General features: G+C 36.8%; 182 protein-coding genes, 11 tRNA genes, 1 other RNA gene, 1 riboswitch and 4 other annotated features (1 of these 199 only partly in view). Of the genes, 140 read left to right on the top strand and 54 right to left on the bottom strand.

Annotated elements, in window-relative coordinates; genetic code table 11:
- The first annotated feature begins 2 nt into the window (after positions 1–2).
- From AC6UD1_RS01910 to AC6UD1_RS01875, 8 genes are all read left to right on the top strand, one after another.
- Positions 3–75, top strand: a tRNA-Val gene (locus tag AC6UD1_RS01910).
- 8 nt (positions 76–83) lie between these two features.
- Positions 84–158 (top strand) — tRNA-Asp (locus AC6UD1_RS01905).
- A 68-nt stretch (positions 159–226) separates the two neighbouring features.
- Positions 227–299, top strand: a tRNA-Phe gene (locus AC6UD1_RS01900).
- Between the two features lie 6 nt (positions 300–305).
- Positions 306–388: transfer RNA gene (locus AC6UD1_RS01895), tRNA-Tyr, on the top strand.
- Positions 389–398: 10 nt separating this feature from the next.
- Positions 399–469 (top strand) — tRNA-Trp (locus AC6UD1_RS01890).
- A gap of 14 nt (positions 470–483) precedes the next feature.
- Positions 484–556, top strand: a tRNA-His gene (locus tag AC6UD1_RS01885).
- 56 nt (positions 557–612) lie between these two features.
- Positions 613–683: transfer RNA gene (locus AC6UD1_RS01880), tRNA-Cys, on the top strand.
- Positions 684–713: 30 nt separating this feature from the next.
- Positions 714–798, top strand: a tRNA-Leu gene (locus AC6UD1_RS01875).
- A 190-nt stretch (positions 799–988) separates the two neighbouring features.
- Here AC6UD1_RS01875 and AC6UD1_RS01870 read toward each other — a convergent pair.
- Positions 989–1,522 carry an Ltp family lipoprotein gene (locus AC6UD1_RS01870; RefSeq protein WP_500695751.1) on the bottom strand — a complete coding sequence of 178 codons (534 nt, stop codon included), beginning with the start codon at positions 1,520–1,522 and terminating at the stop codon, positions 989–991.
- Positions 1,523–2,267: 745 nt separating this feature from the next.
- Here AC6UD1_RS01870 and AC6UD1_RS01865 point away from each other — a divergent pair.
- From AC6UD1_RS01865 to AC6UD1_RS01835, 7 genes are all read left to right on the top strand, one after another.
- Positions 2,268–3,632, top strand: coding sequence for a purine-cytosine permease family protein (locus tag AC6UD1_RS01865; RefSeq protein ID WP_500707161.1), 1,365 nt, complete (start codon positions 2,268–2,270; stop codon positions 3,630–3,632).
- A gap of 1 nt (position 3,633) precedes the next feature.
- On the top strand, positions 3,634–4,869 hold the full coding sequence (gene codA / locus AC6UD1_RS01860; RefSeq protein WP_500707160.1) for a cytosine deaminase: 1,236 nt from the start codon (positions 3,634–3,636) through the stop codon (positions 4,867–4,869).
- Between the two features lie 77 nt (positions 4,870–4,946).
- Complete coding sequence (locus AC6UD1_RS01855) at positions 4,947–6,002, top strand: zinc-dependent alcohol dehydrogenase family protein (protein ID WP_500699551.1); 1,056 nt, start codon at positions 4,947–4,949, stop codon at positions 6,000–6,002.
- A 229-nt stretch (positions 6,003–6,231) separates the two neighbouring features.
- Positions 6,232–7,533, top strand: a complete 1,302-nt coding sequence (locus tag AC6UD1_RS01850) for a uracil-xanthine permease family protein (protein ID WP_500707159.1) — start codon at positions 6,232–6,234, stop codon at positions 7,531–7,533.
- A 314-nt stretch (positions 7,534–7,847) separates the two neighbouring features.
- Positions 7,848–8,627, top strand: coding sequence for a transporter substrate-binding domain-containing protein (locus tag AC6UD1_RS01845; protein ID WP_500693618.1), 780 nt, complete (start codon positions 7,848–7,850; stop codon positions 8,625–8,627).
- Positions 8,628–8,651: 24 nt separating this feature from the next.
- Complete coding sequence (locus tag AC6UD1_RS01840) at positions 8,652–9,368, top strand: amino acid ABC transporter permease (protein WP_500693619.1); 717 nt, start codon at positions 8,652–8,654, stop codon at positions 9,366–9,368.
- Positions 9,368–10,105, top strand: coding sequence for an amino acid ABC transporter ATP-binding protein (locus AC6UD1_RS01835; protein WP_500701006.1), 738 nt, complete (start codon positions 9,368–9,370; stop codon positions 10,103–10,105). The genes AC6UD1_RS01840 and AC6UD1_RS01835 overlap by 1 nt, the downstream gene beginning before the upstream one ends.
- Before the next feature lie 37 nt (positions 10,106–10,142).
- Here AC6UD1_RS01835 and AC6UD1_RS01830 read toward each other — a convergent pair whose 3' ends face one another.
- Complete coding sequence (locus AC6UD1_RS01830) at positions 10,143–10,838, bottom strand: hypothetical protein (protein WP_500701007.1); 696 nt, start codon at positions 10,836–10,838, stop codon at positions 10,143–10,145.
- Positions 10,839–10,943: 105 nt separating this feature from the next.
- Positions 10,944–11,025, top strand: a riboswitch (SMK box riboswitch).
- Between AC6UD1_RS01830 and metK the strand changes: the two genes are divergently transcribed.
- Entirely contained in the window at positions 11,023–12,210 is a 1,188-nt protein-coding gene (metK, locus tag AC6UD1_RS01825) for a methionine adenosyltransferase (protein WP_500693622.1), read from the top strand. Its footprint overlaps the riboswitch before it by 3 nt.
- Before the next feature lie 61 nt (positions 12,211–12,271).
- Positions 12,272–13,741, top strand: a complete 1,470-nt coding sequence (locus tag AC6UD1_RS01820; RefSeq protein WP_500707158.1) for an MDR family MFS transporter — start codon at positions 12,272–12,274, stop codon at positions 13,739–13,741.
- A 2-nt stretch (positions 13,742–13,743) separates the two neighbouring features.
- Here the strand turns inward: AC6UD1_RS01820 and mnmM are convergent, their stop codons facing one another.
- A complete protein-coding gene (mnmM, locus tag AC6UD1_RS01815; RefSeq protein WP_500699547.1) occupies positions 13,744–14,313 on the bottom strand; it encodes a tRNA 5-(aminomethyl)-2-thiouridylate-methyltransferase MnmM in 570 nt (189 codons plus the stop codon).
- Positions 14,314–14,400: 87 nt separating this feature from the next.
- Positions 14,401–14,594, top strand: a binding site (T-box leader).
- 62 nt (positions 14,595–14,656) lie between these two features.
- On the opposite strand from mnmM, the gene leuS reads away from it, so the two are divergent.
- Both leuS and AC6UD1_RS01805 read left to right on the top strand, forming a co-directional pair.
- Positions 14,657–17,074, top strand: a complete 2,418-nt coding sequence (gene leuS, locus AC6UD1_RS01810; RefSeq protein ID WP_500707157.1) for a leucine--tRNA ligase — start codon at positions 14,657–14,659, stop codon at positions 17,072–17,074.
- Between the two features lie 73 nt (positions 17,075–17,147).
- Positions 17,148–18,830 (top strand): putative polysaccharide biosynthesis protein, encoded by a 1,683-nt coding sequence (locus AC6UD1_RS01805; protein WP_500693626.1) that lies wholly within the window; start codon positions 17,148–17,150, stop codon positions 18,828–18,830.
- 42 nt (positions 18,831–18,872) lie between these two features.
- Here AC6UD1_RS01805 and AC6UD1_RS01800 read toward each other — a convergent pair whose 3' ends face one another.
- Positions 18,873–19,697 (bottom strand): NAD(P)H-hydrate dehydratase, encoded by an 825-nt coding sequence (locus AC6UD1_RS01800; RefSeq protein WP_500701010.1) that lies wholly within the window; start codon positions 19,695–19,697, stop codon positions 18,873–18,875.
- Between the two features lie 110 nt (positions 19,698–19,807).
- Here AC6UD1_RS01800 and pepV point away from each other — a divergent pair, with 110 nt between their 5' ends.
- The gene (gene pepV, locus AC6UD1_RS01795) at positions 19,808–21,211 is read left to right on the top strand and encodes a dipeptidase PepV (RefSeq protein WP_500696766.1); all 1,404 of its coding nucleotides are present in this window, start codon (positions 19,808–19,810) and stop codon (positions 21,209–21,211) included.
- Between the two features lie 37 nt (positions 21,212–21,248).
- On the opposite strand, the gene AC6UD1_RS01790 is transcribed toward pepV, so the two are convergent.
- Positions 21,249–21,881 carry a deoxynucleoside kinase gene (locus AC6UD1_RS01790; RefSeq protein ID WP_500707156.1) on the bottom strand — a complete coding sequence of 211 codons (633 nt, stop codon included), beginning with the start codon at positions 21,879–21,881 and terminating at the stop codon, positions 21,249–21,251.
- 169 nt (positions 21,882–22,050) lie between these two features.
- Between AC6UD1_RS01790 and AC6UD1_RS01785 the strand changes: the two genes are divergently transcribed.
- The 3 genes from AC6UD1_RS01785 to AC6UD1_RS01775 are packed head-to-tail and all read left to right on the top strand — an operon-like array spanning position 22,051 to position 23,870.
- Entirely contained in the window at positions 22,051–22,725 is a 675-nt protein-coding gene (locus tag AC6UD1_RS01785) for a CPBP family glutamic-type intramembrane protease (protein ID WP_500707155.1), read from the top strand.
- Between the two features lie 14 nt (positions 22,726–22,739).
- On the top strand, positions 22,740–23,366 hold the full coding sequence (locus AC6UD1_RS01780) for a hypothetical protein (RefSeq protein WP_500693631.1): 627 nt from the start codon (positions 22,740–22,742) through the stop codon (positions 23,364–23,366).
- A gap of 3 nt (positions 23,367–23,369) precedes the next feature.
- Entirely contained in the window at positions 23,370–23,870 is a 501-nt protein-coding gene (locus AC6UD1_RS01775; RefSeq protein ID WP_500693632.1) for a phosphatidylglycerophosphatase A family protein, read from the top strand.
- A gap of 32 nt (positions 23,871–23,902) precedes the next feature.
- Here the strand turns inward: AC6UD1_RS01775 and AC6UD1_RS01770 are convergent, their stop codons facing one another.
- On the bottom strand, positions 23,903–24,130 hold the full coding sequence (locus AC6UD1_RS01770) for an SH3 domain-containing protein (RefSeq protein WP_500693633.1): 228 nt from the start codon (positions 24,128–24,130) through the stop codon (positions 23,903–23,905).
- Positions 24,131–24,718: 588 nt separating this feature from the next.
- Here AC6UD1_RS01770 and AC6UD1_RS01765 point away from each other — a divergent pair.
- The 3 genes from AC6UD1_RS01765 to AC6UD1_RS01755 all read left to right on the top strand — a co-directional run bounded on the left by AC6UD1_RS01765 (position 24,719) and on the right by AC6UD1_RS01755 (position 27,474).
- A complete protein-coding gene (locus tag AC6UD1_RS01765; RefSeq protein ID WP_500693634.1) occupies positions 24,719–24,955 on the top strand; it encodes a hypothetical protein in 237 nt (78 codons plus the stop codon).
- 297 nt (positions 24,956–25,252) lie between these two features.
- Complete coding sequence (locus AC6UD1_RS01760; protein WP_500707154.1) at positions 25,253–26,524, top strand: BspA family leucine-rich repeat surface protein; 1,272 nt, start codon at positions 25,253–25,255, stop codon at positions 26,522–26,524.
- Positions 26,525–26,628: 104 nt separating this feature from the next.
- Positions 26,629–27,474: a glycosyltransferase family 8 protein gene (locus AC6UD1_RS01755; RefSeq protein ID WP_500707153.1), complete on the top strand. Its 846-nt coding sequence runs from the start codon at positions 26,629–26,631 to the stop codon at positions 27,472–27,474.
- Positions 27,475–27,585: 111 nt separating this feature from the next.
- On the opposite strand, the gene AC6UD1_RS01750 is transcribed toward AC6UD1_RS01755, so the two are convergent.
- Positions 27,586–27,669 (bottom strand) — tRNA-Leu (locus tag AC6UD1_RS01750).
- Between the two features lie 131 nt (positions 27,670–27,800).
- On the opposite strand from AC6UD1_RS01750, the gene AC6UD1_RS01745 reads away from it, so the two are divergent.
- The 4 genes from AC6UD1_RS01745 (at position 27,801) to AC6UD1_RS01730 (ending at position 31,993) form a co-directional block, all read left to right on the top strand.
- Entirely contained in the window at positions 27,801–28,259 is a 459-nt protein-coding gene (locus tag AC6UD1_RS01745; protein ID WP_500707152.1) for a MarR family winged helix-turn-helix transcriptional regulator, read from the top strand.
- Positions 28,260–28,469: 210 nt separating this feature from the next.
- The gene (locus AC6UD1_RS01740) at positions 28,470–30,017 is read left to right on the top strand and encodes a UDP-N-acetylmuramoyl-L-alanyl-D-glutamate--2,6-diaminopimelate ligase (protein WP_500707151.1); all 1,548 of its coding nucleotides are present in this window, start codon (positions 28,470–28,472) and stop codon (positions 30,015–30,017) included.
- The gene (locus AC6UD1_RS01735; protein WP_500707169.1) at positions 30,007–31,263 is read left to right on the top strand and encodes a carboxylate--amine ligase; all 1,257 of its coding nucleotides are present in this window, start codon (positions 30,007–30,009) and stop codon (positions 31,261–31,263) included. Before AC6UD1_RS01740 ends, AC6UD1_RS01735 begins: the two co-directional genes overlap by 11 nt.
- A gap of 4 nt (positions 31,264–31,267) precedes the next feature.
- Positions 31,268–31,993, top strand: coding sequence for an aspartate/glutamate racemase family protein (locus AC6UD1_RS01730; protein WP_500693639.1), 726 nt, complete (start codon positions 31,268–31,270; stop codon positions 31,991–31,993).
- 22 nt (positions 31,994–32,015) lie between these two features.
- Here the strand turns inward: AC6UD1_RS01730 and AC6UD1_RS01725 are convergent, their stop codons facing one another.
- Positions 32,016–32,351: a DUF1516 family protein gene (locus AC6UD1_RS01725; protein WP_500693640.1), complete on the bottom strand. Its 336-nt coding sequence runs from the start codon at positions 32,349–32,351 to the stop codon at positions 32,016–32,018.
- 91 nt (positions 32,352–32,442) lie between these two features.
- Here AC6UD1_RS01725 and AC6UD1_RS01720 point away from each other — a divergent pair.
- The 7 genes from AC6UD1_RS01720 (at position 32,443) to AC6UD1_RS01690 (ending at position 41,838) form a co-directional block, all read left to right on the top strand.
- Positions 32,443–32,513, top strand: a tRNA-Gly gene (locus AC6UD1_RS01720).
- A 220-nt stretch (positions 32,514–32,733) separates the two neighbouring features.
- Complete coding sequence (gene argS, locus AC6UD1_RS01715) at positions 32,734–34,425, top strand: arginine--tRNA ligase (RefSeq protein ID WP_500693641.1); 1,692 nt, start codon at positions 32,734–32,736, stop codon at positions 34,423–34,425.
- Between the two features lie 100 nt (positions 34,426–34,525).
- Complete coding sequence (locus AC6UD1_RS01710) at positions 34,526–36,640, top strand: transglycosylase domain-containing protein (RefSeq protein ID WP_500707150.1); 2,115 nt, start codon at positions 34,526–34,528, stop codon at positions 36,638–36,640.
- 53 nt (positions 36,641–36,693) lie between these two features.
- A complete protein-coding gene (locus tag AC6UD1_RS01705) occupies positions 36,694–37,041 on the top strand; it encodes a YlbF family regulator (RefSeq protein ID WP_500693643.1) in 348 nt (115 codons plus the stop codon).
- 59 nt (positions 37,042–37,100) lie between these two features.
- Positions 37,101–38,312: a metallophosphoesterase family protein gene (locus AC6UD1_RS01700; protein WP_500706612.1), complete on the top strand. Its 1,212-nt coding sequence runs from the start codon at positions 37,101–37,103 to the stop codon at positions 38,310–38,312.
- Positions 38,302–40,863, top strand: coding sequence for an AAA family ATPase (locus AC6UD1_RS01695; protein ID WP_500707149.1), 2,562 nt, complete (start codon positions 38,302–38,304; stop codon positions 40,861–40,863). The genes AC6UD1_RS01700 and AC6UD1_RS01695 overlap by 11 nt, the downstream gene beginning before the upstream one ends.
- Positions 40,864–40,878: 15 nt before the next feature.
- Positions 40,879–41,838: a 3'-5' exoribonuclease YhaM family protein gene (locus AC6UD1_RS01690; protein WP_500707148.1), complete on the top strand. Its 960-nt coding sequence runs from the start codon at positions 40,879–40,881 to the stop codon at positions 41,836–41,838.
- 36 nt (positions 41,839–41,874) lie between these two features.
- On the opposite strand, the gene AC6UD1_RS01685 is transcribed toward AC6UD1_RS01690, so the two are convergent.
- The 3 genes from AC6UD1_RS01685 to AC6UD1_RS01675 form a co-directional block, all read right to left on the bottom strand.
- Positions 41,875–42,756, bottom strand: coding sequence for a peptidylprolyl isomerase (locus tag AC6UD1_RS01685; protein ID WP_500695727.1), 882 nt, complete (start codon positions 42,754–42,756; stop codon positions 41,875–41,877).
- A gap of 120 nt (positions 42,757–42,876) precedes the next feature.
- The gene (locus AC6UD1_RS01680; protein ID WP_500693648.1) at positions 42,877–43,167 is read right to left on the bottom strand and encodes a hypothetical protein; all 291 of its coding nucleotides are present in this window, start codon (positions 43,165–43,167) and stop codon (positions 42,877–42,879) included.
- A gap of 3 nt (positions 43,168–43,170) precedes the next feature.
- Positions 43,171–43,611: an HIT family protein gene (locus AC6UD1_RS01675; RefSeq protein WP_500706606.1), complete on the bottom strand. Its 441-nt coding sequence runs from the start codon at positions 43,609–43,611 to the stop codon at positions 43,171–43,173.
- Between the two features lie 115 nt (positions 43,612–43,726).
- Between AC6UD1_RS01675 and AC6UD1_RS01670 the strand changes: the two genes are divergently transcribed.
- From AC6UD1_RS01670 to trmB, 3 genes are read left to right on the top strand one after another with little or no spacing between them, the layout of a single operon-like run.
- Positions 43,727–44,464 carry an ABC transporter ATP-binding protein gene (locus tag AC6UD1_RS01670; protein WP_500706604.1) on the top strand — a complete coding sequence of 246 codons (738 nt, stop codon included), beginning with the start codon at positions 43,727–43,729 and terminating at the stop codon, positions 44,462–44,464.
- Positions 44,457–45,671, top strand: a complete 1,215-nt coding sequence (locus tag AC6UD1_RS01665) for an ABC transporter permease (protein ID WP_500707147.1) — start codon at positions 44,457–44,459, stop codon at positions 45,669–45,671. Before AC6UD1_RS01670 ends, AC6UD1_RS01665 begins: the two co-directional genes overlap by 8 nt.
- 9 nt (positions 45,672–45,680) lie before the next feature.
- A complete protein-coding gene (gene trmB / locus AC6UD1_RS01660; RefSeq protein ID WP_500699530.1) occupies positions 45,681–46,322 on the top strand; it encodes a tRNA (guanosine(46)-N7)-methyltransferase TrmB in 642 nt (213 codons plus the stop codon).
- On the opposite strand, the gene AC6UD1_RS01655 is transcribed toward trmB, so the two are convergent.
- A complete protein-coding gene (locus AC6UD1_RS01655; protein WP_500693653.1) occupies positions 46,319–46,651 on the bottom strand; it encodes a hypothetical protein in 333 nt (110 codons plus the stop codon). The two genes, trmB and AC6UD1_RS01655, sit on opposite strands and share 4 nt — an antisense overlap.
- An 82-nt stretch (positions 46,652–46,733) precedes the next feature.
- On the opposite strand from AC6UD1_RS01655, the gene AC6UD1_RS01650 reads away from it, so the two are divergent.
- The 25 genes from AC6UD1_RS01650 (at position 46,734) to rpmF (ending at position 69,083) form a co-directional block, all read left to right on the top strand.
- On the top strand, positions 46,734–47,057 hold the full coding sequence (locus AC6UD1_RS01650; RefSeq protein WP_500695722.1) for a thioredoxin family protein: 324 nt from the start codon (positions 46,734–46,736) through the stop codon (positions 47,055–47,057).
- 19 nt (positions 47,058–47,076) lie between these two features.
- Entirely contained in the window at positions 47,077–47,715 is a 639-nt protein-coding gene (gene ytpR, locus AC6UD1_RS01645) for a YtpR family tRNA-binding protein (RefSeq protein WP_500707146.1), read from the top strand.
- 44 nt (positions 47,716–47,759) lie between these two features.
- Positions 47,760–50,078, top strand: a complete 2,319-nt coding sequence (locus tag AC6UD1_RS01640) for a DNA translocase FtsK (protein ID WP_500707145.1) — start codon at positions 47,760–47,762, stop codon at positions 50,076–50,078.
- Positions 50,079–50,155: 77 nt separating this feature from the next.
- Positions 50,156–51,487 (top strand): UDP-N-acetylmuramate--L-alanine ligase, encoded by a 1,332-nt coding sequence (gene murC / locus AC6UD1_RS01635; protein WP_500707168.1) that lies wholly within the window; start codon positions 50,156–50,158, stop codon positions 51,485–51,487.
- A gap of 12 nt (positions 51,488–51,499) precedes the next feature.
- Positions 51,500–52,201, top strand: coding sequence for a Bax inhibitor-1/YccA family protein (locus tag AC6UD1_RS01630; protein ID WP_500693657.1), 702 nt, complete (start codon positions 51,500–51,502; stop codon positions 52,199–52,201).
- Between the two features lie 93 nt (positions 52,202–52,294).
- Entirely contained in the window at positions 52,295–54,958 is a 2,664-nt protein-coding gene (polA, locus tag AC6UD1_RS01625; RefSeq protein WP_500707144.1) for a DNA polymerase I, read from the top strand.
- 12 nt (positions 54,959–54,970) lie between these two features.
- Entirely contained in the window at positions 54,971–55,813 is an 843-nt protein-coding gene (mutM, locus tag AC6UD1_RS01620; protein ID WP_500707142.1) for a DNA-formamidopyrimidine glycosylase, read from the top strand.
- Positions 55,806–56,399, top strand: coding sequence for a dephospho-CoA kinase (gene coaE / locus AC6UD1_RS01615; protein WP_500707141.1), 594 nt, complete (start codon positions 55,806–55,808; stop codon positions 56,397–56,399). The genes mutM and coaE overlap by 8 nt, the downstream gene beginning before the upstream one ends.
- 17 nt (positions 56,400–56,416) lie before the next feature.
- Positions 56,417–56,908 carry a transcriptional regulator NrdR gene (gene nrdR / locus AC6UD1_RS01610; RefSeq protein WP_500693661.1) on the top strand — a complete coding sequence of 164 codons (492 nt, stop codon included), beginning with the start codon at positions 56,417–56,419 and terminating at the stop codon, positions 56,906–56,908.
- Positions 56,905–58,248 carry a DnaD domain protein gene (locus tag AC6UD1_RS01605; RefSeq protein ID WP_500707140.1) on the top strand — a complete coding sequence of 448 codons (1,344 nt, stop codon included), beginning with the start codon at positions 56,905–56,907 and terminating at the stop codon, positions 58,246–58,248. The genes nrdR and AC6UD1_RS01605 overlap by 4 nt, the downstream gene beginning before the upstream one ends.
- A gap of 2 nt (positions 58,249–58,250) precedes the next feature.
- Entirely contained in the window at positions 58,251–59,177 is a 927-nt protein-coding gene (gene dnaI, locus AC6UD1_RS01600) for a primosomal protein DnaI (RefSeq protein ID WP_500696746.1), read from the top strand.
- A gap of 261 nt (positions 59,178–59,438) precedes the next feature.
- Positions 59,439–61,412 (top strand): threonine--tRNA ligase, encoded by a 1,974-nt coding sequence (gene thrS, locus AC6UD1_RS01595; protein WP_500707167.1) that lies wholly within the window; start codon positions 59,439–59,441, stop codon positions 61,410–61,412.
- A gap of 17 nt (positions 61,413–61,429) precedes the next feature.
- Positions 61,430–61,554 (top strand) — a sequence feature (ribosomal protein L20 leader region).
- Positions 61,555–61,592: 38 nt separating this feature from the next.
- Entirely contained in the window at positions 61,593–62,099 is a 507-nt protein-coding gene (infC, locus tag AC6UD1_RS01590; protein WP_500693664.1) for a translation initiation factor IF-3, read from the top strand.
- Positions 62,100–62,140: 41 nt separating this feature from the next.
- On the top strand, positions 62,141–62,335 hold the full coding sequence (rpmI, locus tag AC6UD1_RS01585) for a 50S ribosomal protein L35 (protein ID WP_010021583.1): 195 nt from the start codon (positions 62,141–62,143) through the stop codon (positions 62,333–62,335).
- A 34-nt stretch (positions 62,336–62,369) separates the two neighbouring features.
- Complete coding sequence (rplT, locus tag AC6UD1_RS01580) at positions 62,370–62,726, top strand: 50S ribosomal protein L20 (protein WP_010021582.1); 357 nt, start codon at positions 62,370–62,372, stop codon at positions 62,724–62,726.
- 103 nt (positions 62,727–62,829) lie between these two features.
- Positions 62,830–63,375 carry a YqeG family HAD IIIA-type phosphatase gene (locus AC6UD1_RS01575; protein ID WP_500693958.1) on the top strand — a complete coding sequence of 182 codons (546 nt, stop codon included), beginning with the start codon at positions 62,830–62,832 and terminating at the stop codon, positions 63,373–63,375.
- Complete coding sequence (gene yqeH, locus AC6UD1_RS01570; protein WP_500707139.1) at positions 63,375–64,493, top strand: ribosome biogenesis GTPase YqeH; 1,119 nt, start codon at positions 63,375–63,377, stop codon at positions 64,491–64,493. Before AC6UD1_RS01575 ends, yqeH begins: the two co-directional genes overlap by 1 nt.
- A gap of 12 nt (positions 64,494–64,505) precedes the next feature.
- Positions 64,506–64,817: a ribosome assembly RNA-binding protein YhbY gene (gene yhbY, locus AC6UD1_RS01565; protein ID WP_500695713.1), complete on the top strand. Its 312-nt coding sequence runs from the start codon at positions 64,506–64,508 to the stop codon at positions 64,815–64,817.
- 11 nt (positions 64,818–64,828) lie between these two features.
- Positions 64,829–65,398 (top strand): nicotinate-nucleotide adenylyltransferase, encoded by a 570-nt coding sequence (locus AC6UD1_RS01560; protein ID WP_500693667.1) that lies wholly within the window; start codon positions 64,829–64,831, stop codon positions 65,396–65,398.
- Positions 65,391–65,993: a bis(5'-nucleosyl)-tetraphosphatase (symmetrical) YqeK gene (gene yqeK, locus AC6UD1_RS01555; protein WP_500699520.1), complete on the top strand. Its 603-nt coding sequence runs from the start codon at positions 65,391–65,393 to the stop codon at positions 65,991–65,993. The genes AC6UD1_RS01560 and yqeK overlap by 8 nt, the downstream gene beginning before the upstream one ends.
- Before the next feature lie 8 nt (positions 65,994–66,001).
- The gene (gene rsfS, locus AC6UD1_RS01550; RefSeq protein ID WP_500693669.1) at positions 66,002–66,361 is read left to right on the top strand and encodes a ribosome silencing factor; all 360 of its coding nucleotides are present in this window, start codon (positions 66,002–66,004) and stop codon (positions 66,359–66,361) included.
- 1 nt (position 66,362) lies between these two features.
- Positions 66,363–67,100: a class I SAM-dependent DNA methyltransferase gene (locus AC6UD1_RS01545; protein ID WP_500707138.1), complete on the top strand. Its 738-nt coding sequence runs from the start codon at positions 66,363–66,365 to the stop codon at positions 67,098–67,100.
- Positions 67,101–67,105: 5 nt separating this feature from the next.
- Positions 67,106–68,224 (top strand): nucleotidyltransferase, encoded by a 1,119-nt coding sequence (locus AC6UD1_RS01540; protein ID WP_500707137.1) that lies wholly within the window; start codon positions 67,106–67,108, stop codon positions 68,222–68,224.
- Positions 68,225–68,306: 82 nt separating this feature from the next.
- Positions 68,307–68,861: a YceD family protein gene (locus AC6UD1_RS01535; protein WP_500696743.1), complete on the top strand. Its 555-nt coding sequence runs from the start codon at positions 68,307–68,309 to the stop codon at positions 68,859–68,861.
- Between the two features lie 42 nt (positions 68,862–68,903).
- Positions 68,904–69,083 (top strand): 50S ribosomal protein L32, encoded by a 180-nt coding sequence (gene rpmF, locus AC6UD1_RS01530; RefSeq protein ID WP_010021570.1) that lies wholly within the window; start codon positions 68,904–68,906, stop codon positions 69,081–69,083.
- Between the two features lie 87 nt (positions 69,084–69,170).
- Here the strand turns inward: rpmF and yidC are convergent, their stop codons facing one another.
- Both yidC and AC6UD1_RS01520 read right to left on the bottom strand, forming a co-directional pair.
- Positions 69,171–70,142, bottom strand: a complete 972-nt coding sequence (gene yidC / locus AC6UD1_RS01525) for a membrane protein insertase YidC (RefSeq protein WP_500707136.1) — start codon at positions 70,140–70,142, stop codon at positions 69,171–69,173.
- 70 nt (positions 70,143–70,212) lie between these two features.
- On the bottom strand, positions 70,213–70,497 hold the full coding sequence (locus AC6UD1_RS01520) for an acylphosphatase (protein WP_500706580.1): 285 nt from the start codon (positions 70,495–70,497) through the stop codon (positions 70,213–70,215).
- 86 nt (positions 70,498–70,583) lie between these two features.
- Between AC6UD1_RS01520 and AC6UD1_RS01515 the strand changes: the two genes are divergently transcribed.
- The 8 genes from AC6UD1_RS01515 (at position 70,584) to greA (ending at position 78,371) form a co-directional block, all read left to right on the top strand.
- Complete coding sequence (locus AC6UD1_RS01515) at positions 70,584–71,351, top strand: TrmH family RNA methyltransferase (protein ID WP_500707134.1); 768 nt, start codon at positions 70,584–70,586, stop codon at positions 71,349–71,351.
- A gap of 87 nt (positions 71,352–71,438) precedes the next feature.
- Positions 71,439–71,921 (top strand): HDIG domain-containing metalloprotein, encoded by a 483-nt coding sequence (locus tag AC6UD1_RS01510; RefSeq protein WP_500693675.1) that lies wholly within the window; start codon positions 71,439–71,441, stop codon positions 71,919–71,921.
- A gap of 17 nt (positions 71,922–71,938) precedes the next feature.
- Positions 71,939–72,277: a winged helix-turn-helix transcriptional regulator gene (locus AC6UD1_RS01505; RefSeq protein WP_500693676.1), complete on the top strand. Its 339-nt coding sequence runs from the start codon at positions 71,939–71,941 to the stop codon at positions 72,275–72,277.
- Between the two features lie 29 nt (positions 72,278–72,306).
- Positions 72,307–72,502: a binding site (T-box leader), on the top strand.
- Positions 72,503–72,539: 37 nt separating this feature from the next.
- The gene (gene pheS, locus AC6UD1_RS01500) at positions 72,540–73,577 is read left to right on the top strand and encodes a phenylalanine--tRNA ligase subunit alpha (protein ID WP_500695707.1); all 1,038 of its coding nucleotides are present in this window, start codon (positions 72,540–72,542) and stop codon (positions 73,575–73,577) included.
- Between the two features lie 14 nt (positions 73,578–73,591).
- Positions 73,592–76,003: a phenylalanine--tRNA ligase subunit beta gene (gene pheT / locus AC6UD1_RS01495; protein ID WP_500707133.1), complete on the top strand. Its 2,412-nt coding sequence runs from the start codon at positions 73,592–73,594 to the stop codon at positions 76,001–76,003.
- A 13-nt stretch (positions 76,004–76,016) separates the two neighbouring features.
- Positions 76,017–77,144 carry an endolytic transglycosylase MltG gene (gene mltG / locus AC6UD1_RS01490; protein WP_500707132.1) on the top strand — a complete coding sequence of 376 codons (1,128 nt, stop codon included), beginning with the start codon at positions 76,017–76,019 and terminating at the stop codon, positions 77,142–77,144.
- A gap of 12 nt (positions 77,145–77,156) precedes the next feature.
- Positions 77,157–77,831 carry a uridine kinase gene (udk, locus tag AC6UD1_RS01485; protein ID WP_500696780.1) on the top strand — a complete coding sequence of 225 codons (675 nt, stop codon included), beginning with the start codon at positions 77,157–77,159 and terminating at the stop codon, positions 77,829–77,831.
- Between the two features lie 63 nt (positions 77,832–77,894).
- Positions 77,895–78,371 (top strand): transcription elongation factor GreA, encoded by a 477-nt coding sequence (greA, locus tag AC6UD1_RS01480; RefSeq protein WP_500693680.1) that lies wholly within the window; start codon positions 77,895–77,897, stop codon positions 78,369–78,371.
- 45 nt (positions 78,372–78,416) lie between these two features.
- Here the strand turns inward: greA and AC6UD1_RS01475 are convergent, their stop codons facing one another.
- Positions 78,417–81,056: a YfhO family protein gene (locus tag AC6UD1_RS01475; RefSeq protein ID WP_500707131.1), complete on the bottom strand. Its 2,640-nt coding sequence runs from the start codon at positions 81,054–81,056 to the stop codon at positions 78,417–78,419.
- A 147-nt stretch (positions 81,057–81,203) separates the two neighbouring features.
- Here AC6UD1_RS01475 and AC6UD1_RS01470 point away from each other — a divergent pair, with 147 nt between their 5' ends.
- The 7 genes from AC6UD1_RS01470 (at position 81,204) to AC6UD1_RS01440 (ending at position 86,466) form a co-directional block, all read left to right on the top strand.
- Positions 81,204–83,267 carry a peptidoglycan D,D-transpeptidase FtsI family protein gene (locus AC6UD1_RS01470; RefSeq protein ID WP_500696738.1) on the top strand — a complete coding sequence of 688 codons (2,064 nt, stop codon included), beginning with the start codon at positions 81,204–81,206 and terminating at the stop codon, positions 83,265–83,267.
- Between the two features lie 122 nt (positions 83,268–83,389).
- Positions 83,390–83,539, top strand: coding sequence for a 50S ribosomal protein L33 (gene rpmG, locus AC6UD1_RS01465; protein WP_500693683.1), 150 nt, complete (start codon positions 83,390–83,392; stop codon positions 83,537–83,539).
- 55 nt (positions 83,540–83,594) lie between these two features.
- The gene (locus AC6UD1_RS01460; protein ID WP_500707130.1) at positions 83,595–84,128 is read left to right on the top strand and encodes a 5-formyltetrahydrofolate cyclo-ligase; all 534 of its coding nucleotides are present in this window, start codon (positions 83,595–83,597) and stop codon (positions 84,126–84,128) included.
- 10 nt (positions 84,129–84,138) lie between these two features.
- A complete protein-coding gene (locus tag AC6UD1_RS01455) occupies positions 84,139–84,813 on the top strand; it encodes a rhomboid family intramembrane serine protease (protein WP_500693685.1) in 675 nt (224 codons plus the stop codon).
- 36 nt (positions 84,814–84,849) lie between these two features.
- On the top strand, positions 84,850–85,077 hold the full coding sequence (locus tag AC6UD1_RS01450) for a YqgQ family protein (protein WP_010021549.1): 228 nt from the start codon (positions 84,850–84,852) through the stop codon (positions 85,075–85,077).
- A 1-nt stretch (position 85,078) separates the two neighbouring features.
- Complete coding sequence (locus AC6UD1_RS01445; protein WP_500693686.1) at positions 85,079–86,041, top strand: ROK family glucokinase; 963 nt, start codon at positions 85,079–85,081, stop codon at positions 86,039–86,041.
- Between the two features lie 20 nt (positions 86,042–86,061).
- The gene (locus AC6UD1_RS01440; RefSeq protein ID WP_500696736.1) at positions 86,062–86,466 is read left to right on the top strand and encodes a rhodanese-like domain-containing protein; all 405 of its coding nucleotides are present in this window, start codon (positions 86,062–86,064) and stop codon (positions 86,464–86,466) included.
- 43 nt (positions 86,467–86,509) lie between these two features.
- Here AC6UD1_RS01440 and AC6UD1_RS01435 read toward each other — a convergent pair whose 3' ends face one another.
- Positions 86,510–86,686 carry a DUF3042 family protein gene (locus AC6UD1_RS01435; RefSeq protein WP_500693688.1) on the bottom strand — a complete coding sequence of 59 codons (177 nt, stop codon included), beginning with the start codon at positions 86,684–86,686 and terminating at the stop codon, positions 86,510–86,512.
- 92 nt (positions 86,687–86,778) lie between these two features.
- Between AC6UD1_RS01435 and miaA the strand changes: the two genes are divergently transcribed.
- The 24 genes from miaA (at position 86,779) to AC6UD1_RS01315 (ending at position 106,162) form a co-directional block, all read left to right on the top strand.
- Positions 86,779–87,699, top strand: coding sequence for a tRNA (adenosine(37)-N6)-dimethylallyltransferase MiaA (gene miaA / locus AC6UD1_RS01430; protein ID WP_500707129.1), 921 nt, complete (start codon positions 86,779–86,781; stop codon positions 87,697–87,699).
- Entirely contained in the window at positions 87,686–88,210 is a 525-nt protein-coding gene (locus AC6UD1_RS01425; RefSeq protein ID WP_500707128.1) for a hypothetical protein, read from the top strand. Before miaA ends, AC6UD1_RS01425 begins: the two co-directional genes overlap by 14 nt.
- Positions 88,211–88,284: 74 nt before the next feature.
- Positions 88,285–88,358: transfer RNA gene (locus tag AC6UD1_RS01420), tRNA-Arg, on the top strand.
- A 100-nt stretch (positions 88,359–88,458) separates the two neighbouring features.
- Positions 88,459–88,531, top strand: a sequence feature (ribosomal protein L21 leader region).
- A 16-nt stretch (positions 88,532–88,547) separates the two neighbouring features.
- The gene (rplU, locus tag AC6UD1_RS01415; RefSeq protein WP_500693691.1) at positions 88,548–88,856 is read left to right on the top strand and encodes a 50S ribosomal protein L21; all 309 of its coding nucleotides are present in this window, start codon (positions 88,548–88,550) and stop codon (positions 88,854–88,856) included.
- A gap of 5 nt (positions 88,857–88,861) precedes the next feature.
- A complete protein-coding gene (locus AC6UD1_RS01410; protein WP_500693692.1) occupies positions 88,862–89,182 on the top strand; it encodes a ribosomal-processing cysteine protease Prp in 321 nt (106 codons plus the stop codon).
- A gap of 26 nt (positions 89,183–89,208) precedes the next feature.
- Positions 89,209–89,505: a 50S ribosomal protein L27 gene (gene rpmA / locus AC6UD1_RS01405; RefSeq protein WP_010021538.1), complete on the top strand. Its 297-nt coding sequence runs from the start codon at positions 89,209–89,211 to the stop codon at positions 89,503–89,505.
- Positions 89,506–89,619: 114 nt separating this feature from the next.
- Positions 89,620–90,180, top strand: a complete 561-nt coding sequence (efp, locus tag AC6UD1_RS01400) for an elongation factor P (RefSeq protein WP_039143941.1) — start codon at positions 89,620–89,622, stop codon at positions 90,178–90,180.
- A gap of 43 nt (positions 90,181–90,223) precedes the next feature.
- Positions 90,224–90,652, top strand: coding sequence for an Asp23/Gls24 family envelope stress response protein (locus AC6UD1_RS01395; RefSeq protein WP_500693693.1), 429 nt, complete (start codon positions 90,224–90,226; stop codon positions 90,650–90,652).
- Positions 90,649–91,047: a transcription antitermination factor NusB gene (gene nusB, locus AC6UD1_RS01390; protein WP_500699511.1), complete on the top strand. Its 399-nt coding sequence runs from the start codon at positions 90,649–90,651 to the stop codon at positions 91,045–91,047. Before AC6UD1_RS01395 ends, nusB begins: the two co-directional genes overlap by 4 nt.
- A gap of 94 nt (positions 91,048–91,141) precedes the next feature.
- Positions 91,142–92,005 (top strand): bifunctional 5,10-methylenetetrahydrofolate dehydrogenase/5,10-methenyltetrahydrofolate cyclohydrolase, encoded by an 864-nt coding sequence (locus AC6UD1_RS01385; protein WP_500707127.1) that lies wholly within the window; start codon positions 91,142–91,144, stop codon positions 92,003–92,005.
- The gene (gene xseA, locus AC6UD1_RS01380) at positions 91,995–93,344 is read left to right on the top strand and encodes an exodeoxyribonuclease VII large subunit (RefSeq protein ID WP_500706561.1); all 1,350 of its coding nucleotides are present in this window, start codon (positions 91,995–91,997) and stop codon (positions 93,342–93,344) included. Before AC6UD1_RS01385 ends, xseA begins: the two co-directional genes overlap by 11 nt.
- On the top strand, positions 93,344–93,595 hold the full coding sequence (locus AC6UD1_RS01375) for an exodeoxyribonuclease VII small subunit (RefSeq protein WP_500693697.1): 252 nt from the start codon (positions 93,344–93,346) through the stop codon (positions 93,593–93,595). Before xseA ends, AC6UD1_RS01375 begins: the two co-directional genes overlap by 1 nt.
- Positions 93,582–94,454: a polyprenyl synthetase family protein gene (locus AC6UD1_RS01370; protein WP_500696732.1), complete on the top strand. Its 873-nt coding sequence runs from the start codon at positions 93,582–93,584 to the stop codon at positions 94,452–94,454. The genes AC6UD1_RS01375 and AC6UD1_RS01370 overlap by 14 nt, the downstream gene beginning before the upstream one ends.
- Positions 94,455–94,461: 7 nt before the next feature.
- The gene (locus AC6UD1_RS01365) at positions 94,462–95,280 is read left to right on the top strand and encodes a TlyA family RNA methyltransferase (RefSeq protein WP_500707126.1); all 819 of its coding nucleotides are present in this window, start codon (positions 94,462–94,464) and stop codon (positions 95,278–95,280) included.
- A gap of 12 nt (positions 95,281–95,292) precedes the next feature.
- Entirely contained in the window at positions 95,293–96,999 is a 1,707-nt protein-coding gene (gene recN, locus AC6UD1_RS01360) for a DNA repair protein RecN (RefSeq protein WP_500707125.1), read from the top strand.
- An 82-nt stretch (positions 97,000–97,081) separates the two neighbouring features.
- Complete coding sequence (gene gmk / locus AC6UD1_RS01355; protein ID WP_500693701.1) at positions 97,082–97,699, top strand: guanylate kinase; 618 nt, start codon at positions 97,082–97,084, stop codon at positions 97,697–97,699.
- Positions 97,699–97,902, top strand: coding sequence for a DNA-directed RNA polymerase subunit omega (rpoZ, locus tag AC6UD1_RS01350; RefSeq protein ID WP_500693702.1), 204 nt, complete (start codon positions 97,699–97,701; stop codon positions 97,900–97,902). The genes gmk and rpoZ overlap by 1 nt, the downstream gene beginning before the upstream one ends.
- A gap of 104 nt (positions 97,903–98,006) precedes the next feature.
- Positions 98,007–99,212 (top strand): bifunctional phosphopantothenoylcysteine decarboxylase/phosphopantothenate--cysteine ligase CoaBC, encoded by a 1,206-nt coding sequence (gene coaBC / locus AC6UD1_RS01345; RefSeq protein WP_500693703.1) that lies wholly within the window; start codon positions 98,007–98,009, stop codon positions 99,210–99,212.
- Between the two features lie 20 nt (positions 99,213–99,232).
- Complete coding sequence (gene priA / locus AC6UD1_RS01340; protein WP_500707124.1) at positions 99,233–101,656, top strand: primosomal protein N'; 2,424 nt, start codon at positions 99,233–99,235, stop codon at positions 101,654–101,656.
- Positions 101,657–101,666: 10 nt separating this feature from the next.
- Complete coding sequence (gene fmt / locus AC6UD1_RS01335; protein WP_500707123.1) at positions 101,667–102,611, top strand: methionyl-tRNA formyltransferase; 945 nt, start codon at positions 101,667–101,669, stop codon at positions 102,609–102,611.
- The gene (gene rsmB, locus AC6UD1_RS01330) at positions 102,598–103,938 is read left to right on the top strand and encodes a 16S rRNA (cytosine(967)-C(5))-methyltransferase RsmB (RefSeq protein WP_500707122.1); all 1,341 of its coding nucleotides are present in this window, start codon (positions 102,598–102,600) and stop codon (positions 103,936–103,938) included. Before fmt ends, rsmB begins: the two co-directional genes overlap by 14 nt.
- Before the next feature lie 9 nt (positions 103,939–103,947).
- On the top strand, positions 103,948–104,853 hold the full coding sequence (rsgA, locus tag AC6UD1_RS01325) for a ribosome small subunit-dependent GTPase A (RefSeq protein WP_500707121.1): 906 nt from the start codon (positions 103,948–103,950) through the stop codon (positions 104,851–104,853).
- Between the two features lie 2 nt (positions 104,854–104,855).
- A complete protein-coding gene (gene rpe, locus AC6UD1_RS01320) occupies positions 104,856–105,515 on the top strand; it encodes a ribulose-phosphate 3-epimerase (RefSeq protein ID WP_500707120.1) in 660 nt (219 codons plus the stop codon).
- A gap of 2 nt (positions 105,516–105,517) precedes the next feature.
- Complete coding sequence (locus AC6UD1_RS01315) at positions 105,518–106,162, top strand: thiamine diphosphokinase (protein WP_500707119.1); 645 nt, start codon at positions 105,518–105,520, stop codon at positions 106,160–106,162.
- A gap of 57 nt (positions 106,163–106,219) precedes the next feature.
- Here AC6UD1_RS01315 and rpmB read toward each other — a convergent pair whose 3' ends face one another.
- Positions 106,220–106,405, bottom strand: coding sequence for a 50S ribosomal protein L28 (rpmB, locus tag AC6UD1_RS01310; RefSeq protein WP_500693710.1), 186 nt, complete (start codon positions 106,403–106,405; stop codon positions 106,220–106,222).
- Between the two features lie 193 nt (positions 106,406–106,598).
- On the opposite strand from rpmB, the gene AC6UD1_RS01305 reads away from it, so the two are divergent.
- From AC6UD1_RS01305 to rplS, 15 genes are all read left to right on the top strand, one after another.
- A complete protein-coding gene (locus AC6UD1_RS01305) occupies positions 106,599–106,961 on the top strand; it encodes an Asp23/Gls24 family envelope stress response protein (protein ID WP_010021513.1) in 363 nt (120 codons plus the stop codon).
- Between the two features lie 30 nt (positions 106,962–106,991).
- Entirely contained in the window at positions 106,992–108,692 is a 1,701-nt protein-coding gene (locus AC6UD1_RS01300; protein WP_500707117.1) for a DAK2 domain-containing protein, read from the top strand.
- Between the two features lie 76 nt (positions 108,693–108,768).
- A complete protein-coding gene (gene recG, locus AC6UD1_RS01295) occupies positions 108,769–110,799 on the top strand; it encodes an ATP-dependent DNA helicase RecG (protein WP_500707116.1) in 2,031 nt (676 codons plus the stop codon).
- Between the two features lie 15 nt (positions 110,800–110,814).
- Positions 110,815–111,846 carry a phosphate acyltransferase PlsX gene (gene plsX, locus AC6UD1_RS01290; RefSeq protein ID WP_500707115.1) on the top strand — a complete coding sequence of 344 codons (1,032 nt, stop codon included), beginning with the start codon at positions 110,815–110,817 and terminating at the stop codon, positions 111,844–111,846.
- A gap of 12 nt (positions 111,847–111,858) precedes the next feature.
- The gene (locus tag AC6UD1_RS01285; protein ID WP_500693715.1) at positions 111,859–112,131 is read left to right on the top strand and encodes an acyl carrier protein; all 273 of its coding nucleotides are present in this window, start codon (positions 111,859–111,861) and stop codon (positions 112,129–112,131) included.
- A gap of 80 nt (positions 112,132–112,211) precedes the next feature.
- Positions 112,212–112,943 (top strand): ribonuclease III, encoded by a 732-nt coding sequence (gene rnc / locus AC6UD1_RS01280; protein ID WP_500693716.1) that lies wholly within the window; start codon positions 112,212–112,214, stop codon positions 112,941–112,943.
- Between the two features lie 13 nt (positions 112,944–112,956).
- A complete protein-coding gene (smc, locus tag AC6UD1_RS01275; RefSeq protein ID WP_500707114.1) occupies positions 112,957–116,490 on the top strand; it encodes a chromosome segregation protein SMC in 3,534 nt (1,177 codons plus the stop codon).
- A 2-nt stretch (positions 116,491–116,492) separates the two neighbouring features.
- The gene (ftsY, locus tag AC6UD1_RS01270) at positions 116,493–117,803 is read left to right on the top strand and encodes a signal recognition particle-docking protein FtsY (RefSeq protein WP_500707113.1); all 1,311 of its coding nucleotides are present in this window, start codon (positions 116,493–116,495) and stop codon (positions 117,801–117,803) included.
- Positions 117,804–117,815: 12 nt separating this feature from the next.
- On the top strand, positions 117,816–118,157 hold the full coding sequence (locus AC6UD1_RS01265; RefSeq protein ID WP_500699492.1) for a putative DNA-binding protein: 342 nt from the start codon (positions 117,816–117,818) through the stop codon (positions 118,155–118,157).
- 10 nt (positions 118,158–118,167) lie between these two features.
- Positions 118,168–119,613, top strand: a complete 1,446-nt coding sequence (gene ffh, locus AC6UD1_RS01260) for a signal recognition particle protein (RefSeq protein ID WP_500701058.1) — start codon at positions 118,168–118,170, stop codon at positions 119,611–119,613.
- Positions 119,614–119,702: 89 nt separating this feature from the next.
- Positions 119,703–119,981 carry a 30S ribosomal protein S16 gene (gene rpsP / locus AC6UD1_RS01255; protein WP_500707112.1) on the top strand — a complete coding sequence of 93 codons (279 nt, stop codon included), beginning with the start codon at positions 119,703–119,705 and terminating at the stop codon, positions 119,979–119,981.
- Between the two features lie 10 nt (positions 119,982–119,991).
- Positions 119,992–120,240 (top strand): KH domain-containing protein, encoded by a 249-nt coding sequence (locus AC6UD1_RS01250; protein ID WP_500696715.1) that lies wholly within the window; start codon positions 119,992–119,994, stop codon positions 120,238–120,240.
- Positions 120,241–120,295: 55 nt separating this feature from the next.
- A complete protein-coding gene (rimM, locus tag AC6UD1_RS01245) occupies positions 120,296–120,811 on the top strand; it encodes a ribosome maturation factor RimM (protein ID WP_500693723.1) in 516 nt (171 codons plus the stop codon).
- 2 nt (positions 120,812–120,813) lie between these two features.
- Positions 120,814–121,566 carry a tRNA (guanosine(37)-N1)-methyltransferase TrmD gene (trmD, locus tag AC6UD1_RS01240; RefSeq protein ID WP_500693724.1) on the top strand — a complete coding sequence of 251 codons (753 nt, stop codon included), beginning with the start codon at positions 120,814–120,816 and terminating at the stop codon, positions 121,564–121,566.
- A 109-nt stretch (positions 121,567–121,675) separates the two neighbouring features.
- Entirely contained in the window at positions 121,676–122,035 is a 360-nt protein-coding gene (gene rplS / locus AC6UD1_RS01235; RefSeq protein ID WP_500695672.1) for a 50S ribosomal protein L19, read from the top strand.
- Between the two features lie 40 nt (positions 122,036–122,075).
- On the opposite strand, the gene yjeM is transcribed toward rplS, so the two are convergent.
- Together yjeM and AC6UD1_RS01225 are read right to left on the bottom strand one after the other, a co-directional pair.
- Positions 122,076–123,599, bottom strand: coding sequence for a glutamate/gamma-aminobutyrate family transporter YjeM (yjeM, locus tag AC6UD1_RS01230; protein WP_500707111.1), 1,524 nt, complete (start codon positions 123,597–123,599; stop codon positions 122,076–122,078).
- A 58-nt stretch (positions 123,600–123,657) separates the two neighbouring features.
- Positions 123,658–125,088, bottom strand: coding sequence for a C69 family dipeptidase (locus AC6UD1_RS01225; protein ID WP_500707110.1), 1,431 nt, complete (start codon positions 125,086–125,088; stop codon positions 123,658–123,660).
- A 137-nt stretch (positions 125,089–125,225) separates the two neighbouring features.
- On the opposite strand from AC6UD1_RS01225, the gene glpK reads away from it, so the two are divergent.
- Together glpK and AC6UD1_RS01215 are read left to right on the top strand one after the other, a co-directional pair.
- A complete protein-coding gene (gene glpK / locus AC6UD1_RS01220; protein WP_500707109.1) occupies positions 125,226–126,722 on the top strand; it encodes a glycerol kinase GlpK in 1,497 nt (498 codons plus the stop codon).
- Between the two features lie 15 nt (positions 126,723–126,737).
- Positions 126,738–128,081, top strand: a complete 1,344-nt coding sequence (locus tag AC6UD1_RS01215) for an RsmF rRNA methyltransferase first C-terminal domain-containing protein (RefSeq protein WP_500706526.1) — start codon at positions 126,738–126,740, stop codon at positions 128,079–128,081.
- 39 nt (positions 128,082–128,120) lie between these two features.
- Here AC6UD1_RS01215 and fni read toward each other — a convergent pair whose 3' ends face one another.
- The 4 genes from fni to mvk are packed head-to-tail and all read right to left on the bottom strand — an operon-like array spanning position 128,121 to position 132,179.
- On the bottom strand, positions 128,121–129,146 hold the full coding sequence (gene fni, locus AC6UD1_RS01210) for a type 2 isopentenyl-diphosphate Delta-isomerase (protein ID WP_500695667.1): 1,026 nt from the start codon (positions 129,144–129,146) through the stop codon (positions 128,121–128,123).
- Positions 129,147–129,155: 9 nt separating this feature from the next.
- Positions 129,156–130,223, bottom strand: coding sequence for a phosphomevalonate kinase (locus tag AC6UD1_RS01205; RefSeq protein WP_500707108.1), 1,068 nt, complete (start codon positions 130,221–130,223; stop codon positions 129,156–129,158).
- A 16-nt stretch (positions 130,224–130,239) separates the two neighbouring features.
- A complete protein-coding gene (gene mvaD / locus AC6UD1_RS01200; protein ID WP_500693732.1) occupies positions 130,240–131,235 on the bottom strand; it encodes a diphosphomevalonate decarboxylase in 996 nt (331 codons plus the stop codon).
- Positions 131,236–131,246: 11 nt separating this feature from the next.
- Entirely contained in the window at positions 131,247–132,179 is a 933-nt protein-coding gene (gene mvk, locus AC6UD1_RS01195) for a mevalonate kinase (RefSeq protein WP_500707107.1), read from the bottom strand.
- 163 nt (positions 132,180–132,342) lie between these two features.
- Here mvk and AC6UD1_RS01190 point away from each other — a divergent pair, with 163 nt between their 5' ends.
- The 3 genes from AC6UD1_RS01190 (at position 132,343) to AC6UD1_RS01180 (ending at position 136,458) form a co-directional block, all read left to right on the top strand.
- Positions 132,343–135,156: a helicase C-terminal domain-containing protein gene (locus tag AC6UD1_RS01190; protein ID WP_500707106.1), complete on the top strand. Its 2,814-nt coding sequence runs from the start codon at positions 132,343–132,345 to the stop codon at positions 135,154–135,156.
- A gap of 67 nt (positions 135,157–135,223) precedes the next feature.
- Positions 135,224–135,727 (top strand): cell wall elongation regulator TseB-like domain-containing protein, encoded by a 504-nt coding sequence (locus tag AC6UD1_RS01185; protein ID WP_500693735.1) that lies wholly within the window; start codon positions 135,224–135,226, stop codon positions 135,725–135,727.
- A gap of 26 nt (positions 135,728–135,753) precedes the next feature.
- Positions 135,754–136,458, top strand: coding sequence for a DnaD domain-containing protein (locus tag AC6UD1_RS01180; protein WP_500707105.1), 705 nt, complete (start codon positions 135,754–135,756; stop codon positions 136,456–136,458).
- 167 nt (positions 136,459–136,625) lie between these two features.
- Here AC6UD1_RS01180 and AC6UD1_RS01175 read toward each other — a convergent pair whose 3' ends face one another.
- Both AC6UD1_RS01175 and recU read right to left on the bottom strand, forming a co-directional pair.
- Positions 136,626–138,932 carry a PBP1A family penicillin-binding protein gene (locus AC6UD1_RS01175; RefSeq protein ID WP_500707104.1) on the bottom strand — a complete coding sequence of 769 codons (2,307 nt, stop codon included), beginning with the start codon at positions 138,930–138,932 and terminating at the stop codon, positions 136,626–136,628.
- Positions 138,933–138,944: 12 nt separating this feature from the next.
- Positions 138,945–139,571 carry a Holliday junction resolvase RecU gene (gene recU / locus AC6UD1_RS01170; protein ID WP_500693738.1) on the bottom strand — a complete coding sequence of 209 codons (627 nt, stop codon included), beginning with the start codon at positions 139,569–139,571 and terminating at the stop codon, positions 138,945–138,947.
- 107 nt (positions 139,572–139,678) lie between these two features.
- On the opposite strand from recU, the gene AC6UD1_RS01165 reads away from it, so the two are divergent.
- The 5 genes from AC6UD1_RS01165 to AC6UD1_RS01145 all read left to right on the top strand — a co-directional run bounded on the left by AC6UD1_RS01165 (position 139,679) and on the right by AC6UD1_RS01145 (position 143,456).
- Positions 139,679–140,242 carry an SLOG family protein gene (locus AC6UD1_RS01165; protein ID WP_500693739.1) on the top strand — a complete coding sequence of 188 codons (564 nt, stop codon included), beginning with the start codon at positions 139,679–139,681 and terminating at the stop codon, positions 140,240–140,242.
- A gap of 54 nt (positions 140,243–140,296) precedes the next feature.
- Positions 140,297–140,737 (top strand): cell division regulator GpsB, encoded by a 441-nt coding sequence (gene gpsB / locus AC6UD1_RS01160; protein ID WP_500706507.1) that lies wholly within the window; start codon positions 140,297–140,299, stop codon positions 140,735–140,737.
- 12 nt (positions 140,738–140,749) lie between these two features.
- Positions 140,750–141,126: RNase P RNA component class B (gene rnpB / locus AC6UD1_RS01155), an RNA gene on the top strand.
- A gap of 68 nt (positions 141,127–141,194) precedes the next feature.
- Positions 141,195–142,343, top strand: a complete 1,149-nt coding sequence (locus tag AC6UD1_RS01150; protein WP_500707103.1) for a THUMP domain-containing class I SAM-dependent RNA methyltransferase — start codon at positions 141,195–141,197, stop codon at positions 142,341–142,343.
- The gene (locus AC6UD1_RS01145) at positions 142,344–143,456 is read left to right on the top strand and encodes an NAD(P)/FAD-dependent oxidoreductase (RefSeq protein ID WP_500707102.1); all 1,113 of its coding nucleotides are present in this window, start codon (positions 142,344–142,346) and stop codon (positions 143,454–143,456) included.
- Here the strand turns inward: AC6UD1_RS01145 and AC6UD1_RS01140 are convergent.
- Entirely contained in the window at positions 143,453–143,857 is a 405-nt protein-coding gene (locus AC6UD1_RS01140) for a reverse transcriptase-like protein (RefSeq protein ID WP_500695657.1), read from the bottom strand. The genes AC6UD1_RS01145 and AC6UD1_RS01140 overlap by 4 nt on opposite strands.
- Before the next feature lie 40 nt (positions 143,858–143,897).
- On the opposite strand from AC6UD1_RS01140, the gene AC6UD1_RS01135 reads away from it, so the two are divergent.
- Genes AC6UD1_RS01135 through AC6UD1_RS01105 form a run of 7 tightly spaced genes read left to right on the top strand, consistent with a single transcriptional unit; the run spans position 143,898 to position 151,507 of the window.
- Positions 143,898–144,293, top strand: a complete 396-nt coding sequence (locus AC6UD1_RS01135; RefSeq protein ID WP_500695656.1) for an EbsA family protein — start codon at positions 143,898–143,900, stop codon at positions 144,291–144,293.
- An 11-nt stretch (positions 144,294–144,304) separates the two neighbouring features.
- Entirely contained in the window at positions 144,305–145,963 is a 1,659-nt protein-coding gene (locus tag AC6UD1_RS01130; protein WP_500707101.1) for a formate--tetrahydrofolate ligase, read from the top strand.
- Positions 145,938–146,441: a signal peptidase II gene (gene lspA, locus AC6UD1_RS01125; protein WP_500707100.1), complete on the top strand. Its 504-nt coding sequence runs from the start codon at positions 145,938–145,940 to the stop codon at positions 146,439–146,441. The genes AC6UD1_RS01130 and lspA overlap by 26 nt, the downstream gene beginning before the upstream one ends.
- On the top strand, positions 146,431–147,348 hold the full coding sequence (locus AC6UD1_RS01120) for an RluA family pseudouridine synthase (protein ID WP_500707099.1): 918 nt from the start codon (positions 146,431–146,433) through the stop codon (positions 147,346–147,348). The genes lspA and AC6UD1_RS01120 overlap by 11 nt, the downstream gene beginning before the upstream one ends.
- 12 nt (positions 147,349–147,360) lie before the next feature.
- Positions 147,361–147,897 carry a bifunctional pyr operon transcriptional regulator/uracil phosphoribosyltransferase PyrR gene (gene pyrR / locus AC6UD1_RS01115; RefSeq protein ID WP_500693748.1) on the top strand — a complete coding sequence of 179 codons (537 nt, stop codon included), beginning with the start codon at positions 147,361–147,363 and terminating at the stop codon, positions 147,895–147,897.
- A 12-nt stretch (positions 147,898–147,909) separates the two neighbouring features.
- On the top strand, positions 147,910–148,983 hold the full coding sequence (locus tag AC6UD1_RS01110) for a carbamoyl phosphate synthase small subunit (protein WP_500693749.1): 1,074 nt from the start codon (positions 147,910–147,912) through the stop codon (positions 148,981–148,983).
- A 4-nt stretch (positions 148,984–148,987) separates the two neighbouring features.
- Positions 148,988–151,507: a carbamoyl phosphate synthase preATP-grasp domain-containing protein gene (locus AC6UD1_RS01105; RefSeq protein WP_500695651.1), complete on the top strand. Its 2,520-nt coding sequence runs from the start codon at positions 148,988–148,990 to the stop codon at positions 151,505–151,507.
- Between the two features lie 12 nt (positions 151,508–151,519).
- Here AC6UD1_RS01105 and AC6UD1_RS01100 read toward each other — a convergent pair whose 3' ends face one another.
- A complete protein-coding gene (locus AC6UD1_RS01100) occupies positions 151,520–153,256 on the bottom strand; it encodes an Rqc2 family fibronectin-binding protein (RefSeq protein ID WP_500707098.1) in 1,737 nt (578 codons plus the stop codon).
- A 125-nt stretch (positions 153,257–153,381) separates the two neighbouring features.
- On the opposite strand from AC6UD1_RS01100, the gene AC6UD1_RS01095 reads away from it, so the two are divergent.
- A complete protein-coding gene (locus tag AC6UD1_RS01095; RefSeq protein ID WP_500695649.1) occupies positions 153,382–153,801 on the top strand; it encodes a MarR family winged helix-turn-helix transcriptional regulator in 420 nt (139 codons plus the stop codon).
- Positions 153,802–153,815: 14 nt separating this feature from the next.
- Positions 153,816–154,679 (top strand): DegV family protein, encoded by an 864-nt coding sequence (locus tag AC6UD1_RS01090; protein ID WP_500695648.1) that lies wholly within the window; start codon positions 153,816–153,818, stop codon positions 154,677–154,679.
- Between the two features lie 308 nt (positions 154,680–154,987).
- Here the strand turns inward: AC6UD1_RS01090 and AC6UD1_RS01085 are convergent, their stop codons facing one another.
- The 9 genes from AC6UD1_RS01085 to parE form a co-directional block, all read right to left on the bottom strand.
- Positions 154,988–155,302: a hypothetical protein gene (locus tag AC6UD1_RS01085; RefSeq protein ID WP_500696687.1), complete on the bottom strand. Its 315-nt coding sequence runs from the start codon at positions 155,300–155,302 to the stop codon at positions 154,988–154,990.
- Between the two features lie 288 nt (positions 155,303–155,590).
- A complete protein-coding gene (gene solA, locus AC6UD1_RS01080; RefSeq protein ID WP_500706493.1) occupies positions 155,591–156,724 on the bottom strand; it encodes an N-methyl-L-tryptophan oxidase in 1,134 nt (377 codons plus the stop codon).
- Positions 156,725–157,127: 403 nt separating this feature from the next.
- Entirely contained in the window at positions 157,128–158,081 is a 954-nt protein-coding gene (locus AC6UD1_RS01075; RefSeq protein ID WP_500696685.1) for a Dyp-type peroxidase, read from the bottom strand.
- A 140-nt stretch (positions 158,082–158,221) separates the two neighbouring features.
- Positions 158,222–158,749, bottom strand: coding sequence for a peptide-methionine (S)-S-oxide reductase MsrA (gene msrA, locus AC6UD1_RS01070; protein WP_500696684.1), 528 nt, complete (start codon positions 158,747–158,749; stop codon positions 158,222–158,224).
- Between the two features lie 30 nt (positions 158,750–158,779).
- Positions 158,780–159,217, bottom strand: coding sequence for a peptide-methionine (R)-S-oxide reductase MsrB (gene msrB / locus AC6UD1_RS01065; RefSeq protein WP_500693758.1), 438 nt, complete (start codon positions 159,215–159,217; stop codon positions 158,780–158,782).
- Between the two features lie 108 nt (positions 159,218–159,325).
- A complete protein-coding gene (locus AC6UD1_RS01060; protein WP_500695643.1) occupies positions 159,326–160,264 on the bottom strand; it encodes a manganese-dependent inorganic pyrophosphatase in 939 nt (312 codons plus the stop codon).
- On the bottom strand, positions 160,257–161,288 hold the full coding sequence (locus AC6UD1_RS01055) for a LysR family transcriptional regulator (RefSeq protein ID WP_500695642.1): 1,032 nt from the start codon (positions 161,286–161,288) through the stop codon (positions 160,257–160,259). The genes AC6UD1_RS01060 and AC6UD1_RS01055 overlap by 8 nt, the downstream gene beginning before the upstream one ends.
- A 65-nt stretch (positions 161,289–161,353) precedes the next feature.
- On the bottom strand, positions 161,354–163,816 hold the full coding sequence (gene parC, locus AC6UD1_RS01050; RefSeq protein WP_500699470.1) for a DNA topoisomerase IV subunit A: 2,463 nt from the start codon (positions 163,814–163,816) through the stop codon (positions 161,354–161,356).
- Positions 163,817–163,831: 15 nt separating this feature from the next.
- Positions 163,832–165,793 carry a DNA topoisomerase IV subunit B gene (parE, locus tag AC6UD1_RS01045; RefSeq protein WP_500693762.1) on the bottom strand — a complete coding sequence of 654 codons (1,962 nt, stop codon included), beginning with the start codon at positions 165,791–165,793 and terminating at the stop codon, positions 163,832–163,834.
- Between the two features lie 172 nt (positions 165,794–165,965).
- Here parE and plsY point away from each other — a divergent pair, with 172 nt between their 5' ends.
- Positions 165,966–166,613, top strand: a complete 648-nt coding sequence (gene plsY, locus AC6UD1_RS01040; protein ID WP_500693763.1) for a glycerol-3-phosphate 1-O-acyltransferase PlsY — start codon at positions 165,966–165,968, stop codon at positions 166,611–166,613.
- 40 nt (positions 166,614–166,653) lie between these two features.
- Here plsY and AC6UD1_RS01035 read toward each other — a convergent pair whose 3' ends face one another.
- From AC6UD1_RS01035 to AC6UD1_RS00975, 13 genes are all read right to left on the bottom strand, one after another.
- Positions 166,654–167,538: an aldose 1-epimerase family protein gene (locus AC6UD1_RS01035; protein WP_500707097.1), complete on the bottom strand. Its 885-nt coding sequence runs from the start codon at positions 167,536–167,538 to the stop codon at positions 166,654–166,656.
- A gap of 46 nt (positions 167,539–167,584) precedes the next feature.
- Positions 167,585–169,039: an ATP-dependent protease ATPase subunit HslU gene (hslU, locus tag AC6UD1_RS01030; protein ID WP_500695639.1), complete on the bottom strand. Its 1,455-nt coding sequence runs from the start codon at positions 169,037–169,039 to the stop codon at positions 167,585–167,587.
- A 16-nt stretch (positions 169,040–169,055) separates the two neighbouring features.
- The gene (gene hslV, locus AC6UD1_RS01025; protein WP_500695638.1) at positions 169,056–169,598 is read right to left on the bottom strand and encodes an HslVU peptidase proteolytic subunit; all 543 of its coding nucleotides are present in this window, start codon (positions 169,596–169,598) and stop codon (positions 169,056–169,058) included.
- A gap of 20 nt (positions 169,599–169,618) precedes the next feature.
- Complete coding sequence (gene xerC / locus AC6UD1_RS01020; protein ID WP_500695637.1) at positions 169,619–170,545, bottom strand: tyrosine recombinase XerC; 927 nt, start codon at positions 170,543–170,545, stop codon at positions 169,619–169,621.
- Positions 170,546–170,621: 76 nt separating this feature from the next.
- A complete protein-coding gene (gene topA, locus AC6UD1_RS01015; RefSeq protein ID WP_500695636.1) occupies positions 170,622–172,751 on the bottom strand; it encodes a type I DNA topoisomerase in 2,130 nt (709 codons plus the stop codon).
- Between the two features lie 89 nt (positions 172,752–172,840).
- Positions 172,841–173,713, bottom strand: a complete 873-nt coding sequence (gene dprA / locus AC6UD1_RS01010; protein WP_500707096.1) for a DNA-processing protein DprA — start codon at positions 173,711–173,713, stop codon at positions 172,841–172,843.
- Positions 173,714–173,751: 38 nt separating this feature from the next.
- The gene (gene rnhB, locus AC6UD1_RS01005) at positions 173,752–174,528 is read right to left on the bottom strand and encodes a ribonuclease HII (protein WP_500707095.1); all 777 of its coding nucleotides are present in this window, start codon (positions 174,526–174,528) and stop codon (positions 173,752–173,754) included.
- Entirely contained in the window at positions 174,506–175,381 is an 876-nt protein-coding gene (ylqF, locus tag AC6UD1_RS01000; RefSeq protein WP_500707094.1) for a ribosome biogenesis GTPase YlqF, read from the bottom strand. The genes rnhB and ylqF overlap by 23 nt, the downstream gene beginning before the upstream one ends.
- Positions 175,382–175,398: 17 nt before the next feature.
- Positions 175,399–175,620: a YozE family protein gene (locus AC6UD1_RS00995; RefSeq protein WP_500693772.1), complete on the bottom strand. Its 222-nt coding sequence runs from the start codon at positions 175,618–175,620 to the stop codon at positions 175,399–175,401.
- Positions 175,621–175,631: 11 nt separating this feature from the next.
- Positions 175,632–176,126, bottom strand: a complete 495-nt coding sequence (locus AC6UD1_RS00990; RefSeq protein WP_500693773.1) for a dihydrofolate reductase — start codon at positions 176,124–176,126, stop codon at positions 175,632–175,634.
- 9 nt (positions 176,127–176,135) lie between these two features.
- Complete coding sequence (locus AC6UD1_RS00985) at positions 176,136–177,086, bottom strand: thymidylate synthase (RefSeq protein ID WP_500696674.1); 951 nt, start codon at positions 177,084–177,086, stop codon at positions 176,136–176,138.
- A gap of 30 nt (positions 177,087–177,116) precedes the next feature.
- Positions 177,117–179,036 carry an ABC-F family ATP-binding cassette domain-containing protein gene (locus AC6UD1_RS00980; protein ID WP_500707093.1) on the bottom strand — a complete coding sequence of 640 codons (1,920 nt, stop codon included), beginning with the start codon at positions 179,034–179,036 and terminating at the stop codon, positions 177,117–177,119.
- 20 nt (positions 179,037–179,056) lie between these two features.
- The gene (locus AC6UD1_RS00975) at positions 179,057–180,265 is read right to left on the bottom strand and encodes a CCA tRNA nucleotidyltransferase (RefSeq protein WP_500696672.1); all 1,209 of its coding nucleotides are present in this window, start codon (positions 180,263–180,265) and stop codon (positions 179,057–179,059) included.
- A gap of 114 nt (positions 180,266–180,379) precedes the next feature.
- On the opposite strand from AC6UD1_RS00975, the gene AC6UD1_RS00970 reads away from it, so the two are divergent.
- On the top strand, positions 180,380–181,198 hold the full coding sequence (locus AC6UD1_RS00970; RefSeq protein ID WP_500693777.1) for a site-specific integrase: 819 nt from the start codon (positions 180,380–180,382) through the stop codon (positions 181,196–181,198).
- A gap of 38 nt (positions 181,199–181,236) precedes the next feature.
- Here AC6UD1_RS00970 and AC6UD1_RS00965 read toward each other — a convergent pair whose 3' ends face one another.
- The 5 genes from AC6UD1_RS00965 to cmk form a co-directional block, all read right to left on the bottom strand.
- The gene (locus AC6UD1_RS00965) at positions 181,237–182,502 is read right to left on the bottom strand and encodes a tetratricopeptide repeat protein (protein ID WP_500696671.1); all 1,266 of its coding nucleotides are present in this window, start codon (positions 182,500–182,502) and stop codon (positions 181,237–181,239) included.
- Positions 182,503–182,570: 68 nt separating this feature from the next.
- The gene (gene hbs, locus AC6UD1_RS00960; protein WP_010021419.1) at positions 182,571–182,846 is read right to left on the bottom strand and encodes a non-specific DNA-binding protein Hbs; all 276 of its coding nucleotides are present in this window, start codon (positions 182,844–182,846) and stop codon (positions 182,571–182,573) included.
- 209 nt (positions 182,847–183,055) lie between these two features.
- Entirely contained in the window at positions 183,056–184,363 is a 1,308-nt protein-coding gene (gene der / locus AC6UD1_RS00955; RefSeq protein WP_500696670.1) for a ribosome biogenesis GTPase Der, read from the bottom strand.
- Positions 184,364–184,429: 66 nt separating this feature from the next.
- Complete coding sequence (gene rpsA / locus AC6UD1_RS00950) at positions 184,430–185,650, bottom strand: 30S ribosomal protein S1 (protein ID WP_500696669.1); 1,221 nt, start codon at positions 185,648–185,650, stop codon at positions 184,430–184,432.
- Between the two features lie 64 nt (positions 185,651–185,714).
- Positions 185,715–185,791, bottom strand: partial view of a (d)CMP kinase gene (gene cmk / locus AC6UD1_RS00945; RefSeq protein ID WP_500696668.1) — the end only. 625 nt of this gene lie beyond the right edge of the window; the window shows 77 of its 702 coding nt (coding positions 626–702); its start codon lies off the right edge, out of view; its stop codon occupies positions 185,715–185,717.

The raw sequence follows: 185,791 nt of genomic DNA, 5'->3' as shown, positions 1-185,791 counted from the left end.
TTGGAGGATTAGCTCAGCTGGGAGAGCATCTGCCTTACAAGCAGGAGGTCACAGGTTCGATCCCTGTATCCTCCATAACATATGGTCCGTTGGTCTAGTTGGTTCAGGACGCCTGCCTGTCACGCAGGAGATCACGAGTTCGAGTCTCGTACGGACCGTTTGTTGTGGGTAACCCTTGCAACATTAATTAAATAGTTTTATTATTATAAATGTCATAAAAGACAATGGCTCGGTAGCTCAGTTGGTAGAGCAACGGATTGAAGCTCCGTGTGTCGGCAGTTCGATTCTGTCCCGCGCCATTATATGGAAGGATAGCGAAGTCTGGCTAAACGCGGCGGACCGTAAATCCGCTCCTTCGGGTTCGGTGGTTCAAATCCACTTCCTTCCATTTTATTTATAGGGATATCGTACAACGGTAGTATACCGGTCTCCAAAACCGTTGATGTGGGTTCAATTCCTACTATCCCTGTTTATGATGTTATGGCGGTAGTGGTGAAGTGGTTAACACATCGGTTTGTGGTACCGACACGCGTGGGTTCGATTCCCACCTACCGCCCTTTTGATTGCTTGGTTCCAGTAGGGAAGGGCAGTTGTTAAGGTTAGTGCCTTTATGGCGGTATAGCCAAGTGGTAAGGCAGAGGTCTGCAAAACCTTCATCACCGGTTCAAATCCGGTTACCGCCTTTGTTTTACTGCTTTAGCAATCATTAGCATGCCGGAGTGGCGGAACTGGCAGACGCGCTGGACTCAAAATCCAGTGATCATTGCGATCGTGTGGGTTCGAACCCCACCTCCGGTATAACATAGTTATATAGCTTATCTTAGCAAATCAAGAACGTTGTCATAACAACGTTCTTTTTTTTATACTCTGATCTTACTGTGTATAGTTTATTTAATTTTTAAGTGGATCATACCCTTTAAATACGTGTTAGAAATAAAATGACCAAAATAAAAAGCCATCGTAAAATGACTTTTTATCTTATTATGTTTTATTGGTTAATTTGACCTAAGTTGTTTTTATTAATGGCATACTTAGCTTGTTCAGGGGTGTATCCCTCAGCTTCAGAGGTTAGCTGATCGTAAACTTGTTGAGCTGATAAATGTTGTTCTTTCGAATAGTTTTTTGCTGATTTAACCGCGTTTTCTTGATAATCTTTATCACTGAATTTATTAACGGCCGATTGAGCCGCTTCTGGTTTAAATTTATTTCCAGATTGTGATGTTAATTGAGTGTATAAACGCTTCTTAGACATTGGAACAGATTCCATATAGCTTTTAGCGGTATTGTATGCATTATTGCTCTCAGTGTTTGCGCTATCAGTTGTTGAAATTGCCGACGCCGTTTTAGACGAACTTTCTAGTTTTACTTTTTGGGATGTTTGACTGTCCGATGTTGCAGAACTACTTTTCTTTTTATCACTGTTACTTCCAACAACGAAGATTACTACAAGTATGATGATTGCAATTATGATCCAAACCCAGAATCGTTTATACCATTTCTTTTTTTGTTTTTCCTTTGCCATAACAAACTCCTTATATTAGCTTTTAACGTCAATCGGTTTTGGACGTATTTTATAATCATACTGATTATTTATTATTTAATAACACCCGAAACACTACCTATTTAGTATATCAAAGTAGCATAAATAAAAAAATCATCAACTTAATCTTTAGTTGCTGACACATAATTATTGATGATAAAGTAGTTTTGTCAAAATAGTTGACGTTCCTTATTCCATCGTACACGCGGCAAAGATTGAGGGAGAGGTCAGGTAATTAAGCTTTCTTCTTGCTAAGTAACACTGATCTGACATATACTAATAGCGCAGGGATGAGTCCGGGTACATTAAGGTTCTGTTGATCCTTCATTGTTGTTAATTTATTAACTGCCCGGACTTAGACCTGTTTTTTGATGGCTAAGCTAATTATGATAATTGATGCATTAAGATGAAATAGGGATCACCATTTGGTGATCCCTATTTTCGTTTATTTCGAAGTTTTATTTTTAATTTTCTCAATTTTAATTTTTGTTTCTTAAGCTTTAACTTTTGTTTTTTTAATCGTAACTTTTCACGCTTAAGTCTTGCTTCACGTCTCCCAAGCATATTGATCAACCCCTTAATTGAACTAGTACTTATGATACACTCTTCTTTTTTATAATCCAATCATCATTTTCATAGCTAAATTTAGCTTTTAAATCACTTTAAGAATTACTATAATTGGTTCAATGTGAATTTTGGTTATCATTTTAATTCAAGGGAGGAAAAAATGGAAAACGAAAATAAGTACGAAGTTCATCCCATTCCAAAGAACGAACGCAACATGAGCTATTGGGATATGTTTGCTAACTGGTTTGGAGCAAACGCTAATAATGGAACTTGGTTTATTGGGGGTATTATTGCCGCTTGTGGTTTATGGGGCGGTTTTAGTGCTTTGGTGATTGCCTCAATTATTTCATATCTGTTTCTAAGTTTAATTGGATATGAGGGGTATAAAACGGGTTTATCGACGACAACTTTGAGTCGGGCGACATTTGGAATCAGGGGAAGCATGATCCCATCGGTTGTCAATTTAGTGATGTTTATGGGTTGGACCGCGGTTAATACTTTTATTGCGGCAACTTCATTATCCTATATTTTTAATTCATTCTTTGGATGGCCAATCTTTGGGAAGCCTGGTGGAACGTTCGGTTTAGTTGTCGGAATTCTGGTTATGAGTATTTTACATATTCTTAGTGTTATATCAGGACAACGATCCATTAGAATTATTGAAAGAGTTGGAATTATTCTAGTTATTGTCTTTGTAATATGGGAAGTCTTGGTAGTGTTTAGAGATGTTTCGTTTACCCAACTTGCTCATTATATGGTTCCCAAAAAGGATCGAATGCCGTTTGGAGCAGCAATTGATAGTCTGGCTGCGTTTAACTTGGCATGGGTTACCAGTGGAGCTGATTTTACTAGATTTACTAATAAAAAGCGTGTTTCAACAAGTGCACCATTTTTTGGAGCTTTACTAGGGGCAGTCAGTTTTGCATCCATCGGATTATGTACTACCATCAGTATTGCCATTACGTCTGGAGTCTATGATCCCAATAATTCTGATCCAAGTACAGTGGCCAATAAATTGGGTCTAGGAATGATTGCAATGATTGTGATTGTCTTAACCAGTATGACTGCTAATGCTGTTAATTTACAGGCGGCTGGATCAGCATTAACGAATATGTATCATAAATTGACATTAAAACAGTCGTTGTTGATTGTCACCGTGGTGGCGATGATTTTAACCTTTACCCCACTTTTAAGTGGAAGCTTTCTTTCTGCTTTTACGGCCTTCCTTGATTATATTGGGATGTTTTTAGGTCCAATCATCTCCATCATGCTAGTAGATTATTTTCTTCTTAATGATCGTGACTACCGTTTGGAATCATTTGGAGATCCGAAAGGAGAGTTTTGGTATAGCCATGGGGTGAATTGGTTTGCGTTTGCACTTTGGATTTTAGGAATTTTGTTATACTTAATGTTGAAAAATGTTGCAATTGTTAAAAATACCATCGGAGCAACTTTTATTGTAATGGCAATTATTGCTGTTCTCTACTACGTTATCGGTCGGGCGTTAGAAAGACGGGACAAATAAAATGATTATTAAACAGGGATATATTGAGAATTCAACAAAAAAACAAGACATTTTAGTTAAAGATGGAAAGATTAAAGAGATTGGTGATCACATTGATGATCCTAAAGAAGAGGTGATTGATGCGAATGGTAAATTAATTATTCCACCATTTATTGATTCACATGTCCATTTAGATTCGACTCTGACAGCCGGTGAACCCGGGTTTAATGAAAGTGGAACTCTATTTGAGGGTATTTCAATTTGGTCTGAGCGAAAACAAAGCTTATCTGAAAAAGACGTTAAGGAGCGCGCCATTAAAACGCTCAAGAATCAGGCTGAACATGGAATTCAGTTCGTTAGAAGTCACGTTGATACTACTGATCCCAATCTTACCGCTCTTAAAGCACTTCTTGAGGTAAGGGAGCGGGTATCTAGTTTTATTGATCTCCAATTAGTTGCTTTTCCACAGGATGGGATTCTATCATTTCCACATGGCAAAGATTTACTAACAGAAGCTGTCAAAATGGGAGTTGACGCCGTGGGTGGAATTCCCCACTACGAATTTAATCAATATTATGGGCGTGATTCACTAACGTTTTTGATGAACTTAGCTGAAAAATATGACAAACTTGTTGACGTTCACTGCGATGAAATTGATGATCCCAATTCCAGAAATTTGGAAGTTCTAGCTACTTTGGCGTATGAATCAGGACTAAGTGATCGGGTTACTGCAAGTCATACAACGGCTCTTGGATCGTATAACGATGCATATGCCGATAAGTTGATGAGAATTCTTAAGATGTCAAAGATTAACATGGTAGCCAATCCACTAGTTAATATGCATTTGGGTGGTCGATTTGATACTTACCCTAAACGACGTGGTCTAACGAGAGTCAAGGAACTTTTAAAGCATGGAATCAACGTCTCGTTTGGAGAGGACGATGTAAAAGATCCGTGGTATCCAATGGGGAACGGTAACATGCTGGATGCGCTTTACGTTGGTATTTTAGCGAGTCAATTGATGGGGTATCATCAGATTATGGATTCATATAAATTTGTTACTACCAACGCTGCTAAAACTTTACATGTTAGTGATCATTATGGAATTGAGAAGGGGAAACCCGCTAGTTTCTTAATCTTTGATACAGATAATTTTTATAATGAAATTAACGAAAGAAGAACGCTTTTATACTCGATTAGAAACGGGAAAATTTTGGTTAAAAAACAACCAGAAGAAGTTCAAACTCATTTTGATTAGGTTTTAGTCAGTGTATTTCACTTTCATTTTCCTTGTGATATGATGAACGTAAAGATTACATTGAGGAGGCAATTATAATGGTAGAAGAAGCTAATACCGAGATCCCTAAAACTATGAATGCTTGGGAAATTGTTAAACCTGGACCGATTAACGGAAGGAAATCTCCCTTAAAATATGTTAGAAAAGACGTTCCAGCACCTGGTGATGGTGAAGTCTTGGTTAAGGTATTAACGTGTGGAGTTTGTCACACGGATTTACACGTTACCGAGGGTGATTTACCAGTCCATAAAAAAGATCTAACTCCTGGACATGAAATTATTGGTAAAGTAGTTAAAAATGGTCCCCATACTCGTCGATTTAAAATTGGTGATCGAATCGGAATCCCATGGTTACGGAAAACATGTGGTGTATGTAAGTATTGTCGTTCTGGTAGAGAAAATCTATGTCCATATTCTAAATATACGGGATGGGATCATGATGGTGGCTATGAGGAGTATACAACCGTTCCAGAGGGATTTGCTTATCGAATTCCAGAACGGTTTAATTCGCTTCAAGCAGCCCCACTGCTTTGTGCTGGAATCATTGGGTATCGGGCTTTTGAACGTGCTAACATTCCAGCTGGTGGTACCCTTGGAATTTATGGCTTTGGTGGGTCTGCTCACATCACCGCGCAATTGGCGATTGATCAGGGAATTGACGTTCACGTCTTTACACGAGGTGAAGATGCCAAAAAATTTGCCTTGTCACTTGGGGCAAAATCAGTCAATAACACATATGATATGTCGCCCGTTCCTCTAGATTCATCGATTATTTTTGCACCAGTCGGTGAGGCTGTTCCTAATGCGTTGAAAAGTTTAGCTCCCGGAGGTACTTTAGCATTAGCTGGAATTCATATGACTGATATCCCTCAGATGAGTTACGAAGAGCATATTTTTCACGAAAAGAACTTAACGAGTGTTGAAAGTAATACGAGAAGTGATGGCGAAGAGTTTTTGACTTTAGCTGATCGTTTACACATTGAACCTGACGTTACTGAATTTCCACTTTCAAAGGCGGATGATGCCTTGAAAAGGGTTGCTAAAGGTGATTTGAAAGGTGCTTGTGTTTTAAACGTAGGGTTAGAGAGTAATTAGCTTATAAGTAAAGTACAAGTGATGCCAAAACGATAAACCTTTTCGTTTGGAGATTTTATTGACAAACAATCATAAAAAATATATCATTTCAATTAAATAAATCTTTAAGCGTGTCCAGTGAGGCAGCAAGATTTCGAATTTTAAAGTGATACTGTAAAACTTTATTTAATCGAAGACTGTTGTCCCTTGGACAGCAGTTTTTTTTATTAGAGAAGGGGAGTCAGTATAAATGTCTCAGAAAAAGGACTATGTATTAGGAATTCATGACCGTCCATCACCACTAAAATGGGTCGGACTTTCCTTGCAACACATGTTTTCAATGTTTGGCAGCACAGTAATTGTTCCATTGTTAGTCGGTTTAAGCCCAAGTATTGCACTTTTTGCTTCAGGAATTGGGACGTTACTGCATATTTTAATTACTAAGGGGAAAATTCCCGCTTACATGGGATCTAGTTTTGCCTTTGTCACTCCAATGATGGCACTTATGAAAACGACTGGAATTTCAGGAGTTTCTCAAGGAGTGGTTGCGGTCGGCTTAGTTTATGTGGTTGTGGCTACGATCATTTCATTTATTGGATCCGATTGGATTGATAAGATCCTACCACCAGTGGTAGTAGGGCCGATCGTAATGGTGATTGGACTATCACTTGCAGGGAGTGCTGCCCAAAATGCAATGATGGATCATGGAAAGTATAGCTTGGTTTTCTTCGGAATTGCGATGACCACTTTGTTTTTAGCAATTTTCTTCAACGTTAAATTAAAGGGATTCTTGGGATTAATTCCGATTTTATTGGCAATTGTCTGTGGGTATTTAATTTCAATGGCGTGTGGATTAGTTGATATTCACGCAATTGCCACTGCTCCATGGGTTAAAATGCCTCCGTTTCATATCATTGGTACCGAGCGAGGCTTCAAGTTTGACTGGAATGCCATCTTGATTATGGCTCCAATCGCTTTTGTTACGATGACCGAACACATGGGTCATTTGATGGTACTCGGCGAAATGACTCACAAGAATTTCTTTAAGAATCCAGGTTTAAATCGAACGCTTGCTGGGGATGGAGCCGCTTCGCTTGCAGCCGGAATTCTTGGTGGACCACCGGTAACTAGTTATGGTGAGAATATTGGAGTCATGGCAATTACCAAAGTTTACAGTGTTTGGGTCATAATCGGAGCAGCGATTTTTGCCATGATCTTTGCGTTCGTGAATAAGTTAAATGTTTTAATCATGCAAATGCCGCTCCCAGTTATTGGTGGAATTAGTTTTCTCCTATTTGGGACAATTGCTGCTAATGGTGTCAAAGTGATGATTGACAATAAATTGGACATGGATAAGAAACGCAATTTAATGATTGCGTCGGTTATCTTGGTAATTGGAATTGGTAATGCATACATTCAAATTGGAAGTTTCCAGTTTACTGGAGTGGCTTTAGCAACTGTGATTGGAATCGTTTTGAACCTTCTCCTACCAAAAGACGAACATGATGATCCAGATCTTGAAGATCAATCTATTGACCCAGTAAAGAAATAGTAATATTATGATTTTATGTTAAAGAACACGAAGGGAGAAACTAATTATGTGTAAACCATGTTGTTGTAAAAAAGATTTGACAAAATCTGACAACACTTTTGGTATGCACTCAAAGGTTTCTCTATAAATGATATTAATTTATTATAATTATGAGAGGACTGGTGGATCCAGTCCTCTTTTTTGTGTTCTTTTGTGATTATTTAGGAGGTAGCATCATGAAAAAGTTACTTGTCTGTTTAAATTTTTAGAGTAAAATAAACATAGCGAGTTAGTTAATTTTGCACAATATATTTTAATGAATGGGGATTTTAATTATGAAGAAAAGATGGCCTTTACTTTTACTAACAGGAGTGGCCGCGTTGGCTCTTACCGTTACCGCATGTGGGAAACAATCTGAGACTAAAAAGCCTGGGACTTTGACGGTTGGTATGGAAGGAACTTATGCTCCGTATTCTTACAAGGATAAGAACGGTAAGTTAACCGGCTTTGAAGTTGATTTGGCTAATGATGTTGCTAAAAAGATGGGGATGAAGGTTCAATACAAGTTAACTGGATGGGATTCATTAATTCAGGGACTCAATTCTAATTCTTACGATGTTATTTTTAACAATATGGCAATTAATCCAGCTAGAAAAAAGCAGTATCGGTTTGCCACTCCATACATTTATTCAAAGGCAATCATGATTACTAAGAAAGATTCACCAATTAAAAATGCTCAAGACTTTAAGGGTAAAAAGGTCGCTGAAGGTACTGGGACTGATAACTGGAATAACGCCGAAAAGCTGCATGCTAAACCAGTTACTTCACCAGACTTTAATACTTCAATGCAAATGATTGATCAAGGTCGTGTTGTTGGTGCCTTAAATGCTCAACCAGCATGGCAAAGTTGGTATGCAAGTCATAAGAATACTGACCTTCAAGCTAAACTAGTTCCAACTAATGTTATTCCACAAAGTCAAATTGCTCCAATGATGAACAAGAAGTCTGCTAAGTTAAATAAACAGATGGACAAAGCAATTAATGAACTTCGAAAAGATGGTACCTTGAAACGATTATCAATGAAGTACTTCGGAGAGAATATTACCGATAAATAATATTAGTTAGGAGCTTAAAGAATTATGTGGGACATTATCATTTCATCATTACCGAGTCTCTTAGAGGCAATGATTAAATACACCATTCCACTAACAATTATTTCATTCTTTTTTGGTTTAATTCTTGCGATTGTTACCGCACTGATAAAGTTTTTAAAACCACATGGGAATGCATTTGTTAGAGTTATGTGGGGCATTTTTAGAGCCATTGCAGACGTATACGTGTGGGCTTTTCGTTCCACTCCATTGTTGGTTCAGTTGTTCATTATTTATTTTGGTTTACCGAATCTGCAAAATTTCATTCCCGGTTTTAATTTTGAAATTCCGGCCTTTACGGCAGCAATAATTGGGTTTTCGTTAAATACTGGTGCTTATGCCTCGGAAACCATTCGGTCAGCTCTGATGTCTGTTCCCCAAGATCAATGGGATGCTGCATATACTCTGGGTTTTAGCACCACTCAAACCCTGTGGTACATTGTTTTACCACAAGCAGCACGAATCGTACTTCCTCCACTATCTAATGAATTTATTGGATTAGTTAAGGATACCTCTCTTGCAAGTACGATTACCATCACAGAGATGTTTCAGGTTAGTCAACAAATTGCGGCGCACAACTATCAGCCACTACTTATGTACACAGAAGTAGCCGCTCTTTACGCTATTTTGTGCAGTATTTTAACGATCCTTCAACACTATCTCGAAAAGCGTTCTTCAAGATACTTAAAGGGGGATGAAGGCTAATGATTAAGATTGAAGACATTGTAAAAAAGTACGATGGGAAAACCGTTCTAGATAAAATTAGTACGGAATTTCCCGAGGGAAAAACAACCGTAATTGTTGGTCCTTCTGGTTCTGGAAAGTCAACCTTACTACGTTCACTGGATTTGTTGGTTCATCCCGATTCAGGTGTTATCAGTTTTCCTAATTTTTCCTTAAACTACGCGAATAAGATTACTAGTAAACAGAGTAAGAAATTACGAGCACAGACTAGCATGGTCTTTCAAAATTGGAATCTTTTTCCTAATTTACGGGTGATTGATAACATTACGGCTGCACCAATCCACGTTCATAAGATTGCGAAAAAAGATGCGGTAGCCCACGCAGAAAAACTATTGAAACGGGTTGGGCTTGAAAAATATGCTAATTTCTATCCCGATGAATTATCTGGTGGGATGCAGCAACGAATCTCGATCTGTCGGGCATTAGCGGTCAAACCTAAGTACATTTTATTAGATGAACCTACCAGTGCGCTTGATCCAGAGTTAGAGACGCAAGTTTTAGAAATGCTGGAAGAGCTAGCTGATCAGGGACAATCAATGATTATGATTACTCACAACATTGAGTTTGCTAAATTATCTGCTGATAAAATGTTATTCATCGAAAATGGGGAGAAGATTTTTGATGGATCAAAGGACGAATTTTTTAATAACCCATCTCCAAGAATCAAAGAATTTTTAGATGCAATTTCTTTACAGTAAATAAAAATGAGGACTTCATATTTTGAAGTCCTCATTTTTATATGAAAGCTGCTAATCCAATAATTATAAATGAAAGTAAACAATTTTCTGGGGTTTCTTTTTCGCTGAAAATTTGAATTCCGTATGAGATTAATACTAAAGCAATTAAAATCGCACATTTTAATAAGGAAAAATTTGCTAGCAGAAGCGCTGCAAAGATTAAAATGAAGATAAAGTTTAATTTAGTTTCAAGTCGGTGATTAAAGAACGGAACAAAGAACAAACAGTATAAGCAAAATAGAATTCCAACGTTTACGAGGACACTTGATTCTAGGTATTGGTTATCGAGATAACAAAAAGAAATGACCGGAGCAATTGAATTTAAAAAGGAAAAGCAAACCAGTCCATAGTAATTTTCGAGTTTAAATTTGGGCATCATTACAATGATGTTGGTGATTCCAAGGATGACAAACAGGATGATTAATAAGATGGGAAACAAGGAGACAATCGCTAATAACACTGGGATGACGTTGAGAAATAAATTGATCCTCGGATCATAACGAATGATGAAAAGTAGAAGGGAAGCCGACCAAAGAAACTCTGATAGGATTAGCACCACCAGTCTGGTATTCCATTGTACTGATAGTAAGTCTACTTGCGAAGCAAAGAGCCATATTAGTGTATTCAAGATGATGAATACCGTAAGAATTAGGGCATGTAAGGTCGTTTGATTTTTTTCAATAAAAGTTTTCATAATATTGTCCTTTTTGTATTAATAAATCCATGTTAATCAATTATGTAAATTTGTTCAATGGAGGTTTTGTGTGCTTTTTAATTACTTGCGAATATGTTATTATTATAAAGTTATGAGCAGATTCCCGATAGGATTCACGAAGAGTGAAGTTGCCTTGTAACCACAAACAATAGGGGGAATAAGAATGTCAGAAAAGCGTTTATTTACTTCTGAATCAGTTTCAGAAGGTCATCCGGATAAAGTTGCCGATCAAATTAGTGATGCAATCCTGGATGCAATTTTAAAAAAAGATCCAGATGCACGAGTTGCCTGTGAAACCTCAGTTACTACAGGGCTTGTATTGGTGTTTGGTGAAATCTCAACTAGTGCCTATGTTAACATTCAAAAAGTTGTTAGAGATACAATTCGTGAAATTGGTTATAATGATCCTAAATACGGATTTGATGCAGACAGTGTTGCTGTGTTAGTTTCACTTGATGAACAGTCACCAGATATTGCGCAGGGAGTTGATGAGTCGGTTGAGACTCGTGGTGGAGACGTCGATCCTCTTGATAAGATTGGTGCTGGGGACCAGGGAATTATGTTTGGTTATGCAGACAGTGAGACCCCTGAGTTAATGCCACTCCCAATCTCATTGAGTCATCATTTAATGCAGAAACTCTCTAAGCTTCGTAAAAATGATTCTATTCCTTATCTTAGACCGGATGCCAAAGCGGAAGTAACGGTTGAATACGATCAAAATGATGATCCTAAGCGTGTTGATACCGTGGTTTTAAGTACTCAGCATGATCCTGATGTTACTCAAGAACAGATTCGAAAAGATGTTATCGAGAAGGTTATCAAAACGACGATCCCGTCTAAGTATCTTGATGAGAACACTAAGTATTTAATCAATCCAACCGGAAAATTTGTGGTTGGTGGACCCGTTGGCGATGCCGGATTGACTGGAAGAAAAATCATTGTTGATACATATGGTGGGGCAGCTCATCATGGTGGCGGTGCTTTTTCTGGGAAAGATGCAACTAAGGTTGATCGTTCCGCAAGTTATGCAGCGCGGTATATCGCTAAAAACATTGTTGCGGCTGGACTTGCAAAAAAGATTGAAATTCAGTTGGCATATGCCATTGGGGTTGCTGAACCAGTTTCAATTTCAGTTAATACGTTTGGAACTTCAAAAGTTTCAGACGATCAGTTAGTCGCTGCCATTAGAAAAGTATTCGACTTGCGGCCAGCTGGAATTATTAAGATGCTTGATTTAAAGCGACCAATTTACAAACAAACGGCTGCTTATGGTCACTTTGGGAGAACGGATGTTGATCTTCCATGGGAGCATACCGATAAGGTAAAAGAGCTACAAAATTATTTTAAATAGGATTTAAATGACGACCTTCAATGGTCGTTTTTTATTGTATCAAATAGAAAGATGATGAAATATGAAGGGTAAAACAAACGTTAAAGTTGTGACAATTGCATTATTTGTTGCCACATTTATGAGCGCAGTTGAGGGAACCATTGTTTCGACGGCAATGCCCACGATTGTCGGTGATCTTCATGGGGTGTCGTTGATGAACTGGGTTTTCTCAATTTTTCTTTTGACAAATTCAATTGCCACCCCAATTTATGGGAAGTTAGCCGATCAATTAGGTCGTAAATCGGTTTTTATATTTGGTCTGGTGGTCTTTGTTATTGGCTCCATGTTGTCAGGAATGTCCAATAGTATGGGAACATTGATTTTATGGCGAGCAGTTCAAGGAGTCGGTGCAGGAGTAATTATGCCAGTATCCTTTACCATTATTGCTGACATGTATTCTTTTGAAAAACGAGCTCAAGTGGTTGGTTTAAATGGATCAGCGTGGGGAATCGCCTCGGTGGTTGCACCGTTACTAGGTGGATTTTTGGTTGACAATCTTTCTTGGCACTGGGTTTTCTTCATTAATGTTCCGATTGGGATACTGACGATTATTTTGATTGCATTATTTTTGCACGAACCAAAACGCAAGATTGAAAGTAAGATGGATTTACCTGGTGTCGTCTTGATTGCGGTTCTTTTGTTTTCGGTTATGTACATGTTTCAAGTCTTAAGTGAAGCTCCGATCAATTGGATAATGGTGACTGGATGTTTGGTGGTAGCAGTTATTAGTGGAATTTTATTTTATCGACAGGAGAAAAAAGCGACTGATCCACTAATTCCAATCCAGATGTTTAAAAGTCGAACATTTGTCACCCAGAATTTAATTGCAGCTCTGATTAGTGGTTTTATTTTTGGATATGAGGTTTATTTGCCGGATTGGACCCAGGGTATTTTAGGATTAAAGGCCACCATGGCTGGTTTTGCGATCACACCAAGTTCCGTTCTATGGCTGGTTGGTTCTTTTATTTCGGGAAAAATGATTCTGAAGTACCGGCCACAACAAATTATGAACTTTAGTTTGGCATTTGTTTTGCTAGGAGCAATTTGTATGGTCCTACTTCCGATTACTACGCCATTTTGGATTTTCTTTGTTCTTTCAGCCGTTTTAGGAACTGGCTTTGGAATTACCATTACTACTTCCACCGTTACGGTTCAAAACGAGGTTTCACCAGAACACGTTGGGGTGGCTTCTTCGTTTAATACCCTGAGTCGGACCCTTGGTCAAACAATTATGATTTCCATCTTTGGAATTGTGATGAACACTTCGATGGCAAAAGGGGTTAGTGAACATCCAGGGACTAACTTAAAAATGATGAATACACTGATTAATCCCCAGACGGCGGTTAATTTATCCAAGCAGGTTTTGCCCGTGCTGCATGAGATTCTTTACAGTGCCATTCATCATATCTTTATTTTGGCTTTATTATTAGTAATTTTATCGTATGTGGTGAACTGGTTCGACCATAAGAATATGCAAAAGAAAACGAACTAACATTACTTAGTTCGTTTTTGAATTGCTACTAGGATTGGCGGATCATTGATTTGATTGATAAATTGGTATTTTAAAACGTGGTAACTGTGTTGATCGAGGCTACTAGCAAATTTTAAAACCTGCTCCTTTTCTTCTTTGCCGCCAGCGTGACCATAGTACAGTACTAAAATGATGATTCCGTTAGGAGTTAAACATTTAAGAATATCACTGACGGCTTTAATGGTGGTTTTGGGTTTTGTTATGATTTTTTTGTCACCAGTGGGAAGGTATCCTAAGTTGAAAATTGCGGCCGCAATTGGACTGTTCTGAACGTATTTCTTAACGTTTTCATGTCCATCAAGAATAACTTGACATTGTTTTTGCTCACCGTATTTCGTTAAGCGTTGTTTGGTGGCTAAAACGGCATTCGGTTGAATATCAAAGCTAAAAACATGGCCGTTTTTACCAACAAGTTGAGCTAAATAAAGGGTATCGTGGCCTAGTCCGGCCGTTCCATCGATTACGGTTTCACCTGGTTTAACAATTTGTTTTAGTAGAGTGTGGCTAAAATTTAATGCTGATTGTAGTTTCATTTGAAACACCTCACTAATTATTATATCAGTTGTTTGTGATTAACTTGTTTTTTTGAATAAAATTTGGTAGAGTTTATTTAATCATATAATATATCATTTAGGTGAAGTATTAGATTGTTTTATTTTTCAGAAACCAAGTGGGTGATGCAAACTTGGAAATAGAATGATTGAACTTATCATCGAAGTTTTAACCGAATTAAAAGTTAAACGTTTTTCCGCGTTATGGAATCAAGGGTCTCTTATGAGAAATTTAGGTGGTACCGCGGAACCTCGTCCTATAGAATTGTTTTTCTATAGGCTTTTTTTATGGTGATTTTTAACGAACTAATAAGGAGTGAATTTGATGGCTTACGATCATTCAAAAATTGAAAAGAAATGGCAGAAGTATTGGGATGATCACCAAACTTTTAAAACCAGTGATAAACAAGAGAAAGATAAATATTACGTGCTAGACATGTTTCCTTATCCATCAGGTCAGGGGCTTCATGTCGGTCATCCAGAAGGCTACACTGCCACTGATATCATGGCGCGCTTTAAACGGATGCAGGGTAAGAATGTCCTTCATCCGATTGGATGGGATGCCTTTGGGCTACCGGCAGAACAATATGCGTTAAAGACCGGTCACAACCCACGTGATTTTACGAAGAAAAACATTGACAATTTTAGACGTCAGATTAAATCGCTTGGATTTTCCTATGATTGGGATCGTGAAGTCAATACTTCGGATCCTAATTACTATAAATGGACTCAATGGATTTTTGAACAGTTGTACAAAATGGGATTAGCCTATGAAGATGAGATTGAGGTTAATTGGGCCCCTGATTTCATGGGTGGAACCGTTGTTTCAAACGAAGAGGTTGTTAATGGAAAAACTGAACGTGGTGGTTATGACGTTTACAGAAAACCTATGAAACAGTGGGTTTTGAAAATCACCGCCTATGCTGACCGTTTGTTAGATGATCTTGACGATTTAGACTGGCCTGAAAGCATTAAACAAATGCAACGAAATTGGATTGGCCGTTCCGTTGGGGCTAGTATCTCATTTGATGTAAATGAAGAAGATGAAAAGATCGAAGTCTTTACTACTCGTCCTGATACTATTTATGGGGTGTCTTACCTGGTGCTTTCACCAGAAAGTCCGATTGTAGATAAAATTATGACACCAGAACAAAAGGCCGATGTAGAAAACTACCGGGCTAAAATTGCCTCTAAATCAGACCTTGAAAGAACTGATTTAAACAAAGATAAATCAGGAGTATTTACCGGAGCTTACGCAATTAATCCTGTGAATCAAAAGAGAATTCCAATTTGGATTGGTGATTATGTTCTGCCAAGTTATGGAACCGGAGCAGTCATGGCCGTTCCCGCTCATGATCAACGAGATTTTGATTTTGCTAAGAAGTTTGATCTGCCTATCATTCCAGTGATTGAGGGTGGTGATGTTGATGATGCACCTTACACGGGCGATGGGGTTCACATTAATTCCGGTTTTCTTGATGGATTGAATAAAAAACAAGCTATCGATAAAATTATCGAATGGTTAAAGGATCATCATGCTGGTAATAAAAAGGTTAATTATCGATTACGTGATTGGATTTTTAGTCGCCAACGTTACTGGGGTGAGCCCATTCCAGTAATTCACTGGGATGATGGCACAACTTCCTTAGTTCCAGAAGACCAGTTACCATTACGGCTTCCTAAAGCGGCTGACATTCAACCGTCTGGAACCGGTGAGAGTCCATTAGCTAATCTTACTGACTGGGTGAACGTGACAGATAAGAACGGTCGTCATGGTAAACGTGAGACTAATACGATGCCACAGTGGGCCGGCAGTTCATGGTACTACTTGAGATACGTTGATCCTCATAATGATAAAATGATTGCTGATCCGGAAAAATTGAAGTACTGGCTTCCAATTGATTTGTACGTCGGTGGTGCTGAACACGCTGTTCTTCATTTGTTGTATGCGCGATTTTGGCATAAGGTGCTCTATGATTTAGGAGTAGTGCCGACAAAAGAACCGTTCCAAAAATTAGTTAATCAAGGTATGATTCTTGGTACTAATCATGAAAAAATGTCAAAGTCCAAGGGAAATGTAGTTAATCCCGATGATATTGTTAAACAGTACGGTGCTGATACGCTGCGCTTGTACGAGATGTTTATGGGACCACTATCTGAATCTAAACCGTGGAATACAGATGGAATTGTTGGTGCTAATCGTTGGATTAAACGAGTTTGGCGCTTGTACATGAATTATGATGACACGGTAAGTGATGTGATCGTTGATGACAATGACGGAAAGCTTGATAAGGTTTATAACCAAACCGTTAAAAAGGTGACTGATGACTTTGAAAATATGCGTTTTAACGTTGCCATTTCTCAAATGATGGTATTTATTAATGAAGCCTATAAAGCTGAAAAGTTACCTAAGAAGTATGCGGAAGGCTTCATTAAACTTCTTTCACCAATTACGCCACATGTTGCCGAAGAATTATGGCAAAAGTTAGGTCATGATCATTCCATTGAACTTGCCAAATGGCCAGAAGCTGACGAAAGTAAATTAAAGGAAGACCAAGTTGAGCTGGTGGTTCAGGTTAATGGAAAAGTGAGAGGTCACATTAAAGTTGGCGTGGATGCTGGGAAGGACGAGTCTGAAAAAGTTGCTTTAAATGATGAAAATGTTAAATCATTCCTTGATGGAAAGACTGTTAGAAAGGTAATCGTCGTTCCAAAGAAAATTGTTAATATTGTTGCAAATTAAGCTTGAATAAATTTGAAATTATTTTTCGAAATGGTTAAAATTTATATTTGTAACGTGAAAGTAGGGGAAATTTGTGAACAACGATTTCGAACAAGATGAATTAGAAAAAGAAGAAATTGAAGATAGTGAAAGATCACAAGGTAAGATGGTTAAAGGATCAGCCTGGATGACCATTGGAAGCATCCTCTCACGAATTCTTGGTGCCATTTACATCATTCCTTGGCGATTGATTTTTGGAGCGTCATTGTTTCCGCTTGCCAACACGTTGTATACCATGGGTTACAACATTTATAGTGAGTTTTTGACAATTGCCATTGCGGGGATTCCGTCGGCGGTTGCAAAAGAAGTGGCCCATTATAATGCGTTAAATGAGTATGGGGTAAGTGCGCGACTTTATAAGAAGGGAATTACCCTTTCGGTTATTACCGGAGTCGTTTGTGCACTTTTAATCTATTTTTTTGCTCCAATCTTAGCTGGTAGTGGGGGTAAAAATGCGGTTCCGGTGATTCGTTCGTTAGCATGGGCCGTCCTAATTATTCCTGCGATGAGTTTAACTCGTGGATATTTTCAAGGCTTCCAACAGATGGCTCCGTCAGCAATGTCACAATTTGTTGAGCAACTCGCGCGTGTCATTTACATGTTGGCTTCAGCCTTCTTCATTATGATCGTGATCCACGGAAGTTGGGTAACCGCCGTTACCCAGTCAACTTTTGCCGCCTTCATCGGTGCTATTTTTGGTTTTTTAGCACTAGGATGGTATTACTGGCGACGACGTGATCATTTTCAGGGGCTTATTGCTTCAAGTGATAACGCTATTAACGTTAAGACTAACGATCTTTATAAAGAAATTATTAGTCAAGCGGTTCCGTTTATTATTCTTGGTTCTGGCATTACCATTTTTCAATTAATTGACCAATATTCCTTTTTTAGTATTATGCGTTGGGCAACTAATTATACTAATACTAATTTACAGTATATTTATGCTATTTTTGCGGCTAATGCGAATAAATTGATTATGATTGTGGTTTCGTTAGCTTCCGCCTTGGCAATTACCGTAGTTCCGTTGCTTTCTGAAGCCCGAACCAAAGGTGATATTCATTCAATTAGTAAGCAACTTAGTAATGCGTTAATTTTATTTGAATTCGTCATGCTTCCTGCAGCTTTAGGGATGGCAGCTATTGCTGGTCCGATCAACCGAACCTTTTATGGAACCGCCAATATGGATTTAGGAGCGGACATTTTAACGTTTTCTGCTATCATTTCAATTAGTCTAGGCTTGTTTACGGTGGTTACCGCATTAATGCAAGGAATCTCTGAAAATAGACGAGCAGTTAAATACTTTGTGGTTGGAATTGTAATTAAGTTAGTTGCGCAAGTTCCCTTAGTTTACTTCTTTGGAGCTTTTGGAGCCTTAATGGCAACCGCAGTTGGATTTACAGTTGCTAACTATCTGATTGTGCATTCCTTAAGACATGAGTTTGGATTGGAAATGAGTAGTATTAAATCTAATTCTGTTAAAATTTTAGCGTTTGCTTTGATCACATACTTTGTGGCCTTAATTGTAGTTTATGGAGCTAACTTCTTGTTTGGGATGGTAGTTAATTATAATAGTTCACTAATCAGTTTGTTTGTTTCGATTTTGGCTACGTTAGCTGGTGGATTTGTGTACCTATTCTTGGTACTTAAAAGTCGGGTAGCTGATAAGGTCTTAGGAAATAAGATGCAAAGTGTAAGGAAGTTTTTACACATTCGATAAAAAAGAAGATCCAGTCAGGATCTTCTTTTTTATCAGTTAAATTCATGCTTCGTGTTCATGCATGAAGCATGGAAGCCGTTGTGAGATTTGATGAGGGAGAACTACATATTGAGTGGCTGCTAGTTCATCGGCAATTGCACTGTGGGAATAAACGGCTGCTAAAACAGCATCAACCTCGTCGTCAAATTGGGCAACGAATCCACCGATAATTCCAGCAAGAGTATCACCCATCCCTCCAGTTGCTTGAGCAGGCGTCCCAGTCGTGTTTTGATATACTTCATCTGGGGTATAAACCTGAGTACGATCAGATTTAAGAACAACAATCCCACCAATTTTGTCGCGGGCTTCTCGGTTACGTGTCTCAGTTTGATCGGCCATTTTAATTCCGGATAAACGTTGCCACTCCATTTGATGCGGGGTAAAAATTAATTTGGCTTGTGGTAATTTTAACCCACGTTCAGCGATCATCGTGATGGACGAACCATCAATTAGGAGGATTTGATCGGGGGTGACATTATCAAATACGGTTTCCATAATTTCACAACTATGATCATCGGTCCCAAGCCCAGAGCCAATGGTAATAACTTTCATAGCTTTAATGAGTTGAACCATTTGATCAGTGTCGTTATAGTCTGCAAACATTGCTTCGGGTAGCCAAGAGTGGAGCGCACTTTGATTCGTTGGATCCGTGATAGTAGTTGTGAGTCCAACGCCAGAGTAAACTGCTCCAAGCGAACTCATTATGATTGCACCACCAAAGTTTTCGTTTCCACCAACTAAAGCGATTTTACCGTAAGTTCCTTTAAAACTATTTTTGGGTCGAATGCGGATGGTTTTAGTTAGAATTGATTTATCAATTTTCTTCATTTTGTTCACCTCGGTTGCATTATATCATGCGTTGGTTGAATGTTGTCCAAATGAGTTGTTACTTTCTTGATTATGTTAGAATAAGGAATAACTAAGTAGGAGGGTATAACATGGCAATTGACTGGAAAGATAAAGCACAAAATTACAAAGATGATTACTTAAATGACTTAAAAAAATTGATTTCAATTGATAGTTCGAGGGACTTGGAGCACGCAACGGACGAATACCCATTGGGCCCAGGTCCAGCTCATGCATTACAACAGTTTCTCTCTTTTGGTGATCGTGATGGGTTTACCACCAAAAACATTGATAACGTAGTGGGATACATTGAGTATGGTTCAGGCGATGAAACCATGGCAATTTTGTCACATGCTGATGAGATGCCCGGTGGCGCAGGTTGGGATTCCAATCCATTCGAACTAAAGCTTGAGGGTGACAATGCAATTGGTCGAGGAGTTTCTGATGACAAAGGACCAGGACTTGCCGCCTATTATGGATTAAGAATGCTTAAAGATGCAGGGATTCAGCCGAAGGTCAAAATTCGCTTGATAATTGGAACGGACGAAGAGTGTGACTGGACTGGAATGAAACGCTATTTTGAGGTTGAACCAGACCCTTCATTTGGATTTTCGCCAGACGCCGAATTTCCCTTGATCAATGGGGAAAAGGGTAATGTGACGCTTGAAACGCATTTTGCTTCCAATAAAAGTGATGGTGAGAACACCCTGATGCATTTTAATGCCGGATTGCGTGAAAATATGGTACCACGTGATGCAGAAGCTGACGTTGTTGCTGCGGATGTCTCCAAAATGGCCGATGAATTTGAAAAATATTTAGATAGGGTTCCCGTAACTGGAAGCTATGAAATCGAAGGGAACAATATTAAAATCAGTGTAGTCGGGAAAGCAGCCCATGGAATGGAACCTAAGAACGGTATCAATGCTGGAACCTATTTAGCTGACTTTTTGGTTGATTATAGTTTTGATACTAGTGGTGCTAATATCCTGAACTTCATCGACGAAAAACTGCATGATGATTCTCGTGCTCATAAATTGGGGCTTAATTTTACTGATGATGTGATGGGAGAACTAACCATGAACGTCGGTCTAATGAATTTTGATCATGAAAATGGTGGGATGGTCAACACTAACTTTAGGTATCCCAAGGGGATTACGACTGATAAAATTTTAGCTAAAGTTCAAGATGCCGCTGATCGGTTTAACGGGTCAACCAAACAAATTTCGCAAATGGTGCCCCACTTTGTTGATGCAGACGATCCCATTGTAAAAACCTTAATGGGTGTTTATCGCGATCAAACTGATCAGGATGACGCTCAACCAGAAGTTGTTGGTGGTGGTACGTATGCGCGAATGATGAAACGTGGGGTTGCCTTTGGAGCACTTTTCCCAGGAACAGAGGACACGATGCACCAAGCTAACGAATACACACCTGTTAATGATTTGATTTTGGCAATGTCGATTTACGGTCAGTCAATTTATGAATTGTCTAAGTAGAGATAAAAAAACTTTGAACATCGTGTTCAAAGTTTTTTTATCGGATCGTTTTTAATTTTTTATCAATTTTTGCCAATACCTTAGAAACGTTTTGGGGATCTTCTAAATCGTACTTTTGAAGATTAATTTGCATCTTAGGACTGACGTTGTATTCGTCATACCATTTTTGGTAAGCTTTCCACATTTTGTAATAATATTCTTCCAGTCCTGGATCGTTGTCCCATTGTTCATAATCACGACCACGCTTTTTGATTCGGTATAAGATGGTGTCGAAATCGCTGTAGGCATAGACTAAAAGGTCGGGACTTGTTTTTGGAAGCTCTTTAAGTTCATCCATCATATTGTCAAGTAGTTTTAAATAAACTTCTAATTCAACGTCAGAAATATTTCCCTCAGCATTATTTTCTTTGGTGAAAAGAGCGTCTTCGTAAATAGATCGATCCAACACGTTGTTGTCTTGTTTTAACGCCCTTTTAATCATCGAAAAGCGTTTATTTAAAAAGTATATTTGGAGTAAAAAACCATACTGTTTTGGATCTTTATAATAAAGTGGCAAAACAGGATTGTCTCCCACTGGCTCGTAGAAGGGCTCTGTTCCATAATGTGCGGCAATTTTTCCCGTTAAGGTTGTCTTACCGACACCAATCATTCCAGCTGTAATAATCACCATGCTTAGCTCCTCTTTTAGTTTAATAACGTCTTTTAGTATATCATTTCGAATCAGTTAGGTTAACGATGGATTTGAACACTAATTTTCCTTCTTTGTTTCAGACCTTATTATTATGGTATTCTATGTTAGTGGAAAAATTTGGAGATGAATTGGATTAATGAAGTGGGAAATGAGTTTAATTAAATTTTTGAAAAGAACCGTTGTATTTATTGGACTAATTTTTTTGATTTTTGCGGTTCAAGTACCAGTTCAAATGATTGGAATTCACGATTATCATGGATTCAAGGCTTTTCTTTTTGGATCCTCTTACATTGTTATTTTTCTTGTCGTAATTAGTTTAGCGCTATGGGCTTATCGAAGTGTGTACAGGCAACGAAGTCATCGGCTTACTGGTCACGATTTAAAGATTATTTTATTGTCAATCTTTAGCTTTTTTGTTATTGAGATTGTGCTTCAAGTTTTAAATAAATTGATTTTTAACCAACTGGGAACAAAGAATAATAATGCCATTTTAAGTCTTTTTCAAAGTAACATGACGGTGTTGGTCTTGATGAGCTTTTCGGCGATTTTTTTATCCCCAGTGTTAGAGGAATTGGTGTTTAGAGGATTTTTTATTAATGCCTTTTTTAATCAAAATGCGTTTTGGCTGCCAATTGTTTTTAGTGGGTTACTTTTTTCTTGTGGTCATATGAGTTCTAACGTGATTAGTTTTATGATTTATGCTATTTTGGGAATGATTTTAGCGTATGTATACAAGAAAACGGGGAAAATTGAAGTTTCGATTGGGGTCCACTTTTTAAATAACCTAATTGCAACCGGATTTATGCTAATGGCAGTCTTATAGTGGTGGAGTGAAAAATGGACGTAGTTGAATTTAATTATTTTAATCAATTAAAGAATCAATTAATGGCGGCTGATGAAGAGTTGGAGCAGCTTAAAAAGCAGTATTTACACTGGATCATGAATCTTGATCAACTCAAAAATGATTATGACGTGAACACAATTGATGAATTAGCTAGTGTTTTAAACGATGGGGATGACGATCAAAAGTCAGCGGATTTAAAAAATGCCCTACTCAATAATGATAAGGATTATTTGTTGAATGGGATGAAAGAGTTGAATAATACTGACTTTCAGAAGTGTAACGTAATTAATCAACGAATTCATAATTTAACTCAAAAATTACGTGAAGTTGAAATATTTTATAAGAATGTCGTTATTCCGATAGTTAACGAGATGAAGAAGAGTAAAATAATAGATGTTATTGGCGTTTCAAGTTCTAGAAATAGTAGTGACGTGGTTTTGAACTTTAGATTTTTATCGAGTTTTGCCGAATTTCAAAGAGATTTTCATAAAGAGATGTATGTTGATGCAATTATAAAGGGTCATCTTAAGGATAAAAGTGTAATGACAATGATGATTACTCAAGATAATTATCCAAACGAATATGATATGACCCTGATGAAAGATATGGAGGAAGATTAACTAATGGTAGATCGAGGAGACTATAAATATCCTGACACTCAGGCGTATAATTTTGTGCTTAAGCGACTGAATGAACATGGAGTAACGATTAAAGATATTGCACAGATTGCAATTGATTTACAGAAAAAATATTCAAATGTTCCTGATTTAGACTATGTTTGTGGGATTGTTAATGATATTTTGCATAAAAGGGAAGTATTGAATAACGCAATGGTAGGGCTTGAACTGGATCGTTTAGCACAAGATGGCGAGTTAGAAGAGCCACTTGAAAGCATTGTCTCCCATGATTTGGGGGTGTTTGGCGTTGATGAAACGTTGGCACTTGGAATTGCTTCAATCTATGGGACGATTGGGGTTACTAATTATGGTGAAATTGACACTAATAAAAATGGAATTGTAAAAGAACTCGATACAAACGGTCAAATTGTCAATACTTTTATTGATGATATTGTTGGAGCTATTGCTGGCGCTACTGCCGCTAAAATTGCACATGATAATGCTTAAAAAAAGGTCCTCACTTTTATGAGGACCTTTTTTTAGTTTGACTTCTTTACTGCTTTGATGCATTTTGAATTAAACCTGAATTCATCATGAATACTGGTTGATTCACCAACGTCATGTCTCACGACTTTTAACCAATCGTCTTGGTTATCACCTAAGCCAGTTGGGTTAACAAATGTAACTTCGACTAAATCGCCAACTTCATAAGGAAGATTTTTATCGTATTCAACTAAATTATAAGTTTCATAAGCTTTTGTTTTCATATTATTTCCTCCATTGGTTAATTATATCAAATTATGTTTTAATCGCTAAAATTATGCAGTAAATTTTTGTCAATAAAGCGACTGATTGGTTATATTATATAATAATAATTATTATATTATGAGACAAAAGTGAATTAATAATTAGGGTAAATACTGATGTCAAGGTATTATAATTATGTTTTGTGAAATTTAAGACTCTATTGTCGTTGTTTTTAATAAAGTTTATAATCTAAATTGTGAAGTAAGCAGTAAGAGATTCATAATGAAATATTGAATGTTGAGATTAAAAATAACTAGATAATTTTGTGAATGCTAATGTAGGAAATAGTGTTCACGTGGTGTTAGAAAGTGTGAGAAGCTTTTAACACCGTAATTAATACTGTCATAAATGATAAGTTGGTGGAAGATAAGTGTTATTGAGTACGTGAAAAATCATTTAATGATAGCCTATGTCTTGTTATAAGATTTGAAATTAAAACAACTATGCGAATTTATTCGTATTTCAATATGATGAATACTCTGAAATACCATTTAGGTCATGCTACTTCGTAGTATGACCTTTTTTGATGGGAAAGGAGGTGAGTCATAATGAAGGAGTTTAAACTAGTAGTTCCAAGTACAGATCGAAGCGTTCGGCTTAGTGGTAGAACTATTTACTATTACAGTATTGGAAATAAAAACAATTACTCCGTTGTTTTTCCATATGATGCCGAATATTTGAACTTACCGAACGGGAAAATGGTTTTTCGCTCGATTACAGACGATTATTTTGGCAAGGCCACAGATGGTAGTTCTTATCACGCTACTATTCGTCTAAACGACTAGTTATTGTAGAGCCAGAAGCTAATACTTCTGGTTCTTACATAGACTCCAATGATTTTTATTGGCATGGTGATAGTTTAATCAATGTTTTTATGGATAGATTATAACTATATAAATCCAATGATATAGATTTATAGAAACTAAAAGAGGGAATAATAACGCACATTATTATTCTCTTTTTACATAATTAATGTAATTATTATGGTATTTTTTTCACATGATAAAGCATAAATGTTGACATGACGGCATTTATGGCCTACTTTAGAAGTGTAAGGAAATATAAGAGAGTGAGATGATCTAATGAAAAAGGTAATTAAGGGAGCATTAATCGCAGGTGTGACCGTTGGTTTATTCTTTGGATTGCAGATGAATAGTTCAGCAAATCACACTGAAACTACATATGCAGCAGCAACGGATACTAAGGAAATGACCTCACAAGCTAGACCTAGGATTTCTAAATTAAGATATGATAGTGGTACGTGGGGACAGGTCAACTGGAACTATAATGAGATCAATCGGACTTTAACGTTGAGCGGTAAAGATAAAACCTTGGGAACCTATGCATATTCACAACTTGGAGATTTACGTCAGGCTTTAAATGATGCGCAAGTTATTAATATCCAAGATAAGATGTATGCCCCATCAAATTCTGATTATCTTTTTTCTCAATCGGCAGATGATGACCCACTCCACCAGGGCAATCAAGGTTTAAAAAACCTGCAAACTATTAATGGTCTCGATAAATTGGATACATCAAAAGTATCTGGTATGGATTATATGTTTAATGGTGATACAGCACTAAAAAGTATTGATGTCACTCACTTTGACACCTCAAATGTTAATCGTATGAGACTGATGTTTGGTGCCGATATTCTTCTTAAAGACATTGACGTCAGTCATTTTGACACTTCTAAAGTTATTGATATGAGTTCAATGTTTGTTTATGACTATGCTGTTAAAAACATTGCCGGTTTAACGAGTTTTAAAATTAATCCTAATAATCGTAGTTTGAGTAATATGTTTCAGGATGACCATCAGTTACAAAGCCTAGATTTAACTAGCTTCGATACTCAGGCAGCTTCTAAGGGTAAATATAATGGATTGTCCGCTTTCATGAAGGGTGATAATAATCTTCACCAAATTAAGTTAGGTGATAAGACAATCTTAAAGGCTCCTGATGCACCTGGTGCGGGTCCAATTATTCCAGAACCGGTAGTAGGTACCCAGTTTGTATTTGACGGAAAAGATTACACTGTTAAATCACCCAATTGGATGAACATTGATAATAACAATCAATTGCAGAATAATTTAAGTCTTGCAGATGGACAATCACATCCCGGTAATTGGATTTGGGCAACCAATTACAATGTCCCTTCGATTTCCATAACTGAACAAGTTAATTTTGTAAATAAAAAGAGGCAGTACGTGAATGCAACTTCAGTTACTGGTATCCCAGGTGAAAAGCAAACTTTAATTGCTCCAACTGGATATCGATTTGAGAATAATAACGCTACCATTACCATTGGAAGTAAAAATGCGACGGTAAACGTTGTTGTTGTTCGAAATAGATAGGTCGTAAAGTGGTCCACTTTTATAAATATCGCTACGAAAATTAGTGATACTTATTTTTACAAGTGGCCAAATAGTTTCAAATATTTTTGAAGGGGATAATGTGTATGATTACAATTGCATCTACTACTGATAACAATATGGCGATACCGCTGGCAGTCAACTATTCGTCAATATTGAACCATAATAAGAATTCAAGTTTCACGTTTTACGTTGTTAATGATCATTTAAGTTCCAACAGTGCTGATTTGTTAAAGGCCTTGGAAAAAGTCTACGACAACTGTAAGGCAATTAACTTTTTGCAACCCAACACCGCTGCATATAAGGATGCTAATGTAAAATCTCCGGATAGTGCAATTAAGGAAAACACTTACTATCGAATTGAGATTCCTGAAGAAGTTCATGAACCTAAGATCCTTTATTTGGATGCTGACATGGTATGTGTGGGTGATATTTCGAATCTTTTTAATACCGATCTTGATGGCAATATTGTTGGTGCCGTTGAGGACTCTGGCTACGTTGATCGGTTAAAAAAGATGCACGTTAGTGATGCACCGGGTCAATATTTTAACGCTGGTCTATTGCTGATTGATACGAAAGCTTGGAATGATAATGATACTTCTGAAAAGGTTAGAAAGTTAGCAATTGATAAACCTGATATGCTGAAGTATCAAGACCAAGATGCTCTAAACGCCATTTTTAATGGACACTGGAAAAAACTTGACCCTAAGTATAATTTGCAAAGTCATCTAGTTAAGGGTGAGAGTGGATTAAATCCTATCCCAGAGCGTCGAGCAGCTGAGGCAAATGCACTTAAGCACCCTGTGATTATTCATTACACTAATTTTGATAAGCCATGGATCGTTAAAAATAACCATCTTCATCCATTACGCAATTATTATTACCAAGCTAAGAACCAATTAATTTACGATCTAGGCGATTATATTAGATAAAAAGTAGTGAGAGAGTGGACAATTGTCCACTCTTTTTGTTTACATAATTTAATTACTATTAATGAAAAAAGACGATATCAATAAGCTTGATAACGTCTTGTTAGTAACGAATGCCCGAGATGAGATTCGAACTCATACTCAGTAAACTGAACAGCGACCTGAACGCTGCGCGTCTGCCAATTCCGCCACTCGGGCAATTACTACCTTTCAATCATACAATAAAAATGTCGTAAAATAAACACTCAATTTTGTGGTATCCTTGTATTTATTATTTAATTGTGTAAAATATAAGATAGTACAAGAGTTTTTAGAAAGAAGAGATTATAATGGTTGAACCACGTAAGATTGAAAGCCAATTGTGCTTTGGAATCTATAATACAAGTAAAAAGTTTAGTCGGTACTACCAAATCGTTTTATCTCCATTTAATTTAACTTATCCACAATACATTACCATGTTGGTGTTATGGGAACATGCCCCAATGACCGTTCGTGAGCTTGGATCCTACTTAGACTTAGATAGTGGGACTTTAACCCCGTTGTTGAAACGGCTTGAAAAGCAGGGATGGGTGACAAGAACACGTAGTCATAAAGATGAACGAGTTGTCATCGTTGACACTACAGAATACGCTAAGGAACGTCGTGATAAAGTATATGAACACGTTAATCAATGTTTTTCTGTTTTGGATATGAGCCAGGATGATATTGAAAAATGTTTGAAGATGGTGAATGCAGTTGGTGACCGATTGGATAATGTTAATGAGCAAAAATTAAAAGATGTTAAGTAGTAAAAAGACATTCTGTGTGAACTGGAATTAATTTAGTTTACGCAGAATGTTTTTTATTATATTAATTTATGTTTTCATTATTGGTTTTGAGTTAGTCATTATCTCTTTCTTTTGGTAGAATTGTCTAGGAGTAAATTAAAAACAAAATTAAAGTCCGAATGATTTATTTGGATTTCCATTACAAAAATTAGCGGAATGGAGCTGAATTTTTTGTCACTAAGCATTCAAGAAATTAAAAATATTCTTCGTGAACATGACTTATTAAAATCAGTTAATCAGACTAATGATAATGATTTTAACTATGTTAGTTATGATTCACGAGACATAAAACCGAAAACCTTATTTTTTGGGAAGGGAAACTTTAAGCCTGAATTTGTTACGTTAGCAAAAAAGGCTGGAGCAACTGGAATCGTGTGTGAAGATCATTTATCTGAAAGTAACGGAATGAATGAGTTTTTGGTTACTAACATTCAAAAAGCAATGTCCTTGATCTCTGCTGCATTTTTCAATTATCCACAAGACGATTTGTTCATCATTGCCTTTACGGGTACTAAGGGGAAAACGACCTCTTCATATTTCACTCGGGATGCAATTAGGAGGGCGAGTGGGAATAAAACCGCCTTATTTTCAACTATCAATACCGTGGTTGGTAATGAACTAAATCAAACATTTAAGTCACATCTAACCACTCCAGAATCACTAGATATTTTTAAGAATATGAGATCCGCTGTCGATAATGGGATGAAATATCTCATTATGGAAGTTTCGTCTCAGGCATACTTAAAAAATCGGGTTTTTGGATTAAAGTATAACGTAGGTAATTTTTTAAATATTTCTCCCGATCACATTGGGGAAAACGAGCATCCGACTTTTGCAAACTATTTGCACTGTAAAGAACAACTCTTGGTTAATTCAAATAAGTGCATTTTGAATGCCGATTCAGACCACCTGATTGATATTTATTATGCTGCCAAAACCACAACTGATCCCCAAAATATTTATTTGTTTGGTAAAAAGGGGACGACTCCACAACTTGAAGTCGACCTTGATTTCACGTACGAGCCAGTTTCAGATAGCTTGACTGATAACGATATTCAATTAAGTTCTATCTCTGATAAAGCTAAAAAGTTAGGCTTAGACGGAAATTATCGCATTGGTATTCCAGGTGATTACAATGAATCCAATGCAACCGCTTCGATCATATCGGCTGGACTTGCTGGCTTTAAACGTGGTGATATGTTAGATGGTTTGGCAGGAGCAAAAATTCCTGGAAGAATGGAAATCTTTAAGTCTAAAAACCATGGGAACGTTCATGTGGATTATGCCCATAATTATGCTAGTATGAATGCATTACTAGGATTTTTAAAACGACAAGACCCTAGTGGAAAAGTTATTGTAGTGGTTGGAAGCCCAGGCAATAAGGGAATTGACCGTCGAGAGGGATTTGGCAAGGCGTTGACTCAAAATGCCGATGTAGCGTTTTTAACTACTGACGACCCCGCTTATGAAGATCCCATGAAGATTGCAAAGGAAATTGATAGTCATATCGATCATGATAAGGTTGACGTTCATTTCGAAATGGATCGTGAAAAAGCCATTAAAAAGGCCATTAATTTTGGTAAACGTGGAGATATTATTGTAGTAGCGGGTAAAGGACGCGATCCTTATCAAAAGATTAATGGTGTTGATACACCTTATCCAACCGATTCGGTTATCGTGGAAGATTACTTGGAGGGTTTAAATGGTAATGACAAATGAGAAAGTTCCAGATTTCACTCCGATCTTACTTGGAAGTGACTTTAATGTGTACGGGATGGCGCGTTCTTTCTACGAGTTGTATGGTAAGCGTGTCAAGGCTTATGCCCAGGAACGATTAGCCCCCACAAGATTTACCAAAATTGTGGATCTGACGTTTATTCCCGGCTTTAGTGAGGATCCAGTATGGTTTGAAGAGATGAAAAAGTTAAAAAAGAAGTATGCCAACCACAAAGAACCGGTCATTTTAATTGGATGTGGGGATGGTTATGCTGAGTTAATTTCTAAACATAAGAAAGATTTAGAAGATGTCTTTGTCTGTCCATACGTTGATTATTCGTTAATAAAACAACTTAATAGTAAAGAAAATTTTTATAAAATGTGTGATAAGTATGGAATGCCATATCCTGGCACCAAAATTATTTCCAAAAGCAATTTTGAAGATAACGACTTCGATCAACCATTTGATTATCCAATTGCACTTAAACCCACCAATAGTGTGGAATGGTTGGATATCCGTTTTAAGGGAAGAAAGAAAGCTTTTACTATTAAAAGCAATGCCGAGTATCGTGACATTGTTTCAAAAATTTATAATAATGGTTATACTTCCGACTTGATCGTCCAAGATTTCATCCCAGGTGATGACAGCAACATGCGGGTCTTAAATGCTTATGCTGACAAGAATCATCACGTGAAGATGATGTGTTTAGGCCATCCACTTTTAGAAGATCCGGCACCGTCTGCAATTGGTAACTACGTCACGATTATTCCTGACTTTGATCAACGAATTTATGATCAGATTCAACAGTTTTTAGAGTCGATTGAATTTACTGGGTATGCTAATTTTGATATGAAGTATGATGTTAGAGACGACACGTACAAGTTGTTTGAAATTAATTTGAGACAGGGGCGCAGCAGTTTCTTTGTCACTTTAAATGGATATAACCTTGCCCAATGGGTGGTTCGTGATTACGTTCAAGATGACCTAGCGGACCAAAAGACAGTGTATGCCAATCAAGATCCAAAGAAATACTATTTATGGTTAGGAGTTCCCAATCGTGTTTTTCGTAAGTATGCTAGAGATAATAAAGATAAAAAGAAGGCGGAAGAGCTGATCAAAAAAGGTCAGTGGGGAACGACTTTTTGGTATAAAAAGGATGAAAACTTTATGCGTTGGCTACTTATGAAATGGATGGACCATAATTACGCAAAAAACTTCAAAAAATATTTTCATATGAATAAGGAATAAGATAATGAAAAAGTTTTTCACAATTATTGGTGGGATGGGGACCCAAGCGACTGAGAGTTATGTTCATTTACTAAATCAACGGACCCCAGCTCACTGTGATCAAGATTATTTAAATTATATATTAGTTAATCATGCGACGGTTCCGGACCGGACGGATTATATTACTGACCCAAAAAATAATCCGAGCCCACTAGTTCCACTTGAAGAAGATATTAAACAACAGAGCAAACTGGGACCAGAATTTTTTGCGTTACCATGTAATACTGCCCATTATTTTTATGATCAGTTACAGAGTATGACGGATGTTCCAATTTTGCATATGCCTAGGCTAGCGGTAGCTGCAATTGCTAAGAAGTTTCCACACGCTAAAAGAGTGGGGCTAATTGCCACTAAGGGAACTCTAAAGGACAAGGTATATGATAAAGAAATTACTAAAGCTGGATATAAAGTTGTGCACCCGACCGCTGAAATTGCGGACGAGACGATGGATTTAATTTATAAAGGTGTTAAGGAGCACGATTATGTCGATCCAAAATTATACCATCATATTTTAAATCAAATGGTTAATGAATTGGATAGCGATGTAGTGATTTTAGGTTGTACTGAGATTTCGGTAGCAGAAGAACGAGCTGGTAATCATGATTACCCTGTGATTGATGCGCAAGCGGAGCTAGTTGATGAATCAATTCGATTAGCTGAAAAAATGCAAAAAAATAAATCATCCAAGTGATTGGATGATTTTTTAGTAGTAATTATTGAATGAAAAACAAAAGCCCAATTGAGATTAAAATCGAAATCAGTGTCAATAAAATTACGTAGGGTTTTAAATTACCTTGGATTTTTCTCTGGTAACAAATATCAATGAAAGAAATCGCGACGATTGTCATTATAAAACTTAAAGAGACCAAATAACGATGCTCGTTAAAGTGATTCAAGGTAAAAACCACTTCACTAATCAACAAAAGAATGTAAAACGCGCGCGTATAGACGACACCCTTAATAATCTTTTTGTCTTGTTTACGCGTGATTCCGATTGTTAGTGAGATTAATAAAAGAATCCATAGTAAAGTAATTATGTAGATTAACATGATGTTTAGCCTCCAATCAAATTTTATCATACGGCTCTGTAGAAGTCTTGATGACAAGGGGTATAATTCATGATATAATTATACACGTATTGCGGGTGTAGTTTAGTGGTAAAATTTAAGCTTCCCAAGCTTACGTCGCGGGTTCGATTCCCGTCACCCGCTTTGGGAAGCTACCAACGATGAGAGTGTAGTACTAATTATAATTTCAAAGCAAATCTAAGTTGATGTGAGTTAGATAAATTGTGATTGGGAAGGCGTCCTTTCTAGGTATACAAATTTAATAATGAGTGGGTATTTCCAAATAGAGTGGTACCGCGGGTAATCTCGTCTCTTGCATTGATTTAATTAATGTAAGAGGCTTTTTATTTATGAGGAGGATATTATGGATTACAGACAACAAGTTGCAGACGTAGTTGCTGATGCAACTAACAACCAAATTTCAACGAGTGATATTTACGGAAAAATTGAGAAACCGAAAACTTCAGATAACGGGGACTTAGCATTTCCAACTTTTATTCTAGCTAAGGAGTTACATAAAGCTCCTCAACAGATCGCAAAGGATATCGTCAATAATGTTGATGGAAGTCAGTTTGATAAAGTCGTTGCCGTTGGTCCTTACGTTAACTTCTTCTTGGATAAAGGAAAAGTTAGTAAGCAAGTCATGTCAGAGGTTTTGACGGATAAAGAGCACTATGGTGATAATTACGATGGCAAGGATCAGACCGTGACCATTGATATGTCTTCTCCAAATATTGCTAAGCCCATGTCAATGGGACACCTTCGTTCCACTGTGATTGGAAATTCCATTTCCGAAATTTTAAGAAAAAATGGATATAAAACAATTAAAGATAATCATTTAGGTGATTGGGGAACTCAATTTGGTAAGTTAATTACGGCTTACTTAAAGTGGGGAAATGAAGAGGACGTAAAACGTCATCCAATTCATTACTTAGTTCAGTATTACGTCAAATTTCATAAGGAAGATCAGAAAAATCCTGAACTAGACGAAGAAGCACGCGAATGGTTTAAAAAACTCGAAGATGGTGATCCCGAAGCTACCAAACTATGGAAGTGGTTTAGAGATGTCTCGTTAGAGGCTTTTAATAATACCTATAAAAAACTGGGCGTTAAATTTGATACCTATAATGGTGAGTCATTTTACAATGACAAAATGGATGAAGTGGTTGACATCCTAAAAAAAGATGGCTTACTTCAAGAATCACAAGGAGCTCAGGTGGTCGATTTAAGTAACGCTAACCTAAATCCAGCGCTGATCTTAAAGAGTGATGGGGCTTCTCTTTACATTACCCGAGATATTGCAACAGCGTTATATCGTGAACGGACGTATCATCCAGTCATGAATCTCTACGTGGTGGGATCCGAACAAACCAATTATTTCCATCAACTAAAAGCTGTCTTAAAAAAGATGGGCATAAAGAATGCGGACGGTGTTCATCATATCCCGTTTGGCTTAATTACGGTTAATGGAAAAAAGCTTTCAACTAGACGTGGGAATATTATCTTATTAAACAAGGTTTTAGATGATTCAATTACCATGGCAAAACAACAAATTGCTGAGAAGAATCCTGATTTACCAAATAAAGATGAAGTGGCTACACAAGTTGGGGTTGGTGCCATTATCTTTGGTGATCTTAAGAGTGAGCGAATCAATAGCATTGATTTCGTACTTAAAGACCAATTAAAATTTGAAGGTGAGACTGGCCCATACGTTCAGTATGCCCATGCTCGTGCTGAGAGTATTTTGCGGAAGTCGGGTAAAAAAGAATTTGATGAATCAGCAAATGAATTGACTGATGCAGGTGCTTTTGAAGTCATTAAGTTACTTCAGGCTTTTCCAGAAGTTGTAAAACAAGCTCGAAATGAATTCGAGCCTTCTGATATTGCTAAGTATTCGCTAAGACTAGCTAAGTCATTCAATAAATATTATGCTCATTCTAAGATTTTAGCGGACGATGATGAGCAAGACGCCCGTCTCGACCTTGTTAAAAGTGTTGCGATTGTATTAAAAGAGTCGTTAAGATTGTTGGGAATTAAAGCACCCGATCAAATGTAGAATAAAGTGGATGTCAATTGACATCCACTTTATCTTTTAAAATCCATTAATGTCCATGTGTTACAATAGCATTTAATGATAAAAGGAGATTTGGACTTTTATGGATAACAACAGCAAAAGTAAGTCAATATTTAAAAAAATTTGGGGTTACTTCAGAAAATTCTGGCGTAGATTTCAAATTACGAGATGGATTATTGTAGTTGTTTTATTCGTTATCTTGGTTTTAAGTAGTTATTTGACGATTGTGGCAAAGACTTCGCACGTTCGTGATCTTCAGTCTAATTTATCAAAATCGACTGTGATTTATGATTCACATCACCAAGAAGCTGGCAAATTGTACGCACAAAAGGGTACTTACGTTCAGATGAATAAGATTTCAAAAAATATTCCTAATGCGATTCTTTCGACGGAAGATCGTAATTTCTATAAGGAACATGGTTATTCGGTTAGTGGTTACGGGAGAGCCATTTTACTTGCAATTAAGAATAGGGTACTGGGTCGTGACTACATTAGTGGTGGAGGAAGTACAATTTCGCAGCAGTTAGCCAAGAACACTTTTCTTTCCCAGCAACAAACTTTAACCAGAAAACTTAAAGAATTATTCATTTCAATTGAGATTGAGAACGTTTATTCAAAGAACCAAATTTTGACGATGTATATGAACAACGCTTACTTTGGTAATGGCGTGTATGGGGTCGAAGATGCATCGAAGCGATACTTTGGGCAGTCTGCTGAAGATTTACCGGTCCAGGATGCCGCTGTGTTAGCAGGGATGCTATCGAATCCTAGTAATAATCCTATTGATCATCCGGAGGCGGCACGTCAGAGGAGAAATGTGGTTCTTGATTTAATGGCAAAGAACCATAAGATCACTAATTCGGAGGCAAAAAAATACCAGGCCATGCCGTTGAACACTAAAAATTCCTATCGTTCTACTAATGGGTATAAATATCCCTATTATTTTGACGCTGTTATTAATGAGGCTATCTCAAAATATGGATTAACTGAATCTGACATCATGAATCATGGGTATAAAATTTATACGAATCTAAATCAGCAACAGCAGCAAAGCTTTCAGACTGATTTTAAAAATCCTAATTTGTTTCCTAATGATGCTTCGGATGGGACCAAGGTCCAAGCTGCATCAGTTGCTTTGAATCCAAAAAATGGTGGGGTTCAAGCGGTTGTTGGTGGACGTGGTAAGACGGTTTTCCGTGGTTATAATCGTGCGACCGATATTAAACGTCAGCCTGGTTCGACGATGAAACCACTTGCGGTCTATACGCCAGCTCTTGAAAACGGGTATTATTATGATTCTGAACTTGAAAACCAGAAGAAATCGTATGGATCAAACCACTATACTCCGCATAATTACAATGATGTTTATACAGGAAAAGTTCCGATGTACCAAGCTCTGGCACAGAGTATGAACGCGCCCGCAGTTTGGTTATTAAATAAGATCGGAGTAAACAAGGGATACGATTCGGTTAAAAAATTCAACTTACCGGTCACGGATAAGGATAAAAATCTAGCATTGGCCCTTGGGGGCTTGTCCAACGGAGTTTCCCCACAACAAATGGCTGGTGCCTATACTGCTTTTGCTAATAAAGGGAAAATTTCACAGCCGTTCTATATTACTAAGATCGTTGATTCGACAGGGAAGACGGTCGTTGATAATGAACATCCAAGTTCAAAACAAATCATGTCTCCTTCAACGGCACGACAGATGACAAGTATGATGCTTGGTGTCTTTGATAATGGAACTGGTGTTGATGCTAAACCGAGCGGGTATCAAGTTGCCGGAAAAACTGGAAGTACTGAGGCTGATAATACTCCAGATTCCGATGCTACCAAAGATAAATGGATCATCGGATACACTCCTAACGTTGTGGTAGCAACTTGGGAAGGCTTTGATAGTACCAACTCTACGCATCATTTAGAGAATTTGACTGGGACCGACGTTGGTCCGTTGTACAAGACACAAATGCAACAAATTCTTCCGTACACCAAGGGAACCCAATTTGGTGTCCAAGACGCACAAACGGTGGCACGTGATGGTGATGAAGATAATGATACGCAGAATTCTAAACTATTTAAGGGTATTACTAATGATACTGGTAAAGTCGTTAAGGGAATCGTTAAAGAAGGTGCCAGTGGAATTAAAAGGGGTGCCTCAGAAGTTATTAGCGGTGCGAAAGCTTTACTAGGCCGATAGCTTCACGTATGTTAAAATATACACTGTAACAATATTTAAGGAGGGAAATAATTATGGCAGAAAATGATGTAATGAAAGACGCACAAACTTTACAGGATGCACTAGTAAAGACTGATGAATTTAAAGAACTCCAAGCCACATACGATGAGTTAAAGAAGGACAAAGATGCTTTTAAGACATTTAAGGACTTTCAAACTAATCAAAATGAATTAAGACAAAAGCAAATGGCTGGTCAACAAATTTCGCAAGATGATATGAAAAAAGCTCAAGATCTTGCCAATAAAATGAACAGTCTTGATATCATCAAAAAATTGATGGGTAAAGAAAAAGCAATGGGCAAAGTCATTGATGATGCTAATATGCTAATTACTAAGCCTTTACGTGATATGTATGAAGCTTAATTGATCGTTAATCGGAGCGCCCATTGGTGCTCCGATTTTTTTGTATGGGAGAAATTATAATGAAGTTTATTCATGCGGCAGATTTACATTTGGATAGTCCGTTTTTAGGAATCAGAGAGGATGCTACCACTCCGAGTAAGCTGTGGGACATTTTGCACGAGGCTCCATTCGATTCATTAAAGAAGATTATTGATGATGCCATTTTAGATGATGTTGATTTTGTTTTGCTAGTGGGAGATTTGTTTGACAGTAGTCACCAAAGTGTCAAAGCCATTAGTTTTTTGATTAAACAGTTAGAACGATTGGATGAACATGATATTCCTGTACTTCTTTCGTTTGGTAATCATGATTATCAAAGTGAAGGTGCCAAAAATTTCAATTTTCCGGCTAATGTTTACGTATTTCCCAAAGAAGTGACGACGCACACATTGACTCTTAAAGACGGAAGAACAGTTGCTATTACAGGTTTTAGTTACGCTACTAGGAATATTTCAGATGATATTATCTCTGGATTTCCAGAACGTTCAAACGCTGACTACCAAATTGGGATGGTTCACGGTGCTATTAAGGGTGGCAACGACTCACAGTATGCACCGTTTACCATTAACGAAATGGAAAATTTGGGATATGATTATTGGGCATTAGGGCATATTCATAAACGTCAGCAGTTAGGTCATCATCCCTTAATTGAATATCCGGGGAATATCCAGGGCCGTCATAAAAATGAAATGGGTGAAAAGGGGTACTTATTAGTCAGTGATGAGACTAATGGAGGTTTAAACGTTCAGTTTGAACCCACCTGTCCGCTCATTTGGTCAAATCTTTCAATGAATTTACGGGGAACTGACTCAGAAGAAGCGGTCGTTAATCAAATTATGGAGAAAATTGAGTCGAGTGATTTTTCTAAGCTTAATTTGTTGAGCGTGAAGTTAAATATGAATGAAGAAGCCAATTTTTCATCAGAAGAATTGCTCGACCGGGTTAAGGAAAAGTTACAATATGATTTTGAACGATTTAATGCTTGGGTTTATGAAATTGACGTTGTTGATAATTCTGGGATGAAATTTAATGATCTAGATCAGAAATTCTGGGATGACACTAAGCATGAAGTTTATAATGAAGAAAACCTTAAAAATTTGGCGAAGAAGCTTTTTAAGCACTCTTACATTCGTGACAACTTTTTAAGTGATGAAGCCATCTCTAAATTACTTGATGAAAGTATGAATTTAATTACTAGTAAAACGAAAGGGAACGTGAAGGATGAGGATTAAAAAAGTTGAAGTATTCGGCTTTGGAAAACTTCATAATTTAACACTGAACTTTAGTGGGTTCCAGGTTATTTATGGAAGAAACGAGGCTGGAAAAACAACCCTCTTAAATTTCATTAAAGATGTTTTATTTGGCTTTCGGGACAGTCGGAGTAAGCGAGACTTCACTCCCAAAGATGACTATAAAATGGGTGGTCGTTTAACGGTTGAACAAAATGGAACTACTTATCTTGTTCAAAGAAATGAAGGTAAAAATGGTGGGTTATTAACCGTTTTTGATCAAAATAAAAATGAATTACCTGCTGGAATTTTGGATAAAATTTTAGGTCCAATCAATCGGGAATCATATGATAACCTGTTTTATTTTGGCAACGTTGATTTAAATGATATTTCGAGATTAAATCGTGAAGAATTGTCAAAACGAATACAGCGTGTTGGGGTCGTAGGGATTGATAACTGGATTGAACTAGAGGACGAAAATCAGGAAAATGGTGGTAAGATCTATAAGCCGACTGGTAAAAAGCCTGAGTTAAACCGACTTTTAGTTGATCGAGAAAGATTGAACGCGAAAGTACATGAAGCCAGTAATGAATATCCCAAGTACCATGAATTGACCATTCAAGCTAAAAAAGAACAAGAAAAAAAGACTCAGAATCGCAATAAAAGAAATAAATTTTCTGAGCGATTAAATCAGGTTAATCAAGATTTAGCGAACTGGGATAAATATGCTCAATTAAGACAATTACAAGACGATAAATTAGCGGTTAAACACGGCTTTTCTGAGCATGACTTTGAAACATTTCAAGACATCCAAAATAAGATTAGTAATATTCAATTAGATATTAAGAATGATGAACAAAACATTATTGATTTTAAGAATACGCATCAGGAATCCAATTCTGATTTGAAATTTTACAATGATAATGCTGATTTAATTCGTAATTTATATTTAGAACTGGACGGCCAAATCCAACAGGTCAGACGGATTGAACAGCTTGATCATGATATCAAAACATATCAGACTCGTCTGGCTAATGATGAATTTGATGCTGGTGGAAGTGAAAGTATTCCGTTTAATGATGATGAGATTGACAAAATATCGACCTTAATAGATGAGTATCAAAATGTAAAAGCACAAATAAACTATCAGGTTCATGCGATGCCCACAAATGAGAGCGGAGATAATTCGTTATCATTAATTGCTGATGCGGTTGGTCTAATAATTATTGGAATTGGAATTTTTATGGGTGGAGTAACTCTTCCTATTTTGGTGGTCATTGGGTTATTGTGTATTGGTTTTGGCATTTATCGTTATGTGCAAAAATCGAACCAACCAGTTAAAGAGGAGAATGATACTGACCATTTAAAGCGAAAATTGACTCAGATTGAGCAAGAGTTGGGTCAAATGGGAAACGAGCATCACATCCAGAGTATTCCATTTAACCAATGGACAAGTGCTTTACAAAACTCCATTAAACGACGTGACTTAGATCGTGATAGTTTACAGAATTTCATTGGAAACCAAAAGACAATGAATGAGAAGGTTGAGAGTTACCTCGATCGTTGGAATTTTGCTTCCAGTAAAATTGGTTTAAGTGATTCCGATAATGAAATGGTAGCGTTAAGTAAAATTAAACAGTTCATCTCAAATGTAAATGATCAAAAGCGAAATGCAGAACAGGTGAGCCATGAATTGAGTAGTTTAACTTCAATGTTTGATCGCCATCGTGAGCAGTTGAAAGAAGTAAGTGATCGGCTTGACCATTTCCTAAGGGAACGAAACGTTGCAAGTAGTAGTGATTTTAAAAAATTATACGATGAGCAGCGGATCGCTACGGATAAAAACAAACGTAAAATGGAGTTAGAAAACTCACTTGATCAAACAATTGTTGAAAGATTACAAAAATACGATAATGTTAATCAGTTAAAAAACGTGATTAATGATCTTCAGAAACAAATTGGACAGTTGGACGCAGATTTTTCCGATCAATCTGATCGGTTGGCGCAACTTAACGTGCAAATTAATCACATGGAAAAAGATGGGACGCTTGATTCATTGACCCAGGAATTGGCCAGTATGGATACTAAAGTTAACGAATTGGTTCAAAAGTGGTTGGTTTACCAGTTAACTAATCAGTGGATTGAAAAAGTACTCGATGCCGCTAGTAGTGGAAGAATTCCTAAAGTTAGAAAGGATGCAGCTAAATTCTTTGAAACACTAACGGACGGTCATTATAGTAAAATTGATTATAATAAGAGAAGTATTACGGTTGTTAACTCTGATGGGGTTAAGTTCAAGGTTGAGGAACTTTCAAAAGGAACCATGCAGCAGTTATACTTATCGTTGGTTTTTGCGTTAACGTTGGCTTTTAGTGATGAATATCCAATGCCAATTATGATTGATGATGGTTTTGCTGACTTTGATCACTTTAGAACTGATAAGGCAATTGAATTAATGAAAGCTTTGGCTAAAAGCACGCAGGTGATTTATTTTACGGCTGATGATCGAATTAGACATGATGTAAGAGGCGATCATTTAATTGAATTAAAGTAGTGGAGGTGGAGTCAAATGAGCAAAAAATTGAAAGAATATCAAATGGATGAAGAAATCGATGCGTTTGTATTGGTTAAGTCGGCCGATACTAGAATTGCTAAGAACGGAAAACAATTCATTTCGTTTGTTTTTGAAGATAATTCCGGAGAGATCGGTGGAAAACTTTGGGGTGCCAGTAATGAGGATGTAAAGACTTTTAAAGCTGGGCAGGTCGTTCACATTAATGGCAAACGGGAAGCTTACCAGGGAAGTCCACAAATTAAGATTAATCATCTTCGACAAACAGAATCTGGTGAACCCAGTGATCCATCTAAGTTTATGCAACATGCTCAAATGACTCGTTCCGAGATGGAAGAATATATTGGTCAGACAATTTTCGAAATTATTAATCCAACGTGGAATCGAATTGTTCGGGTACTTCTTAAAAAGCACCAGGACGAATTCTTTACTTTTCCGGCAGCTAAATCGAATCATCATGCTTATGCAGGCGGATTAGCATTTCACACCATTTCGATTTTGAAGCTGGCCAAGGAAGTCGCTAAGATCTATCCACAAGTTAATTCTTCACTTCTGTATGCAGGTGCCATCCTTCATGATTTAGGCAAGACTACTGAGCTGTCAGGACCTGTTTCGACATCTTATACTAGTGAAGGTGATCTGTTAGGACATATCAGTATTATTGATGGGGAAATTGTTGAAGCTGCTGACCAACTAAAAATCGATCAGCATTCTGAAGATTTATTACTTCTAAGACATATGGTGCTCTCACATCATGGAATTAAGGAGTATGGATCCCCGGTTACGCCTGAATTGCTGGAAGCGCAGATTCTCCATGATTTAGATGAACTTGATGCTTCAATTAACATGATTACTGGGGCTTTAAATGATACGGAAGCAGGATCATTTAGTAAACGAATTTTTGGAATGGATCGAAATAAGTTTTATAAACCTGATAAAAAAGAAAATGGTCAGTAACTTAAAAGTTACTGACCATTTTCTTTTTGTGATTGATTATTTCATTGGTTTTGGAGTTGATGTGTAATCAGCCAAGATGTTTTGTAAGTCTTTGTCTTGGATCTTTACATCTCCATCTTTAAGAACTTTTGAAACGACAGCGTGTAAGACATTACTATCGCTCATGCGTTCAGTTGCCAACTGGTCTTTTAATTCAGCTTTGTGATCCTGATATTTACCCTTGGAAGGGTGGTTGACCATTTGGATTACTTGGTATCCAGCTTTAGTTTTGACAGGTTCTTTGGTGTATTCACCATTTTTGAGTTTAAAGGCAGCATTTTTGAAGTTATTGTCAAGACTTGGATCCATATTATCGAATGGAGCCATCTTGCCGCCGTCTTTCTTGTTAGCATCAGTTGAGTACTTCTTGGCTAAGTCAGAGAATTTTTGACCGTTTTCTAAGCCAGAAATTACTTTTTCAGCGTCACCTTGATTTTTGGTGGTAATCTCATTAACGGTTACTTTAGGTTGATATTTCTTGAATTGGTTTTGCAAATCTTTGTCAGAGAAACTTGTGTTAGCAATTACAGCTTGCTTTAACAGAAGATTATCTTTGATTTGTTCTTTTAAACTTTTCTCAGTTAAACCTTGTTGACTGAGAAGGGTTTTAAATTGAGAACCATATTGTGACTTGTATTGGTTAAATTGGTCATCAACTTGAGATGATTTGACTTTATTACCATATTCTTTGTTAAGAACTTTGTTCAAAATCATAGTTTGGAGAACTGTTTTACCCTGTGGGGTCTTTTTCATACTATTGTAATATTGACTTTCTGTAATTTTACCACCACTAGTAGTAGCAACTGTTTTACTACCACAGGCAACCAGTGAAACACTTAAAAGTAATCCTGCAACTCCAACGAGCCATTTTTTCTTCATATATTAGCACATCCATTTCTTCAAAATATTAAAGTACTCAAGACATTCAGTACTCCATTTATTTTTAATATAACATATATTTGATGTAAATTAATATTTGGTCGAATAATTTAATTGAAATTAAATGTTATTTATTTCGTTAGATAAAAGATCAATTCTAGGCTTTAGCTGAAATTGGGCTTCCTGTACGTCACGATTAAGACCATCTATTATTGGTTTTGCATCATTTAAAGCTTTTGTGAATTGGTTTAAATTTTGTTTAACTGAACTAGCTGAATGAAAAATGTTTTTAAGGTCGGCAGTGGTTACGTTATCTGTGGGATTAGACTTCCTTTTTAAAAGGAGTAGACCCGTAACAGAAACACCAACTATTATTCCGGCACTAACTAAGCAAGCGGTCTTTTTTTTCATGAGTTAATCCCCCAATTGTTTGGTAATTGAATTGGCAACTTCTTGGTATTTAGTTTCGTCATATTCTTTAGAATTATCAGAAAAGTTAATTGAAAAAGTATCATCCACACTGTAACGGGGAATTAAATGAAAGTGAGCATGTGGAACAGATTGATAGGCAATTTTCCCGTTATCATTGACAATATTCATTCCCTTGATGTTTGGGTTAGAATTTTTGACCGCACGTGCAATTTCTGGTACTTTCGCAAATACTTTACTAGCTGTAGCTGAGTCAAAATGAAAAATATCCTGAATATGTTTTTTAGGAATCACCAGAGTGTGGCCTGGAGTTGTTTGGGAAATATCTAAAAATGCAAGAATTTCGTCATCTTCATAAACTTTATAACTAGGGATTTCACCCTTGACAATTTTACAAAAAACGCAATTTGGATCGTAATCAGTCATATAAATCTCTCCCTTCAAGTTAATCCAATTATACACTAACATTACCTGCATAATAAGTGATAGCAAGCAATTATGGTATACTGATTACAATAATGAAAAGAAATGAAGGGTAAATATGAGTTTGCAAGTAGAAGACTTGACTGGTGGCTACTCTGGTATGCCAGTCTTAAAAAATGAGACTTTTGATGTTAATGATGGCGAATTAGTTTCTTTAATTGGTTTAAATGGTGCTGGGAAGTCAACTACCATTAATCATATTATTGGACTCATGAAGCCATTTACTGGAACCGTTAAAGTCAATGGTTTGCAGATTGGTCAAAACATTGAAAAATACAAACAACAAATTGCATATATTCCGGAAATGCCAGTATTATACAAAGAATTAACTTTAAAAGAACACATTGATACTACTATCATGGCTTATAATTTGGATAAACAAGTAGCGTGGGAGAAAGCTAATCAGTTACTTAAGACTTTTCGGTTGGATAAACGACTTGATTGGTTTCCTGCCAACTTTTCAAAAGGAATGCGTCAGAAAGTGATGATTGTTTGTGCGTTCATTACTAATGCGTCGCTTTATGTAATTGATGAACCATTTTTAGGTCTCGATCCGCTCGCGGTCGATGATCTTTTGCAGTTGATTGAAGAAAAGAAGAGTAAGGGTGCCAGTATTTTAATGTCGACTCATGTTCTTGATACCGCAGAAAAGTATTGTGATCGTTTTGTGTTAATTAACAAAGGTGAGATTCAAACGGAAGGAACGATGGAACAGATTAGAAAAGAGTATCCCAATGATGGGAAGTCACTTTCAGATATTTATCTGTCTTTAGCAAGGGATGATAAAAATGAATAGGATTTTCCAAAAAAGGTTAAGCAATCATTTAATCGAAATGACTAAATACCTTAAATATGTTTTTAACGATTTTTTTGTGATTGCGATTATGTTCTTTGTGGGTGGTCTAGGCTACGCTTACTCTGGATTTTTAAAGCAATTATCAGGCAATTTATGGTGGGAGCGCCCGATTGCGATTTTGATTTTACTAGTGGTGCTTCAACTTGGTGGACTGGCAACTTTAATCAAGTCCGCTGATAAGGTTTTTATGGCCCCTAGGGAATACCAATTTGCTGGTTACTTTAAGAGAGCATTTCTCTATAGTTTGTTTATGGCATTGCTGATTGATTTAGTAACGTGGTTTGTATTAATGCCATTTTTAAGTGTTTCAATTGGTTGGACAATTTCAGAGTTAATCGGGTTGTTAATCGTAATTTTGCTTTTGAAAACCGGTTGGATGTCATATCAAGTAATCAAACTCTATTTTCAGTTAAATCGACATGTAGTATTAGCCGGTGTAACTGAGTGGGTTATCCCCCTTATTATTCTGGTATTAGCATTGTACTTTAATGTTTTTATAGCTTCACTATTAGCATTAGTTGTGGCTGCATTGTTAATGTATGTCGCTATTCTAACCAAAAATAAGATCTTAAACTGGAACTATGCAATTGAACATGAAGATTCTCGTATGAATCGGATTTATCACTTTTATAGTTTATTCACCGAAGTCCCTGAACTTTCAGGTCGGATTCACCGCAGAAAATACTTGGATCCAATTTTTAAGTTGTTAAAAAAAGATCAAGGTCACGTCTATTCGAATTTGTATCTTCGATCATTATTAAGAGACAGTGGACCAGGTTCACTATACTTTCGCTTAATAATTATTGCCGTTATTTTGGTATTGATTATTCCTAATCAAATTATTGTTTCGTTAATGACAATTATTTTTGTTTATTTAGTCGGATTTCAGTTAATCCCATTTTATGAGCATTTTGAAAGTAATGTGTTTACCCATATTTATCCGGTTAGTCAGAAGATCCAGCTGACGGATTTTCGACAGATCATTCAAATTTTACTTTTGTTTGTATGCTTTATCCTCCTGATTGCAATGTTAATCGCCCGGATGTCGGTTCCTGTAATCTTAATAACGGTGGTAATTTGGATTGTTGAGGGATATGTCTTAACGATTCCCTATTTAAATAAAAAAGTTAAGCAAATTAGAAACTGAGGTTAAATGATGAGAGTTAGAAATAAGCCCTGGGCAAATCAATTTATTTTAGATCATCCTGAATTAATTGTTGATGATCCAGAAAAATACATGGGAAAGTGGGAAACACGTTTTTCTAGAGACGCCCCAATTTATGTCGAAATTGGTTGTGGTAAAGGAAAATTTATTACTGAAATGGCAGAAAAAAATCCCAATATTAATTTTATTGGGATTGAAATTCAAAAGTCAGTAATTGCAATGGCACTAAAAAAAGTCGTAAATAGTCGTTTAGATAACGTTCAATTGATTCATACTGATGGCGGTCTTGTGAACACCATTTTTAAAAAGGGTGAGGTTTCAAAAATTTTTCTAAACTTTTCTGATCCCTGGCCAAAGAAACGACATACAAAACGGCGACTTACCTCGCCGCGTTTTCTTAAGAGTTATCAAGACGTGTTACCTGACCAAGCTAAACTGGAGTTTAAAACTGATAATCGTGGATTATTTGAGTATTCGTTGGTTAGTTTGAATAATTTTGGGATGAAGTTTGAATCCGTTAATCTTGACTTGCATGCTAGCGATGCTGCTAAAGATAATGTAGAAACTGAATATGAAGAAAAATTTAAAGAAAAGGGCCCAATCTATAAGATTGTAGCCCAATTTGTTGATTAACTAATCGACTTTGTGTTTAAAAGTTGAACGTTATCGAGGTTATTTGTGGTCAAATCGAATGTAAATCCATATGATTTAATGTCATGGTTATCATCGTCTAAAATGTTGATTCCGCCAAGGAACTGGCCATCTTCGTTTTGGTTAAAGTCGATCCAGTAACCATACAACTCACTATTATCAAACTTTTTGCTTAATGTATCGGACAAGTGACGTCTAACCCGATCTTGGTCGCGTTCTTGCTTGAATTTAATAAGTGAATACAGCGAAACTCCCGCAATTACGGATCCAGTAATAAAAGCTAGTTTGTGTTTTATGATAATAAAAAGCATCCCTTCGATTGAATTTGTTGAATTTATTATATAACATTTTTAATACGAGTGGGTTATAATATTAATGTTTAGGAGGGATACGATGGAACAATTACCAGTAATGAATCTTAACGAATTAAAGCAAAAAATTAAGCATGGAAAGTACATCCTATTTTTCTCTGCCACATGGTGTCCAGATTGTGCGTTTATCAAGCCTGCTATGCCAGAAATTGTAAAAGATTTTCCAAACTATGACTTTATTGCAGTTGATCGGGATGAAAATATCGATTTAGCTAAGGAAATGAACATTTTTGGAATTCCAAGCTTCGTTGCCTTTGATAATGGGATTGAGACTGGTCGTTTGGTTAATAAAGATCGAAAAACCAAGGAACAAGTAGAAGATTTTATTAAATCTCTTCCACAATAAATTCGGAGGTGAGCTAAATTTGATGATCGCAAGTTATAATCCAAGCCAAATGGGTGATGTTTTGGTTGTCATTCTTGGAGAAGGATTGGAACCACAGAAAATATCAAAATCAAATGATATTGTTCAGATTAAAGATAAGAAGGGACACGTAGTTGGCTATAATTTTTTCAATGCCAGTGAGATTTTAGGGAACTTAAAATCAGAGAATGGAAAAGTTGATCTTTCAAGTAACGATGTTGAAGTTTTAAATGATGCGTTGAAAGAGGCTGGGTTTAAAACTTTCTTACCTACTAGGACGGAACCAAAGTTTGTGGTTGGCTACGTTGAAAAAATGGAAGATCATCCGAAGTCTGATCATCTTCACATAACTCAAACAAAAGTCCAGAATGGGGAAATGCTGCAACTTGTTAGTGGGTCTCCCAATATGAGACCGGGAATCAAAGTTGTCGTAGCGGAAGTTGGAGCCATGATGCCAAATGGACAAATTATTTGGCCAGGAGAGCTTCGTGGGGTAAAAAGTGATGGAATGATTTGTTCTGGAAGAGAATTAGACATTCCTAATGCACCCGATAAACCAGGAGCTTTAGTTTTACCCGATTCTTATGAAGTTGGGCAACCATTTGATTTTGATAAAGCAAAAAATCTTTTTGACGAATAGTTTCTATTCGTTTTTTTATACATAATTCTTTAAGGGTGATTAAATTGGAACATTATGATGGACCGGCATTTTATCGTAAATACTTTAATGGGAAAGTTCCCTTTAAGAGTAGCGATAAAAAAATCAATGATTTTCATAGAACAACAAAAAAATCAAATCAAGAAATTATCCGTAGTGACGATTCTAATGTTAAACAATCAGCCTATCAGTCTCGTTATCAACCAAAGTATCAGAGCGGATTTCAGTTGCGATTTAAAGATGATAAAAAGCACTATGTTGAGTCCCGAAATTCCTTAGTGGAAAGAACAAAAGAATTTACTCCGCGTTCCCGTAACCAAAATAGTAATTTCTATTCCGTTCATCAGTCAGTCGGAAAACCATATCAAGATGCAGCCGTTGAATTGGAGAAGAATGATGATGATTTTGTTCTTTATCTAAATCCTAAGGATCCAACTGCCGTTCCAGCTGATGATCTAGATTTATGGGAAAATGACGTTCAACCAATTGTTAAAGAAAATGTAAATAAGAATGAAAACATTGTGGATAACTCTAAGCCTGTGGATAACTCTGAAGATGATAAAGAATCTTCAGCCAGTAAACGTGAATTAGGCCACTCGCTCGCAGATATCTTTAAAGAGGAGAGTGGCTTAGCGGCTAATCTAGCTTTGTTTAGTGATGATAGAAAAGATAATGATGATCAAAACGCATCAGGTACGGTATCAAGTAATCCCACTTTAAGTGAATCGGATCCACAAGATAAGTTAAAAGAACCTGATGAAAGAAGCGATAACGAGAAGACGTCTTCTCCAATTGATAGTACTGATAAGCGTCAAGATGAGGAAAAAGCACTTCTTCAACCTGCTAATGAACTTACTGATTCAAAAAGTGAAACCACAACGAATCATAGGCATTTGGCCGACACTTCAAGCAATCAGGAGGGTCAGACTAATTATCAATTTCCTCGTCGTGACCTGCTTAATCCACCAATTTCGACTTCTGATGATGGTTTGAGTGAATGGATTGAAAAGCAAGTTAAAACACTTGATGATACATTAAGGGCGTTTGGGGTTCATGGTCACGTAGTCGATTGGACCAATGGACCGACCGTTACTCAGTTTCAAGTTAAGTTGGAACTTGGTGTTAAAGTAAGCAAAATCACTAATCTAACTGATGATTTAAAGATGGCCCTAGCAGCCAAAGATATTAGAATCGAGGCTCCAATTCCTGGCAAGTCGACGGTTGGAATCGAGATTCCTAATCCAAAGCCTAGACCAGTGATGCTTTCAGAGATTTTAGATTCAAATGAATTTGAATCTAGTCATTCACCGTTAGAAGTAGCATTAGGGATGAGTATTGGTGGCGCTTCTAAGACTGCCGATATTCAAAAAATGCCACATGCTTTGATTGCTGGTGCAACGGGATCTGGAAAGAGTGTGTTCATAAACAGTTTGCTTGTTTCATTGTTGTATCGCAATTCACCCCGTGATTTAAGGATGATTTTAATTGATCCTAAGGCGGTTGAATTAGCGCCATATAATGGGATTCCACATTTATTAACTCCGGTTGTTTCAGATCCGAAAGAGGCTTCTGCTGCTTTAAAATGGGTCACTGAGGAAATGGACAACCGTTATGAGCGGCTAGCTGTTGCTGGGGTCAGAAATTTAACTCAGTATAATCAAGAAGCACATAAAAATGGTCGTGATGCGGATAAGTTGCCACAAATCCTAGTTGTCATTGATGAACTTGCTGATTTGATGATGGTTGCATCAACTGAAGTCCAAGATTATATTGTTAGGATTACACAAAAGGCTCGGGCAGCTGGGATTCACTTGATTGTTGCCACTCAAAGACCGAGCGTTGATATTGTAACTGGGACCATTAAGAACAATATTCCAACGCGAATTGCCTTTATGGTGTCAAGCCAGATTGATTCCAGAACAATCATTGATCAAAGTGGAGCTGAGCGATTACTTGGTAAGGGAGATATGCTTTATCTGGGTAGTGGTGCCAGTCAACCAGTGCGACTTCAGAGTGCTTTTGTTACTAACCAAGAAGTTGAGCGAGTTTGTGATCAAGTTCGAAGTCAGGAAACACCAAAGTACGAGTTTCAGCCCAAATCATTGCTTAAAAGTGCAGAACAAGCTCAACAACATGATGACTTGTGGAAGTCAGTTTTGAGTTATATCGCAGATGAAGATGGGATTTCAACTTCAAAATTGCAACGAGTGTTTTCCATTGGATACAATCGTGCTGCAAGTATTATTGACGATTTGGAGCAAAATAATTTTATTTCAGGTGAGCATGGCTCTAAACCGCGAGATGTTTATTTGACGAAAAATGAACTTGCTAAATTGAATATTTAAATTTTTAGATTTTCATTACTTTAATTGGTATTATTAAACCAGACAATAAAAAGGGGAATTCCAACTAAATGACTAACATAAATAAAGACACTACTTATTTTTTTGTAGGAATTAAAGGTACCGGAATGAGTGCAATGGCACTCATTCTCCATGATCGCGGTTGTAAGGTTATGGGTTCTGACATTGAAAAATATACCTTTACTCAGCAAGGATTAGAAAATGCTGGGATTAAGATTGAACCATTCAATCCTGATAACATTAAAAAGGGAATGACGATTATTAAGGGGAATTCTTTCCCTGATACGCATCCGGAGATTGAAAGAGCCGAAGAGTTAGAATTAAAAATTTATAGTTATCCTGATTTCTTGGAAGAATTAATTGAGGGGTACACGAGCATCGGAGTATGTGGTGCTCACGGAAAAACCAGTACCACTGGACTACTTTCTCACGTATTAGGCGGGATCGCACCAACTGATTATCTGATTGGTGATGGATCTGGGAAAGGAACCACTGATGCGCGTTTCTTTGTCTATGAGGCCGACGAGTATCGCCGCCATTTTCTGGCAACTTATCCGGATTATGCCATTATGACTAACATTGATTTTGATCATCCGGATTACTATACCGGAATTGAGGACGTTTTTGACGCCTTTCAAACCTTTGCAAACCAGGTTAAAAAGGCTATTTTTGCTTGGGGCGATGATCAGAATTTACGGAAGTTAAAAGCTTCAGTTCCAATTTATTACTATGGAACTAGTGATGATGACGATTTTCAGGCGGTGGATATTAAGCGAACAACTGCTGGATCGACTTTTCACGTTAAATATGACGGAAAGGACCTAGGGGAATTCAGTATTCCTTTGTATGGAGAACACAATGTCTTAAATTCTTTGGCGGTAATTGCCGTTGCATATTTTGAAGACGTTAATTTGGACGAAATCAGGCGTGAACTTCAAACTTTCAAGGGGGTTAAGCGTCGTTTTTCTCAAGTTAAAGTTGGCGATATGACAATTATTGATGATTACGCACATCATCCCTCTGAGATTAAGGCCACTTTAGATGCCGCTAGACAAGAATATCCCAATAAGGAGATCATTGCTGTTTTTCAGCCCCATACTTTTAGTCGAACGATTGCCTATCTTGATGACTTTGCTAAAACATTAAGCAAAGCAGATAAGGTATACGTTACTAAAATTTATAGTTCTCCAAGAGAAAAGTCGGGACACGTTAAGAGCGAGGATTTGGTTAATAAAATTACCAAAGATGGTGGATTAATTGAGGAAGAAAACATGTCTCCACTGTTGCAATATCACGATGCCGTGGTAATATTTATGGGTGCTGGAGATATTCAAAAGTACGAAAGAGCCTATGAGGAATTGTTAAGTCATTTAAGTAAGAAGGTTAATTAAAGGAGAATAAAAATGAATAATTTTGATGGAGAAAGTGGTCGTCGGGTAGTTGGCGATAATGCTGGACTCAACGCGTTTTTTACCAAAGTATATGGGATTATGGGAATTGCGGTTTTAATTTCTGCTATTTCTGCGTATTTAAGTAGTGTTTTTATGCCAAACATCAGTAGTGGAGCCTCAGGATTAGTAATTTTAATCGTTTGGTTCATAATTTCCTTTGTGATTTCGGGATTTGCACAAAGTAATCCGACGTTAAGCTTTATCGGATTATTGGTTTTCTCGGTTTTAACAGGGCTTTCACTTAGTTACATTTTCATTGCCTTTAATCTTGGTACCATTGGAGCAGCGCTAGTATCCAGTGCTAGTATTTTCTTGGTAATGAGTGCGATTGGTTTCACTACTCACAGAGATTTAACCAAGTTAAGCACGCAATTGTTTGCAGCATTAATTGCTTTAATTATTGCGATGGTAATTAACTTATTCTTGAGAAATCCATGGATTGAGTTATTTATTTCAGCCGTTGGGATCATTATTTTTACTGCGTTGAGTGCTACTGATACACAAAACTTAAAGAAAATGTACATGCAGTACTCTGGTAACATTAATGTAAACGGACTTGCAATTTCTGGGGCACTTCAGTTGTATCTTGATTTTCTAAACCTATTTACATTTCTTCTTGAGGTCTTTGGTATTTTTGGAAATAATCGAGATTAATAAAAAAACATGGTCGATTGACCATGTTTTTTTTCGCAATTGAACTGATTATAAGTGTTAAAATAATAGTAATTAATTCTAAAGGAGAATTTTATGGCAGACAAGAAATTATTATTAATTGACGGAAATTCTTTAACGTATAAAGCATTCTTTGCGTTATTTACTTCCTTGGAACGTTTTACCAATGAAGACGGATTGCACACCAGTGCGATCTATGGTTTTAATCGAATGCTAGATGACATTTTAAAGGATGTTCAGCCAACGTCAGCTCTTGCCGCTTTTGATGCAGGTAAAACAACCTTTAGAACCAAAATGTACGAAGATTATAAAGCCGGACGGGCAAAAATGCCCAACGAATTACGTGAACAATTCCCGTTTGTAATGGATCTGCTCCATGATCGGGGAATTAAAACCTATGAATTGCAAGACTATGAAGCTGACGATATTATTGGGACGCTTTCAAGGAAAGCGGCTGATGACGGCTATCAAGTTACTATCATAACGGGAGACCGTGATCTTACCCAACTTTGTTCGGATAAAGTTACCGTTGCGATTTCAAAGAAGGGTGTGAGTGAAATTGAGAAATACACGCCAGACTTTGTAAAAGAGACGATGGGAATTACTCCTAGACAGATTATTGACGTAAAGGGTCTTCAGGGAGACAACTCGGATAACTATCCGGGTGTTGAAAAAGTTGGTCCAAAGACCGCGATCAAGTTAATTCAAAAATTTGATAGTATTGATAATCTTTATAATCATATCGATGAAGTTTCTGGTAAAAAATTGAAAGAGCATTTGATTAAGGATAAAGACCAGGCATTTTTGTCTAAAAAATTAGCCACCATTGACTGCAATGCTCCCCTAACAATTTCATTATCAGATTTAAAGTATGATGGTCCCGATAATGATAAGTTAGTTGATTTTTATAAGAAAATGAACATGAAATCCTTTTTAAAGGAAATGGAAGGATCAGAGAGTCAGTCGGCTGAGAAACTTCCAGATGTTAAATATACGATTTTAAATAAAGACAATTTAGCCGAGTTAGATCACTTGTCAGAAGATGTTGTCTTTAACATTGAAATGTTGGATGAAAATTACCATACTGCTCCATTTGTTGGTTTTGTTATTGGGGATAAGGATCATTGGTTTGTAAGTAAGGATATTGATCTTTTAGATGATCCGAAAATAAAAGGCATTTTAGAAAATCACGATATTAAAAAAAATGTTTTCGATGCTAAAGCGCAAATTGTGGCTGCCAATCGCGAACATATTCAGTTAAATAACGTTGATTTTGACATGTTATTAGCTTCATATTTACTGAATACCCTTGATAATAGTAATGATTTGGCTAAAGTGGCTAATCGGCACGGATATTATGGGGTTAAACCGGATAGTGAGGTTTATGGAACTGGAAAGAAAAAACAGCTGCCAGAAAATGATGAGACTTTTTTTGCTCACATTGTCAGGAAAGCATTGGCAATTAATGATTTAAAAGATAAAATGATTGATGATTTAAAGAAACACAATCAATTAGATTTGTACCGTAACATAGAAGTTCCATTGTCTTATGTGCTAAGTGCAATGGAGATTGAAGGAATTACGGTGGACGTAGATACCCTTGAAGCATTGAAGAGTAAATTTACTGAGCATTTATCAGAAATTGAGCAGTCGATTTATCACGAGGCTGGAGAAGAATTCAACATCGGGTCACCAAAGCAGTTAGGTGAAATCCTGTTTGATAAGTTGAAATTACCATTTGTGAAAAAAACCAAAACAGGGTACTCTACGTCGGTTGATGTGTTAGAAAAAATTGCGGGTCTGAATCCGATTGTCGATAATGTCCTGGCGTACAGGCAACTGTCAAAATTGATTTCAACTTATATTGATGGAATCAAAAAAGACATTTATTCTCGTGATCATAAAGTTCATACCCGTTATCTGCAGACCTTAACTCAAACTGGAAGATTGTCCTCGGTTGACCCAAACCTTCAAAATATTCCAGTTCGAACTGAAGAAGGTCGCAAAATTCGTGAAGCGTTTGTTCCTCGTCATAAGGGATGGCAACTATTTTCATCGGATTATTCTCAAGTTGAATTACGTGTCTTAGCTGCCATTTCTGGAGATAAGAACATGCAGGAAGCTTTTAAAAATGGGGAAGATATTCATGCAGCGACCGCACGACGGATATTTGAACTTCCAAGCAACGAGGATGTTACTCCCGAGTTGAGAAGACAAGCAAAAGCTGTCAATTTTGGGATTGTCTATGGAATTAGTGCTTATGGACTTGCTAAAAATACTGGCATATCACGAAAACGGGCTCAAGCATTTATTGATAAATATTTCAAGGAATATCCAGGGGTCAAAAAATACACCCAAGATAGCGTTAAGTTCGCTGAAGATCATGGGTATGCCGAAACCATCATGAAACGTCGTCGCTACCTGCCGGATATTAATTCTAAGCAATTTCAGAAGCGTTCGTTTGCCGAAAGAACTGCAATGAACTCACCCATTCAGGGGAGTGCTGCCGATATTGTTAAAGTTGCAATGATCAGAATGCAAAAAGAACTTAAGAAACACGGTTTAAAGGCCACGATGTTACTGCAAATTCATGATGAACTAATCTTTGAAGCACCAAAAGAAGAGATTCCAACTTTAGAAAAATTAGTTCCAAGTGTTATGGATTCTGCGGTTGATCTGGATGTACCGCTAAAAGTTGAAAGTCATTACGGACCAAATTGGTATGATATAAAAAAATAATGGGGTGTAGGAATGCCTGAGTTACCTGAAGTTGAAACGATAAGAAGAGGGTTAACCAATCTTGTACAGGGTAAAAAGATTGTTTCCGTGGATGCTTTGTATCCAAAAATGTTGAATTTACCAGTAAAAGAATTTGAAGATTTGTTAGCTGGTAAGGATATTTTACAAATTGATCGGAGGGGTAAATACCTCTTAATCCGGCTAAGTGACGATTATACTTTAGTTTCTCACTTACGAATGGAAGGTAAATATGATGTGGTACCTGAGGGTACTGAGAATCAAAAACATACTTACGTTGTTTTTCATTTAAGCGATGGTCGAAAGCTTCGTTACAATGACACAAGAAAATTTGGAAAGATGAATTTAGTTAAGGATTCTCAGGTTTATGATTTGTCAGGATTGAATAAAATTGGACCGGAGCCAACTGAGAATGATTTAACGTTTGATTATTTAAAGAAGCAACTGCATAAGTCTCACCGAAAAATTAAGGCATTTTTATTAGATCAATCTAACATTGCTGGGATTGGGAATATTTATGCTGATGAAAGTTTGTGGTTGTCTAAGATTCATCCGGAACAGGCTACTAACTATTTAAGTGATCATGAAATTGAAACTTTAAGGGAAAACATCATTAAAGAAATTCAGTTAGCTATCAAGGGTCATGGAACAACGGTGTTTACTTATAAAAATGCCTTTGGTGAAGAGGGCAGCTTTCAAAATCATCTTCATGTTTATGGTAAAAAGGGACAACCGTGTGAGCGTTGTGGAACTACTATTGAAAAAATCAAGGTTGCACAAAGAGGTACTAGTTTCTGTCCTCATTGTCAAAAAGTTCATGGTGATCTAAGTGAGTAAAGTTATTGGATTAACCGGTGGAATTGCAACCGGCAAATCAGCTGCAAGTGATTATTTAGTTACTTTAGGGGTTTCTACATTAGACCTAGATGCCATCACACATGAATTGGAACAAGATAATCAAGAGTTAATTCATCAAATTAGTGAGCAGTTTGGCAGTTTAGTGATTAAAAGTAACGGGCAAATTGATCGAGGTGTTTTGGGTAAGATTGTTTTTTCAAATCGTGATGGTATGAAAAAGTTAGTCCAAATTGTTAACCCATACCTTTTTCGTGAAGTTAATACTCGGCTAAACAAGTTACACGATCAACGTTTAGTGATGTTAAATGCTCCCACCCTTTTTGAAAATGGATTTCAGATTTTAACTGATGCCAATCTGATGGTTACGTGTGATCCAGTTGTTCAACTGCAACGGTTAGTTAGAAGAAATGATATTTCAATAAGTCGAGCTAGTAAAATGATTGGTGCTCAATGGGCACAACCAATAAAAGCACGACTGTCTGATTGGTGTATTGATAACTCTGGCACTTTCGATCAATTGAAGTCGTCGGTTAAAGATTGGTATGATTTAGTAAGTGTTATGTAATTAGTGAAGGTGAAAAAATGCAATGTCCACGATGTCATCATATCGGTTCAAAGGTTTTAGAAAGTCGTCGGGTCAAAGATGGTGAAAGTATTCGTCGAAGACGGGAATGTGAAGAATGTGGATTTCGGTTTACGACGTTTGAAGTGATTGAATCAAGTCCCTTGTTAGTTGTAAAAAAGAACGGTGATCGAGAAGAATTTAATCGTTCTAAGATTTTGCGTGGAATTGTCAGATCATCTGAAAAGCGTCCAGTTTCGATGGAACAGATGAACCATATTGTTGATAAGGTTGAAAAAATAGCTTATGACGCTGATGATGGCAGCCATGAAGTGGCTAGCCAAACTATTGGTGAGGGTGTTATGAAAGGACTAAAAGAAGTTGACGAAATTGCTTATATTCGGTTTGCAAGTGTTTACCGCCAATTTAAGGATATGTCAGTCTTTTATAATAAACTCAAAGAATTAATGGATGATGAAGACGAAAATAATGAGGATAAGAATAAAGAATGATCAACGGAATTAATCCTAAAACTGATTTTAAAGTTTATCGATCACAGCCCATTAGTGATGTTGAACGTCATTATGTCGATTTGTTGTACATGCCAGTCATTGGTAAAAATGCATATGCCTTATACAATTGTTTATGGTTAATTGATGATGAGAAGCACGTTAATTTTGAATTAATGTCTGATCTTAGCATTGATGCCAAAGAACTAGATGATTCACTTATGAAACTTGAAGGATCGGGTTTGCTTAAGACGTATGTTGATCATTCTTTTGAAATCGACTTGTATGAGTATCAACTTTTACTGCCACTTAATCCTGACCAATTTTTTTGTGATAGTCTTTTGAGTCTGTTATTACTTGAAATGGTTGGTGAAGATCGCTATTTACAACTTTCAGATGAACTCTTACCAGAACATTTTGATTTTAGTGGGTTAGATGATCAAACTCGTAATTTCCTGCAAGTATTTTCAGTTAATAATGAGAAAGTAAATGACCAACCAAGTGTAATCAAGGCAGTTCAAGGCAAGGCTAATGTAAAAAAAGATTCCTTTGATGATAAGCTTTCAAATGATCAGTTTGACTTTAAGCTATTGATGAATATTTTGGATAAGTCCTTTGTCGAAAATGAAAGTGTTAAAAAGTATGAGACACTCTTTAGTAACACCAACCGATTATATGGAATTGGTGAACTTGAGATGGCACAATACATTGAGAAGGCCAGTAACTTGGTTAACAATCGTTTTGACCCTAAAAAGTTTAAGATATTAATTTCTAGACGAAATCAAATAAAGGCTCCAGCAGAAAATCAATCCAATCAAAACCGTGTCCATGAGGCAGACAAGTTACAAAGTAAGCTAACGGCCAAGGAACAGCAATTGGCCCAAATTGCTGATTCTTCCGCTCCAGTAGAATTTCTTGATTCTTTAAAGAGTGAAAAAGGTGGTTTTACTACTTCCGCTGAAGAAAGGATTCTATCTGAACTTATTAATCGCAACACTTTGAGTAATGGAGTGATCAATATCCTTGTTTATCACATCTTGATTGACGAGGGGAAACCTACCATTAATAAAAATTTAATTGACACCATTGCAAATGATTGGGCGCAAAGAAAAATTAATAGTGCATCGAAAGCAATTGACGATATTAAGCACCGTCAGGAACAGGTTACTGAAAGTAAAAACAATCGACAAAGAAGATACCGAAGGCGTACAAATGTCAAAGAAACATTGCCTGACTGGGCTAAGGAAAATAAAAGTCGGGGTAATGAAAAAATTTCGACTACTCAGCGAAAACGAATTGCTGAGAAATTAAATTCATTAAATAAAAAGTCTGGGGATGAGTAATCATGAAGAATGTTAGTGATGAGATGAGCCAATTGATGAAAAAGAAAAATTTGAATCATAATTACCAACAGTTAATGAATTCGGTTTATTCTGATCCAGACGTTAAACAATTTTTAAGTGACAATGAGAGTGAGTTAAGTGATGATGTTGTGAAACGGTCGGCATCAAAACTGTATGAGTTTGTCAATGAAAAGAAAAAGTTGGAAGAGGGAAACGCTAACTTTGCTAAGGGATACCAACCAACCTTGGTTTTAAGTGACCATTTGATTGACGTTTCGTACGAACCTACGCAAGCGTTGTTAAACAAGCAGAAGCGAGAACAATTTGCGTCACGCATTAAGTCCATTTCAATGCCCAAAGAAATTAAATCGGCAAATTTAAGTGACTATGAACAGACAGCTGAACGAGCTCAAGCTTTGGAAGGAGCACTTGATTTTATTGGTTCATATGAAAATAATCCTCAGCATTTTCAGAAGGGATTGTACCTATACGGTCCCTTTGGCGTAGGTAAAACTTATTTACTTGGAGCAATTGCCAATCGTTTGGCCTCTGACGGTTATAGTTCGGTTTTGATTCATTTTCCAAGTTTTGCCGTTGAAATTAAAAATGCAATTGGAAACAATCAAGTTGGCGGTAAGCTGGATGAAATTAAAACTGCTCCAATTTTGATGATTGACGATATTGGAGCAGACTCAATGTCATCTTGGATCAGAGACGACATTCTTGGGGTTATTTTAGAGTATCGAATGCAAAATGAGCTTCCCACCTTTTTTAGTTCTAACTTTTCCATGGATCAATTGGAACAAGAGCATTTAAAGGTTAATGCTCAGGGAGATGTGGAACCACTTAAAGCTAAGCGATTGATGGAACGAATTAAATTTTTAGCAAAGCCCATTGAACTTGATGGTACGAATCGCAGGAATAAATAATGATTATTCTTGACATGTGACAGGTCGTTGTTTAGACTGTTAGTTGTTAAGGACATGAGTGATTACGAATTTCACAGAGAGGATAGGTTTTCTGGAAACTATCTGTTTGGAGTAACTTACTTACCACCTTTATTAAATGACATTAATAAATAGGTTTTAAACGAGATGTCCAGATAAATGGACGAATTTGGGTGGAACCGCGCTAATGGCGTCCCTAGTATTGATTTACTAGGGACTTTTTTTATGAAAGGAATGAGTAAAATGGCTAAATTATCATTTGAGTTTCCAGATGGTAACAAGAAAGAATTTGATTCGGGGGTTACTGCGGCAGATATTGCCAAGTCAATTTCAGTTAGTCTAGCCAAAAAGGCAGTTGCGGCTAAGATTGATGGAAAAGTTGTTGATTTGATGCAACCACTAAAAGATGGTGGCAAGATTGACATCATTACTTCCGGTTCTGATGAGAGTCTTAAAATCCTACGACAGGGTGCTGCTCAGTTACTGGAAACGGCGGTCAAAGAAAAGTATCATGATATTCGCATTGGTGAAATTGCCGCGGATGAAGATGGTTTTTTTGTTGATACTGACAAAGAAGATCGTCAAGTTAGTTCAGATGAACTTGATGAATTAGCTGATAAAATGAAAAAGATCATTAAAAATAATGCTACGGTCGAAAGGGTTTATCTAAGTAAAGATGACGCTTTAAAAGAAGTTGATGGTGATCCTTATCAAGCACAACTAATTGCCAACATTGATTCTGATAATATTCTTTTTTACAGTATCGATGGTGTTAAAACGCTAGCTCAAGGGGTAGTAGCTCCAAGTTTGAAAGATCTAAAACACTTTAAGCTCCTGTCTGTTGCTGGTGCTTATTGGGAAGGTAAGTCATCCAATCCAATGCTTCAAAGAATTTATGGCACGGCCTTCTTTAAAGCTGATGACCTAGATGAAGATTTGAAGAAGCGTAAAGAGGCTAAAGAGCGTGACCATCGTGTTATTGGGAATAACCTCGACTTATTCTTTGTCGATCCAAAGGTTGGGGCTGGTCTTCCTTACTGGATGCCAAAAGGTGCAACGATTCGTCGTACAATTGAGCGTTATATCACTGATAAAGAAATTGCTCATGGTTACCAACATGTTTATACCCCAGTATTAGCTAATTTGGATTTGTATAAGCAATCTGGTCACTGGGATCACTATCGAGACGACATGTTTCCACCAATGAAGATGGATGATGACGAAATGTTGGAATTACGTCCAATGAACTGTCCATCTCATATTCAGATCTACAATCACCATATTCGTTCTTACAAAGAGCTTCCTCTACGAATTGCTGAACTAGGAATGATGCATCGATACGAAAAGTCTGGTGCACTTAGTGGTCTTCAACGAGTTCGTGAAATGACTTTAAATGATGGTCATACGTTTGTTGCACCCGATCAAATTCAAGAAGAATTCAAAAAAATCTTGAATTTGATGATGGAAGTTTATCATGATTTTGACATTAATAACTATACGTTCAGATTAAGTTATCGTGATCCCAAGAATACCGAAAAGTACTTTGACGATGATGAAATGTGGAACAAAGCGCAAACGATGTTAAAGGGCGCTATGGATGACTTGGGCCTTGATTACGTTGAAGCTGAGGGTGAAGCTGCATTTTACGGTCCTAAGCTTGATGTTCAAACTAAGACGGCTCTAGGAAATGAAGAGACGTTATCTACCATTCAACTTGACTTTATGTTACCGGAACGATTTGATCTTCATTATGTTGGTGAAGATGGTAAGGAACACCGTCCGGTTATGATTCATAGAGGAATTGTTTCTACCATGGAACGATTTACCGCTTACTTAATTGAAATGTATAAAGGTGCTTTTCCGACATGGCTTGCACCCGATCAAATTCAAATCATCCCGGTTAGTGATGAAAAACACGGAGATTACGCACGTAAATTAAACGAAAAGTTTCGTGCGTTAAACTTACGTTCCAATGTCGACGAACGTGGTGAAAAGATGGGATACTTGATTCGTGACGCACAAACCAAGAAGATTCCATATACGTTAGTTGTTGGTGATGATGAAATTAAGAATAATACCGTTTCTGTTCGTAAGTATGGTGAAGATGACAGTCGCGATATGTCAATTGATGACTTTATTTCAGAAGTTCTTCATGATATTGCTACTTACTCACGTAATGATGATGAAGAGTCTAAGTCAGTTGACAAAATTAAATAAAGTTGGTATTATTATGTAGTCAAAAGCAGAAGCTTCCCGCTTCTCGCCTGAGTGATTTTGATCGCTGGGCAATCTACGAATGAAAGTCCTAATGTTTTTAGGTGTAGCGGGTGCTCCGTAGCATCCGCTATTTTTCTGCTTAAAATTACCTGGAGGTGAATTACCATAGCAAGAGATAAGATGGTTAACGAGGGTATCCATGCTCGCGAGTTGAGATTAATCGGTGCTAATGGAGATCAATTAGGAATCAAATCTACTAAAGAAGCTTTGTCAATTGCTGAAGAAGCTAATTTGGATTTAGTTGTTGTTGCTCCCAAAGCAAAACCGCCTGTAGCCAAGATTATTGATTACGGGAAATATCGGTTTGATCGCCAAAAGAAAGAGCGTGAAGCTCGAAAGCGTCAAAAAACTGTTAGTGTTAAAGAAATTAGGTTAAGTCCTACGATTGATAGTAATGACTTCAACACCAAACTTAAAAATGCCAAAAAGTTTTTGACAAAGGGTGAACGTGTTCGAGTTTCTATTAGATTTAAGGGACGTGCCATTACCCATAAAAGTATTGGAAGAGATGTCTTAAATAAAATGGCGGAAGCTACTTCTGACGTTGCCGATGTAACTCAACGAGCAAAGATGGATGGCCGAAGTATGTTCTTAATGCTTGCACCAAGTAAGAATGAAAAGAAATAACTCATTTAATTGGGTTATGAATCGATGAGGAGGAATATAATATGCCAAAATTGAAATCAAATCGTGCTGCCGCAAAGCGTTTTAGAAAAACTGCTAATGGTGGTTTAAAGAGTGGTCATGCCTACACTAGTCACCGTTTTCACGGTAAAACTAAGAAACAACGTAGACATTTACGTGGAACACGTATGATGGCTAAGTCAAACTTGAAGACTTACAAAGAATTACTACAAAAATAAGCGAATAATATAGTTTGTATAGGGGGATTTTAATATGCCACGAGTAAAAGGTGGAACTACCACACGTAATCGTCGTAAGCGTGTTCTTAAATTAGCTAAGGGATACCGCGGTGCTAAGCATCGTTTATTCAAAACTGCTAAAGATCAAGTAATGAAGTCACAGGAATATGCCTTTCGTGACCGTCGTGCCAATAAAGGTAATTTCAGAAAGATTTGGATTGCAAGAATTAACGCAGCCACTAGAAATAATGGATTGAGTTACAGTAAATTCATGCATGGTTTGAAACTTGCTAACATCGATATGAACAGAAAAATGTTAGCTGACTTAGCAGTTAACGATGCTGATGCCTTTTCTGCATTAGCGGAAAAAGCCAAAGCAGCATTAAAATAAGCCTAAAAAACTTTCACCGCTCTTGTTTGGTGGAAGTTTTTTTATCGGATTGGGATGCTCCCAATCTATACATAAATGATTTAAAATAGAAACATCAATTCTTATTTACAGAGAGGTCTATATGCTATCATTATTCAAACCGACTTGGATGGTTAACAATATTTATCAAATTTCCCCAGAAAAACTTGAAAGTTACGGGATTAATGTAATTCTGACCGATTTAGATAATACCCTAATTCCGTGGAATAATCCTGAGGGAACCGTAGAACTGCACGATTGGCTCAAAAGAGTTCGAGATCATGGAATCAGGGTGATTGTGGTTTCAAATAATAATCGGGAAAGACTAGAGAAAGCTCTTACTAGTCTTGAGTTACCATTTATTGCCCGGGCTTTAAAACCACTTACTTTTGGGATTTTAAGGGCTCTTAAAACGTATCGTTTAAAACGAAGCCAAGTGGTAATGGTGGGAGATCAAATTTTAACGGATATATGGGCCGCTAATAATACTCGAATTAGAAGTATTTTGGTAAAGCCATTGGTTACTTCAGATGCGTGGAACACACGGATTAATCGTTTCTTTGAAACGTTTGTATATGCACAATTGATGCGAAAGTATAGTGATTTAAAGTGGAAGGATGATATTGATTAATGGATAATGATGAAAATAATGAGCCCTTATATTGCATTGGGTGTGGGGCACAAATTCAAGATACCGATCCGAAACAGGCTGGTTACACGCCTAAATCAGCAATCAAGAAGGGAATTGATTCTGGAAAATTATACTGTCAGCGTTGTTTTAAGCTTCGTCATTATAATCAAATTGAACCAATTAGCATCTCAAATGATGAGTTTGTAAAGTTATTGAGTGAAATTAGCGACACTGATTCGTTAGTAGTATACGTCGTGGATGTATTTGATGTAGATGGAAGTATGATTCCTGGGATTCAGCGCTTTGTTGGTAACAATCCGATTATTTTAGTTGGTAACAAATCAGACTTGTTGCCATCGTCGTTCAACCAGAACAAAGTTAAAGATTGGTTACGTCAAATGGCAAATAAGAATGGAATTAGACCCATTGATATTGAATTAGTATCTGCCAAGACGAATCAATCAGTCGACGATCTGTTAAAAGCCATTTCAAAAAATCAGAAGGGCCGAGATGTCTATGTGGTTGGAGTAACTAACGTTGGCAAATCTACCTTAATTAATCAAATTATCCAACAAAGCACTGGTGAGAAGCAGGTTATTACTACCTCTAAGTTTCCTGGTACTACCCTCGATTTGATCAAAATACCGTTGGAAGATGGAAAAGAGTTGATCGATACACCTGGTGTTGTTCATGAAGATCAGATGGCTCACTATTTAAGTTCTAAAGACTTGAAGTATGTTTCACCGCAAAAACGGATTAAACCCAGGACTTATCAGTTGGATCCAGGGCAGACGTTATTCTTAGGTGCAATTGGCCGGTTTGATTTTATCTCGGGGGAACGTCATGGCTTTACCGTTTATGCTGACAATAATCTGATGATTCATCGAACCAAATTAACAAATGCTGATGAATTTTTTGAGAAACATGCCGGTGAATTATTGACCCCACCAACTGGTAAGGACAACGTCGTTGGGTTAAAACGACATGAATTTAAAATTACTGACAGAAGTGATTTAGTGATTGAAGGACTGGGATGGATTACCGTTCCGAAAGGTTCCACGGTTGCTGGATATGCTCCTAAGGGTGTGTCAGTGTTAGTTAGAAAAGCAATGTTTTAGGAGTATTTAATAATGAATTTAAAGGGAAAACAAAAACGATTTTTAAGAGCAAAAGCGAATCATATGCGGCCCATTTTCTCAGTTGGAAAGAATGGGTTAGATGAGACTTGGATGAATGAAGTTAAAAATGCTGTTGATCACCGTGAATTAATTAAAATTAATCTTCAACAATCTGCCGATGTGGATGTGAGTGACGTTAAACAATTTATTGAGAATAACTCGGACATCCAAGTTGTCCAAACGATTGGTAAGACACTTTTATTGTTTAAGGAATCAAGTAAGGACAATTATCGTAAATTATCGATTGAAGTGGCAAATTTGTAGGAGATTGATTGATGCGCAAAAAGGTTGGAATTTTAGGTGGAACTTTTAACCCCATTCACTATGGTCATTTAATTATGGCTGAACAAGCTTTAACCCAATTAAACCTCGATTTAGTTCTATTTATGCCCGATTATTTGCCACCACATGTTGATTATAAGTCCGCAATTGATGCTTCTGATCGGGTTAACATGATTAATTTAGCCATTAGGGATAACGCTAATTTTAAAATTGAAATGATTGAAGTAAATCGCAAGGGGAAAAGTTATAGCTATGATACGATTAAGGAATTAACTAAAATTCATCCCGATGTTGATTATTACTTTATCATTGGTGGCGATATGGTCGAATATCTGCCAAAATGGTATCGAATTGATGATCTTATTAAAATGGTTAAATTTGTTGGCGTTAATCGTCCGGGTAATTCTGAGTCTTCTAAGTACCCAGTAAGTTTTGTTGACTCACCTGAGATAGCTATTTCATCGTCTTTAATTAGATCACATCTTGAAAAGGGTGAAAGTGTCAGATATTTGTTGCCAGATGCGGTGTTACGGTACATTAAGGAGCATGATTTATATGGATAAAGAGAAAATTAATTATCAAAAATATTCTAAGTATGATCGTGATCAAATTGTTGCCAAACTAAAAGCGACGTTAAAAGAGAAAAGGTTTCAACATTGCTTGCGAGTTGAAGAGACCGCCATTACCTTAGCACGAGAGTTTAATGTGGACGAAACTTTAGCTGGACTTAGTGGTCTGGTTCATGATTATGCCAAACAACGGCCGGATTCGGAATTTATTGACATTATTAAGTCCCATCATTTGAATCCAGAACTACTTAATTATGGAAATGCTATTTGGCATGGCTACGTGGGTTATCTGATTGTGGAATCAGAACTTGGGATTCATGATAATCGAATTCTAAACGCGATTAAATATCATACGATCGCATCGCCTGACATGGACAAAGTTGCACAGATTACTTATATGGCTGACTACATTGAGCCGGCCCGTGATTTTGATGGGGTTGAAAAAGCTCGTAAGATTACCAATCAAAATTTATGGGATGGTGTTAAATATCAAACTAAAAGTACCATTTCATATTTGGCAAGCAACGGAAAGGCAATTTATCCCGGTGCGATTACAGCTTTTAATGTAATTGTTGCTGGTAAAAAGTAGGGGATTATATGGATAATAATAAGATTTTACAAAATATTGTTGAAACTGCTGATAGTAAACGCGCCCACGATATTGTGGTTTTAGACATTGAAGAATTGTCGTTGGTCGGTCGTTATTTTGTCATTATGGATGCTCCTAGTGTTCGTCAGGTGAAGGCAATCGCAAATGATATTATTGATCGATTGAGTGAGGAGCACGTTGAAGTTTTACGGGTCGAAGGGCTAAATACAGGATCTTGGGTATTAATTGACCTCGGTGATATTATTATTCACGTCTTTAAGAGTGAACAACGGTCCTTTTACAACTTAGAGAAGCTTTGGTCTGACGCTCCTGATCTTGATATAACTGATTGGGTCAGTGAAGACTGATATGATTTATTCTGAGTTTGCGTCATTTTATGATAAATTATTTGACAATCATCTATATCAAAAGTGGTATGAGTTTGTAGCTGATAACGTCCCTAAAGAAAAGCATATTTTAGATTTAGCCTGTGGGACTGGTCGCCTTTTGGTTACTTTAAAAAAAGCAGGTTATGTCGTATCTGGAGCTGATTTATCGGATGATATGCTGGCCATCGCAAATGATCATTTAAATGAAAGCCATGTGTTTGACGTGGCGTTAATTAATGCCAATATGTTAGATTTGGATGGTGTACCCAATTATGGTGTCATTACGTGTTTTGACGATTCGATTTGTTATTTAGAAAATATTGAGCAAGTTAAAACAATGTTTGCTCAGGTTAAAGGACATCTTGTTAAGAATGGTAAATTCTTATTTGATGTAATCACCCCTTATCAGACCGATGTTGTTTATCCAGGCTATATGTTTAACACCAACGATGGTGACCATGCTTTTATGTGGAATACCTTTGTTGGTGATTTTCCTCATTCAGTGGAACATGATCTATCTTTTTTTGATTACAATCGGAATATTAACGGTTTTGATGAATATAATGAAACCCATAAAGAACGAACCTATCCCTTGGTAGAATACATTCAGGCACTGAATGAAGTCGGATTTAATAACGTTAAGGTGACGAGTAACTTTGGAAAAGATAAGGTTAAAGATGATACTACCCGTTGGTTCTTTGTATGTAGTGAGGAATAATCCAAATGAAAGCTGTTGGAATAATAACCGAATATGATCCTTTCCATAATGGTCATCTTTATCAATTACAGGAAGCTAAAAGACGAACTGAAGCGGATGTAACGGTAATATTTATGAGTGGTAATTGGACTCAGAGAGGAGAGCCAGCTATCTATGATAAATGGATCCGCACTCAGATGGCTTTAGATAACGGAGTTGATTTAGTAATTGAACTTCCAATATCGGATGCGGTTCAACCTGCCAGTATTTTTGCAGAGCGGTCGATGAAACTTGTAGAGGCTTTGGGCTGTTCATACTTATCGTTTGGTAGTGAGCACAGTGACTGGGATTTTAAGAAGTTGGCATCTATTGACGTTCATCCGTCTGATAATTTTCATAATTATAATTTTTCCTATCCAAAATTATTTCAACGAACAATTAAAGAACAGAGTGGAATTGATTTAATTAAGCCAAATGATACACTTGCGTATTGGTATGCAAAGGCCTATCAGAAGTTGGGTTCCTCTTTAAAACTAGTTCCGGTTAAACGGTACAGTAGTGAGCATAATAGTGGAGAGTTGAGTGGAAAAATTGCGAGTGGCAAAGCTATTCGCGCTTCAATTAAATCACATGATCGTCATTACCAAAAGTTCATTCCCAATTCTTCTGTCGTCCTAGACAACGAAAAACCGGTTTTCTGGTCAGACTTTTGGCCCTTTTTACGTTATGAATTGACTCAAAGTTCGATAGTTGATTTAAATCAAATTTATCAGATGACTGAGGGATTAGAGAATCGTCTAAAGCAAATGGCGGTCAAAGACACAACCTATCAGGCGTTTATTAAAGATGTTAAGACAAAACGGTATACTTACACTAGGATTCAAAGACTGTTGGTCTATACGTTATTTAAAATAAAGAAAACACAAATGACTAGTTATAATCCGGTTGTCCGAGTTTTGGGAATGAACGATACCGGGAAAAGTTATCTGAATCAAGTTAAAAAAGCAATCCCATATCCGATCGTTGATCGAATTGGAAAAGAAGAATTTAATAATACGTTGGAACTTGAATGCCGTTCTGGAATTCTTTATGGAATGATCAATGGTCGAATGCAAGATAAATTTACTTATCCCATTGTTATATAGAAGACCGTGCTATCAAGGATAGGACCTTGACAATGAATTTTATGGTATGTATAATTAGTCGTGTTGCATTGGAGGTTAAATTATGAAGTGGTCATTTGAAAAACTACTAGGATATAAGAAAGAGCCGTTTACAACCCATGAGACAGTGGATTTAAAAGACGATTTAATGAATCGATATCCGAAAAGTATTCTTGATGCCACTTCCTTTGACGTTGATGTATCTGCTACTCCTGACAAGGGAGATGTGATTATAGATGCTCACGTCAAGGGTAGTGTAACAGTTCCTTCTTCACGATCGTTAACCCCAGTTAAGTTACCCATGGATTTTAACATTAGTGAGATTTATGTGTTAACTGAAACTGCGCTAAATCGATATGATAATGAAGAAGTAGTGTTAGTTGTTGGTGATGACTTGATGATTGATTTTGATAAAGCAGTTGCTGATAACATAATTGTCAACATTCCGATGCAAGTTCTTTCACCAGAAGAGCAAAAAGGCAAAGCAATGCCTGAAGGAAATGACTGGGAAGTTATTTCTGAAGATGATTTTAATCGACAGGTGGAAGAAGATAAAAATGTTGATCCACGTCTTGCAAAATTAAAGGATTTCAAACCTTCAGACGATGACAAGACTTAAAAATTCACTAGTGGAAATCAAATTAAGAGGAGGTTGTGAATAATGGCTGTACCAAAGAGAAAAACTTCTAAAGCAAGAAGAAACATGCGTCGTTCGCATGACAGTTTATCAGTTCCTGGCATGAGCCCATGTCCTAACTGTGGCGAACTACGTAAGTCACATTTTGTATGTCCTAACTGTGGTTACTATGACGGTAAAGAAGTAGTTGCCAAAAAGGGTTAATTTAAAATAAAGAACTTCAAAAACACCATGGGTTTTTGAAGTTCTTTTTTTGTAATAAAAAACCGACAATTTAATTGTCGGTTTTATTTACTCGTTATGATTATGATGCTGTTGTTTTCCCGCATTACGTTTTCGGTTGTTTTCGTGTTCAATCTCAGTTTCAGATTCTCCAGATTTAGAAACTGTATTTTTGGAGCTGGTTGTTGAACTTGGTTCGGCCCTTGTCTCAATCTCTTCTTCTAATTCCTTTGGAATGACAACTTTGGGAGGATTCTTTTGGGCTTTTTCATTAATTTGTTTTCTAATTCGTGGACGGGACAAATTGATGATAAAGGTCTGAACGCAGGCAAATAATCCGCCAATAAAGAAGTAAATTCCTAATCCAGCTGGGGATGAAAGAGTAACAAATAGAATCATGATCGGACTAATTAACATCATAATCGCCATTTGCTTTTTCTGTTCTTTAGGGATCCCAACGGTTGAAAGGTATCCCTGAAGTGCATAAGCCAGAAACGACAAGACGGCTAATAAGATGCTGGATTGGCCTAGTTTAATGCCCATAAAGACGGTATGAGAAACTTCAGGTGAGTAACGAATAGCTGCATACAGAGCAGCAAACACTGGCAACTGGATCAATAATGGCAAGCATCCAATTCCACCTGTCATACTGATTCCGTTGTCTTTATAGAGTTGCATCATCTGCTGATTTAAGGCAACCTGCTGTTCTTTGGTCGTTGCTTTTTTTAGGAGTTGTTGAATCTTGGTCATTTGTGGTTTAACCAAATTCATTTTTTCCTGTTGAATAGTAGATTTTTTCATCTGACTAATCATCATTGGTAAAAGCAAAGTTCTAACAATTACGGTAATTGCGATCAGGGCCCATCCATAGCCACCAACGTATTGTGCTAGCCAATCCATAACGTGTTGCCCGGGAACGGCTAAATAATGATAAACGAATCCAAAGGGACGTCCCTTTGAATCGGTTCTTACACATCCAGTTAAAAAAATGCCAACCATGGCAATAAAACCGAATAAAACTAGTTTCTTAATTTTTTTCATTTAGTTAACTCCTAACTTTTAAGTAACATGTTACATACTAACCTAATAAGAATATTTCAGCAATTTCAAGTTAGATTTTAATTGAAAATGAATTTGGAACTTTTGGAAGTTTAATTGACTGTGTTTTAATGTTTTGGATCTTAGCAAAACCATTGGGTGCAGTTTTAATTGAATGAATAAAATCGTCTAACTCCGATTTAGTCCCATTTGCGATGATTAAAACGGTTCCGTTGGGCATGTTTTGGACACTTCCAGTAATCGAATATTGATCTGCGATTTTTTTAGTACTATATCGAAATCCAACGCCTTGGACAAGTCCTGAAACGATTATTTTGACTGACTGATTGTTTGACAAAATGATTCTCCTTAAAAGCGTTTACCGTAACTGTGATATTATAAGAACAACAATATCAATTCTAATTCATTTTAAGGGGAATATAAATGGAAAGAATTAATTCTAAACAAAACCAAACCATTAAAGATATTAAAAAGTTACATACCAGTAAAGGAAGAAAAAAGAGTGGGGAATATTTAATTGAAAGTTGGCATCTGGTATCCGAGGCAATGAATTATCTTAAAGCAGATCAGTTGGTAACCATCTTAGCAACCGAAGATCAATATTTGGCTCATGGAGATGACCTTTCTGGTGAAAATATCATTGTTATATCAGATGAAGTTGCTACTGAATTAAGTGATACTTCGACAACTCAAGGAATTTTTACCGTGTGTAAGATTGAAGAACCAAAGATTGATGTTGCTAAAGTTAGCGGAGCTTGGCTTCTGCTTGATAACGTTCAAGATCCCGGTAATATCGGAACGATGGTAAGGACAGCGGATGCCGCAGGTTTTTCTGGAGTGATCTTTGGTGACGGAACTTCTAGTGAATATAACGGGAAGGTTTTACGTGCCATGCAGGGAAGTCAGTTTCATCTTCCGATTATTAAAATGAATCTAGAACATGCCGTTGAGATGTTTAAGAAGCTAAAAATTAAGGTATATGGGACAGAGCTTAATTCCAGTGCCATTAACTATCGAGATGTCCCTTCTAAAAATGATTTCGCTTTAATTATGGGTAATGAGGGGAATGGAATGAGCCCTGGCTTACTAAAATTAACTGATGATAATTTGTATATTCCCATTGAGGGGAAGGCTGAATCTTTAAATGTGGCAATTGCGGCTGCTGTTATCATGTTTCGAATCAAAAATTAAATTGTTTCTTAAAGTGAGTCCTTATGATTGAATGGAACTTATCTAATTGGGTAGAATTAACCTAGAGACGGATTGGAGTAATGTAGTATGGAAACAGAATCGTGGAAAGATGACCCTGAATATGTTTCAATCATTTCTGATTTGTTAGAAAGTCCGCAAATTCAAAAATTAGGTGATTACACCCAACATCACCATTCGACTAGATTGAAGCATTCAATTGCAGTGTCTTATGAGAGTTATAAAATTGCTAAAAAGATGAATTTAGATTATCGAGCGGCTGCCCGTGGCGGATTATTGCATGATCTATTCTATTATGATTGGCGAACCACTAAGTTTGATTTAGGTTCACATGCATATATTCATCCACGTGTTGCCCTAAGAAACGCCAAAAAGATCACTGATATCACTCCGAAGGAACAAGATATTATTCTAAAACATATGTGGGGGTTAACCCTTGCAAGACCCAAGTACATGGAAAGTGTGATTGTTTCACTTGTTGATGATTATTCGGCAGTTGATGAATTTTTCTCACCGATGAAGAAAAAAGTTAAAGGATTATTAAAAAGATAAGTTAGGAGGATATGAGAATGGATTTAACTGATAAAGAAATCATTCATTTGTGTCCTAAATTTCAAGTGGCGTTTCAAATTCTAGGGAAAAAATGGAACGGTTTAATCATTGAATCATTTTTATTAGCCGGACCACTTCGATTTCGCGAATTAGCCAATAAAGTTGAGGAATGTAGTGATCGTGTATTGACCGAACGCTTAAAAGAGTTGGCTAAAGTGGGAATCGTAAAAAGACAAGCTGATAAGAACTCTGGAGTGGTTTATTATCAGTTAACTTCTAAGGGTGAAGAACTTCGTCCGATTATGAAGGCGGTTCATGGATGGTCTGACAAGTGGTGTGATCCTGATCATGCTTGACCAGTGATAAAAATTGCTATAATATTTATTTAAATACAATGATAAAAGAAGTAGTAGACCGACGAACACAGAGAGTTCATGTTAGCTGAAATTGGACGTTACGGTTGAATTCGCTTTTTGATGTTAGCATTGAATATTAAAATGTTCGGTCGATGTCGTTATTCATCATTATAAGTGCACACTTTGGTGTGAATTTGGGTGGTAACGCGATGCTTCGTCCCTTTTTTGGGATGGAGCTTTTTTTATGGAATTGGAGGTTAGTATGGCTTTAAAAGAAGATTTAGAACAAATTAAATCCAGTGGGTTGCAGGATATTGAGGCTACTAGTGATAGTAAAGCTTTAAATGATTTAAAGGTGAAACTTTTAGGAAAAAAGGGCTCAATTACTAAAGCCCTTCATGGAATATCATCACTTCCAGTCGAAGAAAGACCAAAGATTGGTAGCTTGGCGAATAAAGTTAGAGACGAACTTTCAAAAAAGATTGATTCCAAAAGATTGGAATTAGATCAAGCCGCTCTAAACCAAAAGTTAAAGGATGAAAAGATTGATGTCACCCTACCAGGTGACTCGGTTCCAAAGGGGCATCCTCATGTTATCCAACAAATTATTGATGAAATTGATGATATTTTTATTGGAATGGGCTACCAGGTTCTTTCGGGTCCTGAAGTAGAAGAGGAAGTTTATAATTTTGAAATGATGAATCTGCCGAAGAACCATCCCGCAAGAGACATGCAGGATACTTTTTATATTACCAAGGATATTTTAATGAGAACTCATACCTCACCGATGCAGGCACGAGCACTTCAAAAACATGATTTTTCTAAAGGCCCCTTAAAGATGGTTTCCCCGGGCGTAGTTTATAGACGTGATACTGATGATCCAACTCATTCTCACCAATTTCATCAGGTAGAGGGAATTGTGATTGATAAGCACATTACGATGGCCGATTTAAAGGGAACTCTTGAGGTAATGACACACAAATTGTTTGGGGATAAATTTAAAGTCCGTCTCAGACCAAGTTACTTTCCGTTTACCGAGCCATCAGTTGAAGCAGACATTACCTGTTTTAATTGTAATGGAAAGGGTTGCGATGTATGTAAAAATACTGGTTGGATTGAGGTCCTTGGGGCAGGAATGGTTCATCCTAACGTTTTAAAAATGGCTGGAGTAGACAGTAGTGTATATGGTGGATTTGCCTTTGGGGTGGGTCCCGACCGATTTGCCATGCTGAAATACGGAGTAGACGATATTCGAGACTTTTATCTTAATGATCTACGTTTCTTGTCACAATTTGATTAAGGGAGGAAATAAATTTGCTGATATCTTATGAATGGTTGAAAGACTACGTTCAAATTAAGCTTTCTCCAAAAGAACTAGCTAACAAAATTGAAAAAACGTCAGTTGAAGTTGACTCCGTTTTTAAGCGGAGTGATGGATTAAAGAAAATCGTGGTTGGAAAAATCTTGTCCATTAAGGATCACCCCGATGCAGATCACCTTCACATTACGCAGATCGATGTCGGCGAACAAGAACCGATTCAGATTGTTTGTGGTGCGCCAAACGTTCAGGTAGGCAAAAAGGTTATTGTTGCTTTATCTGGAGCGCGAATTGCCAATAACGTTAAAATTAAGAAGTCCAAGATGCGTGGAGTTGAATCAAACGGTATGCTCTGTGCCTTAGATGAGATCGGGTTTGATAAGTCATTGGTACCTGATGAATGGAAAGACGGAATCTATTTCTTACCAGATAATGCCCGAATTGGTGACGAGGTTTATAACTATTTGGGAATGAATGAATCGTTAATTGATTTGGACGTCACTCCTAATCGTGGAGACATGTTAAGTGTTCGTGGAACTGCTTATGATTTGGGGGCGGTATTTAATGAGTCGGTTGACTTCATCGAACATGCTAGTGCTCCAACTGGAACACACGACAGCGAGGAATTTGTTTCAGCAAAGGCTGATACTAATTTAGCGCCAATTTATAAGCTTAAAGTTGTTAAGGGCGTAAACGTGAAGCCTAGTCCACTTTGGCTTCAAATTAAATTATGGAATTCAGGCATTAAACCAATCAATAATGTCGTTGATATTACTAATTTTGTTATGACTAAGGTTGGACAGCCAATGCATGCCTATGATCTTGACAAATTAAAAACTAATAAGGTTGAGGTTAGAAATGCTAAAGATGGTGAGTCAATTACGACTCTAGATGGCAATGACCGTAAATTAACCGACACGGATGTTGTTGTTGCGGCTGACCAGCCAATTGCTTTAGCAGGACTAATGGGTGGAAAAAATTCGGAAGTTACGTCTGGCACTAAGAATATTTTATTGGAGGCAGGAGTTTTTGATCCGGTTAAAACCAGGAAGATGGCACAAAAACAGCTCTTACACACGGATGCCTCACAACGCTTTGAACGGGGAATTGACCACGGAAACGTTGAACAAGCACTTGAGTATGCTTCGGGAATGACCCAAGATTTAGCTCTTGGTCAATCTCAACAAGGGGTTGTTAGTGGGAGTGATGTTGAGGTTAAGCCACGAGTGATTTCAATTTCAACTTCTCACATTAATCACGTTCTTGGGACTAATCTTAGTAACGAGGAAATCATTTCAATCTTTAAACGTCTAGGTTTCTCAGTTGAGGCATCTGGAGACGATCTGACGGTCACGGTTCCTACTAGATGTTGGGACATTCAAATTGATGCTGACTTAATTGAAGAGGTTGCCAGAATCTATGGATATGACAATATTCCGTCAACATTACCAATCACTCAAACGACTGAAGGTGGACTAACACCAAAGCAATTAATGATTCGAAAATCTAGAGAAACACTTGAGGGACTTGGATTAACGCATGCTATGTCATACTCGTTAACTACAAAAGCCAAGGCAAAGATGTTTATGGTAAATGGTAGTCATGAGACTAATTTGCAGTGGCCAATGACAGAAGATCATGCCGTTTTACGTATGAATTTAATTTCAGGATTATTGGATGATGTGGCATATAACCAGGCTCGAAACGTGCTTAATGTGCCACTTTATGAGCAAGGTCGTGTTTTTTATAAGCAAACTCCTGATCAGATAAGACCAGACGAAGTGGAACATATTGCTGGTGCCATTTCTGGATCGTTAGTTGCTCCAAGCTGGGACCAGAAAGCTAAGTCAGTTGATTTTTATCAAATTAAGGGAATTCTTGAAAAATACTTAGAAAGTCTTTCCTTAAAGGGTGACGTTACTTATGTTGCGACTGATAAAATTCTCGAAATGCATCCAGGTAGAACAGCGCTTGTTAAACTAGATGATCACATCATCGGTTTTGTGGGAGAAGTTCATCCAGAAGTCGCTAAACAATTTAAGATTAAAGAAACCTATGTTTTTGAACTTGACCTTGATTATTTAAATGTGGCTCCTAAGTCTGGACAACAATACCAAAAGGTTGGTCAGTACCCTGCTATTCATCGTGATATTGCTATGTTAGTGGATCGTACCATTACTAATGAGGACATATATAATGTAATTATTAGAAGAGGTGGGGCCTACTTACAAAATGCTACTGTGTTTGACGTATATCAGGGGCAAAATGTGCCTGAAGGCAAAAAATCAATTGCCTATTCATTGATTTTTGAAGATCCTAACGCCACTTTGAAAGACGACATTGTTGATAAAGCGGTTGATAAAATACAAAAACGTTTGACCACTGAATTAAGCGCTGAGATTAGATAAGGGTGGATTCATAATGAGTGAGAGAAAAAGTCATTTGGGTGGTTTTATTTCCAAAATTAAAACTAGTTCATTTGGGAAGAAAATTATTTATTCCGTGATTGCAATTATTGTAATTTTAGTAATTGCAATTGCGTTATTTGGACATCACTATTTTAAAACTTCACTTCAACCACTGGATCCTCATGATAATGAAGTGACTCAAGTTAACATTCCAAGAGGCGCTTCCACCAAAAAGATTGGGGCAATCTTACAGAAGTCAGAAGTAGTTAAAAGTGGGATGGTATTTAATTACTATGTAAAATCACACAACATCACTAGTTTTAAGTCAGGATATTATCAATTAAAGCCGTCAATGTCCCTAGATACGATTGCCAAGAGTTTACAAAAGGGTGGAAGTTTCGAACCCATTCAAAGCACTGATAGTAAAGTTACCGTTCCAGAAGGAGCTAACATCGACCAAATTGCGGATATTGTGGCTAAAAATACCGATTTTTCTAGGGCAGAATTTATTTCCCTGATGAAGAATCGTAATTTCTTTGATGAAATGACCAAGGATTATCCAGAATTACTGGGGTCCGCTAAAGATGCCAAGGGGACCCGTTATCTTTTTGAAGGATACCTTTATCCAGCGACATATCCCGTCCCTAAACATTCGTCGTTAAAGATGATGGTCAGTTTAATGCTCGCTAAAAGCAATCAAATGTATGGTCCATATTATCAAAGAATGAAAGAGCAAAAGCTGACGGTTCAGCAAACTTTAACGTTAGCATCTTTGATTGAACGTGAAGGTGTAAGTCAAAATGATCGTAATAAGATGGCTGGTGTGTTAAGAAATCGCATTGATAAAAAGATGCCACTTCAATCGGATGTGGCTGTTTTGTATGCACTTCATAAAAACTCAAAGACACTTTCAAAACGTGATTTAATGGTTAATTCCAAATATAATCTTTATGTTAATAAAGGGTTTGGTCCTGGACCATTTGATAACCCTTCGGTAAGCTCAGTCCAAGCTGTGCTATATCCAACTGATATGTCTAAAGGATATTTATATTTCTTGGCCGATCCGAAAACTAAAAAGATTTATTACGCTAAAACCTTAAAAGAACAGCAAAATAACATTAAAACTCATATGGATCGATAGTGGAGGATTAAAATAGTGAAAAGCAAAAAAAGACCTGTAATTATTGGAGTTACTGGAGGTTCTAGTAGTGGCAAAACTACGGTAAGTAGGTCAATCTTGAATCGTTTGCTGGGACATTCAATTGCAATCTTGCAGCAAGATTCTTACTATAAGGATCAATCCAATATGACGATGGACGAAAGAAGACAGGTTAACTACGATCATCCGCTTGCTTTTGACACTGATTTAATGGTTAAGCAATTGAAGCAGCTGTTAAACTATGAATCAATTGAGAAACCGGTTTATGATTATTCCAAATTTACCCGGAGTGGTGAAACTGTCACTCAAGAACCACGTGATGTAATTATTGTTGAAGGGATTCTAATCCTTGATGATAAAAGGCTCCGGGACCTAATGGATATTAAAGTTTATGTAGATACTGATGCTGATATTCGCGTCATTAGGCGGATTGAGCGGGATACCAAAGAACGTGGTAGAACGCTTGATTCGGTAATTCAACAATATTTAGCAACCGTTCGCCCCATGCATCTCCAATTTGTTGAACCCACGAAACGATATGCTGATATAATTATTCCTGAGGGTGGCAAAAATCAAGTAGCAATTGACTTACTAGTTACTAAAATTCAATCAATTTTAAATGACATTGGTGACGATCCGATTAGTAATGCAATTGATACGACAATATAATTAAGTTGCCAAACTTTAATTTAAATGGTATTTTAATTTTGAATAAAATAGTGAGGTGTAAGAATGGCTGAAGATGAAATGTACCCGATGACTGAAGAGGGGAAAGAAAAGCTCGAAACTGAATTAAAAGATTTAAAGGTCAATCAAAGACCAAAGATTGTTGATCGAATCAAAGTCGCTAGAAGTTACGGCGATTTATCTGAAAATTCTGAATACGAATCTGCCAAAAACGAACAAAGTATGTTAGAGAGCAGAATTGCTACGGTAGAGCACATGCTACAATATGCTCAAGTGGTTGATAAGGAAGAGACCGACGAAGATGAAGTGACCGTTGGAAAAGAAATTCAGTTTAAGGAACTACCTGATGAAGAGCCAGAGACATTTACAATTGTCGGAGCTGCTGAAGCTGACCCGATGAGTGGAAAAATCTCGAATGATTCTCCAATTGCACAGGCTTTGCTTGGCCATAAAGTAGGGGAAAACGTTGATATTGATATTCCTGCTGGCGTAATGCATGTCAAGATATTATCAGTTAAATAATAATTTTAATTTAAAATAGGGCAATCGTCTCAAGTGACGATTGCCCTATTTATTATATCTTTTTTTAAACCAACTTCTTAAAATTAAGGTGAGAAGTGTCAAAGCACTAATGATTATTCCCATATTTAAGAATGGTGGCCAATATGAAAGCTGAATGTGCTTCATTCCTTTTCCAGTTTTAAGTGCAATGAAGTAATGATCCCATTTCGTGATTGAATGTTTCTTTCCGTTTATTTGGGCACTCCAGCCTTTCGAGTATGGGATACTTGAAGCAATTACTGAATTAGAACCGTTTGTCTTTATATCAGCCTTTACCGTTCGTGCGTTTGGGCTGGATATTTTTTTGGTTCCCGATTGAAGTTTTCGATCGGTTTGCTTAAATAAAGAATTATTTAGCTGGTATAAAGTAAAGTTTTCTAACCAAAGTGATGACTTTTTCAAGCTGATTTTTACTTTAATCTTTTTGTTTTTTGCGTTATTGGCAATGTTAATGACCTTAATCGAATTAGATTCAGGACTAAGTGACAGTTGGTTACCATCAACTGACAAATCACAGTTACCGTTATTTAACGCTGTTCCCATCGTCAAATAGTAAGAGTCATTAGTTTTTGGCTTAAACGTGAGATCAAGAGAGGCCGGCTGTAAGACGTTGACTTTGTTGAAGATGGTGCCAGTAAGTTGATTGTGTTTGGTTACGTTGTTATATCTAACGTGATTGAAGTTAATGCTCGAAAAGAGGTTACTTTGGACTTGGTTGTCTCCCGTTAGATTTGACCATAGCTGTGTTTGGTATTGAATGGGATCTGGACTGGCAGCATTTTTGTGGATTGATTGGTCACTGGCTCTAAACATCATTGGTAACGCATACTGATTTTCGTATACTGAAAATCCCTCAGATGATCCCATGTTTTTGTATGAGTTTTGGTCATATCGTTCTGGGAATTCTCTAATACCTGGAACGTCAACTGAAGCTGTGTAGGGACGAGCCAGATGGTATTTCATTGAGAGCAGTGCATCTGAAACCATGGTCCCACTGGAATATTCAATTACACCATCGCCATTTGGCTGGCCAATCTTTCCAATTAGATCAGACATTTTAGGATTCATGACTGATGAAAATAGGGAGGCACCATAAAAATTAAAGTTAAAGGGGTCATTTTTAGTTCGGGAAAAGTCCTTGCTGATTCGATATGGGCCATCTAAAGAATGATGTTTCAGGTAAGTTGTGACATGATCTAATTTATTTACGTAACCACGGTATTCTGAGTTACTTAAGTATGAGATGTTATTTAAAGAGAGAATAAGATTAATGGTAATCCCAAAGACAATTAGTGAAAAAACACCCAAATTAAACCATTTTTCATTCCGGAAGTGGGTTAATAAAACGATGATGGCGGCTAAAATCATAAGTCCCTCAATCACAATTGTGAACCATTTAAGGTAGTTATATTGAGGCATTCTAATGGTGGTATAAGCGACCATTAGTGCAAGCAATAAAATTATGAGCCACGTTCCAATTTGCTTAAAACTAATTGCCTGAATGTGAGCCAAACTAACTAGTGCGACCATGATGAACCAGAAACATATTACAAACGAAAAACGGTAGGGGTACCAGATTGGAAACTGAAATGCGTGCCAAAATAAGTCGAGTGGCTGAAAACACGTTGAAAGCAGTAAAAAGATGGTCATTACCAAAGTTAAAACTCGAGTTCTTTTGGAAAAGGTTTTATTAACAAAAAAGAACAAAAATAGTACCAAAATCGTTTCTGAAATAAAAAGGTTTGGTAAGCCCTTGGGCATTTGGTCAAAATTAAAAGCACCAGGAGCAAATTTAGTTACTAAGTCAAGCATTGGATATTCAAATTTAAATTTCAATTTATCAGAAAATCCCTGGCCCTTGGAGTTAATCAGTGAATAAATGGTGGGCAGAAGAATGAAAGCAGCTAACCCCACCGAAATTAATCCATTTGCGACTAGTCGCAAAAATCCAACAAACATATCTTTGATATTTGAAACATGGATGGCTAAATAGTAGATAGTTAGTGCTACGATAAAAATCGTAATCATGTATGCCATATAATAGTTAATGATCAACATAGCGGTATATGATGTAATGAAAAGTAGTTTTTGGTTGTTTTTTAAGAGTTTAACTAAACCAAGCACAATTAAAGGAAGTAAAATCATGGCATCGAGCCAAATGATATTTAGGTTATTTGCAATCATCCAACCATTTAATGCATATGCAGTTGCAAATGATGACAGTATGAGTGAAGAATTAGTAAGATGAAGTTTGCGAACTAGAATGGTAAAGGTCAAACCAGATAAGCCAATCTTTAAAAGTAATAGGATGAGAATCCCTGATGGGAGAGATGCATTATTAAAAAAGAGTAAGATAAGGTTTAATGGACTCATTAGATAGTAAGCCCAAGTCCCGATCATTTCATTCCCTAGTCCGTTAGAAAACGAATAAAGAATTGATGAAGGATGGTGCAAGATGGCTCTTCTAAAATATGCAAAAAAATCAATGTACTGTTGTCCTAAATCAACCGTTAGAATCGTATTATTTCCGAAGGGTGCCATATTGCGATATGCTGCGTATAATGCCATAATAACTAGTGGTATTAAAAAGCTTAGGATTAATGCGAAGTTTTTAGGTAGGCTCTTTTTTATTTTTTGGTTAAGCATTTAATTACCTCATTAATTTATAAAGCAATGAATTATAATAAGATTAGATTTGTCGTTTTTCTAATAAATAGAGTATCATATATAAATTAAGAAAAGCGCCATAAGTGATGAATTCGAGTTATTAATTAGTTAAGGAGCGTTAGCATCGTGAGAAACTTTTTTGATCGGTTATTTAGAAGAAGGAGTCGGGATTCAAGCCGGCGAAACGGTAATTCCAAAATTCCATTTCGACTGAATTTTATCTTCGCAATTGTTGGAATATTGTTTGCAGTTTTAGTATTTCGACTAGCATACATGCAGATTTTTCAAGGATCAGTTTATAAATCTGATGTTAATCAGAGCGATAATTCAGTTAAGTATGGTAATGTTCCGCGTGGGATGATCTATGACTCAACCGGGAAAGTTTTAGTTGGTAACAAAACTCATCGGGCCATCACCTATACTAAAGGATTAAGCGTAATGCCCCAGGAGATTTATAATGATGCCAATAAACTTGGGAGTTACATCACCCTCCCAACTAAAGGGCTTACTAAAAAGCAGATTGGTGAATACTACTTGGCCGATAAGACTAACCTTACAAACGCTACTAAGGAAGTTCCTAATGGAACAAAGTTAGCGCCACAAGCAGCCTACAATAAGGCTTTAGATATGATCCAGAATGGGAAAATTGTAAAGGTTACCCCTCAAATGAAGAACGCAGCTGCTATTTTTACTGAAATGAGTGGGGCTTATCAATTATCAACTACCAACATTAAAACTGATGGTGTAAGTAACAAAGAAATTGCTGAAGTCGGTGAACATGCTTCTGAAATGCCTGGAGTTCAGGTTGGAACAAGTTGGTCTCGTGATTATCCATCTGGAAATGAGATTCAAAGTATTGTTGGAAATGTTTCATCCAGTAAAACTGGGTTACCTTCTGATCGGGTTAATGAACTTTTAGCTGAAGGGTATTCAAGAAATGATTCAGTTGGACAAAGTAATTTGGAACAACAATATGAACCAATTTTACGTGGCTCTAAATCCCAGACCGAGGTTAAAGTTGGAGGGGATAACAAGATTGTTAAAGAAGTTAAGAAGTATCCAGGCCAACGGGGCCAGAATCTTCAGTTGTCCATTAACTCTAAGTTTCAAAATAAACTCCAAGATTTGGTTAAGGGTGCAGAGTCTGGTGGCGTTGGTGATTCAACGGGAGCTTATGCCGTTGTTATGAACCCAAAGACCGGTGCGGTAATTGGAATGGCTGGTGTTAACCGTGATCCTAAGACTGGTAAAGTAACACCAAACGAATTAGGAACCATCAACAGTGCCATTGTAATGGGATCGGTTGTTAAAGGTGCGATGGTTTCAGGTGCCCTAATGGATAAGGTTATTACACCGAATAACAGTACAATGGAAGATATGCCAATTGATATTGGTGGAGCTAAAAAGAGTTCTTGGTTTAACAAAAATGGTGAGGCCAATATGCCGGTTAACGCCCAGGGTGCTCTAGAGGTTTCCTCTAACTCTTACATGATGCAACTTGCTATGAAAGAAGGGGGCTTCAGGTATAAAGCGGGAGGATCACTTAACATGAGTCCCAACATTTTTAACATCGAACGAAACTACTTCAATCAATTTGGTTTAGGTGTTAAGACTGGGATTGATCTACCGGGTGAAACTGCTGGCATTCAAGGACCATCAACGTTTGCTAATATTGGGAAATCTTTGGATGAATCATTTGGTAACTATGATTCGTACACTACGATTCAATTAGCCCAATACATGTCCACCATTGCTAATGGCGGATATCGTTTGAAGCCACATGTGGTTCAAAATGTAAGATCAACCAATACCAAGAACGGACAACTTGGAGCTGTTCAGAATACGACGATGCCAACGGTGTTAAATGAAATTCCAATGACACAACAAGAACGAAACGTTGTTACCCAGGGATTGTATCAAGTAGTTCATGGTACCAATAAATATAAAACCGGTGGAGATTTGTCAAGCCTATCTCCCGAAGTATCTGCTAAGACGGGTACTGCCCAAACATTTTACAATGGAAAACCAACTGTTACTCTGAGTTTGGCTTCCTATGCACCATCAAAGGATCCACAGGTAGTGGTCGCATTAGCCATTCCTAATCTTCCGGTTGACGCTGAAAGTAATAACTTGAATCTTGCTAAACAAATTTATCAAGCATACTGGGATGATGTTCAGAATAAGCCATAAAATACTGTTAAGTAAAATTACTTAACGTTCTTTAAATGAGACTGGATATATAGTGCTAAAGATGTTAATATTATGATTGTTGAATTAGTTATAAAAAACGAATATGTTTGGAGGTATTTGACATGCGTGTTCATATCACTTTGGAATGTACTGAATGCCACGAACGCAATTACTTATCAACTAAGAGTCGTAGAAATAATCCCGATCGCTTAGAATTAGAAAAGTATTGCCCACGTGATAGAAAAGTTACTTTACATCGCGAAACAAAATAAGATTTTGGGTTTTTACCCAAAATCTTTTTTATTATAAAATTAATGGGTGATGTAAATGAATAAAAATAAAGTTAGAGAATTGGTTTTAAAAAGAATGAAAAATGCTAAGCCATCGGATCAATTCTTTTATGGGTTGTATGAAGCGCTCTTTGACCTTCAAGAATGGCAGAACGCCAAGGTGGTTGCCACAACCATGAATACCGCCATTGAGATTCCTACAGCTCCCATAATTTTTGCGGCTTTAAATGATGGGAAAAAGGTGGTGGTTCCTCATACACTTCCTAAGCATCAGATGGAGTTTGTTGAGCTTAGCCATACTTTAAAGTTTCAAAAGACTAAGTTTGGGATCTGGGAGCCCGTTAATGGAAAGACGATCATCAGTAATTTGATTGATTTGATAGTGGTTCCAGGAGTTGCTTTTAATCCTTATAGTAATCAGAGAATTGGTTATGGTGCGGGATTTTATGATCGTTATTTATCTCGATTTGACGGCTATAAGGTTTCACTGGCCCAAAAAGCACAAATCGTTTCTGAGTTAAATTGGAAGCCAGATCCATTTGACGTTAGATTGGATCGGATTATTTTTTAGAGGATTTAAGATGATCAAACAAAAACTTAAAAGAGTCAATAATTATCCCTGGGTAACGTACTTATTACTGTTCATCATGGTAGTTGTATACTTAATGATGACTTTAAGTGGTGGCTCAGAGAACACCGTTAATCTACTAAAGTTTGGTGCGCAATATAACCCCTTAGTAAAAGATGGTCAGTGGTGGCGCCTAATTACTCCCATTTTTGTTCATATTGGTTTTCAACATATTTTAATTAATGGAATCACCTTATACTATTTGGGGAAATTAATTGAACCAATCGTTGGTCATTTAAGATATTTTGTCATTTTTATGGTTGCAGGATTTTGTGGAAATTTAATGAGCTTCGCGTTTGGAAGCGGAATTTCAGCAGGATCCAGTACCGCTATTTTTGGATTATTCGGTGCCTTTTTGATGATTGCTTTTCAGTATCGTGGTGATTCATTTGTCAGAAGTACTGCAAAGACGTTTATTCTTTTTGTAGTAATTAACCTTGTATTTGATATCTTTACGCCTGGTATTGATATTTTTGGTCATATTGGCGGATTCATTGGTGGTTACCTGATTAGTTTTGTTGTAGGATTAAAGCACAATATCAATTTAGATAAAATTATGAGATTATTTTATGCAACCGCTTTAATTATTGGTATAATAATAATGTACTATTTAGGTTCTGTTCGTTGACACGTTGTACATAGTTAATTTAGGATGATGATTAAAATGACAACTCTATATGATGTTCAACAACTGTTAAAAAAATTTGGAATATATGTATATGTCGGTAAACGACTTTGGGATATTGAAGTAATGGCCTTAGAACTCGACCATCTTCATGATGCTCATGTAGTTAGTGATCGAGAGTTTACATCCGCAAAACTAGTATTAACACGTGAACACAGGATTGAAGAAAAAAACTTAAAATCTAAAAATGAGACGGGAGGTCTATAGAATGGCAAAGAATTTGATTGGGATTGACTTAGGTGGTACCACTACTAAAATGGCTTTTTTGGACGAAAATGGTGAGGTTCTTGATAAATGGAGAGTACTCACTGATACTAGTGATAAGGGCGCTCACATCGTTGAGAACATTGTTAAGTCAATCAACAAACATATCGAGGATTCTGACAAAACCATTAATGATTTTGTTGGAATTGGAATGGGAACACCAGGAACTGTAAACCGTGAAAAGGGGACAGTTTCCGAAGCTTTTAACCTTAACTGGAAGGATGAACAACCAGTTCGAGAATTGATTCAGAATGGGGTTGGATTACCATTTCAATTAGACAATGATGCCAATGTGGCTTCCTTAGGTGAATACTGGAAGGGTGCAGGTAGTACTGAAGACGACGTAGTCTTTGTTACGTTAGGAACTGGAGTTGGTGGTGGAGTAATTGCTAACGGTAAACTCCTTCATGGTGTTAATGGTGGAGCAGGTGAAGTTGGACACATTGCTGTTCAACCAAATGGTTACCTTTGTACCTGTGGCAAAAGGGGTTGCTTAGAACAGTACGCTTCAGCAACTGGAATTGTTCACGTAGCTAAGGATATGTCTAAAGATTTTAAGGGACATTCACGGTTAAAGGATCTCGAAAATACTGATGAAAAAATCACTTCAAAAATGGTTTTTTACCTAGCAGATAATGGCGACATTTTTGCTAATCAGGTTGTGGATAAGATTTGTTTTTACCTTGGATTAGCCTTATCTGATATTGGGAATACTTTGAACCCAGCAAGTATCATTATCGGTGGTGGAGTTTCGAATGCTGGAAACACTTTGCTTCAACCAACTACTAGATATTTCCAGGAAAATGCCTTTCCATCAATTAGAGATTCAACTAAAGTTAAATTAGCTCAGTTGGGTAATGATGCTGGGGTAATTGGTGCAGCTTCGTTAGCATTACAATTTAGATAAAAGTATTGGAGAGATTTTAATTGAGTAGTGTGATAGTTTCAGTTCTTTATTTTCTGATCACTCTAGGAGTGGTTCTGTTAATTTGGTGGTTATACCATGAATTTACTATTTTAATGGCCAAACGTTATTGTAAGTTTTTAAATGAAGATGAATTTCAAAGTGGGATTCGCAAATCGCAAGTTATTGACTTACGTGAAAGTAAAGCTTTTAATGATGGTCATATTCTTGGTTCAAGAAACATGCCATATTCAACTTTTCGAAGTTTTTATCAAGAACTGAGACCAGATCTACCAGTTTATTTGTACGATCAGAATAAGACTTTGAGTATGAAAGCTGCCAAATTCCTTCACAAAAAGGGTTTTAAAAATATTTCAATTCTTAACGAGGGTTACCAGCGATGGGATGGCAAAATTAAAAAGGGTTAAATAAAAAGAGAACTCGATCGAGTTCTCTTTTTATTATTAATAATTAACTTAAATGAGCTGAATGACTTTTTCTGTTTGCTCTTTTACGGTTTTCATTAATTTTGGACTCTTGTTCCTCCATTGGTTGAACCACCGTTTTCTTGAATGAAAGCCAAACTCCTGCAGCGATTCCAATACATGCTGCAACTCCTGTAGTAAATCCTTGTGTAAATTTACTCATAGTCATTGCCTCCTTTTTTATTATCTACTTGTCCATTATGCGTTATTTGCGCTAATATATCCAGTATAGAACATCATTAATTAGGTGAATTTATGAACAAATTATTAGCGATTGTTGGTCCAACGGCTGTTGGAAAAACGGACTTATCAATTAAAATTGCAAAACAGTTTAATGGAGAAATTATTTCTGGCGACTCAATGCAGGTTTACCGTCATCTAGATATTGGTACTGCCAAGATTTCTCGAACGGAGCAACAGGGAATTCCTCATTATTTAATAAACATCATTGATGTTGACGAACAATATTCGGTGGTTGATTTTGTTGAAGCTGCTGAAAAATTAATTAAGGAAATTACGAATCGAGGGCATCTTCCAATTATTGTTGGTGGCACTGGATTTTATCTTAATTCACTCTTAAGGGGATTAAATTTAGGAAGTAAGAATGATCCTGAAATTAGAGCAACATTGATTAATGAACTTAACGAATTTGGTCCAATGAAAATGTGGGATAAATTAAATCAGGTTGATCCTGTAACGGCATCAAAGACACCTGTGCAAAACACACGACGCATTTTACGGGCTCTCGAAGTATACCTTGTTAGTGGAAAGCCAATTTCCAAGCAGAATAATCAGGGACAGCAGTATGATGAATTGATTGTGGGACTTAATACGCGTCGTGATGTCCTATACCAGCGGATTAATCAACGAGTAGACCAGATGATGGAAAACGGGTTAATTAAAGAAAATAAATGGCTTTTTGAAAATGGGGGGAGTAAAATTCCTGCTAGTAAGGGAATTGGGTATCGCGAATTCATCCCATATTTCAAGGGTAACGAAAGTTTGGATCAAGTAGTAGAAGATGTTAAGCAAGACTCAAGACACTACGCTAAGAGACAACTAACGTGGTTTAGGAACAAGATGGATGTTACTTGGTATGATTTAATTCAACATCCTGAAGAAATTACTCAAATTGAACAGCAAATTAAGGAGTGGCAAAATAATGATGGATATTAACAAAATGGTTTCTGATACAGTCAACTTATATCGGCAATTAGATGCTAAAAATCAAACAATCTGGAAACCCGGAACTCATGTTTCAAGTTCTTACGTTTCGTTAGACATTCACTTTTCTGAATTGGCTAAAAATTCTGGGATGCTTCAAACAGACATCACTAGTTCCGAGAACAATCGTGACAACCAGCTCGAAAGTTACATTAGGACTCTCAGGGATTTTTTGCTAATTGCTAACCTACAAAGTTGGGTGGATGTGATTACTGTAGATGACGAGATGTTAAATAAGTTATTAGGAATGAAAAAGACTGATGACCTTAATTCTTTATATTTATCAATGCTGAATATGTTACTAAAAAGTTATTATGAGAAAAGCAAGATTGGATATAAGCACGCTTGGACTTTATTCTTAAAGTTCGGCCTTGTTGATTTAGGCTTTAGTTCAGATACAATCACCGATAGATTTAACAGTCTACTGCAAGATGATTTAAAGCTGGTTTTAAATGATCATTAAATCAAGCAATGTACTAAAAACCATTGACTTATAGTTCGATATTCAATATAATTATTCTTGTTGTTTGAGTTTATGTCGCAGTAGCTCAGCTGGATAGAGCAACGGTCTTCTAAACCGTAGGTCGAGCGTTCGAATCGCTCCTGCGACATCTCGAAAAAGGGGCACACGCTTGATATCTGGTGTGTCCCTTTTTCATTTGACTTATAACATTAATTTTTATATACTTATGATGTTGTAATTGTGGACTTCCACAGCTACAACCGCTCAGTTTGAGTTTTAAGGCCCATTGGGCACTTAATACTGGCGAGTCTAAGCAAATTATAAGGAGGTGCACTACATGTACGCAATTATTGAAACAGGTGGCAAGCAATACAAGGTTTCTGAAGGTGAAGCCATCTTTGTTGAAAAACTTGATGCTAACGAAGGTGACAAGGTTACTTTTGATGATGTTGTCTTTGTTAGTGGCAAGACTCCTAAGGTTGGTTCACCATTAGTTGATGGTGCTTCAGTCGAAGGAAAAGTTGATAAGCAAGGTAAGGGTAAGAAGATCCGTATCTTTAGATATAAACCTAAAAAGGGTGCTCAATCAAAGAAGGGTCATAGACAACCTTATACTAAGGTTACTATCAACAAGATTAACGCTTAAGCCATATGATTAAAGCTACATTTGATTTAAATCATAATTTAATAACTGGATTTAAAGTGACTGGCCACGCTGATTCTGGTGAGTATGGGCATGATATCGTCTGTGCAGCAGTATCAGCGTTAGCAATTTCTTCTGTGAACGGGTTAATTACCGTTTGTGACATTGATCCATATGTAGAACAGGATGAAAAAAATGGAGGATATCTCCAAGTTAAGATTCCGGTTGAACATTTGAATGATGTTAAGGTCCAAACGTTACTTAAAAGCTTTATGAATGGACTTATGGATATTTCAAAACAGTATTCGAATTACGTTGAAGTAAAATAACACTTTTAATTTGGAGGTGTAAACGCATGTTAAAAATGAATCTACAATTTTTCTCTCACCATAAAACCGGTGGTTCATCATCTAACGGTCGTGACTCAGCTGGACGTCGTTTAGGGACTAAAGCTGCTGATGGCTCATCAGTAACAACTGGTACAATTTTATACCGTCAACGTGGAACTCATATCTATCCAGGTAAGAACGTTAAACGTGGTGGAGATGACACATTATTTGCTTTAGTTGATGGGATTGTTCGTTTCGAACGTTTAGGTCGTGACAAACGTCAAGTTTCTGTTTACCCTGAAGCAGAAGTAGCAACTAAGTAAATCCAAAGAGGCCTAGCGTTAATGCAGGGGTCTCTTTTTTTATCAATATCGTAACTTGCTTTTACTTGATCGATATTGATATGATAGGAACATAAATATGTGGGAGGCATGAAAATGTCAATTTCAATTGTAAAAGTAAAAAATGGTATGACCATTCAAGCTGACAATAACATCTGGAAGATTGTTAGTTTTCAACACGTAAAGCCCGGTAAGGGTGGAGCATTTGTTCGTACTAAGTTAAAGAATTTAAGGACGGGAGCCGTTCAGGAAAAGACTTTCAGAGCTAGTGCTAAAGTTGAAAAAGCTAACATTGAAACCAAAAAGATGCAATACCTCTACGATGATGGTAGTGGCCTTGTCTTTATGGACATGGATAATTATGAACAACTAACGATTCCAAGAGAGCAAGTTAAAGAAGAAATGAACTACTTACAAGAGAATATGGAAGTTCAAGTTATTCAGTATGGCGGTGAAACTCTGGGAGTTGAAGTGCCTAAGACGGTCACACTTGAAGTAGCGGATACTGAACCTGGAATTAAGGGTGATACTGCTTCTGGTGGATCAAAACCTGCTACTATGACCACTGGTTTAACGCTTCAAGTTCCATTCTTTGTAAATAAGGGTGATAAGTTAGTGATCAATACTGATGACGGTACTTACATTTCTCGGGCATAATGGTCAGAAGGATCTGATTGTTTAGCCAATTGGGGGTTATATTATGGCAGCAGACGAAAGTTTCATTACACTCGACAATAAGAAATCAGACCTAGGGTCGATTAAAATTGCACCTCGTGTGATTGAGGTCATTGCTGGAATTGCGGCCGTGCAAGTTGAAGGTGTTAACCGGATGCGTGGCAGTTTTTCTTCCAGTGTTAACGAATTATTTGGAAGAAAAGAGCGCGGTAAGGGTATCAGATTAGCAATTGAAAATGGCAAATTGAATGTTGATATTTTTGTATACCTAAATTACGGGGTTTCGGTTCCTAAAGTTGCTTTAGAGATTCAAAACCAAGTAAAACAACAGTTGTTGTTTATGACTGACCTTCGTATCGGTTCCGTAAATGTTCACGTTGAAGGAATGATTCCTCCAAAGAGTACTGGTAAAGTTGATACTGATAAATTATTCGATAATGAGGATAAAAAGTGAAAATAAGTCGACATCAAATTAGAGAGTTAGCTTTTCAAACCCTATTTGCGATGGAAAGTAATGATGCTGTTGAACCAAGTGAATTTTTTGATTATCTTACAAATGAAGATGTAAAGGCACCAGAATATTACTTGGAAATTGTTAATGGGGTAAGAGAGCATAAAAGTGAACTTGATAAGATCATCACGGATCACTTAGCGAATAAATGGTCGATTGATCGAATTAGTAAAGCTGACCTGATTATCTTAAGAATTGCGCTGTATGAAATTAAGTATGAAGAAGCAACGCCAAATAAAGTTGCCATTAATGAAGCTTTAGAATTAGCTAAAAAGTTTTGTGATGATAAGTCACGAAACTTTATTAATGGCGTTTTAGATAGTGCGATTGAAAAATAAGAACCCGTGATGGGTTCTTATTTTTTTACATTTAGCTAGAACAAAAATAATATGCTAAAATTGTACTAATAATAATGTATCGGGAGATGTTTTCGTGGTTAGCATAATTGATGGCAGAAAGGTTGCAAGAGACCTGAACTTAAAAACAAAAAAGCGAGTTTTTAAACTAAAACAAGCTGGAATTACTCCAGGATTAGCGGTAGTAATCGTTGGAAATGACCAGGCAAGTCAAAGATATGTTCGAAGCAAAGAAAAAAAGGCAACAGAGTTAGGCATCTATTCCGTTAAGAAAGCTTTACCTGAATCAACCACGCAAGACGAATTGATCCAAATTGTGAGAAGTTTGAATGAGAACCCTGAAATCAACGGAATCTTAGTTCAATCGCCGCTTCCTGATCATATTAACGAAGACAAAGTGATTGAGGCAATTGATCCTACAAAAGATGTGGATGGTTTTCATCCCGTTAATGTCGGCAAGTTATTTCTTAATCTTAAGGAGAATTACCCGGTTGCATGTACTCCGAAAGGCATTATGATTTTACTATCGGAGTACCATATTGACTTAGATGGTAAAAACGTTGTGATTGTTGGCCGTAGTTCAATTGTTGGAAAGCCAATGTTAGCTTTGATGCTTAACGCCGATGCAACTGTGATTGACGTTCATAGTCACACTGATGATGTTTCAAAGTACACGAAGCAAGCTGATGTAGTTATTTCAGCGGTCGGCAAGTATGCCATATTAAATGATGATGATTTTAAACCAGGTGCCGTTGTTATTGATGTTGGTCAAAATATGGATGAGAATGGTAAATTGGCTGGCGACGTCGAATACAAATCAAAAAGTGACAATATCGAATATATCACTCCGGTGCCGGGTGGCGTAGGACCAATGACAATCGCAACCTTGATGCAACAAACGGTTGATATGTGTGAATGGAGCAAAAAGAGTGGCAAGTAAATATTTAACTGTATCAGCTTTGACGCAGTATATCAAAAAGAAATTTGACGTTGACCCATACCTAGGACGAGTTTACCTTACCGGTGAAATCTCCAACTTTCGCTTGCGACCAACTCATCAATATTTTAGTTTAAAGGATGACAACTCAAAAATTAACGTTACGATGTTTAAATCGGCCTTCTCTAAGGTTAAATTCATGCCAGAGGAGGGAATGAAAGTCCTTGTTACTGGACATGTTTCCGTGTATGAAAAAACCGGAATGTATCAGTTTTATATTGATCACATGGAACCGGATGGAGTAGGTCAACTTTATGAAGCCTACGAACAGTTAAAAAATAAACTTGCCAAAGAGGGCTTGTTTGAGGAAATTCATAAAAAACCTCTTCCAATGTATCCTAAGAGAATTGCTGTAGTCACGTCTCAAAGTGGTGCAGTTATTAAGGACATCATCACTACCGTTAGACGGAGATTTCCGATTGCTCAAATTGTTTTGTTTCCAGCAGCTGTTCAGGGTGAGAATGCAGCGAGTGAGATCGCTCATCAAATTAACCGAGTCAACGAAATTGGCGGCTTCGATACTCTTATTATTGGTCGTGGTGGTGGTTCTATTGAAGATTTATGGCCATTTAATGAAGAAATTGTCGCAAGAGCTATTTATAATAGTAAAATTCCAGTGATTTCATCAGTTGGACATGAAACTGATACAACGATTGCTGATTTAGTTTCTGACAAACGGGCAGCAACCCCGACCGCAGCTGCGGAGTTGGCAGTTCCTGTGCTTAGTGATGTAATTCTTGATTTAAAGACTAAACAGACTAGGATTTATAATGCCATGGATAACATTTTGGCCCGTTCGAGGTCACAATACGATAAAGTAATGAATTCTTACGTTTTTAACCAGCCCGAACGTCTTTATGAATCCTATGTCCAGCAATTAGATACTTTAAATACCAAACTGGGTACTAACATGAAAGATTTACTAAATCATTACCATAATCAACTTCAAGCTTATTTAGAACAACTAAAATTAAACTCACCGGTTCATAGCATCAATGCAAACCAAAAACAGGTTAATTATTATCTTGAATCGATGAAAAAGTCCGTTCAAGTGATTTTGAAAACAAAACGGAATCAGTTAAATTCAAACGTCAGTGCACTCGACCATCTCAGCCCACTACGTTTAATGAGTTCTGGATATGGGATGGTTACAAATGATCATGAGAAATTAGTTAAGTCGGCTAAGGATTTAAAAAAGGATGAACACATTCGTATTCAGTTCAGTGATGGAAGTGCTAGTGCAACCGTTGATCATGTTGGACTTAAAGGAGACAGTAAATAATGGCAGATAAAAAACCAACTTTTGAAGAAAATATGGATAAATTAGAAGAAATTGTTAATCAACTTGAACAGGGGGACGTACCTTTAGAAAAAGCCCTTTCAGAATTTAAAGATGGAGTTGAGTTAAGTAACGAAATGCAAAAGACACTTTCAAATGCACAAAAAACGCTTACTAAAATGATGGATGACAGTGATAATGAAATCCCATTTGATCGTGATCAACAAGGTGGAGACAGTGATGACACCCAATAAACAAACTCTTTCAGAATTTAAAGATAAATATATTCCGAAAATCGATCAAACTTTAGAAACAAACATTGATAAGTCGAGCTCGATAAAATTAATTGTAGATGCCATGAAATATTCTTTGATGGCTGGTGGAAAACGATTACGACCATTATTGACGTTAGCCACCCTAAAAACTTTGAATTACGAAGTTGACGAGTCCACCATTAAAACCAGTTCTGCGGTTGAGTTAGTTCATACCTATTCTTTAATTCATGATGATCTACCAGCCATGGACAATGATGATTATCGTCGTGGTCAACTCTCCAATCACAAAAAATTTGGCGCTGATATTGCAACTTTAGCTGGAGACGGATTGTTGACGTTAGCGTTTAACTGGCTTTCAAGAGCTGATTTGTCAGCTGTAAAAAAAGTTCAATTGATTCAGTTATTGTCCCATGCTGCTGGTCCAGACGGAATGGTAGCTGGTCAAACTGTAGATGTTAGTTCAGATAACCAACATTTGAATCTGGATGAATTAATGCATTTACATAGAAACAAAACCGGTGAGCTGTTTCATTATTGTGTTATAGCAGGAGCGACCATTGCTGATGCTGATCAAGCAAGTCGGAAATGTTTATCTGCGTTTGCTTGGAATTTTGGGCTAGCATTTCAAATATTTGATGATATTAAAGATGCTCCTAACCTTGAAAATCAGGATGATGTTGATAAAAATACGTATGTAAATTTGTTGGGAATTAATGGAGCAATTCAAAAATTAGATGAGACTGTTAGTAAAAGTCAAGAGGCATTAAGTAAGTTGCCGGATGAATTTTCACCCGATTTGTTAGATTCATTTTTATCTTATTTTGTGGTGAAAAAGTGAGGTTATAATGGCAAAGGATAAAGAGCGGGTTGATGTCTTACTTGTCAAGCAAGGATTGTTTGACACACGCGAAAGGGCAAAAAGAGCCGTCATGGCTGGTGAAGTACTTGGAAAAAATGAACAACGCATGGATAAGCCTGGGGTGAAGATTCCAGTTGAAACCAAGCTGCATTTAAAGGGAAATGCACTTCCCTTTGTCAGTCGGGGTGGATTAAAATTAGCAAAAGCACTCAAAAGTTTTAATGTTAGTGTTCGTGATAGAATCGTTTTGGACATCGGATCCTCCACCGGTGGATTTACGGATGTAATGTTACAAAATGGAGCTAAATTGAGTTACGCCTTAGATGTTGGGACAAACCAATTAGTTTGGAAGCTTAGAAACGACCCTCGTGTTGTTGTAATGGAGAATACTAATTTTAGGTACAGTAAACCAGAAGATTTTACTTGTGGAGAACCTAGTTTCGCCTCAATTGACGTTTCTTTTATTTCTCTTAAATTAATTTTAAAGCCCTTAAAATCAATTTTAGTTAAAAATGGGGAAGTAGTGGCATTAATAAAACCCCAGTTTGAGGCTGGTCGTGGAAACGTTGGTAAGCATGGCATTGTAAGGGACAAAAACGTGCATAAACAGGTGATTACTAACGTCATTCAGTTTGCGACTGAGGCTGGTTTTTCTGTTTTAGGACTTGATTTTTCTCCCATCAAGGGTGGTGAAGGGAATATCGAATTCTTGATTCATCTAAAGTCATCTGATGACCCTGAAGTAGGAAACGATGTTGCAGTTGAAGATGTCATGGATCGGGCTTATAAAAGTTTAAATAATTAAGAAGGTGAGAAGTTGTTACAGGAAATTTCAATCAAAGACTTTGCGATTATTGATCAATTGGAAGTTAATTTTTACTCAGGGATGACAGTTCTGTCAGGAGAAACTGGTGCAGGAAAGTCGATTATTATTGATGCCGTTGGTCTACTTGCTGGTGGTAGGGGATCGTCTCACTTTATTAGAAAGGGTGCGAACAAATCAATTTTACAGGGAATGTTTGCCATTCCTAAAGATGGTCTTACTGCTCATGTGTTGGATAAATTTGGGATCGAACATGATGATGATACGGTAATTTTACAGCGTGAATTATATCGTAATGGCCGCAACGTATGTCGCATCAATGGCATATTGGTGAATACAAATACGCTAAAAAAAGTTGGCGAAACTTTGGTTGATATTTATGGACAAAATGAACATCAAGCGCTGATGCAACCTGATAAGCACATTGGGTTACTTGATGAATTTGCTGGCGACAGCCTCAAACCTACGCTTAAGCTTTATCAGGAACAATATGAAAAATACCTTAAATTAAAGAAAGAATTAAATAATAAAAATAAAAATGAAAAAGAATGGGCTCAACGCATTGATATGCTTAAGTACCAGGTAAATGAAATTGAAACGGCTGATTTAACGGATGGCGAAGAAGAAGATCTGATAGCCGAAAGGGATCGTTTAAATAATTTTCAAGCCATTAGCGATAGTCTAGGAAGAAGTTTTAATGATATTAATGGTGATGAAAGTATTAGTCCGATTGATATGATCGGGGATGCCATGAATGCTCTTGAAGATTTAGAACGGTTAGATGATGAGTTTAAGTCAATTTCTGAGAATGTTAAAAATGCTTATTATACGCTGCAAGATGCTTCTGGAGAGATTAGTAATCAGATGGATAATTTGGAGTTTGAACCTGACAGATTGAACGAAGTTGAGCAACGCTTAAATACTATTTTTGAGTTAAAACGAAAATACGGTGATTCGATTAAACAGATTTTAAAGTATTACGATAAAATCTCTGGTGAATTAACTGATATGGAGACGGATGAAAAGAGTGGCAATAATTTAGAAGAACGCTTCAATGCTTCCGTCAAAGAATTAAATAAACTTGGGAAAAAGTTAAGTGATATTAGACATCAGCAAGCCGAAAAGTTAACTGCTGAAATTCATCAACAATTAGCTGATTTGTACATGGATAAAACGCAGTTCGAAGTTCGTTTTTCCAATTTACCTAAAGATACTTTTAATCGAAATGGAATTGAAGAAGTTGAGTTTTACATCCGAACGAATCCGGGTGAGGACATGGCACCGTTATCCAAAATTGCCTCAGGTGGTGAACTTTCTCGAATTATGTTAGCTCTTAAAACGATCTTTTCCCGCGTCCAAGGAGTAACTTCAATCGTGTTTGACGAGGTAGATACGGGTGTTTCGGGAAGAGTGGCTCAAGCAATTGCAGATAAAATTAGTGCAATTGGTAAGAAATCCCAGGTTTTGTGTATCACCCATCTGCCACAGGTTGCCGCCATGGCTGATAATCATGATTTCATCTCGAAGCATGTTGATTCTAATAATCGAACGGAAACTTCGGTTCAACCCTTATCAGGTGAGCAACGAGTTAAGGAACTTGCTAGAATGTTAGCAGGAACCACAGTTACTAAGTTAACCATGGAACACGCTTCTGAACTTTTAAACTTGGCCAATCAACAAAAAAGACAAAAAATTAAATAGCATTCATTTTATCTCTTATTGATTAATTGATTTATAAATTGCATAATATATATAAAGAAGTTACGAAAAAGGAGCGGTTTAAGTGAGTGAAAGAGGAATGTTAATTGTTCTTTCTGGTCCAAGTGGAGTGGGGAAGGGAACGGTTAGAAAAGCCCTTTTTAATGAGCCTGATGTCGATTTCAAGTATTCAATCTCGATGACTACCAGAAAACCCCGTGAGGGAGAAGTTAACGGGGTTGATTATTACTTTGTTTCAAAGGATCAATTTGAACAGAATATTAAAAATGGTAAGATGCTGGAGTATGCTAAGTATGTTGACAATTATTATGGCACCCCGTTACAATACGTAAACGAGACATTAGATTCAGGAAGAGATGTTTTTCTGGAAATTGAAGTTAATGGTGCCATGCAGGTGCGTGCCAACTGCCCCGATGGAGTTTTTATTTTCCTAACTCCACCTGACATTGATTCACTTAGGGATCGTTTGGTTGGCCGTGGGACTGATGATATTGAAGTTATCAACAAACGAATTGAAAAAGCTTCTAAGGAAATCCGAATGATGCAAAACTATGATTATGCAGTTGTGAATGATAAGGTTTCAAATGCGGTAGACCGAATTAAAACAATTGTTAAAAGTGAACGTTTAAAGGTAAACCGTGTTATGCCAAATTATCTTAATAAATTAGGAGATGAAGTTTAATGTTTATTTATCCACCACTTGAAGATTTATTGCAACACGTTGATTCAAGATATTCGCTCGTTATGTTAGCAAGCAAAAGAGCTGAAGAACTTGATCAAGGTGCGAAACCACTGCTTTCCCATTATAAGTCAGTAAAATCAGTTGGAATGGCGTTGGAAGAAATTGCTGCCGGCGTGTTAACCATCGCTCCAAAAAGTAAGTAAGAAAGGACTTTTGTGATGAATCTCATCACAGGGTCTTTTTTTATTAAATGAATAATAAGGGATGTGTAGTATAATTAATAAGAAATACTTTGGAGGGTATAATTTTGTTAAACGGGAAGCAAATTGTCTTATTTGTATCTGGTAGCGTTGCTGCTTATAAGGCAGTTTATTTATTGAGACTTTTAAAAAAGAATGGTGCTAGTGTCAAAGTTGTAATGACACCGTTTGCCAAACGATTTGTCTCGAAATTAACTTTTCAAGTTTTATCGAAGAATGATGTCTATGATGATCAAAGTTATTTTGATGACTCAACAACGATTAATCATATTGGGCTAGCTAAATGGGCCGATTTGGCAATTGTTGCCCCTGCTACCGCTGATTTTATTTCTAAAACAGCAAATGGGATTGCGGATGATTTTGCAAGTACGACTATGTTAGCCATGGAGTGCCCCAAGTATTTTGCGCCAGCAATGAATGATGTCATGCTAAAAAATCCAGCTACCCAAAGAAATCTTCAAAGATTAAAAGATGATGGTATCGAATTTATTGAGCCACAAGTTGGTCCACTAGCCGAAGGATATTCAGCTCTAGGTCGACTTGCTGAACCAGAAGAAATTTATCAGTTTGTGGTTAGTCAATTAAGTGATCATGATGACCAACCTCTTTCTGGGGTTAATATACTAGTAACTGCTGGTGGTACTAGAGAACCAATTGATCCGGTTAGGTACTTATCAAATAATTCATCAGGAAAGATGGGATATGCAATTGCTGAGGTTGCTAAAGAAATGGGGGCTAAAGTGACACTTGTAAGTGCCAACAGTCAGTGCCAGATTCCAGATGGTGTGAAAGTTATCAAAGTTAGTTCTGCTGATCAACTGGAGCACCAGGTACAACGCTTATTTTCAGATAATCAGGTTTTGATTATGGCTGCTGCAGTTAGTGATTTTAAACCTGCTCATGCGGAAAAACAAAAAATAAAGAAGGATCAAGACCATGATTCTTTAGATCTCCATCTAATTAAGAACGATGATATTGTTGCAAAAGTGGCACAACAGAAGAACCCTAATCAGGTGGTGGTCGGTTTTGCGGCCGAGACCAATGATCCTCTTAAAAATGCTAAGCAAAAGTTGATGAAAAAGAAATTAGACCTAGTGGTATTAAATGATGTTTCCAATTCATTAATTGGTTTTAATAGTGATGATAATCAGGTTTCAATCATCTCAAAGGATGGTTTGGTCAAAAAGACAGAAGTTGAGTCTAAATTAAAAGTTGCTAGTGAAGTGTTAAATGTCGTTGTTGACCTTTTATAGCTAATCTGTAATATGCAAGAATGGAAAGAAGGGGTAATTTGAAAATTGCAAAAGTGATTGTTGATGTTCCGACCATGCAAACAAATGTACCCTATTCATACTTAATTCCTACTGGATTAGAAGATCAACTGAAACGAGGCATGAGGGTCATTGTTCCATTTGGGAATGGAAACAGAAAAGTTGAAGGTTTTGTCGTTGATATTACAGATGAGAAACCGGACCAGCTTAATCAACTCAAAAAGATTGATAGTACCATGGATTTGAGCCCAGTGTTGAACGACGAAATGATTGAACTTTCTAAGTGGTTGGCTGATACAACTTATTCTTTTCGAATTAGTTGTCTTTTGACCATGCTTCCTAATGCGATGAAGGCAAGATATACAACCTATGTAAAAGCAACTGGAAATCTTGCCGATCAAGAGCTTAATGATAAGTTTAAAGACCAGAGTATGGTTCCGTTTGACACGGAGCATTTTAATAGTACGGAGATGGGGAAACTTGCTAAGTTACGTAAGAACAATAAAATCCAAGTGATTTACAAAGTTCAAAATGAAGCCAAAAAGAAAACGGAAACGGCCATTTTAAATCAATTAAGTGATTTTGGTCAGGCAAAAAAACAACTTCGTAAGAATGCCACTTCTCAATTAAACTTACTTTCTGTCTTAGAGAACCATACTGATCAACCAATTATTCAGACCCACCTCGTTAATGATCTTAAAATATCCAATTCAGCGATTAGCAGTTTTGAAAAGAAGAATTGGATAAAAAAAGTTCAGGTTGAGAAGTATCGTGATCCGTACAAACATGACATTACAATTGATCAACCAAAAAAGTTAACCGTTGATCAAGCACATGCTGTTCGTGAAATTGATCGTTCCATTGAAGCCCATCGAAATGAAACCTATCTACTTGAAGGAGTAACTGGATCAGGTAAGACTGAGGTTTATCTTCAATCCATCCAAAAGGCTCTGGATTTAGGTGAGACGGCGTTGATGTTAGTTCCAGAGATTTCTTTAACCCCCCAGATGGTTAATCGAGTTAAAAATCGGTTTGGTAATCAAGTTGCTGTAATTCATAGTGGTTTGTCAACTGGGGAAAAGTATGATGAGTGGCGTAGAATTAATAATGGAAAGGCAAAGGTAGTAGTAGGGGCAAGATCAGCAGTTTTTGCTCCTCTTTCTGATATTGGTATTATTATTCTTGATGAGGAACACGATACAAGTTACAAGCAGGATGATAATCCACGTTACCACACGCGGGATGTTGCCATTTGGCGTGGCAATTATCATCATTGTCCGGTCGTACTTGGGAGTGCAACACCTTCGCTTGAGTCAAGGGCTCGTGCCGGAAAGGGAGTTTATAAATTTTTATGCCTTCCCGATCGCATTAATCAAAGGCGTTTACCAGAAGTTTCAGTTGTTGACATGACCAGAGAAGAAGAGACTCATGATGGAATCTTTTCGCACCAATTACTTAGTGCGATTAAGCAAAGAATTGAAAAGCACGAACAAGTAGTGTTAATGCTTAATCGTCGGGGATTCTCGTCTTTTCTGATGTGTCGAGATTGTGGCTATGTTTTAAAGTGTCCCAACTGTGATATTTCTTTGACGCTTCACATGGATTCTCATACGATGAAGTGTCACTACTGCGGATTTGAGGAACCAATTCCTAAGTATTGTCCCAACTGTCACAGTAAAAATATTCGTTACTTTGGTACTGGAACTGAAAAGGTAGAGCGACAATTACATGAACTCGTTTCAAAAGCGCGAGTAATCAGAATGGATGTCGATACAACCCGGAAAAAGGGTTCTCATGAGAAGTTACTTCGTGAATTTGGTGAACATCATGCTGATGTTTTACTAGGAACGCAGATGATTGCTAAGGGACTGGATTTTCCGAATGTAACTTTGGTGGGGGTATTAAATGCTGATACCGGATTGGATTTACCTGATTTTCGTTCTAGTGAACGAACGTTTGATTTATTAACTCAAGTTTCCGGACGAGCTGGACGAGCTGATAAGGATGGAGAAGTCATTATTCAGACCTATAATCCAGATAATTATGTGATTCAATTGGCTAAAGACCAGGATTATGAAGCATTTTATCAAAAAGAAATGCAATTAAGACATTTAGCTGATTATTCTCCATACTTCTTTACCATTAAAGTTTCAATTAGTTCACTAAATGAGAGGCAGGCGGCTAATGAATCTTATGAGGTTGCTAATTATCTTAAAAAGTCGCTTGATCAAACTACCATTATTTTGGGGCCAACCCCTAGGCCGATTGCTCGAATGAAAAAACGTTATTATTTCCAAATCATTATTAAGTACAAACGTGACTTAAAACTCAATGAAAGCTTAAAGCATATTTTACAAATATCACAAAAAGAAGTTAGAAAGGGTTTACGGATCGGGATTGATCCAGAACCAGTCAGTTTTATGTAGGTGAATTATTATGAAATCAATTGTATTTATGGGAACGCCTGAATTTAGTGTTCCAATCCTAAAAGCTTTAGATCAGAACTACAAAGTGTTGGCAGTGGTAACCCAGCCAGATCGACCGGTGGGGCGAAAACATCAAATTGAAGAATCACCGGTTAAGAAAGCTAGTCAAGATTTGGGGTTACCGGTACTACAACCGCAAAAATTAGGTGGAAGTCCCGAAATGGAAGAAATCATTCAAATGAAGCCAGATTTTATTATTACTGCTGCATTTGGCCAATTTTTGCCGACTAAATTGCTTGAAGCAGCGCAAATTGCGGATATCAATGTTCATGGATCTTTACTGCCGAAATATCGTGGTGGGGCTCCGGTTCAATATGCCATTATGAACGGAGATAAAGAAACTGGAATTTCGATTATGTACATGGTCAAAAAGATGGATGCTGGTGACGTTTTAGCTCAACAACCTGTTAAGATTGAAAACATCGACGATACTGATAGTATGTTTAAAAAGTTGAGTTTAGTGGGACGTGACCTTCTCTTAAAGACTTTAAAAGAAGTTATTAATGGAACTGCACATCCCCAAAAACAGGATGAAGAACAAGTTGTGTTTTCGCCAAACATTAAGCGAGAACAAGAAGAGCTAGATTTTTCTCAACCTGCTAGTTTGGTTGATGCAAAAGTCAGAGCGTTAAGACCCGATCCGACCGCATTTGCAATGGTGAATGGGAAACCAAATAAGATTTGGGAAACAACGGTTATTGATGAGCAGACTGATTTAGATCCTGGTAAGGTGGTTAGTAAAGATAAACACCATTTAAAAATTGCTGCTGGGAACGGAACGGTTTTGGGAATTGAAGAAATTCAACCGTCTGGGAAGCCAAAAAAATCAATTACCGAATATTTGAACGGCAACCAGAAATTAGAAATTGGAGATCAATTTATTGACAGAAAATAACTCAAGTAATCCACGATACTTAGCCGTAAGAACACTAGAGCGTGTTCATGGCGGTGCATATTCTAATCTTCAAATCAACAATGTGATCGATTCTAGCACGATGAGTCTCAAAGATATTTCCCTGTATACTAATATCGTTTATGGTGTGATTCAGCACCGGTTAACGTTAGCTTATTATGTTGACCATTTAGTAAAAAGATCTGACAAACTTGATGGTTGGGTCAAAGAATTACTGTATACGGCAATTTATCAAATGCAGTATTTAGACAAAATACCAGATCGTGCGATTTTTGATGAATCAATTAAGATTGCCAAAAAGCGTGGGCATGATGGTATTAGACGACTTGTTACCGGAGTCCTTCACTACATCCAACGAAATGGATTGCCTCCAATTGATAAAATTAAAGACACTGCCACTTACGACTCAATCTTTTATAGTGTTCCGCTGTGGATTGTAAAGCAACTTAATGAGCAACTTGGTATGGATAAGACGGTTGATATACTTAAAAGTATTAATCAGCCAGCTAAGCAATCAGTCCGGGTGAGCCATCGTAAGATTTCTGATGATGATTTAAAGAAGAAATTTTTCCAAGAGGGATATGAGGTTAAGAGTAGTGAAGTAGCTGATCATGCGCTTATCTTATCTGGTAAAAGTGCTAGTGGTAGTCCTCTGTTTAAAGAGGGTTTGTTTACGATTCAGGACGAAAGTGCCATGTTGCCAGTTCAATCCATGGACATTAGAAATGATGACTATGTACTAGATGCTTGTGCGGCTCCTGGTGGTAAAACCACGCAAATTGCTGAATATTTGACTACTGGTAAGGTTGAGGCTTTAGATCTGCACCTCAAAAAATTAACCAAAATTGAGCAAAATGCAGCCCGAATGGGTGTGAAAGATAATATTGAAGTTCATGCCATTGACGCTCGTAATGTTTCTGAATTATTTGGTGAAAGTACTTTTGATAAAATCCTGGTTGATGCTCCCTGTTCGGGACTTGGATTGATGAGGCGTAAACCAGAGATTAGATACGATAAGACACTTGATGACGTTTTACATCTTGTAAAGATTCAAACTGAAATTTTGAATGCTGTGGCACCAACACTCAAAGTGGGCGGACAGTTGGTATTTAGTACATGTACCATCATGAATCAAGAAAATAGTGAGAATATCAGCAGGTTTTTAGATCAGCACCAAAACTTTAAACCGGTTTGGGTCAAGACAAGAAAAGACCTAAAGCCAAATCGTGATACAGATGCTTTAAAAATTTATCCAGACGACTATGATTCTGATGGCTTCTTTATCGCGGGCTTTCAGAGGATTCAATAGGAGATTAATGTGAGAAAAGGCAAGATTTATCAATCTTTGAGTGGGTTCTATGACGTTGAGTCCGATGAAAAAATGTACCGGACGAGAGCACGAGGGAACTTTAGAAAAAGAAATATTAAACCCATCGTTGGCGACCTGGTTGAGTTTGATGAAACTAATGTGAACGAGGGATACATTTTAAGGGTTTTACCAAGGTTTAATCAATTAGTTAGACCACCAGTTGCTAATACTGATCAAGCAATTGTAGTTAATTCAGCCATTGAACCTGCTTTTTCTTTCTCACTATTAGATAAGCAACTTGTGGCCCTCGAAAAGCAGAAGATTATCCCAATTATTTATCTTAGTAAGACTGACTTGTTAACGTCAAAAGCGCAGGTTGATTTTTTTAAAACGGTTGCGGATGATTATAGGAAAATTGGTTATGAAGTTGTGTTGCCTGATAAAAAAGATGATGTAAATGCAGTGAGTGATGTTTCGAAGTTACTTCCTCACAAACAATCAATCGTAATGGGTCAGACTGGGTCAGGAAAATCAACACTGCTTAACGAAATTGACCCTAAGTTAAAGCTTAAAACTGGAGTCGTATCTAAGTCTTTAAGTCGAGGGAAGCATACCACTAGGAAGGTGTCTTTACTAACGGTAAATGGCGGCTTGATTGCTGACACACCAGGCTTCTCTTCTTTTGATACTTTGGAAATTAAGTCAAATGAATTAAAAAATTATTTTCCGGAATTTGTACGTGCTTCACCCAACTGTAAGTTTCGTGAATGTCTGCATGTTAATGAACCTGGTTGTGCCGTGAAAGCTGGGGTTGAAAGTGGTACAATTCTATCGAGCAGGTATGATGATTATCTGCAAGAATATCATTTATTAAAAGCACAAAAGCCAATTTATAATAAGAAAAGAGGAAATTAAACATGATTAAAGTTGCTCCTTCAATTTTAAGTGCGGATTACGTAAACCTACAAAAAGACATTGAAAAGGTCGATAAGGGTGGTGCGGAATTACTACATATCGATGTTATGGATGGGATGTTTGTTCCAGCGATTGCCTATGGTCCAGGCTGGGTCAAAGAGATTCGCCCCATTACTGGATTAACACTTGACTGTCATTTAATGATTGAGAATCCTGAAAGATATATTGATACTTTTGCTGATGCTAACGCAGATATTATTGGGGTTCATGTTGAATCAACTTCCCATATTCATCGTGCTCTTCAAATGATTAAAGATAAAAACGTTAAAGCTGAAGTCGTAATTAATCCGGGAACCCCAGTGGAGATGATTAAGCCAGTCTTGTACATGGTTGATCAAGTTCTTGTTATGACTGTTAATCCCGGATTTGGTGGTCAAAAGTTTATTCCTGAAACGATTAGTAAGGTTAGAGAATTAAATAAATTACGTGAAGAAAATGATTCATATTCCTATGACATTGAAATTGATGGTGGTGTTAACAATAAGACGGTGGTTGACGCCTATAAAGCTGGCGCAAACGTCGCTGTAGCTGGTTCATATGTTTTTGATGCAAAAGATCCTGCTGCTCGTATTCAGGCTCTTAAGAACGCTACTAATTTTTAGTTATGAATAAGGTAAATGTCGTTGTTGGGGGACCAATTGAGTTATGGCCATCTAACTTAAAGACAAAAAAAATAAAGGGTCCCTTCATTGGGGTTGATCGAGGAAGTTTACGACTAATCAAATTGGGCATTATTCCTGAATACGCTGTTGGTGACTTCGATTCGGTTTCAGATTCGGAATTTAAAATAATATTACAAAAAGCCAAGCATGTTATTCGGGTTGATCCGGTAAAGGATGAGACTGATACTGAATTAGGTATCAGGACCGCTGGCAAGTATTTTCCTAAGAATGAGATAGATATTTATGGCTTTTCAGGCGGGCGTCTTGATCACTTGCTGACCAATTTTTTGATGGTCTTAAAGCCAAATATTAAACCCTATCTTTCAAAGCTGAGACTCATTGATAGTCAAAATGTAATCCGATACTTTCTAAGTGGGTCGTATCATATTAAGAAAATCACTGGAATGAAATATTTAGACTTTTGTCCGCTGTTACCAATGCATTTAACGCTCAGTGATGAAAGATATCAATTAAATCATTATTGGGTGGGGTATCCAACTTCTTATTCAAGTAATGAATTTATTGGAGATAGTGCTTCGTTTGTTTTTGATGAAGGAGTATTGATGGTGATTCAAAGTCGAGACTAAAAAACAGTACAACCATTCAATGGTTGTACTGTTTTTAATTAATTAAAATAATAATGATTATACTCTGGTAATCTTACCAGATTTTAAAGTTCTGGCACTAACCCAAACACGTTTGGGCTTACCATCAACTAAGATGCGTACCTTTTGTAGGTTTGGCTTCCAACTTCTTCTTGATGAGTTTAAAGCGTGAGAACGACGATTGCCGAAATGAGTTCTCTTACCATTAATTTGATCCTTAGCCATAATATCCCTCCTTACTTTGGAATTCTTTTATATTCAATAGTTTACCTAAATAACTTACCATAATACCGTCATAAATGCAAAGTTTCTTTCAAGTAAATGTCCTTGACACCATGATTCATATTTTTGTTTTATAATGGGGTGTGGTAACATTAGATATCGTTATGAGCTCGAAAGGATAAGGGGGATGCAAACGATGGCTGTAAAGTTAAACACTCAATATGGATCAATTGATATTGATAATGATGTAATTGCTACAGTAGTCGGCGGTGCCGCAACTGATAATTATGGAGTTGTTGGCATGGCTAGCAAAAACCAATTTAAAGATAATATGAATGAAATTCTTCGAAAGGATAGTTACTCAAAAGGAGTAGTTGTCAGAGAAGTTAACAAGAAAGTTCAAGTTGACGTCAACGTCATTGTGAGTTATGGAACCAAGATCTCTGAAGTTTCTCGTAATGTTCAGTCAAAAGTTAAATATAATTTGGAATCAATGTTAGGGATTAATGCGGATTCAGTAAACGTAATTGTTCAGGGTGTTAAAGTTATTAACGACTAGTGGTTTGAGTATAAGGAGGATTTGATAATAGTGTCATTAACTAAGATTACTACTAAAGAGTTCGACCAAATGGTTCAAGCCGCCGCGGTCGTTCTTAATAATAATACGGATTTTATTAATTCGTTAAATGTTTTCCCAGTTCCAGACGGAGACACTGGAACGAACATGAGTTTGTCATTATCAAGTGGGGAAAGTTACGTCGATAAATCAAATGATGATACGATTGGCGGCAAAGCTTCTGCACTTGCTAAGGGGCTATTAATGGGAGCGCGAGGTAACTCTGGTGTCATTATGTCTCAGATTTTCCGTGGTTTTGCAAAAAACGTTGAAGGTAAAAAGGATCTTGATGCTCAAGAATTTGCAGATGCTATTATCGCTGGAGCTAAGACTGCTTATAGTTCGGTCATGAAGCCCACTGAAGGGACCATCTTGACGGTAGTTAGACTAGCTGCTAAAGCTGGTGAAAATACTTCTTCAGATACTGATGATGTTATAAAGGTAATGGACTCAATTCTTGATGCTTCTGAGAAAGCTCTTAAAAAAACTCCAGATCTTCTCCCAGTATTAAAGCAAGTGGGAGTGGTGGATTCTGGTGGACAAGGATTGGTATTTGTTTTTCAAGCTTTTGATGATGTTTTAAATGGTCGAAAGATTGAAGACAAAGGTGAACATCAACCTAATTCTGAAGAAATGAACGAAATGATTGATGTTGAGCATCATAAGAGTGCTCAAGGTAAATTAAACCCAGCAGACATTGTTTATGGGTATTGTACCCAAATTATGGTGCGAATTGGGAAGGGAAAGCAGGTTACCCAGAAATTCGACTACGATACTTTTTATAACTATCTGGCGAAATTAGGGGACTCGCTTTTGGTTATTAATGATGATGAAGTGGTTCGCGTTCACGTTCACACGGAGCATCCTGGCAAGGTCTTGTCGTGGGGACAACAATTTGGTGACTTAGCAACCGTTAAAGTTGATAACATGCGACTGCAACAAGAATCAATCATGGAAAGCGATGAAAAAGCTCAAAAGACCGATGATTTAAAGGAAGAAAAAGAGCATAAAAAGCCGCGTGACTTAGCAATTATTGCGGTGGTTGCGGGAGCAGGTTTAGAGAAGCTCTTTAAGAGCTTAGGAGTAACTAACATCATTAGTGGCGGACAAACGATGAACCCTAGTACGCAAGATATTGTTGACGCTGTCAATAACAGTAATGCTAAAAAAGCGATCGTTCTTCCTAACAATAAGAATATTTTCCTATCGGCAGAGCAAGCCCAGGGAATCACAGACATTCCGATGGAAGTTGTCCACACCAAGACAATCCCACAAGGATTAACCGCGATGTTCTCATTTGATCCTGATAATACTTTTAAAGAAAACCAGACCCAGATGGACGACTCTTTAGATACCGTTAAAAGTGGCCAAGTGACGACTGCTGTTCGTGATACAAAGATTAATGGAATGGACATTAAAAAGGGTAGTTACATGGGAATTATTGATGGAGACATTCAGGTCCTTGGTTCTTCTTTAGATGATGCAGCTATTAAGATGCTGAAAAAAATGTTAGATGATGATAGCGAAAACGTTACGATTATTTTTGGAAAAGACGCTGATCAGGATGATGCTGATAAAGTTTCGAATGCTGTCTTATCAGTGGACGATGAATTAGAAGTTGAGACTCATGAGGGGGATCAACCAGTTTATCCGTTGATTATTTCCGTTGAATAGGTAATATTATATAGATAGATACTTAATAAGACTGCTAGTCCTTGTGGATTAACAGTCTTTTTAGGAGGTGAATTTGATGAGTGGGTTAGATGACCATGTGGAAACGCTTAGAGGAGTCGGTCCCAAAAAAGTTGAAGCTCTAAATGATTTGGGGATTGTGACCATTTATGATTTACTGACATACTTTCCATTTCGTTATGAAGATTTTCGAACTAAAGATCTTTCTGAAATTTCTGATCAGCAGGTGGTCACTCTGAAGGGTAAGGTTGCTATAAATCCAACGGTTAATTTTTTTGGAAGACGTAGAAGTCGTTTAACTATTAAGTTACTAGTTGGTAATGATGTGATTCCGGTGTCTTTTTTTAATCAGCCGTGGCTAAAGAAACAGGTTGAAGCCGGGGATGAAATTTTGATTTACGGAAAGTTTGATGCAAATAAAAAATCGATGGCCGGAATTAAAATTTTGAAAGCTGGTGATGGCGAAAAATTTGGTTCAATTTATCCCGCTAACCATAAGATTACCCAGAATACCATTCGCCAATTGGTAACCGAAGCCTATGATCAGTACCAAGGTCAAATTGAAGATTTCATCCCCAATTGGGTTTTAAAAAAGTATAAATTAGAAAATTTAAAAAATGTCATTTCTAACATGCACTTTCCAAAAAATCAAAGAGCAGCAGCACTCGCACGTAGAACCGCAAAGTTTGATGAATTTTTCTTGTTTCAAATGCGAATGCAAACTTTAAAACATCAGAAAAATCAGGCCCCTAATTCTGCGATAACCATTAATCGTGCTAAATTACAGACGTTTGTGAGTTCTCTTCCGTACGAATTGACCCTGGCACAAAAAAAGGTTATTTCAGAAATTTTATCTGATCTAAAGCGTCCATATCAGATGAATCGGCTTTTACAGGGAGATGTTGGGAGCGGAAAAACGGTTGTAGCGGCTATCGCAATTTATGCTGCGGTTCTTTCTGGGGAACAAGCCGTAATAATGGCTCCCACTGAAATTTTAGCCGAACAACATGCTGACGGACTTGCTGAGCTTTTTAAGGATACTAGTGTTAACATTGGACTACTGACTGGTGATACTTCTAGAGCGGCTCGAAATGAACTTTTACCCCGTATTGAAAGTGGCGAGATTAACTTGGTGGTGGGTACTCATGCATTGTTTCAAAAAGAGGTTAAATACCATAATTTAGGATTAGCTGTCATTGATGAACAGCATCGGTTTGGAGTTAACCAAAGAAAAGCCCTGAGAGAAAAGGGTAAATCGACGAACGTGTTATCAATGACTGCTACGCCTATTCCACGAACTCTATCGATCACAGCGTATGGTGAGATGGATGTCTCGGTAATTGATGAGTTGCCAGGTGGTAGAAAACCAATTAAAACGGCTTGGATTAAGAATCAACAGATTGATGCAATGCTTAATTTTGTCAAAAAGCGCTTAAATCATGGAGAACAAGTTTACGTGGTAGTCCCCCTTATCGGTGAATCTGAAGCAGTGGATATGAGAAACGTTACTGATACATACCAAAACTTTCAGCAAGAACTTGGTGATAAATACACGGTTGGCTTACTCCATGGTCAAATGAGTGATGAAGACAAAAATAAAGTAATGGATGCTTTTAAGACTAATAAGGTACAAGTTCTAGTTTCTACTACAGTAATTGAAGTCGGAGTTGACGTTTCCAACGCAAGTACCATTGTGATTTATGATGCTGACCATTTTGGGTTGGCTCAACTACATCAACTTCGGGGTCGTGTGGGGCGAGGGGACCAGCAAGCTTATTGTATTTTAATTGCTGATCCTAAAAATGAAACTGGTAGAAAACGAATGAATGTGATGTGTTCATCAACTGATGGTTTCTTTATTTCACAAAAAGATTTAGAATTAAGAGGTCCTGGGGACATTCTTGGTAAAAATCAGTCTGGAATGCCAACCTTTAAAGTTGGAGATCCAGTTGCTGACATTAATATTTTGAGCACAGCGCAGACCGTTGCAAAAGAAATCGTTGATGATGTTAATTGGGAACAGGAACCGAAAAATCGAAAGTTAGTAAAAAGACTTAAATCTTTAAATCAAGATGTTAAGTTTGATTAAGGAGCTTTGCCTATAATGATAAAAATTGCTGTTGATGCAATGGGTGGCGATAATGCACCTGATGAAATTGTCAGAGGGATTGAGCTTGCTCGTGATGAAATGGATTACGTGGAGTTTCAACTCTTTGGTGATTCTGATAAAATCAATTCGTTGTTAAATAACAAAGAAAATATCAAAGTGATTCAATCAGATGAAGTTATAAAAATGGAAGATGAACCCGTTAAAGCAGTAAAAGAAAAAAAGGGATCAAGTCTGGTCATGGCTGCTCGAGCTGTTAAAGATGGAACAGCTGATGCATTTTATTCCTGTGGAAATACTGGTGCCATTCTAGTTGCTGGTTTATTGATAATCGGTAGAATCAAAGGAATTGATCGTCCGGGACTGGTTACTACTTTACCAGTAATTGATAACGATACTGGTTTCACGTTAATTGATTGTGGAGCAAATGCTGATGCTAAGGTTGTTAACGTTTATCAGTATGCACTACTAGGTAAGTATTATGCTGAAAGAGTTTTAAAGATTAAAAATCCACGGGTTGGGTTGATTAATAATGGCACTGAGTCTGACAAAGGAAATAAGATTCATCAAAAAATGTATCGTGCTTTAAGAAAAAATGATGACATTAATTTTATTGGTAACATCGAATCACGAGGGTTGCTGAATGGAGTTACCGATGTAGCGGTAACCGATGGCTTTACCGGTAATGCGGTTTTAAAGAGTATTGAAGGAACTGCATTGTCAATGATTAATATGTTAAAAGACGGCATTATAAATGGTGGAGTGAAGTCCAAAGTGGGTGCTTTATTACTCAAGAATACTTTAAGAAAGATTGCCCACAAGATGGATTACACTAAGTATGGGGGTGCCGTCCTACTTGGATTGAAGGCCCCAGTGGTGAAGAGCCACGGTAGTAGTAAGGCTAAGACAATTAGAAATACGATACTTCAAATTCAGCAAATTATTAATTCTAATTTTGTTGATTCAGTGAAAGAATATTTTTCTAATCATACTGATGAAATGGATAGTATTAAAAATGGTGAGCAGTAGGAGGGATCACTGATGGATAGAGAAACAGTATTTAAAAAAGTAGCAGAAATCACCTCAAGTCGTTTTAAGGTTCCGGTTGATAAGGTAACGAATGACTTAAACTTTACTAATGATTTAGGCGCTGATTTTATTGATATGGCGGGATTTATCGTTGAATTAGAGGATGAGTTTGGCGATGTTTTCACCAGTGAAAATACTGAGAATATCAGTGATGTCGGCGATCTAGTAAATGTAATTATGCGAGATATTGATCCAAAAACGAAAAAACACATTGCAAAGAAATAGATGATTCGTTGTTATGACGGGTCATTTTTTATTATGCAATTATCGTAATTTAGGCATTAATGATATAATTAAAAGAAAAAATGTTACCTTTGGAGGAAATAGAATTGCAAAAGCAGTTTGATGACTTGTTAAAAGACAAGTTTAATATTAAGTTTAACGATGAAGCACTTTTAGATGAAGCAATGACCCAAGCATCATACGTGAACGAGCATCCCGGTCAAGGATTAAAATTTTATGAACGTCTGGAGTTTTTAGGGGATGCTGTCTATCAATTAGTGGTTTCAGACTACATCTTTAGACGTTTTCCAGAATTACCACAAGGTCGACTGACTAGATTAAGGGCTGCGATGGTTAATGAGCATAGCTTTAGTCGTTTTGCCCGTGAATGTCATTTTGACAAGTATATCCGACTCGGCAAAGGTGAAGAAAAGGCGAATGCCAGACAACGTGACTCACTTTTATGTGATATTTTTGAATCATTTATTGGAGCGGTGTATCTCGATCAAGGAATAGAAACGGTGAGGAATTTTTGTCAGATTGTGATTTTTCCTAAGCTTGATGAGGGTTGGTTTGACGAATTCTTTGATCATAAAACTGAATTACAGGAAGTTGTTCAAGAAAATGGCCCAGTAGATTTAGACTATGAACTAGTTAGTGAAGATGGTCCTGATAATGACCGTAAATTTAAAGTTGCGGTAAAAATTAACGGCAAAGAAATGGGAGTCGGGTTAGGACATTCCAAGAAAGATGCAGAACAGAAAGCGGCAAAGAAAGCACTCAATGAACTGGGAGTAAGCACAAGTATTAAGTAAATGAGGCATTAAGGTGAAGTTAAAATCAATTGAGATTGCAGGATTTAAATCTTTTGCAGATAAAACCACAATTGACTTTCAGGATGGGCTTACTGGAATTGTTGGTCCAAATGGTAGCGGAAAAAGTAATGTCATCGAGGCAATTCGTTGGGTTTTAGGTGAGCAGTCGGCCAAAACTTTACGTGGTAAAAAAATGTTAGACGTCATTTTCTCTGGGTCCAAGGGGCGCAGAGCTCTTAGTCGTGCAGAAGTTAGCATTTATTTTGATAATTCTGATCATTTTTTGGATTCTGATTATACCGAAATTAAAATCACACGTAAAGTTTATCGAAATGGTGATAGTTCTTATTCAATCAATGATAAAGATTGTCGTTTGAAGGATATTAATAATCTTTTTATGGATACTGGATTAGGTGAAGGTTCCCTTTCCATTATTTCTCAGGGGAATGTTGATGAAATTCTCAATGATGATGCTGAAAAAAGGCGATCAATTATTGAGACAGCTGCTGGAGTTTATCGATATAAAAAACAAAAGGTGGAAACTGAACAAAAGTTAGCTGATACTCAAGGAAATTTGGATCGAATCTCAGATATTATTAACGAGTTGGACAAACAAATTGGGCCTCTAAAGGAGCAAAGTGATGCTGCGTCCCTCTATTTGGATAAGAAAAAATATCTTGATCAATTGAAGTATTCTAAATTAGTGATTAAGATTAAAAATCATGAAGACGCAAAATTGAATCTAGAAAATGAACTTAAAAAGCAAGACACTACTTTTACTAATTTAAAAATAAAAGTTAAGGAAGTTAAAGAACGCAAACAAGGGTTAACGAATAAGATTAAAAGTTTGGGTCAAAAGCGTGAACAACTTCAAAATCAACTTTTAAGTGACACTAAATCACTCGAATCAGCTCATAGTGATCAGCAGTTATCTCAGCAACGACGTGAATTTAATCAACAAAAGATTAACGACTTAGAAAGTAAAGTAAGTGATTTAAAAGAGCAACTGGAAAACGTCAAAGACAATATTACTGACAACCAAAGTCAAATTAGTAAAAAGCAAGTTCTCATTTCCGACTATTCTCATAAGATGAAGCAGCTTGAAGCAGCTTCTATTCGGCAAAATTTATTAGAAAAACAAACAGAACTTGAAAATATAAGAAATGATTACATAGATTTGATGCAGTCATTAGCCAGTGCCAAGAATAATTTAAAGTTAATGCAAAAATTATCCAAGCGTAGTGATAGTGAGGTAAAAGAGAAGTACCAGCAAATTAATGCGATTGAAGATCAAAGCAACCTTTTAAAGCAAGAAATCACTTCAGAAGAGACCGAATTATCGAAACTTCAAAACAACCAGAAACAAATGGTGGATGAATTAAAGCAAGTTGATAAGAAGTTGTCAGATTCAAGGGACAAAGAAAAAGAATTAAAGGCAAGCTGGTATGCTGCATTACGTGTTTTTCAGGAGACTAAAACGGAACGAGATAGTATTAAGTCAATCTTGGAAAATCATAATTCGCTTTATCGCGGGACGCGAAACTTATTAAAAAGCAAAGCGAATTTAACTGGTATTAAAGGAACAGTAAGTGATTTTATTGAAGTTCCTGATCGTTATGTTATAGCCATTGAAACAGCACTGGGAAGTCAGATTCAGCAGGTTATCACCGGGAATGTTAAAGATGCTAGAGATGCAATTCACTATTTAAGCGAGAAGAAACTGGGAAGAGTTACGTTCTTGCCTATGAATGCCGTTAATGAACGTTATTTATCCTCTAATGTGTTAAATGAGGTAAAATCGATTTCTGGCTTTGTTGGAATTGCTTCGGACCTGGTCAAAATGCCAACGGATATGACACGGGTTAAGAATCACCTGATGGGTGGTACGATGATTGCGGTTGATTTAAAAAGTGCTACAAAGATCAGTAAGACAATTGGTCATAAGGCTAAAGTGGTAACTTTAGATGGGGATGTCGTTAATGCTGGAGGTGCAATCACTGGTGGATCAAATCACAACCAGTCCACTGGCTTACTAAGTCAAAAAGAAAAATTGGTCCACTTAAATCAGCAAGTTGAAGAAATGAGCCAGAAGATGAATGCTGGTGAGGAGACTATCAAAAAATTCCAAGATCAGCACACAATAAAGCAGGATAAGCACGATGAACTTCGTCAAAAATTAAATGAATTAAAAGGAGAGATTCAAGCTAAACAAAAAAGCATTAGTATGAATCAAAGTAGTTTAAAGGAGTCTCAAAGAAATGCTGATGCAATTCGATTACAATTAAAAAACACAACTAGTGATGATGGTGTAAATGAGATTGATCTTTCTCATAAGATTAATGATTTAAAAATGCAAATTAAGCAAAATCAGTCTAAGAATACCTCAATCAAAAGTCAGATTGAAAAACTTACTCGGAATGTTAACGAAAATAATATCAAATCATCTGAAATCAAAGAAAAGTTGATTCGCTTAAAGGAACAAAATAGTCAACTCAAGTCCAGCAGGGAAAGTCTTTTAAAACAAAGGTTGAATTTTGAAACTCAATTAAAAAGCTTAGCCAATAGTATAAATGGACTTAAGCAATCAATTAATCAAGAAGTGGTGGCAGTAAAAACTAATATTCCCGAACTAGAACAACAAATCCAAAGTACTAAGCGGGATATTAACGATCTTAATTCAAAAATTGATAAGTTTAACCAAGATGATCAAAAATATGATCATCAAGTTTCCGATCTTCAGGATCGTTTAATTTCTCAAACAGGAATAGTTCAAAAGCTAGAATCAAATTTAAAAACAGCTATAGATAACCTTGATTCTGAGCGTTATCAACGCGATAACATGATTAAAGGAACTAGCTCAATGAAGAAGGTGGAACTTGAATTACCCGAAATCGATTCATTGATTAAATCACTCCAATCTGAAATTGACGAGTTGGGTCCGATTAATGTTAATTCGATTGATGCCTATGCAGAAGTAAAGGATCGTTACGAATTTATGAATCATCAACTTGATGATTTAATTGAATCTAAGAGTCAACTGATTGGGATAATGAATGAAATGGATCAAACGGTAAAAGTTAAATTTAGCGAAACTTATGATAAAATTGCAACTGCGTTTAGTCATATTTTTCGCAATATTTTTGGTGGTGGGGAAGCCAAACTAAAAATGGATGACCCGCATCATTTACTTACAACCGGGATCGATATCTTGGTAAAACCACCCGGAAAGAAATACCGTAATCTCAATTTACTTTCTGGTGGTGAGAAAGCTCTAACGGCTTTGGCACTGCTTTTTTCAGTTCTTGAGGTAAAACCAGTTCCGTTTGTAATATTGGATGAAGCTGAATCTGCTCTTGACCCTGCCAATGTGGATCGTTTTGCGCGGTATATGCAGAGTTTAAAGAATAATACACAATTTATTGTAATCACCCACAGAAAGGAAACGATGATCTATGCGGATCATCTTTATGGAGTTACAATGCAAGATTCGGGTGTATCTAAGGTTGTTTCGGTCAACTTAGATGAATCTAAAAAACTAGGAGAATAATTATGGGTTTATTTGATATTTTTAAAGGTAAGAAGAAAGAATCTGACGACAAAGAGAGCAAAACCAAGCAGTCTAAAAGAGAAGATGAGAAAGCAAAGGTTACTGGTGACGACACCTCTGATCAAGGTGACCACTTTCAACAAACTGAAGAAAATGAAGTTAGTCAGAAAAATGATGGATCAAGCGAGAGTGAGAACGATGGAGCTGATGTTTCTGAAGAACCGGAAGAACAAACGCAAACATCAAAAGATGGTGTTCGAAGCACTGACGATAACAAGTCAGATGAAAAAGGCCAGTCTGTGGTTGATACAGATCATTCTTCTAATAAAAATGAAGATGTAAAAGAGTCTACTGATGATGTAACTAAGCAGCCTGAATCAACTGAAAAAGCATACGAACATGGTCTGGCAAAATCACGGTCTTCGTTTGGACAAAAATTAAATGCGCTATTTGCTAATTTTCGCTCAGTTGATGATGATTTCTTTGATGATTTAGAAGATACGCTGGTTGAATCCGATGTTGGATTTGAAACTGCAATCCAACTAACTGATGAACTAAAAGAAGAGGTTAAATTAAAAAATGCCAAGAAACCAAAAGAAGTTCAAAATCTAATCGTCCAAAAGATGATCGATTTGTATGATGCACCAAGTGATAAAGATAGTTCAATCAAATTATCTCAAACTGGCCCAACTGTGATTTTATTTGTTGGTGTCAATGGAGTTGGAAAAACGACGACTATTGGTAAGATGGCCAATAATTTTAAAAAGCAAAATAAAAAGGTGCTTTTAGCGGCTGCTGATACATTTAGAGCGGGCGCCATTGAACAATTAGATGAATGGGCTAAACGTGATGGTGTTGATATTGTTAAAAAGTCCGCTGGTAGTGATCCAGCTTCGGTTGTTTTTGAAGCAGTAGATAAAGCCAAAAAAGAAAATTATGATGTTTTATTTGTTGATACAGCCGGAAGATTGCAAAATAAAGTTAATTTAATGAATGAACTTGCTAAAATTGATAAGGTCATTAAGCGTGAAATTCCAGACGCACCTCAAGAAGTATTGCTAGTGATTGATGCAACTACTGGTCAAAATGCTTTGAATCAAGCCAAGATGTTCAATGAAATCACTAACATTACGGGAATTGTTTTAACAAAGCTTGATGGAACTGCCAAGGGTGGAATTGTAATTGCAATCAAAAATAAGCTTAATATTCCGGTAAAGTTCGTTGGACTGGGAGAAACGGTTAATGATTTGCGTAAATTTGATTCTAAGAGCTTTATTGACGGTTTATTTAAGGGATTAATTCAAGACAATTAGTGGTGACTTTAGATGGACATTAAAAAGAATAATCGGATTAATGCTTTGTATGATTTTTATGGTGAATTACTCACTAAGAAACAGGCAGAGTACATTCAAGAATACTATGCAGATGATTTTTCGTTAGGTGAGATTTCAGAAAATTTCAATATTAGTCGCCAAGCGGTTTATGATAACATTAAAAGAACTGAGCAAATTCTTGAAGACTATGAAAGTAAAATGCACCTATATCAATTGTTTGTATTACGCAATCGGCAAACCGATGAGATTAGAGATTACATTAAAAAGCACTATCCAAATGATGAACACTTAAATGCGTTGGTGAATCACTTAGAAATTACGGAAGAAAATTAGGGGTGAAAAGATGGCTTTCGAAGGTTTAACCGATCGATTACAAAAAGCTTTTAAAAACTTAAGAGGAAAAGGCAAGGTCAGCGAATCTGATTTGCGTGAAACAATGCGGGAAATTAGATTGGCATTACTAGAAGCGGACGTTAACTTTAAGGTGGTTCGTCAGTTTGTAAAGAAGGTTCAAGAAAAAGCTAAGGGCGCTGATGTTCTTGAAGGATTAAATCCGGCCCAACAAATTGTTAAGATCGTTAACGATGAACTGACTAACATGATGGGTGAATCTGCCACTCCGCTAGTTAAATCAGACAAGATTCCTACAGTCATTATGATGGTAGGACTTCAAGGAGCAGGTAAAACTACTTCAGCAGGTAAATTAGCTAAAAGGCTTAAATCTGAAGATAATGCGCGTCCATTAATGATCGCTGCCGATGTTTATCGTCCCGCAGCAATTGAACAGTTAGAAAAGGTGGGCGAACAAGTTGATGTTCCAGTATTTCAAGAGGGAACGGATGTTGACCCAGTACAAATTGTTCAAGATGGTTTAAAGGAAGCTAGCAAGAATAATAACGATTATGTGTTAATTGATACGGCCGGTCGGCTTCAAATTGACGAAAACTTGATGGATGAATTAAAGAATATTAAAAAGGTGGCCAATCCAAATGATATTCTTTTAGTTGTTGATGCTATGACAGGTCAAAATGCAGTTGATACGGCGGTCGGATTTAACGATGCTTTAGATATTACCGGGGTTATTCTAACAAAGTTAGACGGAGATACTCGTGGTGGAGCTGCTTTGTCAATCAGGGCTGTGACTGACAAACCAATTATGTTTGTTGGTCAAGGTGAAAAATTAGATGATTTGGACGTATTTCACCCAGATCGAATGGCTTCTCGAATTTTGGGAATGGGCGACATGCTTTCGTTCATCGAAAAGACTCAGAAAGAGTATGATGAAAATCAAGCTAAGGAATTAACCGAAAAAATCAAGGAAAATTCTTTTGATTTTGATGATTTTGTTGATCAATTAGAACAAATTCAAAAGATGGGTCCAATTCAAGATTTGGTTAAAATGATTCCAGGAATGGCTAATAATCCAGCATTGAAGAATTTAAACGTTAATCCCAAAGATTTAGACCACATTAAAGCGATTATCTATTCAATGACTGATGAGGAACGATCCAATCCGGATGTGTTAAATCCTTCAAGGAGACGTCGAATTGCTCGCGGATCGGCTCAACCGATTCAACAAGTCAATCGACTCATTAAACAATTTGATCAAATGAAGAAAATGATGAACAAAGTGTCTAACGGAAATATGTCGGGTTTGTCAAATATGATGGATTCTGCTGGAATGGGTGGAGGAATGACTGGTAAATTGTCGAATCTCGCCATGAAGCGGATGAGTCGTAAGATCAAAAAGAATAAAAAGAAGCGACGAAAAAATAAAAAAAGACATTAATTTTAGACTGTAAAGAAAAAAGCCTTTACATCACTAATATTTATTGGTAATATTAGTAACTGTTAAGAAGACTATTAGGAGGTGTGTTTATGTCATTAAAAATTAGATTAAGAAGAATGGGTTCAAAGAAGCGTCCGTTTTACCGTATCGTGGTTGCTGACTCACGTAGTCCTCGTGACGGCCGTTTTATCGAAATTGTTGGTACTTACAATCCATTAACTGAACCTGATCAAGTAACTTTAAAAGAAGAATCAATCATGGACTGGTTGGAAAAAGGTGCTAAACCTTCTGATACTGTTCGTAATATTTTGTCAGATGCAGGTATTATGAAACAATTACATGATGCTAAATTAGCAGCTAAGAAATAAGTGATTGATTATGGTTAATTTTGATAATTTAATTAAAACAATCGTTAAGCCATTAGTTAAATATCCTGATGATATTAGTATTAATCATCAGGATACTGATCAATTTAGCGAATATATATTGTCTACCAATCCTAATGACGTTGGACGTATTATTGGAAAAAAGGGTCGAGTTGCTCAGACGATTCGAACCATAATTTATAGTGTTCACGTTAATGATGGAAAGCGAATTAAACTCGTTATTGATGATGGCAAAGATTAGCTCTTAGATAAAACTCGTTTTTATTTAAGAGTTTTTTTATAGAAATAGGTGAACTATGGATTACTTAGAAATTGGGAAATTAGTAAATACTCAGGGAATTAAAGGTGAAGTACGAATAAAACCTACTACTGATTTTATTGATCAACGCTTTAAAGTTGGTAATCTTGTTTATGTATTCCCCAAAGACGGAAAAATGGAAGAATTGAAGATTGACGGGGTTAGAAGCCATAAGGGATTTATTCTGTTGCATTTTTCTGGTCGCAATTCCATAAATGATGTTGAATACCTTAAACCTGCCATCCTAAAAATTACGTCGGAGCAAAGAAAAAATACTGACTTACAACCAGGCGAATATTTCTATCAACAAATTATCGGCATGGATGTTATCGATAAAGATGATAATAAAATTGGTGTAATAAGTGATATTATGGATATGCCTGCCAATGATGTCTGGGTAGTGGAGCGTAAAAATAAAGATGATTTGTTACTTCCAAAGATTGATTCGGTCGTAAAAAAAGTGGATATTCCTAATCATAAAGTAGTCGTTGAGTTAATGGAGGGAATGCAGTAACGATGAAGATCGATATATTGAGCCTTTTCCCTAATATTTTAAAGGGCCCTTTGAGTGAATCCATTATCGGTAAGGCCATTGAAAAAGAAATCATAAATATTGATATTACTAATTTTCGTGATTTTTCGACTAATAAACATCATAACGTGGATGATACCCCCTTTGGTGGGGGAGCTGGAATGTTACTTAAGCCTCAACCAATGCTTGATGCTTTTGCGCATTCTCAAGAAGTTTCAGAAAAACAGGGTTATTCATCTGGTAGAGTCATTTTAACTGATCCGGCAGGGAAAAAATTTGATGAAAACGATGCTGCAAATCTTGCCAAAGAGGACCATTTGACCTTTTTATGTGGTCACTATGAGGGCTTTGACGAACGAATTAAATCCGTAGTAACTGACGAGTATTCAATTGGTGATTTTGTCCTTACGGGTGGTGAATTGCCTGCGCTAGTAATGATTGATGCGACCGTTCGACTCATTAAGGGTGTCCTTGGTAATCAAGAGTCAGCTCCAGGAGATTCTTTTTCAAGTGGATTGCTTGAATATCCTCAATACACGCGACCAGCAGACTTTAGGGGATTAGAAGTTCCACCGATTTTAACTAGTGGTGATCATCAAAAAATTGATGATTGGCGACAGAAGGAATCTTTAAGAAAGACATATTTAAGACGACCAGATCTGATTAATTACAATAAACTGTCAAAAAGGCAAAAGGAATTATTGGCGGACGTTAAAATTGAGGAAGAAGATCGGTAAGTATTGAGTTTTTTGGTTTGTATGTTATAATTTTAAGTGGTCTTTTATGGCTAAATAAAACGGTATTCCGCTGTCGAGAAGATAAGAATGCTAGTTAGGAGAAATGATTATGCGTCAAAATAAATTGATTGATAAGATCAATAGTGATCAACTTCGTTCAGATATTCCTGAATTTCGTGTCGGTGATACCGTTACGGTTTCCGTAAAGGTTGTTGAAGGTAGTAACGAACGTATTCAGAAGTTTACTGGTGTTGTAATTAAACGTCATGGTTCAGGCATTCAAGCTACTTACACAGTAAGAAGAATTGCCAGTGGAGTTGGGGTTGAAAGAATCTTCCCATTACATTCACCACGAATTGCTAAGATTGATGTTGTTAGACGTGGTTCAGTTCGTCGTGCTAAGTTGTATTACTTACGTGATCGTTCTGGTAAGGCTGCTCGTATTAAAGAAGCAAGTCGTAAGCATTAATTTTATGTAAAAAAAAGAGTTCGCATTGCGAGCTCTTTTTTTATTGGTCATCAACTTCTTTAGCAGTTTTAGTACCTCTTCGACTGTTGTATTCATACATTAACCAACCAACCAATGCAAAAGCTAGTGGTCCCACAATGGTCCAGAAGGCGGTGGTGTAATCATGAGTCAAGATTGGTTGAATAGCAGTAAAACCAATTCCTAACACTAGTACAACCAAGATAATGGTTACCATGATGTTAGTGACAATTCGGTTCTTGTAAAAGACAAAGGGACGAGGAACATTCTTTAGTTTCTTGAAGAATGGAAAAGCTCCAACTAAGAATAAGTAGGGGAAAGTTGTCGAAATATTAGCCATATCAGTTAAAATTAAGTAAAATTGTTGAGCATTATTGCCACTGAAAGAAATGACAAAGATAACGGCAACAACGACGAATGCTTGAATCCACATTGCAAACCCTGGCATGCCATGTTTGTTTAATTTAACCACTTTTTTAGGCCATAAATCTGGATTGGATCCCTCAATAAATGATTTGATTGGGGAATATATCAGAACAAAGAAAGAACCTAAGTACGGAATAAACATCCCTAAACCGGCTACTCGAGCCATGAAGCGACCAAATTCCATTGCTGATCCGGCTGAAAAGCCAAGGGTTTTAGCGAAAACATAACCAAGGTTATTCATTAAAACGTAAGTGATGTTACCCAAGTTGACCGAACCCTTTCCGACAACTTCATGCCAGTTAGCTGTAATACCAACCAAAAAAATGGATCCAGAATAGATGACTGCCATGATGATTGCCGCAATGATGACCCCACGGGGAAAAGTCTTCGTAGGATTTTTGACCTTATCAACGACTCCACCAATTGATTCCATTCCTCCATACGCAAAAATCGCATAAACAACAAATGACATGATGGCGATTGGAGTTACGAATAATGGATTAGGGGATTGAATGAAACTTTTAGCGCCATTGACTGGCTCAGCAAGTTGGCCCTTATTTAAGACCCAAACAATTACTGATAAGATAGCAAAGATCAGTGGCAAAGCAATTGATAATACTCCCCCGATGTTTGCAATCTGAGCAATTGAATCAAAACCATGAGTCGCACACAAAGTAATAATTAAAATCCAGGCAATCCCGAGGATTCCAATTGTTTGCATTGGGGTAAAAATTCCGAACAAATGCCATGTTTGGGTTTTATCCGTTCCAAAAATAATGTTAGAAAATGGAATCCAAACCTTAGAAGAAGTCGAGATCATCCAAATGATCCATGATGATAGCCAGATAAAGGTTCCGATGAAGGCTAAGCGTTCACCAATTGACTCTTTAAGCCAGGAATAAATTCCACCTTTAGCACTACTGAAAGTCGAACCATATTCGGCAAACATTAATGAAACCGGTAAGAAAAATACTAGTGCTCCAAATATGTACCAGATAATACTGGCGTAGCCCATTTGATCATAGGCGACGGTCGTATTACCAAAGCCAAATATCGCAGTGAGTATCATTAAAACTAAAGACATTAAGCCTAATTTACTTTGCTTTTTCCCTTTAGACATAAAGTCACTCTCCTTGATTAAATTTAATGGAAATACTAATAAAGTATACTCTCTTTTTTTATAGATTTAAATCTTGGTGATAGTTAAGAGGAGAGAAGTCCGTTGAGTTTGTAATCAAGTATTGACCAAGGTTCTTAAAGCTACGCAAAGCGAGTTTACTTGTCTTAGAACTGGCCTCATTAGCAAGCTGAGGTAGTTCTGTTGAATCCAAGCCGTGGGACTCCTGTTCTACCTGCTGTAAAATTTGTTCGTATTGTTCGATTAAATTTTGTTGCACGTTTTTAAGTTTGTCACCAAATTCAAGGTAGTGGGGGTCAACTAAGATTCCAACTAGCTTGAAGATCCAGTAAGCCGATTTAGGATCAAAATCCATCTTGACGTGGTACTTATATGCTTTTGGAGTATCAGAAATTCCCTCAAGAAATGGGACGTAAGTACTCTGAGCCGCTACACCCATAGCAAGCCAGTGAATTCCACCAATTTCAATTGGTAGATTAGGTTTGATTTGGAGCACGTGTGATTCTTGGGTTTTGGCTAAACTCACGGGACGAAATCGAGTTCGATCAGCTTCTTCGCCTGCACCAATTGGATCGAATTGAGTTCCCTGATAGTGTGAACTGAGCAACTTTTGGGCATCGAGTGCCGATATTAATTTTTCACTTTTCCTTGTAAAGGGGAGGTCTTGGGAAGTGGGATCCTGCTTGATTTCTGGGCTAAACATTTTTTGCCCGTACCAAACCCGAGGGGTGTTGTAGTAGGTGTCTGATAAGTCATGGGTTCCAAAAATGTGTCTAAAGTTAAAACCAGAACGATCCGGATTTAAATTGTTTTTTGATACAAAGTCCCTAATCCCTGGTGACCACATGAAGTGATCATTATCTTTAAAGTTAACTTCTTCAATGGCCATTTGATTAGCAACGACGGCGTACTCATCGTCTGGGATTCTTTCAGCGATCCATTGGTGTCCGGAACCAATCTCTAAGTACCAAACTTCTTCTTTATCAGACATAAGGACTCCGTTGTTTTCACTGGCTCCATATTTTTCAACAATGTTACCAAGACGTTTGACGGCTTCTTTTGCGGAATGAACATAAGGCAAGACTACGGTTACCATGGCTTCTTCGCCGATTCCATCTTTTACAAGGGGATCATAACCTAGAACACGTGCGTTAGCGTACGTACTTTCAGTTGCACTCATAGCAACCCCATATTCGTTAATGCCATCCTCTTCGAATAAACCGTCTTGGTCGGTCCATTCGGGAGTAGCAGTGTATTTTCCCCGTGTTTTTGGTAGCGGCATTTTGAAGCCGTTATCAGTTGATTTGAATTCCTGATCATCCTGATGCTCCTTATGTTCATGGACAACAAATCGTTTTGGCCATGATGCTTTAGCATCTTCATTGCGACCAATTAAAGTGCTGCCATCAACCGTGGCATCTTTTCCAACTAAAATGCTGGTACATGCGGAATATTCATTAAAACTTGTCATTTAGATTGCCTCCTATTAAATCACATGTAAGTATTCTACCATATTGCCTTTGTTATGGTATAACTTCACGTTTGGTATGCTAAATTACTTAGGGTATAATTAACACATAACATTTATTTGAAAAAACGAGGGAAAATATGAGTAGCAAGCAATACATAATGGCAATTGATGAAGGAACGACCTCTGCTCGAGCAATGTTATTTGATCATGATGGCCAGATTGTGGGAAAAGTACAACGTGAGTTTAAACAATCTTTTCCTCATCCAGGGTGGGTGGAACAAGATCCAGTTGAAATTTGGAATGCCGTTGAATCTGTGATTTCTGAGGTATTGATTAACTCTGAAGTTCCTCCCTATAAAGTGCGAAGTATCGGCATTACTAATCAACGTGAAACGACTGTAATTTGGGATAGACGAAGTGGAAAGCCCATCTACAATGCTGTGGTGTGGCAATCAAAACAGACCAGTGAAATTGCTGATCGGTTAATAACTGATGGTTACGCTGATTTAATTCACCAAAAGACGGGACTGATTGTTGATTCTTATTTTGCTGGTACGAAAATTAGATGGATTTTAGATCATGTAAAGGGATCCCAGAGACGGGCGGAGAGTGGAGATTTATTATTTGGAACCATTGATTCATGGTTGCTATGGAATCTGACCGGCGGAACCGTTCATGCCACTGATTATACTAATGCTAGTAGGACAATGTTATATAACATCAACGATTTGAAATGGGATGATGATCTGTTAGAGCTCTTCGATATTCCTAAGAAAATGTTACCTAAAGTGAAACCATCGTCACACTTCTTTGGATATACGAAGGGATATTCATTTTTAGGGGTACAGATTCCAATTGCCGGAATTGCCGGTGACCAACAAGCATCATTATTTGGACAATTAGCATTACAACCCGGAATGACAAAGAATACTTATGGAACGGGTGCCTTTATTATGATGAATACAGGAAAAACGCCAAGGTTTTCTAGTAATGGATTGTTAACCACAATTGCCTACGGATTGAATGGAGAAGTTAAATATGCTTTAGAAGGTAGCATTTTTGTGGCCGGATCGGCAATTCAATGGTTAAAGGATGAGATGGGTTTAATTTCATCGGCTAAGGCCTCTGAGCAAATGGCTTATGATGCCAAAACGAGTGACGGAGTTTACGTAGTGCCAGCGTTTACTGGACTAGGGGCACCATATTGGGATCAGGAAATTCGTGGATCGATTTTTGGCTTGACATCATCAACGACGCGTAATCAATTAGTTCGTGCGACCATTGAATCGTTAGGATTTCAAACAAAGGATGTTCTTGATACGATGGTAGAAGAGACTAAGATTCCGGTTAAATCACTAGTAGTAGATGGTGGAGCTGCTAAAAATGATTACTTAATGCAGTTTCAAGCCGATATTTTAAATGATCAAATTGAACGGTCATTAATTTCAGAGACTACGGCACAGGGAGCAGCTTATCTGGCTGGTTTGGCTGTTGGATTTTGGAAGGATATTGATGAAATTAAAAGAAGTAAGCGTGTTGGTACTTTTTTTGAATCACATATGAGTGGCGATAAAAGAAAAAAACTATACAAGGGATGGAAGATGGCCGTGAGAGCTGCCAAGCAATTTGAATAATAAGGACTTATCAGTATGAAATTACCTGAAGATTTTAAAAGTAAATATCATAATCTGTTAAAAGATGATTATCAAAGTTTTATTGATTCTTTTGATGAAGACTCTTACAATGCCTTTCGAACTAATCCGCTCAAAACTAAAGCTGATGTTCGTTTGGATATGACAAGCCCGATTTCCTATACCCAAAATGGTTATTACGGAAAAATTAGCGGGAAAACCGTCGAGCATCAGAGTGGTTACGTTTACAGTCAGGAACCATCTGCCATGTACGTAGCAGAGGTGGTTGATCCTAGTATGGGAGATCAGGTATTAGACTTGTGTGCTGCCCCAGGAGGAAAGTCGACTCATTTGGCTGGTATGATGAAAAACAAGGGCTTACTTGTATCAAATGAGATTGACCGGAGCCGAGCTAAGGTTCTAGTTGAAAATCTGGAACGGTTTGGGGTGTGGGATCCTTTAATCTTGAATGAAGATCCACATAACCTGTCAAAGCATTTTCCAAGGTATTTTGATAAGATCTTGATTGACGCACCATGTTCGGGTGAGGGAATGTTTAGAAAAAATCATGACGCAACAAAATACTGGTCAATTGATTATCCGAAAGAGTGTGCTGTGCGGCAAAAAGACATTGTAAGAGAAGCCGTTAAGATGTTAAAACCAGGTGGACAATTGATTTATTCAACTTGTACTTTTTCACCAGAAGAAGACGAACAGATAATTGCTTGGATCTTAGCTAATTATGATTTTAAGGCTCTCCCGATTAAGAAGTATGATGGGATGATCGACGGAAAACCGGAATGGGCGGATGGAAGCGAAGAGTTAACTAAAACGGCTCGTCTGTTTCCTAACTTATTTAAAGGTGATGGGCATTTTATTGCCAAGTTGCAGAGTACAGATGTTGGAAAATCCAAAAAGATTAAGCATCAAAGAAGTAACGTCTCAAGTAGTATAAAAAAAGAGTGGAAAGAGTTCTGTAACGTTAACTTTAAGCGCGATTTTTTGACAAAAGATTTTCTAGAATTTGGGAGTACCCTGTATTCATTTAATCCGGCAATCCCCGATTTAGATGGTTTAAAAGTAATGCGACCCGGAACGCCACTTGGAACGATTAAAAAGAATCGGATTGAGCCTTCGTATGCATTGGCATTGGCAATTAATCCTAATGACGTAAAAAACATCGTTAAAATTACTGATCATCAGTGGCAGAGTTATGTCCATGGTGACACCGTTGCCGTGGATCCCAACTTAAAGAAGGGGTGGTACTTAATTCAATGTCGCGGAATGAGTGTTGGATTTGGTAAAGTCGTGAATGGGACGTTAAAAAACTTTTTCCCTAAGGGATTAAGGTTTAAAGCATGAGAAAATAAAAAGACCTTCGTTTTTTAAACGAAGGTCTTTTTATTTGCGCTGATTTAAGTAATTTTGTAATTCTGGACTGGTTACTGATTCACATTGACGCAGTTCATTAATGTTGTGTGCGCCTAGTGCGGTGAAAATGGATTTAATGCCAATAATCCAATCGTTAATCATTTTCACGGTCTCGTCTTCACCGTCATCAATTAGTTTCACCAAAATCTGACTCGCAATGCCAACGGCATCGGCACCCAAATACAAGGATTTGACGATTTCCATGGGATTAGTGATGCCACCAGTTGCTACGATGTTCATGCTAGGAACTTTTTGGGATTCAAAGAGAGATTCCACCGTGGTAATTCCCCAGTCTTTAAAATAGTCCATTTCTTTTTGATGACGACGGAAGTTCTCAATTTGAGCAAAGTTAGTTCCGCCACGACCCCCAATGTTTACATATTCAACTCCAAGGTCCAAAAGGGTTTGAATTGATTTAGAACTCATCCCGAATCCAACTTCCTTGACGATTACTGGTACTTTAATATTTTGGACAATGTTTGAAATATTGGATAGCCAGTTAAATGAATTTGATCCCTCGGGCATGATGAGTTCTTGAACTGAATTAACGTGGATCTCTAATGCATTAGCTTGAAGAATATCAATTGCTTGCTCAGCCGCTTTTGGGGTTGTCCCAGCACCAATGTTAGCAAAGATCAGTCCATCTGGGTTTTGCTTTCTAATGATCGAAAAGGTATCGATTAGTTCCGGATGTTTGATTGCTACACTCTCTGATCCCGAAGCCATTGCGATTCCGCATCTTTTGGAGATAGCGGCTAGGTGATAATTTAGTTTTTTGGTATACTCACTGCCACCAGTCATCGCTTCAATGTAAAAGGGGACCCTTAAAGACAGCGAGCCTAATTGAGTCGAGATATCTACATCCTGATATGTCATTTCAGGGAATGTTACTGGCATAAAATGAACCTGATCGAATCCAGCTTCAGATTCTATGTGGTGAAATTTTTTAGCAAGCGAGACGTGTTCATCTTTTCGATGTGACTGTTGGTTAGTCATTTGTTTCTCCTAATTATTATGAATATTAAGGTCTAGTAGCTTAATTCCATGGCGGTTCCAATCGCTAACAAGATCATCGATATTATCATCCTTATTAATAATGACGATCCCACAATCACCACCACCTGCTCCCGAAGTTTTGGCTGCACCACCAAAATGATCGGCAATGTCAATTAATTCTTTTAGCTTGGGGGTTTCAATTTCAACGTTGGCAAATTCACCGAGTTTTAAAAGGAGTTTGCGGTTGTTTTCAATGTTCCTTTGGATCATTTCCAGATTAGAACTTTTAAAGCCATTAACAATATTTAAGACACACTCCTGACTGAAGTGAAGAAAGTCTTGATAAAGTTCAGAATTTCTGGCTTTTTTTAGCTCCACTCGATCAACTAGATTTGAAGTTGAAGCGGGTGAACCTGACCATCCAATTAATAATTGTAAATTCTTTGGTGCTGTTAGCGGCATAATTTTTAAACTAGGCCATTTTAAATCTAACAGTTCCACTAAATCAACATCTTTACGGGCATTGGCTAACCACTGTCGGTCAAATGAATGGTAAGCAATCCAACCGCCGAATACACTAGCAGCTACATCGCCTAATGAACCATTTCCTTGAACTTCAAAATGAGCAATTGCGGCTAGCTTGAAGAGCTGCATCGTTGAAAGGTTAATGTCGTAGAATTCGCATAAGGCTTTAACGGTTGCAACCGTGACGGCAGCTGAAGAACCTAATCCGTACTTACGTCCGTCGGCACTATCGAGTTCACTATTTACGATGATATCGTATGTTTTTAAACTTTTATCGAGAGTTTCAACGTATTCTTCAGTTACTTTAATCGCTGAAATGATGTACTGAAAAGGATTATCACGATTATCGAAGACCATGCGATGGCCTAATCTCTTCCAATGAAGCATATTTTCATCGTACTGTTTTGAATAGATGCTTCCAAAATCTGAACTTGCTTTAATGCCAACCCTAACAAAGCGATCACATGCAGCGATGATAGCAGGGTAGCCGGTCTCAACTACTGCATATTCACCAGCTACGTACAATTTGCCCGGTGCTTTTGCGGAAATCATGTAATTAATTACTCCCTTAATTTAAATATTCGATTCCAGGACCTGGAGTGGTAGCAACCACGTTTGATGATCCAAAAGTGCTTTTAAATCGATTTACAACTTGGTTTAAATTATCATGTTGGACTAACACTTTTACATTTGGACCAGCGTCAATTGTAAAATAGCAACTGATGCCATTGTCTCTTAATTCATGAACAATTTGAATTGCTTTAAGTGTATCTCCATTAAAATATGTAAAAGCTGGATCGGAACTGAACGTGAGGGCGTGCATTTTCATGGCATTTTCCTCAGCAGTGTGGCCCATTAAGTCGAAGTTATGAGTACGAATTGCTTTTCTCATCGTGGTCATGTCATGACTAGTAACTTTTTTCCATGATTGATAGTAAGGGGAGGTGGACTTAGAAATTTTCATACCCTCTCTACTAGAAATTTTTTTTTCGTTTCGATTAATAATAACAGCTACTAGGTTAATGTCCCAATCAATGTCTTCTTCAATTGGAATGGCAAAGGAAGTTTCGTCACTATGACCCTTTTCCCATTTGACGAAACCGCCAAAAATAGAGCGTGTTGCTGAACCTGATCCTCGTCTAGCGAGCCTAGAAAGATCTTTTTTAGAAAGATTCATTCCAATGGCTTTACTAGAAGCGGCAGCGAGAGCAGCAAACCCTGAAGCAGATGAAGCAAGCCCAGCAGCAGTAGGGATATTGTTATTTGTCTTAACGTGGGCGTGAATATCAACATTGGCTTTTTTTCGAACGATGTCAAGAAAACTGACAATCTTTTTTCCTTCCGAATCATTAATTAGATGATTGTTAAAAGTGATTTGATCAGAACTTAGAGATGGGTCAAAGCGAACTTCAGTATCGGTATAGAAGTCATTTAAAGTTAAAGACAGGCTACTGTCTTCTGGAATAATGAGTTGACTATTGGCCTTCCCCCAATATTTGATTAGTGCAATATTAGTATGAGCACGAGCCTTCTGGGTTCTATAGATATTAGTATTGTCGGACATAATAAATCTCCTTACTTCATTTCATTTAATGATTGGACCCAAACTCCTTGTGCTCCACTTTGTTTAAGGGTTGTCTTGATTTTTTGCGTGGTGGTTTTAGAATCTGACAGAGCAATAATGCATCCACCGAGTCCGCTTCCCGTTAGTTTAGCACCGAGGGCACCCGCCTGATTAGCAGCATTTACCAGGGTATTAATTTCTGTTGAACTAACTCCCAATTTTGAAAGATCATTTTGGGCCAGATTCATTAATTTGCCGGTTTGTTTGAGTTTATTGTATGTCAGAGAATGTTTAGCTGCTTCAGCTAAATCCCCGAGGTCGTTAATTAAATCATTCGTATTTTGAAAGTTATGATCCATTTCATCTCTTACCATTGAAACTGCCGTGGAAGTATTACTTGAGATACCAGTATCAGCAATGATGAGATTTCCTGCGTTTGAAACAGGAAAATCGTAAAACTGACCTTTTTCAAATAAGATGGGATTAAGCGCGCTGACGGTTTTAGCGTCAATTCCACTTGGATTACCATGAGTTATCTTTTCCTCTACATCGGTAAATTTCTTAAGCTGGTTAGCGTTTAGTTGATGATTAAAGAAATGAAAAAAGGCTTTGGTAACTGCACTAGCTGTTGCAGCGGATGAACCCATCCCTCTCCCCAACGGAATTGCACTATCAATTTTGATATTAATTGGGATGTTATTAGGATTTAATGATTGGTTAAGACGATTAATAAGTGTCTGTAATCCATTCATTGAAGAAGGAAGAGCACTAATTGGACCATGGTAGTATTTACTGAATAGTTGATTGTTACCATCAGAAGTAATGGTGGTTTTCACTTTAATTTGTGGCACAGGAAAAACAATCGCAGGCTTTTGGTAGACGGCACTGTGCTCACCTAAAAAAATTATTTTTGCATGACTCAACCCGGTTGCAGTCGTGTTCATATTTCAATCGCTCACTTTCCAAACATACCTATTTTATCATAATTTAGAACATGACCAATATATTTTAGAATACTTTACTAATGATTAAATGTTGGTTTATATAAATATTAAGATAAATGTAGTAATATTATAGTGGAGTTAGTTTTAAAGGTAGGTGAGACAGGTGCCCAAGAATACAAAATATGCAGTCGTTGACATGGAGACAACTGGAACGGATGTCTCTAATGGTGACCAAATTATTCAATTTAGTTGTACTTTTGTTCAGGGTGGTCAAGTGGTCGATTCCTACTCAACATATGTTAATAATGGTGAAGCGATTCCTAAAGATATCACCCACTTAACTGGCATTAACGCCCAGACAATTAAAGGAGCACCAACGTTTGATCAGGTTGCTCCCCATATTTATAAGATACTGAGTGGTACTGTCTTCGTTGCCCATAACGTTAATTTTGACTTTCCGTTTTTAAATGCGGAATTAGAAAGAGTGGGTTATCCTGAGTTAGATATTAAAGCCATTGATACGGTCACGTTGAGTCAAATCTTTTTTCCGGAATTAACGGGATATCGATTAAAGGACTTAAGTCATCATTTTGGGATTTCACACACCCATCCGCATTCCTCTAAAAGTGATGCTGACGCAACTGCTCATTTACTGTTAACAATCATGAAGAAGATTGAAAAATTACCCTTAGTGACAATTCAGTCTATTCTTAAGGTTCATCCTGATCTCCCTAGAGATACGGTTCAATTTATTGAAGATCGTGAAGAGATTAAGCGGGAACATTTAAAGAATTTGAATTCGCAATATGTGGTTGTAAATGGGATTGCGCTAAAAAACCAAGTACCATCCTATTCAATCTCAGAGCACAATTTGATAAAGTATCCTAAGACTAAGAAGCAGAAGGAACGCCAATTTATGGGTAAGTTAAATTGGCGAAGTTCACAAAGTAAAATGATGAACTTAATTTATAATAATTATCATGATAAAGAAAACCCCACCTATAATTTATTAATTGAAGCACCAACCGGGAGTGGGAAAACCCTGGGATACATGGTTCCAATGGCTTATTTGGTTAATGAAGGTGAACAGCTAGTGGTCAGTACTTCTACCAATGGACTTCAGGAACAGTTGTATTCTACAATTAAGAGTCAACTAGAACCGTTACTTAATACTAGTTTTGATGTTGCTATGTTAAAGGGTGTCAATCATTATATTAATCTAGAACGGTTTAGCAAAACACTTCAATTTCACGATAAATCTAAACAGTCACAATTCATGAAAGCACGAATCTTGGTCTGGCTCACTGAGACAAGCACGGGTGATCTTGACGAATTAAATCTTCCCAATGAAGTTCCGTTTATTGATCAAATTAATTATCAAAATTCTCATGTGGAGACGGATAAGAAGAACTCTTTTCGGGATGTTGACTTCTTACTAGCTCAATTGAAGCGGGTGGAACGTGCTGATATTGTTATCGTTAACCATAATTATCTTTTTGAGAATAGTCGTCAATTAAGTAGTTACATGACTTCAAAGCCATACTTAGTGGTTGACGAAGCTCATAAACTTGCTGACGTTGCGTTTTCATCGCAAGAAAAAGTCATTAAATTCAATACTTTAAAGAAAAATATTGGAAGGGTTAAGAATGATTTATTTCAAACCCACGGATTAAATTTAAATGAAATCTTTTCTGACGATATTGATGAGTTAAATCGACTTAATGAGTTAGATTCCCAGCTAGATGCTATTTTTGATACAAATCAGTTGATTTTACAGGATTTTAGGGTAAAATTCATGAAACCTGTTACTACTAGGCGTTCTGAGTCTTCGATTAGTGCAAAAGAACTACTTCAATTTGTGAAAGACCATCAGGATCAAATAAACCATTTGACTCATATTAACGTAAAATTAGAAGAATTTATAAATACTTTCAAAAAGTTAGTTAAGAAGGAAAAGAATCGTTGGACGATTTCTGATGAAGCTTTGATTGAAAAGTTTGAACGTCATTTACTTACAATTACTGATTACATTGATAGTGTTAATGTGGATCAAGTTAAGCAAAGGGTTAGTGAGCAATCCTCTTTTTACTGGATCTATTATACAGAGGATCTAGATCCTAATCATGTCATCCTTATGACTGGCGATTTTGCTTCCAAAAATAAGTTAAAGGAAAATATCTATCACTATTTTAAGCCAGCAATTTTTACCGGTTCGACGTTGTTTACATCAAAAAAGTCACAGTATATTTTTGATCAGCTTGATTTAAGTCGGAGTGATACGAGAATGAAACGGCTAAAATCTTCTTTTGATTATTCCAAGCAAACTGAAATGATGATTTCTGAAACGACACCGATGCCGCCTAGTGTAGATAATGATGAATATATCTCTTATCTGGCTAACTCAATTTGGAAACTTATCAACGCTAATGCAGTACCAACGCTAGTACTGTTTAACTCATTGGATATTTTAAAAAAAGTGTACGAAAAATTAGATCAGAACAATAACGGTAATTTTATGATTCAAGCCGCCGGTGTTTCTGGGAGTCAAGAAAAAATGATCAAAAGGTTTGAGTCAACCAAGGATGCAGTTCCGGTAATACTTGGAGCTAATGGTTATTTTGAGGGTGTTGATTTTCCGGATAATTTACTCAAGCAACTCATTATTACCCGGATACCGTTTGAATCTCCCAATAATCCGGTTGTTTCAAGTCGGGCTAAGTTTTTAAAGGAACAAAACAAGAATCCATTTTATAACTTTGGCTTACCAGAAGCTATTATCAAAACTAAACAAGGTGTGGGAAGATTGATTAGAAGCTCAACTGATTATGGTATCATTAACTTTTTGGACAGTCGTTTGATTGACAAACGGTATGGTAAGCAAATCATCGATGCGCTTCCCTCTGATTTACCAATTAAAACGGGGTCGATCGCTAAGATTGTTAAAGATGGTCAAGATTTCTTTAATAAGAGGGATTAATTAATTATTAAACAAGGAAAGTTTGCTATAATGATGCATGTAAAAGCTAAATAAAAGAGGAATTTTCATGTACAGAGAACAATTAAAACGAAAAAGGACTCATCGGATTCGATGGATAACTGTTGCGGTGATCGTTCTAATCATTCTGGGTGTTATTATTTTCTTTCATGTTGCTAAAGCACCCCAATTACGCGCTCGTTCTCATGTCACTACGGTAGCAGAAAATAGTGCTGGATTTCATGATATTAATCATTTCTACTCGTCTAATTTAAATAAGACATACTATTCAGTTGGTGGTTATAATAAACAGAATCAGTATGCGTATGCCATCTTACCTAAGAACGGGAAAAGTATGCAGGTCGTTACCCAAAAGAGTGGGATTACACAACAGGAAGCAGAAAAGACGGCTCAAAAAATTGGGAAAGCCTCTAAGATTATTAACACCGGACTTGGGATTTATCAGGATCAGCCAGCCTGGGTGGTTTCCTATTTAAATCAGAACAATCGAATGAATTATGTCACGGTAAATTATAAGACGGGCAAGATTGTGCAAACAATTAAGAATTTGTAATGATGAATTATTGAAGGAGGAATAAAATGAGTGAAAATTTAGAGCGCTATTTAGAAAGTGGTTCAATTAGCGTTTCTGGTTTTTTATTGCAGCATTTCTCTGAGTTGGGGATGACCCCAACTGAATTAGTGGTCTTCTTGGAGTTAGTACTAGCTCGTTCTAAAGGGGATTTGTTTCCAAGTGCTACTGAGTTGTCGAAAGCAACTGGTTTAAAAGAAGACGATATTTATAATTTATTACATCAATTAGTTACTAAAAAGATTATCAACATTTCTAGTACGAAGTCTGGGAAGGACGAATATAAGTTTGATCTTTTAAATCATAAAATGGACAAGTTGCTTGATTCTACATCGTTAGTAAACACTAATAATCATGCTCAAAAAGAGCGTAACAAACAAAGTAATGATATTAAGGAACGAAAAGGATTATTTAAAAAAATTCAAGAGGAATTTGGTCGGCCATTATCTTCAATCGAGTTGGAAACAATCAATCAATGGCTTGAACAAGATCATTACTCACCAAAGATTATTGGATTAGCCCTCAAAGAGGCGGTTCTAAGTCAGGTTTATAGTTTGAAGTATATGGATCGAATTCTTTTGAATTGGCAGCATCGCAACATTAAAACCGCTGCACAAGTTCAGGAAGCCAATGAACAGCGACAGAGAAATTTAAACAGTGATCAACCAAGAAAACCAAAACAAAATATTCCGATTTTTAAAATTAATCAATGATGCATGGATGTAAAAGATCTATGCATTTTTTTTGTGGTTAAATGATTAAAATTCAGGTGAAAAGTTAAAAGTTACTTTAACTTAATTAAAAAAAAACAAAACAACAACAAAAAAGACCCAAGCCACATAAATCATAAAGTGGATGAGTCTTAAAGAGAATATTCAATTTATTGATTTGGAGTAGAAGTGCTTGATGATTGACTATTATTAGAAGCAGGAGTGCTCTGATTATTGTTATCTTGATTATTTGATGATTCAGAAGATGATTGATCATTAGGTTTGCTCGATTCAGATGGCTCTTCAACCTTAGAACTAGACCCCGATGACGTCTGACTTGAACTAGAATTATCGTCAGATGATGAACTGTTGGAGTCTTTTGAACTTGATGAATTTGAGACAACTGAACGATTCTTGGATGCTTGTCCAGATTGACTAGCATTATTAGCTGAAACCGCGGTTCCCATGTGGCCTTCGATATAGTATTCGTTTACGCCATCTCGTTTGGTTTCAATCACATTATCCGGCTTCTGCCAATCAATATTAGGTTTATTAGCAGATGCCTGTGACATTACTTCTTTGTAGTAGGTTTGAGCAATTCGTGTTTGTGGCTCGGAAATATAGTTTCCGGGTTTAAATTGATGGTCATATCCGGTCCAAATAGAAAGTGAGAAATTCTTCGTGTACCCACTAAACCATGAATCCATTGATGATTGATCAGGAACTTTCTTAATCCAATCATCCGGATATTGGGTAGTACCGGTTTTACCGGCTTGATAAAGTCCAGGAATCTTAGCAGCAGTTCCAGAACCATTAGGAGAAGTCATGACGCCTTTTAGCATGTCATTTATCATAAAGGCAGTATCTGGTGACATGGCTCGATGCCCCTTAGGACTGTATTGCTTTTCAGCTCCGTTGACATTAACTACTTTATTGATTAAATATGGTTTGTAATACGTCCCACCATTTGCAAATGCAGCATACGCAGCTGCTTCCTGCTCTGATGAGATATAGGCACCAATTCCGTTTTGTAGTTCAAGTGGTTTATTAAATGTCATTCCTAATCCAGCTAAAAAGTCTTGTGATCGTTGGATTCCAACCTGTTGAAGGGTCCTGATCGCAGGAATATTACGTGACTCAACAAGTGCTTTTCGCATCGTGATGGTACCTTCATGCTTATTGTCAAAGTCTTGAAGTTCTTTATTTGTTCCGGGATACGTGAAAGGCGTGTCTTGAACAGCTTGATAAGTTGGCCATTTTAAGTATTCAATTGCTGGTCCATAGTCCATTAGTGGTTTCATAGTTGATCCACTAGAACGATCGGTTTGAATTGCACGATTTAATCCAAAGGCAATTTTTTGTTTTCTTGATCCAAGCATCGAAACCACTTTACCGTTATTGGAATTTACCATCGTGGCACCAATTTGGAAGTTATTGTTAGGAAATTGAATGGGTGAGTTGGGATCGTTGGCCAGTTTATACATTTGTTTTTGAGTGTCCATATTCAAATTTGTATAAACCTTATTTCCAGCATTTAATTTGTATCCCTTTTTGTCTAGTTCTTGAACAACTTGTTGGATATAGGCATCGGCATACTTCTCATTTTTTGCGTATGGAGACGAATTTGAATTGTGTTGTTTAACCAGACCATCTTGAATACTGGTCTTTTCAGCTTCACTAGCTTGCTCCTTAGAAATCACTTTATTGTTAGCCATTGCTTCTAGAACTTGATTTCTTCGTTCAGTTGCTAACTTAGGATTTGTATAAGGATTATATTGAACAGGAGCTTGAGGTAAACCAGCCAAAAAAGCCGTTTGTGGGAGGTTAATCTTCTTTAATGGTTTATTGAAATAATAATCGGAAGCAGTTTGCATTCCGTAAGCATTATTACCCATGTAAACCTTGTTGATATAAAACTCTAAAATTTGTTGTTTACTATAATCATGGTCGACTTTGACCGCTAACCAGGCTTCTTGAGCCTTGCGTTTTAGCGTTTGGTCCGAGGCCTTAGTCGAAAAGACTGATAATTTGACTAATTGTTGGGTAAGGGTACTGCCACCTTGTAAACCACCTTGGCCACGAAGATTTGAAAAGGCTGCTTCAACAATTCTGGCAGGATCAACCCCATGATCCTTATAAAAATGACGATCTTCAATTGAAATAATCGCATTTTTTAGGTTATCAGGAATCTGATCTTGTTTCACGTAGTCCCGATTTTGGGCACCTAAACGTGAAATTATCTTACCACTTGAATCATATATCGTCGTTGAATTATCACTAGAGAGGGTATTATAAGATATCTTTGGAGCACTAGCTGCATAGTAAGTAAAAAGCCCTGCTCCACAAATAAGTATGGCAACGATTACTGCCAAAATCCATAAAATGATTTTTTTCCAAAGTTTCATCTTTTTCTTTCGTGGTTGCTGATGGTGCTTAAACCTTTGTACCCTAGAAATATTTTCATCTGAATCAGCCATTAGACTTCTCCTTTACATATTGTTCTTATTATCGATAATTTGATCAACCGCTCTGAGGTATGGAATCAAGGGTTGAAGATGGTACTTAATTTGGTACGCATTCTCCTGAAGCTCTATTTTTGAAATTGACTTTCTTCCGCCCTGATTTTGTCGGTCCCAATAATAGAATAGATTCGGTCCTTCAAGCACAAAAAGTTCATTACTTTTAACAAATTTTATCATTGCAAAGGTGATCCCACCTAATTTGGTGCATTTTTTCATGTGTTCAATTTGATGTTTATGAAAGTTACTAAGAGGAAAAGAAGTGGTACTAGTAGTTTCTTTAGCATCAAAATCAATATATTTGCCCCGATAAATACCATTATAGTCAGTTGTAGAAGCATGCTGGAAATATGCTTCCTTAATAACGGCTGCACTACGTTTGGGGTAATCAACATTTACAATTTGAACTGGAGTAGGTTTTTTATGAACCACTGCAATATCCCTTTCCAAATAATATTTGTTGCTTTCATTTAATTCAGCTTCAAGGGACATCCCCCGATCACCGTACTTAATGGTAGATTTATTTTTTTTAATGATAAGTTTACTTGATTTACTGGTACTTCGATAGGAATTACCGTTAGGATAATGGAAATTCATTGTATAACCTCAATTCATTTATTAAAAATGATCATGTTATCATATACGTAGTATATTATAGCAATTGTAGGTAACTTGGAGAAATAATTATTGAAAGGTGGATAGAAATGAGCCGCGTTTGGGTATCAGGGTACCGGAGTTATGAATTAGGAATCTTTCAAAATGATGATCCTAAGTTAAAAATTATTAAGCAAGCTTTGTTTGATCAACTTTCACAGTTAATTGAAAATGGATGTGACTGGATTATCACCGGCGGACAGCTCGGAATTGAACAATGGACAGCCGATGTTTCTAAGAAACTTCAAAAAAAGTATCCACATGAATTTCAATTAGCAGTAATGTTACCATTTAAAAAATTTGGGTCAAACTGGAATGAAGATAATCAAGCAAAATTAAATCAAGCAGTTTCTAAAGCTGATTTTTCAAATTCAGTAAGTGATCATCCGTATGATTCACCTAAACAACTAAAAAATTATCAACGATTTATGCTCACGCATACAGACCAATCATTATTAGTGTATGATCCAGAAAATGAAGGTAAAACTAAGTATGACTATCAAGCTATTCACCAGTTTCAAAAAAATCATGCATATCCGATGCAATTGATCGATTTTGATCAGTTACAAGATCTTGCTGATGATTATCAAAGACAGTTAAATGATGACTTTTAGTTTTATTTCTGATAGAATAGAATTATGCGGAAATGATTGGTGAGGTGTGCATTAATGGAAAATATTAATTTTACTCCAAAACAAATTCTACAAAAGGAATTTAAGCAAAAAATGCGGGGTTACGATCCTGCTGAAGTTGATACTTTCTTGGATAGTATCATTAAGGACTATGAGACTTTTCAACGTGAGATTGATCAGTTAGATCAGGAAAATCAAGATCTAAAGTTAAAAGTTGACGAATTATCTCGTCAAGTATCAATGGGATCGAGCACACAAAGTACTCAACGTCCTATCGAACGTTCAAGTGCTCCACAACGGGCACCAGAAGAAACAACTGCTGAGCCAACTAAATCTGCTGAGGAAGCATCAAAGAATACTGCTTCAAGTCAGCCGGCTCAAGGTCAGAATCCTACTGACATGGATATCTTAAAACGGTTATCCAGCTTAGAGCGTCGTGTATACGGCGAGGATTCAGATAAATCTAATAGGTTTTAAAGACTTGGTGCAGGTCCTGAGTAATCGCGGTCAACAATTGTTGGCTGAGGAAAGTCCACTCTCGCACAAGCTGAGATGCTTGTAGTGTTCGTGCTCGGTGAAAAAATAAGCCGAGGGATCATTGATTTGATTACGGCGAAAGAAAGAACTAAGGCAATTGCTATGCTCTAGTATTTCATAAAGTGCCACAGAAACGACTAATTTGAGAAATCAAATTATTGGAACGCAGTAAACCCCGCGAGCGGGAAACCCAAACTTTGGTAGGGGAGCTTCACACACGGAAATTGAACCAAGTGTGGGGGAAGAACAATTTGTTCTTGAGATAGATGATTACTACTTAACCACTTTTTCCTGAAGTTGTGGTTAAGCACAAAACATGGCTTATAGGGGCCTGCACCATTTTTCAGGTTGAGTGGGATCTTCCCACTCTTTTTTTATATAAAAGGGAATGGATAAAATGAAAAAATTTAATTTAATGGCAACTTGTTCTGCTGGTTTAGAAGGCTTAGTAGGAGATGAGTTGCGGGAATTAGGATACGATCCAGAAGTTAAGAACGGAATGGTTCTTTTTACCGGAACGATTACTGACATTATTAAGGCTAATTTATGGTTAAGAACTGCAGATCGAATTAAAATTATTGTGGGTCGTTTTAAAGCGACAACTTTCGACGAGTTGTTTGAGAATACTAAGAGGTTGGATTGGGAAGACCTTATCCCGATGGACGGAAAGTTTCCAGTTGAGGGACGTTCACAAAAATCAGTTCTTCATAGTGTCCCGGACATTCAAGCCATTACTAAAAAAGCAATCGTTGAAAAGATAAGTAAATTTTATCATCGCCGCACTAGATTACCTGAATCAGGGGCACTATATCCACTTGAAGTTCGGGTTAACAAAGACGAAGTTATGGATACACTAGACACTACTGGCTCTAGTTTGTTTAAACGTGGATACCGAGTTGCAAAAGGTGAAGCCCCATTAAAAGAAAATATGGCCGCAGCTCTAATTCTTTTAACAAATTGGCATCCCAAACAAATGCCATTTCTGGATCCAATGTGTGGGTCGGGGACCATCCCAATTGAAGCGGCTTTAATTGCTAGAAATATTGCACCAGGTTATAATCGTGAGTTCGTATTTGAACACTGGGATTGGGTGGATCCAGAACTTGTAAAGAAAGTACGTGCCAATGCAGATTCAAAAGCTGATTATGACACCGAGTTTGATATCATGGCCTCTGATGTTAATGAACAAATGATTAATTATGCCAAAGTAAACGCTGAGGAAGCTGGTTTACTTCATGACATTCAGTTTAAACAAGTGGCCGTCCAAGACTTTCATACCGATAAACAAGATGGGGTTTTAGTTACTAATCCGCCATATGGTCAAAGAATGGGTAATACTAAAGAAGCAGCTCAGCTTTATCATGACATGGGAAAGGTATTTATTCCTATGAAAACTTGGTCTAAGTATTACTTAACCAGTGATTTAAATTTTGAAAAAGAATATGGCAAAAAAGCCACTAAACGACGTAAATTGTATAATGGGCGAATCAGAACGGATTATTTCCAATACTGGGCTGAGCAAACTTTTAACAAGAAGGACAAGTAATTGAAAAAGAAAATTGCGATTATTGGTGGTGGAATAGTTGGTTCCACCCTTGCATATTACCTAAGTCAACTTCCAAATGCTGATGAACGAGAGGTAACGATGTTTGACGATAGTTATGGGCAAGCAACCAAAGCAGCTTCAGGAATCATATCACCATGGTTGTCGAAACGTAGAAATAAACAATGGTATAACTTAGCAAAGGCTGGAGCTAAGTTGATTCCTAAAATTGCTGATCAAACTCAAATGAATTCAGCAACTTTTAATAGTAGTGGGACCATCATTACAAGACAAGATAATAACGATTTAGATGACCTCTATGCTTTAGCTAAAAGAAGGGTTCAAACAACTCCTGAGATGGGAAACATAATGAGGTTAGACAAAAAAGAAGTGCAAAATAAAATTCCCATTCTTACGATTATTCACCCAGGAATTTTTGTTTCCGGAGGAAGTCGGATTAATGGGAATCTCTTCTGCAAGCATTTAGTTGCAATCGCCAAAAAACGAAATTTGACTCTTTATAAGGGCAGAGTGATACTTACTGGTGACCATACCATTAGTTTTAAAGATCAACTATTAAGTTTCGATCAAATTGTCATAGCTACCGGTGCTTGGGTAAAAGAAACACTTGCTCCTCTTAACATTAAAGTAAAAGTCAGACCTCAAAAAGGACAACTGGTAGAATTAAAAGTATCTGATATTCCAGCTCATGAGAACATGCCGGTGATGATGCCAGAAGGAGAATATGACTTTATTCCGCTTGGACACGGAAAATTGATTATTGGAGCTACTCACGACGATGAAAAGGGCTTTGATTTAAAAGAGGAACCAAAGGTTAATGATGAATTGCTTAATTCAGCCAAAAAATTAATTCCTACCTTGGATTATTCTGATATTATTGGTAGTAGAGTGGGAACGAGAGCTTATACAGATGACTTTGCTCCCTTCTTTGGTTCAATCCCCAATTACAAAAAATTGTTGATCGGTAGTGGTCTTGGATCGTCGGGTCTAACTACTGGACCAATGATTGGAAAATTATTATCGGATTATATTGTTTTTGGCACTACTAAAGACTGGGATATGTACGAAAAACCAATCTCTAACTACGTTAATTAATTAGAATGAAGAGCTTGAAAAGCTAATTCGTGAGCACCTAGATTTTGAGTGTCTGGAATCCATTTAGTTAACACCATTGCGAAATGATTTTGTAATTTAACGATTTCATCAACGTATTTTTGATAATGTTTGGCGTATTGTTTATTAAGACTGTCGCTTAAAATGGAACTGTCAGTGTAGTACAGGACAGTAATATCACTTGGATGCTTGTTAATACTATTTAAATGATCACAAAGCTCTCTTAGGGCAGTGAGGCATGCTTTGAATTCACCAATATGATTATTTTTTGCTTTACATTGCTTTTTAATTTGAATTTGTTGTTTCTGATGAAGAATTAAAATTCCAATTCCACATTGATTACTTTTAGGTTTAATAGCTGCATCAGAATATAATTTATACATTAATAAATTACTCCATTCGTTTAATAAAGAGGTTTAGACTATGATAACTCAAAAGAGAAAATTTTTGTATCAACCAAATATCACTACTAGTATTATCTGCTGGAGTTGGACGTTTATTGTTTTGCTAATTGGGGTGATCATTTGGTTAGAAATAACTCACTTTCAAGAAATTACATTAGGTTTTTTTATTGTTTTTATCCTACTATCATGGATTCAAATTCATTTTAGAAAGTTAATCTTATCAAATAAGACATTAACAGTGCGGAGCGTGTTTCATCCCAAGGGGATTCAAATGAATATTAAGGACATTATTGATATTCATTCCAAAAAATTTCAATTATCTTTCAACTATAAGAATAAAAACTATAATTTTATACTTCCCAACAATTCTATCATCGAATTAAAAGAAGCTTTTAGCACTGAAGTAAAAAAATAGAGGGTGTATGAATGAAAACTGACATTGAAATATCACAGGAAAGTCAATTGGATCCGATTCAAGATATCGCAAGTAAACTTTCGATTCCCCAAAACGAAGTTGATCCATATGGAAAGTACATGGCAAAAATATCAGGTAATACTCGTGATCGACATACTAAAAAGAAACTGATTTTAGTAACTGCTATTAATCCCACTCCGGCTGGAGAAGGGAAATCCACTGTATTAATTGGTCTTGGCGATGCGTTAAATCAACTAAATAAAAAAGTTGCCATTGCTTTGCGGGAACCTTCTATGGGTCCTGTGATGGGAATGAAAGGTGGAGCAGCCGGAGGCGGATTTGCTCAAGTTGAACCAATGGTGAACATTAATCTTAATTTTACGGGAGATATTCATGCTTTAACTTCTGCTAATAATACTCTAGCGGCACTGATCGACAATTCGATTCAACAGGGAAATCCTTTACATTTAGATCCACGTAAAATTCAGTGGCACCGAGCAATGGATGTTAACGATCGTGAACTAAGAAATATGGTCATTGGACTAGGTGGATCTAAGTCCGGCGTTCCTAGAGAAGAGCATTTCGAAATCACAGCTGCAAGTGAATTAATGGCCATTTTGTGTCTATCAACTGATTTAAATGATTTAAAAGAACGTATTAAGAATATTTTAATTGGATACACTTATGATAATGAACCAGTTTTTGTTTCAAATCTGGGGGTTGAAAGTGCTTTAACAATTATTTTAAAAGATGCGATTAATCCTAATCTAGTTCAAACATTAGAACATACCCCAGCGTTTGTTCATGGGGGGCCGTTTGCTAATTTAGCTATGGGGTGTAACAGTGTTCAAGCTACTAATGTGGCTCTTAAAGTTGCTGATTATACGTTAACTGAAGCAGGATTTGGTTCTGATCTAGGTGGTGAGAAATTCATGGATTTGGTATCACCACACTTAAATGCAGATCCGAGTGCAGTCGTTATGGTTGCATCAATTCGTGCTCTAAAGTTCAATGGTGGGATTAGTAAAGAAAACTTAGCTATACCAAACGTTAAAGCATTAAAATCTGGAGTAAAAAATCTTGATCATCATATTAAGGCAATGAAATCCTTTAACAAACCAATTATCGTCGCCATTAATCAGTTTACTGATGATTCCCCTGAAGAAATTAAGTGGTTAAGTGATCATTTAAGAAAACAAGACGTTGAATTTGGTATTAGTAAGTCATTTCTTGAGGGTGGTAAGGGTTCAATTGACCTTGCTCAGAAATTAATCAAACTTGTTGAGAATAATGCATCCATTAATCGAGTTTACAATGACGAGGATTCCTTGATCGATAAAATTAATAAAGTCGCTAAAAGGATTTATGGAGCAAAGGACTTCGTCCTTTCTGGGAAAGCCATGAAGCAATTAAAGGGCATTGAAAAAAATGGATGGGATAAACTACCGATCTGTATTTCTAAAACTCAATATTCTTTATCAGATAACCCCAAAAAATTAGGCGATCCAAGTGGGTTTACTTTGCATATTACTGAATTATTGCCGAAACTAGGAGCAGGATACATTGTGGCGATGGCTGGAAAAGTAATCACTATGCCGGGATTGCCTAAGCATCCAGCTGCAGCAGAAATGGATATTGATAAAAATGAAAAAATCACCGGATTATTCTAAAAAACAAATCTTGGCATGGATATGTTTTGCACTAATGTTTTTTATTCTCCTGATTTTTGATCAAATTTCGAAATGGTGGATTCGGATTAACATTCCACTTGGAAAAGAAATTCCATTCGTTCCTGGAGTTATATCATTGACTAATATTAATAACACAGGTGCTGCTTGGAGTTTTCTTGCTGGGAAATCTTTCATTTTTGAATTCATCGCCACTGTAGCCGTTTTGCTTTTTATGATATTTATTTACGTTGAAAGATATCATATCGGATACTTGTTTGGTTTAACGTTGATGTTGGTTGGAACGATTGGTAATTTGTTAGATCGGCTGTTTTTAGGAGCAGTTACCGATATGATTCAATTAGATTTTATAAACTTTCCAATTTTTAACGTAGCTGATTCGTGTGTAACGATTGGTGTGATTGTCCTGTTCTTAGTTATTTTATTAGCAAAGCCTGAGAGTGAGAAAAATGCAAAATAGAGAATTTAGAGCTGATAATGAAAACGAGCGACTTGATAAATTGGTTTCGGATCACTATGAAGATTTAAGTCGTAGTCGTGTAAATGAATTAATCAAGGTTCATTTAATTTTAGTTAATGGTGATACTAAAAAACCAAAATACAAATCCCAAAATAATGATCTCATTCAAATTTCTATCCCTGAGCCTAAACAAATAAATTTAGTGCCAGAGAACATTAAGCTGGATATTGTTTATGAAGATGATCAGGTGATTGTGGTCAACAAGCCCCAAGGTATGGTAGTCCATCCCGCTCCCGGTCATCCTGACCATACCCTAGTTAATGCACTGTTGTATCATACAAAATTGTCTTCTATTAATGGAACAGTCAGACCAGGAATTGTTCATCGCATCGATAAGGATACCTCTGGATTGTTGATGGTAGCTAAGACCGATATTGCTCATAGATCATTGTCCAAACAACTAAGGAAAAAAACTAATCGCAGAAAGTATTTAGCGTTGGTTCATGGTAATATTAATGAAGAACGCGGTACCATTGATGCTCCGATTGGTAGATCTTTTAACGACCGCAAGAAACAGGCAGTAATTCCCGGCGGAAGGAATGCCATCACTCATTTCCACGTTCTTGAACGGTTTGGTGGGAAATATACTTTAGTGGAATGTCAGTTAGAAACCGGAAGAACTCATCAAATTAGAGTCCATATGAAATATATTGGTCATCCACTCGTTGGCGATCCACTTTATGGACCTAAAAATACCATTAAAGGGAAAGGACAGTTTTTACATGCTGCTGAACTGGGATTTAAACATCCAGTTACACATGAAGAACTCAATTTTAAAGTTCCAGCACCACCAATTTTTCAAAAAACAATCAATCAGTTAAGAAAACAGTATTCTGATATCAGTTAAGGAGTGACATTTATGGCAAAAGAGAAAGTTGTAGTTGATGGCATGGCCATGCAACGTGCTTTGACACGAATCACTTATGAAATTATTGAGAAAAATAAAGGTATCAACGACTTAGTTTTAGTTGGTATTAAGACTCGTGGAGTTTATTTGGCAAGAAGAATTGCTAAACGCTTGGAAAAACTTGAAAATGCTAAAATTCCGGTTGTGGAACTAGATGTAACCAAATATCGTGATGACTTAAAGAACCGAAAGACAAAGCCTAATCCAACTAATAATGATGGGGTAGACATTAATAATAAAAATGTAATCCTAGTTGATGATGTGTTATACACTGGCCGGACTGTCCGGGCAGCATTAGGAGCAATCAATGAAATGGGAAGACCGAAGAGAATTGGTTTAGCTGTATTAGTTGATCGTGGTCATCGTGAACTACCAATTCGGGCTGATTTTGTTGGGAAAAATATTCCTAGTTCAAAGGACGAAAAAGTTAATGTCTTGGTTTCAGAAATTGATGATCGTGATTCTGTCGAAATCGTTTCTAACAAGTAAGGGACCTTCATTATGACTAAAAGATATTTAATCCTAAATGATGGCACTTCATTTGTGGGAAAATCGATGGGGGCTGAATCAACCGTAACGGGCGAGATTGTTATGAATACGAATCTTAATGGCTACCAGGAATCAATCACAGATCCAATTTATCACAATCAAATCGTGGCATTCACACAGCCTTCAGTTGGAAATATCGGAATCAATCGAAAAAACTATGAGTCTATTTTGACATCAGCTAAGGGTGTGGTTGTTCATCATAGTGAGGATATTTCAACTAGTTACTTAAAAAATATATCTTTAGATACATTTCTTAAGCAACGTAATATTCCGGGGATAACTGCAATTGATACTCGTTATCTTTTGAAATACATTATGGCACATGATATTTCAAAAGCGAGTCTCGTTGATGTTAATGATGAACATGCATTTGATCAGTTAAATGCAGCTGTTTTAAGTAATCAGCAGATTCAACAGGTTGCCACACCCAAACCTTATTTGGTCCCTGGGAATGGCAAAACCGTTGCGGTACTTGATTTTGGCTTAAAAGAAGGGATTATTCGTCAATTATCTCAAAGGAATTGCAATGTAATTGTGCTTCCCTTTGACACTTCATACCAAGAAATCATTGATCTTGACCCAGAAGGAATTATTTTATCAACAGGGCCTGGATCTCCGCACGAAATTGATGAAAGTGTTTTAAAGACGATTGCTAAATTAGAACAGGCACTTCCAGTTTTTGGTATGGGATTAGGGCATGAATTGTTAGCTATGGCTAATGGAGCCAGTGTTTATCGAATGAGACTTGGACACCATGGAAGCAATCATCCCATTCAAAAAATTATTACTAATCAAATTATTTATGCTAATCAAGCTCAGGATTATGCCGTAGATCCAAATTCTATCGACACATCAAAACTAATTGTGACATACATAGACTTAATCAATGGAACAGTTCAGGGAATTAGGCACCGTGACTATCCAAGTTTCTCAGTTCAATTTTCTCCGGATGGGTCTAGTGGTCCAACTGACAGTATTGACTTATTTGATGAATTTCTAGAAAGTATCACAGCTCATGGGAGATAGCCTAATGAAAGACGATATCAAAAAAATCTTAATAATCGGAGCAGGACCGTCTGGAATTGGTCAAGAATGTGAGCTTGATTCCGCTGCATTTCAAGCACTAAAGGTTTGGAAGAAACTTGGGATTACTACTTTTCTTTTGGATAATAATCCATATTCAGTAATATTACAGGAAATGAATCCTGATAATGTTTCCATTAAACCTGTTAATACTGAAAATGCTAAACATGTTATTGAAACAGAGAACATTGATGCAGTTACCTCAGTTTTCGGCGGAGTTAATGCACTAAAGGTTATTCAACGCTTAAATAAAAATGGAATATTAAAAGAAAATAATGTAAAAATTATTGGTTTAAATGATGATAATATTGATCTGTTTAACAATGAAAATCGATTGAATCAAAGATTAAAAGAATATGGGATTCCCACCCCTGATTATTATATTGTTGATAATTTTGATGATTTAAGGAATGTAATTGATAAAATTTCATTTCCAATTTCTGTTAGACCGTTAGATCCTAAAGTTCGACAACAACGGTTGATTTTTCAAAACATGGAACAAATAACTAACGATGCTGATACCATCTTTGAGGAGTCAAAGTCTAGTAAATGCCTAATTGAACGGGAAATTGTCGGCTACAAAGAAGTTGGGACGGTTTCACTGCGTGATACAATGGGGACAAAATTGATGGTATCTTCTTTGGAAGATATGAATCCAGTCGGAGTGAACTCAAATGATTCGGTCGTTTATACCCCGGCACAAACTTTAAGTGATACCCAGATTCAAATGATGCGATCAATTTCATTTCAGGTCATGGACGTTTTGGGAATCAAGGGCGTTTGTCATGTACAATTTGCTCTGAATACTGAAACAAATGATTGTTTTGTTCTAAAGGTAAATCCTAGTTTTAACATGAGTACTACCTTAGCAGCAAGATCAACGGGATATCCAATTGCCTTAGTTACCTCACAATTATTATTAAATTATCCAATTACTAAAATTAAGTTACCAGCACGTTTTCATAAATTTACGACGGTGCTTCAACCAATCAGTGATCATATCACGGTAAAAATCCCCATCTGGCCGTTTGAGCAATTACCTGATGCTGATTCACGACTTGGAACTAAAACCAAATCCATTGGATCAGTAATTGGGGTAGGTCGTAGTTGCGAAGCCGCTTTGTTAAAGGCCATTAGAAGTTCGCAATCGAGTCCAAAAGATGTTTTGCCAAGTTATTCTGAACTTTCCGAAGATGAACTAATTTCACAATTAATTCACCCAACCGATATCCAACTCCCAATTCTATTTGAAGCCCTCTCACGTCATTATAGTATTGAAGATTTACAAGAATTGACCAAAATTGATCAATTTTTCTTTGTGATCATGGCAAATATTGATAAGAGTCGATCGTATATTTTTAAACACCAAAATGACGCTAAAGCTTTCAGGTTAGCTCATGAAATGGGATTTGGTGATGGAATGTTGTCATCCATTTGGCATACAGATATCAATCAACTTCGTCAAAAGGATTCTTATAAAACCTATAAAATGATCGAACCAACGGCTGGAGAATTTCCCGAAAAAATTAATTCCTTTTATGCTAGTTATGAAATTGACAACGAATCTAATCAAATCGGGAATAACACCGCACTAGTAATTGGAAAGGGTAGAAATAAAATTGGCCCCAATATTGCTTCTGATTTCTATACTAGTGAAATATTAATTCAACTTAAAAAGATTGGATTTGACACTGTAATTTTAAATAATAATCCTAATTCTGCCTCCTTAGCGCCAATGATGAGTGACAAGCAGTACATTGAACCAATTCAACTGGGAGAAATTTTAGACGTCATTCAAACTGAGAAACCCCAATACGTCTTTCTGCCGGGTAATCGTCACTTCCTAATTCGTGAACTTAGCAAGTATCATGATTTCAAGTTGGTGGTTTTACCACCAAATCAAAAAGATGCAGTTTGGTATGGATCTCATGTTGATTTTGCGTTTGATTTATTAGTAACGGAGAACAAAATAGTTCCAATTTCAACCGTGGGGTTTAAATCCGGTGATGGAAACGATGACGATATCAGTCTTCAAACAGATTATTATGTTCCTTATGGTAAAGATGTTTTGAATGTGGAAGGGCTAGTTGAACGAGCTAAGGTAGCGGTGAAAAATCAGAGTCTTCATGGACTAGTTCAGGTTCTTTTTTACAGGGATCAAGACAAGATTAAAATTACTGGTGTGAGACCACTTCGAATTACCGAGACCGTTCTTTTAAATATGTCCACTGGAATTAACTGGATTGGGGTGCTGGTCAGGATGGCAACCGGACATTTAAATATTGATAAAATTGTAAATACCGTTCCCAAAATTGATTCTTCAACACACTTTACGGTGATGCAGGCTTCTTTCCCATTTAAGCAACTTGGAGTGTACGATTATCAAAAAGACCGATCACTCGAGTCAGGGGCTAAATTATCAATAGGTCATACTATTAACGAAGCAACCAACAAGTTATTGAAGTAAAAAAACAAGATACTAATTAGTATCTTGTTTTTTACTATTCTCTCTTAAATGTTTAACAATTGCTTCCGTTGGCGTTACGTAAATCGTATTTTGCCCCCGATAGGTAACAAAACCAGGTTTCCCTCCATTGGGCTTTTTTACAGCTTTTACTTTAACGTAATCAACTGGCACGTTGGCAGATGCTCGTGCTTTGGAAAAATAAGCAGCCAGTTCAGCAGCTTGAAGAATTGTCTGTTCAGTTGGATTGAAAGATCTAATTATTACATGAGATCCGTGGATATTTTGGACATGAAGCCAAGTATCACGTTTATCTGCTGTCCGAAGGGTAAGTTGATCATTTTGTAAATTATTTTTACCAACCAAAATTATCTCACCATCATCTGAGACAAACTTTTCAGGTTTGCTAACTTTAGTTTTATGATGTTTACTGTTACCTTTTTTTGGCTTCCTAATGTATCCACCATTTTTTAATTCTGTCTTAATGTCATCTAAATCACGTGGATCCGCGATTTCAATTTGGGATTCAATACTCTCAAAATAATCAATTTCATCCTGACATTCCTTGATTTGCTTAACTACATATTCCTTTGCATTTCGCTTTTTATCGTATTTTTTAAAGTATTTTTGAGCATTTTCAGAAGCTGAGAGGGAAGGATCTAGTGAGATAATGATCTCCTTATTATTATTGTAAAAATTGGGTAGTTTAATCTCTTTAGATCCAACTTTAACTTGATTTAAATAAGTCATTAAAATCTCACCTTTAACCCGTAGGTCATCTGCATGCTCAGATTCTTCTAAGGTATTTTGTAATTTTTTAAGCTTTTTCCGATTCTTTTTTAATTCATTTTTGGTAATTCGAATTAATTGTGACCCTTGTTCTCGAACTCGCTCACGTTGAACCTTAGTTTGGTAATATTCATCTAACATTTCGCTTAAAGTTTTAAATCTTTTATCCGGCTGAATGCCGATATATTGAAATGCTGAAAATTGTAATTTTCCCTTCATATCATCTCCAATAATAGGTTCTGGATTTTCGAAATGATTAAAAAATTTCCAATATTTTTGTTTTAAAGTTGATCCAGATACATGAAGGGCACTTGCGAGCGCATAGGACGTATCAGTCCCAAGTCCTTGAAGATATTTACGTAATTGAGTAGCAAATACATCTACATTTGGAAACTCACGATTGATTTTTTCAATTTGTGTAAATTCTTTTTTGTTAACTTGAAATGGATCAACCAGATCTTGTTTTGGGGGTTGAATATATTTAGATCCTGGAAGAATGGTTCGGTATCGATTTTGAGCAGATGAAATTCTTCTAACTGAATCAATTATTGATGAATCTTTAGCTTGAACTAAAATGACGTTACTATGACGTGCCATTACTTCAATGACAAGGACTAATTCCTCAATATCACCTAATTCATTCCTTGTATTAAAATGAATGTGAATAATCCGATCATTGTTTACTTGATGAATTTTGCTAATAAAACTTCCACTTAAATGTTTTCTTAACGTCATTGCAAAGTTAGTTGGAACTTTCGGATTTGTAAAAGGGACGTTTGTAATTTGTACTCGAGCGTATGAGGGATTCGCTGATAATAATAACTGATAATTATTATGATTAGAACGAATAGTTAAAATAATTTCATTAGGGTAGGGCTCGTTTATTTTTGAAACACGTCCGTTTAGTAATTTGTTATTTAATTCATGACTCATTGCATGTGTAAATGATCCGTCAAATGACATATATAACACTCCTTTTTGCTTCATTGTCCAGTATAACTTATATTGTTGAGTGGTAGCACATAAATATTAAATCCGTAATCTTGTATTAGGCAATTAATGGTATAATATTTTACGGAGGAATATCAATGAAAAATAGTTTAACTGCTCTTAGAGTTGTTGGAAAAATGCATCAACAACAGCTCCAAGCTCTTACCAAAAAATCAAATCTTACTATTTCAGAATGGCAATTGTTAATTGCCATTGATGATGGCTATACGACCCAAGAATCGCTTTCTAAGTCAATGAAATTAGATACATCAACTTTATCGCGACAATTGAAACGATTAGTTGTAAAAGAAATGATTCAAAAGAAAGCCATTGGGCAGGATAAACGCCAGTTAATATACAGTATTACTGATAAGGGTAAGAAGACATGTCATCAAATTAGTAATGACTACGAAGATCTTTCCACACAAATTTTTAATCAGTGGACTGATGAAGAAAAGAATCTTTTAAAGATTCTCCTCAATCGATTAGAAACAAGTATGAAGAAAATCCGTAAATAGGTTAGGTGAAAGAAATGAAGACAGCGATTGTTACTGATAGTACATCGTATTTATCTAAGGAAGATATCAAAAAATATAATGTTCATATTATTCCAATCTCCGTAATCTTCAACGGTAAAAGTTACCGCGAAGGAATTGACATTACAAATAAGGAATTCTACCAAAAGCTTAAAGAGTCACCCAAATTACCGACGACTTCACAGCCGCCAATTGGAGCACTAATTGAAGAATATAATAAATTAGCTGACGATGGTTATGATGCAGTGATTAGTATTCATTTAGCTTCAACCATTTCTGGCATGTATCAAGCAGTTTGTAATGTAGCCAAAATGATGGATAACATCAAAATTTATCCTTTTAATTCTGGAATTACTGTTGATCCAATGGCTGCTTTAGTGAAATATGCAGCTAATTTAGCACAAAATAATGTTCCTCCAGAAGAAATTATTCAAAAACTTAAACTTCTTCGGTCAACCATTGATGAGTTAATTGTTGTCGATGATTTAGATAACCTAGTTAAGGGTGGGCGTTTATCAAATGCAACAGCGTTTGTAGGTGGACTATTAAACATAAAGCCCATTTTAACTTTTGATAACCAAACTGATGAGATCGTAGCATTTGATAAGGTTCGTTCTAAGAAAAAGGCACTTAAACGTGTTGAAGATTTATTTTCTCAAGCAGTATCAAAAGCCAATTATCCAATTGAAGTTGCTGTAATTGATGCCAATAACCCCAAAGAAGCTGATGTTTGGCAGAAATCCATTCAAGAAAAATATCCAAATATGAAAGTTACCCGCGGATCATTCGGACCAGCAATTGGAACCCATTTAGGTAGCGGAGCTCTTGCATTGGGATGGATCAAAGATATTAATAGATAAAATAAGTTGGAAATTAAAGAACACCAAAAATGGTGTTCTTTTTAATATATATTTATAGAGGGAAACATTTAATTATTTATTCTTTTTCTAGTTTACATAATATATATTATACGAAGTAGACTTAATATTAATAAAAGAGCAATTCATACTTATTTTAGATTATCATCATTTGTATAACTTTAAATTGATTTTGCAACTTCATCATTTGGATTCAAAATAATTTGATCTGACTGTAGATTCATCTACTTTTAAAAGTTTTCGCGAGTAATTCTTGATCGTTACTATCGTTTCCAAACGCAATCTAGTTTCTAATAGTTGCTATCGGTTATAATTCTTAACGTACTGAATTTGTTAATATTTTGAGCTGTCAGATCAATATTCTTTTCGCCAAAATGACGTATTTTGTTTAATGAATACTGTATTTTATCAATTAAGTCACTATTTATGTCCAATAAAATGATTTTAACGGCTTTTTTGATTGATGAGATAGCTACATTTTCAGCTAATTGATTTGAGTCTAGTTGCTTAAATATTGGATTTAAAGCGCTTACTTTATCACTGTAATTCCAATTATCATCAATTATGTAATTTAAATCGTATTTTTTAATGATATTTTTAGTCAATTGTATATCACAATTACTCTTGAAATTAGATATCTGATTGGCCTGGTTTAATCAAAGATAATTTCATTACGTTTTGCTAGTTGTTTAATTGCATTTACAATTTCTGAATTTATTTCAACACCATTAAAGCTCAACGTTCGGTCAACATCAAAGTCTTATTTAAATAGTTTCTATACTCAATGATACGCTAATAATGAGTGCTTTTAAATAACCTTCATTATTGGCTTGCTTTCAAAAAAATAACAACAGCATTTGTTGTTATTTCATCGATTAAATTTTTGATTATTTTCAGTGGTTAAAACGGTCTAATCTAAATGGTTCTAAGTTATAAGGATTTGATTTTCCAAGAGCTTGATCACTTAATAGTTTACCAAGTACACTGGAAAATTTGAATCCGTGTCCACTTAATCCAGTTACAATTTGAATCTTATTCATGGATGGAATCCGGTCAATAATAAAATCACCGTCAGGAGAAAGATCATACGAACATGTACCACCATGGTCAATACCATCAGTCCCTGTCAAATGATGCTTTAGTAATGGATCGATTTCATCTAAATCTTCAGAATAATCGCCAAAATTGCCCCTTTCTTTTCTATTTTTAATCTTTTGACCACCCTGGTGACGTCCAATTTTAATGGTGCCATTACTTCCTGGGAAACCGTAATACTGAATAGCATTTGCAAGTTCTACCGTAAAAGCTGGGAACCCTTCATTTTCATTTAAACCGTTATCGGCGACGTTAAACCATGCAAATACCTTTCTTGTTGGCGTGATTGGTAAATTTGGCAATAGTTGTTTGACCCAGGTTCCTGCTGATAAAATGACATTTTTGGCATAAAAAGTATGATCTTGTGTTTTAATCTCAACAATTCCATTGTCTTGCTGATCAATCTTTCTAACAAAACTATCAAAGCTTTGGGTAACGCCATTATTTTTAGCACCTTCGATATATGTTTTAATAATTTCCTCTGATTCTAAATACCCTGCACCTGGCTCTAAAATCCCTTCGTATTGATCGTTAAAATTCCAGTTATGCCATTGATCGTGAATTTCAGTTGAAGTATAAGGAACAATATCAATATCGTAGTCATTGGCAGACGCTTTGATATTATTTAAAAATGCTGAATCTTTTGGCCCAACGGTCAGAACGCCAGTTTTATGGAAAAGACGTTTGCCCGTCTGTTTCTGGAGTTTATCCCATAATCTTTGAGCTTCTAGTAGTAGCGGGATATACTTCTCTCCCTCACCATAGGCATGCCGGATAATTCTAGTCTGCCCGTGATGTGATCCTAGTGTATGTGGGGGTTTAGCAATATCCAGCTCTAAAATATTGCTATTATTTTGACTGGCGTAATATCCTGCCGCCGAACCAACTGATCCTGTTCCAATGATTGCTAAATCAAAAATATTATCAGACATATTATGCCTCCGTTGTTTTATTATATTAAAAGAAAATACAAAAAAGCTCTTGAAACAAAAGTTTCAAGAGCTTGGACGAATAAACGCGGTACCACCGAGCCTTGATTGTCAGTTTTCTGCCAATCCTCAGTAACATTGCTAATTATATCTAGAATAAATTAAGCAGTGTATAGCGCTCTAATGGACGCCATCCAAATATGACTTGTAAATAACTTGTCTATATATGCTCCAAGACCATTTTCCTAAATGCCAATATGCAAGCATCTCAGCGTCGCTTGCTTTCTGTATCATGGTTGGTTCAGTACTCATCTTTTCTTAGCATTTTCTTTAGACAGTACATTATGCTTAACCAACGTTTTTGTCAATGATAATTAATCAATAATTTTTAAAAATTTACTGATGACTAATTTAAATCCCCATCAGCAATTTTTTCAAGCATTGGTCTTGAAGGGATGAAAAAAGTTTGACCAGTTAATAAGGTTGAGAACGTTAACAAGAAATCATCTTCATCAACCATCTGTTGAAGCATGCCCTTAATAACGTGCCAGTATCGTGAATACGCAATAAAGTAAGTTCCTGTATCATTGTTAGCAGGATCAGAATAAGGAACATTCATTCTGACAATTTTTTGTTCAACTCCGTCAACGGATGTGTTTGAAGTTACATTATGGGCATTTTTAAATTTTTCTTCATCTGGTAATTCTAAGTCAGAAAATTTTTCTCTCCCAATGGCTTTATCTTGAGTAGTAGTATCTAGGTGATTCCAATAGTCCATGTTATGGTGCCATTTTTGTGCAAAAGCATATGAACCATTGATAAATTCAGGATCTTCATCACCAATAAGCGCGTATGGAGCAACATCTTCAACTTGTGGAACTTCAGTCCCATCAATGAAACCGATAATAGCTCTTCCCTCTAAATATCTAAAACCATGAGTTTCGTTCACTACTTTAGTAAAATCTCTTAAAAAGAGCATGAATTGAGTAGTAACTTCGTATACAACGGCTTCAGTATTAGCACGAATATGAAGAAAGATGTCTCCTTCAGACGATGGCATCGAATAGTTTGGACCCTTAACACCAGTAAAATCTTCTAATTCTTTAGGTTTATTAGCCTTCGGAAACAAGTAGTCCCAAGCTTTGCTACTAAAGCCAATGGAAACTCGAAGGTTTGCTTCAGGTTCTCTAATTCTCATTGATCTAATAATGGATTGTGAACGATCAGCAAAATCTTGGATTCCTTCTTGAGCCGCCTTTTGATCTTTTCTAGTTAGCTCTAAAGTGGCAAATTCAACGTTTTCACCAGTATCTTTCCAAACGTCTTGCGATTTATTTGGTCTTATCTTTTCTTCAGTCATTATAATACCTCCCAGAATATACTCAGTATTAATATGAGATTAGAATCACTTTATTACTAATCTCATACCACTTTTATTTTACTACATATAACTAGTCATTAAAAAAGAATGTCAAATTGGCATTCTTTTTGTTAACTTATTTACTTCTTCCAATGATCATCAATGAATTTTTTCCGTCCGCCACTTTCTTCGATGGCGTATCGAAGTGGATTCTTCTTGTAGAAGTCTTGATGGTAATCCTCAGCTGGATAAAACGGTTGAGCGTCTTCAATTTTCGTTACAATTGGTTCATCAAACTCGCCACTATTTTCTAATTCTTTCTTAGATTCTTCAGCAATTTTACGTTGTTCGGGACTATTCACGTAAATTACGGGACGATAAGAATCACCACGATCTTGGAATTGCCCCATTGCGTCGGTTGGGTCAGTTTGATGCCAATAGATTTCAACTAATTTTTTATATGAAATGATGCTCGGATCAAAAGTAATTTTAACTGCTTCTGTGTGACCGGTAGTACCTGAAGCAACTTGCTCATAAGTTGGATTTGGGACATGACCACCTGTGTATCCAGATACAACGGAGATAATTCCTGGCATCTGATCAAATGGTTGGACCATGCACCAGAAACAACCACCGGCAAAAATTGCTGTTTCTTTTTTATCACTCATTAATAAAGACCTCTATTTCAGTTATTTGTATTATTCAACAAACTTTTTGTATTTGCCATACCCTTCTTCGTCCATCTTATCATAAGGGATGAACTTAAGAGCGGCAGAGTTAATACAGTAACGTAAACCACCCTTGTCTTGCGGTCCATCTGGAAAGACGTGTCCTAGATGGGACTTAGAGTCTGCACCACGAACTTCTTGTCTAATCATACCAAAAGAAGTATCAGTATCATTCTTTAATTCGTCTTCACTAATTGGTTTAGTAAATGATGGCCAGCCACAACCAGCGTCATACTTATCAGCAGAACTAAATAATGGCTTACCATTTACAACATCAACATAGATTCCTTTTTTATAAAAATCATCATATTTGCCAGTAAATGCAGGTTCAGTTCCAGCATTTTGAGTTACGTTGTATTGCTCAGGTGTTAAGCGGTTTCTCAAATCATCTTTATTATTTTCAGCCATAATATAAACCTCCTATTTGTTTCTATATTTAATTTATATCTTATCCAATTAAATAGCAAACAATTTGTTTTAAACCAAAAAATCCACAATTAAGTGGATTTTTTATAACTATTCTTTTTCTAATGCATCAGTTAATGGGGGAACAACTTGCTTTTTTCTAGAAACGACTCCAGGCAAATTCATAATGTCATCATCATTGAATTTGTTATCAAAAGCTTGTTCGACCACGCTCTTTGGTTCCCCAACTACAATTAGTTCTGAATTACTATCAAGAATATTGGTTACAAGCACTAAGAATAAATCATAGCCCTTATCCTTAGATTCAGCCTTCATAGCTTTCTTAATATCATCAGCACGTTTGGTAATATCGTCTAAATCGACAACGTTAATTTGGTCGATCCTGACATTCTTACCACCTAACGTAAATGACTTAGCATCTCCGTCAATAAGTTGTTGATCAGTTTTTGCGTCAACGTTAGTCCCGGCCTTAAGCATTTTAACACCATAATCTTCGTAATCATCGATTCCGGCAATGTCAGCTAAAGCTTTGAGTGCATCGCGATCAAAATCAGTAGTAGTCGGTGATTTTAACAATAAAGTGTCAGAGATAATGGCTGACAACATTAAACCGGCTAATTTCTTGGGAATTTTAATACCCTCTTCTGAAAACATCTTAGTAATAATTGTACTGCAGCATCCATAAGGTGCAGCACGATAATACAAAGGTGCAGCAGTGTTAAAGCCATTAATTCGGTGATGATCAACAACATCAGTTACGGTTAATTGATCAATATCACTTACACTTTGTTGAGGTTCGTTGTGGTCGACTAGCATTACTTTATCAACTTCAGGCTTTGCACGTTCAATCACACGTGGTGCCTTAGTATCAAAGTAATCAAGCACATACTTAGTTTCAGCATTGGGATTGCCTAAAGCGACTGCTTCTACATCATACCCGTCTTGTTTCTTCAAATATGCGAGTGCCATTGCAGCCACAATTGCATCCGTATCCGGTACTTTATGTCCAAAAACTAGTTCTTTACTCATGATTCTCTCTCCTCTTTTTCCATATTTCCAAGAGTCTCTGACGATCTCTAACTTCTATATTAATACTACTTAAGTATACATCTTTAGCCTGCTCATATTCTCCTACAAAACCACTAAATTCGTCAAATAATTTATTTAACCGCGGAATACCATCTTTAGTATCACGATAGACGGCAACGGCTTGAAGAGAAAAATCAGGAATAATATCAGTATAATAAGTATTCTTTTGAGCCATTTTAGTTCGATCACGTGTCATCATAAAGGTCTTCGGCAGAATGGTATTTAACCCAGATGATAAAGCAAATTCTATGATTTGCACTGGTCTTGTAAAACATGCTTCCATTTTTGGCATTTCATAGCGCTTGGCGCTGTAAATGTTCTTTAAAAATTGATTAAAGTAATAACCATTGGGGAAACCTACCATTGGTCCAACAACTTTTTTAAGATTGATTTTACTTCCAATTTTACTTTTATCATGATGAACATAGCACAAAGTATCGTGAGTAATCGGTTTAATGGCCATTCCCTTCCAATTATGCAATTTCTCGTTTGGTAGGTACATAATGGCTAAATCAATTCTTCCACTTTCAAGATCAGAGATTAATGTTTGTTGAGTCAACATGTACATTTCAATTCGCAAATCTGGATTCTTTTCATAGAAATATAGGGCAAAATTTTCAAATATTTCATCTTCAATTGCAGAAAGAATTCCAACCTTAATTGTTCCACGGATTGAGCTTGAATATGATTCAATTTCATCAGTAGCATTATCAAGGATTCCATATACTTCCTCGGTAGCATTTTTTAAAGTATAACCCGCATCAGTTAAATGAATTTGTTTACCAACAGAATAAAATAAGTTAGCATGGAGCTTATTTTCTAATTTTTTAATTTGTTGGGATAGTGCAGGCTGTGTAATTCCTAAAATACCCGCAGCTTTTGTATAGTTCAGCGATTCAGATAATTGTAAGAAATATACCAAAGCCTTGGATGAAAATAATGATTCCCTCTTAGATTCTCTCAAAACTAATACCTCGCACTAACATTTATTATTATATTGTGTATATTATCACGAAATCACTATATTTACTATAGCAAATTATCAACTTGAGATTGTTTTAAAGTGTCATGGGCAATTAAAATTGGAGTTCCAATCATCTTCGTATTCATTACGGACGACCCGTTTGATAAACGACCTGACGTACCATAGTCACCCAAGACCACTTCGTGTGAAGTCGCGTGATCAGTATAAATTTTAAGCGTTTCATCACTAGAATCAATTTTGATAAAATCAGCTAACAGATTACTTTTGGTTTTAAATTCCTTTAAGACTTTAATTCCTTTTCGTGCGCGGCTAGTCACTGGAATGTCGCTTACTCTCATCTTTTTAAAGTTCCCATTTTGGAAAACAACTCCAATTTCAGACTCATCATTTACAAATTGCATGTTAACGACGTGATCATCATCAGCTAAACTAATTGCCTTCACTCCTGTGGTCCTCGGACCATTCAACGAAACTTCCTGCAAGTCGTATCTAAGGGCCATTCCCTTTTCTGTCATCAATAAGACACTACCAGGATCTTCAACCCGATTGTATGAGACATTGACTACTTTTGATAGCGGTTCCTTCAATTTTTCATACATTGCAGCGCGACTTTTATAGGTACGACTGGGAAGTAATTTACTAAATTCAGTGCGCTTAATATGGCCAGCACTAGTTGTAATTACAAATTCACCATCTTGTTTACTTAGATCAGAGAAGTCATAAACCGCAATGATTTTTTCATTGGCATCAAGCCCATTCATTCTTGAGATATGTTCTCCCGTGTCTTTCCATTTAACGTCTTCGACTTCATAAACACGGCGATAAATCATATTACCCTTGTCAGTGAACATAAACAGCGAATCACGAGTGTTTAATTCATTTAGGTAAACGGCATGGTCATCGTCTTTTAAGCCGTTATCAGTGATCTCAGACGCATTAAATGAGCGAAGACTACTGCGTTTTAGATAACCATCATTACTTACCATTACCATTACATTTTCGTCCGGAAGCGTAACTTCCTCACTAACTTCCAGATTTTGAATTTTGTCTTCAATTTTAGTACGACGTGGATTACGGTAACGTTTTGCAATATCTCTAAGTTCGCTTCTTAAAACAGAGTCAAGTTCATCTGGACTTGCTAAAATAGTCTCATATTCAGCAATTTTAGCTGCCAAATCAGCGTTTTCTTTTTTTAATTCAGTAACATCTGTATTAGTTAAACGATACAATTGTAAGGCAACAATCGCATCCGCTTGTTTTTCGGAAAAATCGTATTCAGAAATTAAATTATTTCGTGCATCTTGTTTATCTTTACTAGCACGAATGGTTTTAATCACCTGGTCTAGGATTGATAATGCCTTAATCAAACCCAAGACAATGTGTTGTCGTGCATTGGCTTTATCTAAATTAAATTTAGTTCTTTTAGATATAACATCGCGTTGATAATCCAAGTAAGCAACTAAGATTTCTTTTAGAGAAAGCCTTTTTGGTGCCATATTGCTAATAGCAACGACATTAAAATTATACGAAATTTGCAGGTCAGTATTTTTGAACAAGTAATTTAAGATACTAGTACTATCAACGTCCCGTTTCAATTCAATTGCAATCGTCAATCCTTCGCGATCTGATTCGTCTCTTACTTCGGCAATTCCATCGATTTTTTTGTTGATCCTAACTTCGTCAATTTGTTTGACTAATTGAGCCTTATTAACTTCATAAGGAATTTCGGTTATCTTGATCATCTGTTTATTTCCACGTAATGCTTCGATTGAAGTTTTAGAACGGATCATGATGCGTCCCTTACCAGTTTCGTAGGCCTGTTTAATTCCGTCAAGTCCCTGAATGATTCCGCCAGTTGGAAAGTCTGGTCCTTTAACGTACTTCATCAGACTATCAAGTGTGGCATTTGGATGCTTTTGTAGATAAATTAATGCATCAATTACTTCACCGAGATTGTGTGGTGGGATTTCGGTGGCATATCCCGCTGAAATTCCAGTAGCACCATTTACTAGTAAGTTAGGAAATCTAGAAGGAAGAACGACAGGTTCATACTCCGTATCATCAAAGTTTAAAACCCAATCAACGGTATCCTTATCGATATCCCGCAACATTTCATCTGATATTTTACTTAAGCGAGCTTCTGTGTAACGCATGGCTGCTGGAGGGTCACCATCCATTGAACCATTGTTTCCGTGCATCTCAATCAACGGTTCCCGTAGTTTCCAGTCTTGACTCATACGAACCATAGCTTCATAGATTGAACTATCGCCATGAGGATGAAAATTACCCATGACGTTACCAACTGATTTAGCTGCTTTTCTAAATCCTTTAGAAGAAGTATTGCCATCCTTATTCATGGCATACAAAATCCGTCTTTGAACGGGTTTAAGTCCATCACGGACGTCTGGCAATGCTCTCTCTTGAATAATTGATTTAGAATAACGACTAAACCGTTCGTCCATAACTTCTGAAAGAGTTAAATCTTTAATTTTAGATCTATGTGCCATTTCATCACCTCCAAGCTAATTTTTCTCAGTATTATCTAAAATACTTCCGTCTTCTTCGAGATTAAATTGAACGTTATTTTCAATCCATTTTCGACGTGGTTCTACTTTATTACCCATTAAAGTTGATACTTGTCGTTCTGCATCAGCTGCATCATCGATTCGAACTCGAATTAAAGTCCTTTTGGCAGGATCCATCGTAGTTTCCCATAATTGATCCGCGTTCATCTCGCCCAAACCTTTGAAACGCTGTAACGAATATCCTGATTTAAAATCTTTAATGTCTTGATCACGTTCTTCATTGGTCCAAGCATATTCTACTTTGGATCTCTTCCCCTTACCATGTTGCAATTTATAAAGTGGCGGTAATGCAATATATACCTTACCTGCTTCAATCATTGGCCGCATGTATTTATAGAAGAAAGTTAAAAGGAGGATCTGAATGTGGGCACCATCATCGTCCGCATCTGTCATGATAATAATTTTGTCATAATTTGATTCCTCGATCTTAAAATCAGTTCCTACACCCGCTCCTACTGTGTAGATAATCGTACTAATTTCCTCATTTTTCATAATATCGGGAAGTTTAGCACGTTCAGTGTTTAGAACCTTCCCACGTAACGGTAAAATTGCTTGATGCTTTCGATCTCGTCCTTGCTTAGCGGAGCCTCCGGCCGAATCTCCTTCAACTAGAAATAATTCGTTTTCACTCGTATCTTTTGACTGAGCTGGGGTCAGTTTCCCAGAAAGGAGTCGTTCTCGTTTCTTTTTCTTTTTACCATGTCGACTTTCTTCCCGAGCCTTTTTAGCAGCCTCACGCGCTGTGCGCGCATTGGTGGCCTTTTTAATCAAAGTTTTAGCAAAGTCACTATTTTCCATGAGGTAATAAAGTAATTGTTCTGAAACAACACTATCAACAACTGACCTTGCAATCGGGGTTCCCAACTTTTCTTTAGTTTGACCCTCAAATTGGAGCAGTTCTTCAGGTACTTTTAACGCTACGACAGCAGTTAACCCCTCACGAACATCGTTTCCCTCCAGGTTCTTGTCTTTATCTTTTAATAAATCAACTTTTCTAGCGTATTCATTGAAGGACTTGGTCCATGCACTCCTAAAGCCGGCTTCATGACTCCCACCGTCCTTAGTTCTCACATTGTTAACAAATGAAAGCATATTTTCGGTATAGCCGTCATTGTATTGAGCAGCAACTTCAACTTCGATGCCATCTTTTTTACCATCGAAATACATAACTTTCCCAAGGGTACTTTTACCCTCGTTTAAATAATCAACAAATTCTTTGATTCCATCTTTGAACTGGAACTCATCTTCACGAATCTTTCCGGGTCTTTCATCTTTAAGCGTTATTTTAACGCCCTTCAGCAAAAAGGCAGACTCACGAAGCCGTTCTGCCAAGATATCATAATTATAAGTTGTAGTAGTAAAGATGTCCGGATCAGGTTTAAATGTGACAGTCGTTCCGGTATGTTTATTGGTTTTTCCAATTTTTTTTAGGGTTCCAACAGGATGCCCACCATTTTTAAAATCTTCTTGATAAAGAGTACCATTACGGACAATTTGAACCGTTAAATGAGTTGAAAGTGCATTAACAACACTTGACCCAACTCCGTGCAATCCCCCAGAAGTTTTATATCCTCCTTGGCCAAATTTCCCACCAGCATGAAGAACCGTTAAAATTACTTCAGGAGTTGGTTTTCCAGAAGAATGCATTCCAGTTGGCATACCACGCCCATGATCAACCACTGTGATACTATCATCTTCGTGAATGGTAACGTTGATTTCATCACCATAGCCAGCTAATGCTTCATCGACTGCATTGTCAACAATTTCGTAAACTAAATGGTGCAATCCCTTTGAATCAGTAGAACCTATGTACATACCAGGTCGTTTTCGAACTGCTTCTAAACCATGTAAAACTTGAATTGAAGAGTCATCATACTCTTGCTTTTTTGCCTGTGTCATTAGGAAAGACTCCTTCTTTTAGTCATCGTTTTTAATAATAACCTATTTAAACTTGATTGCAAAGACGTTTTAAAGTTAGCTCATTTTTCCAAACTAAATTTTAAAATCATCTTTTTAATGATAGAATAAACTTTTGGGACTTATATATTACATTAATAATACGGAGGAAGATATGGTTAAATTTATTATTCTCCTAATCTTTGCTTATTTATTGGGATCAATTCCCAACGGAATTTGGATTGGCAAAGTATTTTTTCATATCGACATTAGACGACATGGCTCCAAAAATATTGGAGCTACCAACACTTATCGGGTACTAGGATGGTTTGCAGGAACCATTGTGATGATTCTTGATATTGCTAAGGGCGCCATTGCTACTTGGTTACCAATGCAGTTTGGAATCCATTCATGGTACCCACTCATTTTTGGACTGGCAGCGATCTTAGGCCATACTTATTCAATTTTTGATCATTTTCGTGGTGGTAAGGCAGTTGCAACTAGTGCCGGGATGCTTTGGGCATATAACTTCGTCTTTTTCTGCATTGCGGCCGGAACTTGGATTATCTGTATCTTTGTTACTAGTATGGTAAGTCTTGCTAGTATGCTAGGCTTTACCATTATTGTTATTGCATCATTATTTGAAAACGATCCAGCACTGACAATTCTAGCAATTTGTTTAACAATATTTACTTTCTATCGCCACCGTAACAACATCATTAAGATTATTCATGGAGATGAAAATCTCGTTCCGTTTGGTCTTTATTACTGGTACTTAAAATACGTAAAGAAATCCATTCCTTCAAAAAAACAGCATAAATAAGGGGCACTCAACGAGTGTCCCTTATTTAATTTAATCTTATTTAGAAGAAAGTAATATCAAAATCAGCATTTAAGCTTTCGTTCGGGTCAAGTTTACTTATATCGGCCTTATCTTTTAAAAATCCAGTACTGCCTTCCTCATCAGCAATTCCCCACCATGGTTCTAAACACACAAAGGGAGCATTTTTAGGATAAGTTGACCAGATACCAATGTACTTACAGTCGTAAGCAGTCAAAGCGACTCCATGCTCGGTGACATCTGATTGGAGCATAACGGTAGTTTGCTCATTATCAGATACATCAAGCACCTTTGCATCATGAATAAATAGGTTACGATTTAACTGTAGTGGATCGTTCAGCGTTTTTTCAATTGGATGTTTAATATTACTGTATCCATTCTGATCAATTCTAACAGTTTTATAGTCATGCTTTGGAGCAATCGAGACCGAATAATCATCAAATGTTTCTTTCTTAGGAAACAATGGGACGTTGAATCCTGGATGAGCTCCTAATGAGAAATACATTGGATCTGGATTGATATTTTCTACTACCATTTCAACCGCAATGGTGTGTTCATCTAGCTCATAGTGAATAGATAAATTAAAGTTAAAGGGATAAATCTTTCTAGTAGCCGCACTCGAATGCAACATAAAATTGACTTCGGTTTGGTTGTGAGATTCGATCTCAAACTCACTATCTCTAGCAAAACCATGCTGATACATATGATAACTGTTTCCATCGTAAATATAATCATCATCTTGAAGTCGACCAACGATTGGAAACAAGATCGGTGCATGACGCTTCCAGTACTTTTTATTAGCACCCCAAATATATTCAGTACCGCTTTGATCCTTAACCGAAACAATCTCAGCACCTTTTTGATTAATTCGAACCGTTAAGTAATCATTTTTTAGTGTAACTGGCAATTTAATCCCTCCCTTTCTTTATATATTATTTCACAAAATGTAGAAACTATAAAATATATCGTGCTATATTTTCATCAGCCGCAAGATTACCAACTTTGTCTTCAACGTATTGTTGGTTAATCGTAATATCACCCATATGCATATCTGGTCCTTCATACAAAATATCTTCAAGTAATTTTTCTAGAATTGTGTGAAGCCGTCTAGCCCCGATATTATCAGTATCATGGTTAACAGAATATGCAATATCAGCAATTTTTTCAATTGCTTCCTTAGTAAAAGTTACTTTAATATTATCCGTCCCAATTAATGCTACATATTGCTTAATTAATGCATCACTCGGTTCAGTTAAAATTTTAACAAAGTCATTCTTACTTAGATCATTTAATTCTACTCGAATTGGAAATCGACCTTGCAGTTCAGGAATTAAATCTGAAGGCTTACTATCAGCAAAAGCACCGGAACCGATAAACAAGATGTGATTGGTATTTATGACTCCATACTTAGTATTTACATTTACACCTTCAACGATTGGTAAAATGTCTCGTTGAACACCTTCTCTTGACACTTCTCCACGAGTTTGTTTGTTTCCACCAGTCAATTTATCAATTTCATCTATAAAAATAATCCCGGTATTTTCGGCACGTTTAATTGCTGAGCCATTCACTTTGGCATCGTCAATTAGTGTTTCTGATTCTTGATTGATTAATGCTTCACGAGCTTCTTTTAACGGAAGGACTCTTTCAACTTGCTTCTTTGGCAGCATACTCTCTAATCCCTGCAAGTTAATTCCCATTTGTTCCATTTTGCTGTTGTCCGCGTTTAGTGCAGTTGCTGGGTCATCAATGGAGATTTTAACTTCATGGTCCTCTAACTCGCCGTTTTCAATTTGATTTAAAATTTGATCGGCATCATTTTTAATTTTATTCTTTTCGTCATTATCCATGAAGGGATCTTTTTGAGTTAACCAAGATAGATCAATTGGCTTACCCTTCTTAAACGCCTTATTAAACTCTTTGACCGTATCTTCTAATTTTTTATCGTTATTTGCGATTGCTTCTGGATCATCTACGTGATTTTCTTCGCGTGAAATGATCTCAGCCAAGTCCTTATTCGCTTTCTTTTCAGCTTCACGTCTAACGTTTTTAAACTCAATTTTCTTTTCCATTTGAACTGAGCTCTCAACTAAATCACGAACCATTGAATTAACATCTCCACCAACGTATCCAACTTCAGTGAATTTGGTTGCTTCTACTTTGACAAATGGAGCGTCTACAATCTTAGCCAAACGACGTGCAATTTCTGTCTTACCAACTCCAGTGGGACCGATCATCAATAAGTTTTTAGGAGTAATGTCCTCTTGCATCTGTGGGCTTAATTGAAGACGACGGTAACGATTACGCAACGCGATTGCTACAGACTTCTTAGCATCGTCCTGTCCAACAATATAATTATCTAATTGGGAAACAATTTCTTTTGGTGTCATTTGTTCTTCTTTTGTCATTAATTAATACCTCGGTTTATAGTTCTTCAGAAATTACATTGTGATTAGTAAAAATATCAATGTCAGCAGCAATGTTAATAGCAGCTTTGGCAATTTCTTCAGCTGACATTTCAGGCGCCTTATGTTTCATTGCAGTGGCTGCTGCTAATGCAAAATTACCACCAGATCCAATTGCTAAAATATCATCGTCTGGCTCAATTACTTCTCCTGAACCAGATACTAAAAGCAAATTATCATGATCGGCAACAATTAGCATGGCCTCAAGTTTTTGTAACTGTTGATCGCCGCGCCATTCTTGAGCTAATTTTACTGAAGCTCTTTTTAAGTTGCCGCTATATTCTTTCAACTTTTTTTCAAACTTTTCTTCTAGGTTAAATGCATCAGAAACACTTCCAGCAAAACCGACTCCAACTTTCCCATCAAAGATCCGACGGATTTTATGTGCGGTTCCCTTCATGATAACTTTTTCTCCCATAGTAACTTGACCGTCACCAGCTAGTGCAACGTGACCATTATGTCTGATGGCGCAAATTGTGGTAGCTTCAAATTTTACTGTCATAATTAAATTCCCTTCAAAAGTTAGTTTGGATTATCTTCATCAGGACGCTTAAAGAACTTCTGGTAGTTCTTAAGTAGTCCTTCTTTGGTAACATGAGTATAAATTTGGGTTGTAGATAAATCAGAATGACCAAGCAATTCCTGAACAGTTCTAAGATCAGCTCCATTATTCAACATTTGAGTGGCAAATGTATGACGAAGCATGTGAGGATGAATTGAACTATTAAGACCACTTCTTTTCATAATTCCATCTAAAATGTATTCAATACCGCGGCTTGACAGTTTATCACCATGCTGATTGATAAATAAGTAAAGATGGTCTTTATGATATTTACGCATAATTGGCGTTCGGCATTTCTCCATATATCGTAAAATAGCACTTTTAGCATACCTTCCAAATGGCAGATAACGTTCCTTGTTTCCCTTACCTAAAACAAGCATGATTCGATTATCAAAATCAATGTCGTTAATATCAAGATTGGAGCACTCACTGACTCTCATTCCCGTCCCGTATAGAACCTCAAGAATGGCACTGTCACGAGTAGCAATTCGTTTGTCCTGATTACTTGCGGCTGTTTTAAAAAGAATGTCTAATTCTTTTTGATAAAAGAATCTTGGTAAATGCTTATTATGCTTTTTTATGTGAACATATTCAAACGGATTGTCCGAAATTAGTTCATTGTTTAGCAAAAAATTAAAAAAAGACCTTAATGAAGAAATTTTACGAGCGATGGTGCTATTCTCATCTCCTCTATCGTGCAAAGTACCTAAGAAAACTTCAACGTCAAAATTGTCGATATTTTTAAAGCTTTTAGCATTTCCTGACGTCTGTAGAAATACATTAAATTCCTCAAGATCGTCTTCGTAAGCTTTAGCCGTGTCTTTTGAATATTGACGTTCGTTTACAATATATTTTACGAATAGTTTGATTAGTTTTTTGTTTTGCATTAGTTTTTCCTAAGTTAAAGTAACTTTTTACATTTTACCTTATAAATAAAACCGTTCCGAGGAACAGCTATTTTAATTATTTCTGAATGTCTTCTTTATAATCGCCGTTTGGACAAATCACTTGCATGCCACCGCGAACCTTTTTTTCAACCAAGAAATGACCACACTTTGGACAATCTCGTCCAATTGGCTTATCCCATGAAACAAAGTCACATTCAGGATAACGTGAACATCCATAAAACAACCGATTCTTTTTTGTTTTACGTTCAATAACTTGGCCTTTCTTACACTTCGGACAAGTTACACCAATTTCTTTGACAATTGCTTGAGTATTGCGGCAATCAGGAAAGCGTGAACAAGCGTAAAACTTGCCATACTTCCCCATCTTTACGACCATCGGCGCACCACATATCTCACAGTTAAACCCGGCTAATTCATCCTTAATTTGAACATCTTCCATAAGCTGTTCCGCATGATCAACTTCTTTTGAAAATGGTTGATAGAAGTGATCTACAACTTCAACCCATTTTTCTTTAGCTTCTTCGATCTCATCCAATTTTCCTTCGACATCAGCCGTGAAATCAACGTTGACAATGTCAGGAAAGTACTCTTCAATAATTTTATTTACAATCTCACCGAGTTCGGTTGGTTCAAATCGTTTTCCAACTAGTTTAACGTAATAACGTTTTTGAATTGTACCTAATGTTGGCGAATAGGTAGATGGACGTCCCACTCCATTCTCTTCTAAAGTTTTAATCAGATTGGCTTCAGTGTATCGAGCTGGTGGTTGAGTAAAGTGTTGGTCTGGATTATTTTTAGATAATTTAACGGTGTCACCACTATTTAAATCAGGCAAGATATTATCTTTCTCTTTCCCATTTGAATAGACTTTCAAAAAACCTTCAAATTTCATCTTTGAGCCGTTAGCACGATACGTTACACCATTTTGTTCAATGGTTACTGTTTCAGTATCCATAATTGCTGGAGTCATTTGACTAGCTACAAATCGTGACCAAATTAAATTGTAAAGTTTATATTGATCCTTAGTAAGATATTGTTTAATGTTTGCAGGAGTCCGATAAACGGATGTAGGTCGGACTGCTTCGTGCGCATCCTGAGCGCCTTCTGGCATTTTCCCCTTAATTGGTTTATTAGCAGAGTATTCTGCCCCATACTTTTCATGAAGAAAGGTAGCTGCCTCATGCTTAGCAATTGATGAGATTCTTGTTGAATCAGTTCTCATATAGGTAATGAGACCCTGGCTTCCTTCTTTGCCAATATTAATTCCCTCATAAAGTTGCTGGGCAGCCATCATTGTTCGTCCAGTCTTAAAATTTAATTTCCGGTTAGCATCTTGTTGAAGAGTACTAGTTGTGAATGGTGCGTTCGGTTGTCTCCGCCGTTCTTTTTTAGTGACTTTTGTAATATCAAAATCAGCTTTTGGATCAATTTGTTTTAAAACTTTTTGTACATCATCATTATTCGCAAGTTTCGCTTTCTTGCCATTAAGACCGTAGAAACTAGCTTTAAACTTTGAACGCCCAGACTTAAATTCAGAATCAATTGTCCAGTATTCTTCTGGCTCAAATTTTCTAATTTGACGTTCCCGATCAATCACTAACCACAATGCTACTGACTGTACCCGTCCGGCACTTAATCCCTTTTTTACTTTTTTCCAAAGCAGTGGAGAAATCGAATATCCCACTAATCGATCCAAAACCCGACGTGCTTGTTGAGCATCCACGAGATTCATATCGATCGTTCTTGGATGTTTAAAAGCATCCTTAACGGTATCCTTGGTAATTTCGTTAAAGACCACGCGATTTTGATCATTAACGTCAAGATTCAACACGTGGGAAACATGCCAGGCAATTGCCTCACCCTCACGATCAGGGTCAGATGCTAAGTAAATCATCTTCGACTTCTTAGCCTCTGACTTTAGCATTTTAATTACGTCACCTTTCCCCCTAATTGAAATGTAGTCAGGTTTAAAATCGTCTTCAATGTCCACGCCCATCCTACTCTTAGGGAGATCACGAACGTGTCCTTTACTTGCTACGACCTTATAGGTACTTCCCAGATACTTTTGAATCGTCTTTGCCTTAGCTGGCGATTCGACAATCACTAATTTTTTCTTTCTTGAACTTGCTTTACGTTTTTTTGTTTTAGTTGTTTTCTTTGTCTTTGCTACAGAAGTTGTGGCCATTAAAATTATCCTCGTTATTTTTTCTTCATTAATACATGATAATTTCCGTTTAAATTTCTTCCATATCATATTGCAGTTTTAAAGACCTGTCAAACTAAAGAATCCTCCAAAACATCATTATCACTCAAACAAGGACGTGCTCCAGAAGCAATTAGTTGATTACAACCCTTAGAAAGTGGAGAAGTAATATTACCTGGTATGGCAAGGACATCCCGATTTTCAGACAAAGCCAAACTAGCAGTAATTAAACTTCCTGACCTTTGCTTTGCCTCAACAACAATTAATTTTTCGCAAAGACCAGCAATAATGCGATTTCGTTCCACAAAATGATATTTTAAGGGCCTACTTCCTAATGGATACTCACTGATAACCAGGTTGGTTCTCATCAAATTATCCTGAAGCTGCGTACATTCAGCGGGATAAAAACGGTCGAGGCCTGTTCCAATCACCGCAATTGTACGGCCATCATGTGCTAAAGCACACTGATGACTTAAACAATCAACTCCCTTAGCCAGACCAGACACAATCGTAAACTTTTTAAGTACCTGACGTGTAATAATTTCCTTAATTGCTGCAATTGAATAACTTGTACACTGTCGTGCTCCTACCACAGAAATCGAACGTGTTGTAAGTAACGACACGTCACCCACATAAAAGAGCACAATTGGCGCGCAATAAATATCAGCAAGTTGTTCAGGATAACCATCATCAAGAATGGTTATCCAATGACACTTTTGGTTCAAACGAAAAGATCGCTCTAACTCACTACTTAAAAATGAATTCTTAAACTTCGTTGTCTGCAAATGATGACGTTTTAATAGATTGATTAATTCACCTTCAACCTCAGATAAAGACATGTTTTCAACTGAAGTCCCCTTAACCCACCGTGCAAGAATTGCTTCGCCTTTAATCCCAATCCCACGACATAACTTGATTCTAAGCAATAATTTCCGTTTATCCATTTTCTACCTCCTGGTTTGTCTATGGATAAATACGTAAATTAATGATTGATTGTTTTTAATACTGGTGAAAAAGTCTTGCGATGAATTGGGGTCGGGCCAAGTTTATCTAAAGCCCGTAAATGTTCTTTGGTTCCATAACCCGCATTTCGTTCGAATCCATATCCAGGATACTTACGAGCGTATTCATTCATTAAATCGTCTCGAAAAACCTTAGCAAGGATACTAGCAGCAGAAACACTAACTGATTTTGAGTCTCCCTTAATCAACCTAGTCTGCGGAATACTGTCATCAATTGTCATTGCGTCCACAATAATATGACCTGGCTGTGGATCTAACTTACTAATTACGTTTTTCATGGCAATTCTAGTTGCTTCATAAATATTGACTTGATCAATCATCTGACTTGAAACCGCAAAATAGTTGTAAGCAATCGCTTCCTTTTTGATTTTTGGAACTAGTTCTCGTCTTTTTTCATCACTCAATTTTTTGGAATCATTGACGTCAATAAGATCAAAGTCAACTGGTAAAATTGCCGCACCAGCGACTACTGGACCAGCAAGCGGCCCTCTGCCCACTTCATCAACGCCAGCAATATACTTCACCCCGCGTTGCCATATTTCTTTTTCATATTTAAGTCTGGTTAAAAAATCACGTTTTTTCTCGGTCTGGGTATTAATTCGCTTCAACGTTCTCTTAATAATTCTTTGAACTCCAATTCGTGGATCATCCCCAAAGCGGACAAAAAGCGGATCACTAACATTATCAACGTTAGCAAACCGCTCAGAAATTTCTCTAATCGTCATTGCCATGTTCATTTCTTTCCACCAGTTCAAGGGAATCTAACGTAAAACGTCCTAATTTTCCCCCTTGAACATCATTAATAATCCTGACGCTGGCTCGGTCGTAATCGTCTTTCATTCCAATCTTTTCAGTAATTTTAAGTAATAACTCAACATCACTTAGATTTAAATCGGACGGACCCAAATGATAACGTCTCAAGATCTCGTCGCTATGGTGACTACGAAAAAAATGAAGTGCAAATAAAGCAATATCATCAGGATGATAAATACTCTCCTTAATTGCTCCCGTTAACGCTAATTTATCAGCAATCTCCTGATTTTGAAACTTTGGCCACAATATTCCGGGAGTATCTAATAAATCCATCGTTTTACTGGAGGTTAACCATTGTTGGCCCTTAGTTACTCCTGGACGATTGCCAACCGCTGCTGATCTTTTACTAACTAACTGATTCAACAAAGTTGACTTGCCTACGTTCGGAACTCCCACACAGATAGCTTTAATGATGTCTTTCTTTAGGCCCTTTGCTTGCGATTGCTCTAACTTATCCTTCAGAACTTTCCGAGCAGCAGTCTCAATCTTATTTCTGACTCCACGTGATTTTGAATCAATTGAGATGGCCGATAATCCCGTACTATTAAAGTAATCTAACCATTCTTTAGTCATCTTTGGATCAGCTAAATCAGATTTAGTTAAAATAAACAAGCGTGGCTTATTACCTGATACCCGCTTAATCTCTGGATTAATCGATGAATACGGAATCCTTGCATCAACCAATTCAAAAATAATATCAACAACATGGACATTTTCCTCAAACTGACGAATAGCTTTCGCCATGTGTCCAGGAAACCATTGTATATTACTTCCCATTTACTGCTCCTTTATCGTTAATCGAGGTAGGCAAGATACTCTTTCCATGCATCATCAAAAATTGTCATGGATGGTAAATAACCAGCATTTTCCTCCAAGTACTTAGAAAGCCTTTCAAAATTATCCTCTTGCTTTGGAAATAATTGATCAAAGAACGCATTATTAGCAAACTCCGCAATCGGATCGGAACTCCCTGGATGTCTTCTAGTCATTAAAAATTCATAAAAACTTTTTCTCAATTTCTTACCTCTTATTTCTTACGCTTAAATATCTCAAAAGTATGCGGATAAACATTATGTTCATCAACTTTTCCAGAAATCTTCTTTTCTAATTCAAATTGAGAATAATCAATATCAATCATTTTAACATCCCCATCAAAATCATGATTGATACTAGTGCGATACAGATAATCAACAAACGGCAACAAATCTTCAAATACAGATGTTCCACCAACCACAAAAATCATTTCATTAGGGTATCTTTTTGCATACTTCAAAAATTCATCAACCGTTTTAAAGGTCACAACCCCACTCGGAAAATCACTCTGCGGGCGGTGAGTCAAAACCAAATTTTTGCGTCTTGGTAATGGTCTTTTAAAACTGTCATACGTGGTTCTACCAGCTAGAATTTGATGATCGATCGTATTACGTTTAAAAAATTGCATGTCATCCGGCAAGTGCCAGGGTAATTTACCATCTTTTCCAATGACATGTCCATTTGATTCTGCCCAAATATAAGCTAACATAATAATCTCCTATACTGCCACTGACGCTTTAATTGGCTTGTCGTGGTGATAATCAACCACCTTAATATCATCCATATCATAATCAAAAATACTTTCCTTATCGGGATTTAGCCATAGATGTGGAGCTGGGTGTGGCTTTCTCTTTAACTGCTCTTTGACTTGATCAATGTGATTACTGTAAATATGAGCATCACCTAACGTATGGACAAAGTCACCAGGAATTAATCCGACCTCTTTGGCAATTAAACTAGTAAGTAAAGCATAACTTGCGATATTAAATGGAACTCCTAAAAAAATATCACCACTACGCTGATACAGTTGACAACTTAACTTGCCATCGTTTACGTAAAACTGAAACATTACATGACAAGGTGGAAGAGCCATACTAGAAATATCTTCTGGATTCCAAGCACTCACAATCATTCTTCTAGAATCAGGATTAGTTTTAATGGTATTAATAACATTTTTAATCTGGTCAATGGCCTTACCATTGCTCGTTTTCCAGTTACGCCATTGACTCCCATAAACCAAGCCTAGATCGCCATATTTTTTGGCAAAATCATCGTCATTTAAAACTCGTTCACAAAATATTTTCTTCTGCTTTTGGTATTCTTCATTAAATTCGGGATCACTTTGTGAACGCAAACCAAAATTAGTCATATTTGGTCCATGATATTCATCAGAATTAATCCATTTTTCAAACGCCCATTCATCCCAAATGTGATTATTATGTTTAAGTAAATAACGAATGTTAGTATCACCTCGCAAAAACCAGAGTAATTCTGATTTAATCAACCGAAAGGGAACTGCCTTAGTGGTTAAAAGTGGAAAGCCGTCCTGTAAGTTAAAACGCATTTGATAACCAAAGGTACTAATGGTTCCAGTACCAGTTCGATCTGATTTTTTGTGACCATTATCTAAAACGTAACGTTCTAGATTTAAATATGCATCCTCTAACATTTTAATCTCTTCCTTTTTTAATAAAAACAACTACTCATCAACGTACTGGCTCAAATATTCCCATCGGTTCATTAATTGATCCGATTTCTGATTTAATTCATCAAGATTTCGTTGTAACTCTGCTAACTTATCATAATCCGAACTATTTTCTTGCATCTGTTTTTTTACATCTTTAGTCTGGCGATCTAAAGAATTAATCTTACCATCGATCTTATCCCACTCAATTCTTTCAGCATACGTTAACTTGGTTTTCGATTTCGTGCTTTTTTTCTCGGAAGTGCTATCTTTAGCTTCATCTAATCGGCTATTGGTTTGGTTCTTACTATCATGATGAACCTGTTTCCTTTGCATTTTCATTTTTTGTAGATAATCAGTAAATTGACCAGTATAACGCTCAATTTTAGCATTCCCATCAAAAATCAATAATCGATCAGCTACTTTATCAAGAAAGTAACGATCATGAGATACTGTAATCGTTGTCCCATTAAAGTGCTTGATGTAATCCTCTAGAACCGTTAAGGTCCCAATATCGAGATTATTAGTTGGCTCATCAAGAAGAAGCACATTTGGTTGCTCCATCAATAATTTCAGTAAATAAAGGCGCCTTTTTTCTCCACCTGAAAGCTTGCGGATCAAAGTTCCATGCATAAATTTAGGAAAAAGGAACTGTTCTAATAAATTAGTAACGCTGACCTTATTTCCATCCTTATCAACCACATTTTCACCGATATCGGTTAAATAACTAATAACACGTTTGTCTTCCGGGATTTTCTCCATTTTTTGTGTATAATATGCCATTTTAACGGTTTCACCAATATCAATGGTACCGGACTGAAGTGGAAGCTTTCCAGCAATTACATTTAAAAAGCTTGATTTCCCGGCACCATTTTCACCACTAATTCCGATTCGTGCACCATTTTGAATTAACATGCTGAAATCTCTTAGAATTGGCTTATGAGCAATTGTTAAGTTAGCGTGTTTAATGTCAATCACTTTTTTACCAAGCCGTTTTTGACCAATTGTAATATCGACATCTTCATCGATTGGATTGCCCTGATCAACATCAGCTTTTAAATCGTTAAATCGATTAATTCGTGCTTGTTGCTTAGTGGAACGAGCTTTAGCGCCTTTTTTCATCCACTTTAACTCTTGTTTGTAAAGCCGTTGCTGCTTATGAGAGGCAGCCTCTTGCTCTTCATCAAGTTCAGCCTTCCTCTGGACATAATCTTGATAATTACCGGGATACTTATAAAGTTTACCAAATGATAATTCCCATATTTGATTAGCAATTTGATCCAAAAAATAACGATCATGGGTAACAAATACTAAAGCTCCCTTGTATTTACTCAAAAACCGTTCCAACCAGTCAATCGAGTCAAAATCCAAGTGATTGGTAGGTTCATCTAATAAAAGTAAATCAGGTGACTGAATTAAAACCTGAGCTAATCCAACTCGTTTCTGCTGGCCACCCGACATGCTACCCACCTTTTGATCTAAATCGGTAATTTTCAGTTGATTAAGGATGTTTTTAACGTTCACTTCCGCCGTCCAGGCATCCTCTTCATTCATTTTTGCTTCTGCATTCTCAAACTTTTTTTCAAAATCTGAATTTTCTGAATGCTTAGAGTAATTTTTAAGTGCATGTTCATAGGATCTGATGATTTTAAAAATCTTTTGATCACCAGCAAAAACAGCGTCAATAACGGTTAGGTTTTCATCTAAATCTGGAACCTGCTTTAGGTATCCAATTGTGTACGACTTAGAAGTGGTAATTGTCCCATTAACATCATGATCAATTCCAGAAATAGTGTTTAAAAGGGACGATTTACCACTTCCATTCGTTCCAATTAATCCAATTCGGTCATGTTCATTGATAATAAAGTCAAGATTTTTAAATAAAGTCTTTTCACCATACGTCTTCGTCAAGTTTTCTGCTTTTAATGTTTGCACAATATCTGCTCCAATTATTTTTAATCATTATTTATTTGCTTCGATGCAGAAAGTAGTGAATCTGAATCATTTTTAATTTGGCCACTTATAACGGAACGTTCCAGTTGATTAAGAACATTTCCTAATAATGGACCTGGTTTAAAACCTCTATCAATCAACATTTTACCGTTAATTTTTAGTTCACTTTTACTTTTAATCGGAAGGCGATCATATTCATTTTCTATTTGGCCAATATTGACTACCTTACCTAAGGTCATGGCTACTTGACATGCGTTATCAAGATTGATGCGACCAACTTTATACGACGTTACTGGATCTAAAACATCACTTACAATCTTGTAAGTTGCTTTAACCGTTAGTTTAACGTTCTCGGTTAACCTATTTGATCCCTTCCAACTCTTCATCAGATGTCCAATCTGTTCACTATTTAATTCGCACTGACATGCAATTAAGGACCAGACCTGAACTTCGTTATTAATGTATTCTGAAATGGGACGTGACCCTAACCTAGCTATTTCAGAAACATAATCACCCAAGACGGGAACATACTTAATTAAATTCGTTTGGATCATCTGTTTAAGCCCCTTGCCAGGAGCCATCCCTAGCATCATCTTTACAAATTCCACGTTAATTCGTTCCACAGCAATCTTTTTTAATAGATAACTATGTTTACTAATCGCGTTAAAAGTGTTCTTTTCAATTGCAAAATCCAGTTTACTAGCAAATCGAACAGCACGCATCATTCGTAAAGCATCCTCATTAAAACGTTGTTCTGGATCTCCAACAGCCTTAATTAGATGATTTCTTAAATCATTTAAGCCACCAAACAAGTCAATGATTTCACCATTTTCTTTCATGGCAAGCGCATTGATAGTAAAATCACGACGCTTTAAATCATCTTCAAGTGATCGAACAAAGGTAACTTGATCGGGACGCCGATAATCTTGGTATCCTGATTCAGTCCGAAACGTCGTGATTTCATAAGATCGACCATCGTGCACCACCGTGACGGTTCCGTGTTCAATCCCAGTATCAATTGTCTTCTTGAAAATGGTTTTAATTTCTTCAGGATACGCACTACTTGCGATATCAACGTCATGAATTGGTGCATGCAAAATAGTGTCACGGACTGATCCGCCAACAAAATAAGCTTGAAATCCCGCTTCTTCAATTGTCTGAAGAACCCTTCTAGCATCATCAAATTCACTTGGTAAGTTGTCTATTTTCATGATCCACACACCTTCACTGATTTCATTCTACCAAAATTATCATATAAAAGTTAGGCTTGTGTCTGGTTCTTGTGTTATGATTAAGTTAAAGTAACTTATTACAGGAGACAAATCATGAGTAACAATTATCCATATCAAGATCATTTTGAACGTTATCTAAGAAAAAAAGAACTCTCAAATGTAACCATTCGCGAGTATTCCAAAACTTTATCGGATCTTTTTAATTATTTATCTAATTTTAACGTGGGATACCAAGCGGATCACCGAGTTAGTCAAATCTTTGATCGAGACATCGAGCAATATCTAGATATGATCATTTCTAAGCGTAATAACGGAAACAATACCTATAACAAGGTTTTATCTCAGATCAACGTCTATTTTAAATTCTTATTTAACAACCACCTTAATACCCATCTTCCTACAATTAACATTAAAAGTAAGGAAAAAAACGAACATAATTCATACATTACCAAGTGGATCTATTCTTTACCAACTATCCTCGAAGATCCTGAGGTTCACTACTACACTAGAATGACGCTGTTACTTATCAGTAAGGGATACCAATCTTCAGAGTTTCTCTTACCTGGCTTTTATCATGAATTAAACCACGTTGACTTTTCACCTGAAGAAAAATCCTTTTTATCTAATTTTCAAAAATTTGTTACCCCGCTTCAAATTCGTCATCATTCAAAGGACCTCTTTTTAAAGCAAAGAATCGCTTCCAACTGCCATATTACATCTGCAGGTCTTCACAAATACTTAAAGCCAGATAGTGAATACCTAGCAATGAATCTTAATCCCAAATCACTATACCAAGCATTCGTCGTTAACTACCTCAATCAACATCCAAATGATAGTGACAAAACTCTTGCACAGGATTTAAGAATGGATCCAGCGTCACTAATCTATTATCAAAAATTAGCACAAAAATAAGGATCAGAGTATCAAATCCAACTCTGATCCTTATTTTGTTACTCGTAATCTTCTAAATCTTCAAGCATGTATGCCATTTCATCATCAGTCGGGACAAGTTTCACATAATGTTTTAACAGTTTAATGGTTTCCTTAATTTGACCATTCTCTCTGAACAATAAAATCGCCTCACGTAAAAAATCAGGATTATCATCAAAGTACGGAAGAGCTCGCTCATAGTACTTTTGAGCATCATCATACTTTTCAAGATGAGCATAAGACACCGCCAAATTCCAGTAAATTTGTGGATCGGTTTCTTCTTCTTTTACGTATGGGCTCAAAAAATCAACATTTTTTTGATATTCGCCCTGCTTAACGTACAAATTAGATAACTTAAGAATTAATTCCATGTTATCCGGATCAACCTGATGTCCCTTATTAAGATACTTCAGGGCTAGGTCTTCTTTTGAAAGTTTAGCAGCAACGTCTGCGGCTTTAATGTACATATTGACATTATACTGATCAACACTCATACCCTCCTGATAAACCTTTAAAGCATTTTCAGGTTCATTCATTTGAATGTATGCTTCCCCTAAGTAAGGATACAGTGAGGCATACTGAGGATCCTCTTCTCGCAACTGCTTGAACATCTCAATCGCTTTAGCGTAGTTTTTCAACTGTAAGTAAGTAAAACCCGTTTCAAATTTGACGTCTGGCGTCATATCAATGGGCTTAATCTGTTCAAGGTATCCAATAGCCTGCTCAAAATGACCTGCATTAGCGTATGCCACCCCTAACCTTTCAACCAAATTGACTGAAGAAATGTTCAAAACACCTTGTTTAATTATTCCCAAGTATATAGGAATGGCTTTATCAAATTGTCCGGTAGAAAAATACAATTCAGCCAGGGCAAATTTAATTACGTTTTCGTCTGGATCAATTTTCTCAGCTTCAAGTAACTTTTGTTCACTAACGTTATACATTTCCTGAGTTTGATAAAGATCAGCTTCAACCATCAAAGCATTAACATAATTTGGGGAATCAGGTTTAATCTCACTTAAATAATTAAGCGCTTTATCAATCTTGCCTTCAGAAATCAAAATATCTGCAATACTTGTTCTTAACTCGTCTTCCTCAGGATATTTTTTTAAAAGATCTTTATATATATCAATCGATTCGTTTAAAAAACCTAATGAATAAAGTTCTTCTGCTAACGAATAAATCATATCATCACTATCATTTACCTTGGCTTTTTTGATGTCATCGTTAAATTGACTCATATCACCCTTTTTTAGGGCGTCTAAGGCTTGCTCTGAATAAGTCATTACACATGTCCTCCTACTAATAAAAAAACCAGTACGCATAAGCGCACTGGTTAAACCATTAAATAAAACTATTTAACAGCTTCCTTTAAAGCCTTACCGGGTTTAAAGGCAGGTACTTTACTTGCAGGGATTTGAATTTCTGCACCAGTTTGGGGGTTACGTCCCTTACGAGCGGCACGATTACGTACTTCGAAATTACCAAAACCGATCAATTGTACCTTTTCACCGTGAGTCAACTTGTCTTGGATTGAGTCAAAAACTGCATCCAAAGCTGCGGTGGCATCTTTCTTAGTTAAACCAGTTGCCTTTGCGACATCATTAACTAATTCTGCTTTGTTGGCCATGTGTATTCACCTCCTGAATAGATGTTTTTTATGTAAAAAACACCCAATAAGTTAAAGATTAAGCCAGGGGAAATGATGTACTACTACATCATTTCTAGTCTTAATTTAGCATAAGAATGGTGTCATTGCAACAAATAATGGAAGTATAATTAACATTTACTAAAAAAATTTTAATATAATTATGATTAGAAGGTTGTTACCATTACTCATTACTTTCGACGCCTTGCTATCAAGTGAATTGGTGTCCCAGCAAAGTCAAAATTTTTTCTAATTTGATTTTCCAAATAACGTTTGTACGAAAAATGAAGTAGTTCTGGATCATTTACAAACAAGACAATCGTTGGAGGTCCAACAGCAACCTGGGTAGCATAGTAAATCCGAAGTCGCTTCCCATTTCTGGTTGGTGTTGGAGTAATTGCGATTGAATCCATGATAACATCATTTAAGGTTGACGACTGGATTCGACGTTGATGGTTTTCGTTAACTCGTTTAATCAAGGATGGTAACTGACTAACATGTTGTTTGGTCGTTGCGGATACAAAAATAATGGGTGCGTAAGCCAAATACTGAAATTGCTCACGAATATCAGCTTCAAATTGTTGTTGCGAGTGATTATCCTTTTTTAAAGCGTCCCATTTATTAACGACAATGATGACACCCTTGCCAGCCTCGTGCGCATATCCAGCAACCCGCTTGTCTTGCTCTCTAATGCCTTCTTCTGCATTGAGAACCATCAATGTCACATCACTTCCATCAATTGCTCTCATAGCTCGCATTACGCTGTATTTCTCGGTCTTTTCATAAACCTTACCACGTTTCCGAATTCCTGCGGTATCAACAATGGTGTACTCTTGACCATCATTTTCAAACTTAGTGTCAATCGCATCGCGAGTAGTGCCAGCTACATTTGATACGATCACCCGATTCTCTCCTAAAATAGCATTGACAAGTGATGACTTGCCAACATTTGGTCGGCCAATCACACTAAATTTAATACTATCATCGTCAGTTTCGTTAGCATTTTCTGGGAAATTCTTAACAACAGCATCTAACAAATCCCCCAAACCAAGTCCGTGAGAGCCCGAAATGGGATATGGGTCACCAAACCCCAAAGCATAGAAATCATAAATGTCGGCCCGACTTTCGGGATTGTCAATTTTATTAACCGCCAATACAACTGGCGTATCAGATCGATACAATAATTGGGCCACTCTTTCATCAGCGTCAGTCATTCCTTGCTTACCATTTACCATAAATATAATTACATCAGCTTCATCAATCGCAATTTCTGCTTGATCAGTAATTTGCTTAATAAATGGTTCATCAGCAACTTCAATTCCACCAGTGTCGATCAAATTAAAATTGTGACCAAGCCAACTCCCATGAGCATAAATACGATCACGGGTCACTCCAGGAGTATCTTCAACAATTGAAATTCGTTCACCAGCAATTCGATTAAAAATTGTTGATTTACCAACGTTTGGTCTTCCAACAATTGCTACAGTAGGTTTTGCCATTTTATATCACCTCTTATTTTTGAGAATAAAAAAAATCCTTCATAAATATGAAGGATAATTTTCTAATTACTCATTGTCATCATCATTTAATTCATTTCCAACAATGTCACCTAACGTAAAACCATTCTCTTCTTCAGGAGCATTATTAGTTGAATTATCACTCACATTTTTCTTTGGAGTTTTTTGATCATCTCTGGGGTCTTTTTCGAGAGCTTTCATTGACAATGCTAATCGATGTTCTTCAGGTTGAACGTCAAGGACTTTAACTTTAACGTCTTCGCCAGACTTCAAAACATCACTCGGCTTGTCAATATGCTTATGTGAAATTTGTGAAATGTGAACTAATCCTTCAACACCAGGGAAAACTTCAACAAAAGCACCAAAATCAACTAAGCGCTTAACTTTTCCATCAAGGACACTTCCCTTAGGAGCTTTTTCTTCAATGTCACTCCAAGGACCTGGTTGAGTTTGTTTAATTGATAATGAAATACGATTACGATCAGGATCAACTGAAAGAACTTTAACCTTAACCTCTTCGCCAACCTTCAAAACATCACTTGGTTTGTTAACATGTTCATAAGAAATTTCTGAAACGTGAACAAGTCCATCAATCCCACCAAGATCGACAAAGGCACCAAAGTTAGTCAAACGAGCAACTTTCCCTTCAACAACATCTCCGGGTTTTAGTGTGCTCATAATTCTATCACGAGCTTCTTTACGTTCTGCTTCAGCAATCGCTCTATGTGATAAAATCAAACGATTCTCTTCAGGGACAACTTCAATAATCTTAACTTCGAGTTCTTGACCTTTAAATTGATTTAAATCATCAACAAAGTGATCAGTAATCATGGAAGCTGGAATAAATCCACGAACTCCGTCAGCATTTACCACTAAACCACCTTTTACCGCACGAGTAACAGTAACTTTGATGGTGTCACCCTTATCAGATTTTTCCTTGATGTCATCCCAAACCTTGAGAGCCTCAAGTCTTCTGATTGAAAGAAGGTAACTTCCACCTTCCTTATCATCACCAATTCGAGATACAACAACAACCTTAACTTTGTCTCCAACTTTGTAGTTTGAAGTTGGGTTATCTTCCCTTTGTGCGGAAATTTCTTTCCTTGGAATAACTCCTTCAACACCAGCGCCTTCGATTCCCACGACTAATTGCTGGTCATCATCAATGGCCAAAATTTCACCATTAACAACATCACCAACGTTTACCTGCTTAATATTATCGAGAGCGGCTAATAAATCTTTGTTTGCATTAGTATCGTTTTCACTCATCAAACATTTCCTCCTTGCAACAACTCTAATTGCTATTTTATCTTAGTTGGAAATAAAATACCAGTTAATCGGCTTTATTATTTGAAAGTTGTTGAATTTTATTTTCGATTAATTGCGAAATTGCCGCAACCACGTCATCAA

It is taken from the genome of Fructilactobacillus sp. X8R1C1 (genome assembly GCF_059900945.1).
Note: the sequence above shows the minus strand (reverse complement) of the source record. Positions and strands in the feature narration are given on the sequence as shown.

What these genes read in the sequence shown, in the direction of transcription:
- AC6UD1_RS01770 (WP_500693633.1), bottom strand. Translation starts at nt 24,130, where the DNA reads ATGAAAACAAAAGCTTATGAAACTTATAATTTAGTTGAATACGATAAA.
- ylqF (WP_500707094.1), bottom strand. Translation starts at nt 175,381, where the DNA reads ATGGGAAGTAATATACAATGGTTTCCTGGACACATGGCGAAAGCTATT.
- AC6UD1_RS01685 (WP_500695727.1), bottom strand. Translation starts at nt 42,756, where the DNA reads ATGAAGAAAAAATGGCTCGTTGGAGTTGCAGGATTACTTTTAAGTGTT.
- AC6UD1_RS01175 (WP_500707104.1), bottom strand. Translation starts at nt 138,932, where the DNA reads ATGGCTGATTCAGATGAAAATATTTCTAGGGTACAAAGGTTTAAGCAC.
- AC6UD1_RS01100 (WP_500707098.1), bottom strand. Translation starts at nt 153,256, where the DNA reads ATGTCATTTGACGGATCATTTACACATGCAATGAGTCATGAATTAAAT.
- ftsY (WP_500707113.1), top strand. Translation starts at nt 116,493, where the DNA reads ATGGGTTTATTTGATATTTTTAAAGGTAAGAAGAAAGAATCTGACGAC.
- AC6UD1_RS01655 (WP_500693653.1), bottom strand. Translation starts at nt 46,651, where the DNA reads ATGCTTTTTATTATCATAAAACACAAACTAGCTTTTATTACTGGATCC.
- AC6UD1_RS01225 (WP_500707110.1), bottom strand. Translation starts at nt 125,088, where the DNA reads ATGACAAGTTTTAATGAATATTCCGCATGTACCAGCATTTTAGTTGGA.
- recU (WP_500693738.1), bottom strand. Translation starts at nt 139,571, where the DNA reads ATGAATTTCCATTATCCTAACGGTAATTCCTATCGAAGTACCAGTAAA.
- AC6UD1_RS01315 (WP_500707119.1), top strand. Translation starts at nt 105,518, where the DNA reads ATGAATAAGGTAAATGTCGTTGTTGGGGGACCAATTGAGTTATGGCCA.
- AC6UD1_RS01445 (WP_500693686.1), top strand. Translation starts at nt 85,079, where the DNA reads ATGGCAAAGAATTTGATTGGGATTGACTTAGGTGGTACCACTACTAAA.
- AC6UD1_RS00985 (WP_500696674.1), bottom strand. Translation starts at nt 177,086, where the DNA reads ATGTTAGAGGATGCATATTTAAATCTAGAACGTTACGTTTTAGATAAT.
- AC6UD1_RS01835 (WP_500701006.1), top strand. Translation starts at nt 9,368, where the DNA reads ATGATTAAGATTGAAGACATTGTAAAAAAGTACGATGGGAAAACCGTT.
- yhbY (WP_500695713.1), top strand. Translation starts at nt 64,506, where the DNA reads ATGAATTTAAAGGGAAAACAAAAACGATTTTTAAGAGCAAAAGCGAAT.
- rpe (WP_500707120.1), top strand. Translation starts at nt 104,856, where the DNA reads ATGATTAAAGTTGCTCCTTCAATTTTAAGTGCGGATTACGTAAACCTA.
- AC6UD1_RS01780 (WP_500693631.1), top strand. Translation starts at nt 22,740, where the DNA reads ATGGACGTAGTTGAATTTAATTATTTTAATCAATTAAAGAATCAATTA.
- AC6UD1_RS01690 (WP_500707148.1), top strand. Translation starts at nt 40,879, where the DNA reads ATGAGCAAAAAATTGAAAGAATATCAAATGGATGAAGAAATCGATGCG.
- polA (WP_500707144.1), top strand. Translation starts at nt 52,295, where the DNA reads ATGGCAGACAAGAAATTATTATTAATTGACGGAAATTCTTTAACGTAT.
- AC6UD1_RS01820 (WP_500707158.1), top strand. Translation starts at nt 12,272, where the DNA reads ATGAAGGGTAAAACAAACGTTAAAGTTGTGACAATTGCATTATTTGTT.
- AC6UD1_RS01800 (WP_500701010.1), bottom strand. Translation starts at nt 19,697, where the DNA reads ATGAAGAAAATTGATAAATCAATTCTAACTAAAACCATCCGCATTCGA.
- AC6UD1_RS01855 (WP_500699551.1), top strand. Translation starts at nt 4,947, where the DNA reads ATGGTAGAAGAAGCTAATACCGAGATCCCTAAAACTATGAATGCTTGG.
- AC6UD1_RS01215 (WP_500706526.1), top strand. Translation starts at nt 126,738, where the DNA reads ATGAAATTACCTGAAGATTTTAAAAGTAAATATCATAATCTGTTAAAA.
- parE (WP_500693762.1), bottom strand. Translation starts at nt 165,793, where the DNA reads ATGACACAGGCAAAAAAGCAAGAGTATGATGACTCTTCAATTCAAGTT.
- topA (WP_500695636.1), bottom strand. Translation starts at nt 172,751, where the DNA reads ATGGCCACAACTTCTGTAGCAAAGACAAAGAAAACAACTAAAACAAAA.
- trmB (WP_500699530.1), top strand. Translation starts at nt 45,681, where the DNA reads ATGAGAGTTAGAAATAAGCCCTGGGCAAATCAATTTATTTTAGATCAT.
- greA (WP_500693680.1), top strand. Translation starts at nt 77,895, where the DNA reads ATGGCTGAAGATGAAATGTACCCGATGACTGAAGAGGGGAAAGAAAAG.
- yidC (WP_500707136.1), bottom strand. Translation starts at nt 70,142, where the DNA reads ATGAAAAAAATTAAGAAACTAGTTTTATTCGGTTTTATTGCCATGGTT.
- hslU (WP_500695639.1), bottom strand. Translation starts at nt 169,039, where the DNA reads ATGACAAAAGAAGAACAAATGACACCAAAAGAAATTGTTTCCCAATTA.
- AC6UD1_RS01830 (WP_500701007.1), bottom strand. Translation starts at nt 10,838, where the DNA reads ATGAAAACTTTTATTGAAAAAAATCAAACGACCTTACATGCCCTAATT.
- AC6UD1_RS01110 (WP_500693749.1), top strand. Translation starts at nt 147,910, where the DNA reads ATGACTAAAAGATATTTAATCCTAAATGATGGCACTTCATTTGTGGGA.
- mutM (WP_500707142.1), top strand. Translation starts at nt 54,971, where the DNA reads ATGCCTGAGTTACCTGAAGTTGAAACGATAAGAAGAGGGTTAACCAAT.
- AC6UD1_RS01285 (WP_500693715.1), top strand. Translation starts at nt 111,859, where the DNA reads ATGGATAGAGAAACAGTATTTAAAAAAGTAGCAGAAATCACCTCAAGT.
- AC6UD1_RS01505 (WP_500693676.1), top strand. Translation starts at nt 71,939, where the DNA reads ATGGATTTAACTGATAAAGAAATCATTCATTTGTGTCCTAAATTTCAA.
- AC6UD1_RS01150 (WP_500707103.1), top strand. Translation starts at nt 141,195, where the DNA reads ATGAAAAAATTTAATTTAATGGCAACTTGTTCTGCTGGTTTAGAAGGC.
- AC6UD1_RS01700 (WP_500706612.1), top strand. Translation starts at nt 37,101, where the DNA reads ATGAAGTTTATTCATGCGGCAGATTTACATTTGGATAGTCCGTTTTTA.
- AC6UD1_RS01790 (WP_500707156.1), bottom strand. Translation starts at nt 21,881, where the DNA reads ATGGTGATTATTACAGCTGGAATGATTGGTGTCGGTAAGACAACCTTA.
- AC6UD1_RS01185 (WP_500693735.1), top strand. Translation starts at nt 135,224, where the DNA reads ATGTACAGAGAACAATTAAAACGAAAAAGGACTCATCGGATTCGATGG.
- hslV (WP_500695638.1), bottom strand. Translation starts at nt 169,598, where the DNA reads ATGACAGTAAAATTTGAAGCTACCACAATTTGCGCCATCAGACATAAT.
- AC6UD1_RS01705 (WP_500693643.1), top strand. Translation starts at nt 36,694, where the DNA reads ATGGCAGAAAATGATGTAATGAAAGACGCACAAACTTTACAGGATGCA.
- gpsB (WP_500706507.1), top strand. Translation starts at nt 140,297, where the DNA reads ATGGAAAATATTAATTTTACTCCAAAACAAATTCTACAAAAGGAATTT.
- efp (WP_039143941.1), top strand. Translation starts at nt 89,620, where the DNA reads ATGTCAATTTCAATTGTAAAAGTAAAAAATGGTATGACCATTCAAGCT.
- AC6UD1_RS01785 (WP_500707155.1), top strand. Translation starts at nt 22,051, where the DNA reads ATGAGTTTAATTAAATTTTTGAAAAGAACCGTTGTATTTATTGGACTA.
- AC6UD1_RS01425 (WP_500707128.1), top strand. Translation starts at nt 87,686, where the DNA reads ATGATGGATATTAACAAAATGGTTTCTGATACAGTCAACTTATATCGG.
- AC6UD1_RS01840 (WP_500693619.1), top strand. Translation starts at nt 8,652, where the DNA reads ATGTGGGACATTATCATTTCATCATTACCGAGTCTCTTAGAGGCAATG.
- pyrR (WP_500693748.1), top strand. Translation starts at nt 147,361, where the DNA reads ATGGCAAAAGAGAAAGTTGTAGTTGATGGCATGGCCATGCAACGTGCT.
- rsfS (WP_500693669.1), top strand. Translation starts at nt 66,002, where the DNA reads ATGGATAATAATAAGATTTTACAAAATATTGTTGAAACTGCTGATAGT.
- AC6UD1_RS01460 (WP_500707130.1), top strand. Translation starts at nt 83,595, where the DNA reads ATGAATAAAAATAAAGTTAGAGAATTGGTTTTAAAAAGAATGAAAAAT.
- AC6UD1_RS01180 (WP_500707105.1), top strand. Translation starts at nt 135,754, where the DNA reads ATGAGTGAAAATTTAGAGCGCTATTTAGAAAGTGGTTCAATTAGCGTT.
- AC6UD1_RS01540 (WP_500707137.1), top strand. Translation starts at nt 67,106, where the DNA reads ATGAAAGCTGTTGGAATAATAACCGAATATGATCCTTTCCATAATGGT.
- AC6UD1_RS01450 (WP_010021549.1), top strand. Translation starts at nt 84,850, where the DNA reads ATGACAACTCTATATGATGTTCAACAACTGTTAAAAAAATTTGGAATA.
- AC6UD1_RS01865 (WP_500707161.1), top strand. Translation starts at nt 2,268, where the DNA reads ATGGAAAACGAAAATAAGTACGAAGTTCATCCCATTCCAAAGAACGAA.
- mvaD (WP_500693732.1), bottom strand. Translation starts at nt 131,235, where the DNA reads ATGTCCGACAATACTAATATCTATAGAACCCAGAAGGCTCGTGCTCAT.
- der (WP_500696670.1), bottom strand. Translation starts at nt 184,363, where the DNA reads ATGGCAAAACCTACTGTAGCAATTGTTGGAAGACCAAACGTTGGTAAA.
- AC6UD1_RS01395 (WP_500693693.1), top strand. Translation starts at nt 90,224, where the DNA reads ATGGCAGCAGACGAAAGTTTCATTACACTCGACAATAAGAAATCAGAC.
- miaA (WP_500707129.1), top strand. Translation starts at nt 86,779, where the DNA reads ATGAACAAATTATTAGCGATTGTTGGTCCAACGGCTGTTGGAAAAACG.
- mltG (WP_500707132.1), top strand. Translation starts at nt 76,017, where the DNA reads ATGAGTGAGAGAAAAAGTCATTTGGGTGGTTTTATTTCCAAAATTAAA.
- rplU (WP_500693691.1), top strand. Translation starts at nt 88,548, where the DNA reads ATGTACGCAATTATTGAAACAGGTGGCAAGCAATACAAGGTTTCTGAA.
- argS (WP_500693641.1), top strand. Translation starts at nt 32,734, where the DNA reads ATGGATTACAGACAACAAGTTGCAGACGTAGTTGCTGATGCAACTAAC.
- rpoZ (WP_500693702.1), top strand. Translation starts at nt 97,699, where the DNA reads ATGTTTATTTATCCACCACTTGAAGATTTATTGCAACACGTTGATTCA.
- rpmB (WP_500693710.1), bottom strand. Translation starts at nt 106,405, where the DNA reads ATGGCTAAGGATCAAATTAATGGTAAGAGAACTCATTTCGGCAATCGT.
- AC6UD1_RS01410 (WP_500693692.1), top strand. Translation starts at nt 88,862, where the DNA reads ATGATTAAAGCTACATTTGATTTAAATCATAATTTAATAACTGGATTT.
- AC6UD1_RS01630 (WP_500693657.1), top strand. Translation starts at nt 51,500, where the DNA reads ATGAATAATTTTGATGGAGAAAGTGGTCGTCGGGTAGTTGGCGATAAT.
- AC6UD1_RS00965 (WP_500696671.1), bottom strand. Translation starts at nt 182,502, where the DNA reads ATGACTTATTCAGAGCAAGCCTTAGACGCCCTAAAAAAGGGTGATATG.
- AC6UD1_RS01130 (WP_500707101.1), top strand. Translation starts at nt 144,305, where the DNA reads ATGAAAACTGACATTGAAATATCACAGGAAAGTCAATTGGATCCGATT.
- AC6UD1_RS01735 (WP_500707169.1), top strand. Translation starts at nt 30,007, where the DNA reads ATGACAAATGAGAAAGTTCCAGATTTCACTCCGATCTTACTTGGAAGT.
- AC6UD1_RS01545 (WP_500707138.1), top strand. Translation starts at nt 66,363, where the DNA reads ATGATTTATTCTGAGTTTGCGTCATTTTATGATAAATTATTTGACAAT.
- AC6UD1_RS00990 (WP_500693773.1), bottom strand. Translation starts at nt 176,126, where the DNA reads ATGTTAGCTTATATTTGGGCAGAATCAAATGGACATGTCATTGGAAAA.
- AC6UD1_RS01535 (WP_500696743.1), top strand. Translation starts at nt 68,307, where the DNA reads ATGAAGTGGTCATTTGAAAAACTACTAGGATATAAGAAAGAGCCGTTT.
- mvk (WP_500707107.1), bottom strand. Translation starts at nt 132,179, where the DNA reads ATGAACACGACTGCAACCGGGTTGAGTCATGCAAAAATAATTTTTTTA.
- AC6UD1_RS01365 (WP_500707126.1), top strand. Translation starts at nt 94,462, where the DNA reads ATGGCAAAGGATAAAGAGCGGGTTGATGTCTTACTTGTCAAGCAAGGA.
- AC6UD1_RS01135 (WP_500695656.1), top strand. Translation starts at nt 143,898, where the DNA reads ATGATAACTCAAAAGAGAAAATTTTTGTATCAACCAAATATCACTACT.
- AC6UD1_RS01760 (WP_500707154.1), top strand. Translation starts at nt 25,253, where the DNA reads ATGAAAAAGGTAATTAAGGGAGCATTAATCGCAGGTGTGACCGTTGGT.
- pheS (WP_500695707.1), top strand. Translation starts at nt 72,540, where the DNA reads ATGGCTTTAAAAGAAGATTTAGAACAAATTAAATCCAGTGGGTTGCAG.
- AC6UD1_RS01475 (WP_500707131.1), bottom strand. Translation starts at nt 81,056, where the DNA reads ATGCTTAACCAAAAAATAAAAAAGAGCCTACCTAAAAACTTCGCATTA.
- codA (WP_500707160.1), top strand. Translation starts at nt 3,634, where the DNA reads ATGATTATTAAACAGGGATATATTGAGAATTCAACAAAAAAACAAGAC.
- AC6UD1_RS00970 (WP_500693777.1), top strand. Translation starts at nt 180,380, where the DNA reads ATGAGTAACAATTATCCATATCAAGATCATTTTGAACGTTATCTAAGA.
- AC6UD1_RS01725 (WP_500693640.1), bottom strand. Translation starts at nt 32,351, where the DNA reads ATGTTAATCTACATAATTACTTTACTATGGATTCTTTTATTAATCTCA.
- AC6UD1_RS01670 (WP_500706604.1), top strand. Translation starts at nt 43,727, where the DNA reads ATGAGTTTGCAAGTAGAAGACTTGACTGGTGGCTACTCTGGTATGCCA.
- AC6UD1_RS01105 (WP_500695651.1), top strand. Translation starts at nt 148,988, where the DNA reads ATGAAAGACGATATCAAAAAAATCTTAATAATCGGAGCAGGACCGTCT.
- lspA (WP_500707100.1), top strand. Translation starts at nt 145,938, where the DNA reads ATGAAAAAATCACCGGATTATTCTAAAAAACAAATCTTGGCATGGATA.
- AC6UD1_RS01680 (WP_500693648.1), bottom strand. Translation starts at nt 43,167, where the DNA reads ATGAAAAAAAAGACCGCTTGCTTAGTTAGTGCCGGAATAATAGTTGGT.
- AC6UD1_RS01745 (WP_500707152.1), top strand. Translation starts at nt 27,801, where the DNA reads ATGGTTGAACCACGTAAGATTGAAAGCCAATTGTGCTTTGGAATCTAT.
- rpsA (WP_500696669.1), bottom strand. Translation starts at nt 185,650, where the DNA reads ATGAGTGAAAACGATACTAATGCAAACAAAGATTTATTAGCCGCTCTC.
- AC6UD1_RS01870 (WP_500695751.1), bottom strand. Translation starts at nt 1,522, where the DNA reads ATGGCAAAGGAAAAACAAAAAAAGAAATGGTATAAACGATTCTGGGTT.
- msrA (WP_500696684.1), bottom strand. Translation starts at nt 158,749, where the DNA reads ATGAGTGATAAAAAAGAAACAGCAATTTTTGCCGGTGGTTGTTTCTGG.
- glpK (WP_500707109.1), top strand. Translation starts at nt 125,226, where the DNA reads ATGAGTAGCAAGCAATACATAATGGCAATTGATGAAGGAACGACCTCT.
- solA (WP_500706493.1), bottom strand. Translation starts at nt 156,724, where the DNA reads ATGTCTGATAATATTTTTGATTTAGCAATCATTGGAACAGGATCAGTT.
- rpmF (WP_010021570.1), top strand. Translation starts at nt 68,904, where the DNA reads ATGGCTGTACCAAAGAGAAAAACTTCTAAAGCAAGAAGAAACATGCGT.
- mnmM (WP_500699547.1), bottom strand. Translation starts at nt 14,313, where the DNA reads ATGAAACTACAATCAGCATTAAATTTTAGCCACACTCTACTAAAACAA.
- rplT (WP_010021582.1), top strand. Translation starts at nt 62,370, where the DNA reads ATGCCACGAGTAAAAGGTGGAACTACCACACGTAATCGTCGTAAGCGT.
- AC6UD1_RS01455 (WP_500693685.1), top strand. Translation starts at nt 84,139, where the DNA reads ATGATCAAACAAAAACTTAAAAGAGTCAATAATTATCCCTGGGTAACG.
- AC6UD1_RS01650 (WP_500695722.1), top strand. Translation starts at nt 46,734, where the DNA reads ATGGAACAATTACCAGTAATGAATCTTAACGAATTAAAGCAAAAAATT.
- AC6UD1_RS01250 (WP_500696715.1), top strand. Translation starts at nt 119,992, where the DNA reads ATGGTTAATTTTGATAATTTAATTAAAACAATCGTTAAGCCATTAGTT.
- AC6UD1_RS00975 (WP_500696672.1), bottom strand. Translation starts at nt 180,265, where the DNA reads ATGAAAATAGACAACTTACCAAGTGAATTTGATGATGCTAGAAGGGTT.
- AC6UD1_RS01370 (WP_500696732.1), top strand. Translation starts at nt 93,582, where the DNA reads ATGACACCCAATAAACAAACTCTTTCAGAATTTAAAGATAAATATATT.
- AC6UD1_RS01605 (WP_500707140.1), top strand. Translation starts at nt 56,905, where the DNA reads ATGATCAACGGAATTAATCCTAAAACTGATTTTAAAGTTTATCGATCA.
- ffh (WP_500701058.1), top strand. Translation starts at nt 118,168, where the DNA reads ATGGCTTTCGAAGGTTTAACCGATCGATTACAAAAAGCTTTTAAAAAC.
- AC6UD1_RS01265 (WP_500699492.1), top strand. Translation starts at nt 117,816, where the DNA reads ATGGACATTAAAAAGAATAATCGGATTAATGCTTTGTATGATTTTTAT.
- parC (WP_500699470.1), bottom strand. Translation starts at nt 163,816, where the DNA reads ATGGCACATAGATCTAAAATTAAAGATTTAACTCTTTCAGAAGTTATG.
- fmt (WP_500707123.1), top strand. Translation starts at nt 101,667, where the DNA reads ATGAAATCAATTGTATTTATGGGAACGCCTGAATTTAGTGTTCCAATC.
- AC6UD1_RS01765 (WP_500693634.1), top strand. Translation starts at nt 24,719, where the DNA reads ATGAAGGAGTTTAAACTAGTAGTTCCAAGTACAGATCGAAGCGTTCGG.
- AC6UD1_RS01435 (WP_500693688.1), bottom strand. Translation starts at nt 86,686, where the DNA reads ATGAGTAAATTTACACAAGGATTTACTACAGGAGTTGCAGCATGTATT.
- AC6UD1_RS01695 (WP_500707149.1), top strand. Translation starts at nt 38,302, where the DNA reads ATGAGGATTAAAAAAGTTGAAGTATTCGGCTTTGGAAAACTTCATAAT.
- AC6UD1_RS01375 (WP_500693697.1), top strand. Translation starts at nt 93,344, where the DNA reads ATGGCAGATAAAAAACCAACTTTTGAAGAAAATATGGATAAATTAGAA.
- rimM (WP_500693723.1), top strand. Translation starts at nt 120,296, where the DNA reads ATGGATTACTTAGAAATTGGGAAATTAGTAAATACTCAGGGAATTAAA.
- AC6UD1_RS01755 (WP_500707153.1), top strand. Translation starts at nt 26,629, where the DNA reads ATGATTACAATTGCATCTACTACTGATAACAATATGGCGATACCGCTG.
- rnc (WP_500693716.1), top strand. Translation starts at nt 112,212, where the DNA reads ATGTTACCTTTGGAGGAAATAGAATTGCAAAAGCAGTTTGATGACTTG.
- leuS (WP_500707157.1), top strand. Translation starts at nt 14,657, where the DNA reads ATGGCTTACGATCATTCAAAAATTGAAAAGAAATGGCAGAAGTATTGG.
- rnhB (WP_500707095.1), bottom strand. Translation starts at nt 174,528, where the DNA reads ATGAACATGGCAATGACGATTAGAGAAATTTCTGAGCGGTTTGCTAAC.
- yqeH (WP_500707139.1), top strand. Translation starts at nt 63,375, where the DNA reads ATGGATAATGATGAAAATAATGAGCCCTTATATTGCATTGGGTGTGGG.
- fni (WP_500695667.1), bottom strand. Translation starts at nt 129,146, where the DNA reads ATGACTAACCAACAGTCACATCGAAAAGATGAACACGTCTCGCTTGCT.
- nrdR (WP_500693661.1), top strand. Translation starts at nt 56,417, where the DNA reads ATGCAATGTCCACGATGTCATCATATCGGTTCAAAGGTTTTAGAAAGT.
- xerC (WP_500695637.1), bottom strand. Translation starts at nt 170,545, where the DNA reads ATGCAAAACAAAAAACTAATCAAACTATTCGTAAAATATATTGTAAAC.
- rpmA (WP_010021538.1), top strand. Translation starts at nt 89,209, where the DNA reads ATGTTAAAAATGAATCTACAATTTTTCTCTCACCATAAAACCGGTGGT.
- AC6UD1_RS01095 (WP_500695649.1), top strand. Translation starts at nt 153,382, where the DNA reads ATGAAAAATAGTTTAACTGCTCTTAGAGTTGTTGGAAAAATGCATCAA.
- AC6UD1_RS01305 (WP_010021513.1), top strand. Translation starts at nt 106,599, where the DNA reads ATGGCTGTAAAGTTAAACACTCAATATGGATCAATTGATATTGATAAT.
- AC6UD1_RS01515 (WP_500707134.1), top strand. Translation starts at nt 70,584, where the DNA reads ATGGAAAGAATTAATTCTAAACAAAACCAAACCATTAAAGATATTAAA.
- yqeK (WP_500699520.1), top strand. Translation starts at nt 65,391, where the DNA reads ATGGATAAAGAGAAAATTAATTATCAAAAATATTCTAAGTATGATCGT.
- metK (WP_500693622.1), top strand. Translation starts at nt 11,023, where the DNA reads ATGTCAGAAAAGCGTTTATTTACTTCTGAATCAGTTTCAGAAGGTCAT.
- AC6UD1_RS01140 (WP_500695657.1), bottom strand. Translation starts at nt 143,857, where the DNA reads ATGTATAAATTATATTCTGATGCAGCTATTAAACCTAAAAGTAATCAA.
- msrB (WP_500693758.1), bottom strand. Translation starts at nt 159,217, where the DNA reads ATGGCTGAAAATAATAAAGATGATTTGAGAAACCGCTTAACACCTGAG.
- AC6UD1_RS01205 (WP_500707108.1), bottom strand. Translation starts at nt 130,223, where the DNA reads ATGATTTCCGCAAAAGCACCGGGCAAATTGTACGTAGCTGGTGAATAT.
- AC6UD1_RS01775 (WP_500693632.1), top strand. Translation starts at nt 23,370, where the DNA reads ATGGTAGATCGAGGAGACTATAAATATCCTGACACTCAGGCGTATAAT.
- rplS (WP_500695672.1), top strand. Translation starts at nt 121,676, where the DNA reads ATGCGTCAAAATAAATTGATTGATAAGATCAATAGTGATCAACTTCGT.
- AC6UD1_RS01120 (WP_500707099.1), top strand. Translation starts at nt 146,431, where the DNA reads ATGCAAAATAGAGAATTTAGAGCTGATAATGAAAACGAGCGACTTGAT.
- yjeM (WP_500707111.1), bottom strand. Translation starts at nt 123,599, where the DNA reads ATGTCTAAAGGGAAAAAGCAAAGTAAATTAGGCTTAATGTCTTTAGTT.
- AC6UD1_RS01845 (WP_500693618.1), top strand. Translation starts at nt 7,848, where the DNA reads ATGAAGAAAAGATGGCCTTTACTTTTACTAACAGGAGTGGCCGCGTTG.
- trmD (WP_500693724.1), top strand. Translation starts at nt 120,814, where the DNA reads ATGAAGATCGATATATTGAGCCTTTTCCCTAATATTTTAAAGGGCCCT.
- AC6UD1_RS01730 (WP_500693639.1), top strand. Translation starts at nt 31,268, where the DNA reads ATGAAAAAGTTTTTCACAATTATTGGTGGGATGGGGACCCAAGCGACT.
- dnaI (WP_500696746.1), top strand. Translation starts at nt 58,251, where the DNA reads ATGAAGAATGTTAGTGATGAGATGAGCCAATTGATGAAAAAGAAAAAT.
- AC6UD1_RS01850 (WP_500707159.1), top strand. Translation starts at nt 6,232, where the DNA reads ATGTCTCAGAAAAAGGACTATGTATTAGGAATTCATGACCGTCCATCA.
- thrS (WP_500707167.1), top strand. Translation starts at nt 59,439, where the DNA reads ATGGCTAAATTATCATTTGAGTTTCCAGATGGTAACAAGAAAGAATTT.
- recG (WP_500707116.1), top strand. Translation starts at nt 108,769, where the DNA reads ATGAGTGGGTTAGATGACCATGTGGAAACGCTTAGAGGAGTCGGTCCC.
- rpmI (WP_010021583.1), top strand. Translation starts at nt 62,141, where the DNA reads ATGCCAAAATTGAAATCAAATCGTGCTGCCGCAAAGCGTTTTAGAAAA.
- plsY (WP_500693763.1), top strand. Translation starts at nt 165,966, where the DNA reads ATGGTTAAATTTATTATTCTCCTAATCTTTGCTTATTTATTGGGATCA.
- pepV (WP_500696766.1), top strand. Translation starts at nt 19,808, where the DNA reads ATGGCAATTGACTGGAAAGATAAAGCACAAAATTACAAAGATGATTAC.
- infC (WP_500693664.1), top strand. Translation starts at nt 61,593, where the DNA reads ATGGTTAACGAGGGTATCCATGCTCGCGAGTTGAGATTAATCGGTGCT.
- AC6UD1_RS01075 (WP_500696685.1), bottom strand. Translation starts at nt 158,081, where the DNA reads ATGACTGAAGAAAAGATAAGACCAAATAAATCGCAAGACGTTTGGAAA.
- rpmG (WP_500693683.1), top strand. Translation starts at nt 83,390, where the DNA reads ATGCGTGTTCATATCACTTTGGAATGTACTGAATGCCACGAACGCAAT.
- dprA (WP_500707096.1), bottom strand. Translation starts at nt 173,713, where the DNA reads ATGGATAAACGGAAATTATTGCTTAGAATCAAGTTATGTCGTGGGATT.
- AC6UD1_RS01090 (WP_500695648.1), top strand. Translation starts at nt 153,816, where the DNA reads ATGAAGACAGCGATTGTTACTGATAGTACATCGTATTTATCTAAGGAA.
- rpsP (WP_500707112.1), top strand. Translation starts at nt 119,703, where the DNA reads ATGTCATTAAAAATTAGATTAAGAAGAATGGGTTCAAAGAAGCGTCCG.
- AC6UD1_RS01510 (WP_500693675.1), top strand. Translation starts at nt 71,439, where the DNA reads ATGGAAACAGAATCGTGGAAAGATGACCCTGAATATGTTTCAATCATT.
- AC6UD1_RS01675 (WP_500706606.1), bottom strand. Translation starts at nt 43,611, where the DNA reads ATGACTGATTACGATCCAAATTGCGTTTTTTGTAAAATTGTCAAGGGT.
- AC6UD1_RS01710 (WP_500707150.1), top strand. Translation starts at nt 34,526, where the DNA reads ATGGATAACAACAGCAAAAGTAAGTCAATATTTAAAAAAATTTGGGGT.
- AC6UD1_RS01060 (WP_500695643.1), bottom strand. Translation starts at nt 160,264, where the DNA reads ATGAGTAAAGAACTAGTTTTTGGACATAAAGTACCGGATACGGATGCA.
- plsX (WP_500707115.1), top strand. Translation starts at nt 110,815, where the DNA reads ATGATAAAAATTGCTGTTGATGCAATGGGTGGCGATAATGCACCTGAT.
- priA (WP_500707124.1), top strand. Translation starts at nt 99,233, where the DNA reads ATGGAAAGAAGGGGTAATTTGAAAATTGCAAAAGTGATTGTTGATGTT.
- AC6UD1_RS01165 (WP_500693739.1), top strand. Translation starts at nt 139,679, where the DNA reads ATGAGCCGCGTTTGGGTATCAGGGTACCGGAGTTATGAATTAGGAATC.
- AC6UD1_RS01665 (WP_500707147.1), top strand. Translation starts at nt 44,457, where the DNA reads ATGAATAGGATTTTCCAAAAAAGGTTAAGCAATCATTTAATCGAAATG.
- AC6UD1_RS01560 (WP_500693667.1), top strand. Translation starts at nt 64,829, where the DNA reads ATGCGCAAAAAGGTTGGAATTTTAGGTGGAACTTTTAACCCCATTCAC.
- hbs (WP_010021419.1), bottom strand. Translation starts at nt 182,846, where the DNA reads ATGGCCAACAAAGCAGAATTAGTTAATGATGTCGCAAAGGCAACTGGT.